This is a genomic window from Pseudomonas sp. HUK17, assembly GCF_001566765.1.
This window is the reverse complement of sequence record NZ_LSMW01000012.1, coordinates 169,288-395,916: the sequence shown is the minus strand read 5'-3', so window position 1 is coordinate 395,916 and position 226,629 is coordinate 169,288. Positions and strand designations below refer to the sequence as shown.

205 protein-coding genes and 2 pseudogenes (1 of these 207 only partly in view) are annotated in these 226,629 nt (G+C 65.8%); 103 read left to right on the top strand and 104 right to left on the bottom strand.

The genetic code is table 11. The features are described 5' to 3' along the window. Window positions 1–642: 642 nt before the first annotated feature. Together ppk1 and hemB are read right to left on the bottom strand one after the other, a co-directional pair. Window positions 643–2,862, bottom strand: a complete 2,220-nt coding sequence (gene ppk1, locus AX284_RS08740) for a polyphosphate kinase 1 (RefSeq protein WP_068384676.1) — start codon at window positions 2,860–2,862, stop codon at window positions 643–645. Between the two features lie 9 nt (window positions 2,863–2,871). Next, window positions 2,872–3,894, bottom strand: a complete 1,023-nt coding sequence (hemB, locus tag AX284_RS08735; protein WP_017639409.1) for a porphobilinogen synthase — start codon at window positions 3,892–3,894, stop codon at window positions 2,872–2,874. Window positions 3,895–4,157: 263 nt separating this feature from the next. On the opposite strand from hemB, the gene AX284_RS08730 reads away from it, so the two are divergent. Next, window positions 4,158–4,712, top strand: coding sequence for a DedA family protein (locus AX284_RS08730; protein ID WP_017639408.1), 555 nt, complete (start codon window positions 4,158–4,160; stop codon window positions 4,710–4,712). 121 nt (window positions 4,713–4,833) lie between these two features. Next, window positions 4,834–6,954: a putative bifunctional diguanylate cyclase/phosphodiesterase gene (locus AX284_RS08725; protein ID WP_068384672.1), complete on the top strand. Its 2,121-nt coding sequence runs from the start codon at window positions 4,834–4,836 to the stop codon at window positions 6,952–6,954. A gap of 17 nt (window positions 6,955–6,971) precedes the next feature. Here AX284_RS08725 and AX284_RS08720 read toward each other — a convergent pair whose 3' ends face one another. Continuing rightward, complete coding sequence (locus tag AX284_RS08720; RefSeq protein ID WP_064307793.1) at window positions 6,972–7,433, bottom strand: YaiI/YqxD family protein; 462 nt, start codon at window positions 7,431–7,433, stop codon at window positions 6,972–6,974. A gap of 101 nt (window positions 7,434–7,534) precedes the next feature. Here AX284_RS08720 and AX284_RS08715 point away from each other — a divergent pair, with 101 nt between their 5' ends. Beyond that, window positions 7,535–8,299 (top strand): SDR family NAD(P)-dependent oxidoreductase, encoded by a 765-nt coding sequence (locus AX284_RS08715; RefSeq protein WP_064307792.1) that lies wholly within the window; start codon window positions 7,535–7,537, stop codon window positions 8,297–8,299. 9 nt (window positions 8,300–8,308) lie between these two features. Here the strand turns inward: AX284_RS08715 and AX284_RS08710 are convergent, their stop codons facing one another. From AX284_RS08710 to AX284_RS08700, 3 genes are read right to left on the bottom strand one after another with little or no spacing between them, the layout of a single operon-like run. Beyond that, window positions 8,309–8,944: a LysE family transporter gene (locus AX284_RS08710; RefSeq protein ID WP_064307791.1), complete on the bottom strand. Its 636-nt coding sequence runs from the start codon at window positions 8,942–8,944 to the stop codon at window positions 8,309–8,311. A 4-nt stretch (window positions 8,945–8,948) separates the two neighbouring features. Next, window positions 8,949–9,527 (bottom strand): mechanosensitive ion channel family protein, encoded by a 579-nt coding sequence (locus tag AX284_RS08705; protein ID WP_064307790.1) that lies wholly within the window; start codon window positions 9,525–9,527, stop codon window positions 8,949–8,951. Next, the gene (locus AX284_RS08700) at window positions 9,527–11,440 is read right to left on the bottom strand and encodes an ATP-binding cassette domain-containing protein (RefSeq protein ID WP_017639402.1); all 1,914 of its coding nucleotides are present in this window, start codon (window positions 11,438–11,440) and stop codon (window positions 9,527–9,529) included. Before AX284_RS08700 ends, AX284_RS08705 begins: the two co-directional genes overlap by 1 nt. A gap of 47 nt (window positions 11,441–11,487) precedes the next feature. Here AX284_RS08700 and AX284_RS08695 point away from each other — a divergent pair, with 47 nt between their 5' ends. Further along, a complete protein-coding gene (locus AX284_RS08695) occupies window positions 11,488–11,952 on the top strand; it encodes a TIGR02444 family protein (protein WP_068384669.1) in 465 nt (154 codons plus the stop codon). Here the strand turns inward: AX284_RS08695 and AX284_RS08690 are convergent. The 8 genes from AX284_RS08690 to AX284_RS08655 all read right to left on the bottom strand — a co-directional run bounded on the left by AX284_RS08690 (window position 11,949) and on the right by AX284_RS08655 (window position 19,307). Beyond that, complete coding sequence (locus tag AX284_RS08690; RefSeq protein WP_017639400.1) at window positions 11,949–12,425, bottom strand: Rsd/AlgQ family anti-sigma factor; 477 nt, start codon at window positions 12,423–12,425, stop codon at window positions 11,949–11,951. The two genes, AX284_RS08695 and AX284_RS08690, sit on opposite strands and share 4 nt — an antisense overlap. A 304-nt stretch (window positions 12,426–12,729) precedes the next feature. Next, window positions 12,730–13,215, bottom strand: a complete 486-nt coding sequence (locus AX284_RS08685; protein WP_017639399.1) for a disulfide bond formation protein B — start codon at window positions 13,213–13,215, stop codon at window positions 12,730–12,732. An 88-nt stretch (window positions 13,216–13,303) separates the two neighbouring features. After that, window positions 13,304–14,512 carry a heme biosynthesis HemY N-terminal domain-containing protein gene (locus AX284_RS08680; RefSeq protein WP_064307788.1) on the bottom strand — a complete coding sequence of 403 codons (1,209 nt, stop codon included), beginning with the start codon at window positions 14,510–14,512 and terminating at the stop codon, window positions 13,304–13,306. Next, a complete protein-coding gene (locus AX284_RS08675) occupies window positions 14,509–15,675 on the bottom strand; it encodes a uroporphyrinogen-III C-methyltransferase (protein ID WP_064307787.1) in 1,167 nt (388 codons plus the stop codon). Before AX284_RS08675 ends, AX284_RS08680 begins: the two co-directional genes overlap by 4 nt. A gap of 17 nt (window positions 15,676–15,692) precedes the next feature. Further along, complete coding sequence (locus AX284_RS08670; RefSeq protein WP_064307786.1) at window positions 15,693–16,451, bottom strand: uroporphyrinogen-III synthase; 759 nt, start codon at window positions 16,449–16,451, stop codon at window positions 15,693–15,695. Then, the gene (gene hemC / locus AX284_RS08665; RefSeq protein ID WP_064307785.1) at window positions 16,448–17,386 is read right to left on the bottom strand and encodes a hydroxymethylbilane synthase; all 939 of its coding nucleotides are present in this window, start codon (window positions 17,384–17,386) and stop codon (window positions 16,448–16,450) included. The genes AX284_RS08670 and hemC overlap by 4 nt, the downstream gene beginning before the upstream one ends. A gap of 93 nt (window positions 17,387–17,479) precedes the next feature. After that, on the bottom strand, window positions 17,480–18,226 hold the full coding sequence (locus AX284_RS08660) for a LytR/AlgR family response regulator transcription factor (RefSeq protein ID WP_068384667.1): 747 nt from the start codon (window positions 18,224–18,226) through the stop codon (window positions 17,480–17,482). 4 nt (window positions 18,227–18,230) lie between these two features. Then, window positions 18,231–19,307 (bottom strand): sensor histidine kinase, encoded by a 1,077-nt coding sequence (locus AX284_RS08655; protein WP_017639393.1) that lies wholly within the window; start codon window positions 19,305–19,307, stop codon window positions 18,231–18,233. A 128-nt stretch (window positions 19,308–19,435) separates the two neighbouring features. Here AX284_RS08655 and argH point away from each other — a divergent pair, with 128 nt between their 5' ends. Together argH and AX284_RS08645 are read left to right on the top strand one after the other, a co-directional pair. Then, the gene (gene argH / locus AX284_RS08650; protein ID WP_017639392.1) at window positions 19,436–20,830 is read left to right on the top strand and encodes an argininosuccinate lyase; all 1,395 of its coding nucleotides are present in this window, start codon (window positions 19,436–19,438) and stop codon (window positions 20,828–20,830) included. 285 nt (window positions 20,831–21,115) lie between these two features. Continuing rightward, window positions 21,116–21,880 carry an endo alpha-1,4 polygalactosaminidase gene (locus AX284_RS08645; RefSeq protein ID WP_236712151.1) on the top strand — a complete coding sequence of 255 codons (765 nt, stop codon included), beginning with the start codon at window positions 21,116–21,118 and terminating at the stop codon, window positions 21,878–21,880. Window positions 21,881–22,105: 225 nt separating this feature from the next. Here AX284_RS08645 and AX284_RS08640 read toward each other — a convergent pair whose 3' ends face one another. Both AX284_RS08640 and AX284_RS08635 read right to left on the bottom strand, forming a co-directional pair. After that, window positions 22,106–22,981, bottom strand: a complete 876-nt coding sequence (locus AX284_RS08640) for an NAD(P)-dependent oxidoreductase (protein ID WP_068384664.1) — start codon at window positions 22,979–22,981, stop codon at window positions 22,106–22,108. A 36-nt stretch (window positions 22,982–23,017) separates the two neighbouring features. Then, window positions 23,018–24,004 (bottom strand): magnesium transporter CorA family protein, encoded by a 987-nt coding sequence (locus AX284_RS08635; RefSeq protein ID WP_017639389.1) that lies wholly within the window; start codon window positions 24,002–24,004, stop codon window positions 23,018–23,020. Between the two features lie 55 nt (window positions 24,005–24,059). Between AX284_RS08635 and AX284_RS08630 the strand changes: the two genes are divergently transcribed. After that, window positions 24,060–24,338: a hypothetical protein gene (locus AX284_RS08630; protein ID WP_064307781.1), complete on the top strand. Its 279-nt coding sequence runs from the start codon at window positions 24,060–24,062 to the stop codon at window positions 24,336–24,338. Here the strand turns inward: AX284_RS08630 and rnk are convergent. Beyond that, on the bottom strand, window positions 24,335–24,718 hold the full coding sequence (gene rnk / locus AX284_RS08625) for a nucleoside diphosphate kinase regulator (RefSeq protein ID WP_068384661.1): 384 nt from the start codon (window positions 24,716–24,718) through the stop codon (window positions 24,335–24,337). The two genes, AX284_RS08630 and rnk, sit on opposite strands and share 4 nt — an antisense overlap. A gap of 190 nt (window positions 24,719–24,908) precedes the next feature. Beyond that, a complete protein-coding gene (gene cyaY, locus AX284_RS08620) occupies window positions 24,909–25,238 on the bottom strand; it encodes an iron donor protein CyaY (RefSeq protein ID WP_017639386.1) in 330 nt (109 codons plus the stop codon). 169 nt (window positions 25,239–25,407) lie between these two features. Here cyaY and lptM point away from each other — a divergent pair, with 169 nt between their 5' ends. From lptM to AX284_RS08535, 17 genes are all read left to right on the top strand, one after another. Next, window positions 25,408–25,533 (top strand): LPS translocon maturation chaperone LptM, encoded by a 126-nt coding sequence (gene lptM, locus AX284_RS08615; RefSeq protein WP_007161378.1) that lies wholly within the window; start codon window positions 25,408–25,410, stop codon window positions 25,531–25,533. A 9-nt stretch (window positions 25,534–25,542) separates the two neighbouring features. Continuing rightward, the gene (gene lysA, locus AX284_RS08610) at window positions 25,543–26,790 is read left to right on the top strand and encodes a diaminopimelate decarboxylase (RefSeq protein WP_068384658.1); all 1,248 of its coding nucleotides are present in this window, start codon (window positions 25,543–25,545) and stop codon (window positions 26,788–26,790) included. Window positions 26,791–26,800: 10 nt separating this feature from the next. Continuing rightward, on the top strand, window positions 26,801–27,631 hold the full coding sequence (dapF, locus tag AX284_RS08605; protein WP_068384651.1) for a diaminopimelate epimerase: 831 nt from the start codon (window positions 26,801–26,803) through the stop codon (window positions 27,629–27,631). Further along, the gene (locus tag AX284_RS08600) at window positions 27,628–28,314 is read left to right on the top strand and encodes a DUF484 family protein (protein WP_017639383.1); all 687 of its coding nucleotides are present in this window, start codon (window positions 27,628–27,630) and stop codon (window positions 28,312–28,314) included. The genes dapF and AX284_RS08600 overlap by 4 nt, the downstream gene beginning before the upstream one ends. Before the next feature lie 15 nt (window positions 28,315–28,329). Further along, window positions 28,330–29,223 carry a tyrosine recombinase XerC gene (gene xerC, locus AX284_RS08595; RefSeq protein WP_064307778.1) on the top strand — a complete coding sequence of 298 codons (894 nt, stop codon included), beginning with the start codon at window positions 28,330–28,332 and terminating at the stop codon, window positions 29,221–29,223. Continuing rightward, a complete protein-coding gene (locus tag AX284_RS08590; RefSeq protein WP_068384648.1) occupies window positions 29,220–29,942 on the top strand; it encodes an HAD family hydrolase in 723 nt (240 codons plus the stop codon). The genes xerC and AX284_RS08590 overlap by 4 nt, the downstream gene beginning before the upstream one ends. Before the next feature lie 959 nt (window positions 29,943–30,901). Beyond that, a complete protein-coding gene (locus tag AX284_RS08585; protein WP_017639380.1) occupies window positions 30,902–32,281 on the top strand; it encodes a hypothetical protein in 1,380 nt (459 codons plus the stop codon). 44 nt (window positions 32,282–32,325) lie between these two features. Next, entirely contained in the window at window positions 32,326–33,498 is a 1,173-nt protein-coding gene (locus AX284_RS08580; protein WP_068384646.1) for a DegT/DnrJ/EryC1/StrS family aminotransferase, read from the top strand. Between the two features lie 19 nt (window positions 33,499–33,517). After that, window positions 33,518–35,053 (top strand): oligosaccharide flippase family protein, encoded by a 1,536-nt coding sequence (locus AX284_RS08575; RefSeq protein WP_026083658.1) that lies wholly within the window; start codon window positions 33,518–33,520, stop codon window positions 35,051–35,053. 1 nt (window position 35,054) lies between these two features. Next, complete coding sequence (locus tag AX284_RS08570) at window positions 35,055–35,990, top strand: glycosyltransferase family 2 protein (protein WP_017639377.1); 936 nt, start codon at window positions 35,055–35,057, stop codon at window positions 35,988–35,990. 57 nt (window positions 35,991–36,047) lie between these two features. Next, a complete protein-coding gene (locus AX284_RS08565) occupies window positions 36,048–38,261 on the top strand; it encodes a polysaccharide biosynthesis tyrosine autokinase (protein WP_017639376.1) in 2,214 nt (737 codons plus the stop codon). 39 nt (window positions 38,262–38,300) lie between these two features. Next, window positions 38,301–38,831: a transcription/translation regulatory transformer protein RfaH gene (gene rfaH, locus AX284_RS08560; RefSeq protein WP_068384644.1), complete on the top strand. Its 531-nt coding sequence runs from the start codon at window positions 38,301–38,303 to the stop codon at window positions 38,829–38,831. 35 nt (window positions 38,832–38,866) lie between these two features. Beyond that, the gene (locus AX284_RS08555; protein ID WP_017639374.1) at window positions 38,867–39,865 is read left to right on the top strand and encodes a glycosyltransferase; all 999 of its coding nucleotides are present in this window, start codon (window positions 38,867–38,869) and stop codon (window positions 39,863–39,865) included. Further along, window positions 39,862–41,109, top strand: coding sequence for a glycosyltransferase family 4 protein (locus tag AX284_RS08550; protein WP_017639373.1), 1,248 nt, complete (start codon window positions 39,862–39,864; stop codon window positions 41,107–41,109). The genes AX284_RS08555 and AX284_RS08550 overlap by 4 nt, the downstream gene beginning before the upstream one ends. Before the next feature lie 30 nt (window positions 41,110–41,139). Continuing rightward, complete coding sequence (locus tag AX284_RS08545) at window positions 41,140–42,228, top strand: glycosyltransferase family 4 protein (protein WP_064307772.1); 1,089 nt, start codon at window positions 41,140–41,142, stop codon at window positions 42,226–42,228. A 37-nt stretch (window positions 42,229–42,265) separates the two neighbouring features. Then, complete coding sequence (locus tag AX284_RS08540; RefSeq protein WP_068384643.1) at window positions 42,266–42,580, top strand: hypothetical protein; 315 nt, start codon at window positions 42,266–42,268, stop codon at window positions 42,578–42,580. Window positions 42,581–42,625: 45 nt separating this feature from the next. Then, on the top strand, window positions 42,626–43,825 hold the full coding sequence (locus AX284_RS08535) for a glycosyltransferase family 4 protein (protein WP_068384641.1): 1,200 nt from the start codon (window positions 42,626–42,628) through the stop codon (window positions 43,823–43,825). 3 nt (window positions 43,826–43,828) lie between these two features. On the opposite strand, the gene AX284_RS08530 is transcribed toward AX284_RS08535, so the two are convergent. Beyond that, the gene (locus tag AX284_RS08530) at window positions 43,829–44,692 is read right to left on the bottom strand and encodes an isocitrate lyase/PEP mutase family protein (protein WP_068384639.1); all 864 of its coding nucleotides are present in this window, start codon (window positions 44,690–44,692) and stop codon (window positions 43,829–43,831) included. Window positions 44,693–44,990: 298 nt separating this feature from the next. Here AX284_RS08530 and AX284_RS08525 point away from each other — a divergent pair, with 298 nt between their 5' ends. The 20 genes from AX284_RS08525 (at window position 44,991) to AX284_RS08430 (ending at window position 72,966) form a co-directional block, all read left to right on the top strand. Next, entirely contained in the window at window positions 44,991–46,199 is a 1,209-nt protein-coding gene (locus tag AX284_RS08525; RefSeq protein WP_068384758.1) for a methyltransferase, read from the top strand. A gap of 138 nt (window positions 46,200–46,337) precedes the next feature. Further along, window positions 46,338–46,550: a hypothetical protein gene (locus AX284_RS08520; protein WP_017639367.1), complete on the top strand. Its 213-nt coding sequence runs from the start codon at window positions 46,338–46,340 to the stop codon at window positions 46,548–46,550. A gap of 470 nt (window positions 46,551–47,020) precedes the next feature. Then, a complete protein-coding gene (locus AX284_RS08515) occupies window positions 47,021–48,430 on the top strand; it encodes an undecaprenyl-phosphate glucose phosphotransferase (RefSeq protein WP_017639366.1) in 1,410 nt (469 codons plus the stop codon). A 156-nt stretch (window positions 48,431–48,586) separates the two neighbouring features. After that, a complete protein-coding gene (locus AX284_RS08510; protein WP_017639365.1) occupies window positions 48,587–49,024 on the top strand; it encodes a low molecular weight protein-tyrosine-phosphatase in 438 nt (145 codons plus the stop codon). Window positions 49,025–49,039: 15 nt separating this feature from the next. Then, the gene (locus AX284_RS08505; RefSeq protein WP_017639364.1) at window positions 49,040–51,256 is read left to right on the top strand and encodes a polysaccharide biosynthesis tyrosine autokinase; all 2,217 of its coding nucleotides are present in this window, start codon (window positions 49,040–49,042) and stop codon (window positions 51,254–51,256) included. A gap of 201 nt (window positions 51,257–51,457) precedes the next feature. Next, a complete protein-coding gene (locus tag AX284_RS08500; RefSeq protein ID WP_017639363.1) occupies window positions 51,458–52,333 on the top strand; it encodes a glycosyltransferase family 2 protein in 876 nt (291 codons plus the stop codon). Further along, window positions 52,326–53,066: a WecB/TagA/CpsF family glycosyltransferase gene (locus AX284_RS08495; protein ID WP_017639362.1), complete on the top strand. Its 741-nt coding sequence runs from the start codon at window positions 52,326–52,328 to the stop codon at window positions 53,064–53,066. The genes AX284_RS08500 and AX284_RS08495 overlap by 8 nt, the downstream gene beginning before the upstream one ends. 85 nt (window positions 53,067–53,151) lie before the next feature. After that, the gene (locus AX284_RS08490; protein ID WP_064307771.1) at window positions 53,152–54,429 is read left to right on the top strand and encodes a hypothetical protein; all 1,278 of its coding nucleotides are present in this window, start codon (window positions 53,152–53,154) and stop codon (window positions 54,427–54,429) included. A 55-nt stretch (window positions 54,430–54,484) separates the two neighbouring features. After that, window positions 54,485–55,756 carry a flippase gene (locus AX284_RS08485; protein WP_068384637.1) on the top strand — a complete coding sequence of 424 codons (1,272 nt, stop codon included), beginning with the start codon at window positions 54,485–54,487 and terminating at the stop codon, window positions 55,754–55,756. A gap of 57 nt (window positions 55,757–55,813) precedes the next feature. Next, on the top strand, window positions 55,814–56,848 hold the full coding sequence (locus AX284_RS08480) for a glycoside hydrolase family 5 protein (RefSeq protein ID WP_068384635.1): 1,035 nt from the start codon (window positions 55,814–55,816) through the stop codon (window positions 56,846–56,848). Window positions 56,849–57,131: 283 nt separating this feature from the next. Beyond that, a complete protein-coding gene (locus AX284_RS08475) occupies window positions 57,132–58,244 on the top strand; it encodes a polysaccharide biosynthesis/export family protein (RefSeq protein ID WP_027598144.1) in 1,113 nt (370 codons plus the stop codon). 361 nt (window positions 58,245–58,605) lie between these two features. Beyond that, entirely contained in the window at window positions 58,606–61,329 is a 2,724-nt protein-coding gene (locus AX284_RS08470; protein WP_068384633.1) for a bifunctional glycoside hydrolase 114/ polysaccharide deacetylase family protein, read from the top strand. Then, a complete protein-coding gene (locus AX284_RS08465; RefSeq protein WP_068384631.1) occupies window positions 61,310–64,906 on the top strand; it encodes a tetratricopeptide repeat protein in 3,597 nt (1,198 codons plus the stop codon). The genes AX284_RS08470 and AX284_RS08465 overlap by 20 nt, the downstream gene beginning before the upstream one ends. A gap of 22 nt (window positions 64,907–64,928) precedes the next feature. Continuing rightward, window positions 64,929–65,444 (top strand): hypothetical protein, encoded by a 516-nt coding sequence (locus AX284_RS08460; protein WP_064307768.1) that lies wholly within the window; start codon window positions 64,929–64,931, stop codon window positions 65,442–65,444. Continuing rightward, the gene (locus tag AX284_RS08455) at window positions 65,444–66,817 is read left to right on the top strand and encodes a PelD GGDEF domain-containing protein (RefSeq protein WP_068384629.1); all 1,374 of its coding nucleotides are present in this window, start codon (window positions 65,444–65,446) and stop codon (window positions 66,815–66,817) included. The genes AX284_RS08460 and AX284_RS08455 overlap by 1 nt, the downstream gene beginning before the upstream one ends. Next, the gene (locus tag AX284_RS08450) at window positions 66,795–67,784 is read left to right on the top strand and encodes a transporter (protein WP_068384627.1); all 990 of its coding nucleotides are present in this window, start codon (window positions 66,795–66,797) and stop codon (window positions 67,782–67,784) included. Before AX284_RS08455 ends, AX284_RS08450 begins: the two co-directional genes overlap by 23 nt. Then, a complete protein-coding gene (pelF, locus tag AX284_RS08445) occupies window positions 67,781–69,304 on the top strand; it encodes a GT4 family glycosyltransferase PelF (protein ID WP_068384625.1) in 1,524 nt (507 codons plus the stop codon). Before AX284_RS08450 ends, pelF begins: the two co-directional genes overlap by 4 nt. Before the next feature lies 1 nt (window position 69,305). Then, window positions 69,306–70,676 carry an exopolysaccharide Pel transporter PelG gene (pelG, locus tag AX284_RS08440; RefSeq protein WP_027598138.1) on the top strand — a complete coding sequence of 457 codons (1,371 nt, stop codon included), beginning with the start codon at window positions 69,306–69,308 and terminating at the stop codon, window positions 70,674–70,676. Window positions 70,677–70,757: 81 nt separating this feature from the next. Continuing rightward, window positions 70,758–71,369 (top strand): hypothetical protein, encoded by a 612-nt coding sequence (locus AX284_RS08435; protein WP_017639350.1) that lies wholly within the window; start codon window positions 70,758–70,760, stop codon window positions 71,367–71,369. Between the two features lie 103 nt (window positions 71,370–71,472). Then, window positions 71,473–72,966, top strand: a complete 1,494-nt coding sequence (locus tag AX284_RS08430) for an aldehyde dehydrogenase (protein WP_017639349.1) — start codon at window positions 71,473–71,475, stop codon at window positions 72,964–72,966. A gap of 195 nt (window positions 72,967–73,161) precedes the next feature. Here AX284_RS08430 and AX284_RS11750 read toward each other — a convergent pair whose 3' ends face one another. From AX284_RS11750 to AX284_RS08410, 3 genes are all read right to left on the bottom strand, one after another. Then, entirely contained in the window at window positions 73,162–74,805 is a 1,644-nt protein-coding gene (locus tag AX284_RS11750) for an ATP-binding protein (RefSeq protein WP_082731535.1), read from the bottom strand. 61 nt (window positions 74,806–74,866) lie between these two features. After that, on the bottom strand, window positions 74,867–75,487 hold the full coding sequence (gene gmk / locus AX284_RS08415) for a guanylate kinase (RefSeq protein WP_068384621.1): 621 nt from the start codon (window positions 75,485–75,487) through the stop codon (window positions 74,867–74,869). Between the two features lie 10 nt (window positions 75,488–75,497). Further along, on the bottom strand, window positions 75,498–76,358 hold the full coding sequence (locus tag AX284_RS08410; protein ID WP_017639345.1) for a YicC/YloC family endoribonuclease: 861 nt from the start codon (window positions 76,356–76,358) through the stop codon (window positions 75,498–75,500). Between the two features lie 172 nt (window positions 76,359–76,530). Here AX284_RS08410 and rph point away from each other — a divergent pair, with 172 nt between their 5' ends. From rph to AX284_RS08390, 4 genes are all read left to right on the top strand, one after another. After that, on the top strand, window positions 76,531–77,253 hold the full coding sequence (rph, locus tag AX284_RS08405; protein ID WP_068384619.1) for a ribonuclease PH: 723 nt from the start codon (window positions 76,531–76,533) through the stop codon (window positions 77,251–77,253). Between the two features lie 16 nt (window positions 77,254–77,269). After that, window positions 77,270–77,632, top strand: a complete 363-nt coding sequence (locus tag AX284_RS08400; protein WP_017639343.1) for a DUF4870 domain-containing protein — start codon at window positions 77,270–77,272, stop codon at window positions 77,630–77,632. 306 nt (window positions 77,633–77,938) lie between these two features. Next, window positions 77,939–79,237 carry a membrane protein gene (locus AX284_RS08395; RefSeq protein WP_017639342.1) on the top strand — a complete coding sequence of 433 codons (1,299 nt, stop codon included), beginning with the start codon at window positions 77,939–77,941 and terminating at the stop codon, window positions 79,235–79,237. 46 nt (window positions 79,238–79,283) lie between these two features. Next, window positions 79,284–81,188 (top strand): acyltransferase family protein, encoded by a 1,905-nt coding sequence (locus AX284_RS08390; protein WP_068384617.1) that lies wholly within the window; start codon window positions 79,284–79,286, stop codon window positions 81,186–81,188. A gap of 64 nt (window positions 81,189–81,252) precedes the next feature. Here AX284_RS08390 and garD read toward each other — a convergent pair whose 3' ends face one another. The 10 genes from garD to AX284_RS08345 form a co-directional block, all read right to left on the bottom strand. Next, window positions 81,253–82,809 (bottom strand): galactarate dehydratase, encoded by a 1,557-nt coding sequence (gene garD / locus AX284_RS08385; RefSeq protein WP_068384615.1) that lies wholly within the window; start codon window positions 82,807–82,809, stop codon window positions 81,253–81,255. 21 nt (window positions 82,810–82,830) lie between these two features. After that, window positions 82,831–84,189 carry an MFS transporter gene (locus tag AX284_RS08380; protein ID WP_017639339.1) on the bottom strand — a complete coding sequence of 453 codons (1,359 nt, stop codon included), beginning with the start codon at window positions 84,187–84,189 and terminating at the stop codon, window positions 82,831–82,833. A gap of 166 nt (window positions 84,190–84,355) precedes the next feature. After that, window positions 84,356–85,393, bottom strand: coding sequence for a LacI family DNA-binding transcriptional regulator (locus tag AX284_RS08375; RefSeq protein WP_068384614.1), 1,038 nt, complete (start codon window positions 85,391–85,393; stop codon window positions 84,356–84,358). Between the two features lie 256 nt (window positions 85,394–85,649). Next, on the bottom strand, window positions 85,650–86,690 hold the full coding sequence (locus AX284_RS08370) for a threonine aldolase family protein (protein WP_068384612.1): 1,041 nt from the start codon (window positions 86,688–86,690) through the stop codon (window positions 85,650–85,652). Continuing rightward, window positions 86,687–88,498, bottom strand: a complete 1,812-nt coding sequence (locus AX284_RS08365) for an aminopeptidase P family protein (RefSeq protein ID WP_068384610.1) — start codon at window positions 88,496–88,498, stop codon at window positions 86,687–86,689. Before AX284_RS08365 ends, AX284_RS08370 begins: the two co-directional genes overlap by 4 nt. Window positions 88,499–88,618: 120 nt before the next feature. After that, on the bottom strand, window positions 88,619–88,789 hold the full coding sequence (locus AX284_RS11965; RefSeq protein ID WP_017639335.1) for a hypothetical protein: 171 nt from the start codon (window positions 88,787–88,789) through the stop codon (window positions 88,619–88,621). A 119-nt stretch (window positions 88,790–88,908) separates the two neighbouring features. Next, on the bottom strand, window positions 88,909–89,850 hold the full coding sequence (locus AX284_RS08360; RefSeq protein WP_068384608.1) for a LysR family transcriptional regulator: 942 nt from the start codon (window positions 89,848–89,850) through the stop codon (window positions 88,909–88,911). A 232-nt stretch (window positions 89,851–90,082) separates the two neighbouring features. After that, entirely contained in the window at window positions 90,083–93,133 is a 3,051-nt protein-coding gene (locus tag AX284_RS08355) for an efflux RND transporter permease subunit (RefSeq protein ID WP_068384606.1), read from the bottom strand. Further along, window positions 93,130–94,200: an efflux RND transporter periplasmic adaptor subunit gene (locus AX284_RS08350; RefSeq protein ID WP_068384604.1), complete on the bottom strand. Its 1,071-nt coding sequence runs from the start codon at window positions 94,198–94,200 to the stop codon at window positions 93,130–93,132. The genes AX284_RS08355 and AX284_RS08350 overlap by 4 nt, the downstream gene beginning before the upstream one ends. Further along, window positions 94,197–95,300, bottom strand: coding sequence for an efflux RND transporter periplasmic adaptor subunit (locus AX284_RS08345; RefSeq protein WP_153015332.1), 1,104 nt, complete (start codon window positions 95,298–95,300; stop codon window positions 94,197–94,199). The genes AX284_RS08350 and AX284_RS08345 overlap by 4 nt, the downstream gene beginning before the upstream one ends. A 308-nt stretch (window positions 95,301–95,608) precedes the next feature. Here AX284_RS08345 and AX284_RS08340 point away from each other — a divergent pair, with 308 nt between their 5' ends. After that, entirely contained in the window at window positions 95,609–95,836 is a 228-nt protein-coding gene (locus AX284_RS08340; protein WP_143075250.1) for a hypothetical protein, read from the top strand. Between the two features lie 125 nt (window positions 95,837–95,961). Here AX284_RS08340 and AX284_RS08335 read toward each other — a convergent pair whose 3' ends face one another. Next, entirely contained in the window at window positions 95,962–96,171 is a 210-nt protein-coding gene (locus tag AX284_RS08335) for a DUF1127 domain-containing protein (protein WP_017639329.1), read from the bottom strand. A gap of 355 nt (window positions 96,172–96,526) precedes the next feature. Then, the gene (gabP, locus tag AX284_RS08330; RefSeq protein ID WP_017639328.1) at window positions 96,527–97,915 is read right to left on the bottom strand and encodes a GABA permease; all 1,389 of its coding nucleotides are present in this window, start codon (window positions 97,913–97,915) and stop codon (window positions 96,527–96,529) included. Between the two features lie 574 nt (window positions 97,916–98,489). Here gabP and AX284_RS08325 point away from each other — a divergent pair. The 6 genes from AX284_RS08325 (at window position 98,490) to gpmA (ending at window position 104,651) form a co-directional block, all read left to right on the top strand. Then, window positions 98,490–99,221 carry a gluconate 2-dehydrogenase subunit 3 family protein gene (locus AX284_RS08325; protein ID WP_068384598.1) on the top strand — a complete coding sequence of 244 codons (732 nt, stop codon included), beginning with the start codon at window positions 98,490–98,492 and terminating at the stop codon, window positions 99,219–99,221. Then, a complete protein-coding gene (locus AX284_RS08320; RefSeq protein ID WP_068384595.1) occupies window positions 99,221–101,008 on the top strand; it encodes a GMC family oxidoreductase in 1,788 nt (595 codons plus the stop codon). The genes AX284_RS08325 and AX284_RS08320 overlap by 1 nt, the downstream gene beginning before the upstream one ends. A gap of 11 nt (window positions 101,009–101,019) precedes the next feature. Then, complete coding sequence (locus tag AX284_RS08315; RefSeq protein ID WP_068384756.1) at window positions 101,020–102,363, top strand: c-type cytochrome; 1,344 nt, start codon at window positions 101,020–101,022, stop codon at window positions 102,361–102,363. 57 nt (window positions 102,364–102,420) lie between these two features. Continuing rightward, on the top strand, window positions 102,421–103,041 hold the full coding sequence (locus AX284_RS08310; protein ID WP_068384593.1) for a DUF2268 domain-containing putative Zn-dependent protease: 621 nt from the start codon (window positions 102,421–102,423) through the stop codon (window positions 103,039–103,041). 507 nt (window positions 103,042–103,548) lie between these two features. Then, window positions 103,549–103,776, top strand: coding sequence for a hypothetical protein (locus tag AX284_RS08305; RefSeq protein ID WP_017639323.1), 228 nt, complete (start codon window positions 103,549–103,551; stop codon window positions 103,774–103,776). Window positions 103,777–103,904: 128 nt separating this feature from the next. Beyond that, window positions 103,905–104,651: a 2,3-diphosphoglycerate-dependent phosphoglycerate mutase gene (gene gpmA, locus AX284_RS08300; RefSeq protein WP_064307752.1), complete on the top strand. Its 747-nt coding sequence runs from the start codon at window positions 103,905–103,907 to the stop codon at window positions 104,649–104,651. Window positions 104,652–105,002: 351 nt separating this feature from the next. Here gpmA and AX284_RS08295 read toward each other — a convergent pair whose 3' ends face one another. The 4 genes from AX284_RS08295 to AX284_RS08280 all read right to left on the bottom strand — a co-directional run bounded on the left by AX284_RS08295 (window position 105,003) and on the right by AX284_RS08280 (window position 109,079). Beyond that, window positions 105,003–105,992 (bottom strand): YihY/virulence factor BrkB family protein, encoded by a 990-nt coding sequence (locus AX284_RS08295; RefSeq protein WP_068384591.1) that lies wholly within the window; start codon window positions 105,990–105,992, stop codon window positions 105,003–105,005. 126 nt (window positions 105,993–106,118) lie between these two features. Then, entirely contained in the window at window positions 106,119–106,961 is an 843-nt protein-coding gene (locus AX284_RS08290; RefSeq protein ID WP_068384589.1) for a glycosyltransferase family 2 protein, read from the bottom strand. Beyond that, entirely contained in the window at window positions 106,958–107,995 is a 1,038-nt protein-coding gene (locus AX284_RS08285) for a hypothetical protein (RefSeq protein ID WP_093253266.1), read from the bottom strand. The genes AX284_RS08290 and AX284_RS08285 overlap by 4 nt, the downstream gene beginning before the upstream one ends. A 7-nt stretch (window positions 107,996–108,002) precedes the next feature. Next, window positions 108,003–109,079 (bottom strand): glycosyltransferase, encoded by a 1,077-nt coding sequence (locus AX284_RS08280; protein ID WP_068384585.1) that lies wholly within the window; start codon window positions 109,077–109,079, stop codon window positions 108,003–108,005. 187 nt (window positions 109,080–109,266) lie between these two features. Between AX284_RS08280 and AX284_RS08275 the strand changes: the two genes are divergently transcribed. Next, the gene (locus AX284_RS08275) at window positions 109,267–109,998 is read left to right on the top strand and encodes a glutathione S-transferase (protein WP_068384583.1); all 732 of its coding nucleotides are present in this window, start codon (window positions 109,267–109,269) and stop codon (window positions 109,996–109,998) included. Window positions 109,999–110,049: 51 nt separating this feature from the next. On the opposite strand, the gene AX284_RS08270 is transcribed toward AX284_RS08275, so the two are convergent. After that, entirely contained in the window at window positions 110,050–110,241 is a 192-nt protein-coding gene (locus AX284_RS08270) for a CsbD family protein (RefSeq protein WP_026083651.1), read from the bottom strand. A 247-nt stretch (window positions 110,242–110,488) separates the two neighbouring features. On the opposite strand from AX284_RS08270, the gene gloA reads away from it, so the two are divergent. From gloA to AX284_RS12145, 3 genes are all read left to right on the top strand, one after another. After that, entirely contained in the window at window positions 110,489–111,013 is a 525-nt protein-coding gene (gene gloA, locus AX284_RS08265) for a lactoylglutathione lyase (RefSeq protein ID WP_017639315.1), read from the top strand. 195 nt (window positions 111,014–111,208) lie between these two features. Beyond that, the gene (locus tag AX284_RS08260; protein WP_082731533.1) at window positions 111,209–112,837 is read left to right on the top strand and encodes a methyl-accepting chemotaxis protein; all 1,629 of its coding nucleotides are present in this window, start codon (window positions 111,209–111,211) and stop codon (window positions 112,835–112,837) included. Between the two features lie 158 nt (window positions 112,838–112,995). Beyond that, entirely contained in the window at window positions 112,996–113,118 is a 123-nt protein-coding gene (locus tag AX284_RS12145; protein ID WP_256562921.1) for a hypothetical protein, read from the top strand. Between the two features lie 42 nt (window positions 113,119–113,160). Here the strand turns inward: AX284_RS12145 and AX284_RS12335 are convergent, their stop codons facing one another. Next, entirely contained in the window at window positions 113,161–114,024 is an 864-nt protein-coding gene (locus AX284_RS12335) for a methyl-accepting chemotaxis protein (protein WP_371099768.1), read from the bottom strand. After that, window positions 114,016–114,786 (bottom strand): annotated as a pseudogene (locus AX284_RS12330) (MCP four helix bundle domain-containing protein); the annotation flags it as partial. The pseudogene AX284_RS12330 and the gene AX284_RS12335, both read right to left, overlap by 9 nt. A 669-nt stretch (window positions 114,787–115,455) precedes the next feature. Here AX284_RS12330 and AX284_RS08250 point away from each other — a divergent pair. The 3 genes from AX284_RS08250 (at window position 115,456) to AX284_RS08240 (ending at window position 118,619) form a co-directional block, all read left to right on the top strand. Then, window positions 115,456–116,163 carry a carbonic anhydrase gene (locus AX284_RS08250; protein WP_017639311.1) on the top strand — a complete coding sequence of 236 codons (708 nt, stop codon included), beginning with the start codon at window positions 115,456–115,458 and terminating at the stop codon, window positions 116,161–116,163. A gap of 209 nt (window positions 116,164–116,372) precedes the next feature. Further along, window positions 116,373–117,920 carry a SulP family inorganic anion transporter gene (locus AX284_RS08245; RefSeq protein WP_068384581.1) on the top strand — a complete coding sequence of 516 codons (1,548 nt, stop codon included), beginning with the start codon at window positions 116,373–116,375 and terminating at the stop codon, window positions 117,918–117,920. A gap of 423 nt (window positions 117,921–118,343) precedes the next feature. Further along, window positions 118,344–118,619 carry an HU family DNA-binding protein gene (locus AX284_RS08240; protein ID WP_017639309.1) on the top strand — a complete coding sequence of 92 codons (276 nt, stop codon included), beginning with the start codon at window positions 118,344–118,346 and terminating at the stop codon, window positions 118,617–118,619. Between the two features lie 88 nt (window positions 118,620–118,707). Here AX284_RS08240 and AX284_RS08235 read toward each other — a convergent pair whose 3' ends face one another. Next, window positions 118,708–118,875: a rubredoxin gene (locus AX284_RS08235; RefSeq protein ID WP_007161456.1), complete on the bottom strand. Its 168-nt coding sequence runs from the start codon at window positions 118,873–118,875 to the stop codon at window positions 118,708–118,710. 174 nt (window positions 118,876–119,049) lie between these two features. On the opposite strand from AX284_RS08235, the gene AX284_RS08230 reads away from it, so the two are divergent. The 3 genes from AX284_RS08230 to AX284_RS08220 all read left to right on the top strand — a co-directional run bounded on the left by AX284_RS08230 (window position 119,050) and on the right by AX284_RS08220 (window position 121,894). Beyond that, window positions 119,050–120,198 (top strand): MFS transporter, encoded by a 1,149-nt coding sequence (locus AX284_RS08230; RefSeq protein ID WP_068384579.1) that lies wholly within the window; start codon window positions 119,050–119,052, stop codon window positions 120,196–120,198. Between the two features lie 503 nt (window positions 120,199–120,701). Then, a complete protein-coding gene (locus AX284_RS08225; protein ID WP_330219875.1) occupies window positions 120,702–121,622 on the top strand; it encodes a HipA domain-containing protein in 921 nt (306 codons plus the stop codon). Next, entirely contained in the window at window positions 121,619–121,894 is a 276-nt protein-coding gene (locus AX284_RS08220) for a helix-turn-helix domain-containing protein (protein ID WP_064307743.1), read from the top strand. The genes AX284_RS08225 and AX284_RS08220 overlap by 4 nt, the downstream gene beginning before the upstream one ends. Window positions 121,895–121,945: 51 nt before the next feature. On the opposite strand, the gene AX284_RS08215 is transcribed toward AX284_RS08220, so the two are convergent. The 4 genes from AX284_RS08215 to AX284_RS08200 all read right to left on the bottom strand — a co-directional run bounded on the left by AX284_RS08215 (window position 121,946) and on the right by AX284_RS08200 (window position 125,296). Then, window positions 121,946–122,722: a MetQ/NlpA family ABC transporter substrate-binding protein gene (locus tag AX284_RS08215; protein ID WP_068384577.1), complete on the bottom strand. Its 777-nt coding sequence runs from the start codon at window positions 122,720–122,722 to the stop codon at window positions 121,946–121,948. A 68-nt stretch (window positions 122,723–122,790) separates the two neighbouring features. Next, window positions 122,791–123,573, bottom strand: a complete 783-nt coding sequence (locus AX284_RS08210; protein ID WP_371913873.1) for a MetQ/NlpA family ABC transporter substrate-binding protein — start codon at window positions 123,571–123,573, stop codon at window positions 122,791–122,793. 50 nt (window positions 123,574–123,623) lie between these two features. Beyond that, complete coding sequence (locus AX284_RS08205) at window positions 123,624–124,289, bottom strand: methionine ABC transporter permease (protein ID WP_017639302.1); 666 nt, start codon at window positions 124,287–124,289, stop codon at window positions 123,624–123,626. Then, the gene (locus AX284_RS08200; RefSeq protein ID WP_068384573.1) at window positions 124,289–125,296 is read right to left on the bottom strand and encodes a methionine ABC transporter ATP-binding protein; all 1,008 of its coding nucleotides are present in this window, start codon (window positions 125,294–125,296) and stop codon (window positions 124,289–124,291) included. The genes AX284_RS08205 and AX284_RS08200 overlap by 1 nt, the downstream gene beginning before the upstream one ends. Before the next feature lie 285 nt (window positions 125,297–125,581). On the opposite strand from AX284_RS08200, the gene katE reads away from it, so the two are divergent. Next, a complete protein-coding gene (gene katE, locus AX284_RS08195; RefSeq protein ID WP_068384571.1) occupies window positions 125,582–127,711 on the top strand; it encodes a catalase HPII in 2,130 nt (709 codons plus the stop codon). 289 nt (window positions 127,712–128,000) lie between these two features. On the opposite strand, the gene AX284_RS08190 is transcribed toward katE, so the two are convergent. From AX284_RS08190 to glcD, 8 genes are all read right to left on the bottom strand, one after another. Then, window positions 128,001–128,381, bottom strand: a complete 381-nt coding sequence (locus tag AX284_RS08190; protein WP_064307739.1) for a RidA family protein — start codon at window positions 128,379–128,381, stop codon at window positions 128,001–128,003. 202 nt (window positions 128,382–128,583) lie between these two features. Continuing rightward, on the bottom strand, window positions 128,584–130,743 hold the full coding sequence (gene spoT, locus AX284_RS08185; protein ID WP_017639298.1) for a bifunctional GTP diphosphokinase/guanosine-3',5'-bis pyrophosphate 3'-pyrophosphohydrolase: 2,160 nt from the start codon (window positions 130,741–130,743) through the stop codon (window positions 128,584–128,586). A 3-nt stretch (window positions 130,744–130,746) separates the two neighbouring features. Further along, on the bottom strand, window positions 130,747–131,019 hold the full coding sequence (gene rpoZ, locus AX284_RS08180) for a DNA-directed RNA polymerase subunit omega (RefSeq protein WP_017639297.1): 273 nt from the start codon (window positions 131,017–131,019) through the stop codon (window positions 130,747–130,749). Between the two features lie 154 nt (window positions 131,020–131,173). Next, on the bottom strand, window positions 131,174–133,348 hold the full coding sequence (locus AX284_RS08175) for a malate synthase G (RefSeq protein ID WP_068384569.1): 2,175 nt from the start codon (window positions 133,346–133,348) through the stop codon (window positions 131,174–131,176). A gap of 173 nt (window positions 133,349–133,521) precedes the next feature. Then, window positions 133,522–133,926 carry a heme-binding protein gene (locus tag AX284_RS08170; RefSeq protein WP_017639294.1) on the bottom strand — a complete coding sequence of 135 codons (405 nt, stop codon included), beginning with the start codon at window positions 133,924–133,926 and terminating at the stop codon, window positions 133,522–133,524. A 14-nt stretch (window positions 133,927–133,940) separates the two neighbouring features. Continuing rightward, window positions 133,941–135,173 (bottom strand): glycolate oxidase subunit GlcF, encoded by a 1,233-nt coding sequence (gene glcF, locus AX284_RS08165; protein WP_068384567.1) that lies wholly within the window; start codon window positions 135,171–135,173, stop codon window positions 133,941–133,943. 11 nt (window positions 135,174–135,184) lie between these two features. Further along, the gene (glcE, locus tag AX284_RS08160; protein ID WP_068384565.1) at window positions 135,185–136,231 is read right to left on the bottom strand and encodes a glycolate oxidase subunit GlcE; all 1,047 of its coding nucleotides are present in this window, start codon (window positions 136,229–136,231) and stop codon (window positions 135,185–135,187) included. Then, the gene (glcD, locus tag AX284_RS08155; protein ID WP_068384564.1) at window positions 136,231–137,730 is read right to left on the bottom strand and encodes a glycolate oxidase subunit GlcD; all 1,500 of its coding nucleotides are present in this window, start codon (window positions 137,728–137,730) and stop codon (window positions 136,231–136,233) included. The genes glcE and glcD overlap by 1 nt, the downstream gene beginning before the upstream one ends. Window positions 137,731–137,937: 207 nt before the next feature. Here glcD and glcC point away from each other — a divergent pair, with 207 nt between their 5' ends. Then, window positions 137,938–138,705, top strand: coding sequence for a transcriptional regulator GlcC (glcC, locus tag AX284_RS08150; RefSeq protein ID WP_064307733.1), 768 nt, complete (start codon window positions 137,938–137,940; stop codon window positions 138,703–138,705). Window positions 138,706–138,852: 147 nt separating this feature from the next. Continuing rightward, entirely contained in the window at window positions 138,853–140,217 is a 1,365-nt protein-coding gene (locus AX284_RS08145; RefSeq protein WP_068384562.1) for a hemolysin family protein, read from the top strand. A 12-nt stretch (window positions 140,218–140,229) separates the two neighbouring features. Here AX284_RS08145 and AX284_RS08140 read toward each other — a convergent pair whose 3' ends face one another. Together AX284_RS08140 and AX284_RS08135 are read right to left on the bottom strand one after the other, a co-directional pair. Further along, the gene (locus tag AX284_RS08140) at window positions 140,230–142,131 is read right to left on the bottom strand and encodes a sensor domain-containing diguanylate cyclase (protein ID WP_068384560.1); all 1,902 of its coding nucleotides are present in this window, start codon (window positions 142,129–142,131) and stop codon (window positions 140,230–140,232) included. 188 nt (window positions 142,132–142,319) lie between these two features. Beyond that, on the bottom strand, window positions 142,320–143,207 hold the full coding sequence (locus tag AX284_RS08135) for a M23 family metallopeptidase (RefSeq protein ID WP_064307730.1): 888 nt from the start codon (window positions 143,205–143,207) through the stop codon (window positions 142,320–142,322). A 350-nt stretch (window positions 143,208–143,557) separates the two neighbouring features. Here AX284_RS08135 and AX284_RS08130 point away from each other — a divergent pair, with 350 nt between their 5' ends. After that, on the top strand, window positions 143,558–144,358 hold the full coding sequence (locus AX284_RS08130) for a helix-turn-helix transcriptional regulator (protein WP_026083646.1): 801 nt from the start codon (window positions 143,558–143,560) through the stop codon (window positions 144,356–144,358). A 216-nt stretch (window positions 144,359–144,574) separates the two neighbouring features. Here the strand turns inward: AX284_RS08130 and AX284_RS08125 are convergent, their stop codons facing one another. The 7 genes from AX284_RS08125 to AX284_RS08095 all read right to left on the bottom strand — a co-directional run bounded on the left by AX284_RS08125 (window position 144,575) and on the right by AX284_RS08095 (window position 153,228). Beyond that, on the bottom strand, window positions 144,575–145,474 hold the full coding sequence (locus tag AX284_RS08125; RefSeq protein ID WP_017639285.1) for a peptidoglycan DD-metalloendopeptidase family protein: 900 nt from the start codon (window positions 145,472–145,474) through the stop codon (window positions 144,575–144,577). A 76-nt stretch (window positions 145,475–145,550) separates the two neighbouring features. Continuing rightward, complete coding sequence (locus AX284_RS08120) at window positions 145,551–146,471, bottom strand: response regulator (protein ID WP_068384558.1); 921 nt, start codon at window positions 146,469–146,471, stop codon at window positions 145,551–145,553. A 72-nt stretch (window positions 146,472–146,543) separates the two neighbouring features. Further along, window positions 146,544–147,269, bottom strand: a complete 726-nt coding sequence (phoU, locus tag AX284_RS08115) for a phosphate signaling complex protein PhoU (protein WP_068384556.1) — start codon at window positions 147,267–147,269, stop codon at window positions 146,544–146,546. A gap of 58 nt (window positions 147,270–147,327) precedes the next feature. Then, entirely contained in the window at window positions 147,328–148,155 is an 828-nt protein-coding gene (gene pstB, locus AX284_RS08110) for a phosphate ABC transporter ATP-binding protein PstB (protein ID WP_153015331.1), read from the bottom strand. 22 nt (window positions 148,156–148,177) lie between these two features. Next, window positions 148,178–149,890 (bottom strand): phosphate ABC transporter permease PstA, encoded by a 1,713-nt coding sequence (pstA, locus tag AX284_RS08105; RefSeq protein ID WP_017639282.1) that lies wholly within the window; start codon window positions 149,888–149,890, stop codon window positions 148,178–148,180. Continuing rightward, complete coding sequence (locus AX284_RS08100) at window positions 149,877–152,162, bottom strand: ABC transporter permease subunit (protein WP_068384554.1); 2,286 nt, start codon at window positions 152,160–152,162, stop codon at window positions 149,877–149,879. Before AX284_RS08100 ends, pstA begins: the two co-directional genes overlap by 14 nt. Window positions 152,163–152,256: 94 nt before the next feature. After that, complete coding sequence (locus tag AX284_RS08095) at window positions 152,257–153,228, bottom strand: PstS family phosphate ABC transporter substrate-binding protein (protein WP_068384553.1); 972 nt, start codon at window positions 153,226–153,228, stop codon at window positions 152,257–152,259. Window positions 153,229–153,494: 266 nt separating this feature from the next. Between AX284_RS08095 and AX284_RS08090 the strand changes: the two genes are divergently transcribed. From AX284_RS08090 to AX284_RS08080, 3 genes are all read left to right on the top strand, one after another. After that, on the top strand, window positions 153,495–154,793 hold the full coding sequence (locus AX284_RS08090) for an MFS transporter (RefSeq protein WP_017639279.1): 1,299 nt from the start codon (window positions 153,495–153,497) through the stop codon (window positions 154,791–154,793). A gap of 11 nt (window positions 154,794–154,804) precedes the next feature. Further along, window positions 154,805–155,986 (top strand): M20 aminoacylase family protein, encoded by a 1,182-nt coding sequence (locus tag AX284_RS08085; protein WP_068384551.1) that lies wholly within the window; start codon window positions 154,805–154,807, stop codon window positions 155,984–155,986. 101 nt (window positions 155,987–156,087) lie between these two features. Continuing rightward, window positions 156,088–156,954: a hypothetical protein gene (locus tag AX284_RS08080; protein WP_068384549.1), complete on the top strand. Its 867-nt coding sequence runs from the start codon at window positions 156,088–156,090 to the stop codon at window positions 156,952–156,954. A 175-nt stretch (window positions 156,955–157,129) separates the two neighbouring features. Here AX284_RS08080 and AX284_RS08075 read toward each other — a convergent pair whose 3' ends face one another. From AX284_RS08075 to arnB, 9 genes are read right to left on the bottom strand one after another with little or no spacing between them, the layout of a single operon-like run. Beyond that, window positions 157,130–158,812 (bottom strand): glycosyltransferase family 39 protein, encoded by a 1,683-nt coding sequence (locus AX284_RS08075; protein ID WP_068384547.1) that lies wholly within the window; start codon window positions 158,810–158,812, stop codon window positions 157,130–157,132. Then, window positions 158,812–160,209: a UDP-glucose dehydrogenase family protein gene (locus AX284_RS08070; protein WP_068384545.1), complete on the bottom strand. Its 1,398-nt coding sequence runs from the start codon at window positions 160,207–160,209 to the stop codon at window positions 158,812–158,814. The genes AX284_RS08075 and AX284_RS08070 overlap by 1 nt, the downstream gene beginning before the upstream one ends. Next, a complete protein-coding gene (gene arnF, locus AX284_RS08065) occupies window positions 160,206–160,607 on the bottom strand; it encodes a 4-amino-4-deoxy-L-arabinose-phosphoundecaprenol flippase subunit ArnF (protein WP_064307723.1) in 402 nt (133 codons plus the stop codon). Before arnF ends, AX284_RS08070 begins: the two co-directional genes overlap by 4 nt. Further along, entirely contained in the window at window positions 160,604–160,945 is a 342-nt protein-coding gene (locus tag AX284_RS08060) for an EamA family transporter (protein ID WP_017639273.1), read from the bottom strand. Before AX284_RS08060 ends, arnF begins: the two co-directional genes overlap by 4 nt. Further along, complete coding sequence (arnT, locus tag AX284_RS08055) at window positions 160,942–162,585, bottom strand: lipid IV(A) 4-amino-4-deoxy-L-arabinosyltransferase (protein WP_026083642.1); 1,644 nt, start codon at window positions 162,583–162,585, stop codon at window positions 160,942–160,944. Before arnT ends, AX284_RS08060 begins: the two co-directional genes overlap by 4 nt. Next, window positions 162,582–163,463: a 4-deoxy-4-formamido-L-arabinose-phosphoundecaprenol deformylase gene (gene arnD, locus AX284_RS08050; protein WP_064307823.1), complete on the bottom strand. Its 882-nt coding sequence runs from the start codon at window positions 163,461–163,463 to the stop codon at window positions 162,582–162,584. The genes arnT and arnD overlap by 4 nt, the downstream gene beginning before the upstream one ends. Before the next feature lie 11 nt (window positions 163,464–163,474). Further along, window positions 163,475–165,454: a bifunctional UDP-4-amino-4-deoxy-L-arabinose formyltransferase/UDP-glucuronic acid oxidase ArnA gene (arnA, locus tag AX284_RS08045; RefSeq protein ID WP_068384542.1), complete on the bottom strand. Its 1,980-nt coding sequence runs from the start codon at window positions 165,452–165,454 to the stop codon at window positions 163,475–163,477. Between the two features lie 14 nt (window positions 165,455–165,468). Continuing rightward, complete coding sequence (gene arnC, locus AX284_RS08040; protein ID WP_068384540.1) at window positions 165,469–166,458, bottom strand: undecaprenyl-phosphate 4-deoxy-4-formamido-L-arabinose transferase; 990 nt, start codon at window positions 166,456–166,458, stop codon at window positions 165,469–165,471. Further along, window positions 166,455–167,603: a UDP-4-amino-4-deoxy-L-arabinose aminotransferase gene (gene arnB / locus AX284_RS08035; RefSeq protein WP_153015334.1), complete on the bottom strand. Its 1,149-nt coding sequence runs from the start codon at window positions 167,601–167,603 to the stop codon at window positions 166,455–166,457. The genes arnC and arnB overlap by 4 nt, the downstream gene beginning before the upstream one ends. A 300-nt stretch (window positions 167,604–167,903) precedes the next feature. Between arnB and AX284_RS08030 the strand changes: the two genes are divergently transcribed. The 5 genes from AX284_RS08030 (at window position 167,904) to AX284_RS08010 (ending at window position 171,555) form a co-directional block, all read left to right on the top strand. Beyond that, a complete protein-coding gene (locus AX284_RS08030; RefSeq protein ID WP_017639267.1) occupies window positions 167,904–168,179 on the top strand; it encodes a hypothetical protein in 276 nt (91 codons plus the stop codon). Next, window positions 168,176–168,466 carry a cell division protein ZapA gene (gene zapA, locus AX284_RS08025; protein WP_017639266.1) on the top strand — a complete coding sequence of 97 codons (291 nt, stop codon included), beginning with the start codon at window positions 168,176–168,178 and terminating at the stop codon, window positions 168,464–168,466. Before AX284_RS08030 ends, zapA begins: the two co-directional genes overlap by 4 nt. 410 nt (window positions 168,467–168,876) lie before the next feature. Then, a complete protein-coding gene (locus AX284_RS08020) occupies window positions 168,877–169,428 on the top strand; it encodes a chorismate mutase (protein WP_068384536.1) in 552 nt (183 codons plus the stop codon). A 58-nt stretch (window positions 169,429–169,486) separates the two neighbouring features. Next, window positions 169,487–170,164, top strand: a complete 678-nt coding sequence (locus AX284_RS08015; protein ID WP_068384534.1) for a response regulator transcription factor — start codon at window positions 169,487–169,489, stop codon at window positions 170,162–170,164. Beyond that, entirely contained in the window at window positions 170,161–171,555 is a 1,395-nt protein-coding gene (locus AX284_RS08010) for a sensor histidine kinase (RefSeq protein ID WP_017639263.1), read from the top strand. Before AX284_RS08015 ends, AX284_RS08010 begins: the two co-directional genes overlap by 4 nt. A 188-nt stretch (window positions 171,556–171,743) precedes the next feature. On the opposite strand, the gene AX284_RS08005 is transcribed toward AX284_RS08010, so the two are convergent. The 4 genes from AX284_RS08005 to AX284_RS07990 are packed head-to-tail and all read right to left on the bottom strand — an operon-like array spanning window position 171,744 to window position 176,250. After that, window positions 171,744–172,976 (bottom strand): thiolase family protein, encoded by a 1,233-nt coding sequence (locus AX284_RS08005; protein ID WP_017639262.1) that lies wholly within the window; start codon window positions 172,974–172,976, stop codon window positions 171,744–171,746. 23 nt (window positions 172,977–172,999) lie between these two features. Then, the gene (locus tag AX284_RS08000; RefSeq protein ID WP_017639261.1) at window positions 173,000–173,551 is read right to left on the bottom strand and encodes a DUF3237 domain-containing protein; all 552 of its coding nucleotides are present in this window, start codon (window positions 173,549–173,551) and stop codon (window positions 173,000–173,002) included. Then, entirely contained in the window at window positions 173,544–174,776 is a 1,233-nt protein-coding gene (gene mhpT / locus AX284_RS07995) for a 3-(3-hydroxy-phenyl)propionate transporter MhpT (RefSeq protein ID WP_017639260.1), read from the bottom strand. Before mhpT ends, AX284_RS08000 begins: the two co-directional genes overlap by 8 nt. A gap of 10 nt (window positions 174,777–174,786) precedes the next feature. Next, window positions 174,787–176,250, bottom strand: coding sequence for an alginate export family protein (locus tag AX284_RS07990; protein WP_017639259.1), 1,464 nt, complete (start codon window positions 176,248–176,250; stop codon window positions 174,787–174,789). 391 nt (window positions 176,251–176,641) lie between these two features. On the opposite strand from AX284_RS07990, the gene AX284_RS07985 reads away from it, so the two are divergent. Then, entirely contained in the window at window positions 176,642–176,974 is a 333-nt protein-coding gene (locus AX284_RS07985) for an I78 family peptidase inhibitor (RefSeq protein WP_017639258.1), read from the top strand. 52 nt (window positions 176,975–177,026) lie between these two features. Here the strand turns inward: AX284_RS07985 and AX284_RS07980 are convergent, their stop codons facing one another. Beyond that, window positions 177,027–177,674 carry an HAD hydrolase-like protein gene (locus tag AX284_RS07980; RefSeq protein WP_064307710.1) on the bottom strand — a complete coding sequence of 216 codons (648 nt, stop codon included), beginning with the start codon at window positions 177,672–177,674 and terminating at the stop codon, window positions 177,027–177,029. A gap of 97 nt (window positions 177,675–177,771) precedes the next feature. Between AX284_RS07980 and AX284_RS07975 the strand changes: the two genes are divergently transcribed. Next, entirely contained in the window at window positions 177,772–178,668 is an 897-nt protein-coding gene (locus AX284_RS07975; protein ID WP_068384532.1) for an alpha/beta hydrolase, read from the top strand. On the opposite strand, the gene AX284_RS07970 is transcribed toward AX284_RS07975, so the two are convergent. Together AX284_RS07970 and AX284_RS07965 are read right to left on the bottom strand one after the other, a co-directional pair. Next, a complete protein-coding gene (locus AX284_RS07970; protein ID WP_068384530.1) occupies window positions 178,665–179,153 on the bottom strand; it encodes a GNAT family N-acetyltransferase in 489 nt (162 codons plus the stop codon). The two genes, AX284_RS07975 and AX284_RS07970, sit on opposite strands and share 4 nt — an antisense overlap. A 37-nt stretch (window positions 179,154–179,190) precedes the next feature. Continuing rightward, window positions 179,191–179,781 carry a TetR/AcrR family transcriptional regulator gene (locus AX284_RS07965; RefSeq protein WP_068384528.1) on the bottom strand — a complete coding sequence of 197 codons (591 nt, stop codon included), beginning with the start codon at window positions 179,779–179,781 and terminating at the stop codon, window positions 179,191–179,193. A 76-nt stretch (window positions 179,782–179,857) separates the two neighbouring features. Here AX284_RS07965 and AX284_RS07960 point away from each other — a divergent pair, with 76 nt between their 5' ends. The 3 genes from AX284_RS07960 (at window position 179,858) to AX284_RS07950 (ending at window position 181,980) form a co-directional block, all read left to right on the top strand. Then, window positions 179,858–180,487, top strand: coding sequence for a glutathione S-transferase family protein (locus AX284_RS07960; protein WP_068384526.1), 630 nt, complete (start codon window positions 179,858–179,860; stop codon window positions 180,485–180,487). A 161-nt stretch (window positions 180,488–180,648) separates the two neighbouring features. Next, window positions 180,649–181,407 (top strand): SDR family oxidoreductase, encoded by a 759-nt coding sequence (locus tag AX284_RS07955; protein ID WP_068384524.1) that lies wholly within the window; start codon window positions 180,649–180,651, stop codon window positions 181,405–181,407. A gap of 39 nt (window positions 181,408–181,446) precedes the next feature. Further along, on the top strand, window positions 181,447–181,980 hold the full coding sequence (locus AX284_RS07950; protein ID WP_068384522.1) for a DUF924 family protein: 534 nt from the start codon (window positions 181,447–181,449) through the stop codon (window positions 181,978–181,980). Between the two features lie 31 nt (window positions 181,981–182,011). Here AX284_RS07950 and AX284_RS07945 read toward each other — a convergent pair whose 3' ends face one another. Beyond that, the gene (locus AX284_RS07945) at window positions 182,012–182,662 is read right to left on the bottom strand and encodes a nucleoside/nucleotide kinase family protein (RefSeq protein ID WP_064307703.1); all 651 of its coding nucleotides are present in this window, start codon (window positions 182,660–182,662) and stop codon (window positions 182,012–182,014) included. 273 nt (window positions 182,663–182,935) lie between these two features. On the opposite strand from AX284_RS07945, the gene AX284_RS07940 reads away from it, so the two are divergent. Beyond that, a complete protein-coding gene (locus AX284_RS07940; RefSeq protein ID WP_068384520.1) occupies window positions 182,936–184,396 on the top strand; it encodes a YdgA family protein in 1,461 nt (486 codons plus the stop codon). Window positions 184,397–184,603: 207 nt separating this feature from the next. On the opposite strand, the gene AX284_RS07935 is transcribed toward AX284_RS07940, so the two are convergent. The 5 genes from AX284_RS07935 to AX284_RS07915 all read right to left on the bottom strand — a co-directional run bounded on the left by AX284_RS07935 (window position 184,604) and on the right by AX284_RS07915 (window position 187,919). Continuing rightward, window positions 184,604–186,565 carry a DUF7844 domain-containing protein gene (locus AX284_RS07935; RefSeq protein WP_068384518.1) on the bottom strand — a complete coding sequence of 654 codons (1,962 nt, stop codon included), beginning with the start codon at window positions 186,563–186,565 and terminating at the stop codon, window positions 184,604–184,606. Then, window positions 186,562–186,882, bottom strand: a complete 321-nt coding sequence (locus AX284_RS07930; RefSeq protein ID WP_007160025.1) for a DUF2388 domain-containing protein — start codon at window positions 186,880–186,882, stop codon at window positions 186,562–186,564. The genes AX284_RS07935 and AX284_RS07930 overlap by 4 nt, the downstream gene beginning before the upstream one ends. Window positions 186,883–186,916: 34 nt before the next feature. Continuing rightward, window positions 186,917–187,216: a DUF2388 domain-containing protein gene (locus AX284_RS07925; RefSeq protein WP_037006567.1), complete on the bottom strand. Its 300-nt coding sequence runs from the start codon at window positions 187,214–187,216 to the stop codon at window positions 186,917–186,919. Between the two features lie 99 nt (window positions 187,217–187,315). Beyond that, window positions 187,316–187,636: a DUF2388 domain-containing protein gene (locus AX284_RS07920; protein WP_007160027.1), complete on the bottom strand. Its 321-nt coding sequence runs from the start codon at window positions 187,634–187,636 to the stop codon at window positions 187,316–187,318. A 73-nt stretch (window positions 187,637–187,709) separates the two neighbouring features. Beyond that, window positions 187,710–187,919 carry a DUF1127 domain-containing protein gene (locus AX284_RS07915; RefSeq protein ID WP_064307700.1) on the bottom strand — a complete coding sequence of 70 codons (210 nt, stop codon included), beginning with the start codon at window positions 187,917–187,919 and terminating at the stop codon, window positions 187,710–187,712. A 261-nt stretch (window positions 187,920–188,180) separates the two neighbouring features. Between AX284_RS07915 and argC the strand changes: the two genes are divergently transcribed. Beyond that, window positions 188,181–189,134 (top strand): N-acetyl-gamma-glutamyl-phosphate reductase, encoded by a 954-nt coding sequence (argC, locus tag AX284_RS07910; protein ID WP_017639245.1) that lies wholly within the window; start codon window positions 188,181–188,183, stop codon window positions 189,132–189,134. Window positions 189,135–189,323: 189 nt separating this feature from the next. Here the strand turns inward: argC and yihA are convergent, their stop codons facing one another. After that, a complete protein-coding gene (gene yihA, locus AX284_RS07905) occupies window positions 189,324–189,962 on the bottom strand; it encodes a ribosome biogenesis GTP-binding protein YihA/YsxC (protein WP_017639244.1) in 639 nt (212 codons plus the stop codon). Window positions 189,963–190,163: 201 nt separating this feature from the next. Between yihA and AX284_RS07900 the strand changes: the two genes are divergently transcribed. From AX284_RS07900 to AX284_RS07890, 3 genes are all read left to right on the top strand, one after another. After that, the gene (locus AX284_RS07900; RefSeq protein ID WP_017639243.1) at window positions 190,164–190,793 is read left to right on the top strand and encodes a thiol:disulfide interchange protein DsbA/DsbL; all 630 of its coding nucleotides are present in this window, start codon (window positions 190,164–190,166) and stop codon (window positions 190,791–190,793) included. Window positions 190,794–190,970: 177 nt separating this feature from the next. Then, window positions 190,971–192,740, top strand: coding sequence for a GGDEF domain-containing protein (locus AX284_RS07895; protein WP_068384516.1), 1,770 nt, complete (start codon window positions 190,971–190,973; stop codon window positions 192,738–192,740). A gap of 25 nt (window positions 192,741–192,765) precedes the next feature. After that, the gene (locus tag AX284_RS07890) at window positions 192,766–193,551 is read left to right on the top strand and encodes an N-acetylmuramoyl-L-alanine amidase (RefSeq protein ID WP_064307697.1); all 786 of its coding nucleotides are present in this window, start codon (window positions 192,766–192,768) and stop codon (window positions 193,549–193,551) included. A gap of 15 nt (window positions 193,552–193,566) precedes the next feature. Here the strand turns inward: AX284_RS07890 and AX284_RS07885 are convergent, their stop codons facing one another. After that, window positions 193,567–194,664: a GlxA family transcriptional regulator gene (locus AX284_RS07885; protein WP_017639240.1), complete on the bottom strand. Its 1,098-nt coding sequence runs from the start codon at window positions 194,662–194,664 to the stop codon at window positions 193,567–193,569. Window positions 194,665–195,129: 465 nt separating this feature from the next. Here AX284_RS07885 and choX point away from each other — a divergent pair, with 465 nt between their 5' ends. The 4 genes from choX (at window position 195,130) to choV (ending at window position 199,474) form a co-directional block, all read left to right on the top strand. Further along, a complete protein-coding gene (gene choX, locus AX284_RS07880; protein ID WP_017639239.1) occupies window positions 195,130–196,068 on the top strand; it encodes a choline ABC transporter substrate-binding protein in 939 nt (312 codons plus the stop codon). A 272-nt stretch (window positions 196,069–196,340) separates the two neighbouring features. Continuing rightward, a complete protein-coding gene (locus AX284_RS07875; protein WP_068384514.1) occupies window positions 196,341–197,279 on the top strand; it encodes a choline ABC transporter substrate-binding protein in 939 nt (312 codons plus the stop codon). A 116-nt stretch (window positions 197,280–197,395) separates the two neighbouring features. Continuing rightward, window positions 197,396–198,238, top strand: coding sequence for a choline ABC transporter permease subunit (gene choW, locus AX284_RS07870; protein WP_064307695.1), 843 nt, complete (start codon window positions 197,396–197,398; stop codon window positions 198,236–198,238). Between the two features lie 3 nt (window positions 198,239–198,241). Then, window positions 198,242–199,474, top strand: a complete 1,233-nt coding sequence (choV, locus tag AX284_RS07865) for a choline ABC transporter ATP-binding protein (RefSeq protein WP_017639236.1) — start codon at window positions 198,242–198,244, stop codon at window positions 199,472–199,474. A 310-nt stretch (window positions 199,475–199,784) separates the two neighbouring features. Here the strand turns inward: choV and purU are convergent, their stop codons facing one another. The 6 genes from purU to glyA form a co-directional block, all read right to left on the bottom strand. Continuing rightward, entirely contained in the window at window positions 199,785–200,642 is an 858-nt protein-coding gene (gene purU, locus AX284_RS07860; RefSeq protein ID WP_064307694.1) for a formyltetrahydrofolate deformylase, read from the bottom strand. A gap of 98 nt (window positions 200,643–200,740) precedes the next feature. Further along, the gene (locus AX284_RS07855; protein ID WP_007160039.1) at window positions 200,741–201,370 is read right to left on the bottom strand and encodes a sarcosine oxidase subunit gamma; all 630 of its coding nucleotides are present in this window, start codon (window positions 201,368–201,370) and stop codon (window positions 200,741–200,743) included. Between the two features lie 15 nt (window positions 201,371–201,385). Continuing rightward, on the bottom strand, window positions 201,386–204,406 hold the full coding sequence (locus tag AX284_RS07850) for a sarcosine oxidase subunit alpha (RefSeq protein ID WP_068384512.1): 3,021 nt from the start codon (window positions 204,404–204,406) through the stop codon (window positions 201,386–201,388). Continuing rightward, entirely contained in the window at window positions 204,403–204,702 is a 300-nt protein-coding gene (locus AX284_RS07845) for a sarcosine oxidase subunit delta (protein ID WP_017639232.1), read from the bottom strand. Before AX284_RS07845 ends, AX284_RS07850 begins: the two co-directional genes overlap by 4 nt. An 11-nt stretch (window positions 204,703–204,713) precedes the next feature. Further along, window positions 204,714–205,964 carry a sarcosine oxidase subunit beta gene (locus AX284_RS07840; protein WP_064307693.1) on the bottom strand — a complete coding sequence of 417 codons (1,251 nt, stop codon included), beginning with the start codon at window positions 205,962–205,964 and terminating at the stop codon, window positions 204,714–204,716. 78 nt (window positions 205,965–206,042) lie between these two features. Next, window positions 206,043–207,296, bottom strand: coding sequence for a serine hydroxymethyltransferase (gene glyA, locus AX284_RS07835; RefSeq protein WP_007160043.1), 1,254 nt, complete (start codon window positions 207,294–207,296; stop codon window positions 206,043–206,045). On the opposite strand from glyA, the pseudogene AX284_RS12325 reads away from it, so the two are divergent. From AX284_RS12325 to AX284_RS07825, 3 genes and pseudogenes are all read left to right on the top strand, one after another. Next, window positions 207,213–208,283: pseudogene (locus tag AX284_RS12325) on the top strand (PAS domain-containing protein); the annotation flags it as partial. The gene glyA and the pseudogene AX284_RS12325 overlap by 84 nt on opposite strands. Next, on the top strand, window positions 208,284–208,871 hold the full coding sequence (locus tag AX284_RS12320; protein ID WP_371099767.1) for a methyl-accepting chemotaxis protein: 588 nt from the start codon (window positions 208,284–208,286) through the stop codon (window positions 208,869–208,871). Between the two features lie 81 nt (window positions 208,872–208,952). Beyond that, window positions 208,953–209,381, top strand: coding sequence for a universal stress protein (locus AX284_RS07825; RefSeq protein ID WP_017639228.1), 429 nt, complete (start codon window positions 208,953–208,955; stop codon window positions 209,379–209,381). A gap of 58 nt (window positions 209,382–209,439) precedes the next feature. On the opposite strand, the gene AX284_RS07820 is transcribed toward AX284_RS07825, so the two are convergent. Beyond that, entirely contained in the window at window positions 209,440–210,219 is a 780-nt protein-coding gene (locus tag AX284_RS07820; protein WP_007160046.1) for an exodeoxyribonuclease III, read from the bottom strand. A gap of 80 nt (window positions 210,220–210,299) precedes the next feature. On the opposite strand from AX284_RS07820, the gene pyrE reads away from it, so the two are divergent. From pyrE to AX284_RS07800, 4 genes are all read left to right on the top strand, one after another. Then, entirely contained in the window at window positions 210,300–210,941 is a 642-nt protein-coding gene (gene pyrE / locus AX284_RS07815; RefSeq protein WP_017639227.1) for an orotate phosphoribosyltransferase, read from the top strand. Window positions 210,942–210,964: 23 nt separating this feature from the next. Then, a complete protein-coding gene (locus tag AX284_RS07810) occupies window positions 210,965–211,561 on the top strand; it encodes a DUF4124 domain-containing protein (RefSeq protein WP_068384510.1) in 597 nt (198 codons plus the stop codon). 143 nt (window positions 211,562–211,704) lie between these two features. Next, entirely contained in the window at window positions 211,705–212,370 is a 666-nt protein-coding gene (locus tag AX284_RS07805) for a GntR family transcriptional regulator (RefSeq protein ID WP_017639225.1), read from the top strand. Window positions 212,371–212,385: 15 nt separating this feature from the next. Beyond that, window positions 212,386–213,237 (top strand): urea carboxylase-associated family protein, encoded by an 852-nt coding sequence (locus AX284_RS07800; protein ID WP_017639224.1) that lies wholly within the window; start codon window positions 212,386–212,388, stop codon window positions 213,235–213,237. Between the two features lie 61 nt (window positions 213,238–213,298). Here the strand turns inward: AX284_RS07800 and argB are convergent, their stop codons facing one another. The 4 genes from argB to coaBC all read right to left on the bottom strand — a co-directional run bounded on the left by argB (window position 213,299) and on the right by coaBC (window position 218,554). After that, window positions 213,299–214,201, bottom strand: coding sequence for an acetylglutamate kinase (gene argB, locus AX284_RS07795; protein ID WP_017639223.1), 903 nt, complete (start codon window positions 214,199–214,201; stop codon window positions 213,299–213,301). A gap of 74 nt (window positions 214,202–214,275) precedes the next feature. Next, window positions 214,276–215,670, bottom strand: coding sequence for a phosphomannomutase/phosphoglucomutase (algC, locus tag AX284_RS12010; RefSeq protein WP_197480243.1), 1,395 nt, complete (start codon window positions 215,668–215,670; stop codon window positions 214,276–214,278). 1,212 nt (window positions 215,671–216,882) lie between these two features. Continuing rightward, on the bottom strand, window positions 216,883–217,338 hold the full coding sequence (dut, locus tag AX284_RS07785; protein WP_068384508.1) for a dUTP diphosphatase: 456 nt from the start codon (window positions 217,336–217,338) through the stop codon (window positions 216,883–216,885). Continuing rightward, entirely contained in the window at window positions 217,331–218,554 is a 1,224-nt protein-coding gene (gene coaBC / locus AX284_RS07780) for a bifunctional phosphopantothenoylcysteine decarboxylase/phosphopantothenate--cysteine ligase CoaBC (RefSeq protein WP_068384506.1), read from the bottom strand. Before coaBC ends, dut begins: the two co-directional genes overlap by 8 nt. Before the next feature lie 135 nt (window positions 218,555–218,689). Here coaBC and radC point away from each other — a divergent pair, with 135 nt between their 5' ends. The 4 genes from radC to AX284_RS11740 all read left to right on the top strand — a co-directional run bounded on the left by radC (window position 218,690) and on the right by AX284_RS11740 (window position 221,521). Beyond that, on the top strand, window positions 218,690–219,355 hold the full coding sequence (radC, locus tag AX284_RS07775; RefSeq protein ID WP_068384504.1) for a RadC family protein: 666 nt from the start codon (window positions 218,690–218,692) through the stop codon (window positions 219,353–219,355). 64 nt (window positions 219,356–219,419) lie between these two features. Continuing rightward, on the top strand, window positions 219,420–220,202 hold the full coding sequence (locus AX284_RS11745) for a dCTP deaminase (RefSeq protein ID WP_082731531.1): 783 nt from the start codon (window positions 219,420–219,422) through the stop codon (window positions 220,200–220,202). Continuing rightward, window positions 220,192–220,548: a MazG nucleotide pyrophosphohydrolase domain-containing protein gene (locus AX284_RS07770; protein ID WP_068384502.1), complete on the top strand. Its 357-nt coding sequence runs from the start codon at window positions 220,192–220,194 to the stop codon at window positions 220,546–220,548. The genes AX284_RS11745 and AX284_RS07770 overlap by 11 nt, the downstream gene beginning before the upstream one ends. Continuing rightward, window positions 220,526–221,521 (top strand): oxidoreductase, encoded by a 996-nt coding sequence (locus AX284_RS11740; protein WP_082731529.1) that lies wholly within the window; start codon window positions 220,526–220,528, stop codon window positions 221,519–221,521. The genes AX284_RS07770 and AX284_RS11740 overlap by 23 nt, the downstream gene beginning before the upstream one ends. Before the next feature lie 15 nt (window positions 221,522–221,536). On the opposite strand, the gene AX284_RS07765 is transcribed toward AX284_RS11740, so the two are convergent. Beyond that, window positions 221,537–222,208 (bottom strand): uracil-DNA glycosylase family protein, encoded by a 672-nt coding sequence (locus AX284_RS07765; protein WP_068384499.1) that lies wholly within the window; start codon window positions 222,206–222,208, stop codon window positions 221,537–221,539. 141 nt (window positions 222,209–222,349) lie between these two features. Between AX284_RS07765 and AX284_RS07760 the strand changes: the two genes are divergently transcribed. Then, the gene (locus tag AX284_RS07760) at window positions 222,350–222,727 is read left to right on the top strand and encodes a glutaredoxin family protein (protein ID WP_068384497.1); all 378 of its coding nucleotides are present in this window, start codon (window positions 222,350–222,352) and stop codon (window positions 222,725–222,727) included. A 96-nt stretch (window positions 222,728–222,823) separates the two neighbouring features. On the opposite strand, the gene AX284_RS07755 is transcribed toward AX284_RS07760, so the two are convergent. The 5 genes from AX284_RS07755 to AX284_RS07735 form a co-directional block, all read right to left on the bottom strand. Then, window positions 222,824–223,372 carry a DUF3299 domain-containing protein gene (locus tag AX284_RS07755; protein ID WP_068384495.1) on the bottom strand — a complete coding sequence of 183 codons (549 nt, stop codon included), beginning with the start codon at window positions 223,370–223,372 and terminating at the stop codon, window positions 222,824–222,826. A gap of 310 nt (window positions 223,373–223,682) precedes the next feature. Beyond that, window positions 223,683–223,931 (bottom strand): GlsB/YeaQ/YmgE family stress response membrane protein, encoded by a 249-nt coding sequence (locus tag AX284_RS07750; protein WP_007160058.1) that lies wholly within the window; start codon window positions 223,929–223,931, stop codon window positions 223,683–223,685. Window positions 223,932–224,059: 128 nt separating this feature from the next. Continuing rightward, window positions 224,060–225,142: a 5-(carboxyamino)imidazole ribonucleotide synthase gene (locus tag AX284_RS07745; protein ID WP_068384493.1), complete on the bottom strand. Its 1,083-nt coding sequence runs from the start codon at window positions 225,140–225,142 to the stop codon at window positions 224,060–224,062. Beyond that, complete coding sequence (purE, locus tag AX284_RS07740) at window positions 225,139–225,633, bottom strand: 5-(carboxyamino)imidazole ribonucleotide mutase (RefSeq protein WP_007160060.1); 495 nt, start codon at window positions 225,631–225,633, stop codon at window positions 225,139–225,141. Before purE ends, AX284_RS07745 begins: the two co-directional genes overlap by 4 nt. A gap of 361 nt (window positions 225,634–225,994) precedes the next feature. Then, window positions 225,995–226,629: the 3' portion of a dihydrodipicolinate synthase family protein gene (locus tag AX284_RS07735; protein WP_068384491.1), read on the bottom strand. Its footprint extends 286 nt past the window's final position; only the last 635 of its 921 coding nucleotides appear in the window; its start codon lies off the right edge, out of view; it ends in the stop codon at window positions 225,995–225,997.

Genomic DNA, 226,629 nt, shown 5'->3' with positions numbered 1-226,629 from the left:
GACACCGGAACTCGGCCTCACTGACGGGGACAGGGCGCCAGCCGGAGGCCACAGTGTTTACAGAGAGAACTAGAGCGGATTCGTAGCGTGGAAAACCGCGCAGCGTTTTCCACAGGTGAATACCGACGTCATCAGTGGACAAGACTTGGCTGTTGTCCACGCTACTAGTCGGCTCTGGTTTTTCAACCAAAACTTTCAGGCTGGCGAAATCGCCCCGTTCAGGAGGACGAACCCTAGCGTCGTGGAGTGGGTCGAGCCGCATGGATGCGGCGAGAGGCCTAACGGGCCATGGACGGCCCGTGCAGGCCGACCCCGGAACGGCGCTGGGGTGAGCGAAACGTAGCGTAGCGAAGTAACAGCCGCAGGCTGGCCCGAAGGGCGAGCAACGCGAGTCACCCGAGGCGCAGCGGAGGGCCGGATGTCCGGGGCAAGCGTTTTTGGTTACTTTTGTCCGGGGCGCGCAGCTGCGACTGGCAAAAGTGACTCGCCCGGGTGGGCGAAACAAGAGCAATCTGCAGAGTTCGATAAGCAGCTATGGCACCAATAAAGCCGAGCTGAAGTACCGCAACGTTGGGCTTCGCTGGCGCTCAGCCCAACCTACGGAACGGTCAGGGCCCATGGCGGCATGGGCCCGAAACTCCCTCAGCGGGTATTCACCACCGGACTGGCCAGCCGCTCCAGCAGCGTCGCCTGCACGCTACGGGCGTTCTGGTTGCCGGTCGGCGACTGCCGCACGTAGCTGCCGTCTTCCTGCAGCACCCAGGCCTGGGTGTTGTCGGTGAGGTAGCCTTCCAGCTCCTTTTTGACCCGGCTGATGAGTTTCTTGCCTTCCACCGGGAAACAGGTCTCGACGCGCATGTCGAGGTTGCGCTCCATCCAGTCGGCGCTGGAGAGATAGAGCTTCTCGTCGCCGCCGTTGAGGAAGTAGTAGATGCGGCTGTGCTCCAGGAAGCGCCCGATGATGGAGCGCACCTGGATGTTGTGGGACACGCCCGGTACGCCCGGACGCAGGCAGCACATGCCGCGCACCACCAGGTCGATCTTCACCCCGGCCTGGCTAGCCTTGTAGAGGGCGCGGATGACCTTGGGATCGGTGAGGCCGTTGACCTTGGCCATGATCTGCGCCGGGCGCCCCTCGCTGGCCGCCACGGCTTCGCGGTTGATCATCTCCAGCAGGTTCTTCTTCAGGGTGAAGGGCGCGTGCAGCAGCTTCTTCATGCGCAGGGTCTTGCCCATGCCGATCAGCTGGTTGAACAGCTTGTGCACGTCCTCGGTGAGGGCCACGTCGGCGGTCAGCAGGCTGTAGTCGGTGTACAGCTTGGCGTTACCGGCGTGGTAGTTGCCGGTGCCCAGGTGGGCATAGCGACGCAGCTCGCCGTTCTCGCGGCGCAGGATCAGCATCATCTTAGCGTGGGTCTTGAAGCCCACCACGCCATAGATGACCACGGCGCCGGCCTGCTGCAGGCGGCTGGCCAGCTGCAGGTTGGATTCCTCGTCGAAACGCGCGCGCAATTCGATGACCGCGGTCACCTCCTTGCCGCTACGCGCCGCGTCAACCAGGGCGTCGACGATCTCGGAGTTGGCGCCGCTGCGGTAGAGCGTCTGCTTGATCGCCAGGACGTTGGGGTCCTTGGCCGCCTGGCGCATCAGGTCGATCACCGGGGTAAAGGACTCGAAGGGGTGCAGCAGCAGCACATCGAGCTTGCCCAGCACGTTGAAGAGGTTGTCCTTCTTCTGCAGCAGCTTGGGAATGGTCGGGGTGAAGGGGGCGTTCTGCAGCTCCGGGTGGCTGTCCAGGCCGGTGATGGAAAACAGCCGGGTCAGGTTGACCGGGCCGTTGACCTTGTACAGCTCGTTTTCGCCCAGGCCGAACTGCTTGAGCAGGTAGTCGGTGAGGTGTTTCGGGCAGATGTCCACCACCTCGAGCCGTACCGCATCGCCATAGCGCCGAGAGAACAGCTCGCCGCGCAGGGCGCGGGCCAGGTCTTCGACATCCTCGGTGTCCACCGAGAGATCGGCGTTACGGGTCAGACGGAACTGGAAGCAGCCCTTGACCTTCATGCCGGGGAACAGATCGTCGGCATGGGCGTGGATCATCGAGGACAGGAAGACGTAGTTGTCCCCGGGACCGGCGACTTCCTCCGGCACCCGGATGATCCGCGGCAGCAGGCGCGGCGCCGGGATGATGGCCAGGCCCGAGTCGCGGCCGAAGGCGTCCATGCCCTCCAGCTCGACGATGAAGTTGAGGCTCTTGTTCACCAGCAGCGGGAAGGGGTGGGTCGGATCCAGGCCGATGGGGGTGATGATGGGCGCGATCTCGTCGCGGAAGAACTTGCGCACCCAGGCCTTGATCTTGACGTCCCAGTAACGCCGACGGATGAAGCGGATCTGCTGCTCGGCCAGGGCCGGCAGCAGCACGTCATTGAGGATGGCGTACTGCCGCTCCACCTGGCCGTGGACGATGTCGCTGATGCGCGCCAGCGCCTGGTGCGGCAGCAGGCCGTCGGCGCCGGCCTGCTCACGGGCGAAGGTGATCTGCTTCTTCAGGCCCGCCACGCGGATCTCGAAGAACTCGTCCAGGTTGCTGGAAAAGATCAGCAGGTACTTGAGCCGTTCGAGCAGCGGATAGGATTCGTCGAGGGCCTGCTCCAGCACCCGGATGTTGAACTGCAGCTGCGACAACTCGCGATGGATGTAGAGGCTGCTGTCATCCACATTGGCCGCCGGCACGCTAGGCACGGCCGGCAATTCGGCGGGGGCCGGCACCTCGGCGTCCAGCGCCAGCGTCTCTTCCGTGGATTCTGGAGACTCGGCGGCGACGGACTGTTGCAGATCGGTTTCGACGAAATCCTGGCTACTCATTGAAGCTCCTTAGGAACGCGAAGGCCCCTGGCAAAGTTGTTGGGCGGCGCGCTTGGCGAAATAGGTGAGGATGCCGTTGGCCCCGGCACGCTTGAAGGCCAAGAGCGACTCGAGGATGACGGCGTCGGACAGCCAGCCGTTCTGGATCGCGGCCATGTGCATGGCGTACTCGCCGCTCACCTGGTACACGAAGGTCGGCACGCGGAATTCCTCGCGGACCCGGCGGACGATGTCCAGATAGGGCATGCCCGGCTTGACCATCACCGAGTCGGCACCCTCGGCCAGATCGCCGGCGATCTCGTGCAGCGCCTCGTCACTGTTGCCCGGATCCATCTGGTAGGTGGCCTTGTTGCCCTTACCCAGATTGGCGGCCGAGCCAACGGCGTCGCGGAACGGCCCATAGTAGGCACTGGCGTACTTGGCCGAGTAGGCCATGATCTGCACGTTGTGATAACCGGCGTCTTCCAGGGCGGCACGGATGGCGCCGATGCGACCGTCCATCATGTCTGAGGGCGCGATCACCTGGGCCCCGGCAGCGGCATGGGACAGCGCCTGCTTGACCAGCACCTCGACCGAGATGTCGTTGAGCACGTAGCCGCGCTCGTCAAGGATGCCGTCCTGGCCGTGGGTGGTGAAGGGATCCAGGGCCACGTCGGTGATCACCCCCAGTTCCGGGAAATGCTCGCGCAGGGCACGGGTGGCGCGCTGGGCGATACCGTCGGGGTTGTAGGCCTCGGCGCCGTCCAGCGACTTGCGCTCGGTGGGCGTGACCGGGAACAGCGCGACCGCGGGAATCCCCAGCGCCACCAGCTCGGCGGCCTCTTCCAGCAGCAGGTCGATGGACAGCCGCTCGACGCCAGGCATCGAGGGGATCGCCTCGCGGCGGCCTTCACCGTCGAGCACGAAGACCGGCAGGATCAGGTCATCCACCGTCAGCACATGCTCGCGCATCAGGCGACGGGAAAACTCGTCACGGCGCTGACGACGCATGCGAGTGGCAGGATAGCTACGGTTGATGGGGGTAAAACTCACGATCGACTCCCGGACCCGGATCACGGGTCAGTGTGAGGGGTTATAGGCCACAATCATGACCGATTGGTAACAACGGATGACAATATGGTGTGCCTATAGGTGCTATCCAAGGCAGACGCCGGCTGGACCCGGCGTGACACAGAGTCGCATGGAAATCGCGGACTGACCGTCTGGCACCCGGCGGACGGAAGTTCGTCACACTTTCTTTCCAGACGCCAACCGGGGTAGGCTGCGCCATCCTTATCCACCTCGTGTAGCGCCGAATGCTCCAGCAATTCCTCCACGATTTCGGCTATTTCGCCCTTTTTCTCGGTACTTTTTTCGAGGGCGAAACCATTCTGGTGCTGGCCGGCTTTCTTGCCTTTCGCGACTACATGAACATCCAGACGGTCATCCTGGTCGCCTTCTGCGGCAGCTACGCCGGCGATCAGCTCTGGTATTTCCTCGGCCGACGCCACGGGCGCAAACTGCTGGCGCGCAAACCCAAATGGGAAGCCGCTGGCGAGAAGGCCCTGGCGCATATCCGGCGCCACCCGGATCTCTGGGTGCTCAGCTTTCGCTTCGTCTATGGCCTGCGCACGGTGATGCCGGTGGCGATCGGCCTGTCGGGTTATCCCCCGGCGCGCTACCTGATCCTCAATGGCATCGGCGCCATTGTCTGGGCCACGGTGCTAGGCTATGCCGCCTACCACTTCGGTGCCGTCCTCGAAGGCGTGCTGGGCAATCTCAAGCGCTATGAACTGATGGTGCTGGGCGGTCTGGTAGTCATCGGGCTGCTGCTCTGGCTGTGGCGACGCAGCCGTACGCCCAAGACCTGATTGCCAGCCAGCTCTTTACTCGGTACGTCTATCGAAACCGGATTAAAGGCTCGGTCAGCGCTGCCGATGCCCTGAGCATCAACCTCTTTCAACGCCCCGTGCGGCAAGCTGGCGATCGAGCATGCTGAACTTCTCCACCTTGCTTCCCCCCGGCCATCAGATCCTGGCTGCCAACGAGTACGAAAGCGTACTCGTGGTCCTGTCGTACCTGATCGCCAGCGCCGCTGGCTATACCGCCCTGGCCATGGCCGACTGGGTGACCAATAGCCGCTCCCGTCGCGGCAGCGAGCTGGCCAAGCTGATCGGCGCCATCGCCCTGGGCGGCGGCATCTGGTCGATGCACTTCCTCGCCATGCTGTCGTTCAAGATCGGCATCCATGTGCACTACGCGCCGTGGCAGACCCTGGCCTCGTTGCTGATCGCCATCGCCGTGTCCTACACGGTCATGCATCTGATCGGGCGTGAATCCCTCACCGCACCTCAATACCTGCTCGCCGCCCTGGCTGCCGGCCTGGGCATCGCGACCATGCACTACACCGGCATGCTGGCCATGCAATCGGTTGCCGTACAGCTCTATGATCCGCTGCTGGTGGTGGTCTCGGTGATGATCGCCAGCCTCGCCTCCCTGGGCGCCCTGCTGCTGGCCTTCCGCCTGCGTGGCAGGACCGGTATCAGGACCTTCTGGCTGCGCCTGCTGGGCAGCCTGGTCCTGGGCTTCGCCATCGTCTCCATGCACTTCACCGGCATGGCCGCCCTGACCCTGGCCGTACCCATCGGCTTCGAACCCGACGGCCTGGCGGAAGTGAATCAGCACCTGGAGCTGGGCATGGGCATCGCCCTCGGCACCCTGTTCATCATCATGGTCGGCCTGCTCGCGGCCTGGGCCGGCGAACGCTTCCATGCCCAGCGCCTGCGGCTGGAGCGGGTCTCGACCACCCTCGACCAGATCACCCTGCACGATCCCCTCACCCACCTGCTCAACGGCGGCAGCTTCATCCAGACCGTCGACCGGGCCATCGGCCAGGCCCGCACCGGTGAGCAGTTCGCCCTGCTGATGCTGGACATCGACCACTTCAAGCGTATCAACGACAGCCTCGGCCATGCCCTGGGCGATGAACTGCTGATCCAGATGGCGCAACGGATCCGCGCGGTCCTCGATAACGATCTGCCACTGGCCCGCTATGCCGGTGACGAATTCAGCCTGCTGCTGCCCCTCGGCCAGCGCGGCGATAGCCAGCCCTTGGCCATGCGCCTGCTGGAGCAGTTGCGACCGCCCTTCGAGCTGGCCGGACAGCGTATCGCCATGACCTTCAGCCTGGGTATCGCCCACTATCCCCAGGACGGTGCCAATGCCGGCCAGTTGCTGCGCAGTGCGGGCCTTGCGGTCGGCCATTGCAAGCGCAGCGGGCGCAATCGCAGCCAGAGATTCACCACCGAACTCCAGCGCGATGCCGACGACCTGCTCAGCCTGGAGATGGACCTGCGCCATGCCCTGAGCCAGGGCGGCCTGCATGTGGCCTATCAGCCCATCGTCGATCCCGCCGGTGCCCCAGTGGCCCTGGAGGCCCTGGTCCGCTGGCAGCATCCGGTGCTGGGTCCGCTGAGTCCCGAACGCTTCGTCCGCGTCGCCGAGGAGACCGGCTTGATCGCCGACCTGGATGGCTGGGTCATGCGCCAGGCTTGCGCCGATTTGGCCCAGCTGCATCGCGAAGGCCATGCGGCCCTACGGGTATCGGTAAATTGCTCGGCGCTGAATCTGAGCGATCGGCTGCTGCCTCAAGCCATTGCCCGGACGCTGCAGGCCGAGGATCTGCCGGCGTCGGCACTGATCCTCGAGGTGACCGAGAATGCGCTGATGCACAGCCTCAACGTCGCCGTTGAGGTACTCAACGAAATCCGTACCCTGGGCGTGCGGGTGTCCATCGACGATTTCGGCAGCGGCTATTCGTCCCTGGCCTACCTGAGCCGGCTGCCCGTGGACTCGCTCAAGGTGGATCGCGCCTTCGTCCGCACCATTCCCAAGCAGAGCAACGACATGGCCATCGCCGCGGCGATCATCGCCATGGCCCACAAGCTGGGCCTCAATGTCGTCGCCGAAGGGGTGGAAACCGCCGAGCAACGCCAGTTCCTGCAGGCCAATGACTGCAACTTCATGCAGGGCTACCTGTTCGGGCGACCCATGCCGTTGCTGCACTTGCGCACCTGGCTGCAGCAATCCGCCATCGCGTCCGTGCCGGCCTAGCCGGCTGCAGATCGCAGCTAGCCCGCGGCGCTGCGCTGGAGGCGGGTGATCAGCCGATCCAGGGCATTGGCGAAGGCCTGGCGATCACGCTCACCATAGCCGGCCTGGCCCCCACCCATCTGCCCTTGGTCGCGTAGATCGGTCATCAGGTTGCGCATGGCCAGGCGCTGGCCCATGTTGCGCTCATCGAATTCCTGGCCACGCGGATCAAGGGCGACCACGCCCTTCTTCACCAGCCGGTCGGCCAGGGGGATGTCGCTGCAGATCACCAGGTCACCCGGCTGCGCCTGCTCGACCAGGTGGTCGTCGGCGGCATCCGGTCCGCTGGGGACCACCACCAGGCGTACGCAGGCGAACGGCGGCTTGATCTGCGGCTGACCGGCCACCAGCACCACCTCCAGCTTGCGCTTGAGGGCGAATTTGCAGACCAGCTCCTTGGCGGCGCGTGGACAGGCATCGGCATCGATCCACAGGATCACGAGGGATTTCTCCGGCAAAAGCCCAGGATACCGCGCCGCGGCGACGCACCCCAGCGCAGCGGTGCGGTCGGACAGGGATAGCGATCGGATTGGAGCTCCCCATGACCTTCTGGCAACGCCTGGAGCGACCTGCCCAGGCGCTGGTGTATGGCGCCACCGGCGGCCTTGGCCTGGCCCTGTGCGAGCAGCTGCTGGCCCGCGACGACGTCGCGCGGGTCTGGGCCTGCGCGCGCCACGCCGAGACGCATGAAGCCCTGGCCGCACTGGCACGGCGACATGGCCCGCGGCTGCGGCGGCTCGACCTCGATCCGTTGGCCGCAACCGACGTGGCGGCCCGGCTGGCGGCCGAGACGCCACGCCTGGATCTGCTGCTGTGCGCCTCTGGGCTGCTGCAGGGCGAGCGGGCGCGCGCCGAGAAGAGCCTGGCGCAGGTAGACCAGGCCGGCCTGCTGGAAAGCTATCTGGCCAATGCCGTACTACCGCTGCTGCTGATCCGCCAGTTGACGCCGCTGCTCAAGGGTCAGCACCCCTGTCAGATCGCGGCGCTGTCGGCACGGGTCGGCTCCATCGGCGACAATCATCTGGGTGGCTGGTACGGCTATCGGATGGCCAAGGCCGCACTCAACCAGGGCCTGCGCTGCGCCAGCATCGAACTCGCCCGGCTCAACCCTCAGAGTTGCGTGCTGGCCCTGCACCCTGGCACCACCGACACGGCGCTGTCCCGCCCCTTCCAGGCCCGGGTACCGGCCGACAAGCTGTTCACCCCAGCCTATGCGGCAGCACGGCTGCTGGAGGTGCTGGCCGCACGAACGCCGGCCGAGACCGGCAGCTTCTGGGACTGGCAGGGCCAGTCGGTGGTCTGGTAGCGCCCGGCTTCAGACTGCGGCGCGGCGCACCGTGGACAGCAGCGCAGCCGCGGCGAGGAACAGGCTGGCGAATACCCGGTTGGTGATGCGCTGCTGTCTTGGCGTGCGCAGCAGGGTCAGCACCCGGGCGGCCAGACCGGTGTAGCCGGCCATGACGATCAGGTCGACGGTGACCATGGTCGCCCCGATGAGCAGATACTGCGCAGCCAGGGGCGCGTGGGGATCGACGAATTGCGGCAATACCGCGAGCAGGAAGATCAGCGCCTTGGGGTTGCTCACGTTGACCAGGAAGCCGCGCATGACCAGGGCGCCGATCCGCGGTGGCAGACGTTCGCCGACCACCTGCTCACCCAGGTCCAGCGGCGCGGCGCGCCATTGGCGGATGGCCAGGTAGGCGAGATAGGCCACGCCGAACCACTTGATCAGGGTAAAGGCCAGCTGCGAGGTCGCCAGCAAGGCGCCGACGCCCACGGCGACCACGGCGATCTGCAGGGCCAGCCCTAGCTGAAGGCCCAGCGCCGTCCAGTAGCCGCGCCGGAAACCGTGGTTGACGCCCGCGCTCATGGAGGCGACGGCGCCTGCACCTGGCGAGAGGCTGATCATCCAGCAGGCGATGAAGAAACCGGTCCAGACCTGCAGACTCATGGGTTCACCTGTCGAGATGGAAATCGAAGGAGCCATCGGCATCGCGCCAGCGGCGTACCGACTTCTGGAAGAACTGGGTGTTGGGAATCTGCACCAGGGCGCCCTCCTGGTTGTCGTCCAGTTCCTGCAAGGTCACGAAGAGCATGTTGATGGCCACCACCCGGCCCTTGATGCCGGGCTTGTCCGAGGAGTCCAGCACCTCGATGCGATCACCCAGGCGGAAGGGTCCGACGGTAAAGATCAGCACTGCGCAGAACAGGTTGGAGAGCACGCTCCAGATGGCGAAGAAGGCCACCGCGGCCACGGCGACGAAACCGGAGATGGCCGTCCAGAGCACCGCCGCGGACACCCCGAAGCGCTCCAGGGCCATAAGGATGGCGCTGCCCATGATCAACCAGCGCAGGGTCCCGCGCAGCCCCAGGACGATCTGCGGCGGCAGCGGATAGCGCTCGCCCAGGCCGGTGACCGTGCGGGCCACGATGCGCTGCAGCACGTAGCCGATCAGCAGCACCAGGGCGACCTGACCGGCCACCAGCAGGTAGTCGCCCCAACCCGGTAGCCAGGTGTGCAGCCACTCGATCATCAGGCCCCCTCGAGTTCGGCTTGCAGGCTTTCCAGCCGTTCCAGGGCCTCCAGCCACTGCTCTTCCAGTTCGGCCTCGCGGGTCTTGGCGGCGGCCTGATCGGCCAGCGCCTGGCGCAGCTCCTCCTTGCGGGCCGCGTCATAGAGGCCGCTGTCACCCAACCGAGCTTCCAGGGCGGCGAGTTTTTCCTGCAGCTTGCCGAGTTCGGCTTCCAGCTTGTCGGCGGTCTTCTTCAGCGGCGCCAGCTGCTGGCGCAGGGCGGCAGCGGCCTGGCGCTGGGCCTTGCGATCGGTCTTGTCGACCGCGGCGCCCTCGCCGGCGGCGAGGCCTGGCTCCTGACGGGCGCGGAAATCCACCAGCCAGCGGCTGTAGTCGTCCAGATCACCGTCGAAGGCCTGCACCTTGCCATCGGCCACCAGCAGGAATTCGTCGGTGGTGCTCTTGAGCAGGTGACGGTCGTGGGAGACCACCAGCACCGCCCCGGCGAATTCCTGCAGGGCCAGGGTCAGGGCCAGGCGCATGTCCAGGTCCAGGTGGTTGGTGGGTTCGTCCAGCAGCAGCAGGTTGGGCTTCTGCCAGGCGATCAGCGCCAGGGCCAGGCGCGCCTTCTCGCCACCGGAGAAATTCAGCACCGCTTCGTCGCAGCGCGGCCCGCGGAAATCGAAGCCGCCGAGAAAGTCGCGCAGGCTCTGCTCGCGCTCGCCGGGGGCGATGCGCTGCAGGTGCAGCAGCGGACTGGCCTTGGCGTCCAGCGAATCGAGCTGATGCTGGGCGAAATAGCCGATGGCCAGGTTCTCACCACGCTGCAGCCGGCCGCCGAGGGGCTCGAGTTCCGCGGCCAGGGTCTTGATCAGGGTCGACTTGCCGGCGCCATTGGGGCCGAGCAGACCGATCCGTGCGCCCGGCGTCAGTTGCAGCTTGACCGGATGCAGGATGGTGGTCTCGCCGTAGCCGAGCCGACCCTCGGCCAGATCGAGCAGCGGGCTGGACAGCTTGTCTGCCTCGCGGAAGACGAACTCGAAGGGCGAGTCGACATGGGCCGGCGCCAGCTCTTCCAGGCGCTCCAGGGCCTTGATCCGGCTCTGCGCCTGACGGGCCTTGGTGGCCTGGGCCTTGAAGCGGGCGATGTACTTCTCCATGTGGGCGCGCTGGGCCTGCTGCTTGTCGTAGGCCTGCTGCTGCTGCGCCAGGCGTTCGGCGCGGGTGCGCTCGAAGCTGGAATAGCCGCCGCGATAGAGCACCAGTTTCTGCTGGTCCAGGTGCACCACATGATCGACCACGGCATCGAGGAAGTCGCGGTCGTGGGAGATCAGGATCAGGGTGCCGGGATAGCCCTTGAGCCAGTCTTCCAACCAGAGGATGGCGTCCAGATCCAGGTGGTTGGTGGGTTCGTCCAGCAGCAGGAGGTCCGAGGGGCACATCAGCGCCTGGGCCAGGTTCAGGCGCATCCGCCAGCCCCCGGAGAAGTCGCCGACCTGGCGCTCCATCTGTGCGGCGGTGAAGCCCAGACCGGCCAGCAGCTTGCGCGCCCGGGCATCGGCGGTATAGCCGTCGGCGGCCTCGAAGTCGGCATGCAGCCGGCCGAGGGCGTTGCCGTCCTGGGCGGCTTCGGCCGCCGCCAGCTCGCGCTGAATGCGGCGCAGGTCGATGTCGCCGTCCAGCACATAGTCCACCGCCAGCCGCTCCAGGGTATCCACCTCCTGGCGCATGTGGGCGATGCGCCAGGCCGCCGGGATGTGGCAGTCACCGGCGTCGGCCCCGAGCTGCCCACGCAGGAGGGCGAACAGACTGGATTTGCCGGCGCCATTGGCACCGATCAGACCGGCTTTCTGGCCGGGATGCAGGGTCAGCTCAGCGCTTTCGAGCAGACGCTGGGGACCACGCTGTAGAGTAAGGTTCTGTAGTCGGATCATGGCGGCGGAGTGTAGCAGCTCCACCACCCACGAATGGGGAGGCGGACATGCAAGAGGACCTGTGGGAATTCGCGTTGGCAGTATACGCCCGGCCCGGCGTGGAAGGCGCCTGTTTGCGTCTGCAGGAGGCTGGCGCCGATGTCTGCCTGGTGCTGACGGCGCTCTGGCTGGATCGGCGCGCCTGCGCCCTGGATGCCGAGGGGCTGACCCGGCTGCAGCGCGCCTCGCAGCACTGGCAGGACGCGGTGGTGCGCCCCCTGCGCCAGTTGCGGCAGGCCTGGAAGGCGCCGTCCGGCGCCGACGAACGCCTGGCGGCGCTGCGCGAACAGCTCAAGGGATTGGAATTGGCCGCGGAGCGTGAACAGCTCGCCCGCCTGGCGCGACTGGCCGGACATTGGCCGTGCCGCGATGCGCAGGACTCAAGGGGCTGGCTGCATGCACTGGCACCGCGCGAGGCAGTGCCAGCGGACCTCAACCTGCTGGCCGAGGCGGCACGAGCGATCCGGGTCTAGACTGACGCCAGCCGCGGTTGCTGGTGCGAGGTGTGCAGCACCTCGATCAGGCAGTCTTCCAGCTCGAAGCGCTCGCGCAGGGTTTCACCCAACAGCTTGAGTTCGATGGTCAGCAGACCCGGGTCCCGATAGGCCCCGCGCTCGAATCTGTCGTTGAAGTTCAGCGCGGCGTCGGTCAGGGCCTGCAGGCGCGGATAGACGCTGTCGGCGAACTCGATGGCGCGCTCGTCCTGGAATTCCCGGGCTTCGGCCACCAGTTGCTCGTAGATCTCGAAATGCGCGGTGGACATGTAGTCGACCAGCATGTCGCAGAGTCGCTCCAGTTCGCTCACCTCGCGTACCGGTGCCAGCAGGGGCTCCATGTCCAGGGTTTCATAAGCGGTCACCAGCTCGCGGCGGGCAATCAGCCAGCGGTCGATCAGCTGGTGGACCCCACCCCAGCGTTCCTGGGCATTGCGGCAGGTTTCTAGCATGACGGCAGCTCTCTATGCGGGCGAAACGATCCGGGCGCAGGCACCCGGCTGTTATCAGGAACTATACCGACATCGTCCCGCCAGGCGAGTGCCGTTGCTCGGAGAAAGGCTTGGTGTGGTGTTTCAGAAGTTACCTCCACAATTTTGGCGGCGCTTTTTCTCCGCAGCGGCGGACCGCCTTGGACGTCTTTGCCACTCCTCGCCATAGCCCTGCTATGACTCGTCCCGGCGCCTAGTCCATTCGGGGCGCCGAACCGAACAAAAATCACTCGCCAACTCTTGCGCGAACTTCAGAAACACCACACTAGCGACGGCGGAAGATCTTGATCAGGCTCAAGGCCATGAGCACCACGAAGGCCAGCAGGCTCCATTCCGGGATGCTCAGGCCGAACAGCGTCCAGTTGACCTCGGCGCAGTCGGCGGTGCCGTGCAGCACCAGGCGGATGATCTCCTGGAAGGGCAGTGCCTGCATCATGTAGTCCAGGCTTGGCAGGCAAGCCGCCAGCTCTTCCGCCGGTACCGTCTGCAGATAGACCTGACGACCCGCGGTGGCGGCGCCGGCCGCGGCCAGCAGCAGCAGGACCACGCCATAGATGCGCCGCCCACGCTTGCCGGGCGCCTGGATGCCCGCGATCAGCGCCACCACCCCGACCAGGATGAAGAAAATCCGCTGCACGACGCATAGCGGGCAGGGCTCGAGGCCGACCACGTGTTCAAGATAGAGACCGACACCCATGAGCACCGCACAGGTGGCGGCCATGAACAGAAAGATGAAGCGGGGACTATTCACGGACGCGCCGTCTCCAGCAAGGAATTGGGACGTTACGGTAGTGAAAGCCCGGGCACCTTTCAAGGACCCGGGTAGACGAGACGCGCCGTCAGACCCTGGGGGTCGGCAGCGACGTGGCATCCGACTCGCGCCATTGACTCTGCAGGAGCTGCTGGCTGCGGTTCACATCGCCAAGCTGGATGGCCACCCGGGCCAGTTCGCCGGCGGTAACGGCGGACGGCCGCTGCGCCAGGCTGCGCTCCAGGTACTCCCGCGCCTTGCCCCACAGCTGGTTGTTCATGCACAGCCGCCCCAGGGCCAGCAGCAGCACCGGATCCTGGGGTCGATCCTTGAGCCAGACTTCGGCGTGGTGCAGCGGCCGGCTGGCGTCACGGGGACGCAATTGGCCATAGAGTTCGACCAGACGCTCGTCCCACTGGCGATTGAGGGTGATGTGCAAGACCTCTTCGGCCAGATCGTCGCGGCCGATGGCACGCAGCTGACGGGCATAGGCCAGCACCACCGAGGCATCACCCTTGAGCGCCGTCGGTACCTGCTGCCACTGGGCATCCAGCGCCGATTCCGCGCCCTGGGCGGGGACCTCGTCGAGGGTGGCGATCCAGACCTTGCGTTCCAGGTCGTCCTGCTCCTGGGGCCGCAAGACCTGCTGCTTGCGCAGCTGCGGCAACAGGGCGATCAACGCCGGCCAGTCGCGCAGGGTTACCTGCAGGCGCTGCAGTTGCAGCAGCACCTCGCCATTCTTCGGATACTTGGCCTGCAACGGCGCCAGGCTGTCGCGGGCTTCCAGGTACTGGCCACGATCGATTTGCAGCCGAGCCTGCTGCAGGCCGATGGCCAGGTCGGCCTGGGGCTCACGCTCACGGGCCTGGCGCAGCAGGCGATCGCGCTCTTCCAGGTCGCCGAGTTCATTAGCGGCGCGGGCCGCGCCCAGCAGCACGAACAGCGGCTGGTCGGCGTGCTCGGCAGCGCCCTTCAGGTGCTTGAGCGCACCGCTCCAGTTGCCTTCGGCCAGTTCCAGCTGGCCCTTGTGGCGCGCCTGCTCCAGACGGCGTTGGCGGTTGTGCCGCGACCAGGGGTTGAGCACCTTGCCGGTCAGGCCCAGGGCGCCCAGCACCAGCTTAAGGATGTAGAGCGCCAGCCAGACCGCCACCAGCAGGGCTAGAAAGGCCCAGAGACTCGATTCGTAGCGGAAGTTGCTGTAGGACAGCAGCACGTAGCCCGGCTCCTTGGCCAGCACCACGGCAACGCCCAGGCCGACGAGCAGGGCGAACAGGAACAGCAGGTACAGGCGCTTCATGGGCGATTCTCCTGAGCCGCGCCGGCGGCGGCATTGTTCGGCTGGATTTGCTGACGTTGCGCGATGTAAGCCTGCAGCGCGGTCAGGGCCGGCGTCAGGTCAGGCGCTTCGAAGGTGACCGGCCGCTCGGCCAGCTCCTGCAGGCGCAGCTTGACCGCACGGCTGTCGGGATTCTGATTGTTGAAGTGCGCGGCGAGGACATCTTCGGCCTGCTCGATGGCGAGTCGATAGACCTCCTGATTGCCGTTGAGCACGGCCCACTGCGCCTGCTCTAGTGCCAGGCTCATGGCCAGGCGCACCTGGGCCAGGGACTCCTCGGCCAGCAGCGGACGGATCGGCTGGTCGGCGGAAAAGTCGATGCGGAAATAGCTGGAGATGCGCTGGCGGAAATCCTGCCACCATTGCTGCAGGGCGTTGCTCGGCGGGACCGCGGCCTTTTCCACGCCGGGCTGGTCGGCCACCGTGGTGGAGAAGCGCGGCGGCAGGGGCTCCAGGCTCTGCACCTGGTTGCGCAGCGAGGCCAACTGGACGAACTGCCCGGTACGATCCAGATCAGGCAACTGACGCAGGGTCTGCTGGGCATTGGCCACCTGCTGGCGCGCGTTGAAGGCGGCCGGATCGTTTTGCGCCTTGAGGATGTCATCGACGCCCTGCAGCAGATTCTGGGCGCTGGGCACGTCCTGCAGTGCGGTCATGCGCAGGGTGGCCATGCGCAGCAGGTGCTCGGCTTCGGTCAGGCGCCAGGCCTGGCGACTCTGGCCGACCACCTCCTTGAACTGCTCGGCGAGGTGCTGCTGATCGCCCTGCAGCGCGCCCAACTGACGGCGACGCTCTTCCAGCTCGTTGGCCGAAGGCAGACGCCCCAGATCGGCACTCAAGGCCTGGTTGCGCATTTCCAGCTGGCGCAGCTGGCTGCGCAGATCTTCGGCCTGGGCGGCCTGGCCCTGCTCGGCCTGCCGCACCTGCTGCAGTTGCCAGACGCTCCAGCCACCGACACCCAGGCCACCGGCGGCTACCAGCAGGGCCAGCAGCGCCAGACCGGACGCCTTGCCCGACCCCTTGCGGCGCGCACCCGCCGGAGGGGGGGGCGGCGGCGGCGAGGCGGGAGTCACGACTGGATCGGGAGAGACGTCGTCGGCGCGGGGGGCTTGAGTTTCGCTCACGGGAATTCCTTGTAGGGTCAATCCGGATGGTGATGGGCAAGCGCGGTGATCAAGGCGCTGGCGCTGGCGCCCTGGCACTCGATGATGAGTTCGCAGCCGCTGGCGCGAGCCAGTTCGGCCACACGAGCGCTGGGTACCAGCAGGGGATAACGGCGCACCGCGGGCCAGTCCGCACCCGCACAGGCCTGCAGATGCGCGAAACCCTGCCCACTGCTGACCATGATGGCATTCAGGCGTTCCGCTGCCAGGGTCTCTAGGACCTGCCCTGCCGGGTACTCCGGGCATTGGCGGCGATAGAGTTCGAGTACCTCGACGCGCGCGCCGCGGGCGGTGAGGGTTTCGACCAGCAGATCACGGCCGCCCTCCCCGCGCAGGAGCAGCACCTCGGGTTCCGGGCGCTGCAGGGCTTCCTGCAAGGCCGGCAGCGCCAGCAGGCCTTCGCTGTCTTCGCGCTGGGGATGATGCACCTGCAGTCCATAGTCTTCGAGCACGGCGGCAGTGGCCGCGCCCACGGCGAACCAGGCCTGCAACGGGGGTTGCGGCCAGTAGCGGTCCAGGGCGGCGAGCCCCAGGCGAGCGGCCGGCTTGCTCACCACCAGCACGGCGGCATAGCGGTCCAGATCGAGCCAGAGGGTGCGCTGCTCGGGGGTTTCCGCCAGCGGCTGAAGTTCCAGCAGCGGTAGACTGGCACTGGCGATGTCCGCCGCGGCCAGGGCGGTGGCCAGGGGTGGATTCTCCTCCGCCGGCCGGGTCAGCAGCAGTCGCCAGGCGCTCATGATGCGCCGGAGGCCCCGTAAACGGCGTCGAGAATGCCCTGGGCGCCCTGGGCCAGCAGGTCTTCGGCCACGGCTACACCGAGACCAGCCGGATCGTTGACGGGACCACGGGCTTCGGCGCGCAGCAGCAGGCTGCCATCGGGCTGGCCGACCAGCCCACGCAACCAGAGCAGCTCGCCTTCCTGCACGGCATAGCAGGCGATGGGCACCTGGCAACCACCGTTGAGGCGACGATTCAGGGCGCGTTCCGCAGCGACTCGGCGCTCGGTGTCGAAATGGTGCAGGGGTTCGAGCAAGGCATGGACCTCGGCATCGTCGGTCCGGCATTCGATGCCCACGGCACCCTGGCCACCTGCGGGCAGGCTGTCTTCGACGGTCAGGGATTCACGGATGCGCTCGGCGAAGCCCAGGCGGATCAGGCCGGCGGCGGCCAGGATGATGGCGTCATAGTCGCCGGCGTCAAGCTTGGCCAGGCGGGTATTGACGTTACCGCGCAGGAAGCGGATCTCTAGGTCCGGCCGCAGGGCCAGCAACTGGGCCTGGCGTCTCAGGCTGGAGGTACCCACCACGCTGCCCTGGGGCAGATCGGCGAGTCGCGCATAGCGATTGGAGACGAAGGCGTCGCGCGGGTCTTCCCGCTCGCAGATGGCGTATAGCCCAAGGCCCGCGGGAAATTCCATGGGCACGTCCTTCATGGAGTGCACGGCGATGTCGGCGCTGCCGTCGAGCAGGGCGTTTTCCAGCTCCTTGACGAACAGACCCTTGCCGCCGATCTTGGCCAGCGGCGCGTCGAGCAGCTTGTCGCCGCGACTGGTCATGGGCAGCAGGCTCACCCGCAATCCCGGATGCGCCGCTTCGAGGCGGGCTTTCACATAGTCGGCTTGCCACAGTGCCAGGGCACTCTGGCGCGTGGCGATACGGATTTCGCGGAGCATGGGCATTACCGGCACGTCAGATTGCCGGCCATGATAGCAGGTCGACCGGCGCCCCTCCCCCGCTACGCGCCAGTCATCGACCCGGAAGCGACGTCAGATGCTGTGCATCAGGCGGCGCACACCGGCCACATGGCGGCGGCTGACGGTCAGGGCATCGCCGTTCATGCCCTTGAGGAACAGCTGGAAGTGGCCCAGAGGGGTGCGCTGCAGACGCTCGATGCGCTCGCGGGAGACCAGCGCATTGCGGTGGATACGTACGAAGCGCTCGCCGAATTCGTCTTCCAGAGCCTTGAGTGGTTCGTCCAGCAGGACCTCGCCACCCGAGTGTCTCAGGGTCACGTATTTGTGGTCGGCGATGAAGTAAACCACGTCGTCCAGCGGAATCAGCTCGATACCCTTGCGGGTCCGGGCGCTGATATGGCTGCGCGGCCCCGGACCACCGCTGGCCAGCGGCTTGGTCAGGGCGGCGAGCTGCATCCGGTTCGGACGCTGGGCCTTGCCCAAGGCGGCAGCCAGGTCTTCCTGGCGCACCGGCTTGACCAGATAGCCAACGGCACTCACCTGGAAGGCGTCGAGCGCGTATTCATCGTGAGCGGTCACAAAGATCACCGCGGGCGGCGATTCGCGCTCGCAGAGTCGCGCGGCCACCTGCAAACCGTCCAGACCCGGCATGCGGATGTCGAGCAGGACGATGTCAGGCTTGAGGTTTTCGACCAAAGCGAGGGCTTCCTCACCGTTGGTGGCTGTTGGCTCCAGGGCGGTGTAACCGTCCAGTTGCCCCACCAGACGGGCCAGACGCTCGCGCGCCAAGGGTTCGTCATCGACGATCAGGACATTCATAAGCTCAGGCTTCCCGCATGAGTCGCTCGCATGGATAGCGAAGAGACGTTGTATGCCGCTGGTCGCGGCGTTCGATTTTGAGACTCGCAGCTGGTCCGAAAAGTGCCGTTAATCGCGCCTCGATATTGCTCAAAGCTTGACGAGTACCCTTTGGCGGGCGGGGCTGCTGCTCCACCTCGGGATCGTAGGGGTTACTGATCACCAGTTCGAACACCCCTTCTCGGTAAGTGGCGAAGATGGTCACCAAACCGCCTTCGATACGCGGCGCGACGCCGTAGATCAGGGCGTTTTCCAGCAGCGGCTGCAGAGTCAATTGGGGAATCGGCAGATCCGCCGGCACTCCGTCCACGTCCCACTGCAGTTGCAGGCGATCACCCAGGCGCAGGCGTTCGATCTCCAGGTAGCGGCGCGAAAGCTCCAGCTCCTGGGACCAGCGCACCTTGGTGCCGGGCTGGGCCAGGCTGGCCCGGAACAGGGCCGAGAGGTCCAGCACCGCGCGCTCGGCCTTGTCCGCATCCAGGGCGATGAGACTGGCGATGCTGTTCAGACTGTTGAACAGGAAGTGCGGACGGATGCGCGCCTGCAGGGACTCGATACGCGCGTGCAGTTCGGCCTGCTGCTGGCGGCGCCACTGGCTCTGCAGCCAGAAGTAGCGCAGCAGCAGCATGGACATGATCAGGGCGATCAGTGCATGGCGCATGTACAGCCGCACCTCGCCGGTCCGCTGCAGCGGGCCGGCCAGTTGCAGCCAGTCGGCCACCAGGGTGCAGAGCAGGGTCAGGGCCACCACGATGGCGCAGCAGAAGCCGCCCGCCACCACCGGTCGATGGCGTGCCAGCCAGGGCCGCAGGCGACAGAGCAGCGCCGCCGACAGCAGCACGATCCACTGCACGAACAACGACACCAGCGCCAGGCGGATCCAGTTGAATTGCAGAGTGAAAGGCTCCGCCAGGACCAGGACCAGCACCAGCAGCTCGGCCAGCACCACCAGCACGAGCAGGGCTTCCGGTTCGCAGAGCGCCGGGACGAAGAAGTCGTCGACCTTGACCGGCCGAGGGGTTTTGCGGCGTTCGAGTATCATGGAGCCAGTGTGGGTCAGATACCACTCGTCGGCAAGTCGGCTCCGTTGAATCGGGCCGGAACCCGCTCAGGACTGCTATCATCGGCCCCCTCTCACTTCCACCGACAAGCCCAGCAGCAGGCCGATCCATGAGCAGCGAAAAAACCAACCAGTCCTGGGGCGGACGCTTCAGCGAACCCGTCGACGCCTTCGTCGCCCGCTTCACCGCTTCGGTGGACTTCGACAAGCGCCTCTACCGCCACGACATCCTCGGCAGCCAGGCCCATGCGCGCATGCTGACCCAGGCCGGCGTGCTCAGCGAAGCCGAGCGCGACGCCATCGTCGCGGGGCTGGACGAGATCCGCCGCGAGATCGAGGCCGGCACCTTCGAGTGGCGCGTCGATCTGGAAGACGTGCACATGAACATCGAGGCACGCCTGACCGAGCGCCTGGGCGTGGTCGGCAAGAAGCTGCACACCGGCCGCAGCCGTAATGACCAGGTGGCCACCGACATCCGCCTCTGGCTGCGCGACGAGATCGACGCCATCCTCGTCGAGCTGAATCGCCTGCAGGCCGGCCTGCTGCAACTGGCCGAGACCGAAGCCGACACCATCATGCCCGGTTTCACCCACCTGCAGACCGCCCAGCCGGTGACCTTCGGCCACCACCTGCTGGCCTGGTTCGAGATGCTTTCCCGCGACCACGAGCGCCTGGTCGACTGCCGCAAGCGCGTCAATCGCATGCCCCTGGGCAGCGCGGCCCTGGCCGGCACCACCTACCCCATCCAGCGCCAGGTCACCTGCGAGCTGCTGGGCTTCGAGGCCATCGGTGGCAACTCCCTGGATGGCGTCTCGGATCGCGACTTCGCCATCGAATTCTGCGCCGCCGCCTCCCTGGCGATGATGCACCTGTCGCGCTTTTCCGAGGAGCTGGTGCTCTGGACCAGCGCCCAGTTCCAGTTCATCGACCTGCCCGATCGCTTCTGCACCGGCTCCTCGATCATGCCGCAGAAGAAGAATCCCGACGTCCCCGAGCTGGTCCGCGGCAAGACTGGCCGGGTGTTTGGCGCCCTTACCGGCCTGCTGACCCTGATGAAGGGGCAGCCGCTGGCCTACAACAAGGACAACCAGGAAGACAAGGAGCCCCTGTTCGACGCCGCCGATACCCTACGTGACTCCCTGCGTGCCTTCGCCGACATGGTCCCGGCCATCAAGCCCAAGCGCGAGATCATGCGCGAGGCAGCGCGTCGCGGCTTCTCCACCGCCACCGACCTTGCCGACTATCTGGTGCGCAAGGGCCTGCCGTTCCGCGATTGCCACGAGATCGTCGGCCATGCGGTGAAGTACGGTGTGGATAGCGGCAAGGACCTGGCCGAGATGAGCCTGGACGAACTGCGTCGCTTCAGCGACCAGATCGAGCAGGACGTCTTCGCCGTCCTGACCCTGGAAGGCTCGGTCAATGCCCGCGACCACATCGGTGGCACCGCACCGGCCCAGGTCCGCGCCGCCGTGAAGCGCGGCCGCGAGCTGCTGGCCAAGCGCTGAAAGCTGTCTTGCGCTCCCCACCGCATCTCAGCGGTGGTTGCCCGGGAGCAGGCAAGCCGTCCAGCCGTCCATCGGACGGCTCTGCCTGCCGGAGAGCCAGGCCGTACGGCCCTGGCGGCACTATGCCCACCTGCAATCCGTCTACGACACGGCTCTCTGGCTGAAGGCCTTGGCAGGCCACTAAGCGGCCGCCGACCAGCCGTCGATAGGTACGACCACCGGCACTCAGGACAGTGACCAGGCGGCCGATACTGGAGACTTGACCAGCCGTTCGAGTCAAGTCTCATGCGCCTTTCAGCCTGCTCCATCCTGCTTTGCGGAATGTTCGCCGCGGCTTCCAGCCAGGCCGCCCTGCCGCCGCCGCTGCCACAGACGCTCACCTGGCATGTCCAGCTGAACGGCGTGCTGCAAAAGCCCAATCGCACCCTCTATGACATCGATCTCTATGACACCAGCAAGGCGGTGATCGCCAATCTGAAGGGCAATGGGAAGACGGTGATCTGCTATTTCAGCGCTGGCACCTGGGAAGACTGGCGGCCCGATGCCGCTCTCTATCCCAAGGCGGCCCTGGGCAAGGCGTTGGACGCCTGGCCGGGCGAGCGCTGGCTGGACATCCGTCGCGCCGACGTCCGCGTGCTGCTGGCCAAGCGCCTGGACCTGGCGGTACAGAAGGGCTGCCAAGGGGTGGACCCGGACAACGTCGACGGCTACTCCAACCCCAACGGCCTCAAGCTGACCAAAGCCCAGCAGCTGGACTTCCTCAACTGGCTGGCCGACGAGGCGCACAGGCGCAGTCTGCTGGTGGGTCTGAAGAATGCCGTGGACCTGGTGCCGAGCCTCTACACCAAGTTCGACTTCGCCCTCAACGAGAGCTGCTACGACTACGCCGAGTGCAACGCCTACAGCTACTTCCGCACCCAGAAGAAGCCGGTGATGATCATCGACTACGGTCTCTACAGCACCAAGCGCTGCAGCCAGGCCAAGACCTCGGGCTACAACCTGCAGTTCTGCCCGCTGTCGCTGGCGGCACTGGGCACCGCCTGCAAGTAGCCATGGCGCGGGATCTGGGTCAGGTCGCGCGAGCCACGCCCAACGCGGCTTGGCCGACGCGCAGCGGATTTTGAGCAGGCGCTCAGAACTTGTTTACGATCTTTTGGACTAGAGCCAGACAAGGCAAAAACAGCTGAGGAAGCGCAGTTTACAAGTTGTAAATGCGCATTCCGAAGCTGTTTTTAACGCCGTATGGCCGACGGCCAGGAGATCGTAAACAGGTTCTCAGTCGAGGCCGGCCTTCTTGTGCGATCTCTGCCCCAGCGCGATCCAGTCCAGATCGCCCTCGCCCTGGGCGACCGCTTCCAGCAGGTTGTCTCTCAGGACGCTGGCGAAGGGTAGCGGCACCGCCTTCTCCTGACCGGCCGCCAGGGCCAGACCGACGTCCTTGAGTCCCAGGCTGAGCTTGAAGGCCGCCGGCGAGAACTTTCGCTCGGTCAGCAGGCGTCCGTAGTTCTGGTACACCGGGGCGGCGAACAGGGTGCTGGTGAGGATTTCCAGCAGCGCTGCCGGCTCCACGCCATAGCTGCGGGCCAGGGCGGTGCTCTCGCCCATGGTCTCGATGGCGCTGGCGATCATGAAGTTGCCAGCGATCTTGACCACATTGGCCTGGCGCGGCTCCGCGCCCACCGGCCAGGTCTTGCGTCCCAGCACGTCGAGCAGCGGCTGGACGCGCTGGATCGCCTCGGGCTCGCCGGCCACCACGATGTTGAGCTGGCCACTGGCAGCTACGTCGGTGCGGCCGAAGACGGGTGCCGCCACATAGCCCAGGCCGGCCTCGGCATGGCGCGCGACCAGTTCGTCCACCAGGGCCACCGACAGGGTGGCCATGCTGACGTGGATCAGCCCGACCCGTGCCTGCTCAAGGGCGCCGCTGTCGAGGATCACCTCGCGGGTGGCGGCGTCATTGGCCAGGATGCTGAAGACCACCTCCACGTCGAAGGCCTCCGCCGGCGTCGCCGCCGCGCGGGCACCCTGCTCGACCAGCACCTGGACCGGCGCCTGGGAGCGATTCCAGACCACGACCTCATGACCGGCCTTGAGCAGATTGGCGGCCATGCCCTGGCCCATGCCACCCAGGCCAATGAATCCGATACGCATAGTGTTGCCTCCTTGAGGTGCGATGGATGCCGCCGGCTACAGCCAGCGGCGAAACTTGAACCAGGCATAGGGAATCAACGCCGAGACCACCATGGCGCCCAGCGCCAGCGGATAGCCAAAGTGCCAGTCCAGCTCCGGCATGACCTTGAAGTTCATGCCGTAGACGGTGCCCACCAGCGTCGGCGGCAGGAACAGCACCGAGGCGATGGTGAACACCTTGACGATGTTGTTCTGCTCCACGCTGATCAGCCCCAGGGTGGCGTCGAGCAGAAAGCCGATCTCGCCGTTCATCTTGGCCTGGTAGTCGCTCAGCGAGCGGACGTCGCGCTCCAAGGTCTTGAACCAGGTCTTGGCCGTGCCGGAGATCCAGGTGGCGCCCGCCCGGCGCAGGTAGGAGACGATGCGATTGATGCCCAGCAGACTCTCGCTGAGCTGGGCCAGCAGCTGATTGCTGCGCCCCAGCTGCTTGACGATGGATTGCAGGTCGGTCTTGGGCTGCTGCTTTTCCTGCGGTGAATCCAGGGGTTCGCGAAACACCGCCTTGGCCAGGCGATTGAGATGCGCCTGCACCGATTCGAGGATGTCGGCCACCCGGTCCACCAGGCTATCCAGCAGCGAGGCGAAGATGACATCGCTGCGACAGTGCTGGCTCGCCTGCTGCTGGGCCTTGCCGAGAAAGGTCTTGAAGGCCGCCAGTTCGGCGTAGCGCACCGTTACCAGCCACTCGGGCGTCAGCACGAAATTGACCACCGAGGCCTGCGGCTGATGCTCGCTGAAGCCACTGACGACAGTGGTGGTCAGGTGCAGAGCCTGGTCGGTCTGGTAGAGTCGCGAGGATTCCTCGATCTCGGCGATCTCTTCCCGGGTGGGGATGTCCATCGCCAGTGCCTGCTCCAGATAGCGCTCCTCCGCCTCGCTGGGGTCGAGCAGATCGACCCAGAGCAAATCGTCCGGCAGCGCGTCTCCCGGCGACAGCGGCTGGGCCACCAGCTCGTTGGCGGACAGGCGATAGCAGGTGATCATCGAGAAGACTCCAGGCCAGAATCAGGGGTCGCACTGTAACAAAAGGTATCCGAACATGATTGACCACGCCGATGACGAAGAATCCTTTGTCTCCTCCCATCTGATCGAAGCGGTGGAGAACCAGCTTGCCGCTGGCGAGCCGGCCTATGTCCAGGCCGTGCTCAACAAGCTGACCCTGGTCGGCTACGAACGCGAGGAAGCGGTGCTGCTGATGGCCCAGGCGCTGTCCTACGAGATCGCCGCCATGCTCGACGCCGATCGCCCCTTCGACGGCGCCCACTACGAGCGCCTGCTACGGGCCCTGCCGGAACTGCCCGAGGTCGCGGACGACTAGGCCTCGACCGGCTCCAGCGCCAGCAGCTCCACCTGCTGCTCCTTGCCGCCGGGCACCGGCCAGCTGAGGCGCTCGCCGGGGGTCGCGCCGAGCAGCGCGCTGCCGGCCGGCGCCAGCACCGAAACCCGGCCCTCCGCGCCGGCGTCCTCCGGATAGACCAGCACCACCTGGTACTCCTTGCCGGTGTCGGTCTCACGGCAGCGCACCCGCGAATTCATGGTGACCACCGCGCCGATCTCCTCGGGCGCCACCACTCGCGCCTGAGCCAGTTCCTCGTCCAGGGCCTCGGCCACGGGCCCGAACTCGGGCAGGGCGTCGAGCAGCCGTTCGAGACGGGGCAGATCGACGGCGGAAACGGTGATGGGCGATGCATGACGCATGGCGGACTCCTGGAAGACGAGACGATGCGGCCCAACCGCGCGGTGCGGCGGACCACCGGGATGACGGGCGACCGGCGCCCAGCGAGAAGCCGCACAAGGGCGGCAAAAGAAAACGGCGCTCGAAAGGCGCCGTCAGGTCACGCTAGCACAGGGCTCAAGGCTCGGGTCAAGCTGCACCGACCGCAGGTCATTACAGCCCAGGCAAGGCCACACTCTCGCCGGTCTGCTCCAGCGTCACCCGTACCAGCAGCGCGCCGAGGGTCTCGGACGAGCTGTCGCAGATCCAGTTCTGGCCGTCCCAGTCGAAGTGATAGCCACCCGAACGCGCGGCGACCCAGAGCTGCACCAGCGGGGGCTGGCGGCTGAGAATCACCTGGCTGCCGTTGTCGAACTTGATCGTCAGCACGCCGCCGGCATTTTCCAGATCGAGGTCCAGACCGCTGTCGTCATAGGCGTCTTCGACCTGACGCTGGGTCTGGTCGACGAGGTGATGGAATTGCGCTTCGCTGAGCCGGCTCATGACGATCCTCGAAAGAAGAGAAAGAATCGCCGCACGGTAGCGGGCTGCCCAGATGACGTCCAGTCGCGGCGGCTGTCGGCAGCTGCGCTTCAGCCATCCGGGCGTGTCAAAGAGTCGCTCAACCCCGTTATACTCCGGGCAATATTCGCCTGAATAAAGGTTTAGCGTCATGAAGCGCCTGTCTCTCCTCTTCATCGCCTGCGCCTGCCTGCTGGCCGGCTGCGGTCAGAAAGGCCCGCTGTACCTGCCCGACGACCAGAAAGCCGCCAAAGAACACCGCCACGACGTGTTCTAAGGAGCCACCATGGAAGTCTTTGCTGTCCGTGCAGGTGAACTGCATGCGGAAGGGGTAGCCCTGAGCGCCGTGGCGCAGGAATTCGGCACCCCAGCCTACGTCTACTCGCGAGCGCACATCGAGGGGCAGTACCGCGCCTATACCGATGCGCTGGCCGGTCTGCCGCACCTGGTCTGTTTCGCCGTCAAGGCCAACTCCAACCTCGGTGTGCTCAATGTCCTGGCCCGCCTCGGCGCCGGCTTCGACATCGTTTCCCGCGGCGAACTGGAGCGCGTCCTGGCCGCCGGTGGCGATCCGCACCGGGTGGTGTTCTCCGGGGTCGGCAAGACCCGTGACGACATGCGCCGCGCCCTGGAAGTGGGCGTGCACTGCTTCAACGTCGAATCCACCGACGAGCTGGAACGGCTGCAGCAGGTGGCCGCCGAACTGAACGTGGTCGCGCCGATCTCGTTGCGGGTCAATCCCGACGTCGACGCCGGCACCCATCCCTACATTTCCACCGGTCTCAAGGAAAACAAGTTCGGCATCGACATCGCCGACGCCGAGGCGGTCTACGCCCGCGCCGCCGCGTTGCCGAACCTGGAAATCCTCGGTGTGGACTGCCATATCGGCTCCCAGCTCACCACCCTGCCGCCCTTCCTCGACGCCCTCGACCGCCTCTTGGCGCTGATCGATCGCCTCGCCGAGCGCGGCATCGTCCTGCGCCACCTGGATCTCGGCGGCGGCCTGGGCGTGCGCTATCGCGACGAGCAACCGCCGCTGGCCGGCGACTACATCCAGGCCATCCGCGAGCGCATCGCCGGGCGCAGCCTGACCCTGGTGTTCGAGCCGGGCCGCTTCATCGTGGCCAACGCCGGCGTCCTGCTGACTCGCGTGGAATACCTCAAGCACACCACCCACAAGGATTTCGCCATCGTCGACGCGGCGATGAACGATCTCATCCGTCCGGCGCTGTACCAGGCCTGGATGGCGGTGGAGCCGGTGGTCGCGCGCCAGGGCGAAGCCCGCCGCTACGACCTGGTCGGTCCCATCTGCGAGACCGGCGACTTCCTCGCCAAGGACCGCGAGCTGGTGCTGGCCGAGGGCGATCTGCTGGCCATCCGCTCCGCCGGGGCCTATGGCTTCACCATGAGTTCCAACTACAACACCCGCGGCCGTGCGGCCGAGGTGATGGTGGATGGCGACCAGGCGCACCTGGTCCGTCGGCGCGAGACGCTGGAAGAACTCTTCGCAGGCGAGAGCCGGCTGCCAGCCTGAGGGGAGTTCCATGCAACTGCGCTTCACCAAGATGCACGGTCTGGGCAACGATTTCATGGTCCTCGACCTGATCAGCCAGCACGCCCACATCCAGCCCAAGCACGTCCGTCTGTGGGGAGATAGAAATACCGGGGTTGGCTTCGACCAGTTGCTGATCGTCGAGACCCCGACCACGCCTGACGTGGACTTTCGCTATCGCATCTTCAACGCCGATGGCTCCGAGGTCGAACAGTGCGGCAATGGCGCCCGCTGCTTCGCCCGCTTCGTCTTCGACAAGCGCCTCACGGTCAAGAAGCAGATCCGCGTCGAAACCAAGAGCGGCATCATCGAATTGCACCTCAAGGGTGATGGCCAGGTGCGCGTCGACATGGGCGCACCGCGTCTGCAGGCCGCCGAGATCCCCTTCATCGCCGAGGCGGAGACCCTGAGCCATGCCGTCCAGGTCGACGGCGAGTCGGTCGAGCTGGCGGTGGTCTCCATGGGCAACCCCCACGGCGTGCTGCGGGTCGCCGACGTCGACCAGGCGCCGGTGCTCACCCTCGGACCCAAGCTGGAGTGCCATCCGCGCTTTCCGCAAAAGGCCAACATCGGCTTCCTACAGATCATCGACGCCCAGCGCGCCCGCCTGCGGGTCTGGGAACGCGGTGTCGGCGAAACCCGCGCCTGCGGTACCGGCGCCTGCGCCGCCGCCGTGGCCGGGATTCGCCAAGGCTGGCTGAAATCGCCGGTCAGCATCGAGTTGCCGGGCGGTCTGCTCAACATCGAGTGGGACGGCGTCGGCCAACCGGTGCTCATGACCGGTCCGGCCACCCGTGTCTATGAAGGCCAGGTAAGAGTATGAGCGATACCCCCGAACTGACCGCGGACCAGGTCGCCGACTGGCTGCTGGACCACCCGCACTTCTTCGCCGATCGCGAAGAGCTGCTGGCGGAGATGCGTGTCCCCCACCAGCGGGGGACCGCCATCTCCCTGGTCGAGCGGCAACTCGGCCTGCTGCGCGATCGCAACGGCGAGATGCGCCATCGCCTGGCCCACCTGATGGACGTGGCCCGGGACAACGACCGGCTGTTCGACAAGACCCGCCGGCTGATCATCGGCCTGCTGGACGCCAACAGCCTCGAAGAGGTGATCGGCACCGTCGAGGACAGCCTGCGCCATGAGTTCAAGGTGCCCTACGTCGGCCTCATCCTGTTCCACGAGCACCCGCTGCCGGTCGGCCGCAGCGTCACCCCCGCCGAAGCGCAAAAGGTGATCGGCGGCCTGCTGGGTGGTGAGAAGACCACCAGTGGCGTCCTGCGCGCCCACGAACTGGCCTTCCTGTTCGGTGACTCGGCCAAGGAAGAAGTCGGCTCGGCTGCCGTCGCCGCCCTCTCCCACCAGGGCCTGCATGGGGTCCTGGCGATCGGCAGCCCCGACCCCCAGCACTATCGCAGCAGCCTGGGCACGCTGTTCCTAAGCCATGTGGCGGAAGTCCTGGCGCGGGTACTGCCCCGCTTCCCCGTCCCCTTGCGCACGGTGCGCTGAGCCCGGGAGCGGAGCATGCAGATCCAGCTCGATGCCTATCTCGACCATCTGCGCCTGGAACGCCAGGTTTCGCCCCACACCCTCGACGGCTACCGCCGCGATCTGCGCAAGCTGCTGACCTTCGTCGAAGCCGAGGGGCTGAGCGACTGGGGCGGCCTGGACAGTCGCCGCCTGCGCGCCCTGATCGCCCAGCTGCACCGGGCTGGCGCCTCCAGCCGCAGCCTGGCGCGATTGCTTTCAGCCTGTCGCGGCTTCTATCTCTACCTGATTCGCGAAGGTCACTGCAGCCAGGACCCGGCCCATGGGCTTTCGCCGCCCAAGGCCCAGAAGGCCCTGCCCAAGGTGCTCGACGTCGACCGCTCCATGCAGCTGCTCGACGGCGCCGTGGAAGACGACTTTCTCGCCCTGCGCGACCAGGCCCTGCTGGAACTCTTCTACAGCTCCGGGCTGCGGCTGTCCGAACTGGTGGGTCTGGACCTGGCGGATGTGGACCTGGCCCAGGGCCTGGTTCAGGTGCGCGGCAAGGGCAACAAGGAACGGGTGCTGCCCATCGGCAGCAAGGCTCGCGACGCCCTGGAGACCTGGCTCAAGGTCAGACCCCAGGCCGCCCCGCGTGACGATGCCCTGTTCATCGGCCAGCGCGGTCTGCGGCTGACGCCCCGCGCGGTGCAGCTGCGGGTGCGCGAGGCCGGCGTCCGCGAACTGGGCCAGCACCTGCATCCGCACATGCTCAGGCACAGCTTCGCCAGCCACATGCTCAGCGCCTCCGGCGATCTGCGCGCGGTGCAGGAGCTACTCGGCCACGCCGACATCGCCACCACCCAGATCTACACCCACCTGGACTTCGGCCAGCTCGCCGAGGTCTATGACAAGGCGCACCCCCGCGCCAAGCGCAAGGCCAGCCGATGACGATTCGCCTCGTGACCTTCGACCTCGACGACACCCTCTGGGAAATCGCTCCCGTCATTCATTCCGCGGAAGCCCTGCTGCGCGACTGGTTCGCCGATGCCGCTCCGCGGCTGGGCAGCGTTCCGGTGGAGCACCTCTGGGCGATCCGTGATCGCCTGCTGCAGCAGGACGCCGGGCTCAAGCACCGGGTCAGCGAGATGCGCCGCCGGGTCATCCACCAGGCACTGCTCGATGCCGGCTATGGCGAACCCGAGGCCGCCCAGCTGGCCGAAGCGGGCTTCGCGGTCTACCTGGCCGCCCGCCAGCAGGTCACCTTGTTCGACGACGTCCACCCCACCCTGGAGCAACTGGCCGATCGCTACACTCTGGGCGTGCTTACCAATGGCAATGCGGACGTCCAGACCATCGGCCTGGCCGACTACTTCCGCTTCGCCCTGAATGCCGAGCAACTGGGTGTCGGCAAGCCCGACCCCACGCCCTTTCTCGAAGCCCTGCGCCTCACCGGCATTCCCGCCGAGGCCACCGTGCACGTCGGGGACAACCCCGTGGATGATGTCGAGGGCGCCCAGCGCGCCGGTATCCGCGCGGTCTGGTTCAACCCCTTGCAGCATCCCTGGCAGGGCCCCGGCAAACCGGATGCGGAGGTCCGCAGCCTGAGCGAGCTTCCCGCCGTGCTGGAGGGATGGTCAGGCAGACCGAAAAATAGTAATACTAAATAATGAAAAGCTGAGTTTTTCGCGCTTGCCAGCCGTCTGCTTGCTCCTTCGATTCTGTTAACCAATCGTCAAAATATTCGTCACACTTGCAGCCCGCATTAGCAGGTGCTTTGCGACTCTCTTCACCAAAAACTTCGGGAGCTGACGGTTTTTTGCCAAGCACACCTCATTTGGCCGTCTATTCCCTAAGAACAACAGCAGTAATGGCCGTCTCGCTGACCAACTTCCCCTGCCGGACCTCGCGTTGACAGTCCAAACCCTTTTGACAATCATTGCCGCAGATTCGAAGTAGCGCTGGGATTGCGCGCTGAATCTGCTGCCGTACAGGTCAGGGAAGACAGCATTACCTCCCCCTCCTCTGCGTCTCGCCGATGGTTTCTCAAGTTTCTGGACGTTGCGTTGTCAGGCCTTGATATCGGTAACTAAACCCTCTGCTCATTCCGTCCAGGTGCAAACCCGTGCGGTAGCCATGTCCGAACAGGACCGGTTACCAGCCAAGACGCGGTAAACCTGTGCGGTAGCCATGCCCAGGCGCTGGACAGAGCGGGACGATCACCGTGCCAGCGAGCACCTGCAGGACTACATGGATGTCATCTGAACTGGACTTAATTCTCTTTGCTCACGCAACTTCGGTCTTGCCTGAAACGGGCAAGCGAATGGCGGTGCGGGCAAACAAGCTACCGCGGGCTTCAGCGCCCTGCGTGCTGGTTCGGATCAGTTCGAAAAGAGTGGAAAGCGCTCGCTAGACAGTCTCGAGCAAGTTGGCGAAGTCCTGGCACTGACAACCAAGCATTAGTTATCTGCACTGGCTGTCGCGGGTCCTGACCGACGTTCATCAGACGGTCATTTACTCAATAAAGATTAAAAAGCTCTGCTGCATTTTTTGCTGACTGCCGGGCACGGCGAAAGCCAGTTTCAACCACGTTAATTGCGCCCTGATGGCGCACGGAGAGGATGCCCCGATGGCAAGGAATGATCTATCGGAAGCGACATTAGGATGTCTAATTGGCGGCGCTGGTCCGGCGGGCCTGGGATTCCTGTTCAATGCCATCAAGCGTGGCGCCCTGGAGCAGCTGGCCCAGGCGGGCACCATCATCGTCGACGCCGGGACCGAACTCGGTGCCGGCAAGCTGGGTGACTATCAGATCATCGCCAACTCGGTGAGCGACGTCTTCCTTGACTGTCTGCGCGACCCCCTGTTGGCGCCCATCCTGGCGCCGCTGCAGGCCTCGCCGACCTTTCGCCACCTCAAGTTGAATGCCCAGGAAGCGCCGGCGCTGCCCATCGTCGGCCAGCTCTTCCAGCAGGCCGCCGGCCTGATCCTGCCCTGGCTGGAACGCCAGTACGGTATCCCCACCTGGCGCCAGACCCGTATCACCGAGGTCACCTGCGAAGGTTCGAGCTATGTCGTCTGGCTGGAACAGGCCGGCGCCATCCGCCGCGTGCGCACCTCCAGCCTGGTGCTGAACCTGGGCGGCAAGCAGACCCGCTCCAGCTTCGAGGAAAGCAGCCAGGCCATGGGTCTGCAGCTGCCCCAGAGCGCCTCGATCGACAGCTCCGACAGCCTGCTGCGCCTGCAACCCGAGGCCCTGCGCCAGCGCTATCGTGCCCGTCTTAAGGATGGCGGTCCGATCTGCGTGGTGGGCGGGTCCCACAGCGCCTTTTCCGCCCTGGACAACCTGGCCAGTGCCCTGCACCACGACGGCCTGCGCGAACTGACCCTGGTCCATCGCTCGCCGATCCGACTGTTCTACGAGACCGCTGCCGAAGCCCTGGCCGCCGGCTATGACTTCGACCCGCTGCAGGACATCTGCCCCATTTCCAAGCGGGTCAACCGCTCGGGCGGGTTGCGCTACCGAGCCCACGAGATCGGTCGCCAGGTCCTGGCCGGTCAGGCCATCGGCGGCACTCCGGTCAAGGTGAAGACGCTGCAACTGGATGGCAGCGCCGAGCGCCTCGCCAGCGCCCAGACGCTGTTCGACAGCGCCGCCCTGCTGGTTCAGGGCATGGGTTACCAACCCATAGTGCCCGAGCTGCGCTGCCAGGACGGTCGTCCGCTGACCCTGCGCACCCTGCGCGGCGGTCTGGATTCCGACGCGGCCGGCAGCCCGCTGGACCAGCACGGCCAGCGCCTCAAGGGCCTGCACCTGTTCGGCCTGGGTTCGGGGTTAGCGGTCGACCCCCGACTGGGCAGCGAAGCGTCCTTTTCCGGACGCATCTATGGGGTCTGGCAGTTCCACAACGATGCCAGTCGCGAGGCCCTCGAATCGGTTCTGGAGCGGCTGGACAAGCCCGGCGTCCCCTTCCGGCCGATGGCCAGCCCCGTCGCCGAACACGCTTGACCGAACCGACACGTATCAAGGACTCGATAAGCAGGTACCGGATCATGATCAATGTGACCAAGCCCTACCTGGGCGACAAGGAACGCTTCAAGGCGTATATCGACAAGATCTACGCCAACAACTGGATCACCAATCAAGGCCCTCTGCACGCTCAGCTCGAAGAGCGCCTGCGCGATTATCTGGGTGTCAGAAACATCATCCTGGTCAACAACGGTACCCTGGCCCTGCAGGTCGCCTATCGCGCCCTGGGCCTGTCCGGCAGCGCCATCACCACGCCGTTCAGCTTCGTCGCCACCACCAGCACCCTGCACTGGGAAGGGATCCGCCCGGTCTTCGCCGACATCCACCCGGAAACCTGGAACCTGGATCCGGCCAACGTCGAAGCCGCCATCGAGCCTGACACCTCGGCCATCGTCGCCACCCACGTGTTCGGCAATCCCTGCGATGTCCGTGGCCTGCAGCAGGTCGCCAACCGCCACGGCCTCAAGGTCGTCTACGACGGCGCCCATGCCTTCGGCACCCGCTTCGAAGGCCGCTCGGTGCTGCAGTGGGGCGACATCACCACCGTCAGTTTCCACGCCACCAAGCTGTTCCACACCATCGAAGGCGGCGCGATCATCACCGAAGACGACGAGCTCGCCGAGCGCGTCCGCCGCATGATCAATTTCGGCATCGTCGATGCCGAGCGCATCGAAGGCGTGGGCATCAACGCCAAGCTCAACGAGGTATCCGCGGCCATGGGGCTGTGCATCCTCGACGAGCTGGAAGACATCCTGGCCCGCCGCGCCGTCATCGGTCAGCACTATGAGCGACGCCTGCAGGGCGCCTTCGACCTGCAGCGCCCCACCTACGGCAGCCAGCTGAACTACAGCTACTTCCCGGTGGGCCTGCGCGACGAGCCGAGTCTGCTGGACACCAAGAGGGCCCTGAACGCCGTCGGCATCAATCCGCGCCGCTACTTCTATCCGTCGCTGGAAACCCTGGACTACCTGCAGCCCCAGGCGATCAAGCCGGTCTCGCGCAAGCTGAGTCACCGCATCCTCTGCGTGCCGCTCTATCCGGACCTGCCGCAGGCGACCCAGGACCTGCTGATCGACACCCTGCTGTTGGCACAACAGAAAAAGACCAGCATGGAATCCCTGCGGGCACTCATCACCCCGGCACAGCTGCTGCCGAGCTGGGATTTTCCCGGCGACTCCTCTCCTGTTCTAACTTGATCCTGGCCCGCTATCTCCCATGACCAGTCCCGCGAAAGTGTCGGTGTTGCGCAACACCCTGATCAATTATGCCGGCCAAGCCTATGCGCTGCTGATCGGCATCTTGATCCAGCCGATGTATCTCGGTCATCTGGGTGCCGAAACCTATGGTCTGATCGGCTTCTTCGCCGTGCTGCAGACCTGGCTGCAACTCCTCGACGTCGGCATTTCCGCCTCGCTGGTACGTGACGTCGCCCATGGCCGTGGCCAGACCGGCGCGGGGCGTACCCGTGGCCAGCTGCTGCGCTCGCTGGAATTCATCTTCATCCCCCTGGCGACCCTGGCCTTCGTCGCCATCGAGCTGAATTCGGAATGGATGGCGGGCCACTGGCTCAACGTCCAGGGCCTGCCCACGGAGACCGTGGCCCACTGCATCGGCCTGATGGGGCTGATGATCGCCTTCCGCCTGCTGTCGACGCTGTACAAGAGCGGCGTCCAGGGCGTCGAGCTGCACGGCTGGCTGAATCTGGTCAACGTACTGATCGCCACGGTGCGCTATTTCGGCGGCCTGATCCTGGTGATGTGGATTTCCCAGGAGCCGCTGGACTTCTTCGTGTTCCAGGCCTTCGTCGCCGTGTTCGAGATGCTGGTCTATGCGCTCAAGGCCTATCGCCTGCTGCCCAACCCCACCTGGTGGAGCGGCTTCGACTGGCAGCGGGTCAAGCCCATCGTGCCCTTCGCCCTGAGCATGTCCTTTACCTCGATCCTGTGGATCGCCCTGACCCAGCTCGACAAGCTGGTGCTGTCCAAGGCGCTGCCCCTGGCCGAGTACGGCTACTTCAGCCTGGTGGCGCTGATCTCCACCGGCATCGTGACCCTGACCAATCCATTGGTGCAGGCGCTGCTGCCGCGCATGACGGTGCTGGTGTCCCAGGACAAACCGCTCGAACTGGAACGCCTCTATCGCAACGCGGCGCGCTTCGCCTTCGCCATCCTGCTGCCGCTGGCGGCCATGGTGGCCTTCCATGGCGAGGCGCTGATCTTCGCCTGGACCGGCGACAAGGTCTCCGCCCACTGGAGCGAACCGATCCTATTCTGGTACGCCCTGGGCTCGGCGCTGCTGGCTCTCAGTCAGTTCCAGTTCTATCTGCAGTACGCCTACGGCAAGTTGCGCCTGCACGTCTGGTACAGCCTGGTGTCCGCGGCCATTTCGGTGCCCATCGTGATCCTGGTGGTCCTGCATTACGGCGCCTACGGCGCGGCGCTGGCCTGGTTCTTCATGCGCCTGATCCCCTTCGTGATCTGGCCGATGATCGTCCACGGCCGCTTCGCGCCGAATCTGCAGCGCTACTGGAACCAGGACCTGCTGGTAGCCGTGGTGGTGACCGCCATCGGCGTGGGCCTGAGCAAGTTGCTGTACCAAGAGATTCAACCGCAGGAGCGGTTTGCCATTCTCGCCACCCTCGCCCTGAGCGGTGGCCTGACCCTGGTGTTGATGGCGCTGAGCTATGTGCTCTGTTCTCCGAAACAGACCCGCTCGCGCCTGTTTTCCCAACTCTACAAAGCAGGTATCTGACATGGACGCTCGGACCGAAGCAGAGATAATGAAGAACTGGCCGACGGATTGCAGTCGGCCGGTCGCCAGCATCGTCTGCCTGACCTTCAACCATCGCGACTACATCGGCCAGGCCATCGATGGCTTTCTGCGCCAGCAGACCGATTTTCCCTTCGAAATCATCATCAACGATGACGCCTCGACCGATGGCACCCGGGAAATCCTCCAGGACTACGAGCGCCGCTATCCCCGGCTGATCCGTCTGATCCTGCAGAAGGAAAACCAGTACAGCCAGGGCAAGCCCTATGGCATGCCGGTGTTCCAGCACGCCCGCGGCGACTACATCGCCTATTGCGAAGGTGACGACTACTGGAACGACCCGCGCAAGTTGCAGCTGCAGGTGGATTTCCTGGAGCGCAATCGGGACTACGCCCTGACCTTCCACGCCTCCTATGCCTTCAACAGCAAGGGGATCGTCAATCCGCAGCGTTTCAGTGGCCAGGATCACTACGACCGCAGCGAAACCGAGCTGAAGAAGGCCCTGCCGCTGTCCACCCTGACCGCCTGCTTCCGCAATGTCCTACGGGAACTGCCGCCGGAGCTGGAAACCGCTGCGCTCATGGACATCGTCTGGTGGTCGCTGCTGGGTGCCCACGGCAAGGGCAAGTTCATGGACGAGATCCGCCCCGCCGCCTACCGCGTGCACGAGAACGGGATCTTTTCCATGCGCGCCAGCCAGAAGCGCCTGCAGATGGATCTTCACACCCAGTACTGCCTCGCCAACTACTACTACCGGCTGGGCGAGCGTGACCTGCATGTCTTCTTCTTGCGCCAGGTCCTGAGTCTTTCGCTGTCCTCGATTCCGCCGACCCAGAAGGTCAAGGCGCTCTTGCGGGCGGTAAGCAACATCACCCTCAACATCGGCCGACGCTTCGCCCCCAAACGCGTCACCTACTGAACGTACACAGAGCAGTTTTCCGGCTGCGCTGTATCCAGCTAAAAGGAAGGGACCCCAATGACCGTCATGCAGCGCTCTTCGTTCGAACAACACGAAGAACAACACCTGGACCTCAAGACGATGGCCCTCACGCTTCTTGATCACAAGAAGCTGATCGCGGGCATCACCGCGGGCTTTCTCGCCGTGGGCATCACCTATGCCGTGCTGTCCACCCCGCAGTACATCGCCGGGGCGATGATCCAGATCGAACCCAAGAAGAATGCGCTCACGGCGGTCGCCGAGACCGTGGTGCGCCCCAACTCGGCCTCGCCGGCCGTGGCCGAGATCGAGCTGCTGAAATCCCGCGCGGTGCTGGCCAAGACCGTGGAGAACCTGCGCCTGGACATCGAGGCCAAGCCACGCTTCTTCCCGCTGATCGGTCACTACCTGTGGCGCACCTACGAAGCCGACAAGCCGGGTCAGCTGGCGGACAGCTGGCCGCAACTGCGCGGCTTCGCCTGGGGCGGCGAAAAGATCGACGTCTTCCAGTTCGATGTCCCGGACGACATGTACGGCGAGACCCTGACGGTGGTCGCCGGTAGCAACGGTCGCTATCGCCTGCTGGACAAGGACAAGCAGCCGCTGCTGGATGGCCAAGTCGGCCAGATGGCCAGCGGTAACGGCTACCGCATGCAGATCAAGACCCTGACCGCGCGCCCCGGCACCGAATTCAAGGTGACCCGCAACCGCGTCATCACCACCGCACAGCTCTATCAGAACCGCATCAAGACCAGCGAAGCGGGCAAGGAGTCGGGCATCATCTATCTGTCCCTGGCGGACGAGAATCCCGACCTGGCCAAGAGCGTGCTGTCCGAGATCAGCCGCCTGTACGTGCTGCAGAACGTCGAGCGTAGCTCGGCCGAAGCGGCCCAGCGCCTGGACTTCCTGCGTGGTCAGCTGCCGGCGGTGCGCAAGGACCTGGAAAGCGCCGAAGCGGCCCTGAACAGCTATCAGACCAACAGCCGCTCCGTGGACATCAGCCTGGAAACCAAGGCGGTCCTGGACAAGATCGTCACCCTCGACACCAACATCTCCCAGCTCAAGCTCAAGCAGGCCGAATACGATCGCCTCTATACCCGCGATCACCCCAGCTACAAGACCCTGCTGAACCAGCTCGCCCAGCTGGAAGTGGAAAAGCGCAGCCTGCAGCGCAAAGTGGAAGCCCTGCCCAGCACCCAGCAGGAACTGCTGCGTCTGAATCGCGACATGAAGGTCACCAACCAGACCTATCAGCTGCTGCTCAACCAGGCCCAGGAACAGGACATCATCCGCGCCGGCACCATCGGCAACGTGCGCCTGGTCGACAACGCCGACGTCAACCTCGACGAGCCGGCCACCAACCGCAAGATCGCGCTGATCCTGTCGCTGCTGCTGGGTCTGGTGACCTCCGTGGTGGTGGTCTTTGTCCGCCAGGCCTTCCAGAAGGGCATCGAGAATCCCGACACCGTCGAGCAGATCGGCCTGCCGGTCTATTCCACCCTGCCCTTCACCAAGGACCAGGAGCGCCTGAACCGTCGCCTGAAGAAAAAGACCCGTACCGGCGAACCCAATCTGCTGAGCGTGGTGCAGCCGGCCAACCTGGCGGTGGAGTCCCTGCGCAGCCTGAGATCCAGCCTGCACTTCGCCATGCTGGAAGCCAAGAACCGGGTGATCATGATTTCCAGCCCGACCCCGGGCGTCGGCAAATCCTTCGTCTCCAGCAACCTCGCCGCGGTGGTCGCCCAGTCGGGTCAGCGCGTGCTGCTGATCGACGCCGACATGCGCAAGGGCTATCTGCACCGCGTGTTCGGCCTGCAGCCGCAAGCCGGCCTGTCCGAGCTGCTGACCGGTCGCAGCAAGCTGCGTGAAGCCATCGTCCCGAGCGGTATCGCCCAACTGGACATCATCAGCTGTGGTCAGTCCGCGCCGAATCCTTCGGAGCTGCTGATGCACGCCAACTTCTCCCGTCTGCTGGACGAAGTGGGCGGCCTCTATGACCTGGTGATCATCGATACCCCGCCGATCCTGGCGGTGACCGATGCCGCCCTGGTGGGTCGTCTCGCCGGCACCACGCTGCTGGTCACCCGTTTCGGCCAGAGCACCCTCAAGGCGGTGGAGAACTCCCGCCGGCGCTTCGCCCAGAACGGCATCACCATCAAGGGCGCCATCCTCAACGGCGTGCAGCGCAAGGCCTCGACGTCCATGGAAGACGATGGCGTCTACGGCTACTACGAATACGGCCCCCGTACCTGATACGCCGCAACCGATCGCCCCTAGAGAAGGAACTCGCCCATGACGCTCGCCCCTCCCACCGGTCACTGGTATCTGGTGCAGACCAAGCCCAATCAGGAAGCCAGGGCCGAAGAAAACCTGAGCAGACAGGGCTATGTCTGCTTCCGGCCCCAGCGCGAGCGCAAGGCGTCCGGCAGAAGTCGTGCGGTTGGCAGCGAGTCGCTGTTCCCGGGGTATCTGTTCATTCAGCTCAATGACGTGAACGACAACTGGTACCCCATCCGCTCGACGCGCGGCGTCAATCGGATCGTCAGCTTCGGCACCCAGCCGACGGCGGTGAGCGAAGGCATCATCGACGACATCCGCCAGCGACTCGCCGCCCTGGCGGAACCTGCGCCCGCCCACCAGCCCGGCGCGACCGTGCGGGTGCAGTACAGCCAGGAGCTGGAAATGGACGCCGTGTTCCTGAGTGCCGATGGCAACGAGCGGGCCATCATCCTGCTGCGCATCCTGCAACGCGAACAACGGGTCAGCGTCGCTCTTGATCAACTGTCGGCAGTCGCCACCGTCAACCAGCGGCTGCGCGCCTGACCAAGAACTGTAAGGCTCTTTGGAGGAATCTGTTCATGCAATGCAAGACCACGGTCGTTACCGTCACCTACGGCAATCGCCTCGGCTATCTGGAGCAGCTGGTCACCCGCGCCCTGGCCGAACGCACCATTCACCAGGTCGTCGTGGTGAGCAATGCGGCCACGGTGTCGCTGGATAGCCTCGAAACCCGCTGGCCCGGTCAGGTCAAGGTGATCGCCCTGAGCGAGAACACCGGCTCCGCCAACGGTTACGCCGTGGCCCTGGAAGCCGCTCTGGCCAGCGACACCACCCATATCTGGATGATGGACGACGACAACGCCCCCCTGGGCGATGCCCTCGACGTGCTGCACCGCCGCCTCGATGAACTCGGCGCCGTCCATGGCCGCGACAAGGTCGCCGTGCTCGGCTATCGGCCGACCCAGCAGGCCGACATCGCCCAGTGCATCCCGACCAAGATGATCACCCAGCCGCGTTCGAGCTACTTCGGCTTCCACGTGGCACGCATTCCCTACAAGATCTGGCGCCGCCTGCCCTGGGGCCGTCCGCGCGGTGGCCAGCCGGAAGCCCTGGTCGAGCTGCCCTTCGCCCCCTATGGCGGCATGCTCGCCCACCGCAGCCTCTATGAGCGCATCGGCCTGCCCCTGCGCGAGCTGGTGCTCTATTCCGACGACACCGAGTACACCTACCGCATCACCCAGGCCGGCGGAAAGCTGTTCATGGTCACCGAGGCGGAACTCGAAGAGCTGGAGCACTCCTGGAACATCAAGGAAGGCACCAGCAACGTCTACCAGAACTACCTGCAGGCCGGCTCGGACTTCCGCGCCTACTACGCCGCGCGCAACCAGGCCTGGTTCGACAAGAACGTCTGGGCCAGCTCGCGGCCGATGTACAACCTCAACCGCTACGTCTTCCACACCCTGCTCAAGTGGTTCGCCCGTGATGACAAGAGTCGCCAGCGCCTGGCGCTGATCCGGCAGGCGGTCCAGGACGGCGAAACCGGCGCGCTGGGGATAAACCGCAGCTATCCGCTATGAAACTGCTCTTTCTCAACAGCTTCTATCCGCCCCATGTGGGCGGTGGTGCAGAGCTCATCCTGCAACGCAGCGTGGAAGGCTTCCAGCAGCGTGGCCACGACGTCGCCGTGCTGGTGACCGGTCCCGAGCAGGGTGTGCATGAGGAGACGGTGAACGACGTCCGCGTCTATCGCGCCGGGCTGAAGAACTTCTACTGGCCCCTGACCCAGCAGCGCCCCGGTCCGCTGGCGCGCTTCGGCTGGCACTTTCGCGACCAGTACAACAGCGCGATGCGGACACCCCTGCGCCAGGTCCTGCAACGGGAAAAGCCGGACCTGGTGGTGTGCCACAACCTGTCCGGCTGGTCGGTAGCGGCCTGGGACGAGATCCGCGCCAGCGGCGTCCCCATCGTGCAGGTGCTGCACGATATGTATCTGCTGTGCCCGAAGAACACCCTGTTCAAGAAGGGCCAGAGCTGCCAGAAACTCTGTGGCAGCTGCGCCGCCCTGCGCCGGCCCCACGCCGAGCAGTCCGCCAAGGTGGATGCCGTCGTCGGCGTCAGCCGCTATCTGCTGGACACCATCGTCAACAAGGGCTACTTCGGCGGCGTTCCGCGCCAGGTGATCCACAACGCCAGCCTGATCGCCGGCAGCAATGGCGAAACCTCGACACCCAGTCCCGAGGGCGTCGTCCGCTTCGGCTACATGGGCACCCTGTCGGAAAACAAGGGGGTGGGCTGGCTGATCGAGCAGTTCCAGCGGCTGTCACTCAACGCGACCCTGACCATCGCCGGCAAGGGCCAGCTGGACTACGAAACCCAGCTCAAGGCCATGGCCGATCCGCACAAGGTCAGCTTCGTCGGCTATCAGAAGCCCGAGGACTTCTACCGGAACATCGACGTCTTCGTGGCGCCGTCGCTGTGGGCCGAGCCCTTCGGCATGGTCGCCGTCGAGGCCTGCGCCTTCCAGAAGCCGGTCATCGCCACCCGCATGGGCGGCCTGCCGGAGATCGTCCGGGATGGTGTCAACGGCCTGCTCTGCAACGCCGACGACCGCGACTCCCTGGGCCGCGCCCTGCAATGCCTGCATGACGATGCCGAGCTGCGCCAGCGGCTGAGTCTGCTGAGCCGCACCGCGGTGGCCGATCTGCTGAACATGGACACCATGCTCGACCAGTACCAGGCGCTCTTCGAGGACGTGCTGGGCAAGGCGCAGCACGGCGCCACCAAGCAGCTTCACGTCCCTCACACACAGCTTTCCAACTGATCCACCCAGGTCACGGCAACGGGCAGAATCATGATCATCGTCAATTCCCGCTTCATCACCCAGGATCTTCGCGGCGTCCAGCGCTTCGCGGAATGCATCTCGCTGGAGCTGGCGAAGCTGAGATCCGACCTGCGCTTCGTCGCGCCGCCCGGCGCCGTCAGGCCCGAGGTGGCCAAACGGCTGGGCATCGAAGTCATCGGCACCCGCCAGGGCCAGCGCTGGGAGCAATGGGACCTGCCGAACTGGCTGAAGAGCCAGGGCAGCCCGCTACTGCTGTCACTGTGCAGCACGGCGCCGCTGCTCTACAGCAACCAGATCGCCACCCACCACGACATCAACTACGTGCGCTTTCCCGAGAGTTACTCGTGGAAATTCCGCACCTCGTACCGCTGCCTGATTCCCATGCTGCTCAAGCGCTCGAACGCCCTGATCACCGTGAGTGAATTCTCCCGCGACGAGATCTCGCGCTTCTATCGCTACCCGAGCGACTCGATCACTGTCGTGCCCAACGCCGTGGCCGACGCCTTCACCCTGGCGCCGCGGATCGACAGCGTCGACACCCCCTATCTGCTGGCGGTGTCCTCGCCCAGCTACCACAAGAACTTCTCACGGATGCTGGAAGCCTTCGCCGCCCTGCCGCGGGACCTCAAGGTCGAATTGCGCATCGTCGGCGACAGCCACGCCGTGTTCGGCCAGAGCGATCTGGCGACCCTGGCGGCCAGGGATCCGCGGGTCAAGCTGCTCGGCCGCATCGACGATGGCGAACTGGCGCGCCAGTATCGCCAGGCCACCGCCTTCGTCTTTCCGTCGCTCTACGAGGGGTTCGGCATCCCGCCCCTGGAAGCCCAGGCCTGCGGCTGCCCGGTGATCTCGGCCAATACCGCCTCCATGCCGGAAGTGCTGCAGGACAGCGTCCTCTATTTCGACCCCTACGAGACGGCCAGCATCACCCAGGCGATGCGCACCATCCTGCAGGACGCACCGCTCAGGGAGGCGCTCCGCGCCAAGGGCCTGGCCAACATCCAGCGCTTCAACTGGCAGACCTCCGCGAGAAAGGTCTCCGACCTGCTGGACAGCGCCCTGGCGACCACCACGAAGTCCGCGGCCAGGGCCGCCTGAAACGACCCCACAACAACAATTCAGCGATCAAGAACTCATGGAAGAGACAAGCAAAGCCATGGCTGGCCAGCGCCGTTCCTCTGTACCCCTGACGCTCGACGAATCGAACGTGTCCGGACGCGTCCTTCAGGTCGCTGATTGCCACCTTCTGCGCAGCAACTCGGACGACACCGCGGCAGAGACCGCGGAGCGCCCGGAGAACGCTGAATGTTTCGAAACGCCTGCAACAGACGCCGTCTTTGCAAAAAGCCCAACCATCAAGTTGCACGAACTCGACAGCGCTTCGGACGACATCGAGATCACCCGGCTGCCCTGGGGATATGCAGTGACCAGAAAGACCCGCACTCCATGATTCAGCACCAGCACTTGATTTCATTTCACGCTTAAGGAAGACGACATGAAAATCGCCATCGTTCACGATTGGTTGGTAACCTTTGCTGGCGCCGAACGCGTGCTCGCCGAACTGCTCGACATCTGGCCGGAGGCGGACCTGTTCAGCGTGATCGACTTCCTTTCGGACGAAGATCGAGCGCAGCTGCAGGGCAAGCAGGCGACGACCACCTTCATCCAGCGCCTGCCGCAGGCCAAGAAGCGCTATCAGACCTACCTGCCGCTCATGCCGCACGCCATCGAGCAGCTGGATCTGTCCGGCTACGACCTGATCATCTCCAGCAGCCATGCGGTGGCCAAAGGCGTCCTGACCGGTCCGGACCAGCTGCACATCAGCTATGTCCACTCGCCCATCCGCTACGCCTGGGACCTGCAGCACCAGTACCTCAAGGAAGCCGGGCTCGATCGCGGCCTGAAGGGCAAGCTGGCACGCGTCATCCTGCACTATGTGCGCATCTGGGATCAGCGCACCGCCGCCGGCGTGGATGCCTTCGTCGCCAACTCCCACTTCATCGCCCGGCGCATCAGTAAGGCCTATCGCCGCGAAGCCAAGGTCATCTATCCGCCGGTCGACATCAGTCGCTTCACCCCCAGCGGCGGCAAGGAGGACTTCTATCTCACGGCCTCGCGCATGGTGCCCTACAAGCGCATGCCGATGATCGTCGAAGCCTTCAGCTCGATGCCCGACAAGAAGCTGGTGGTGATCGGCGCCGGCCCCGAATTCGAGAAGGCCAAGGAGGTCGCCGGTCCCAACGTCACCCTGCTGGGTTACCAGGACTTCGACTGCCTGCTCGACCACATGCGCCGAGCGCGGGCCTTCGTCTTCGCCGCCGAGGAAGACTTCGGCATCACCCCCATCGAAGCCCAGGCCTGCGGTACCCCCGTTATCGCCTATGGCCGGGGTGGCGTGCTGGAAACCGTACGCGGCCTGGATGCGCCCCATCCCACCGGCGTCTTCTATCCGGAGCAGAGCGTCGCCTCGCTGTGCGCCGCCGTGCGCCAGTTCGAAGCCCTGGAAACGCCGATCAGCCAACAGGCGTGCCGGCAGAATGCCGAGCGCTTCGCCACCAAGCGTTTCCGTCAGGAAATGCGTGCCTTCGTCGAAGCCCGGGTTGCCGCGCTGCATCTGCCCGCCGATCTGGATCTGGAGATCGTCACGCCCTTTCCCAGCAAGGGTCTGCAGCCGAGTTCGCTGAGCACCGCCTGATCGTTACTCCTTCACGTCCATGAATTCCCGCGCCCAGACTCGATACTCCTGCAGTGTCGAGTACTTGGTGGACAGTTCGGACGCGGACAGGTCGGACGCGGTGATGTCGCGCTGCTCTCTCAGGCAATCGTAGGTCGCCTTGATCGCCGCGAAGTAGGCGGCATGACCATTCACCACCACCCGCACCCCGGCCTTGGACAGGCGGGCGTTGTCGCGCAGCTGGGGATTGCCGTAGGTCACCAGCATCACCGGCACGCTCAGGTGCTGGGTGATCTCTTCCAGATGATCGAAGTCACGAATCCCGACCATGCAGATGCCGTCCGCGCCCGCCGCCTCATAGGCCTTGGTACGGGAGATGACCTCTGCGGTGCTCAGTTCGGTGGCGTTGGTGCGGGCAAAGATGCTCAGGGCTTCGTCGATACGGGCTTCCAGCGCACCCTTGATCTTGCCGATGCCCTCCTCGACGCTCACCAGGTCGGTGGACTTGCGGCCATAGCCGGCCGGTAGCACGGTGTCCTCGATGGTCAGGGCAGCCACCCCGGCGCGCTCGAGCTCGGTGATGGTACGCATGACGTTCAGGGCATTGCCGTAGCCGTGATCGGCGTCGGCGATGATGGGCAGCCGGGCGACCCGGCCGATGCGAGTGGCCTGTTCGACGAATTCGCTCAGGGTGATCAGGGCGAAGTCCGGAGCGGCGAGCACCTGCAGGGAAGCCACCGACCCGCCGAGGATGCCCATTTCGAAACCGAGGTCGTTGGCGATGCGCGCCGACATGGGATCGAAGACGGACGCCGTGTGGTAGCAGCTGTCCGATTTCAGCAGGGCTCTGAACGCTAAGCGCAGCTTGTGCGGGGAGGTTGGCTTCATAGAATTTTCCTTCTGGGATAAACCGAACAGACAATGTTAGCGCGACAAGTAGTGGTCACACGACCAGATGTCCGGCTTTGAGATAAATCGATTCATCCAACTGACCCACGGTCGCCGTTCGGCCTCGCCGCTCAGGCGCCGCAAGCCACAGGTCGAAACTCGCGGAGAACGGATCAGCCCGGGTAACCCGCCGCTTGGCCAGACGCTGGAGATTTCGATACCCAAGCATGCCCGGGCAAAGTGACAATAGTGGCCAGGCTCAGCCTTTCTGCCAATCCCGTCATTGCCCAATGCCATCATGCTTGCTGCCGACTTTCTAGACCGCTTCACCGCCCTGGATCTTTTCCTGACTCGGCATCAGCACCTGTGGCGGCCCAGACCCTTCGTCGAGCGTGAGCTGCCCTGGGAGTCGAGCTGCCCGGAACTGGCCGATTGTTTGCGCGCCCGCAGCCTGGAAGCGGCGGAGGCGGCCCATAATACCCCTCAGCTCCTGGCTGCACCTGAACCCTTCCACTCCCTGGCCAAGACCTCGCTGGCGCTCACTCAGGTCCCCGAATACCAAGACGCTCCTGGCCGCAATCTGTCCGGCAGGCAAGACGTCGACGTACCGGGGCGCAAGTGGCTGCAGATCGAGGCCTTCAGCCGCAAGCTGGACTTCCAGCGACCGGTGCGGCGCTGGGTCGATTGGTGCGCGGGCAAGGGCCATCTGGCCAGGCACCTGACCTATCAGGGTGCACCAGCGGTCTGCCTGGAGGTCGATGCGGCCCTCGTCGCGGAAGGCGCAAGGCTCAGCCACCGGGCCCGGGCCTCCGTGCACCATTATCAGGCCGATGTGCTCCAAAGGCTGGCAGGCGACCAGCTGGGCAGCCGCGACACACCCGTCGCCCTGCATGCCTGCGGCGACCTGCACACCCAGCTGCTCAGGGTGACGGCAGCGCGCGGCTGTCAGCAACTGGCCCTGGCGCCCTGTTGCTATGACCGCATCTCCGCCGAAGTGTATGGCCCCTTGTCCGCGCCGGCGAAGGCCTCGGCACTGCGGCTGGACCGGGAAGCCCTGCGTCTGGCCCTCTGTGAAACCATCACCGGCGGGCAACGGGTACGCCGGGATAGAGACCTGTCCATGGCGCGACGGCTGGGCTTCGATCTGCTGCAACGCGAAGTCACGGGGCGCGATGTCTATCTCAATACGCCGCCACTGCCCAGCCACTGGCTGCGCCAGCCCTTCGCCGCCTTCGGCGAAGAGCTGGCAAGACGCAAGGATCTGCTGCTGCCGAACGGAATCGACTGGCCGCTCTGGGAAAGGCGAGGCTTCCAGCGGCTGGCGGAAGTTCGTAATCTCGAGCTGTTGCGCGGCCTATTCCGCCGTCCCCTGGAGCTCTGGCTGGTATTGGATCAGGCGCTGTTCCTACAGGAGCAAGGTTACAGGGTGACGCTGGGGACCTTCTGTCCAGCCCACCTGACACCGCGCAACCTGCTGCTGACGGCAGAAAAACCCCATTCGGCCTAGGCTCACAGCCGCTCTATCCTGCACGTTTGTCGGAATCTGAGCGACGGAATGTAAAAAATACCTTTTGGTGATGGACTTCTCACAAAGTCTGCACAATAGTTAGGTTGCAATCTCGCAAAAAAAGCAGGAATAACAAAAATGCGCTACTACCTGCCCGTTTGGACCGGCGTCGCCGGTTGCCTCGTCTTCGCCCAAGCCCAGCTGCCCTGGCTTGCGGTGGCCTCCCTCCTCGTCAGCTGGTCCTTCTTGCTGTTCTCGCACGACAACGCAAGGAATTCAGCCTGGCATTCCAAGATCTCCACCCTCCCCGTCAATTCCCCCTTGAGCTTTCAGTCCCACCATCGCCATTGAGGCGTGCTCCAGGCCAGGGACTGGCCTACACCCGACCTGACAGGTCTGGCTGTCTCATTGTTTAGTGAAGCAGCGCACAAATCCTGTATCCCGCATTAAAGTCCGACGGAACGTTTTCCTCCCTTCTGCTGCCTGGACAAACCGCTCATCGCACCCTGCGACGAGAGAAGTGTGCCGGCCGTCCGCCCGCACTGTGACGCACTCCCTCCTTCTTTACATCCCCTCTCCTGCCGCACCTCGTCTGGCGTGCTATTTGCCCTGATTTGGGCTTGCTCGACAGCGCCTCCCCGCCTTTCTACCGTGTGAACCTCTTAATCAGTGCCGAGTCCTAACGTCGCTACAGCCATCATGGCATTTAGCGATCGGTGGCCAGTCATCGGTCCTAGAGCGCCATAGTGAACATTTCAGACGCTGGTAGCTGCCTCGCCCAGTTGAAAGTTCGTGCACGGTATACGCACAAGGATGGAACCATGAATTTGAAAGAACGCGGCATTTTGCATACGAATTCCTCGGCAATCTCGCTCGCACACCGCCTGCTCGACCTCGCCGTGATCACGCTGAGCGCCTACGTGGCAGGTACCTGGGCGTCGGAAACCGGCATGCGTCCCGAGCATTGGGTCGTCATCTTCCTGTCCTTGCTGATCTTCCATTTCCTCACCGAGCTGAACCACGTCTATGGTTCCTGGCGCGGTGAACGCATCACCGATGAACTGCTCAAGATCGCCACCTACTGGGTGCTGACCTTCGCGACCGTGTTCATGGTCGACTACTTCTTCTTCGACCAGTCCTACCTCTCGCCTGGCGTGATGCAGGGCTGGCTGGGCCTGACGCTGGGTACGCTGTGCGGCTATCGCGTGCTGCTGCGCTCGATCATGCACTCCCTGCGCAAGGCCGGCATCAACACCCGCAATGTCGCCATCGCCGGCAACGGCATGGTCGCCCAGCGCCTGGCGCACACCATCAGCACCGCGCCCTGGATGGGCCTGCGCATCGCCGGGTTCTACAGCGACAACCAGGACACCGGTGAAGAAGGCGTGCCCAGCCCAGTGCTGAATGGCGGTCTCGACCGGCTCATGCAGGACGTCCGCTCCGGCCAGGTCGACAAGGTCTACATCACGCTCGGCATGGCCGATCAGAGCAAGATCAATTGGCTGGTCCAGGAGCTGAGCGACACCACGGCGTCCGTCTACATCATCCCGGACATCTTCATGTTCCACCTGCTGCATGCCCGCAGCGAAAGCCTCGATGGCCTGCCCAGCATCAGCATCTTCGATACCCCGATGGATGGCGCCAGCCACATCGTCAAGCGGATCGAGGACATCGTGTTGTCTTCCATCATCCTGGCCATGATCTCCCTGCCAATGCTGGCCATCGCCATCGGCATCAAGATCACCTCGCCCGGTCCGATCTTCTTCAAGCAGAAGCGCTACGGCATGGATGGCAAGCCGATCGAAGTGTGGAAATTCCGCAGCATGAAGGTCATGGAAAATGGCGCCAAGGTCACCCAGGCGACCAAGAATGACACCCGCATCACCCCGTTTGGTGCATTTTTACGACGTACGTCTCTCGATGAATTGCCTCAATTCATTAATGTACTCCGCGGCGAAATGTCCATCGTCGGTCCCCGCCCCCATGCCGTCGCTCACAACGAGCAATACCGCAAGCTGGTGCAGGGCTACATGCTCCGCCACAAGATGAAGCCCGGCATTACCGGTTGGGCTCAGGTCAATGGCTGGCGCGGCGAGACCGATACCCTGGACAAGATGCAGAAGCGGGTCGAGTTCGATCTGGACTATATCCACCACTGGTCTTTCTGGTGGGACGTCAAGATCATCTTCCTCACGCTGTTCAAAGGCTTCATCAATAAGAACGCATACTGAGACCGGCCGGGGCCATTGGCCCGCCCCTCAGCACGACGATCTGGAGCCTGGACTCCCGACCCTAATTACATCGGCAGCAAGCGATCCCTGGAGACAGGCATCGCTGGCTATCTGCCGTCGATACCTGTTGTCCGGACAACAGGAAGGTTTTGAAGAATGATCAAGTCGATATTGGTTGTATGCGAAGGGAACATCTGCCGCAGCCCGGTCGCAGAAGCACTACTGGCCAAGGCGCTGGAAGGCCGTGACGTCCAGGTCGGTTCCGCTGGCATCAGGGCACTGGTTGGCCATGGCATCGAGAAGAACGCACAAGAGGTACTACGGCAAAACGGCATAGATTTCACCACCCACCAAGCTCGTCAAGCGGATGCAGAGATGCTGCGCAAGGCGGATTTGATTTTGACCATGGAAGAGTTTCACTCACGCTCCGTCGAAAGTATTGCTCCTGAAGTCAGGGGTAAGGTTTTTCTGATCGGGAAATGGTTGAGCAATCAAGAAGTACCAGACCCTTATCGCCTTTCTAAAGAGATGTTTCAAAATGTCCACATACTTTTGACGCGCTGTGTAAACAGTTGGCTTCCATACATCAAATAGGGAAGAAGGAATTTCATGACCACGATGCCTCGCTTTACTCCCGAAGTTAAGAATGAGTCGGATATCAACTTTTCCGCACTCTTCGGTATGTTGATCGATTACAAATGGCAACTCCTGTCGGTAATCGGTATTTTCGCCGCGCTCGGTATTGGCTACGCCATCCTGGCCACGCCCATGTATTCGTCCAACGCCATGATCCAGATCGAAATGGAGAAGAAGGGCGTTACCCGACTGACCGATCAGACCAGCGGCATGCCGCCGCCCATGCCCGAGGCGGTGACCGAGATCGAGCTGCTCAAGTCGCGCTCCGTGATCGGCAAGGCGATCGAGAACCTCAAGCTGGATATCGAGGTCAAGCCACGCTATTTCCCGCTGATTGGCAACTTCGTCGCGCGTCGTTTCGAGCCGCAGAATGAGACCGACGTGGCCTCGCCCCTGCTGGGTCTGAACAGCTTTGCCTGGGGCGGTGAGAAACTGGTCCTCGACCAGCTGGAAGTGCCTGACAGCAACCTCGACAAGCCGATGAAGCTGAAAGTCGAGGACAACCAGAATTTCACCGTCTTCAATGCCGATGACGAAGTGGTGCTGCACGGTGGCCTCGGCCAGCCGGTGAGCAATGCGGGCTACCAGATCAAGGTCGCCACGCTGCAGGCTCGCCCGGGCACCGAATTCACCATCATGAAGAAGCGTTTCTCCAAGACCATCCAGGAATACCAGGGTCGCATCGTCGCCGGTGAGCGCGGCAAGATGTCGGGCATCATCGGTGTCGGTCTGCAGGATGCGGATCCGCTGAAGGCCCAGGCCATCGTCCAGGAAGTCGCGGACATCTATGTTCAGCAGAACATCGATCGCAACGCCGCCGAGTCCACCCAGAGCCTGGAATTCCTGCGCGCCCAGATCCCGGTCGTGAAATCCGATCTGGAAAAGGCCCAGTCCGCGCTGAACTACTACCAGACCAACAAGAAATCGGTCGATATCGACAGCGAGACCAAGGGCGTCCTGGAGCAGACCGTTGCGCTGGACAACCAGATCTCCGAGCTGAACCTCAAGCGCACCGAGATGGATCGCAAGTTCACTCGTCAGCACCCGGCCTACCAGGCGCTGATGAGCCAACTGGGTCAGCTGCAAGCTGAGCGGGCCAAGCTGCAGAAGCGCGTCGAAGTACTGCCGGAAACCCAGCAGGAACTGCTGCGCCTGAACCGCGACATCGAAGTGACCGGCCAGACCTATGCGCTGATGCTGAACAAGGCTCAGGAGCTAGAAGTCATTCGCGCCGGTACCGTGGGTAGCGTGCGCATCATCGACAACGCCAACGCCAACGTCGATGACCCGTCCGCCCCCAACAAGCCGCTGATCATCGCCGTCGCCATCATCCTGGGCGGCATCGTCGGCCTGGCCATCGTCTACACCCGTCACACCCTGCGTCGCGGCGTCGAGACGCCGGAAGCCATCGAGCAGATCGGTCTGCCGGTCTACGCTTCGATCCCCTACAGCAAGAATCAGGCGGACACCACCAAGGTACTGGGCACCAAGCAGCCGGGCGAATCCTCGCTGACCGCTCTCACCCACCCGACCGATCTGAGCACCGAGGCGCTGCGCAGCCTGCGTACCAGCCTGCACTTCGCCATGATCGAGGCCAAGAACAACATCCTGATGATCTCCGGTCCCAGCCCGGGCGTCGGCAAGTCCTTCGTGTCCTCGAACCTGGCCGCGGTGATCGCCGAGTCCGGCCAACGCGTGCTGCTGATCGACGGCGACATGCGCAAGGGCTATCTGCACAAGCTGATGAACACCAAGCAGCAGGACGGTCTGTCCGATCTGCTCAGTGGTCGTATCGCCCTGAACGATGCCATCAAGAAGACCGAAGTCGGCAGCCTGGATTTCGTCTCCTGCGGCCAGTTCCCGCCGAATCCGTCGGAACTGCTGATGAGCCTCCGCTTCACCACCGTGCTGAAGAAATTCAGCGAGCTGTACGACATCGTGATCATCGACACCCCGCCGATCCTGGCGGTGACCGAGGCCGGCATCATCGGCAGTCACGCCGGTACCAGCCTGATCGTCGCACGTTTCGGCGTGAACAGTGTCAAGGAGCTTGAGGCGACCAAGCGCCGCTTCGACCTCAACGGCATTCCGCTCAAGGGCGTGATCTTCAACGCCGTGGAGCGCAAGGCCAGTAACTACGGCTCCTATGGCAATTACCACTACTCCTACGAGCAGAACGCCAAGAGCTGATGCACTACCCCGGCTGGACGGCCTGATCGCCGTCCAGCCGATCCCTTCAGGGATCGCGGCAGTATTCGTACAGGCGCATCGAACAAGAAACTACCTCACACAGCGATTTCGAAGGGTTTCCTCCTGAACCCGGCCACGCTTGGCAGCCTTGCATCTCGACGCTGTACCGGATTGATGATTCTGAAGAATAGGAACACGCCAATGAACGTAGTCATGGTGCTCAACTACAAGGCCCCCAACGAAACCATCAGTTGCGTGGAGAGCATCCTCAAGCACTGCCCGTCCATCGATCACGCGGTGGTGGTGGACAACGATTCCCAGGACGGCTCCATCGACGTCCTGCAACGCTGGCAGGCCGACAACGCCCTGAGCCAGGTCACCGTGCTCGCCAGCCCGCGCAACGACGGCTATGCCGGCGGCAACAACTACGGCATGCGTTGGGCGCTGGACAATCTGGCGGTCAAGCATTTCTGGGTCGTCAACAACGACGCCTACGTCAAGGACGATGCCTTCGCCCCGCTGCTGGCCGAGCTGCAGCGCGCGCCCAAGACCATCGTCGGCTCGGTGATCCTGAGCTCCCAGACCGGGCGCCTGGAATGCTATGGCGGCGGCATCCTCTATCCACTGCTGGGCAAGTCCAAGCTGCTGGGCAAGGACATCGACGTCAGCGAGATTTCCCAACTGGACCGTGAACCCGATTACATCATGGGTTGCAGCATGGCCTTCTGCGCCAGCCTGCTGACCGAGATCGGCTTCATGGACGAAGCCTACTTCATGTATTCCGAGGAAGTGGACTGGCAGCACCAGGCCAAACGCAAGGGCGTCGTGCTCAAGGTCTCACGCGAGAGCCAGCTCTATCACTACGGCTCCATGAGCTCGGGCGGTCGCAGCGCCTTCTATCACTACTTCCGTAATCGTGCGGCGACCCGCTTCAATCGTAAATTCCATGGCACTCCCTATGCACTGGTGTCCGCCGTGCTCCTGTCCGGCATCACCGTGCTCAAGGAATTCAAGAATCCGAAACTGGCCTGGTCCGGCGTCAAGGGTGCCTTCAAGGGAGCGACGATGCATGTCTAACCTAAGCAACCAAGCCTTCGGTATCGACTTCTTCACCGGTACCAAGGACGAGCTGATGAGCTCGATCAGCCAGGACATCCATCGTCCCTACAGCTACATCGTCACACCGAACATCGACCATGTCGTGCAGCTGCAGAGCAATCCGGACATGCGCGAGTCCTATCAGCGCGCCGGCAAACGCATCTGCGACAGCCGGATCCTGATGCCCATCCTCAAGTCGCTGGGCGTCGCCGTGCCCGAGGTCATCACCGGCAGCGATCTCACCCTGAGCATTCTGCGCAAGGCCAACGACGAGCGCCTGTCGGTGGTGCTGATCGGTTCGAGCGAGAATGACGTGGGCAAGCTGCGCCGGATGTATCCGCACATCCAGCTGGCGCACTACAACCCGCCGATGGGTTTCATCAACGATCCGCTGGAGACGCAGAAATGCGTCGACTTCGTGATGCAGAACCCTTCCGAGTTCATCCTCTATGCCGTCGGGGCGCCGCGCCAGGAAAAGCTCGCACGGCAGATCGACAGCAGCAAGCGTACCGGCGTCGGCCTGTGCATTGGCGCCTCCATCCTGTTCGCCGTCGGCACCGTCAAGCGTGCCCCGCGCTGGATGCAGAAGGCCAAGCTGGAATGGCTGCACCGGATGTGTTCGGAGCCCAAGCGGCTGGCCAAGCGTTACGTGCACGATGCCCTGAGCATCCTGCCCATCTATCTCAAGGAACGCAGCAGTCGCCGCACCTGAGGCGCTGCCCCCGCAGCATTCTCAGCCGCAAGGAAGATGACCATCGGACAAGCAGTCCGGTGGTCCCGTCTGGATGGGTAGGTCTATGAGCATTCTCCGTAAAAGTACCGTTTCCTTCGTTCTCCTGATCCCGTTGCTGATCCTGCACCTGGACGTGTTCGGCGAAAGCCCGCACAACCCGGTCGGCATCCTCTATCTAAACGAGTTGTATCTGGCCATCTGCATGGCCTTCACATTCTTCTACCTGCTGACCAGCATTGGCACCCAGCAGCGCGAATTCAAGATCCTGATGACCTACGCCGTCTATTCGTCGGCGGTGTTCATCGGGTTGCCGGCGATCTTTTCCTTTCTGTTCTACGGTCAGCCGATCTTCTACGGCCTGATCGAAGAGCGGCGGATCCTGTTCAGCTTCGGTTTCGCCACCCTGATGTTCCTCGGGCGCAACATGAGCGCCTCGCAATTCGAGAAAGCCCTGCTGATCACGGCGCTGCTGGCAGCGGCCATGGCCTGGATGTTCAAGTTCGGCGCGCTGCCGGATCTGCGTGACAAGCAGTCCTCCTTCGACCGCCCGGACCGTTCTTCCATCGGCGCGCCGGCCCTGTGCCTGGCCTACTTCTACTGCATCCAGACCTGGAACAAGGGCATCTCGCCGATCGACGGCTCGGCGCGCAGCAAGACCGTGCACATCGTGCTGGCCATGTTCTTCCTGCTGACCCTGGTGTTCGGCACCCAGACCCGGCAGCTCATCGTGCTGGCACTCTGCTTCACCGTGTTCTGCCTGAAGAGCAAGTCGATCGTCTGGATCTGCGTCTCCGCCCTGCTGCTGTCGCCCTTCTTCATCTTCCCGGACCTGATGAAGGTGCTGGGGCTGAATCTGGATTTCTACGCTCAGTCGGTGGAAGACGGCCCCACCGATGGCGTGCGCGAGCAGACCATCGGTTACATCTTCTCCCACCTCAGCCAGAACCACTGGCTGCCCAGCGGCTCGCTGTCGCTGATGTGGAACAACGGCTTCATTCCCTACTTCGGCGAGTATTTCTTCCTGTCCGACGTAGGCGTGTTCGGCACCGTGTTCCGCTTTGGCTTCCTGGCCTTCATCATCATCCCGGTGTCGCTGTTCCTCTACTATCGCTGGGCGAAGATGCTGCACCCCGATACCGGTTTCGTGGTGACCGCCACCCTGGCCCAGCTGGTGATCTGGCCGCTGGCCGGTTTCTTCGAGTATCTCCAGGCCACCATCTGCTACCTGATGGTGATCCAGGCGCTGCGCGCCCTGCATCACTACAGCTCCGCACCCGTCCAGGAGACCTACGTCAGCAGCCCCTACCCGCGTCCGAGCAGCCAGCTGGCTCGTTCGGTCTGATCCCTCGTGCCGCCCGGCGTCCGCCGGGCGGCCCCAAGGAGTTTTCACCCCCACGATGTCGATGATCAAAAACAGCACCTGGAACATCCTGGGTGTCGTCATTCCCAGTGCCATCGCGCTGCCCACCATGGGCGTGCTGTCGCGTCTGCTCGGTGTCGAGCAGTTCGGCCTGTTCACCCTGGCCTTCGCCATCGTCGGCTATGCCACCCTGTTCGATGCCGGCCTGTCGCGTGCGGTGATCCGCGCCGTCGCCATGCACCACGGCGACAAGGGGCTCAATCGACTGGTCATGGGCACGGCCACCGGCGCCGTCATCGGTCTGAGCCTGCTGGCGACGCTGCTGCTGTGGTTCGGTGCGGGCAAGGTGGTGAGTCTGCTGCACGTCTCGCCCGAGCATTTCGACAATGCCGTGGCCGGCTTTCGCTGGCTGAGCCTGTGCGTACCACCCTTCCTGCTGGCGACGGTCTGGTTCGCCTACCTGGAGGGCAACGAGCGCTTTGGGGAATTCAACATCCTGCGGACCTTCTCCAACAGTCTGCTGGCGATCGCGCCGCTGATCGCGGTGCTGATCGAACCGAGCTTTTCCGCCACCGTGATCGGCCTGGTGCTGGCCCGGGTGGTGTCCATGGCGCTGGCCTACTGGCCGCTGCACAAGGACTTCCCGGAAGGCATCCGCACCTTCAAGGTGGAGGTGTTCAAGGAACTGCTGAAATTCGGCAGCTGGATGACGGTGAGCAACATCATCAGTCCGCTGATGGTCTATTTCGACCGCTTCGTGCTGTCGCACATGGTCGGCGCCAGCCGGGTGTCCTTCTACACCGCTCCTGCCGAGGCCGTGTCGCGGATGCTGATCATCCCCAATGCCGTGGCCCGGGTGGTGTTCCCACTCCTGAGCAAGAGCGGCGAAGACGCCGCGCGCCAGGCCAACAAGGCGTTCTGGGGTCTGCTGCTGATCAGCCTGGCGATGGTGTTGCCGATCCTGGTGCTGGCGCCCTGGATCATGACGGTGTGGATGGGTCCGGAGTACGGCGGCGATGCCGCGCAGATCCTGCGTATTCTGGTGGTAGGCTTCATCTTCAACGCCCTGGCGCAGATTCCCTTCGCCAAGATTCAGGCCCGGGGCCATTCGCGGACCACCGCGATGATCCATCTCGCCGAGCTGTTGCCCTATCTGGGCCTGCTGGTGGTGTGCATCCAGCATTTTTCCATCATGGGCGCCGCCATTGCCTGGACCATCCGGGTAACCGTGGACTACCTGGCGCTGGAATACTTCGCTCGACGCACGCCGCCGCTGCAACCCACACCCGTCTATCAGCAGAGTCCCTGAGGGCGCTCTGCTTAGACGAACGTCCGCAATACACGAGAGGTGCTGTCCGTGTCACGAGTGAAACGTCGTATCGGTGGTGGCCTGCTGGCCACCGTATTACTGTCCGCGGCGCTTTATGGCCAGGCGCAGGCAGCGCCGGCGACAGCCAAGGTGGATCTGATCGGCATCAACATGTCGGCCGCCGGCTTCGCGGGTCAGGTCCTGCCGGGCGTGGAAGGCACCAACTACTTCTATCCCACCGAGGATTACTTCCGCCGCTACGCGGCCAAGGGCATCCGCTTCATCCGCTTCCCCTTCCTCTGGGAGCGGGTGCAGCCCCAGCTGGGCGGTGAACTGGACCAGGCCCAGGTCGCCCTGCTGCAGCGCACCCTGGACTTCGCCGACAAGTACGGCATCCGGGTGATCCTCGACCTGCACAACTACGCGCGCTATCGCGGCCAGCTGATCGGCTCGCCCCAGGTGTCCTACGCCAGCTACGCCGATGTCTGGAAGCGCCTGGCGCTGACCTTCCAGAAGCATCCGGCGCTGTACGGCTACGATGTCATGAACGAACCCCATGACACCCAGGGCCTCTGGCCGCGGGCGGCGCAGACGGCCGTGGACAGCATCCGCACGGTGGACATGAAGACGCCGATCTTCATCGCCGGCGACAGCTGGTCCAGTGCCCAGCGCTGGCCGCAGGTGAATGGCGATCTGCTGATCAAGGATCCGGCGGACAACCTGATCTACGAGGCGCACATCTACTTCGACGAAGACTCCAGTGGCAACTACGCCTCGGGCATGAAGGGCGTCCATCCCATGATCGGCGTGGAAAGAACCCGCCCCTTCATCGAGTGGCTGAAAAAGCACAATTTGCGCGGCTTCATTGGCGAATATGGGATACCTGCACACCCGCAATGGCTGGAAGCCATGGACAATCTGCTCAGCTATCTGGGCGAGCAGTGCGTACCCAGCGCCTATTGGGCGGCGGGTCCGGGCTGGGGCGACTATCCTCTGGCCATCGAACCGAAGAATGGCGCGGAGAAGCCGCAGACGGCCCTGCTGGAAAAACACCTGAACAAACATGACTGCGAAGTCATAGGGCCTCGTTAGCGGAGATATGACAGATTTCGAACGGCGTCACCTTTTTCTGCTCCGGTGGCGCTGAACTCGATGGCCAAGGGCCAGTCCTAGACCAGCAGACTCAGGTGCTCGTACAACTAAAAGCTGAGACCCGAGTTCTCTCGCCGCTGGATAGGCTGGCCGCATGGAATCCAGTCCCCTGTCGAGGACCGTTATGTCTCGCGAAGGAACACCATGAATAACCGGCTCGTTGCTTCTACCTTCCGATTTATTCCTCTTGCTCACACTCAATCAGCAATCAAGGACGAATGACATGAAAACCAAATTTACCGCTCTGGCCTTGCTGTCTGGCATCGTCCTGCAGGGTTGTGCCTACTCCCCGGGTCAGTACCTGGATCAGGACGACCTGAAAAGCGATCCGAGCATCCAGGGCACCAAGGTCCAGCTGATCCCGATCACCAGCTCGCTGCTGATGAGCCAGGATTCCGCGGCCCTGTCCAAGGCTCCCGACCTCAAGCCCCTGCTGGACTACAAGCCGCAGGCTTACCGCGTCGGTGCGAGCGACCTGCTCTACATCACCGTCTGGGATCACCCCGAACTGACCGCTCCGTCCGGCGCCCAGCAGCAGCTGGAAGCCAACGGTCGCCTGGTGCGTCCGGATGGCACTCTGTTCTACCCCTACGTCGGCACCGTGCGCGCCGCCGGCAAGACCCTGGAAGAGATCCGTACCGATATCTCCCGTCGTCTGGCCACCTTCATCGACAATCCCCAGGTCGACGTCAGCGTGCTGAAGTTCGGCAGCCAGAAGGTCACCATCTCCGGCGCCGTGAACAAGGGCGACGCCATTCCCCTGACCACCAAGCCCATCACCCTGGTGGAAGCCCTGGGCCAGGCCGGCGTGGCCAACAGCGGTGGCGCCGATCTGACCGGCGTGACTCTGGTGCGTGACGGCAAGGAATACCGCCTGGACACCGACAGCCTGAACCGCAAGGATTCCAAGCTGTACGGCATCTACCTGAAGGACGGCGACAGCCTGCACCTGCCCTACAACGATGCCCGCAAGGTCTATGTGGTGGGTGAAGTCCGCGCTCCGGCAGCGGTCAGCTACAAGATCACCAACCTGAACCTGATGGAAGCCCTGAGCCAAGCCGGTGGTATCCAGCAGGAAACCGCCAACGCCGATGCCGTCTACGTCATCCGTGGCCCGGAAGACCTGAAGGCCCCGGGTGCCACCGCCCAGGTCTTCCACCTGGCGGCCAAGAATCCCACCGCCTATGTGCTGGCGCAGAACTTCCATCTGCAGCCGCAGGACGTGGTCTTCGTCGGCCCGGCCGGTATCACCCGCTGGAACCGCTTCGTCAGCCAGCTGCTGGGCTCGACCAACATCCTCTCCACCAGCGCCAACCTGAACAGCAGCTTCAAGTAACAGCGCTCGCTTGCCGTCATGCCGGTTACCGCCGCGCATGACGGCAATTCCCCTGATGTTCCGCGACACCCCTCCTGCCTTCCCGCGCTACACCTCCTCGCCCACACGTCTGAAACCCGCTGCCTAGACAGGCTTTCCAGCAGACAATTAATTATTTCGATACCTATTAACCCGGTAATTGCTGCCGCTCGGCTTGGCGCAGGCAGTTTTTCGTCACGCTTTTGCGTAATGTAGCTAACCTGATACCGAAGTTGGGCACGTTTAAGGACTGGGTGTGGCGTCAGGCAAGGCAATTAGAGCAGGGTCCCGCTTCGGTTGGTGGCGCAAGCTGACGGTCTGGCTGCTAGGCTATCTGTCCTTCATGGGCACGGCCCTGGCCGCGCCCGCCAGCGTGGCCTTCTGGTACGCGGAAAAACCGCCAGTGGCCGAACTCGCCCAGTTCGACTGGGTGGTGCTCGAACCCGGCCATGCCAGTGCTGCCGATGTCCGCGCCCTGCGCGACGGCGGTGCCCAGCCCTTCGCCTATCTGTCCATCGGCGAATTCGCCGGCGACGCGGCGGCGCTGGAGAAGGCCGGCCTCAGCGCGGGGGCCAGCCCGGTGGCCAACAAGGCCTGGGGCAGCCAGGTGATGAATCTGGCCACGCCGGTCTGGCGGGCCCATCTGCTCGAACGCGCCGCCCAGCTGGCCAAGGCCGGTTACACCGGACTGTTCCTCGATACCCTCGACAGCTTCCAGCTGGTGGCCGAAGACCAGCGCGAAACCCAGCGCCTGGCGCTGAAGAGCCTGCTGGCCGAACTGCACCGTCGTCAGCCATCGCTCAAACTGTTTTTCAATCGCGGCTTCGAAGTGCAACCCGAGCTGCCCGGCGTGGCTGCCGCCATGGCGGTGGAGTCCATCTATGCGGGCTGGGATGCCGGCAAGAAAACCTATCGACCGGTCAGCGCCGGAGATCGCGAATGGCTGAAGCCGCGGATCGAGGCGGCGCGCAGTGCCGGCATCCCGGTCATCGCCATCGAATACCTGCCGCCGGAACAGCGTGACGAAGCCCGGCGCCTGGCCAAGCGGCTGCGCGACGAAGGCTATGTGCCCTATATCACCACCCCCGATCTCAATACCCTGGGCATCAGCTCGGTGGCCCTGCAGCCGCGGCGGTTGGCGCTGCTCTACGATGGCCGCGAAGGCGCCTTGCGCCAGTCGGCCGTGCACCGCTTCCTGGGCAGCGCCCTGGAGTACCAGGGCTATCGGCTGGACTATTTCGATGCCTCCAAGTCGCTGCCCACGGCCTGGCCTGGCGCGCTCTACGCCGGGGTGGTGGTGTGGATGACCAGCGGCCCGCCACCCAATTCGCGAGCCTTCAGCGACTGGATCGGCCAGCGCCTGGATGAAAAGACGCCCTTGCTGATCCTCGGTGGCCTGCCGCTGGACAACGAGGCCCTGCTCAAGCGACTGGGCCTTGGCGTCAGTCGCAAGCCACTACCCGACAACCTGACCCTCAAGGTGGCGGACCCCGCCCTCGCCGGCAACTTCGAGGCGCCGGTCAAGTTGCGCACCCGTGGCCTGCCGGCCGTGCAGACGTTGCCAGGCGGGCCGACGCCGGTGGTCAGCCTCACGGGCCAGGATGGCAGCTTCGTGCCCATGGGCGTGGCCCCCTGGGGCGGCTTCGTCTTCAGCCCCTACGTCATGGAGGACGGCCCCGAGGCCAGTCGCTGGATCATCGACCCCTTCGCCTTCACGGCGAAGGCCCTGCAGCTGCCGCCCCTGCCGGTACCCGACCCCACCACCGAAAACGGCCGCCGCATTGCCACCGTGCATATCGACGGCGACGCCTTCGTGTCCAAGGCCGAAGTACCCGGCGCACCCTATGCCGGCCAGGTGGTCCTGGAACAGTTCATCCAGCCACATCCCTTTCTGACCTCGGCGTCGATCATCGAAGGCGAGATCGGCCCCAAGGGCCGCTATCCGGAACTGACCGCGCAGCTGGAGCCCATCGCCCGCCGGCTGTTCGCCGATCCCAAGGTGGAGGTGGCCACCCATACCTTCAGCCATCCATTCTTCTGGCAACCGGCGGTGGCCGAGCAGAGCGAGAACTTCGAAGCCCAGTACGGCTACATGATGCAGATTCCCGGCTACGACAAGGTGGATTTCACCCGGGAGATCGTGGGTTCGACCCGCTATATCAATGAGCGCCTGACCACCCCGCAAAAGCCGGTGAAGATGGTGTTCTGGTCCGGTGACGCCCAGCCCGATGCGGCCACCCTCAAGCTCGCCTACGACAACGGCCTGCTCAACGTGAATGGCGGCAACTCCCATATCACCCGTTCACAACCCTCGGTGAGTGGCCTCTATCCCTTCATCCGCCCCACCCCCGGCGGCCTGCAGTTCTACGCGCCCATCATCAACGAGAACGTCTACACCAATCTCTGGCGCGGCCCTTACTACGGCTTTCGCGACCTGCTCTATACCTTCGAGCGAACCGAGCACCCCCGCCGTCTGCGTGGGCTGCATCTCTACTATCACTTCTACTCGGGCACCAAGCAGGCCTCGCTCAAGGTCATGGAGGAGATCTACCAGGGCATGGCCGCCGAGCGTCCCCTGTCGCTGTGGATGAGCGATTACCTGAGCCGACTGCACGGCTTCTATACCGCCAGTCTCGCCCGCGAAGACGACGGCAGCTGGTCGATCAAGGCCCTCGATGGCTTGCGCACCCTGCGCCTGGATCCGCGCCTGGGCTGGCCGGATCTGCAGCGCTCCAAGGGCATCGCCGGGGTGCGCGACCTGCCGCAGGGGCGTTATGTCCACCTGGCCGGCGAGAGTGCCCAGCTGGTGCTGCGCGACAGTCGCGATCCCACCCCCGCCCTCGAAGAGGCCAACATTCCGCTGCAGCAATGGGAGTACCTGTCGCCGACCCGTATCCGCTTCGCCTTCGCCGGGCAGTTTCCGCTGGAGCTGACCTTGAGAGCGGCTTCGGCCTGCGAGGTGCGGGTCGGGCGCGAGCGCTACAAGGGCCAGCCGGGACAGGCCGGACTCTGGACGTTCAAACTTCCGCTAACACGAGTGAGTGACGGTGAGATCGTCTGCGGCTAAGAAAACCCGGCTCCTGAGTGGTTGGACGCTGCTGGGGGTCGCGCTCCTCACCGCCCTGGTGCTGGTGCTGACCTTTCACGGCAAGCAGGTGTTCCTGCCGGGCGAAGAGCCGGCCGATCAGGTGTCCATCAGCTACGCCCAGGTGCTGCTCAAGGCGACCCCGGACGATACCGGGCTGCGCATGAAGCTGATCGACCAGTTGATCGCCCTGGGGCGCATCGACGAGGCGCGGCGTCAGCTGCAACTGCTGCCGGAGCCCTTGGCGTCGACGCCCTTCTATGCCGTGGAACTGGACATCCTGCAGGCGGAAGCCCAGCCGCAGGGCCTGGCCGATGCCGACCGCGAACGCCTGGCGCAACGGCTGAGCGCCCTCGACGTGGCGACCCTGAGCATGCCCCAGCTGCAACGGGTGGCCGAGCGCGCCCTGCAACTGGCCGATCCGGCCACCGCGGCAGAGCGTTTCGTCGAACTGGCGCGCCGCGATCCACCCCGACGCCAGCAATGGCTGGAACAGGCGGCGCGCTGGAGTCTGGCGAGCGGTCGTCAGCAGGAAGCCGCCCGCCTCTATCTGCGCCTGGCCGATCTCGCCGACTCGGCCGAGCAGCGCCAGGGCTACCGGCACCAGGCCTTCGATGCCTGGCTGGCCGCCGGCCAGGGCGCCGAAGCCGCCGCCCTGCTGGAACAGGAACTGCCCCGGCTGCAGCACGATGCCCGTGGCCTGGCCTGGCTGCAGGCCGGGGTTGCCGCGGCCCAGGGCAGCGGACGCCTGGATCTGGCCCAGCGCCTGATCGAGCGCTGGCGCGAGTGGCAACCGGACGATCCGGCCGTCCTGGAGGCCGCCTACCGGCTGGCCCTGGCGCGCGGTGACACCGAACGCGCCTGGGAGGAAGGTCATCAACTGCTGGCGCTGCGTCCTGACGATGAGCCACTGCTCGCGGAGCTCGCCCAGCTGGGTGAATGGACCGGACGGGTGGACGAGGCACTCGACCTCTGGCTGCGCCTGCTCGCCCGCCAGGATGACCCCGCCCGTCGCGATCATGCCTGGAAGCTGGCCGCCCGGGCCTTTCGCTTCGATGCCGTGGTCGAATTGCTCGGTCGGGTGTCCCACGAGCGCCAGCTGGACAAGACCGAACTGGATGCCTTGATCTTCGCCTACGAGTCCCTGGGTGATCCCGAGGCGGAAGAACGCTGGCTGCGCGGCTACATCAAGCGCCAACCGAAGCAGCGCCTGGTGTGGGAACGGTTGCAACAGTTGCTGGCCCGCACCGAACAGGGCGAGGCCGAAGCCGAAGGCTGGGCCGCCTTTGGCAAGCGCTTCCCGCTGACCACCGAGGAGTACCTGGCCTGGGCCGACACCCTGTGGACCCTGTTCAAGCCCGAAGAGGCCTGGGCGGTACTCGAACGGGTCCCGGCCAAGCAGCGCCAGCGCGACGACTACTGGCGGCAGCGCGCGGAACTGGCCTGGGAACTGGAGCGCGACGCGGACGCCCAGGTGGCCTTCGAACGCCTGGCCGCCAGCAGCAAGGGGCTGATGGCCAACGACGAGGATCGGCTGCTGGAGTTGTACCGGCGCACGGCGCCGCGCAAGGCGCTGGCGCTGCTGGAACAGAGCTGGGAGAAGCGCAAGGACCAGCGGCGCCTGACCGAAGCCCTGCAATGGGCCGAGCAACTCAAGGATGCCACCGCGCTGGAGCGGCTGCTGGCCAGCGCCGCCCGCGAACCGGCGTCGGCCGACAATCCCGCCGTCTGGCTGGCGCGGTCGGGTCTCGACTTCCAACGCGGGCGCATCGCCCAGGCCGAAGAAGGCTATCGCCGGGCCCTGCAGCGCTTCCCGGACGACGACCGCTTCCGCGAGCGCCTGCTGTGGCTGCTCATCGACCAGAATCGCCAGACCGAACTGGCCACCCTGTTGCGCGACTGGAAGGGCCGGGCCCGCGACAGCGACGTGCTCTGGCTGCCCTTCGGCAGTGGCCTGGTGCTGCTGGGCCAGGCGGAAGAGGCGCTGGGCTGGTATCGCCGCTATCTGGACGCCCATGCCCAGGACTGGCTGGTCCAGGCCGCCTATGCCGATGCCCTGGACGCCGCCGGCCACCAGGACGCGGCGTTGCGGCTACGCAAGGCGGTCACGCCGCACCTGGCCAACGACGAGGTGCCGGCCACCCCCGAGCGCTATGCCACCTATCTGCGGCTGCTCTCCAGCCTGCGCGGTCCCCAGGCAGCCCTGGCCCAGGCGCGCGCCTGGCAGGACGGCTCGCCGAGCATGCTGCAGCTCTGGTTCGACCAGTGGCTCGACGCCCTCAGTCAGAACAACGACGACGGCCTCAAGAGCGAATGGCTGGCCTGGGCCAAGAGCCGTGGCCTGAAGGTGCGCCAGTACGAGCAATTGCAGGAGGTCCTGCGCCGGCAGAATCGCGGCGAGCTGGAGAAGTTGCTGGCGGCCGGCGATCTGGATCCGGCCCAGCGCGTCGAGGTGCTGCAGCGCCTCGGCCATGCCGGCGACGCCCAGGCCGCGGCCCTGACGGCGGCCGGCGACGAGCCGCCGGAGGTCATCCAGCGACAGTTGCTGCGACAGGCCACCGAGCAGGCCGAACGCACCCCCAATGGGGTCCAGGCCGGCTGGGAACGCCGCGACTATGGCGGCCTGGTCGAGCAGGGCACCGAGGTGCGCGCCGCCCGGCGACTCAGTGATGACGTCTACGCCGATGTCCAGTTCAAGCAGAATCGCGTGGAAAGCGACGGCCTCAAGTCCGATGCCCTGGGCAACGAGCACCAGATGCTGCTCAAGGTGCTGAAGAATCTGGCCGACGGCGGCCTGGAAACCACCGTGGACGCCAGTCAGCGGTCGGACAGCAATCGCCTGGGCCTGGGCGTCGCCCGCACCTGGCGTATCGATGGCAACACCGAGATCGAAGCGGCCCTGGACTGGCACCGGCAACCCGACGAAAGCGGCTATCTGCGCGCCCTGGGCCGGCGCGACAGCGTCAGCCTGGCCGGTCGCCACAACCTCACGCCACGCGACCAGCTGAGCTGGCGGGCGGCGCACAATCGCTATTCCAGTCGCGACGGCGATGCCTTGGGCAGCGGCTTCGCCTTCAACCTGGAGCTGAGCCATATGATCTTCTTCGAAGGCCCTACCTGGCAGGTGCGCAGTGGCATCACCTACCAGCAGAACAAGGCGCGCAGCACCCTGCCCGCCAGCGTCACCCGTTATTTGCAGCCCCTGGCCGGCAGTGGCGAGAACGGCGAGGTCACCGTGGCCGACCTGGAGGCCCTGGGCGGTACCCAGCTCTTGCAGGATCGCTATGGCCAGCTCTATGTCGGCAGCAGCTGGCGGCGTGGCATTCCCGGTTCGCTCAACCGCACCCATCCCCAGTACAGCTGGTTGGTGGACACCCTGGTCGGCTGGCAGTGGACCGAGCGCGAATTCAACTACGGTTTGAATGTCGGCCTGGGCATGGCAGTGCTCGGCGACGACGAACTGGCGTTCACCGCCGGCTACCAGTCCGCGCCCCAGGGCAGCGGCGGTCAGGCCGGCAGCACCCTGGGCATTCAATACAGCAATCGAATCGGTCGCTAGGCCGTTTCAAGGGAGAGACCTCATGAACATCACGCGTCTGCTCGTCGCCAGTGTCGCCACCGTGCTGCTGGCCGGCTGCTCGAGCTTTACCCGACCCAGCGGCGAAGCCCTGCCCAAGGATGCCCGCTGGGGCCTGGTGCCCCTGGCCAACTATGCCCAGGCGCCCATGGCCGGCGACCGGGCGGCGCAGATCCTGGTCAGCGTGCTCGGCGAGCGCGACATCCGCCCACAGGTCTACGACGACAGCCAGGGCGGCAACCCCACCGACGACGAGAAAGCCCGCCAGCGCGCGGCCCTGGACTGGGCGCGGCAGCAGAATCTGCAATACGTGCTCACCGGCAGCGTGGACGAGTGGCAGTACAAGAACGGTCTGGACGGCGAGCCGGCGGTGGGCGTGACCCTGCAGGTGGTCGAGCCGGCCAGCGGCCGGGTGGTCTGGAGCAACAGCGGCGCCCGCTCCGGCTGGTCGCGCGAGAGCCTGGCGGCCACCGCACAAAAGGTCCTGCGCGGCACCGCGCAAGAGCTGCAGTTGCGCTGATGGCCCTGCAATCCGTCCACAAGGACTACACCCTGGCGCCGCGCGCCAGTGGCCGCCTGTCCTGGCTGGAGACCCTACTGGTCACGGCGGCCGCCCTGGGCCTGGGCTTCTGGCTGGTGCCGGAAGACCCCCTGATGGTCGGCCTGGCCTTTCCCTGGGTGGTGTTCGCGCCCATCCTCATGGGGGTGCGCTATGGCTTCATGCGTGGCCTGGTGAGTGCCAGCCTGCTGGTGGTGGCGCTGCTCTATCTGCATCGCCAGGGCTATCCAGCCTACGAAGAGATTCCGCCGTCCTTCATCGTCGGCGTGCTGCTCAGCGCCATGCTGGTGGGCGAATTCCGCGATCTCTGGGATCGCCGCCTGGAACGCCTGGACCTGGCCAACGACTATCGCCAGCTGCGTCTGGACGAATTCACCCGCGCCCACCATCTCCTGCGCATCTCCCACGATCGCCTGGAACAGCGCGTCGCCGGCAACGACCTAAGCCTGCGCAGCTCGCTGCTGGACCTGCGGCGCCAGCTGCGCGAGGTACCCCGCGAGCAGGATGCCCTGCAGGCCCTGGCCGAGCCCATCGTCGGCCTGTTGACCCAGTACGGTTCGCTGCGCGTGGCGGGCCTCTACCGGGTCGACGGCAATGGTCGGGTGGATCGTCGCGCCCTGGCCAGCCAGGGCGAGATGCCCGGCATCGATCCCGACGACCTGCTGGTGCGCCTGACCCTGGAGCGCGGCGAGACCCTGAGCATCCGCCAGGCGCTGCTGGAGCGCGGCGAGACCCAGCATTCGGCGCTGCAGGCCTGCGTGCCGCTGCTGGATACCGAGGAGCGCCTGCTGGCGGTGCTGGCCATCGAGCAGATGCCGTTCTTTTCCTTCAACGAGCGCACCCTCAATCTGCTGACCATCCTCGCCGGCCACATCGCCGACCTGCTGGGCAGCGATCCCCAGGCGCTGGCCCTGGCCGACGACGACGCCCAGCAATTCTCCCAGCACCTCAAGCGCTCGCTGCGCGATGCCCAGCAGCACGCCCTGCCCGCCTGCCTGTTCTGCTTCGAGATGACCGAGGCCGACGGTGGCGAGCGCGCCCTGGCGCTGCTGGAAGGCAGCCGCCGCGGTCTCGACCTGCAACTGCGCCTGACCAATCAGGCCGGGCACCCCTGCCTGCTGGTGCTCTTGCCGCTGACCTCCTCCGACGGCCTGGAAGGCTATCGCCGCCGGCTGCGTCAGCTGCTGGCCGAGCGCCATGGCCAGGACAGCACCCTGGAAAGCCTGGGCGTGCGCAGCCACGAGCACGAGCTGCTACCCAAGACCCGCGCCCAGGAGTTGCGCGTCTTCCTGTTCAACGAGTGTGGTCTGCATGAACAGCAAGTGGCTGTTTAGCGGCGCCTTCGCCTTCGAGGCCAGCAGCTGGGCGCTGCTGTTCGCCAACCTGCCGGTAGCGGCGGCGGCCCTGGCCTTCGCCACCGCCCATGCCGCCGGCAGCGCCCTGCTGGCGGGCGGTGCCTGGCTATTGCTGCCGCGACGCTACCAGCGGCCGCTGCCCTGGAGTCCGCTGTTTCTGTTTGCCCTGGCCTTCTTCATTCCGCTGCTGGGCGCAGTGGGGGTGATCGCCGCGGTGTTTCCGGCACTCTATCTACCGCGCAAGCACCGCGAGATCGCCTGGGAGGCGCGCAGCGTGCCCAACCTGCCGTTCCGCCCACTGGAGCGGCGCGAGGAGATGCTGTTCAGCGACGGCGGCCTGCAGGACGTGTTGCGCCATGCGCCCAGCACCGACAAGCGCCTGACCGCGCTCTTCGCCACCCGGCGCATGCCCGGACGCGACGCCATCCCCATCCTCAAGCTGGCCCTGCGCGATCCGGCCGACGACGTCCGGCTGCTCGCCTATTCGATGCTCGACCAGCAGGAAAGCCAGATCAACCAGCGCATCGAGACCCAGCTCGGCGAATTGGCCAGCACGCCTGCGGAGCGCCAGCCGGCGCTGCACGGCACCCTGGCCCGTGGCTACTGGGAGCTGGCCTACCTGGGCCTGGCCCAGGGCAGCGTCCTGCGCCACGTGCTGGGTCAGGCGCGGGAACACATCGAGCTGGCCCTGGCCGGTGAAGAAAACGAAGAACTGCGCATCCTCGCCGGCCGCATCGCCCTGGAACAGGGCGAGCCGGAACGGGCCCTGGAATTCTTCCAGGCCGCCGAAGCGGCGGGCGTACCCCTGGCCCAGCTGGCGCCCTTCCGCGCCGAAATCGCCTTTTTGCGCCGCAATTACGCGGTCATCCCGGCACTGCTCGACAGCCTGCCGGCGGATCTGAAGAAGCGGCCGCCGTTCGCCGCCCTGGTGAAGTACTGGTTATGAAAGACGCCCCTGCCGCGACCGTCACGCCTGATGTCTGCCTGCTCTTGGAGGGGACCTGGCCCTATGTCCGCGGCGGAGTGTCGAGCTGGGTCAACCAGCTGATCCTCGGCCTGCCGGAGCTGACCTTCTCGGTGTTCTTCATCGGTGGCCAGCGCGAGAACTACGAGAAGCGCCACTACGCCATCCCGCCCAACGTGGTGCACATCGAGGAGCACTTCCTGGCCGGCTCCTGGGTGCCCAAGGGCGCACCCATCAGCCCGCGGCGCCAGGCACCGGTGCAACTGCTGCGTGATCTGCACGCCTTCCTGCACCACCCCGACGAACCCAGCGCCGCCCAGGGCGATGCCCTGGTGGACGCCTTCGCCGAAGGCAAGGTGACCCTGGACGACTTCATGTACAGCCGCGCCAGCTGGGAGGCCATCACCGAGGGCTACGAGCGCTATTGCACCGATCCTTCCTTCGTCGACTACCTCTGGACCTTGCGCGCCATGCAGGCGCCGCTGCTGATGCTAGCGGAAGCCGCACGGCGTCTGCCGCGACCGCGGATGATCCACTCCATCTCCACCGGCTATGCCGGCATGCTCGGCGCCATCCTGCAGCGCCGTTGGGGCTGCAACTTCCTGCTCAGCGAGCACGGCATCTACACCAAGGAGCGCAAGATCGACCTGGCCCAGGCCAAGTGGATCGCCGAAGGCCCGGACGAGGCCCTGCGCACCGGGCTGGACGTGGACGTCAGCTACATCCGCCGGCTGTGGATCCGCTTCTTCGAACGCATCGGCCTGCTCACCTACAAGGCCGCCGATCCGATCATCTCGCTCTATGACGGCAACCGCCGTCGGCAGATCCAGGACGGCGCAGATCCCGCACGCTGCCGGGTGATTCCCAACGGCATCAGCCTCACCCAGTGGCAGGACGCCCTGGAGCGCCGCCCCGAGGGCGTGCCGCCGGTGGTCGGGCTGCTCGGCCGGGTGGTGCCGATCAAGGACGTCAAGACCTTCATCCGCGCCATGCGCGGGGTGATAAGCGCCATGCCCGAGGCCGAGGCCTGGGTGGTCGGTCCGGAAGACGAAGACGAGGAATACGCCGCCGAATGCCACAGCCTGGTCACCAGCCTGGGCCTGGAGGGCAAGGTGAAATTCCTCGGTTTCCAGAAGATCGGAGACATCCTGCCCAAGCTCGGTCTCATGGTGCTGACCTCCATCAGCGAGGCCCAGCCGCTGGTGATCCTCGAAGGCTGGGCCGCCGGCGTGCCGGTGGTGAGCAGCGACGTCGGCTCCTGCCGCGAGCTGATCGAGGGCTCCATCCCCGAGGACCGCGCCCTGGGTACCGGTGGCAGCGTGGTCGCCATCGCCGATCCCCAGGCCACCGCCCGCGCCATCCTCGCCCTGCTGCGCAATCCGGGGCGCTGGCAGGCCGCGCAGCGCACCGGGCTGGCCCGGGTCAATCGCTACTACACCGAGCCGCTGATGCTGGAACGCTATCGCGAGCTCTACCAGGACGCCATCGGGAGGGTCGTCTGACATGGCCGGCATCGGCTTCGAACTGCGCAAGATCCTCGCGCGCGACTCCTACACCGCCACCCTGCGCGCCTATGTCTATGCCGGCCTGATCAGCTCCGGCCCCTGGGTGCTATCGATCATCAGCGTCATGCTGATCGGCGTGCTGGCCACCGGCATCGTCACCCCCAGCGTGCTGATCCGCCAGTTCCTGGTCACGGTGACCTACCTCATGGCCAGTTCGCTGATCCTCACCGGCGGCCTGCAGCTGTATTTCACCCGCTTCGTCTCGGATCGGCTGTTCGAGGAAAAGCAGACCAGCATCCTGCCCAATCTGGTGGGCATCCTGCTGCTGGTGACCCTGGTCGCCGGCGGCCTGGGCTTCCTGCTGCTGGCCACCCTGTTCGACCAGCCCTTCGCCTACCGGCTGCTGGTGCTGGCCAACTTCGTCACCCTCTGCGATCTCTGGCTGGTGATCATCTTCCTGTCCGGGATGAAGGCCTACAACCGCATCCTGGTGGTGATGACCCTGGGCTACGCCATCATGATCGCCGCCGCCTTCGTGCTGCGCTTCCTGGGCATGGACGGCCTGCTGATGGCCCTGCTGCTGGGTCACGCCGCGCTGCTGTTCATGTTTCTCTACGACATCATCCGCGAGTACCCGGCTGATCGCCTGGTGGCCTTCGACTTCCTCGACCGCAAGCAGATCTTCATAAGCCTGCTGGTCACCGGGCTGTTCTACAACCTGGGCATCTGGGTCGACAAATTCGTCTTCTGGTTCAATCCGCTGACCTCCGATGCCGTCATCGGCCCGCTGCGCGCCTCCATCCTCTACGACCTGCCGATCTTTCTCGCCTACCTCGCCATCATCCCCGGCATGGCGGTGTTCCTGGTGCGCATCGAGACCGACTTCGCCGAGTGGTACGAGCGGGTGTTCAACGCCGTGCGCGGCGGCGAGACCCTGCAGCACATCAGCCAGCTCAAGGAACAGATGATCCTGGCCATCCGCCAGGGCCTGCTGGAGATCTGCAAGGTCCAGGGTCTGACCCTGGTGCTGGTGTTCCTGCTGGCGCCGCAGCTGCTGGCCTGGCTCGGCATGTCGCATTACTACCTGCCGCTGTTCTACATCGACGTGGTGGGGGTGAGCATCCAGGTGGTGTTCATGGCGCTGCTCAACGTCTTCTTCTACCTGGACCGGCGCGACACCGTGCTGATGCTCTGCACCCTGTTTCTCGGCCTCAACCTGGCACTGACCCTGCTCAGCATCGAGCTGGGCCCGAGCTTCTTCGGCTACGGCTTCACCGTCTCCCTGGCCTGCTGCGTGCTGCTCGGCCTGCACCGCCTGGACCGGGTGCTGGACGACCTGGAATACGACACCTTCATGCTCCGGCACTGAGGTGCCGCTGGCACCGGACGAACGGTGTGACCCGCTCCTGCTGCAGACGTCCAACACAGCTCACCCCTGCAGGACCCTGCCATGAATACCGCCGCCTTGCGCCTCGTGATCCAGACCACCCAGGTGCGCGCTCGGGACAGTGGCGAGGCCAGCCGTACCTTCGCCGACCAGGCGGCGCGCACTGCCAGCGCCGATGCCACTCGCGGTCCGGCCCTGGAGCGCTTCGCCAGCGCCTATGTCGACAAGGTGCCCGACGCCCTGGAAGCCCTGCTGCTGCAGGCGCGGGCGGTGGCCTTCGAGGCGCCCCTGGCCGGAGTGCTGGAACGCGCCCTGGCCGGTTTCGCCCCGGCGGCCCTGGCCCAGGCGCCGTCCGCCAGCCTGGCGCTGCTGGCCGCAGCCTATCGCCTCCATCGCCTGCTCGAAGGCCTCCAGGAGCGCCTCGCCGCCTGGTGGGGTGCCGCCCGCGAACCGGCCGCGCCCAGCCTGGGCAATCTCATCGCCCACCAAGTGCTGGGGCAGCTCACCGTAGCCGCCCTGGAAGACGCCGTGGACGGCTGGCTCGACGACCTGGACGCCAGTGTCGCGGCGCCGCTCACCCAGCAGTGCTTTCAGCCACGGCAACGGCGCGGCGCCCTGGCCACGGCGCGGCCGGCCCTGACCTTGAGTCGGCAACGCCAGCGTAGCGTTCGATAAAACGCACGTTTCGGCGCCTTTGGCGGCCGACTGTCAAATATATTGATAACCCTCCCGGGCCGGTTTAGGGTGGCTGCTCACCGCCAACCGCGAGGAGTCACCCATGAGCTTGCCCAGCCGCGCCGAGTGGGAGCAGCGCTTCCAAGGTCTCACCCTGGAAGGTCGCGCCTTCATCGACGGCGCCTATGTCGATGCCGCCGCCGGCGCCACCTTCGATTGCCTGAGTCCGGTGGACGGACGCTTCCTCGCCAAGGTCGCCCGCTGTGACGCCGCCGATGCCGACCTGGCCGTGGCCGCCGCCCGCGCCGCCTTCCAGAAAGGCACCTGGGCGCACCTGGCGCCCGCCCAGCGCAAGCGGGTGCTGATCCGCTTCGCCGACCTGCTGCTGGCCAATGCCGAAGAGCTGGCGCTGCTGGAAACCCTGGACATGGGCAAGCCCATCGCCGACGCCTTCACTATCGACGTGCCCGCCTCGGCCAATGCCATCCGCTGGAGCGCCGAGGCCATCGACAAGCTCTACGACGAGGTCGCCCCGACGCCCCATGACCAGCTCGGCCTGATCACCCGCGAGCCGGTCGGCGTGGTCGCCGCCGTGGTGCCCTGGAACTTCCCGCTGATGATGGCCTGCTGGAAACTCGGCCCGGCGCTGGCCACCGGTAACTCGGTGGTGCTCAAGCCCTCGGAGAAGTCGCCGCTGACCGCCATCCGCGTCGCCCAACTGGCCCAGCAGGCGGGCATCCCCGCCGGCGTGTTCAACGTGCTGCCGGGCTACGGCCATGAGGTCGGCAAGGCCCTGGGCCTGCACCCGGACGTCGACACCATCGTCTTCACCGGCTCCACCCGGGTCGCCAAGCAGCTGCTGGCCTACTCCGGCGAATCGAACATGAAGCGCGTCTGGCTGGAAGCCGGCGGCAAGAGCCCCAACATCGTCTTCGCCGATGCCCCCGACCTCAAGGACGCCGCCGCGGCCGCCGCCAGCGGCATCGCCTTCAACCAGGGCGAGGTCTGCACCGCCGGTTCGCGCCTGCTGGTGGAGCGTTCCATCAAGGAAGAATTCCTGCCGCTGGTGATCGAGGCCCTCAAGGGCTGGAAGCCCGGCCATGCGCTGGATCCGGAGACCAATGTCGGAGCCCTGGTGGACACCACCCAGCTGGAAACCGTGCTGCGCTACATCGAGGCCGGCCATGCCGAAGGCGCCACCCTGGTGGCCGGTGGCAAGCGCACCCTGGAAGAGACCGGCGGCGTCTATGTCGAGCCGACCATCTTCGACGGCGTGAGCAACGCCATGAAGATCGCCCGGGAAGAGATCTTCGGCCCGGTGCTCTCGGTGATCACCTTCGACACCGCCGAGGAAGCCGTACAGATCGCCAACGACACCCAATACGGCCTGGCCGCGGCGGTCTGGACCCGCGACATCTCCAAGGCCCACAAGACCGCCCGCGCCCTGCGCGCCGGCAGTGTCTGGGTCAACCAGTACGACGGCGGCGACATGACCGCCCCCTTCGGCGGCTTCAAGCAGTCCGGCAACGGTCGCGACAAGTCCCTGCACGCCTTCGACAAGTACACCGAGCTCAAGGCGACCTGGATCAAGCTGTAGGAACAGAGCACTGGGCAAACCAAGGCTCGTAGTCAGGCCCAGGTCTGGCTACGAGCAGGGCCTGGGCCGACTATCGGACAGGCCGCGATGCAAGTGACTTGCTGTCCTTTATCAAAACCAGGTAAATCGGGGTGTGGTGCAAGATCCTAAGAGACAGCTGCCAAATCCAACGCTCCATTCCCAGACATTTGTCCTTTAGGACGACTCATCTAGCCAGTATCGACGCCAGCGACGCTCGCCTTCGAAACGCACCTGTGACTGCTGGATAAGCTCATCAAGTGCTCGCTTGACTGTCCGATCAGAGATTTCAACGCCAATACGCTGATTGATTTCAGAGGACGAAGAGCCCGGATATCGTCCGAGATCCTCAATGATGAGCGCTCTCAATCGATGGGGTTCTATACGAGTCAGAGTAGTAACACCCTCTAGACCACTACCGCGCAGCCAGGTAGGCGACACATAATAGCGCTTCGCTTTTGTCCGCCCCGTCTCCTCAACAAGTCCCAAGTCTCGCAGACGGCCTATCCAAGGCTTTAGTTCATCTGTCGCTGACAATTCGAGAGAAGCCGCTAATTCGGTAGAGGTAAGCCCTTCGTGTTGCGCCAATAGTCCGAGAGTGATGCGCTCGCGTCTCGTCAGCATAAAGCGCTCGTCAAGCGTTTTTAGCAGACCTATCATTTCAGGACGAACAATACGGCGTCGTATGATTACACAAACAGCATCTACCCTTTCATACAGCTCAGGTGCTGGACGACCATTGGACAACTGCACATCGTAAATAAGATCAAACCCCGTACCCTCTTTTTCCATCAATTGCAAGTCATGGAAAAGCACTGCCATCCGATCATTACGACGCCTGCTGGCATGAAGGATGTTAGCAGGTGTAACACCTAGAGGTAGACGCCCTGGATTAACCACCTCCAGCCTGTCCGGATAGAGATTCAAATATAGATCGCCACGCTGTGTATAAGGCCTATGGACCAAGGCATTAACGAGCAGTTCGCGAACGACTCGCTCATCGAAGGCAGGCACATGCTGACGATAGAGACCATCGGGCAGCTCATAGCTCTCTCGGAAATCAGGCACTTCTCGCCAAATAGCTTCTACCAGCTCTATTGGATTAGAGTGATAATCGGACCAGTGCCATTTATTAATCTTATTTCCCAGCTCGTCGTACTTGAGCACTTGCACGAGAGGCGCGCTACCCAATTTTGCTCGATCTCGCGCATGCCCTAAAAACAACACGCCCAAGTTGGTCAGGTAGTCCCCATCGACCAGTCCGTAGTGTTCCAACAGTTCACTGTCGGATTTTTCCTTAAGCCCTGACTTCACTCGATCAGAACGGCGTAGACCACCGACTATGAAAGCGACCTGCAGTGGATCAATCTCTCTTCTAGAAACCCTCAAATGCGTCAGGGTTTCCCAAGGCAGCGTAGGCCTATCATTGAGCAGTTGCAGTACCTGGTCTCCCACAATGGGAACACAGGAATCACCCACCCGCATGAAATAGCGCCCATCGGTCGTCGACGCGATACCAAAGGATCTGGCGATATTGAGTTCGATGTACTCACCCTGGTTTTCTGCCACAACCAGCCGCGGAACCACAGCTACGTTCACCGTCAGCTCTTGGATGCGTTTTCGAATTTGATCGAGTAAGACCGGAGCTATGCGTTGCTCGGCTGGCGGCAGATCACAAGAGTCCTCTATCCCAATGAGGAGACGACCACCTGCGCTATTGGCAAAGGCAACGCAATCGACCGCGACTTCGGTCCAAGCAGCTTGCTTACCCTGAACCTTACGCAGGGACTTTCGATCAAACTCTTCATTCTCGACGACCATCTGATGAGTACTCGGTCAGGCGCCTGGTCGGGTTCGGTATCTCACAACTTCATCCTCGCACTCAGCCCAGCAGATCCACCAGCAGGTCGTCATGCCGACGCTGCTGGCGATCCAGGCGCAGCTGGCGGGTGCGGAAGATCGACTTGAGGTCTTCCAGGGCACTGGCGAAGTCATCGTTGATGATCAGGTAGTCGTACTCGACATAGTGGCTCATCTCGCTGACCGCCTCACGCATGCGCCGCTCGATGATCTCGGCGCTGTCCTGGCCGCGATTGTCCAGACGTTGGCGCAGCGCCGCCTGGCTGGGCGGCAGGATGAAGATCGACTGGGCGTGGGGCAGCTTGCGACGGACCTGCTGGGCGCCCTGCCAGTCGATCTCCAGGATCAGGTCGTGACCCTCGGCGAGGTCACGCTCCAGGGCGGCCTGGGAGGTGCCGTAATAGTTGCCGAACACCTCGGCGTGTTCGAGGAAATCGCCGTGCTCGAGCAGGTTGGTAAAGGTCGCGCAATCGACGAAGTGGTAGTTCACGCCGTCGGCTTCACCCGGGCGCATGGCACGGGTGGTATGGGAGACCGACACGCGGATGTCGGGCAGAGCGTCCAGCAGGGCCTTGACCAGGCTGGTCTTGCCGGCGCCGGAGGGCGCGGAAACGATATAGAGGGTGCCGGGAAGGGCTGTCATGGAGGTTCGCCTATTCGATGTTCTGCACTTGCTCACGCATCTGTTCGATGAGCACCTTGAGATTGATGGCCGCCTGGGAGGCGCGGGCGTCGATGGCCTTGGAGCCCAGGGTGTTGGCCTCGCGATTGAGTTCCTGCATGAGGAAATCCAGCCGCCGACCAGCCGCGCCACTGCCCGCCAGGACCCGCCGTACCTCGGCCACATGGGTCTCCAGGCGATCCAGCTCCTCGGCCACGTCGCTCTTTTGCGCCAGCAGCACCAGTTCCTGCTCCAGTCGCGCCGGTTCGAATTCGACGCCTGCCTCGGCGCAGCGCTCGAGGATACGCCGGCGCTGCAGGGCCAGCAGCTCGGGCAGCAGCGTCCTGAGCGTCGTCACCTCCGCCAGCACCTGGACCAGCCGCTCCTCGATCAGGCGCGCCAGTTCGCGTCCCTCGCGCTGCCGGCCTTCGAGCAATTCATCCAGGGCCGCCTCGAACAGCGCCAGGGTCTGGGCCCCGAGTTCGGCGTCATCCACCTCGGCGCCTGCCAGCACCCCCGGCCAGGCCAGCACGGCCAGGGGATCGAGCTTGGCCGGCCGGGCGATCAGCGCCGCGACATCTTCAGCGGCCGCCACCAGTTGCGCGGCCCGGCGGGCGTCTACGCGCAGGACCGCGTCTTCGTCGCGCGCCTCGCGCAAAACGCACTCCACCTTGCCCCGCGACAACCGTCGGCGCAGCGCCTCGCGCACACCGGATTCGAGCTCGCGAAAGGTCTCCGGCAGCCGCAGGTGCGGCTCCAGGTAGCGGTGATTGACCGAGCGCAGCTCCCAGCTCAGGGTGCCCTGGGGCCCCGGCCGCTCGACCCGGGCGAACGCCGTCATGCTGTGCACCATGGCAGGATCCTCGTCTGACGATGCGTGGATCTGGGGCGATCCAGAGCGCCCACGCATGTAAAACGCACGATTCTAGCGCACCTGATCGGAGCGACCCAATGCATCCGTGTCGCATGAGCCGGACGCTCTCTATACTATGGACCTGATACCCATGCCTTACAGGAAGCCCGCAATGAAGCGTCCCAGTGGCCGCGCCGCCGATCAGCTGCGCCCCATCCGCATCACCCGTCAGTACACCAAGCACGCCGAGGGTTCGGTTCTGGTGGAATTCGGCGATACCAAGGTGATCTGCACCGCCAGCGTCGAGGCCGGGGTGCCGCGCTTTCTCAAGGGCAAGGGCCAGGGCTGGCTCACCGCCGAATACGGCATGCTGCCCCGCGCTACCGGCGAGCGGAATCAGCGTGAAGCCGCCAAGGGCAAGCAGGGTGGTCGCACCCTGGAAATCCAGCGGCTGATCGGTCGTTCGCTGCGCGCCGCCGTCGACCTGTCCAAGCTGGGCGAGAACACCATCTACATCGACTGCGACGTGATCCAGGCCGATGGCGGCACCCGCACCGCCTCGGTGACCGGTGCCTGCGTGGCCCTGGTCGATGCCCTGGGCGCGCTCAAGCGCCGCGGCAACCTCAAGGGCAATCCGCTCAAGCATATGGTGGCCGCCATCTCCGTGGGCATCTACCAGGGCACCCCGGTGCTCGACCTGGACTACCTGGAAGACTCCGCCGCCGAGACCGATCTCAACGTGATCATGACCGATGCCGGCGGTTTCATCGAAGTCCAGGGCACCGCCGAGGGCGCGCCCTTCCAGCCGGCCGAACTCAACGCCATGCTCGAACTGGCCCAGGGTGGTCTGCGCGACCTGTTCGAGCTCCAGCAAGCCGCCCTGCGCGGCGAGTAACGAAAAGGGTCAAGCCATGCACGATCTCGTCCCCGCCCCCAGTGCCGAAGCCCGGCGCTGGGCCATGCTCTGCCACTACGCCGCCTTCCTGGGCTTCGTGGTGCCCTTCATCGGTAACGTCATAGGTCCGCTGGTGGTCTGGCAGTTCAAGCGCGAGGACGATCCCTTCATCGACCGCCAGGGCAAGGAGGCGCTGAACTTCCAGCTCACCGTCACCCTGCTGCACATGATCTGCTGGCTGCTGGTGTGGGTGCTGATCGGCTTTCCGCTGATGCTGCTGGTGGCCTGCGTGGCCTTCGTGCTGACGGTGATCGCTGGTATCAAGGCCAACCAGGGCCGCGACTACCGCTATCCCCTGACCTGGCGGATGGTTAATTAACGGGCTTTTTGTGGCCTGCTTCTGATATCCGCGTTGAGGATTTCCGGTCGGTCTGTCGTCGTTTGACAGGCGCCGGAAGCCCTCCGCTATCATCCCCCGCGTCTTGCTTTCTTTACCTGTCGTCCGTGGCCGTTTCTGACCGCCATGGGCGGTAGCGTGCCTGCCTTTCGCTGGCAGACCTCATCCAGCCCAGGGACCACGCCAAGGTGGCGAACCCTCTGCTGGTTACCCCTTTCGCGCTTTTCACGTCAGCGCAGCGGGCCACCCATGGCCGGCTGTTTCGGCATCAACACAGGGATGATGATCATGTCGGCCGTAGTCGCCCCCCCGCAATCGGCGTTCCAGCAGGCTTTGTCCTGGCGCTACTCGACCCTCGCGGTCTGGACCGCCATCTCGCTGCTGTTCGTCGAGACCTTTTCCGGCGCCCTGCGCTATTACCTCGACATGGCCGGCGCCTCGGCGCTGATCTACCTCCCCAAGATCGCCTGCCTGGCGCTCTTCGCCCTGCAACTGGCCACCGCCAAGCTGCCGCGCATCCTCTGGGTGGCCCTGCTCAGCATCCCGGCCTATGCGGCCCTGGCCCTGCTGCACGGCGCCAGTATCAACAACGTCTTCTTCTCGCTGTTCGTCTACAGCCCGCTGCTGTTCGGCCTGCTCTGCGGCCGTGAGTTGCTGGAACAGCGGCGCCTGCTCGGCCGGGTGGTCCTGGGCCTGCTGATCGCCTCGCTCATCGGCATCCTGCTGGACAAGTACACCTCGGTCCCCTGGAAGGGCTACAGCTACACCCTGGGTGGCAACGACATCGCCGGCAACACCAACTGGATGGCGGGCGAGGCCGACCGGATCGCCGGCTTCGCCCGCGTGTCCAACGTGCTGGCCGCCCTGATCGCCGTCTACTGCCTCTATCTCTCCTACTTCGCGCGCTCCTACACGCTCTGGCTGCTGATGGCCCTGACCGGTCTCTTCGGCATCCTGCTGACCACCAGCAAGGCCCCCGCCGCCGCCTTCGCCTTCACCCTGGTGCTGATGCTGGGCCGTCGCTTCCAGTGGTCCACCTACCTGCTGCTGCTGCTCGGCGTGGTCGGTGGCCTGCTGCTGCCGATCCTCAGCCTGATCCGCGACTTCGATCCCCACGTGGTCACCAGCGACAGCGGCCTGGCCTCCTTCTACGACCGTCTGGTCAACACCTGGCCCAACGTCGTGGAGGTCATGAGCGAGCCCGGCTGGACCCTGACCGGCGCCGGCTTCGGCATGTTCGGCAGCACCATGGCCGCCTTTCCCGTGCCGGGTATGGACCTGATGGTCAACTGCGACAGCAGCGTGGTCTATCTCTGGTGCGTGTTCGGCGTGGTCGGCATCGCCCTCTACTGCCTGCAACTGCCGCTGTTCATCCGCCTGCACCTGAGCCGCGATCGCGAAAGCCACACCCTACTGGCCATCGCCTTCTGCCTCTGCCTGATCGGCTGGACCACCGACCTCTTCGAAATCGGCGTGGCCAACCTCTTCATCGGTATCACCCTGGGCTATCTGCTGCTCAAGCCCAAGACCGATCCCGGCCTGCACCTGGTCCGCCCGGCACCGGAAACCCTGGCCCCCCACGCCTAGCCCGACGCCCCTCTCCCGCCTTCCCCTTGCCGCCCGGATGCCGCTCATGGACTTCAGGAAAGACATCAATGGGCTGCGCGCGATCGCCGTGATCGCCGTCGTCCTCTTCCACTTCAATGCCGACTGGCTACCGGGCGGTTTCGCCGGGGTCGACGTCTTCTTCGTCATCTCCGGCTTCCTGATCACCGGGATCATCTTTCGCGCCCTCGAACAGCAGCGCTTCCGCCTGTCCGCCTTCTATCTGTCCCGCGTCCGCCGCATCGTGCCGGCGCTGGCGGTGCTCTGCGCCGTACTGCTGATCGCCGGCTGGTTCTTCCTGCTGCCCAACGCCTATGGCGAACTGGGCAAGCACGTGGCGAGCAGCCTGGGCTTCGTCTCCAATCTGGTCTACTGGAAGGAAGCCGGCTACTTCACCGCGGCCGCCCATGAGAAGTGGCTGCTGCACACCTGGTCGCTGTCGGTGGAATGGCAGTTCTACCTGATCTATCCGCTGGTGCTGGTGCTGCTGTCCAAGCTGGTATCGCTCAAGACCCTGCGGGTGCTGATCCTGCTCGCCACCGCGGTCGGCTTCGCCTTCGCCGTCACCGCCTCGCTGCTCTGGCCGGAAGCGGCCTTCTATCTGCTGCCGACCCGCGCCTGGGAGCTGATGGTAGGTGGCGCCGCCTATCTCTTCCCGCTGCAGCTCGCCGCCCGCTCGCGCCGGCTGCTGGAAGGCGCCGGGCTGATCGCCTTGGCGGTGGGCTTCCTGACGCTCGCCGAAGGCGATGTCTGGCCAGGCTACTTGGCGCTGATCCCGGTGCTCGGCACCGCCGCCATCATCCTGGCCGCCCGCCAGGATTCGCTGGTCACCGGCAACGGCTTCTCTCAATGGACCGGCACCCTCTCCTATTCGCTCTACCTCTGGCACTGGCCGGTGGTGGTGTTCATGAGCTATGCCGGCCTGCTCGACCAGACGCCGCACCTGCTGCTGGGCATCGCCGCCTCCTTCGCGCTGGGCTGGGCCTCCTACACCCTGGTGGAGACCCGTGTGACCCGCCGCAAGCAACAGGGCGGTGCGGCCCTGGCCACCGGCACCGGACTGCTCGCCACCCTGTTCCTCAGTGCGGGCGCGGTGAATGCCACCGACGGTGCCATCACGCCGTTGCGCAGCATCAGCCAGTCGGATCGCGCGCAATTCGTCCAGGAGTACCTGGATCGCCAGAAGAATCTCCACGATCTCTACTGGCTCAAGTGCGACGCCTATTCGGCCTTTACCCAGCGTCATCAGGACGCCATCGATCCCAGCTGCACCCATGCCCAGGGCAAGGGCGGCCTCTTCGTCTGGGGTGACTCCCATGCCCAGGCACTGTCCTTTGGCTTGCGCAGCCTGCTGCCGGCCGGCCTGCCCTACTATCAGGTGGCCTCGGCGAGCTGCAAACCGCGCCTCACCGACGATCTGGGGCGGCAGACTGAGACACGGGTGACCTGCAACTACTCCAATCGCACCGCCCTGGAAGCCATCCAGCGCCTGCGCCCGGACGTGGTGGTCATGGCGCAGAAGGCCGATCATGAAAAGACCGACTGGAAGGCCATCACCGAGCGCCTGCACAGCTATGGCGTCAAGCGCATCGTGCTGCTCGGCCCCGTTCCCCAGTGGAGTCCATCACTGCCCAGCGTCATCGCCATCCGCCATTGGGGCTCCACCGATGACCACATCGCCGACTCCGCCCTGGATCGCCATGTCCTCGCCACCGACCAGGCCATGCGCCAGGCCAAGCTCCCGGCGGGGCTGGAGTACATCTCCCTGGTGCAACACCTCTGCGTCGAGGATGCCTGCCGGGTACGGGCCGCGGATGGCCGTACCCTGCTGCAGATCGACGATGGCCACCTGAGCGACAAGGGCTCACTGTTCATCGTCGGTCACTATCTGCTGCCGAGCCTGCAACTGACGCCGGCCACCGCCCAGCGCTAGTTTCCAGGCTCCACGAAAAAGGGCCGATCCCAGGGGGATCGGCCCTTTTTTATTGCCCTGTGGCTCAGGTCACCGGAGCGGGATTGAACAGCGCCAGGTCGTTGTGCAGGCGATGGCGCTCCGCCCAGGTCTGGCGGCGACCGCTGGCCACGTCCAGGTAGCACTGGAAGATCTCCCAGCCCATCTCCTCCAGCGACAACCGCCCACTCACCACGCGCCCGGCATCAATATCGATCAGATCCGGCCAGCGCTCGGCCAGCTGGGTGCGGGTCGAGACCTTGATCACCGGCACCATGGACAGGCCATAGGGGGTGCCGCGGCCGGTGGTGAAGATGTGCAGATTCATGCCGGCCGCCAACTGCAGGGTGCCGCAGATGAAGTCGCTGGCCGGGGTGGCGGCGAAATACAGGCCCTTGCCTCTGATCTTCTCGCCCGGAGCGATGACCCCGGCGATGGGGCTGGTACCCGACTTGGCGATCGACCCCATGGCCTTTTCGACGATGTTGTTCAGGCCGCCCTTCTTGTTGCCAGGGGTGGTATTGGCGCTGCGATCGGCCATGCCCCGCTCCAGGTAGCGGTCGTACCAGTCCATCTCGCGGATCAGCGCATCGGCCACCTCGGGGGTGGCGGCGCGCGGGGTCAGCAGGTGGATGCCGTCGCGCACCTCGGTGTTCTCGGAGAACATCACCGTGGCGCCGGCCCGCACCAGCAGATCGGCAGCCACGCCCAGGGCCGGATTGGCGGTGATGCCGGAGAAGGCATCGCTGCCGCCGCACTGCATGCCCACCACCAGTTCGGCGGCCGGCACCGTCTCGCGGCGGCGCTGATCGAGCACCTCCAGACGCGCCTCGATCAGGCCCATGATCTGCTCGACCATACCGGCGAAGCCGTTGGCCGAATCCTGCAGGCGAAACAACCAGTCCTCTTCGTTCTGCCCGGCGGTGAGGTCGTCGCCCGGCATCAGTTGGCTGGCCTGCAGCTTCTCGCAGCCCAGGCCGATGACCAGCGCCTGGCCGCCGAAGTTGGGATTGCGGCTGATGTTGTGCAGGGTGCGGATCGGGATCACCGCATCCGGGGCATTGATGGCCACGCCGCAGCCATAGCTGTGGGACAGCGGCACCACGTCGTCGACATGGGGATAGCGCGGCAGGATCTCTTTGCGTACTCGCTCCACGCAGTGATCCAGCACCCCCACCACGCACTGCACGGTGGTGGTCACCGCCAGGATGTTGCGGGTGCCGACGCTGCCGTCCGGATTGCGGAAACCCTCGAAGGTGTAGCCCTCCAGGGGTTCGCCGATCTGGCCGGGCGCCGTGGCCTTGGGCAGGTTGTCCAAGGCGGGCGGCTCCGGCATGCGCAGCAGGGCTTCGGTGATCCAGCTGCCGGCCGGGATGTCCTGCAGGGCGTAGCCGATGACCTCGCCATAGCGCACCACCTCGGCGCCTTGCCTGAGGTCCACCAGGGAGACCTTGTGGCTCTGGGGAATGGCCTCGACGGTGGTCAGGCCGTCGGCGAAGGCGGTGCCGGCGGCCACGCCGGGTTCGTTGACCACCACCCCGACGTTGTCCTGGGGGTGGAGCTTGATGTAGCGCGGCGAATCACGGTGATCGATCAGGTGCATTTTCTTATCCTCTGCCGGGGCTCAGGCCCGGACCGGGTCAGGCTGGGTCGCGCCCAGGATCTCGCCGTCGGCGGTACGCAGCTCGACGCGCTGGATGCGACCGACGATGAACAGGTAGCTGAACACCGCCACCAGGGCATTGGCGCCGACATAGACCAGCGCCCACTTGAAGGAACCGGTGGCGGCGATGATGTAGCCGATGACGATGGGGGTGGTGATGGAGGCCAGGTTGCCGAAGGTGTTGAACAGGCCGCCGGAAAGCCCGGCGATCTGCTTGGGCGAGGTGTCGGCCACCACCGCCCAACCCAGGGCACCGATGCCCTTGCCGAAGAAGGCCAGGGTCATGAAGCCCACCACCATCCAGTCGGCATCGACGTAGTTGCAGAAGATCATGCTGGTGGAGAGCAGCAGGCCACAGACGATGGGCAGCTTGCGGGCGAAGGTCAGGGAGTGACCGCGGCGCAGCAGGTAGTCGGAGATCACCCCGCCGAGCACCCCGCCGATGAAGCCGCAGATCGCCGGCAGCGAGGCGATGAAGCCGGCCTTGAGGATGGTCATGCCACGCTCCTGCACCAGGTACACCGGGAACCAGGTCAGGAAGAAATAGGTGATGGCATTGATGCAGTACTGGCCGAGGTAGACGCCCAGCATCATGCGGTTGGTCAGCAGCTGGGTGATGTAGTGCCACTTGGGACCGCCGCCCTGCTGGCGGGCGCCGTTGTCCATGTCCACCAGACCACCGTTGTCGCGGATGTGCGCCAGCTCCGCAGCATTGATGCGCGGATGCTCCTTGGGATTGTGGATGTACTTCAGCCAGACCCCGGAGAAGAGGATGCCCAGGGCGCCCATGATGACGAAGACGTGCTCCCAGCCGAAGTGGAAGACGATGCCGCCCATGATCGGCGCGAACAGCGCGGTGGCGAAATACTGCGCCGAGTTGAAGATCGCCGAGGCGGTGCCGCGTTCGGCGGTAGGGAACCAGGCGGCGACGATGCGTGCATTGCCCGGGAAGGACGGCGCCTCGGCCAAGCCGACCAGGAATCTCAGCATGAACAGGGTGGTCACCGCCCAGGCCACCGGCAGGCCGCCGACCAGGCCCTGCAGCAGGGTGAACAACGACCAGAAGAAGATGCTGCCGGCATAGACCTTCTTCGAACCGAAGCGATCCAGCAGCCAGCCGCCGGGAATCTGCCCGGCCACATAGGCCCAGCCGAAGGCGGAGAAGATATAGCCGAGGGTGACGGCGCTGATGCCGAGGTCTTTCTGCAGGCTGGAGCCGGCGATGGCGATGGTGGCGCGATCGGCATAGTTGATGGTGGTCACCACGAACAGCATCAACAGGATCAGGTAACGCACCCGGGTGGGTCTTGTGGCATCCATGGGGATCCCTCTTGCGTGATTGTTTTTATTGAAGGCGCGGAATGCTGGATGATTGCGCAATCATGCCTTGATGCGACAACCTGACTCAGCCCCGGCGTTTGTCCAAGACTAAGCCATGATTGCGCAACCATACAAGTATGACGTCTAACGACTTCGACGCCGGTGGTCAGGTCGTGGCGCGGTCGATGATGTGGAAGCCGGTGTCGATGCGCACCGCGTCCCGGGCCCGCTCGCCCTGGTTGAACCGTTGCAGCAGCGCCTCTGCTGCCAGGGTGCCCATGCGATCGCCTTCGACGCTCACCGACGACAGTGCCGGGTGCATCTGGGCAGCGCTCGAGAGATTGCCGAAGCCCAGCACCGCCAGATCCTCGGGCAGGCGCAGCCCGCGACTCGCGGCTTCCGCCATCACCCCCTGGGCGACGGTGTCGGAGCTGCAAACCACCACGTCGAAGCCCTCGTCGCGGGCCAGCAACTGGCGCAACCCCGCCCGCCCGGATTCCACCAGGGCTGGCGCCGGCAGGATTTCCAGCGGCGGTTCCGCCAAGCCCAACTCGGCCAGCCGGGCGACCAGACTGCGGCAGCGGCGCAAGGCGCGGGGGTCGTCCACCGAGACCACGGCGAAGCGCCGATAACCGCGGGCGTGCAGGTGCTCGGCCTGGGCCCGGCCCACCGCTTCGTGGGAGAAGCCCACCTGCATGTCCAGCGGGTCTTCGCCCAGGTCCCAGGACTCCACCACCGGGATGCCGGCCTGGGCCAGGCGCTGGCGACTGGCCGCGGTGTGCAGGGTACCGGTGAGCACGATGCCATCGGGTTTGCGCCCCAGCACCGCGGCCAAGAGTTGCTCTTCCTGTTCGGCGCTGTAGCCGGTTAGGCCCAGCAAGGTCTGGTAGCCCGCCTGGGACAACCGCGCCATCAACGCCTGAACGGTCTCGGCGAAGATGGAGTGGACGATGGTCGGCACGAACAGCGCCACCAGGCGACTGCGATTGGAGGCCAGGCCACCGGCCAGCAGATTGGGTACGTAGCCGGTAACCCGCACGGCTGCCAGCACCTTCTCCCGCGCCGCCTCGCTGACGATCTCCGGTCGATTCAGCGCCCGCGAGACGGTGATCGGCGACACCCCGGCGACCCGGGCCACGTCGATGAGCGTGGGGGCAGCGGGATTGACAGCGGCAGTGAGGACTTTGCTGGACTTCTTGGCCATGGATCGCCAGGGATGATGGAGAGGTTGGCCATGGTAACGGTTGGTGGGGGCGGCGTCCCCGGCGAACACCGTAGCGTGGAAAACCACGCAGCGTTTTCCGTATGGGAATGGGTACCGATGGATGAGAAAGCAGCGAATCCCGTAGGAGCGGCCCATGGCCGCGATACACCCTATGCCAGGTTTGATCGCGGCCATGGGCCGCTCCTACAGAATCGAGTACGCGTCAGCAGCGGCCGCCTCGCCATGGCGGTACAACCTAACCCCCCATCGCCGTACGAATATCCGCCGCCAGCTCCAGCACGCGAGCCTCTTCGGTGTCCCAGGAGCACATGAAACGCGCACCCCCGCTGCCGATGAAGGTGTAGAAGCGCCAGCCACGGCCGCGCAGGAATTCCAGCGCTGGCTCGGACAGCTGCAGGAACACCGAGTTGGCTTCCACCGGGAACATGAAGTCCACCCCGGGCACGTCGCGCACTCGCCCGGCCAGCAGCTGGGCCATGGCGTTGGCGTGGCGGGCGTGGCGCAGCCAGGTGTCGTTTTCCAGCACGCCCAGCCAGGGCGCGGAGAGGAATCTCATCTTCGAGGCCAGCTGGCCGGCCTGCTTGCAGCGGTACTCGAAGTCTTCGGCCAGCTCGCGGTTGAAGAAGAGGATGGCCTCCCCCACCGCCATGCCGCTCTTGGTGCCGCCAAAGCAGAGCACGTCGACGCCAGCCTTCCAGGTCACCTCGGCCGGGGTGCAGCCCAGGCCGGCCACGGCGTTGGAAAAGCGCGAGCCGTCCATGTGCAGGTGCAGGCCGAGGTCGCGGCAGGTGGCGCTGATGGCCTGCAGTTCGTTGAGGCCATAGAGGGTGCCCACCTCGGTGGCCTGGGTGACGGTCACCGCGCGCGGCTTGGGAAAGTGGATATCGGCGCGCTTGGTGGCGATCTGCTGAATGGCACCCGGGGTCAGCTTGCCCTGGTGGGCCGGTGCCAGCAGCAGCTTGGAGCCGTTGGAAAAGAATTCCGGCGCCCCGCATTCGTCGGTCTCGACGTGGGCGGTGTCGGAGCAGATCACGCTGTGGTAGCTCTGGCACAGCGCCGCCAGGGCCAGGGAGTTGGCCGCGGTGCCGTTGAAGGCGAAGAACACCTCGCAATCGGTCTCGAACAGCTGGCGGAAGCGATCGGCGGCGCGCGCCGTCCAGGTGTCGTTGCCATAGGCGGTCTCGTGACCGACGTTGGCCGCCGCCATGGCCGCCCAGGCCTCCGGGCAGATGCCGGAATAGTTGTCACTGGCGAATTGCTGGGCGTTGCTGCTCATGCGTCAGTCCTCGCGACGGGTTCGGTACGGGCCAGCAGCCAGTCACGGGCGGCGCCTTCCACTAGCGGCAGCACGCGGCGGCGGACCTCGGCGTGATAGCCATCCAGCCAGTCCAGCTCGTCGGCGCGCAACAAGGCAAGATCCAGGCAGCGGGTATCCAGCGGACAGAGGGTCAGGGTCTCGAAGGCCAGGAAGTCGCCGAATTCGGTGGTCTCGGCGCGGGTGCACAGGAGCAGGTTCTCCAGCCGCACGCCCCACTGGCCGGGACGATAGATGCCCGGTTCGTTGGAGGTGATCATGCCCTCGCGCAGGACATGGTGCGGGGTGACCGTGGCATAGAAGGAAATCGACTGCGGTCCCTCGTGCACATTGAGGAAGTAGCCCACGCCGTGGCCGGTGCCATGGCCGTAGTCGATGCCGGCGGCCCAGATCGGCTCGCGCGCCAGGGCGTCGAGCATGGGCGCGGCGACCCCGGCCGGAAAGCGCGCCCGCGACAGCGCCAGCATGCCCTTGAGCACCAGGGTGAAGTCGCGCTTCTGGGCGGCGCTGGGGGTGCCGATGGGCACCACCCGGGTGATATCGGTGGTGCCGCCCAGGTACTGGCCGCCGCTGTCGATCAGCAGCAGGCCGTCACCCTGGAGTTCGGCATGGGCTTCTTCGGTGGCCCGATAGTGCGGCAGGGCGCCACCAGCGTTGAAGCCGGCGATGGTGGCGAAGCTCAGGGAGACGAAGTGGGGCCGGGCAGCGCGGGCTTCGCTCAGCCAGTCGTCCACGGTCAGCTCGGTGAGGCGCTCGCCGCGGGCCAGGGCGGCCTCGAAACGGGCGAAGAAGACACACAGGGCCGCACCGTCCTCCTCCATGGCGGTGCGTACCTGGGCCACTTCCTCAGCGGTCTTGCAGGCCTTGAGCAGGGTCGAGGGATTGATCTGTTCCAGGCGCTTGACGCTCGTCGGTGCGGCCTCGGCGAGGCCCAGGGTGACCCGCGCCGGGTCCACCAGCAGGGTGCTGTCCGCTGGCAGCAGGCCCAGCTCGGTGGCGGCCTGGGCGTAGTCGGCCAGCGCCACGCCATCCGCTGCCAGGGCCGCGCGGATCTCCGCCGGCACCTTGGCCGGGTCGATGAACAGCTGGCAGCTGTCCCTACCCAGCAGCAGATGGGCGAGGAACACCGGGTTGTAGGGCACGTCGGCGCCACGCAGGTTGAGCAGCCAGGCGATGTCGTCCAGCGAAGAGATGAAATGCCAGTCGGCCTTTGCCTCCGCCAGCGCCTGGCGCACCTGGGCGAGCTTGGCGCTGCGCGGCTGGGGCGCATGGGGCGCGGCATGGGCATAGAGCGGCGCGGCCGGTAACGCGGGGCGATCGCTCCAGATCGCCGCCAGGGGATCGAGGTCGGTACGCAACTGGATGCCCTTGGGCTCCAGTGCCCGGCGAAGGGCGGCGGCGGAGCCCAGGGACAGCACCTGGCCGTCCACCAGCACCGTGCCACCTTCGGGCACCTGGTCGGCCAGCCACTGCAGGTGGGCCTGGGGCTGGCTGGCGACCTGCTTCATCAGGTCGATGCCGCTGCCCGCCAGCTCCTGGGTGGCCTGCTCCCAGTAGCGACTGTCGGTCCAGACGCCGGCGGCCTGGCGGGTCACCAGCAGCAGCCCGGCGGAGCCGGTGAAACCGGATAGCCAGGCCCGCCCCTGCCAGTGTTCGGGCAGGTACTCGGACAGGTGGGGATCGGCGCTGGGGATCAGGCAGGCATCGGCGCCCTGCTCGGCCAGGAAGGCGCGCAGGTGGGCGAGTCGTTGAGCGGGGGTGGCGGTCATGAGCACCTCGACAAGGTCAGAAGCTCAGTGTGCCGCAGATATAAAAAAGCCGCACCCAAAGGGTGCGGCGGAGAAAGACCAAAGGAGCAAAGAGGGGTGGTCTTTCGAAAACTGAGCGGCTCAGCGACGCAGGTTGGCGGCGGGAGCGGCCTGATCGCCGTAGTGCTGCATGGCGGCATGATTCTGATCGACCAGCTTGTATCTCAGGCTGGGATTGTCGTCGGCAGCAGCGAATTGGGCGGCGGTCAGGGTGGCAAGGGTCAGCAACAGGGCGGACAGAGAACGTTTCATGGCGAACTCCTAAAAAGGTCGTGTTCATCGGGGTACGGGACCATTCTAGGTAATGAATACAGCCTAATAAATAGCATGCTAACTAATTCACTATTACAAAACCTGCAACAAGCCATGGCTTAGTCCTTAGCCCAGTAGCGTTGGTCTTCCAGCACCAGATTTTCTACCTGCAGGCGCTCGGGAAGTTCTTCCTTGAGGAAGTCGATCCAGGTCTTGATCTTGGCGTCGAGAAAGCGCCGCGAGGGATAGAGCGCATGGATGGTGCGCTCGCGCAGGCGGAAGTTGGGCAGTAGCCGTACCAGACTGCCATCGCGCAGGTAGTTGACCGCGATGTAACTGGGTAGCAGACAGATGCCCATGCCCTGCCGCGCCACGCTGGCCAGGGCCTCGGCGACGTTGACCTGGAAGACGTAGCGCGGCGCTACCTGCAGCTCGCCTTCGGGGCCAGCGAAGACCCAACGCTCGGAGAAGTTGGGATCCAGCAGCCGCAGGCAGTCGTGCTCGGCGAGATCGGCCGGTACCTTGGGCGCCGGACGCAGCGCCAGGTAGCTGGGCGCCGCGCAGACCACGCTATAGACGCCACCGAGACGCTGGGCGACGAAATCCGAATCGGCCAGCTCGGTGTCCAGGGTGATGGCGATGTCATGCCCATCCTCCAGCAGCGCCGGGTGGTTCTGCGAGAGCGTCATGACGATCTCGACGTGGGGATAGCGGGCGCAGAAGCGCGACACCAGTGGTGCCAGCAGCTGGGTGCCCAGGCCGGTCATGGAATGCAGGCGCAGATGGCCATGGGGCTTGAGATGGGCACCGCTGGCTTCGGCTTCGGCCTCGCCGACATCCTGCAGGATGCGCCGGCAGCGTTCGAGATAGCGCTCGCCTGCCTCGGTCAGTGCGAGCCGCCGGGTAGTGCGGTGCAACAGACGGGTCTGCAGGTGGCTTTCCAGTTCCGCCAGCAGGCGCGACACCTGGGCGGTGGACAGGGCGAGGGTGTGGGCGGCAGCCGTGAGACTGCCCAGATCCACCACCCGGACGAAGATGCGCATGCCTTGGAAAATATCCATTATTGCCTTTTTCGCAATGGAGTTTCGTCAAGCTGTCACTTTATTGAAAAAGTCACACGCCCGATAGTGGTGCGGTGAGCTGCTGTGGATTCGACATTTTGACCGCGCGAATCCTTCCCTCCGGCAGTGGCTCCTTGGATAGCTCCTTGCGGCCTTCCGGCAGACGTCTCCTCTGGAGACCTCGGTCGGAAGGCCGTTTTTTTTGCCCGGCTTTTGAGCCAGGCCCGCTGCCTCAGCCCTTCCGCTCCGGCTCGCGAATGCGGTAGCTGGCGATATAGAGCGCCGGCAGGAACAGCAGGGTCAACAGCGTCGCCGCGACGATACCGCCGATCATGGCGTAGGCCATGGGCCCCCAGAACACCTCGCGGGCGATGGGAATCATGCCCAGGCTGGCCGCGGCGGCGGTCAGCAGGATCGGCCGGCGACGGTGGCGGGTGGCTTCCACTACGGCGTCCCAGGGCGAGCGACCGTCACGCTCGAAGGCGTCGATCTGGGTCACCAGGATCACCGAGTTGCGGATGATGATGCCGATCAGCGCCAGCACCCCGAGGATGGCGACGAAGCCCAGCGGCTGGCCAAAGGGGATCAGCCCCAGCACCACCCCGATCAAGCCCAGGGGCGCCACGCTCGCCACCAGGAACAGCTTGCGGATGCTGTGCAGCTGGATCATCAGGAAGGTAGCCATGAGAAACAGCATCAGCGGCACCACCTCGGCGATGGGGCCCTGGGCCTTGCTGCTCTCCTCCACCGTGCCGCCCACCGCCACCTGATAGCGCGGCGGCAGCTTGGCGATGAAGGCATCCACCTCCGGCTGCAGCTGCTTGACCAGGTCCGGTGCCTGGATCTCGCTGAGAATGGACGCCTTGAGGGTGATGGTGGGCAGGCGGTCGCGGCGCCACACCAGCGGCTGCTCCAGGGCGTAGTCGATGCGAGCGAAGGCCTTGAGCGGCACCGCGACGCCCTGGGGCGTCATGATCTGCAGATTCTCCAGGGTCTCCACCGAGCGCCGCTCGGCCTCGCTGGCGCGGGCCACCACGTTGACCAGGTAGATGTCGTCGCGCACCTGGGTCACCGGGGTGCCGGTCACCACGCCATTGAGGATCTGCGCCACGTCCTGGGAAGAGAAACCCAGCTGCCGCGCCTTGTCCTGGTTGACCTCGACCTTGAGCATCCGCGCCGGCTCGTTCCAGTCGTAGAGGAAGTCGCCCAGCTGCGGACTCTTGCCCAGCACGCTGGCCAGGGCCAGGGCCTGGCGGCGTACCTCGGCGATGTCCGGACCACTGATGCGGTACTGGATCGGCCGCCCCACCGGCGGGCCCATTTCCAGGGGCTGAACGTAGCCGGACAGGCCGACGAAGTCCTGGCGCAGGCGCTGTTTGAGCTTGGGCAGCAGCCGATTGCGGGCTTCCAGGTCCTTGGCCACCAGGATCACCTGGCCATAGAAGGGATTCTCCAGCTGCTGGTCCAGCGGCAGATAGAAGCGCACCGCGCCCTGGCCGACATAGGAACTCCAGTGGGCCACGTCCGGATCGTCGGCCAGGGTCTTTTCGAACCTGTCCATCTGCGCGCGGGTGGCGTCGAGGGAGGCGTTCTGCGGCAGGTTGAAGTCGATCAGCAGCTCGGGCCGATCCGAAGACGGGAAGAACTGGTTTTGCACGAACTTCATGGCGAACAGCGCCGCGGCGAACAGCAGCACCGTGAGGATGATGGTCAGCCAGCGATGGCGCATGGCGCCCAGCAGCAGGCCGTCGGACCAGCGCGCCAGGCGACCGGGCTGGTCATGATCCTTCTGCTTCACCTTCTTCGGCAGGATGTGCACGCCGATCACCGGCGAAAAGAACACCGCGACGATCCATGACAAGAGCAGCGCCACGGCGATCACCGCGAACAGGGTAAAGGTGTACTGGCCGGCGCTGCTGGAGTTGAGGCCGATGGGCACGAAACCGGCCACCGTCACCAGGGTGCCGGTGAGCATGGGAAAGGCGGTGGACTCGTAGGCGAAGGTCGCCGAGCGGTGCAGCGACTCGCCCTCCTCCCGCTTGGTCACCATCATCTCCACGGTGATCATGGCGTCGTCCACCAAGAGGCCCAGGGCGATGATCAAGGCGCCGAGGGAAATCCGCTGCATGGTGATGCCGCTGTATTCCATGAAGACGAACACCAGCGCCAGGGTCAGGGGGATCGACAGCGCCACCACCAGGCCGGCGCGCACGCCAAGGCTGATGAAGCTCACCACCAGCACGATGATGACCGCCTCGAACAGCGCCCGGGTAAAGCCGCCGACGGCCTTTTCCACCACCTGCGCCTGGTTGGAGACCACGTGCACGCCGATGCCCACCGGCAAGGCGCCGGTCAGCTCCTGCATCTTTTCGGTCAGGGCCGCGCCAAAGGTCTGGATGTTGCCACCGCTGCTCATGGCGATGGCCAGGCCAATGGCCGGCTGGCCCTTGTAGCGGAACAGCGAACTGGGCGGATCGGCATACCCGCTGCGGATGTCGGCCAGATCGGTGAGGCGATAGAAGCGATCGTCGATGCGCAGATTGACCGCGGCCAGATCGGCGGTGGAGCGGAATTCGCCACTGGTACGCACGCTGATGCGCTCGGCGCCGGATTCGATGGTCCCCGAAGGCGTCACCGCGTTCTGCTGCTGCAGACTCTGCATCACTTGGCGCTGATCCAGCCCCAGGGCGGCCAGCTTGCGGGTGGAGAAGTCCAGGTAGATGACCTCGTTCTCCGCACCGATCAGTTGCACCTTGCCGATGCCCGGCACGCTGCGGATCTCGCGGCGCACCTGCTCCACCTGGTCGCGCAGCTGGCGCATGCTGAAGCCATCGCCGGTGAAGGCATAGATGCTGCCGAAGACGTCACCGAACTCGTCGTTGAAGGCCGGTCCCTGGATGCCCTGGGGGAAGTCGCCCTGGATGTCGGAGACCTTCTTGCGCACCTGGTACCAGATGTCGGGAATCGCCTTGGCCGGCGTGGTGTCACGCAGATAGACGAATACCGTGGACTGGCCCGGCCGGGTAAAGCTCTTGGTGTAGTCCAGCGAATCCAGTTCTTCGAGCTTCTTTTCCACCCGCTCGGTAACCTGGCGCAGCGTCTCCTCGGTGGTCGCCCCCGGCCAGCGGGTCTGGATGACCATGGTCTTGATGGCGAAGGACGGGTCTTCCTCGCGGCCCAGCTTCATGTAGGAGAAGACGCCCATCAGCAGGGCGACGAACATCAGGTACCAGACGAAGGATTGGTGGCGCAGCGCCCAGTCCGACAGGTTGAAGCCTTTCATGGCCGAGCGCCCTCCTGATCCTTCACCCGCTGTCCCTCCTCGAGACTGTTGACCCCGGCTATCACCACCCGCTCACCGGCGCTCAGACCATTGCCGATCCATGCCAGGCCGTCCGCCTCGCGCAGCACCTCGACCGGCCGCTGGCGCACCTGCGCCTGCTCGCCTTGGCCCGCCACCACCCAGACCGAGGTCTGGCCATTCTGGCGCCGCAGCGCCTGGGCCGGCAGAGACAGGCCCGCGGCCGGTGGCGACGCCAGTTCGCCCTGTACCAGACTGCCGATGCGCAATGCGGCCGGTGGCTCGTCCAGGGTCAGGCGCACCCGCCGGGTACGGGTGGTGGCATCGGCCTGGGGCTCGATCTCGCGCACCTGGCCCTGCACCGCCACGGTCGGATCCAGCGCCATGCGCACGGTCAGGACACGACCTGGGGTCAACTGGCCGATGGCCTGGGCCGGCAGGTCCAGCACCGCCTCGCGGATGTCCGGGCGGGCGACCCGCACCACCGGCTGACCGGCGGACACCACCTGGCCGACCTCGGCCTGCCAGGCGGTGATCACGCCGTCGAAATCGCTGTAGAGCTCGGCATAGTTGCGCTGATCGCGGGCCTGCCGCTCGGCGCTCTGGGCCTGTTCGCGGGCGGCCTCCAGGGTATGCAGGCGGGTCAGCGCCTGGTCCAGCTGGGAGCGCGAGCCGACGCCCTGGTCGAACAGCTGCTGCTGACGCCGGGCATCGTTGCGGGCATCGCGCCACTGGGCGTCGGCATCGGCGCTCTGGCCCTGGCGACTGCGTAGGGCATTGTCCTGATCGGTGGGGTCCAGCGCGGCCAGCAACTGGCCGCGGCGGACCGGCTGACCCACGTCCAGCAGGCGGCGGGTCATGCGGCCACCGACGCGAAAGCCCAGCACGCTCTCGTAGCGCGCCTGGATGCTGCCGGCGAACACCTCACGCTGGGGCTGCGGCGCGCTGAGGGTCAGGGTCGCTACCGGCCGGATCGGCGGCGGTGGCGCCTCGTCGTCGGAACAGCCGGCGAGAACCAGCAGCAGGCAGAGCGGCAGGAGGGGCTTCATGGGCGCACCTCGTTGAAGGCGGAGCGCTCGGCGACCTCGACCTTCTGGCCGGGACTCAGGGCCTGGCCGCCGGCGACCACGATGCGGTCGCCGGCCTTGAGGCCGTCGCTGACGATGATGCTGTCGCGGGTGTAGCGCTCGATGCGCAGCGGCTGCAGGCTGACCCGGCCGTCTTCGTTCAGGCGCCAGGCGGCGGGCTGATCGGTGGTGCCGTTCAGCGCCGTCCAGGGCAGGGCGAAGCCCTGCTCGGCCACACCCTCCAGCTGCGCATTCACCACCGCGCCAAGGGTCATGGCGGCGGGTGGCCGGTCCAGCTGTACCTTGATGCGTACCGTGCCGCTGCTCGCCACCGTCGGGGCGATCTCGCGCAGGGTGCCCTGGGTCGCGATCGCCGGTTGCGCCTGCAGGGCGACGGGCAGCCGCTGGCCGACCTGGAGTTCGCGGGCCAGGGATTCGTAGAGATCGAAGACGGCATCGAGTTCGCCGCTCACCGCCAAGTCGAAGATCGCCGCGCCGGCCTGCACCACCTGACCGGCTTCGGCATGACGGGCGGTCAGCACCCCAGCGGCGCTGGCGCGCAATTCGGTATAGCCCAGCTGCTTGCGCGCATCGTCGCGCTGGGCTACGGCGGTTTGCAGCGCACTGCGGGCGCCATCGAGGGTGGCCTGGGCCTGGTCGTACTGGCTGCGACTGGTATAGCCCTTGGGCAAGAGCGCGGCCTGGCGCTCGAAATCGACCCGCGCCAGCCGGGCGCGGGCTTCCTGGGCCTCCACCTGGGCCTGGGCGGCGGCCAGGTTGTTGCGCAGATCCTGGGGATCCAGCCGCGCGAGGATCTGGCCCTCGCGTACCCGATCCCCGACGTCCGCCAGCCGCTCGCTGATCTTGCCGCTCACACGGAAGCCGAGCGGTGCCTGCACCCGCGCCTGGATATCACCGGTGAAGGGAATGCGCTGAGCATCCTTTATCGGGGTCAGCTGCGTCACCACCACCCGCGCCGGTTCCTCGGTGGGCGGTCGCTCCTGGGAACAGCCTGGCAACAGCGTTACCAGGGCCAGAGCGACCGTTACCTGGCAGAGGTGAGCAAGGCGGAGAGCCCTCATGATTATCCTTATCGGTGGAAGAGGCGCGATCTGCGAACTGACCACAGGCGGCGCGGGGGGTTCGTCCGACGAATTGTCCGGCGCTGGGCGCTGCTTGGGAAGCGCTACGGCGGGGCCACCTGCGCAAATGGTCGGTACCAGAGCGGCAACTTGCCCACAAATGTTCACAAATGCCCTGGAACCCGGCATTCCAGGGCGCAGTCAACTACAACGAGCGCTGTGGACCTGCCCGTTCGCAGCTGATGCCCGTCTCTCCACTGGAACGGGCCCAACCAGATTCCCAGGTTTACTTCGACGAGGCCGAACTCATGAAAAAGCTGCTGATCACCTCTACCGCTGCTGTGATGCTGTCGATGGCCACGGGTGTCTTCGCGGCCGAAACCTCCAAGAGCGCCACGGCCGTCAATGGTTCGGCTACCGAAGCCGTACCGGGCAAGACCACCGTCAAGGGCGGTGCTGATGGTGGTGCCGAAGTCCCCTTCAAGAGCGAGAAACCCAACAAGGTCGACGCGCGCAACCAGAACAACATGCAGTAAGCCAAGCTTTCTGGCGGTAACAAAAAGCCCCGGCATGCCGGGGCTTTTTGCTGCCTGGCGTTCGAGACGCAGACAAAACAAACCCCGCCGAAGCGGGGTCTGTGGAAACTGTGCAGCAGCCGGGCTCAGCGCCAGAACGGCTTGTGCATTTCCTGGTAGCGCTGGGCCTCGGTGATACCGGCGTCAGCCAGCATGCGGGTGTCCAGGCGAGCCAGTTCGTTACGGCTGGCGATGCGACGCTGCCAGGTGGACAGGGTGGAGATAACGCGCAGGGCAACGGGCACACGGTTGCTGGGCTTGGCGTTGTACAGCGAGGAACTGAAGGTGCGTTCCATGGTGGTTTTCCTTCCCGCTTGTGACGGGTACTGGTCATCGAATGGCGCCATTGTCTCGCCAGGCGAGTGCTACCACCAGTAACAGTACAAGGAAAGGTTCGCGGATCACTCAGCACACAATTGCAACTGTACTGCTGCAATTTGGGTCATTCTGTAACGCTTTGCACCATTGCAGTGCAAAAATTGGTTACCAGAAGGAACATCGCGGAAATTCGAGCTATACAGTTGGCCCAAGGCCAACGAAACAGGACTGCTGTTCTACCTGTTACCGCACCCACTGTCCAGCCTGGAAACGCCGTCATGCTCCAGAAAGGAGCGCTTCCGACGCCCGGTGGGCGCCGGAAGCCTCTCACCGTCAACGCGCGGCAGCGGCCAGGCTCGGGGCGGCAGGCTGACGCCGACCCACCCAGGTACCGATGGCCACGACCACCAGTGCCAGCAGACCGGTCGCCAGGATCTCGAAGCGGTGGGCGTCGCTGAACAGCATCACGGTCAGGGCGCCGACGATGAAGACGATCACCGCCCAGGTCAGCCAGGGGAACAGCCACATACGGAATTCCAGACGCTCGCCACGGGCCATCAGCTTGCGTCTCAGGCGCAGCTGGGTCACGGCGATCACCAGGTAGACCAGCAGGGCCACGGCACCGGAGGTGGACAGCAGGAAGCTGAACACCGCCTCGGGCATGGTGTAGTTGGCGATGGTGGTCAGGAAACCCACGGCGGTGCTGGCCAGCACCGCCGTACGGGGCACGCCAGCGCTGGAGGCACGCCCCATCTTGGCCGGGGCATCGCCACGGCGGGCCAGGGAGTAGAGCATGCGCGACGCGGTGTAGAGCGCCGAGTTCAGGCAGCTGGCCACGGCGACCAGGACCACACAGTCGACGATCAGCTTGGCATTGGGAATCGACAGCACTTCCAGGGCGCGCTGGTAGGACCCCACGATCGGCAGCTGGGCGTCGTTCCAGGGCACCATGGACACCACCAGGAAGATGGAGACCAGATAGAACAGCGCGATCCGCCAAATCACCGAGTTGGTGGCCTTGCTGATCTGCCGGGACGGATCCTTGGATTCAGCCGCGGCGATGGTGACGATCTCGGTGCCCATGAAACTGAACATGGTGGTCAGCAGGGCGCCCAGCACCGCGCCAAAGCCATTGGGCATGAAACCGCCGGTATGGGCCATCAGATTGCTCAGGCCACTGACCTCGCGACCGGGCAGAGCACCGACCAGCGCCGCCGCGCCCAGGGCGATGAAGGCGACGATGGCGATGACCTTGAGCAGGGCGAACCAGAATTCGAACTCGCCGTACTTGGCGACGCTGAACAGGTTGGTCACGGTCAGGATGCCGGTGATGATCAGCGCGAACTGCCAGGTGGCGATGGCCGGGAACCATGCATTGAGGATGGCGGCTGCAGCCACGGCTTCCAGTGGAATGACCAGCACCCAGAACCACCAGTACAGCCAGCCGATGGTGAAGCCGGCCCAGCGGCCGATGCCCTGTTGGGCATAGGACGAGAAGGAGCCGGTATCGGGTGAGGCGACCGCCATTTCACCCAGCATGCGCATGACCAGCACCACCAGGGTGCCGGCCAGGGCGTAGGCCAGCAGCACGGCCGGGCCGGCAGCGGCGATGGCATGACCGGAGCCGACGAACAGACCGGCACCGATCACTCCAGCGATGGACAACATGGTCACATGGCGCGGTTTGAGCGCCGGAGAGAGGTTGCATTCTACGTTGGACATAAGGTGTTACCTGACAACGGAAAGCCTCCCAAGTGCAACTTGCGCGCCACCCTCGCTGAAATCGGCACAAAATGAACTCAAAGGGTGCAACGCTTCGCGCAAAGTCGCGAAAAAGCGGCACTTTGCCTAGCTATTGCACTAACTATTTGATGTGCAAAACGATTTCTTTCGTGTGCCGCTGCGCTTCCATCTTGCTTCGTTAGGTATCACTTTGTGCAACTTGCACCATCATGGTGCCGACAAAGGTGGAACCTCAGGTAACCGCCTGTGACGAGGATGCTACTGCCTCCACCCGGCGAGGCAGCACGAAGGCCTCGATCTCCTCAAGAAATATCCTTTTCACGGTAAAGGTCCATCGCAGCTGCTCGGACTGACGAAATCAGGACTTCAAAGGCCAACAAAGAGGCTTTTGCGCATCGCCGTACGGGTGAAGGGAACTTGAATGGCTGCCAAGCCTCTGCACAGCTGCGACAAAATGTAACCGTGGCGGACAGATGTTGGTAATATTCCAACATATTAGCTAGCTAACCATAAGCCCTGCGGATCACGTCGGGCACCTGATGAGACCCTGATCATGTCCGCAGACGATTCCGTCCCGGCCCGTCGCGACTTCCTGCGCAAGTCCCTGAGCCTGATTCCCGTGGTCGCCCTGGCGGGCGGTGCAACCTCAGGTCTGGCACTCGCAGCGCCCACGCCGGAAAACAAGCCCGGCAGCAGTCCGCGCGCCGACCACTACCAGCCAGTGTTCTTCACCGCCGAGGAGTGGGCCTTCGTACAGGCTGCGGTGGCCCGGCTGATTCCGGCGGACGAACTCGGCCCGGGCGCGCTGGAAGCCGGGGCGCCGGAATTCATCGACCGGCAGATGCAGACCGCCTATGCCCGCGGCGGCCTCTGGTACATGCAGGGTCCCTTCGCCATCGATGCCGCACCGGAGATGGGCTACCAGAGTCGCCTGGTGCCCCAGGATCTCTATCGCCTGGGGATCGCTGCAGTGGACCGCTGGACCCGTCAGCAACACGGCAAGGTATTTGCCGAGCTTGCACCCGCCGAGCAGGACGCAACCTTCAAGGCCCTGGAAAGCGGTGACGCCGCCCTGGACGGCGTACCAGCCAAGCTGTTCTTCGCCCAGCTGCTGCAGAACACCAAGGAAGGCTTCTATTGCGATCCGCTGCACGGCGGCAACAAGGAACTGGTCGGCTGGAAACTGGTGAATTTCCCCGGCGCCCGCGCCGACTTCATGGACTGGGTGGAGCGTGACGAACGCTATCCGCTGCCCCCGGTCTCCATTCGCGGGGAGCGCGGTTGATGGCCAAGGTACTGCCCAGCAAGAACGTGGTGATCGTCGGCTTCGGCTGGACGGGGGCCATCATGGCCAAGGAACTGACCGAGGCCGGCCTGGACGTGGTGGCCCTGGAGCGCGGCAGCTACCGTGACACCTATCCCGACGGCTCCTATCCCCAGGTGATCGACGAACTCACCTACAGCATCCGCAAGAAGCTGTTCGTCGATGTGTCCAAGGAAACCGTCACCATCCGCCACAGCGTCAACGACGTCGCCCTGCCCAACCGCCAGCTGGGCGTCTTCCTGCCCGGCGATGGCGTGGGTGGCGCGGGCCTGCACTGGTCGGGCGTGCACTTCCGGGTCGATCCGGTGGAGCTGCGCCTGCGCAGCCACTATGAAGAACGCTACGGCAAGAAATTCATCCCCGACGGCATGACCATCCAGGACTTCGGCGTCAGCTACGGCGAGCTGGAGCCCTACTTCGACTTCGCCGAAAAGGTGTTCGGCACCTCGGGCACTGCCTGGAGCGTCAAGGGCCAGGTCGTAGGCGACGGCAAGGGCGGCAACCCCTATGCCGCGGATCGCTCCAGCGACTTCCCGCTGCCGGCGCAAAAGAACACCGTCTCGGCGCAACTGTTCGAGAAGGCCGCGCGGGACGTGGGTTATCACCCCTACAACCTGCCCTCGGCCAACACCTCGGGGCCCTACACCAACCCCTATGGGTGCCAGATGGGCCCCTGCAACTTCTGCGGCTACTGCAGCGGTTACGTCTGCTACATGTATTCCAAGGCCTCGCCGAATCTCAACATCCTGCCGGCGCTCAAGCAGGAGCCGCGCTTCGAGCTGCGCAGCCAGGCCCATGTGCTGCGGGTGAACCTGGACAGCACCGGCAAGAAGGCCACCGGGGTGACCTACCTGGACGCCCAAGGCCAGGAGCTGGAACAGCCGGCCGACATCGTCATCCTCGCCGCCTTCCAGTTCAACAACGTGCGCCTCATGCTGCTGTCGGGCATCGGCCAGCCCTATGATCCCAAGACCGGCGAGGGCGTGGTCGGGCGTAACTTCGCCTATCAGAACATGGCCACCATCAAGGCCTTCTTCCGCAAGGACCAGCACCACACCAATCCCTTCATCGGCGCCGGTGGCAATGGTGTGGCGGTGGACGACTTCAACGCCGACAACTTCGACCATGGCCCCCACGGCTTCGTCGGCGGCTCGCCCATGTGGGTCAACCAGGCCGGCACCCGGCCCATCGCCGGGGCAGCCAATCCACCCGGCACCCCGCAGTGGGGCAGTGCCTGGAAAAAGGCCCAGGCCGGCTACTACAACCACCAGCTGTCGATGGACGCCCATGGCGCGCACCAGTCCTATCGTGACAACTACCTGGATCTGGACCCCACCTACCGGGACGCCTATGGCCAGCCGCTGCTGCGCATGACCTTCGACTGGAAGGACAACGACATCCGCATGACCCGCTTCATGGCCGCCAAGATGAAGAAGATCGCCGAGGCCATGAATCCCGAGCACATCAGCGTCTCGGTCAAGGATTTCGGCGTGCACTTCAACACCGCCAGCTACCAGACCACCCACCTCAACGGTGGCGCCATCATGGGTACCGACCCCAAGACCAGCGCGGTCAATCGCTACCTGCAGAGCTGGGACGTGCATAACGTCTTCGTGCCGGGCGCCTCGGCCTTTCCCCAGGGCCTGGGCTACAACCCCACCGGCCTGGTGGCGGCCCTGACCTACTGGGCGGCGCGGGCCATCCGCGAGCAGTACCTGAAGAACCCCGGCCCCCTGGTGCAGGCATGAAAGGCGCGCCCATGATCTTCCGTACCCTCGCGACCCTGCTGCTGGGCGCCGGCCTGGCCATGACGGCCCAGGCCGCCGAAGACGCCGATCCGGCGCTGGTCAAGCAAGGCGAATACCTGGCCCGCGCTGGCGACTGCGTGGCCTGCCACACGGCGCCGGGCGGCCAGCCCTTCGCCGGCGGCCTGCCCATGCAAACGCCCATCGGCACCCTCTATTCCACCAACATCACCCCGGATCGGCAGACCGGCATCGGCGACTACCGCTTCGCCGACTTCGACGCCGCCATCCGCCAGGGCATCGCCAAGGAGGGCCATACCCTCTACCCAGCCATGCCCTACCCCTCCTATTCTCGGGTGACCGAGGCGGACATGCGCGCCCTCTATGCCTACTTCATGCACGGGGTCACCCCGGTCGCCCAGGCCAATCGCGACAGCGACATCCCCTGGCCGCTGTCGATGCGCTGGCCCCTGGCGATCTGGCGCCAGTTGTTCGCCCCCGAGGTGGTGCAATTCCAGCCGGCCCCGAGCCAGGACCCGGTGGTGGCGCGCGGCGCCTATCTGGTGGAAGGCCTCGGCCACTGTGGCGCATGCCACACGCCCCGGGCTTTCACCATGCAGGAAAAGGCCCTCTCGCCCGCCGACGGCAAGGACTTCCTGGCCGGCAGCGCACCCCTGGAAGGCTGGATCGCCAAGAATCTGCGTGGCGATCATCGCGATGGCCTGGGCAACTGGAGCGAAGACCAGCTGGTGCAGTTCCTCAAGACCGGTCGCTCCGCCGACAGCGCCGTGTTCGGTGGCATGACCGAGGTGGTGCAGCACAGTCTGCAATACCTGAGCGACGCCGACCTGCGTGCCATCGCCCGCTATCTCAAGGCCTTGCCGCCCAAGGATCCGCACGATGCGCCCTTCCAGCCCGATGGCCGTGCCGCCGCAGCGCTCTGGAAGGGTGACGACAGCGCCCGCGGCGCCCAGGTCTATGTGGACAACTGCGCCGCTTGCCACCGCACCGATGGCCAGGGCTACGACCGGGTCTTCCCTGCATTGGCCGGCAATCCGGTGCTGCGCATGGCCGACGCCAGCTCGCTGATCAACATCGTGCTCAAGGGCGGCACCCTGCCCGGCCTGCACAGCGCACCTTCGATGATCGTCATGCCGCCGTTCGGCTGGCGGCTGAACGATGCCCAGGTGGCCGACGTGGTCAGCTTCATCCGCGCCAGCTGGGGCAACGACGCTGCCCCGGTCAGCGCCGCCGATGTCGCCAAGTGGCGCACCGATGACACCCGCGCCACCTCGGGCGATGACCTGGGCCAGGCCTTTGGTCACGGTCAGCCAGAGCCGCGCGAAGCGGGCAAGTAGCGAACGAAGGGGCGCGACTTCGTCTATAAAGACAGGCCGCGCTCCGGAGATGCCTGGATGACCTGCGTACTACATCTGCTCAACGCCAGCGGTCGCCTGGACCCCTGGCGTGCCATCCTGGAAAAGACCTTCACCGATGCCCTGCCCCGTATCGCTGCGCACCTGCCCGAGCAACGGGTCGACGTGGTGGTGCAGGCGGGCGCCTGGGTGATCCCGGAGTTGGGTCTGAATGGCTACAGCCCGGACGCCGAGCGGGTCTTTCTGACCCTGGATCCCGACAGCCCGCGCCTGCAGCAAGCCTTCCCTGACAGCTTCACCGCCCTGCTTGGCCACGAATTGCACCACTGCCTGCGGCATGCCGGTCCGGGTTACGGGTCCACACTGGGCGAGGTCTTGGTCAGTGAAGGCCTCGCCTGCCAGTTCGAAGGTGAATTGACCGGCCAGCTGCCCTTCTATGCCCAGGCCGCCCCCCAGGAAATGGCCAGATACTGGGACGACCTGAGTGCCGAACTGCACCAACCATACGACCATGCCCGCTGGTTCTTCGGCAGTGGCGACCTGCCCCGCCATCTCGGCTATGCGCTGGGTCGCTGGCGAGTCGATCGTTATCTGCAACGTCATGGCCTGACGGCCACCGCCTGCGGACAGTACCCGGCTACAGCCTTTCTCGCGGAATGATCTCACCGCCTTAGCCAAGCCGGCGCGACGGCGGCGAACACCTCGTCCAGCCATTCGACCCAGGCGCGCACTTCTGCGAGGTCTCCACTCCTAGTGGTCGTTACACCACCTGATTTTCGCCCAGCGACCTTTCGTACAGACCTGAGGACCATCAAGCCCATCGCCGACCAGCGGGCTTGCGCGGCTGGCATCGATCCTGCTAGCTTGATCGGGTTAGTACCAAGCTGACCCCAATCGCTGGACGCCTTTCCGCTCGTTTGTAGCAGCGCGAAATAAGCGTCATCCGGATCGAATCGATCCCTCGATTGCTCAGGATCTGCCGCCCTGGCCTCTGAATCTCGTGCCCGGCCGGTTGCCTGCCTTCCCAAGTACTTACCTGCATGCCTGGGCGTCTCGCCCACACGCTGCCTTCCTCCAGCCAGAGATTCAGCCGTCGGCCGTTATGGGTACGAGGTTGCTGGAGTTATTTCACCGCGCCGACTGAGCGTGGATCCCAAGGATAGTTAGATGAACATTCAAAATCAGGCCATTGCGGCCATGCAACACCTCCAAGCGGCCTTCGCGCCGTTTCAATGCATCACCACCCCGGCTTCGCGCAAGGGCGGCTTCAGTTTCACCGTGATCGACGAGCGCGGTGTCGCCTGTCGCAGCGAGCGCCTCTACCCCGAGCAGTACAACGCTGCCGACGGCCTGGAGCGGGTCATCGCCCGTACCCGTCGCGCCCTGGTGGCCTAAGGCTCCCTGCGAGTGCCGGACGCATCACGGTTTCCGTGATGCCCATGCCGGCAGCCTCCATCTGCGGTATGTTTGGCACAGCTTCGCGTAGGCGTGAGCCAAACAATGAATCCCAAGATGGAGGTCGCATGTCGCAAGTCGTATTCATCCGCCATGGCCAGTCGGCGTGGAACCTGGAAAACCGCTTCAGTGGCTGGGCGGATGTGGATCTGACCGAACAGGGGATCCGCGAGGCCCACGAGGGCGGCAAGGCACTCAAGGACGCCGGCTTCCTTTTCGACGTGGCCCACGTCTCGGTGCTCAAGCGCGCCGTGCGCACCCTGTGGCACGTGCAGGAAGGCATGGACCAGATGTGGCTGCCAGTGGTGAGCGACTGGCGCCTCAACGAACGTCACTATGGTGGCCTGACCGGTCTGAACAAGTCCGAGACCGCTGCCAAGTTCGGTGAAGAGCAGGTCCTGGTCTGGCGCCGCAGCTACGACGTACCGCCGCCCGAGCAGAGCGTCGAGGAGCAGCAGGCCCTGGCCGCCGATCCGCGCTATGCCGGTCTGTCGCTGGATCAGGTGCCGCGCACCGAGTGCCTCAAGGATTGCGTCGAACGCGTCCTGCCCTACTGGAACGAAGTCCTGGCCCCGGCCATCCGCAGTGGCCAGCGCGTGCTGGTGGTCGCCCATGGCAACTCCATGCGTGCCTTGATCAAGTACCTGGACAACATCTCCGACAGCGACATCGTCAGCCTCAACATCCCCAACGGCGTGCCGCTGGTGTACGAGTTCGACGAAGACCTCAAGCCCACCAAGCACTACTACCTGGCCGACCCGGACGAGGTCGCCGCCAAGATGGCCGCGGTGGCCAATCAGGGCAAGGCGAAGTAAGGCCTCTTTCGTCCGTCCTCTGGTGGAGACCTTGCACGGTTTTCCACAGGGTCGACGAGGTGTGAGCGGTGGATAAGGCTGAAGCCATTATCCACCCTGCCGACGGCTGACCTATCGTGGTCACGGGTCGCCGTAGGTTGGGTTGAGCACAGCGAAGCCCGACAGGTCTCGCCTCAAGGTGCTGGCCATGTTGGGCTTCGACGGGGAAGCCGTCTCAGCCCAACCTACGATACTGGCGCGGCCCATGGCCACTACGCCAAGACCCGCGGAAGGGAAAACCGTCTGGCGTTTTCCACAATCAGGGCCGCAGGGGAACGGTGGATAAGGCGGCGCCGTCATCCACCCTACCACTCAGGTTCGGTCATTCGGGCGCTTCACCACCCGCGCCTCACCCAGGACGCCTTCTCGCTGGGCGCCCTCGTCCTGACCCGCCTGAATCTCTTCGTCGGCTTCTACCCCACCGTCGCCCGGGCTCTTCTCGCCCTTTTCCTTGCCTTCGTCGCTGTGGTGTTCGATCACCGCATTGATCTCCGCGCCGAACAGCAGCACCGCCGAAGACAGATAGAAGTACAGCAGCAAGACGATGATGGCGCCGATGCTGCCGTAGGTGGCGTTGTAGTTGGCGAAGTTCTGCACGTAGTAGCCAAAGCCCAGGGACGCCAGGATCCAGACCACCACTGCCAGCACCGAGCCCGGGGTGATGAAGCGAAAGCTCTGCTTCACGTCCGGGGTGACATAGTAGAGCGCCGCCACGGCGATCATCAGCAGGGCCACGGCCAGCGGCCAGCGAATCAGCGCCCAGAGGGTGACCATATAGTCTTCCAGCCCGACATAGGCGGCCAGCCAGTTCATCACCTGGGGGCCCAGCACCATGAGGGCGGCAGCGCTGAGCAGCAGCCCGGCAAGGCCGATGGTGTGCAGCACCGACAGGGGAATGCGCTTCCAGGCCGGGCGGCTTTCCACCACGTCGTAGGCGCTGTTCATGGCGGTCATCAGCGAGCGGAAGCCACCCGAGGCGGACCAGAGGGCAACGATGATACTGAAGGACAGCAGGCCGCCCTTCTGCGTCTGCAGCTGGTCGATGATGGGGTTGACCGTGTCCAGCGCGGTGACCGGCAGCAGGTAGGCGGCCTGTTCGCGCAGGAAGGTGAAGAAGTCCGGCAGGTGCAGGAAACCGATCAGGGCGATCAGGAACAGCAGGAAGGGAAACAGCGAGAACAGCATCTGGTAGGCCAGCGCCGCCGCATAGGTGGGCATGTCGTCGGCCACGAATTCCTGGACGGCACGCTTGACGAGGGTGAACGGCGAAATGCCGCGCAGGCTGAAGGCAAACAAGGACATAACGGCTCCTGACGAACATTCCTCACGAAGGATTCCTGGAGCGGGCCTGCACGGCCTGCGCCCGGCGGCTTTTGCAGACCGCCCTACCTTCAGAGTGGCGGCAGCCGGGTTGGTTGCGCGCCGTCGTCAGAAGCCGGAACCGGAGGCATCCCGGCAGGCGGCGATCTCGGCGGCCGTGGGCACCCGGAGCTCCTCTATCCCGCGACGTTCATCGAAATGGATGAAGCCGGCGGCGGCGAATTCGCGCAACCAGCCCTCCATGGGCCAGAGCCCCCAGCGCGCCTGAAAGCGCCGGGCATTCTCCAGGATACTGGCGAAGTGGTTGAGCGGCGGGTGATAGGTCGGGTGGTACTGGTGGAAGGCGCGCGCCTCGGCCTGATAGACGGGCACCCCCGCGTCACGTGCACGAAAGGCGAAATCGGTGTCCTCGCCGCCATAGCCACGATAGCCCTCGTCGAAACCGCCGATGCGGCTGAAGGTGGCGCGCGTGCAGGCGAAATTCAGCGACCAGAACAGCGGATGGGGAATCATCTCCCCGCTCGGTCGATCCCGGTGCAGGGGATGGACGACGCCCGAGGCGAGCAGCGCCTCCGGCGTCCAGTCACCTTCCGCGACGCCGGCCGGCAGGTAGTGGACGAAGCCCTGGTGCAGGGCGTCGGGGCGCGCGGCCAGCGCCCGGCGATAGGCATCGAGCAGGTCTGGTGCGGGGATGCAGTCCACGTCGAGAAACACCAGCGCCTCGCCGGGTGCAGCGGCTACGGCGGCATTGCGCGCGGCGGCCAGGGGCAGGATGCCGTCGCCTTCGACCGCCTGTACCTGGATCGGAAAGCGCGAGCTGTGCAGTGCGCTTGGTGCCTCGTTCATCTGCACCACCACCAGGGCGGCGGGCGGGGTCGGCGCCAGCTCCAGGCCGCGGATCAGGTTGGCCAGTTGCCGCTCGCGGCCATGGACCAGGGTCAGGACAATCATGTCAGCACCTCCTGGGCGACTTCTCGAATACAGGCTGCGGCGCGCCGGGCGCCCTCGCCATCGCCTACTGCCGCCCAGCGCTCGGGATCGAGCGCGCGTGCCCTGGCCAGCAGCTCCGGCCAGTCATCGTCAGCGGGCCAGGTTTCGCCGGTGAGCGCCAGGCCCTGCATGGCCAGCAGGCGCCCGGTGGACAGTTGCTCGTCGAAGGGCCGGGCATCCGGCAGGCAGATGAAGCGACAGCGCAAATCGGCCAGCTCCGCCACCAGGCTGTCACCCGCCGAGCCGACCACCAGCTCGGCGCGGGTCAGCCAGGGCGCGGGATCGGCGACGCTGCCCAGAAAGCTTAGATTGGCCGGTGCCACGGTGGCGTCCTCCGCCACCGGACCCAGCACCGTCCAGCGCCAGGCGGGACAGGCGCGCGCCGCGGCGACCAGTCGCGCGCGGCTGAAGGCGGTGCCGCCATGGCCGGCGATGACGGTGACCGTGCCGGGCTCGCGCAGGCTGTCGCGCCGTTGCCCGGCATAGCGCGACAGGCTGCCGGCATAGCAGGTCTTGGCTCGCCAGATGGCTGGAGTGGCGGGTTCTTCCAGATGTTCCGGATAGGGTGCCAACAACCGGCTGGCACTGGCATAGGCCAGTTCGTGGGCGGCATCGAAGCGGTTGCCGCGCTGGCGCAGATAGATCGTCGGTACACCACACAGCCTGGCCAGCAGTGCCACCTCCACCGAGACGTCGACCACCAGCAGACAGGGCCAGGCGCGGCGAAACCAGTCCACCAGCAGGCCCATGCGCTCGCGCAGCCCTGCCACCCCCAGCGGCGCATAGTGCAGGCAGGCGAAGGCTTCGCCCTCGACACCCGGGGCCACGTCGGGCGGCAGCGGGCAGAGCTGGACGTTGGGCAGCTCCACCTGTTCGGGCAGGCGACTGCCGAACAGGGTCAGGGGGCCATCGAAAGCGGCGGCGATGGCCAGGGCACGGGTCACATGGCCGGCGCCGTGATGGTGGGCGTAGTAGCCGATGTTCAGCTCAGCCACGGGCGGTCTAGCCACGGGCCACCCGACCGGCGGCGACATCGGCGAGCAGGCGCTCGTAGCGATCGATCATCTGGCGATGGCTCCACTGGGCCTCGGCCCGCGCTCGGCAAGCCTCGCGGGACAACGACAGGGCCTCGCGCAGGGCTGCGGCCAGTGCCGGGACATCACCCGGCGGGGCCAGGGCGCCGGTCTCGGCGGTGAGGAGTTCCGGCAGGGCACCGCGGGCGAAGGCCGCCACCGGCGTACCACAGGCCAGCGCCTCGGCGACGATCAGGCCGAAGGGTTCGTCCCAGCAAGGGGTCACCAGGCAAGCGCGGGCCTGGGCGACTTCGACGGCCAGGGCGGTGCGGTCCAGGTGACCGAGGTAAACGGCCTGGTCACCCAGACGCGGCGCGATCTCCTGGCGAAAGTAACGCTCGTCGGTGGCCTGGCCAGCCAGGCGCAGGGGCACACCGGCCGCCCGTGCGGCGTCCAGCGCCAGGTGCGGCCCCTTGTCGGGCACCAGGCGACCGAACCAGAGCGCATGGTCGCCGATTGGGGTACCGCGTGGCCGCCAGGCGTCGAGATCGATGCCGTTGGGAATCACGTGGCAGGCCGGCGCCAGGTGCGCCCAGTTGTCGGCATTGGCCTGGGACACGGTGCAGTAATGACCGCCACCGCGCTTGTGCAATTCGCCGATGGCGTTGATCAACTCGAAGAACGGCGGGGTATGCAGCACCGTGAGCATGGGCGTGCGGATCAGCCCGGACATGGTCACCGGCACATAGTGCAGGGCATTGTTGAAAATGACGTCGAAGCCATGGCTGTCGATGCGCTGCATGCAGTCGAGATAGCCGTGGTGCTCGTCGAGGTACTCGGAGCTGAGTACGTTGCGCTTGCGCCGGCAACCATCCGTCCCGTAGTTGCCGTCGTCGAGGATGGGTACCACCTCCAGCTCCGGCGCCGAAGCCGAACTGGCGAACAGAGTCACCCCATGGCCACGCTCGCGCAGTTGCAGGGTGATGTCGTAGGTGAAGGCCTCGAGACCACCGGCGAACGGCTGGCGTACCGGGTGTTTCACGTGGGTGAGAATGCCTATGCGCATGGAGCCGTCCGCTTGCTGTTGACCGTCATCCCACCGTCCTCATTGCTAGCCGCTGGTTGATAGGAGTCTCAGCGATGGGAATTGGTTGTGCGCTTCGTCGTGAAAGCCGCACGGCGGGAAAACCTCCGAACCCCGCAGGGAGTCAGCCTTCCTGGACCCGTATTCCCAGCAGACGACGGAGGTTTCCATGCGTTATGAACTGCACTACTGGCCCAGCATCCAGGGCCGCGGCGAATTCGTCCGCCTGGCGCTCGAAGAAGCCGGCGCGGACTACCTGGATGTGGGCAACGCCCCGGAGGACGAAGGCCTGGGCATACCCGCCATGGAGGACTACCTGCAAGGCAAGCAGACCCACCGCCCACCCTTCGCCCCGCCCTTTCTCAAGGCCGGCGACGAGGTCGTTTCCCATGTCGCCAACATCCTCCAGTACCTGGGGCCGCAGCTGGACCTGGTGCCGCCGGACGAGGAGTCACGCTTCTGGGTACATGGCCTGCAACTGACCATCACCGACCTCACCGCCGAGGCCCACGATGTCCACCATCCGGTGGCCATCTCCCTGACCTATGAAGAGCAGCAGGACGAAGCCCGGCGCCGGGCCAAGGCCTTTGCCGGCGAGCGAATCCGTACCTATCTGAGCTATTTCGAACGGGTGCTGGGTTACAACCCGGCGGGTGATACCTGGCTGGTGGGCGAGCAGCGCTCCTATGTCGACCTGTCGCTGTTCCAGGTGGTGGCCGGCCTGACCTATGCCTTCCCCAACGCCATGCATCGTCTCGCCCCGGAGATCCCGCGGGTCCTGGCCGTGGCCGAACGGGTGGCGGCCCTGCCCAACATCGCCGCCTACCTGGCCTCGTCGCGCCGCCTGCCGTTCAGCGAGAACGGCATCTTCCGTCACTATCCGGAGCTGGATCCGGCCTGACAGGCAAAAGAAAAGGCCGCCCGGGGGGCGGCCTTTTCATCACGACTGGACTCAGGCGCGGTCGATGGTGTTCTTGACCGCTTCCTTACCCTTGCCCACGTTCTTTTGCAGTTTGCCTTCGGCTTCCTGGGCACGACCCTCGCCTTTCATGCGCGAGTTGTCGGTGGCATCGCCGACGCCTTGCTTGACCTTGCCGGCCACTTCTTTGGCGGTACCCTTGATCTTGTCGCTGGTGCTGCTCATATCAGTCTCCTTGGGATCGCACAGGCAGTGCGCTTGTAAAATCCGACTACGGCTCTAACCGGGTGGTTTCGACCACTCGTCGCCCAGCGCAGCGGCCAGGAGCCTCAGGAAGCTTTGGGCAGCGGCCCTGGAAGCCTTTAGACTTCCCGCCCTTTTTCGTGAGCGATTGCCCAGGCGCCGCCCCTTGGCGGGAACGTTGCGCAGGGCCGCCTCTCCAAATTCCACACCCCTTCAATGGAGACTTCTGATGTCGCTGAGCCAATTCGACAACCTGCCGGGCGTGACCGCCCAGCCCGACGCCGCCACCCGCGAGTTCGTCTTCAACCACACCATGCTGCGGGTCAAGAACCTGGAGACCTCGCTGGACTTCTATACCCGCGTACTGGGTTTCACCGTGGTCGATCACAAGGACTTTCCGGACGCCAAATTCAGCCTGACCTTCCTCGCCCTGGTCGATCGCAACCAGGTGCCGACAGACCCGGAAGCCCGCCAGCGCTGGCGCAAATCCACGCCGGGCATTCTCGAGCTGACCCACAACCATGGCACCGAGAACGATGCCGCCTTCAGCTACCACAACGGCAACAGCGATCCGCGTGGCTTCGGCCATACCTGCGTGGCGGTCCCGGACATCCGCGCCGCCTGCGAACGTTTCGAGCAGTTGGGCGTGGCTTTCCAGAAGCGCCTGACCGACGGCAGCATGAAGGAAATCGCCTTCATCAAGGACCCCGACGGCTACTGGGTCGAAGTCATCCAGTTCACCCCGCTGTCCTGATCCCTCCGGGCCCGGCGTCCGTCGGGCCCACCCTGCCTGCCCTTCTGAAGACATCCGACGACTTTTCGGCGCTTAACTGATACCGACTGGCTCCAAGCCATCGACGCCTGCTCATGCCTTTGGCGTACTGCTGGCGAATAGCCTTACCAAAGTCGTATTGCGACCCCAGCCAGCGACGTCTTCAGAGAGCCCATCATGAAAAAAACAACAAGAATTCGAACGGGGATGTACAGCGTCCTCAGCCTGTTCGTCGCCTGCCTGCTGCTGGCTTGCCTGTATGGGTGGCTCAGCGCCCGGACCAGTGCCCAGCAGATCCGCGACCTGGATAGTCTGACCATGGAGCAGCTGGACAAGGTCAACAACGCCGCCACCTGGATCAGCCGCGCCAGTGCCAACTCCCATACCGCCATGCTCGATCGGGTCAATGGCGATGCGGCCAAGGCCGAAAAAGGCACGGTGCTGGCGCTGGAACGCCTGAACATCGCCCGCACGCTGATCACCGAGATGCTGGCCAGCACCACCGAGCCCAAGTTGCGCGGCCAGATCGACGCCATGCTCAAGGCCTTCGATGCCTACAAGGTCATCGTGGAAAATCAGATCAAGGCCTGCCGCGCCGGTGATCTGCCGGGCTACATCCGCATCAGCGATGGCGCCAAGGACGCCAGCACCGCCTTCGCCGACACCCGCAAGGTCTTTACCGACGAGATCACCGGGCGCATCGACGCCACCCTGGCCGCCTCCGACAGCCGCGTGCTGCAGGCCGAGATCGGCACCCTGGTACTGGTTGGTCTGACCCTGCTGCTGGCGGTGCTCTCCGGCTGGTTCATCGCCCGCCGGGTGCTGGCCCCGTTGAACGAAGCCGGCGAGCACTTCGCCGCCATGAGCGAAGGCGATCTGACCCGCCGCATCGAGGTGCGCAGCCATGACGAGATCGGCCAGCTGTTCGCCGGCCTCGCCACCCTGCAACGCCGCCAGCGCGACACCCTGGCCCAGCTCAATCGCACCGCCGAGCAACTCGACGGCGCCGCCCAGGAACTGGGCCAGGTCACCGCCCAGAGCAATCGCACCCTGAACCAGCAGCAACAGGAACTGGAACAGGCCGTGACCGCGGTGACCGAGATGACCACCGCCGTGGAAGAGGTGGCACGCAATGCCGCCTCCACCTCGGATACCGCCCGCGAATCCGATCGCCTGGCCACCGGCAGTCGTGGCCAGGTGGCCCAGGTCCTCAGCGAATTGCAGAGCATGCAGACCACGGTCAACGAAAGCGAAGCCGTGATCGCCAGTCTGGCGCAGCAGGCCAACCAGATCGGCAAGGTGCTGGACGTGATCCGCGCGGTCTCCGAGCAGACCAATCTGCTGGCGCTCAACGCCGCCATCGAAGCCGCCCGTGCCGGCGATGCCGGGCGTGGCTTCGCCGTGGTGGCCGACGAGGTGCGCAGCCTGGCCCAGCGCACCCGCCAGTCGACCCTGGAGATCGAGCAGATGATCGGCAACATCCAGGCCGGCACCGGCCAGGCGGTAACCGCCATCCAGCGTAGCAACACCCTGGCCGGTACCACCCTCGAGACCACCGAGCGCACTGGCCAGAGCCTGGAGCACATCTTTGTCGCCATCGGCGATATCAACGAGCGCAACCTGGTCATCGCCAGCGCCGCCGAGGAGCAGGCCCAGGTCGCCCGCGAGGTGGATCGCAACCTGATCAACATCCGCGAACTGGCAGGCGTGTCCAAGCGTGGCGCCGACCAGATCGAGACCTCCAGTCGCCAGCTCGCCGAGCTGACCCGCGAGATCCACAGCCTGGCCGCGCGCTTCCGCGTCTAGCCCGGCGCGCCGTCGCTCCCGGGAAGAGTCATCCCGGGGCAGCGGTGGCTTTACCCATCTTTACCTTTTCTTGGCATGACGTCGCTGCCGGTACAGGCGAAAATTGGCCCCGGGCGCCCAGCGTGGCGCCGGTTTTCGCTACGGAGCTGCCTGACGTCATGACGACCTGCCCTACCCCGCGCGGCCCTCGCCTGAGGTGCCTGCTGCTGTCCGTTCTCGCCTCGCCCCTGGGCCTGCTGGTGCTGCTGACCGGCGTGCTGCAGCTGCTCGGTCCCGGCTAGTGCCGCAGCGTACGGTCACCACAGCGACCGGACGCGCCAGGGTCACAGGCGGAAGCGCGTCACCAGCCCATTGAGGTCCACGGCCAGGCGCGACAGCTCGGCGCTGGCGGCGCTGGACTGCTCGGCACCCGCGGCGGTCTGGACCGACAACTCGCGAATGTTCACCAGGTTGCGATCCACTTCGCGAGCCACCTGGGCTTGCTCTTCCGCCGCACTGGCGATGACCAGGTTACGTTCGTTGATGCCGCCGATGGCGCCATGGATGCGCTCCAGGGCATGGCCGGCGCCGCGCGCCACTTCCAGGGTGGACTGGGCACGCTCGGTGCTGCTGCGCATGGCCGCCACCGCCTGATCGGTGCCCTGCTGGATGGTGCCGATGGAGGTCTCGATCTCGCGGGTCGACTCCTGGGTGCGATGGGCCAGCGCCCGCACCTCGTCGGCCACCACGGCGAAGCCACGACCGGCTTCCCCGGCGCGCGCGGCCTCGATGGCGGCATTGAGCGCCAACAGATTGGTCTGCTCGGCCACGCTGCGGATCACGTCGAGCACCTTGCCGATGTCGTTGACCTGTACCGCCAGATCGCCCACCAGGGTGGCGCCGTGCTGGACGTCTTCGCTCATGGTGGCGATGGCGCCCACGGTTTCCTGTACCAGGTCGCGACCGTCACGGGCCACGCCGGCCGACTCCTGGGAGGCCTGGGAGGTGTTGACGGCGTTGCGCGCCACCTCGTCCACCGCCGACGACATCTGGTTCACCGCGGTGGCGGCCTGTTCGATCTCGGCGTTCTGGCGCTGCAGGCCGCGACTGGATTCATCGGTCACGGCATTGAGTTCTTCCGCCGCCGAGGCGAGCTGGGTGGCCGAGCCAAGGATGCCCTGCAGGGTCTGGCGCAGCTGGCCCTGCATGGTTTTCATGGCCTGCAGCAGGCGCGCGGCCTCGTCGCGGCCTTCGCTGTGGATCTCTTCGCTGAGGTCGCCGGTGGCGATCACCTCGGCCGCCCGCACGGCCCGGGCGATGGGCTGGGTGATGCTGCGGATCAGCAGCCAGGCGAAGACCACGGTCAGCAGCGCAGTGGCCGCCAGCAGCAGCACCAGCCACTGGATGGCATGGCTATAGTCGGCAGCGGACTGGGCGTTGGCGGCGGCGGTCTGCTGATCCACCAGGTCGGTGAGTTGCTTGAGCACGCCATTGACCGCATCGGAGTTGGCCAGCAGGTCTTCGTTGAGCAGCCGGCGCAGGGGCTCCAGCTGATCGGCGGCGGAAAACGCCAGCATGCGCTGCTGCAGACCGTCGTACTGGGCGATCAACTGGCCGTAGCGACCGTAGGCGGTGCGTTCTTCGGCGGACTGGATCAAGGCCTCGTAGCGCTGCTGGGCGGCGCGCATCTGGCCGTTGCGCTGCTGGAACAAGGCCTGGGTCTTGGCGATGATCTCCGGCTCGCGATTGAGCAGCAGACGATAGGAGAGCACCCGCAGGCGCAGGGTCAGGGCGGTCAGCTCGTCGAGGGCGGCCACGCGCGGCATGGCGCGTTCTTCGATGGCCAGGCCCGAGGCGCGGATATCGTTCATCTTGACCAGGGCGGTGCCGCCGAGCAGCAGCAGGAGCAGACCGATAAAGGCGAAACCGAGCGTGGCGCGCCGCGCGATGGAGAGGTTGCGAAAGGACATGGAGAGTTTCCGTTGAGCCTGGAAAGTTCCCCTATCGACCGCTGGCGGCAGATCCTGAGGCCAATTATCGACCTGGATCCGGACGGCTTGCAGGAGCATGCGTCGAGCAAAGCCACCAAACCCTTGTCTCATAGGGCATTGGAGCTATTGAAAGGCTGGCGAAAGGTCTAGGCTGCGGCACTGTGCCGCAGATCACAGGCTGGATGCAAAGCGGGAGAAAGGCGAGCAATCTCCACCAGCGGCATTGTGTTCACATTTTTGCACATCTTTCGCAAGCCACTGATCATCAAGGAAATCTGTTCGGCTATCGCGATTTACATTTTCTTCACGGGGAAAAGCGTGATCCGGTGGCGAAATGCAGGGTTCGTGTCGATAAAAGGGCTAAATGCACTGATCATGTCGCGATAATGGCGGGATGATCTCAGTATTAGTTTGAAATATCTTCTGCGTTGTCGGTCACGAGCTATTGTTTCAGCGTGGATTAAGGTTGTGTTCACCAAGATGCGACACCGGGTGCCAGGACACCGCCCGACTACGCGATGGATTGCCGGAAAATGAAGCCACCAGAGCCCGAGATGGCCGGGGCGTATCGAAGCGATGCCAGGGGGCGTCTAGCCACTAACCAGCGCTTGCCGCTGCCATTGCGTACTTGAGAGAGGTCAGAAACAGATGAGCGACAACACGGATACCTTCGGCGCACCCGACGAGGCCCTCCTGCAGCTGGTCGATGGTTTCAAGCGTTTCCGCCAGGATGTCTTTCCCGAACAGGAAGCGCTGTTCAAGAAACTCGCCAGTGCACAGTCGCCCAAGGCCATGTTCATCACCTGCGCCGACTCGCGCATCGTCCCGGAACTGATCACCCAGAGTTCGCCAGGCGATCTGTTCGTGACCCGTAACGTCGGCAACGTGGTCCCCCCCTACGGCCAGATGAACGGCGGCGTCTCCACCGCCATCGAATACGCGGTCGTAGCCCTGGGCGTGAAGCACATCATCATCTGCGGCCACTCCGACTGCGGCGCCATGAAAGCCGTACTCAATCCCGATCCGCTGGAAAAGATGCCGACGGTAAAGGTCTGGCTGCGCCATGCCGAGGTCGCCCGTACCGTGGTCGAAGACCATAGCCATTGCGACTGCGGCCACGGCGGCACCTTGGGTTTCCTGACCGAGGAAAACGTAGTGGCCCAGCTGGTACACCTGCGCACCCACCCCTCGGTGGCTTCGCGTCTGGCCAGTGGTCAGCTGCAGATCCACGGCTGGGTCTATTCCATCGAGACCAGCGAGATCAAGGCCTACGACGCCCAGCAGGAACGCTTCCTGCCCCTGGATGGCGAAAACATGCCAGTCGCCACCCCGCGTCCGCGCCTGCAGCAGGCCTGATCCACCGCGGTCATCCGGTTCGCCGGCTGGCCGCCCGGAGACGGGTCCCTGGACCCGTCCCTATAACAGCGCACCGCGCCGGACGATCCCACCTGGGGCTCCATCGGGATCGCCCACCCTTTCCGCTAGCCGCCTAAATCCCGCACCGTGTCATATGACGTGATATGACGCGCGGGCACCTTTTTCCTAGTCGCTGGAGGACCAGGACCATGCTTGGCAATCAACAGACCCCGGGGCGCAACCTGTCGCGCGACGCCCTGGCCTCACTCGTAGTGTTTCTGGTCGCCCTGCCGCTGTGCATGGGGATCGCCATCGCCTCCGGCATGCCACCGGCCAAGGGCATCATCACCGGCATCATCGGTGGCCTGGTGGTCGGCTTTCTCGCCGGCTCGCCGCTGCAGGTCAGTGGTCCGGCCGCCGGCCTGGTGGTGCTGGTGTTCGACCTGATCAACCGGCACGGCCTCGAGGCCCTGGGCCCGGTACTGCTACTGGCCGGTCTCATGCAGCTCGTCGCCGGTCTCACCCGGCTGGGTGCCTGGTTCCGCGTCACCTCGCCAGCGGTGGTCTACGGCATGCTCGCGGGCATCGGCATCCTCATCGTGCTCTCGCAGCTGCACGTCATGCTGGACGCCAAACCAGCGGCGTCGGGCCTGTCCAATCTGCTGGCCTTCCCGGGCGCCGCCCTCACCGCGGCCGGCCAGTGGAACGGCAGTGGCAGCGGCGCCCAGGCGGCGCTGATCGGCCTGCTGACCATCGCCAGCATGTGGCTGTGGGAGAAATTCCGCCCACAGCCGCTGCGCTTCCTGCCCGGCGCCCTGATCGGCGTGACCCTGGCGACCCTGGCCAGTCTCTGGCTGGCGCTGGACATCCGCCGGGTCGAAGTGCCCAACAACCTGGCCGATGCCATCGACTGGGTGACCTTCGCCGATCTTGGCATGCTGGCCAACGCCGAGCTGGTGGTAGCCGCCCTCGCCCTGGCCTTCATCGCCAGTGCCGAGACCCTGCTCTCGGCCGCCGCGGTGGACCGCATGCACAACGGGCCGCGCTCGCACTTCGACCGCGAACTGGGTGCCCAGGGCATCGGTAACCTGCTCTGCGGCGCCGTCGGGGCGCTGCCCATGACCGGCGTCATCGTGCGCAGCTCGGCCAATGTTCAGGCCGGCGCCACCAGTCGCGCCTCCACCATCTTCCACGGCCTCTGGCTGCTGGCCTTCGTCGCCGCCCTGCCCTTCGTGCTCAAGCTGGTACCGGTGGCGAGCCTGGCCGGCGTACTGGTGTTCACCGGCGTCAAGCTGGCCGATCCCAAGTCGCTGACCGGACTCAAGCGCTATGGCCGCGCGCCCATGGCCATCTATGCCCTGACCGCGCTGATGATCGTCGCCACCGATCTGCTGACCGGGGTGCTGGTGGGCTTCGGTCTGTCGATCGCCTTCCTGGCGGTCAAGGCGGCACAGCTCAAGGTCAGCCTGACCTATCGCGAAGACCAGCCGGACCAGGCCGACCTGCGCCTGGTGGGCGCCGCGACCTTCCTGCGCGTGCCCCAGCTGACCAAGGTGCTGGAGCAGGTCAAGCCGGGCACCACCCTGCACGTGCCCCTGGAACGCGTCTCCTATATCGACCACGCCTGCATGGAGCTGCTGGAAGACTGGGGCCGCACTCAGGCCAGCAATGGCATGCGCCTGGTGATCGAGCCCAAGGCGCTGGAACGGCGCCTGGAAGGTCAGGCCTCCGCCGGGCAAACGGTGATGTCGACCTAGGCGCCGGTTTGCTAGCGATGGCGGAGCCTTCTGGCCGCTCCGCCATCCGGTCGTTTTGGTAACGAAATGATGCAAAGACGCCTTGACATCAAGACGCTCCATTCGACCCGACAGTGGCTTGCCAGAGCATCTCGCTAAAATCTGGACGGCCTCGCCATTGGTCATATTGTGGACAATCTGTCCACAAATAGTGCGCAAATCAGCGGATAAAGGCCGAAGCCGGGGTCAGTCATCCTACCAACGGCTAATAGTCTGCTAATTAACTTTCGCTCTTCTCGGCTTTGCCTTATAACGCTATCCGGTTCGACTTTTGTCGCACCAACGATCTTTGTGTCGGGCCACCCTCTATCCCGGGGGTAATCGCTTTGCCAGGAAAGCCATGCGACGCCCACACGGCTAAAAATGACTCCACGAGAGGTAGCTATGCGCAAGCCTGAATTGGCGACTGTGATTGCAGAAAAAGTCGGACTTCCTAAGGAACAAGCCAACGTCGTGCTCAACACGCTGCTGGACGAGATCGCGAATGCGCTGCACCGCAAGGACAGCGTGACGCTGGTCGGCTTCGGTACCTTCCTGCCGCGTCATCGCGGTGCTCGCATGGGGAAGAATCCCCAGACCGGCGAGCCGGTCAAGATTCGTGCGAGCAACACGGTGGCGTTCAAGCCGGGCAAGGCACTGAAGGACAGCATCGAAGGCTGAGGATGAGGCGGCAGGGATGGCCGCTGCAGCCACAAGGCATCGCTCGTGCGATGCCTTTTTTGTGTCCGCGTGGCGCACGCGGAGCCGATCAGCCGATGGCGATCATCTCGAAGTCACCCTTGCCCACGCCGCAATCCGGGCACAACCAATCCTCGGGCACATCTTCCCAGCGCGTTCCGGGAGCGATGCCGTCGTCCGGCCAGCCCAGGGCTTCGTCATAGATATAGCCGCACACGATGCACTGCCATTTCCGCATGTTCTGTTATCTCTCAACCGGCTTCAGGTAGCGCGCACGCTACGCGAAAGCCTGGCAAAGGCCAACCGTGCCAGAACCCAGGCCGCTGCCGGTGGCTCTATAGCGGCTCTTGGCGACTGTCCGTCGTCCGCGTTCATCAGCTAGGCTAAGCCCATGACTTCCTCACCCTCCCCCATGCCCTGGGCCATCTATTTCGCCGTACTGGGCAGTGTCATCAGCGTGGGCCTGGCCATCGGCCTGTCGATGCCGCTGGTCTCGCTGCGCCTGGAGGGCTGGGGCTATGGCAGCTTCGCCATCGGTGTCATGGCCGCCTCGCCGGCCATTGGCATCCTGACCGGCGCCAGCCTGGCCGGGCGCCTCGCTTCACGAGTCGGCACGCCACGACTGATGCAGCTATGCCTGGTGACGGGTGCCGCCTCGCTGATTCTGCTGTCGCTGCTGCCCAGCTACCCTCTGTGGCTGCTTCTTCGCCTGGCGCTCGGCGCCATCCTCACCCTGGTCTTCGTGCTGGGCGAAAGCTGGATGAACCAGGTCATCACCGATCGCTGGCGGGGTCGCCTGGTGGCCCTCTACGGCAGCAGCTACGCCCTGAGCCAACTGGCCGGTCCGCTGCTGCTGGGCGCGCTCGGTACCGAGGGTGACCAGGGCTTCTGGCTGGGCGCCCTGCTCATGCTCGGTGGCGCCACCCTGCTGCTCGGCCGCCAGGGCGCACCAGCCGCCGGCGGCCACACCGCCGCCTGGCAGGCGCTGCTGGACTTCTGCCGCGGCGCTCCGGCCATCGCCTGGGCGGTAGCGCTGTTCGCCTGCTTCGAGGCGATGATCCTTACCCTGCTGCCGGTCTATGCCCTCAACCAGGGCTTCGGCCAGCAACTGGCGCTGTACATGGTCAGCGCCGTGGTGGTGGGCGATGCTCTGCTGCAGCTGCCCCTGGGCCTGCTCGCCGACCGCCTCTCGCGCCAGGGCCTGTTCCTAGGCTGCACCCTGGGGCTGCTGGCGGTCAGCCTGGCCTTGCCACTGCTGCTGCACACCCCGGGCGTCTGGCCGCTGCTGGTGCTGTTCGGCGCCACCGCCGGCGGCCTCTTCACCCTGGCACTGATCCTGGTGGGCGAGCGCTACCGTGACGCCGAGCTGGTCAGCGCCAACGCCTGCATCGCCCAACTCTGGGGCCTCGGTTGCCTGGTCGGTCCGCTGGTCACCGGCGCTGCCAGCCAATGGCTCACCGGCCATGCCCTGCCGCTGCTGATGGCGGCCGGCGCCGCGGTACTGCTGGTGATCGTTGGGCGCCGAGGTAGCGCGCCGGTCACAGCAGAAACGGCAATTTAATGCCCAAACGCAGTTCTTAAAGTCGCGATTTTGGCATTATATTGCCGATAGTGCGCCAAGGACCCATACTACCGGCAGTATATTGCCGGAGGTCGTCCGTGAGTGCGCTGGTGGTTCAAACCTATCTGACCGGGCGTTGGCAGGATGCCTTACGCTTGGTTTTTGATGATCCGAGGCAAGGTCCCCAACAAGGCGCCTGCACCCTCAGCTATCTGGCTGCCTACCTGAGCGATCATCTCGACGATTTCGGCAAGCCCACAGCTGCCGCAGTGAGCGCTAATCTGCCTTTGAGCTGGGAAGTCGAGCGACTGTCCCATTGGCCGGCGTTTCTCCATGACATTCTCCCGGCCGGCGCCGCTCGCCGTTTTCTGCTACCTCGCCTTGGGCTGAGCGCAGCGGAAGCCACTCAGACCGACTTTCGGTTGTTATCACGCTGCACGCCAGCGCCCATCGGCCATTTGCGGATTCGTGAGTCGCTAGATGAGCGTGCGCAGACACCCTCCGTGGGCTTTACCCGTGAGCAGGTCGTCGCTCGCGATCAAGGCTTTCTGGAATATGCCTATGAGCAAGGTGCCGCCCTTGGCGGTGCAACCGGCGCGGGTGGTGACGCACCCAAGCTGCTGCTGACCGAAGATCCTCAGGGCCTGCTCCATCCAGATGCCACCCTGCCCGATGACCTGGTCTGCCGACATTGGCTGGTGAAGTTTCCACGCAACAAAGCCAGCGCCACGGACCAAGACATCCTGCGCAGCGAGCACTGCTACTATCAAGCCCTGAACGCCCTAGGACTGGAGACCGTTTCCGCAAACGGACTCGCCCTGGAAGAAGGCCGACGCCCCAGCCTCTGGATGCCACGCTTCGACCGCCGCACCAGCCCCCAAGGGGTGGAGCGTCTGGCCGTTGAATCTCTCTATTCGCTGACTCACACCCTGGTACCCGGTAGCTATCTGAATCATCTCGACGCCATCGGTGCCCTGACCAGGGTTTGGCGTGCAGCCGATCAGGACCAGGGGATACCGGCGCTGCTGGATGATTACCTGCGGCGTGACCTGCTCAATCAACTGCTGGGCAACAGTGACAACCACGGTCGCAATACCGCCATCCTGCGTGATGAGCGTGGTGTTCGTCTGGCCCCCCTGTACGACCTCGCACCCATGGTCATGGACGAACAGGGCATCACCCGAACCAGCAAATGGCCCCTGCCCGTCGAGCAGGCGGGCGTTGTCGATTGGCACGCCGCTTGTCGGCTACTGGCCGAGTGGGACGATCCGGAGCGGCTGTGGGATGCCCTCAAGAAGAGCGCCGAGGTGCTCCGTGCTCTGCCGGACCTGCTGCAGCCGGTGTTGCCGCAGGCCACCTGGGAGCATCCGCGAATTCCGCTGCGGCGCCTGGATAGCCATCTGCGCGAGGCAGGGCTGCTATGAGTCTTGATGATCAAGAACGGCGGCAACGTACGCTGGATGATATCCGTGAGGGATTACAGACTGGACGCCTGAGCCTGGGCACTGGCATCCGACGCCTGCGGCGCGAGATCACCGGCCTTACCCAGACCGACTTCGCGCGCATGGCCCGTATCTCGCTGCGCACCCTACGGCAACTGGAGCAGGACGAAGGCAATCCCACGCTGGCGACGCTACAGGCGGTTTTTCGGCCCTTTGGCCTGGGGATGGGTGTCGTACCCTTGAAACGCCATTGAGCCCATGAAAAACGCCGGCACTGGGCCGGCGTTTTTCATTTCTAACCACGATCAGAACGCGGGCACCACGGCACCCTTGTACTTCTCTTCGATGAACTGCTTCACCGCCGGGGTGTTCAACGCCTTGGCCAGCTTCTGCACGGCATCGCTGTCCTTGTTGTCCGGACGGGCGACCAGGATGTTGGCATAGGGCGATTCCTTGCCTTCCAGCAGCAGGGCGTCCTGGGTCGGGTTGAGCTTGGCTTCCAGGGCGTAGTTGGTGTTGATCAGCGCCAGGTCGACCTGATTCAGCACGCGCGGCAGGGTCGCGGCTTCCAGCTCCTTGAACTTGAGCTGCTTGGGATTCTCGGCGATGTCCTTGGGCGTGGCGAGGATGTTGGCGCTGTCCTTGAGCTTGATCAGGCCGGCCTTTTCCAGCAGCAGCAGGGCGCGGCCGCCATTGGTGGCATCGCTGGGGATGGCCACGACGGCGCCTTCGCGGACTTCGTCGAGCTTCTTGATCTTCTGCGAGTAGATGCCGAAGGGCTCGACGTGCACCTGGGCGACGGTCACCAGGTCGGTGCCACGGCTCTTGTTGAATTCATCCAGGTAGGGCTGGTGCTGGAAGAAATTGGCGTCCAGGCGCTTCTGGGCCACCTGCAGGTTGGGCTGCACGTAGTCGGTGAAGACCTTGATCTGCAGGTCCACCCCTTCCTTGGCCAGCTGAGGTTTGACGAATTCGAGAATCTCGGCGTGGGGCACCGGGGTGGCGGCGACGCTGAGGGTCTCGGCGGCGTGGGCGGTCAGACTGGCGGCCAGCAGGGCGGCGGTGGCGAGCAATTTCTTCATGGCAGTTTCCTAAAGCGGGGTGGAACCGTCGGCGCCTCTGCGGGCGTCGACGGCGGTGGAGCTGCGGCTCAGAACGCGGGAACGACGGCGCCCTGGTACTTCTTCTCGATGAATTGCTTCACCTCGGGGGTGGTCAGGGCCTTGGCCAGCTTCTGGATGGCCGGGTCGTTGGCCTTGTCGGCGCGGGTGTAGAGCAGGTTGGCGTAGGGCGACTCGCCGCTCTCGATGAAGAGGGCGTCCTTGGTCGGCACCAGCTTGGCTTCCAGGGCGTAGTTGGCGTTGATCAGCGCCAGGTCGACCTGGTTCAGCACGCGCGGCAGGGTCGCGGCTTCCAGCTCCTTGAACTTCAGGTGCTTGGGATTCTCGACGACGTCACGCGGGGTAGCGGTGACGTTGCTCGGATCCTTAAGAGTGATCAGGCCCTGCTTGGCGATCAGCAAGAGCGCACGACCGGAGTTGCTCGGATCGTTGGGGATGGCCACGGTGGCGCCGTCCTTGAGCTCCTTGATGTCCTTGATCTTCTGCGAGTAGGCACCGAAGGGCTCGACGTGCACCGCCACCACCGGCACCTGGTCGCTGCTCGGGTTGCTCTTCTGGTAGCTGGCGTAATAGGGCTTGGTCTGGAAGTAGTTGGCATCCACCTGCTTCTGATCGGTCTGGCGATCAGGCTGGATGTAGTCGGTGAAGACCTTGATCTTCAGGTCCACGCCTTCCTTGGCCAGTTGCGGCTTGATGAATTCCAGGATTTCCGCATGGGGAACCGGATTGACCGCGACGGTCAGGGTCTCGGCGGCCTGGGCGGCGGTGGCGACACCCAGGCCGAAGGCCAGGGACAGCAGGGTACGTTTCAGCGACATCTGGATTTTCCTTGTGCAAAACCTTCGAGTGGATGAAGCCTGAATCAACGACGACTGAAATGGGCGACGAGGCGATCGCCGACCATCTGCAGTACCTGGACCAGCACCAGCAGCAAGAGCACCGTGACCACCATGACGTCGGTCTGGAAGCGCTGGTAGCCGAAACGGATGGCCAGATCGCCGAGGCCGCCGCCGCCGATCACCCCGGCCATGGCGGTGTAGGACACCAGGGCGATGGCGGTAACGGTGGTGGCCGCGATCAGCCCGGGCAGGGCCTCGGGCAACAGGGTGCGGGTGACGATCTGCCAGAGACTGGCGCCCATGGCCTGGGTCGCCTCGATGATGCCGCGGTCGACCTCGCGCAGGGCGGTTTCCACCAGCCGGGCGAAGAAGGGCGCGGCGCCCACCACCAGCGGCGGGATGGCGCCCTCGACGCCCAGGGAGGTGCCGATCAGCCAGACCGTGATGGGGATCATCAGGATCAGCAGGATGATGAAGGGCACCGAGCGCAGCACATTGACCACGAAGGAGAGGATGCCGTAGACCAGCGGCTGCTCCAGCAACTGGCGGCGGCTGGTGAGAAACAGCAGCACGCCCAGCGGCAGCCCGAGGATCAGGGTGAAGAGCATGGACCAGCCGAGCATGGCCAGGGTGTCCTGGGTCGCCTGCCAGATCTCGGCCCAGTCGATGTTGCTGAATAGTTCGTCCATCAGCGCAGGACCTCCACGGTGACGTCGGCGGCCTGGAAGCGAGCCAGGGCGGCGTCCAGGTCACCGCCCACCAGGGCGATGGTGAGCTGGCCATAGGGCTCGTCCCGGATGCGGTCGATGCGACCGCCGAGAATGCTGTAGTCCACACCGGTCTCCCGGGCAACATGGCCCAGCAGCGGTGCATAGGTGGCTTCGCCGCGGAAGGTCAGGCGCAGGATGCGCCCTTCGACATGGGCATAGGCGTCGGCCAGTTCGGCCTCGTCCTGGTGCTCGGCTTCGAACACGAAGCGGCGGGTGGTGGGGTGCTGCGGATGCAGGAAGACATCGGCCACGGTGCCCTGCTCCACCACGGCGCCGCCGTCGAGCACGGCGACGCGGTCGCAGACGCGGCGGATCACGTCCATCTCGTGGGTGATCAACACGATGGTCAGGCCCAGTTCGCGATTGAGCTCGGCCAGCAGTTGCAGCACCTGGGCGGTGGTCTGGGGATCGAGGGCGCTGGTGGCCTCGTCGCAGAGCAGGATCTTCGGCTCGGTGGCCAGGGCGCGGGCGATGCCGACGCGCTGCTTCTGGCCGCCGGACAGTTGCGCCGGGTACTTGCGCGCCTGGTCGGACAGCCCGACCCGCGCCAGCAGCTCCTCGACCCGCTGGGCGATCTGCGCCCGCGAACGGCCGCCGGCCAGTTCCAGCGGCATGGCCACGTTGGCCGCCACGGTCTTGGACGAGAGCAGGTTGAAATGCTGGAAGATCATGCCGATGCGGCGGCGGAAATCGCGCAGCTCGCTCGCGCCAAGGGTGGTGACCTCGGCGCCATCGACCTGCAGGCGACCGCCACTGGGGGCTTCGAGGCGGTTGATCAGGCGCAGCAGGGTGCTCTTGCCGGCCCCCGAATGGCCGATCAGGCCGAAGATCTCGCCGGCTTCGATCCTCAGGTCGACCGGCTGGAGCGCCGCGACCTCGCGACCGCGCGTGCGGTACGTCTTGTGGACAGCGTGGAATTCGATCAATGGAAAAACCTTGTGGGTAACGTCAGACAACAGGATGGTGATCCAGCCGTGCAGTTTAACGTGCGCGCTTATATCTGCTTAGCACTTGTTGTCGGGTATTACGCCAATAAAGGCATATGGCCAGCCCAGACAATGACCAAGCGCCAGGCGCACAGCCCGTCGCTTCGCATCAGCCAAACGGAACACCGGCTCTGGACCGCGAGTCACTAGAGGACTGCCTGAATTCGCCCCACATTCCGTAGGGGACGCAAAGAGCGCCCTACAGGCGCCTGATGAGGACTTTCCATGGCTACGCCCCCCAAGAGTGAACTCGCCGGTACCGATACCCTGGATCGCCAGAACACCTCGAAGAAACTCGAGCAACTGGAGCAGTTCCGCTCCGATGCCACCGGCCAGGCACTGCGCACCAACCACGGCGTGAAGATCGCCGACAACCAGAATTCGCTGCGCGCCGGCACCCGCGGACCCTCCCTGCTCGAAGACTTCATCATGCGGGAGAAGATCACCCACTTCGACCACGAGCGCATCCCGGAGCGCATCGTCCATGCCCGCGGCACCGGCGCCTATGGCTATTTCCAGCCCTACCAGGACTGGTCCGACCTGACCAAGGCCGCCCTCTTCCGCGACCCCAACCACCAGACCCCGGTGTTCGTGCGCTTCTCCACCGTGCAGGGCCCGCGTGGCTCGGGCGATACCGTGCGTGACGTGCGCGGCTTCGCCATCAAGTTCTACACCGAGGAAGGCAACTGGGACATGGTCGGCAACAACATGCCGGTCTTCTTCATCCAGGACGCCATCAAGTTTCCCGACTTCGTCCATGCGGTGAAGCCCGAGCCGCATAACGAGATCCCCACCGGCGGCAGCGCCCACGACACCTTCTGGGACTTCGTCTCCCTGGTGCCCGAGTCGGCGCACATGGTGCTCTGGACCATGACCGACCGTGCCATCCCGGTGAACCTGCGCAGCATGCAGGGCTTCGGCATCCACACCTTCCGCATGATCAATACCGCCGGCAAGGGCGTCTTCGTCAAGATCCACCTGAAACCCGCCGGTGGCGTGCGTTCCCTGGTGTGGGACGAAGCCCAGAAGCTGGCGGGCAAGGACACCGATGCCCACCGCCGCGACCTCTGGGAAGCCATCGAATCCGGTGACTACCCCGAATGGGAATTCGGCGTGCAGATCATCCCCGAGGAAGACGAGCACAAGTTCGACTGGGACATCCTCGACGCCACCAAGATCATTCCCGAGGAGCTGGTACCCATTACGCCCCTGGGCAAGCTGGTGCTCAACCGCAACCCGGACAACTACTTCGCCGAAACTGAGCAGGTGGCCTTCTGCCCCGGTCATGTCGTGCCCGGCATCGACTTCAGCAACGACCCCCTGCTGCAGGGTCGGCTGTTCTCCTACACCGACACCCAGATCAGCCGCCTCGGTGGGCCGAACTTCCATGAACTGCCGGTCAACCGCCCGGTGGTGCCGAACCACAATGGCCAGCGCGACGCCAAGTACCGCATGACCATTGACAAGGGCCGTGCCTCCTACGAGCCCAACTCCATCGACGGTGGCTGGCCCAAGGAAACCCCGCCAGCACCCCAGGATGGCGGCTTCGAGAGCTATTACGAGCGCATCGACGGTTACAAGGTGCGCGAGCGCAGCGAGTCCTTCGGCGACCACTTCTCCCAGGCCACGCTGTTCTACAACAGCCTGTCCGAGGCGGAGCAGGCCCACGTCGCCGACGCTTACAGCTTCGAGCTGGGCAAGGTCGAGCGCATGTGGATCCGTGAGCGTCAGGTCAACGAGATCCTCGCCAACATCGATCTGGACTTGGCGCAGAAGGTCGCCAAGAAGATCGGCGTGACGCCGCCCACTGCACCCACCGTGCAACCGCGCCAGATCTCCATCGACAAGTCGCCGGCGCTGAGCCAGCTCAACCTGCTGTCCGGCAACATCAAGGGCTTCAAGGTGGCGGTACTGGTCGGTGACGGCGTCATCGCCAGCGAAGTGGACGCCATCAAGCAGGCGCTCAAGGCCGAAGGCGCCCATGTGAAGGTGCTCGGCCCCACCGCCGGCCCGGTCAAGGCCGCCGATGGCAGCGAAGTGGCCGTGGACGGCTCGGCCGAGGGCATGCCATCGGTAGCCCTGGACGCGGTCTATGTGCCGGGCGGCGCCGAGAGCGTCAAGGCCATGCTCGACGACGGCGTGATCAAGCACTACCTGCTGGAAGCCTATAAGCACCTCAAGGCCATCGCCCTCACCGGCGAAGCCGAGCAGCTGCTCAAGGCGGTCTACCTGAGCCCCGACGAGGCACTGCTCACCGGCGGTGACTTCAAGGCGGTGCAGCAGGACTTCTTCGCCGCCATCGCCAAGCACCGTTGCTGGGCGCGGATGCCGAAGATCAAGTCCATCCCGGCCTGATCCAGGTAGGCATGAAAAAGCCGACCGTCGCGAGACGGTCGGCTTTTTTCTTTTGGGGCTATCGCGATCGTTGCCCATTTAGGCCATCGCGGCCATGGGCCGCTCCTACAGAAGATTGATGCTGCTGTAGGAGCGGTCGTTACGGCGCACCGGCACGGCCGCAATGCGTCCCTACCTTCGTAGGTTGGGTTGAGACGGCTCCATCGTCGAAGCCCAACAAGGCGAGCCATCAGCGCGCTTATTGTTGGGCTTCGCTGCGCTCAGCCCAACCTACGGGTCCTGCGCGGGATCAACCCAGCACCAGCACCCCGTCCATTTCCACCTGGGAGCCCTTGGGCAGCGCGGCTACGCCGATGGCGGCGCGGGCGGGATACGGCTGCTGGAAGTAGCGACCCATGATCTCATTGACGGTGGCGAAGTGCGAAAGGTCGATCAGGAAGATGTTCAGCTTGACGATGTCGGCCAGGGAACCACCGGCGGCTTCGGCCACGGACTTGAGGTTCTCGAACACCTGGACCACCTGGGCCTCGAAGCCGTCTACCAGCTCCATACTGGTGGGATTGAGCGGGATCTGCCCGGAGAGATAGACGGTGTCACCGACCTTGATCGCCTGGGAATAGGTACCAATGGCGGCAGGCGCCTTGTCGGTGTGGATCACTTGCTTGCTCATGGGTCGCTCCTGTGCGGGAAAGGCTCGATTCTGCAAGCCCGTGGCGACCCACTGCAACCTCAGAACCTGTTCACGATTGCGCGAGCTAGAGACAAACAAGGCGAAAATGCCTGAGGAAGCGGAGTTTACGAGTGGTAAATGAGCATTCCGAAGGCATTTTCAACGCCGTTTGGCCGACGCGCAGCAGATCGTGAGCAGGTTCTCAGCTGCGAACCCGAGTAATACCGGCCACGCCCTTGAGCGTCCGCAGCTTCTTGATCACCCGCGCCAGGTGTACGCGATCGCGCACGCTGACCACCAGCTGAACCACGCTGACCCGGCCGTCGCGCTCGTTCATGCCGATCTTCTCGACGTTGGCATCCGCGGCGGTGACGTTGTTGGCCAACATGGCGATCAGGCCGCGCTGGTGCTCCAGCTGGACGCGCAACTCGACGCTGAATTCGCCGGTAACGTCCTTGGCCCAGTTGAGCACGATGCATTTTTCGCTGTTGTGGCGGAATTCGGCGATGTTCCGACAGTTTTCCAAGTGGATCACCATGCCCTTGCCCGCCGACAGGTGGCCGACGATGGGGTCGCCCGGAATCGGCGTGCAGCACTTGGCGTAACTGATCACCAGGCCTTCGGTGCCACGGATGGCCAGCGGCCCTTGGGGCGTGGTACTGGCCTGGGGTTCCAGCGGTTCTTCCTGCTCGCTGCCGGACACCAGGCGCCGCGCCACCACATAGGCCATGCGATTGCCCAGGCCGATCTCTTCGAGCAGGTCTTCCAGCACCACGCCCTTGTACTCGCCGAGTACCGAGAGGATGCGCATCGGCGAGATCTTCGACAGCTGGGTGCCAAAGCCGGACAGCGCCTTGTTCAGCAGCCGCTCGCCGAGGCTGATGGACTCGGAGCGACGCTGCTGCTTGAGCGCATGGCGGATATTGGTGCGCGCCTTGCCGGTGACCACGAAGTTGAGCCAGGCCGGATTGGGCCGGGCACCGGGCGCGGTAACGATCTCCACCGTTTCACCACTGCCCAGCGGCTGCGACAGCGGCGCCAGGCGACGATTGATGCGGCAGGCGATGCAGCTGTTGCCCACGTCGGTGTGCACCGCATAGGCGAAGTCCACGGCCGTGGAGCCCTTGGGCAGCTCCATGATGCGACCCTTGGGGGTGAAGACGTAGACCTCGTCGGGAAAGAGGTCGATCTTCACGTTCTCGATGAATTCCAGGGAGTTGCCCGCACGTTGCTGCAACTCGAGGATGCCCTTCACCCACTGGCGCGCGCGCAGGTGGCTGGCGCGCGGCTCGTCGCCCCCGGCCTTGTACAGGCCATGGGCGGCGATGCCGTTGTTGGCCATCTCTTCCATCTCGCGGGTGCGGATCTGGATCTCGATGGGCACACCGTGCATGCCGAACAGGGTGGTGTGCAGGGACTGGTAGCCGTTCGCCTTGGGGATGGCGATGTAGTCCTTGAAGCGCCCCGGGAACGGCTTGTAGAGATTGTGCACCGCGCCGAGCACCCGATAGCAGGTGTCGACCTTGTCGACGATGATGCGGAAGCCGTAGACGTCCATGATCTCGTTGAACGACTTCCGCTTGCCGCGCATCTTCTGGTAGATGCTGTGCAGGTGCTTTTCGCGCCCGACCACCTCGCCGTCCAGACCGTCGCGGGCCAGGCAGTTGGCCAGGGATTCCTGGATCTTGCCGAGGATCTCGCGGCGATTGCCGCGCGCGGTCTTGACCGCCCGCTGGATGCGTTCGGCACGCATCGGGTGCATGGCGCGAAAACCCAGGTCCTCGAATTCCACGTAGAAATCGTGCATGCCCAGCCGGTTGGCGATGGGCGCGTAGATTTCCAGGGTTTCCTTGGCGATGCGCCGGCTCTTGTCCGGCGGCATGGCGTCCAGGGTGCGCATGTTGTGCAGCCGGTCGGCCAGCTTGACCAGGATGACGCGGATGTCCTTGGACATCGCCATGGTCATCTTCTGGAAGTTCTCTGCCTGGGCCTCGGCCTTGGTCTCGAACTTCATCTGGGTCAGCTTGCTGACCCCGTCCACCAGCTCCGCCACCGTCTCGCCGAACTGGCCGGCGAGGGCTTCCTTAGCGATGCCGGTGTCCTCGATCACGTCGTGCAGCATGGCCGCCATCAGACTCTGATGGTCCATGTGCATGTCGGCGAGGATGTTGGCGACGGCCAGCGGATGGGTGACATAGGGCTCGCCGCTACGGCGGCGCTGCCCGTCGTGAGCCTGCTCGGCGTAGTAATAGGCCCGCCGGACCAGATTGACCTGGTCGGGGGTCAGGTAGTCCGCCAGTCGCTCGGCCAGCAGGTCGATGCCGGTCGGGCGGACGTCACCATAGGCAGGCTCGGCGGCCATGGCTTAGAGCGCCTCGCCGTCCGCTTCGTCGTTGACTTCGAAGGCGGCGAACAGCGGCTCTTCTTCAACGATGTCGTCCAGACGGATGACTTCCTCGTCGACCAGGCCTTCGGCGATCTCGCGCAGGGCGACGACGGTGGGCTTGTCGTTGTCCCACGGTACCTTGGGCTCCTTGCCGCCGGTGGCCAGCTGGCGCGAGCGCTTGGTGGCGAGCATGACCAGCTCGAATCGGTTGTCTACGTTGTCCAGGCAGTCTTCGACAGTAACGCGGGCCATGGTCTTCCTCGTGGCGATGATGATCCCGGGAACGGGGGACCCGATAGTATAAAAATTCGCCAGTGGCAAGGGAAGAGGCGGTGGTCGGAGGACCACCGGCAGCGCTCCCTGCAGAAGCGGCTCCCACCCGCGCCGGATGGGAGCCCTAGCCAGATCAGACCCCGGCTTTCTTCTTCAGCCGCCAGGCGTGCAGCAGCGGCTCGGTGTAGCCGCTGGGCTGTTCGCGGCCCTTGAAGATGAGGTCACGGGCGGCGCGATAGGCGTAGGAGCTGTCGAAGTGGCCGGCCATGGGTTCGTAGAGCGCATCGCCGGCGTTCTGGCCGTCCACCACCTTGGCCATGCGCTGCAGCGTCTCGTCCACCTGTTCGGCGCTGACCACGCCGTGGTGCAGCCAGTTGGCGATGTGCTGGCTGGAGATGCGCAGGGTGGCGCGGTCTTCCATCAGGCCGACATCATGGATGTCGGGCACCTTGGAGCAGCCCACGCCCTGGTCGACCCAGCGCACCACGTAGCCGAGGATGCCCTGGCAGTTGTTGTCCAGTTCCTGCTGGATGGCTTCGGCGGACCAGTCCGGCGACTCGGCCACCGGCACGCTGAGCAGCCCGGCGAGCAATTCGCCGCGGGCGGCGTCGACGTCGCTGCGTTCCAGCTCCTGCTGCACCTGCTGGACGTTGACCTGGTGGTAATGCAGGGCATGCAGCACGGCGGCGGTGGGCGACGGTACCCAGGCGGTGTTGGCGCCGGCCTTGGGATGACCGATCTTCTGTTCCAGCATGGCCGCCATCAGGTCGGGCATGGCCCACATGCCCTTGCCGATCTGCGCCTTGCCACGCAGGCCACAGGCCAGGCCGACCAGCACGTTGTTGCGCTCGTAAGCGGTGATCCACTTCGAGGTCTTCATGTCGCCCTTGCGCAGCATGGGCCCGGCCAGCATGGCGGTGTGCATCTCGTCACCGGTGCGGTCGAGGAAGCCGGTGTTGATGAAGGCCACCCGCGCCGCGGCGGCGGCGATGCAGGCCTTGAGGTTGACGCTGGTGCGGCGCTCCTCGTCCATGATGCCCAGCTTGACGGTGTTGGCCGGCAGCCCCAACAGGGCCTCGACGCGGTCGAACAGCTGCACGGCGAAGGCCACCTCGGCCGGGCCGTGCATCTTGGGTTTGACGATGTACACCGAGCCGCTGCGGGAATTGCCCTGGCGCTTGAGGTCGTGCATGGCGATGGTCACGGTGACCAGGGCGTCGAGGATGCCTTCGGGGATCTCGCGACCGTCCTCCAGCAGCACCGCCGGATTGGTCATCAGGTGGCCGACGTTGCGGATGAACAGCAGCGAGCGACCGTGCAGGGTCAGTGGCTGACCGTCGGCGCCCTGGTACTCGCGGTCGGGGTTGAGGCGGCGGGTAAAGGTCTCGCCAGCCTTGCTCACTTCTTCTGCCAGGTCGCCCTTCATCAGGCCCAGCCAGTTGCGATAGGCCAGCACCTTGTCGGCGGCGTCCACCGCGGCGATGGAGTCTTCCAGGTCCATGATGGTGCTGACCGCGGCTTCCATGAGCAGGTCCTTGACCCCGGCGGCGTCGGTCTTGCCGATGGTGCTGGCGCGGTCGATCTGGATCTCCAGGTGCAGGCCGTTGTGGCGCAAGAGCACCGCGGACGGCGCGGCGGCATCGCCCTGGTAGCCGACGAAAGCGGCCGGATCGGCCAGTTCGCTGGTGCCGCTCTTGAGGTCCACCACCAGGCGACCGTCCTGGATGCGGTAGGCGGTGGCGTCCCTGTGCGAGCCACTGGCCAGGGGCGCCACGCCATCCAGCACCTGACGGGCGAAGGCCACTACCTTGGCACCGCGGGTGGGGTTGTAGCCCTTGCCGCGCTCGGCGCCGTCGCTCTCGGGCAGGGCGTCGGTGCCATAGAGGGCGTCGTACAGCGAACCCCAGCGGGCATTGGCGGCGTTCAGGGCGTAGCGGGCGTTGAGCACCGGCACCACCAGCTGCGGACCGGCCTGCTCGGCGATTTCACGATCGACGCCGGAGGTTGAGGCCTGCACCTGACCGGGCACCGGCTGCAGATAGCCGATGCTTTCCAGAAAGCTCTGGTAGGCGGGCAGATCGGTGACCGGACCGGGATGGGCGCTGTGCCAGTTGTCCAGCTCCACCTGCAGGCGATCACGCTCGGCCAGCAGTTCCCGATTGCGCAGTGCCAGCTCGTGCACCAGCTTGTCCACGCCCGACCAGAAGGCGGCGGTGTCGAGGCCGGTGCCGGGCAGTACTTCCTCGTCGATGAAGCGCTGCAGCTCGGTGGCCACCTGCAGGCGGCCCAGGGTAGTGCGGTCGGTCATGATGGCTTTCCTTGAGACATGAAAATTAAATGGAAGCCTGTCCACGATCTCGCGAGCTAGAGCCAGGCAAGGCGAAAACAGCCGAGGAAGCGGAGTTTACGAAAGGTAAATGAGCATTCCGAGGCGGTTTTCAACACAGCCTGGCCGACGCGCAGCAGATCGTGGGCAGGCGATCAGCCGAGGGCGGCGATGGCGGCTTTGGCGACCTGCGCATCTTCCGGGGCCTTGACGCCGGAGACGCCGACCGCGCCCACCACCTGGCCGTCCACCAGGATGGGCACCCCGCCTTCGAGCATGCCCTGCATCAGCGGCGCGCTGAGAAAGGCGGTGCGGCCGTTGTTGATCATCTCTTCCAGCACCTTGGACTCCTTGCGCGCCAGGGCGGCGCTGCGGGCCTTTTCCGGGGCGATGTAGGCACTGTTGGGCGCGGCGCCGTCGAGACGCAGCAGGGCCAGCGGATGACCGCCGTCGTCGGCCACGGCGATGCACACGGCCCAGCCCTGGCGCTCGGCTTCGGCACGCCCGGCGGCCAGCAGGGTGTCGATCTCGGCAAGGGTGAGCACGGCTTTGGTCTTCATGGGGCCTCCAGGGTTCAGGGTTGAGTCGGAGCGGCCAGGGCCGCGTCGAGGATTTCGATCCAGTGGCGCACGGGAGTTCTCCCAGCGCCGTCGAGATGGCTCTGGCAACCGATGTTGGCGGTGGCGATCAGCTCGGGGTGACCACTTTCCAGGGCATCGAGCTTGGCGTCACGCAGCCGCCGCGACAAGTCCGGCTGGGTCAGCGAATAGGTGCCGGCCGAACCGCAGCAGAGGTGACCGTCCGGCACCGGCGCCAGCGGAAAGCCGAGGCGCTGCAGGACGCCTTCCACGGCGCCGCCGAGGCGCTGGGCGTGCTGCAGGGTGCAGGGGCAATGGAAGGCCAGCCGCGGGGTGTCCTTCAGCTGCAGCTCTTCCAGCGGGAGCTCGCGCAGCACCTCCACCAGGTCGCGGGTGCGCGCCGAGACCTCGCGGGCCTTGGCGGCATAGACCGGGTCGTCCTTGAGCAGGCTGGCGTACTCCTTGACGAAGGCGCCGCAGCCGCTGGCGGTCTGGATGATGGCCTCGGCGCCGCCCTGCAAGGCCGGCCACCAGGCGTCGATATTGCGCCGGGCACGATCAAGGCCAGCCTCCTGGGCATTGAGGTGATAGTCCACCGCGCCGCAGCACCCGGCGCGGGGCGCGGCGTCCAGGCTGATGCCGAGGCGATCCAGCACCCGCGCGGTGGCGGCATTGGTATTGGGCGACAGCCCTGGCTGCACGCAGCCTTCGAGGATCAGCATGCGCCGGGCATGGCGCGGTGCCGGGCGCACACCCGGGGCGGCGATGCGCGCTGGCAGCTTGGCCTGGACGCTGGCCGGCAACAGCGGCTTGAGGGTCTGGCCGCCCTTGAGCAGGGCGCCGAACAGCCGCGGCTGCGGCAATACCTGGCGCAAGCCGGCGCGCAACAGGCGCTGGCCTAGTGGCCGCGGCACCCGGCGCTCCACCTCGGCGCGGCCGATGTCGAGCAATTCGTGGTAGGAGACGCCCGAAGGGCAGGTGGTCTCGCAATTGCGGCAGGTCAGGCAGCGGTCGAGGTGCTCGCGGGTCTTCTCGCTGACCTCGCCGCCTTCGAGCATGCCCTTGATCAGGTAGATGCGCCCGCGGGGCCCGTCCAGCTCGTCGCCGAGCAGCTGGTAGGTCGGGCAGGTGGCGTTGCAGAAGCCGCAATGCACGCAGCTGCGCAGCACCCGCTCGGCATCGGTGGCGCGGGGCAATTTACGAGCAGCGGGACTCAGATTGGTTTGCATAGGTCGCTCCCTTAGAGCCCGGCGTACAGCCGACCCGGATTGAAGATCCCCTGGGGGTCCAGGCGGGCCTTGAGGCGGCGGTGGTAGTCCAGCAGCGCGGCCGGCAGCGGATGCTGGGCCTCGCGCTCGGCGTCCGGCGTGTAGCACAGCGCATGGCCACCGGCGCGCTCGGCGATCTCGCGCAGGACTGTGGCCGGGGCATCGCTCTTGAGCCAGTACTGGGCACCGCCCCAGTCCAGCAGCCGGGTGCCGGGCAGCTCCAGCAATGGCGTATTGACCGGTACCGACAGTCGCCACAGCGGCGCGGGACCGGCGAAGAAGGCCAGGCGCTGCTCGTTGAGCTCTTCCCAGAAAGCCTCGGCCAAGCTGTCACCGCCAAGGCGATCGACCGCCGAGCGTACCGAACCCTCGCCACCTTCCAGGCGCAGGTGCAGGTGCTGGCCGTCATAGCAGGCCGCCGAGATCGGCAGGGCTTCACGGCCCCAGACGGCGAGGCGCTGCAGGGCGCGTTCGGCGTCCAGTTCCAGACTCAGGCTCTGGGTGCAGCGCGGCCTGGGCAGGACCTTGAAGGACACCTCGGTGACCACCCCCAAACACCCCTGGCTGCCGGCCAGCAACCGGGAGACGTCGTAGCCGGCGACGTTCTTCATCACCTCGCCGCCGAATCTCAGGTGTTCGCCAGTGCCGGTGATCAACCGGGTGCCCAGGACGAAATCCCTCAGGCTGCCGGCCCAGGGCCGCCGCGGACCGGAAAGGCCGCAGGCCAGGGTGCCGCCGACCGTGGCGCCCTCCCCCAGCCGCGGCGGTTCGCAGGGCAGCATCTGCCCCTGCTCGGCCAGGGCGGCATTGAGTTCGGCCAGCGGCGTACCGGTGCGCACCGTGGCCACCAGCTCGGTGGGGTCGTAGTGCACCAGACCGCGATGGCCACTGACGTCCAGCGGCTCACCGTCCACCGGGCGGCCCAGGTGGGCCTTGGTGTCGCCGCCATGGATACGCAGCGGCTGGCGACGGACCAGGGCCTCGCGGACCTGATCGAGGAGCAGTTCCAGGCTGTCCATCAGAAGCGCTCCAGTTCGGGGTGGGGCAACTGGCCGTGATGCACGTGCAGGCCACCGAATTCGGCGCAGCGGTGCAGGGTCGGCACGTTCTTGCCGGGGTTGAGCAGCCCGGGGGCGTCGAAGGCCGCCTTCACCGCATGGAAGAAGGTCAGCTCGCCCGACTGGAACTGGGTGCACATGGCGTTGATCTTCTCGCGACCCACCCCGTGTTCGCCGGTGATGGTGCCCCCCACCGCCACGCAGAGGTCGAGGATGCGCCCGCCCAGGGCCTCGGCCTGCTCCAGTTCGCCGGGCCGGTTGGCATCGAAGAGGATCAGCGGATGCAGGTTGCCGTCGCCGGCGTGGAAGACGTTGCCCACCGCCAGGCCGTATTCCGCGGACAGCGCCTCGATGCCGCGCAGCACCTCGGGCAGGGCGCGGCGCGGGATGGTGCCGTCCATGCAGTAGTAGTCGGGCGACAGCCGCCCCACCGCGGGAAAGGCATTCTTGCGCCCGGCCCAGAATTTCTGCCGCTCGGCCTCGTCGCGGGCCAGGCGGATCTCGGTGGCACCGGCGGCCGCCAGCAGGCTGCTGACCCGTTCGATGTCGGCGGCCACGTCGGCTTCCACCCCGTCCAGCTCGCAGAGCAGGATGGCGGCGGCATCCACCGGGTAGCCGGCGTGGATGAAGTCCTCGGCGGCTCTCAGGGTCAGGTTGTCCATCATTTCCAGGCCACCGGGGATGATGCCGGCGGCGATGATGTCGGCCACCGCCGCCCCGGCGCGTTCGATGTCGGCGAAGCTGGCCATCACCACCCGGGCACAGGGCGGCTTGGGCAGCAGCTTGACGGTCACCTCCACCACGACGCCGAGCAGGCCCTCGGAGCCGGTGAACAGCGCCAGCAGGTCGAAGCCGGGGCTGTCCAGGGCGGCGCTGCCCAGGGTCAGGCGCTCGCCCTCCAGGGTAACGATCTCCACCGCCAGCACGTTGTGCACGGTCAGGCCGTATTTCAGGCAGTGCACGCCACCGGCGTTCTCGGCCACGTTGCCGCCGATGGAGCAGGCGATCTGCGACGAGGGATCGGGGGCGTAGTAAAGGTCGTAGGGCGCCGCGGCCTGGGAGATGGCCAGGTTGCGCACCCCGGGCTGGACCCGGGCACGGCGGCCATCGGGGTCCACGTCGAGGATGCGATTGAAGCGCGCCATCACCAGCAGCACGCCTTGCTCCAGTGGCAGGGCGCCGCCGGAGAGCCCGGTGCCGGCACCGCGCGCCACCAGGGGTACGTTCAGCTCATGGCAGAGGCGCAGGGTCGCCTGCACCTGCTCTACCGTTTCTGGCAGCACCACCAGCAGCGGCGTGGTGCGATAGGCCGCGAGGCCATCGCACTCATAGGGTTTGAGGTCTTCCCTGTCGTGCAGCAGGCAGTGCTCGGGCAGCGCAACGCGCAGCCGCTGCAGCAGTTGCGCCTTGTCCGGGCGGGGCAAGGCGCCGTCGAGACGTTCGTCGTAGACCAGGCTCATCGGGTAACCGCCGTTGTTGTTGTTCTGGCTGGAGAGGCTTCGTTGTACCCCGAGACTTGACGGCGAGTCCATCGCCCAAACCACTGGTCATACCAGTTTTTTCATACTCTTCGACCAAAGGATCACCAGCTTTCAGCCTGCTTGACGGCGAATCCGGCCGGTGGCTCACTAGGGCTGAATCTCGTGGTCATACCAGCAGGAACCCCCATGTCTGCACCCGCCCCCCGCCTTCCCGTCGCCGAGAACGTCAGTCAGCAGATCGAACGTCTGGTGGTGGACGGGGTGCTCAAGGTCGGCCAGCCGCTGCCGTCCGAGCGGCGCCTGTGCGACAAACTCGGCGTCTCCCGGACCGCCCTACGCGAGGGCCTGGGCCTGCTGCGCGCCCGCGGCATCATAGAAACGCGCCACGGCCAGGGCAGCTTCGTCGCCCGCCTGGCGGCGCCGGCGGCGGAGAATCCCCTGCTGCACCTGTTCAGCAGCCAGCCGCGTACCCTCTACGACCTGTTGGAGGTACGCGCCCTGTTGGAGGGCGAAGCCGCGCGCCTGGCCGCGCTGCGCGCCACCACCGCCGACCTGGTACTGATCGGGCGGCGCTACGAGGAGCTCTGCGCCGCCTGCCAGGATCCGGCCAGCCTGCCGGCGGAAACCCATGCCCGCCTCGACCACGCCTTCCATCTGGCGATCAGCGAGGCCTCGCACAATCCGGTGCTGGTGCACACCCTGCAGTCGCTCAACGAGTTGCTGCTGGGCTCGGTGTTCGCCTGCATCGCCAATCTCTACCATCGCCCGCCGCAACGCCGCGAGATCGATGCCCAGCACGCCCGCCTCTATGCCGCGGTGAGTGGACGCCTGCCCGACGAGGCCCACGCCGCCGCCCGCGAGCATATCCACAGCGTGAGGGACAGCCTGCGCGAGATCGAGCAGGAAGAGCAGCGGCTGGTGCGGGCGACCATGCGTCTGGAAGGCTGGACCTAGATAAAAGGTCCCGCCGGCAAAGGTCAGTGCCAGAGCCGCTGTCCGTCAGCCCGCAGCATGCCCCCGTCCCCTCGGCGGGCGTAACATCTTGCAACTGCCCTGCCCCGCCCCCATGCTTAGCCGACCTTTTTCCAGCTCCCGGCCCTAATGGACCCTTCCACCAGTCTCGCCTCGACGTTGTTCGCCGATCTCGGCCTCGTGTTCTTCGCCTTCTTCCTTGTGCTGCTCAACGGCTTCTTCGTCGCCGCCGAGTTCGCCATGGTCAAGCTGCGCGCCACCCGTGTGGAGGCCATCGCCAAGAAGCACGGCTGGCGCGGGCGCATCCTCAAGAAGGTGCATAACCAGCTCGACGCCTACCTTTCCGCCTGCCAGCTCGGCATCACCCTGGCCTCCCTGGGCCTGGGCTGGGTCGGCGAGCCGGCCTTCGCCGAATTGCTCGAACCCCTGCTCGGCGCCGCCGGCGTCCGCAGCCCCGAGGTGATCCACGGCGTCGCCTTCTTCTCGGCCTTCTTCATCATCTCCTACCTGCACATCGTGGTCGGCGAGTTGGCGCCCAAGTCCTGGGCGATCCGCAAGCCCGATCTGCTGTCGCTGTGGACGGCGGTGCCGCTGTACCTCTTCTACTGGCTGATGTACCCGGCCATCTGGCTGCTCAACGCTAGTGCCAACGGCATCCTGCGCATCGCCGGCCAGGGCGAGCCGGGCGCGCACCACGAACACCACTACAGCCGCGACGAACTCAAGCTGATCCTGCACTCCAACCGCGCCACCGACCCGGACAGCCGGGTGCTGGCCTCGGCCGTGGAGCTGGGCGAGCTGGAGGTGGTGGACTGGGCCAATTCCCGCGAAGACCTCATCTACCTGGACAGCAAGGCCAGCCTGGAGGAGATCCTCACCCAGATCCGCCGCTCCAAGTACAGTCGCTACCCGGTCTATGACGAAGACAGCCAGACCTTTACCGGGGTGCTGCACATCAAGGACCTGCTCCTGGCCATCGCCGGGCTGGACAGCGAAGCCGCCTCCTTCGACCTCGACGACCTGGTGCATCCGCTGGAGCGGGTGACCAAGCACATGCCGCTGTCCGACCTGCTGGAGCAGTTCCGTCGCGGCGGCGCGCACTTCGTGCTGGTGGAGGAAGCCGACCACAAGGTCATCGGCTTCCTGACCATGGAAGACGTGCTCGAGGTGCTGGTGGGCGACATCCAGGACGAACACCGCAAGACCGAACGCGGCGTGGTCGCCTATCAGCCGGGCAAGTTGCTGGTGCGTGGCGACACCCCGCTGTTCAAGGTCGAGCGCCTGCTGGGCATCGACCTGGACCACGTCGAGGCCGAGACCCTGGCCGGCCTGATCTACGACAGCCTCAAGCGCGTTCCCGAAGAGGAGACGGTGCTGGAGGCCGAAGGCCTGCGCATCATCGTCAAGAAGATGAAGGGTCCCAAGATCGTCCTGGCCAAGGTCATCAAGCTGGACCCCAAGGACGTCCGCCGGCGCCAGCCGGAGGAGCGCTGAGGCGACGCGGCCTCAGCCGCGTCCGCTGCCCAGTTCCGGCAGACCGTCGCTCAGGCAGACGCGATTGCGCCCACCGCGCTTGGCTGCATAGAGCGCCCGGTCGGCGTCTTCCAGCAGGCCCAGGCCGTGCTCGAGATTGCTCGGCACGCTCACCGCGACACCGATGCTGACCGACGGACGCAAGCGCCCCTGCTCGGTCTGCAACTCCAGCCCCGCCACCTCCTGGCGGATACGCTCGGCCAGGAGCTCGGCCGCCGCCCGGTCGCTGCCGGGCAAGGCGATGACGAATTCCTCGCCGCCATAGCGCGCCGCCACCTCCCCCGCGCGCTGGACGTGCTGGCGCAACACCTCGGCCACGCACCTCAGGCATTCGTCGCCCAGGGTGTGGCCATGGGTGTCGTTAACCGCCTTGAAGTGATCGAGGTCCACCAGCAGCACCGCCAGCGGCAGTTCGGCACGGATGGCGCGGCGGATCTCCTGTTGGAAGACCCGCTCGAAATGCCGGCGATTGCCGAGCCCGGTCAGGGAATCGGTCTGGCTCTGGTGCAAGAGTTCGCGATTCAGCCGCTCGAGGCTGGCCTTGGCCTGCTGCAACTCCACGGTGCGCAGCGCCACCCGCAATTCCAGCTCGACAAAGGAGGCTTCGCGCTCGCGAGCCAGAGCGTTGGAGGCTTCCAGGGCCTGCCGTTGGGCTTCGATTCGCGCCCGCCGCTGCAGACTCAGGCCCTCGGTGAGCCCCAGCGACAGCATCACGAAGCCTAGGGTGAAACCGGCTATCTGCCCATGGAAAGCCGGACTGTCGGCGGCCAGCCAGCCGGCCACAGCCAGCAGCTGGATCGCGCTGCCCAGCAACAGCAGGGCCCAGGCGGCGCTGAACCACAACGCCATGCGGCTGCCGCGCAGCGCCAGGTAGGTGGTGGTGCCCAGCAGGCCCAGGCAACTCAGCGCCATCATGCCGAGCATTTCCTGGAAGCTCAGCAGGTCCGGCCAGATCAGCGTGACGACCAGCGCCACATTCCAGTAGCCAATCAGCAGACGATTGCCAAAGTCGATCCACCGGCCGCCGTGATAGAGACTGAGCAGATAGCGCACGAACAACCCGCCACTCAGAAAGCACAGGGCGGCGAAGGCCAGGTGCGCACGCAGGGCGAAGGCCGGGCTCTCCGGCCAGAGTTGCCAGGCGCCATAGCCGCTGGTGACCGCCTGATAGCCGATGACGCTGAGCAGATAGAGGGCATACCAGCCAAAGCCCGAGCGGCGGCCGAACCCCCACAGCGTGAGGGTCAGCAGCAGGATGGTGATCAGGCAGCCAAAGAAGCTGCCGACCAGCCAGGCATCCTGCTGGGCCTCGCGCAGATAGGTGGCCGGGGTCACCAGGCGCAGCGGCAGGATGAAGGTCTCCCGCGAATCCAGCCGCAGGTAGACCTCCTCCACGGCGCCGGCGGTCGGCGCCAGGGCGAACATCAGCTGGCGCCCGGGCAGCGCCCGTTGCGTCGCCGGCAGCGCCAGGCCGCTGCGCTGCAGCGGGCTCCAGCGACCATCGGCTCCGCGGGTGCGCAGGTCCAGACGATCCAGCACCGGCCAGGTCGGAATCAGCCACCAGGCCTGGTCGTCGCGACTCTGGATGGCAAAGCGCAGCCAGAGGCCCTGGCGGCCGTCATGGAGCAGCATTTCCAGTTCATCGGGCGCATGCCAGCCGTTTTCGCCACCGCTTGGGCGCGCGGCGGCCTCGGCAAAGGTCAGACTGGCGGGCGCCTTGAGGATCTCCAGTGCCGGTCGGGGATCGTAACTGCGCGCCGGATCGTCGAGGCGCAGCACCTGCGCCTGGCCGTCGAGGGCGATCAGCAACAGGACCAGCAGATGCAAAGCCCGATTGCGCCCACCGGCGCACAGGACGGCCAGGAATCCTTTCATAGGGCGGCATCCAGAGCCTGAAGGAAGAAAAGGCCGCGGTAGAGCCCGCGGCCTGGAGGAAATAGCGCGGTGATAGCATAACGCCACCAAGCCTGGTCCTGCCAAGGGATTTCTACAGGCGACAGGGTGCCTGGGCCCTGGATGGGCCCGGTGGCGTCAGCCTGTCTGGAACGCCCTGAAGCGCGGACTCAGCGGTCGCCCAGCGCCATGTTGGGCAGGGCCGCCAGCGGCCGCACGAAACGGAAGGGAATGGAGACCATTTCACCGCCCGTATGGGCCTGGACGACGAAATGCAGATGGGGACCGGTGCTGCGACCGGTGTTGCCCGACTCCGCCAGGGGCGTGCCGATCTCCACCCGCTCCCCGGGTCGCACCTTGACCGAACCGCGGCGCAGGTGCAGGTAGGCGCTCTGGCTGCCGTCCTCGTGGGCGATGCGCACGAAGTTGCCGGAGGGGTTGGGACCATGGCCGAACTGGCCGTTTTCGACGTCGATCACCGTGCCGGCGCGAGCGGCGCTGATCGGCGTGCCCTCGGGCATGGCGATGTCCACCGCATAGCGCCCCTTGGGCGTGTTGTGGCTGAAATCGCCCCCGGCGCCCTGGGTCACGTAGTAGATCCCTTGCCGCCAGGGCCAGGCGTAACCATAGCCGATGCCGTTGTCGGCACCACTCGCGACATTCGTCGCCAGCGACGGCAGGGTGCCGACCGGCAGCTGCGGACTGTAGCTGAAGGCCTGGTCGAAGTGCATGGGAAAGCCCTGCTGGCGCTTGCGGATCACCGCTAGCTGCACCGTGGAGCGCGGCTCGATGACCTGGCGGATCGGGCGCTCGGCACCGGCCACGTTGACGGTGCGTTGCAGGCGCAGTTCGACGCGCACGGGCACGTCGAAATCGTTGCGGACTTCGAAGATGCGACCTTCGCTGCCGTTGCGGACCTTGAGCTTGACCTGCCCCTTGCGGGCCGGGCTCTTGGCGGAGGTCTTGGTCAGGGTCGCCTTTTCGGCAGCCGGCGCAACGGCAGGCACGGCCAGGGCGAGGGTCAGGCAGGTGATCAGGGCGGTCAGGCGTCGGTCCATGGCATAGGGCCACCATGATGGGCAAGGACAGAACCTAACAAAGCCGCGCGAGGCGGGCGATGGTCAAACCGCGGCTTTGTGAAGCCGCTGGCAAAGCATCGTCGCGAATAAAAAAGCGTGGCACTCAAATCCCTGTGCCACGCTGCCACCGATCGGACGGTAGTTCAAATACAGGCCTGATGGTTCAGGCAGGTCAGCCAAGCGGCGGGTGTTCTGTGCGACACTCCCGCAAGAGGCAGGTTTTCGGCGTGCAGAGGGATCACCTCTTGGGCGCGCCCAATGCTCCGGCCATAGTGCTGCAGGTTAGGTCCTGGCACCTTGACCCTGCCCAACCGAAACGGACAGCCGCTATGCAGGAACAGACAATCGACCCGACGCGAAGCGTGGCTGCGGATGCGCCTATCCCGCCCGCCGGGCCGCTGGTATCCCAGCTTGGCACCTTCGCCCACGGCCAGGCGTGGCCGCCGCATGTGCACGATCAGGCGCACCTGATGTACACGGTCAACGGCGTGCTGGAGGTCACCACCCACGAAGGGGTCTGGTACGTTCCGCCCAAGCAGGCGATCTGGATTCCGCCCCGCGTCGAGCACCAGGCGCGGGCCAACGGCGAGGCCACCCTGCAGGTGGTGATCATCGAATTGCCGAGCGGCCTGCCCTGCCCCGAGGCGGCCACCCGCATGGTGCTCATCTCGCCGCTGCTGCGCGAATTGCTGCGTTGCCTGCGGCGCGGCGGCACCTCCTATGGCGAGGCCGAGCTGGGCAGCCATGTGCGGGCGTTGATGCTGGCGGAACTGGTGTTTCTCGAAGAGACGGCCCTGCACCTGCCGGCACTGGCCGATCGCCGGCTGCAGACCATCCAGACCACCCTGCACGCCGATCCGGCCAACGATACGGCCCTGGCGACCTGGGCGCAGCAGTTGCACCTCTGCTCGCGCAGCCTGGCCCGACTGTTCCTCAAGGAAACCGGCACCAGCTTTTCCACCTGGCGCCAGCACACCCGGCTGATGCTGGCCCTACCGCGGCTGGCCGCCGGCGAGCCGGTCACCCGGGTGGCCCTGGATCTCGGCTACGCCTCGCCCTCGGCCTTTACCCGGATGTTTCGCCGGGTGCTGGGAGTGTCGCCGAGCGAGTACCTCGACGCCCAGGGCTGAAACTGGACGAGGGTAAGAGCCTGCTCAAAGGCTGGCGAGCCAGAGCCAAACAAGGCCTAGGCGGCCCCACGAAAAGCCCTGAGGAAGCGGATCGGACCCGCGCTCGGGTTTACCGATGGTAAATGAGCATGGCGACGGGGCCGCCCAGGCGGGGCTGGCCTTCCAGGGGCTTTTCAACGCCGTTTGACCGACGCGCAGCAGCCTTTGAACAGGCTCTCAAGGTCCGCCGACGGCGAAATTCGGCAAGCTGTCCACTGCCTGGGCGAAGCGGAAGGGAATGGATTCGACCGCCTCGCCGGTGTTGCGCTGGACCACGAAGTGCAGGTGCGGCCCGGTGCTGCGCCCGGTGTTGCCTGAAGCGGCCAGGGCCTGGCCGGTGCGTACCCACTGACCCTCGGTGACCTTGATCGAACCGCGCTGCAAGTGCAGGTAGACGCTCATGGTGCCGTCGTCGTGGAGGATGCGCACGAAGTTGCCGGAGGGGTGGTTGCCGCGACCGTCCTGGGCGTTCTCCACCTCCACCACCTGGCCGGCGCGGGAGACCACGATGGGCGTTCCCTCGGGCATGGCGATGTCCACCGCATAGCGACTCTTGGGCGTGTTGTGGCTGAAACCACCGCCGGCGCCCTGGCTGACGTTGAAGGGCCCGCCCAGCCAGGGCAGCGGATAGGCGAAACCGGAGGCGAAGACTGGGGTGACACTGCCCATCAGGGTGGTGAGCTGGGGGGTGTAGCGCTGCGGACGACTGGGATCCGGCGCGATCAGGGTCGCCAGGCGGGTCAGGCTGCGCGCCGGCAGGACCTTGCGGATCGGCGCCTCGCCCACCCCGCTGACATTCTGCAGCGCCGACAGGCGCAGGGTGACGGTCACCGGCAGAAAGCTGTCGTTGCGCACCTCCAGCACCGTACCGCCGGCATAGTGCCGCGGCTGCAACTTGACCCGCTGGTCCAGCCGCTCGATGGGGTCGTCGCTGAAGGTCATCACCTTGGCGCCCTTCTGCGCCTTGTCGGTGTAGGTGACCACGCCATTGGCATCGACGTACTTGTAGATGGGCGCCGCCAGGGCGGGACCCGCAAGGGTCAACGACAGCAGCAGCAGGTGACGGGCAAGGGGCATGGGCAGGGCGTCAGAAATCCGCGATACCTGAGCGCGAAGCAGTCTCCGTGCCAGCCCCCTCATGGCATCGCCCTCTTCAGGCGCCCGGCACGTAGTGCCGCTGGGCGGTGCCCTTGGCGATCAGCCGCGACAGGTAGTCGAGCTTGGCCGGGTCCCGGTCGATGAAGCGGAAGTTGACCTGCACCCACTCGCTGGCCGGCGTCGCTTCCAGCGCGGCGAGGGAATGCAGATAGCCGTTGAGGCGCGCCACGTCGTTGCCGTCTTCGCCCTGCTCCAGGTCGAGCACGGCGGTTTCCAGGATCTGCGGCAGCGGATCGCCGCGGCGGACCACCAGCAGGGCTTCCTTGAGGCTGATGGCCTTGATCAGGCAGGCCATGCTGGCGTTGGGCAGGCGCAGCTGACCCTGGCCGAAATTGGCGGCCGCCTTGCCGCGGGCAGGTGCCGGCGGCGCGGCGCCGGTGAGCAGAGCGGCACTGGAGGAAGCGGCTGGCGCCGCGACCGGTGCGGCGGCGGGCTGGACCACGTCGCTGCGACCGGCGGTCAGGGCGCCGAGGGAGTCATTGGCGAAGCCGGTGGCCGGACGCGGCTGGGCGCCGGCCTGCAACTCGGCGAGCTTGCCGGTGCGCTGCAGGGCCTTCTTGACCTTGGCCGCCAGTTGCTCGTTGGAGAAGGGCTTGCCCATGTAGTCGGACACGCCGGCCTGGATGGCCTGGACGACGTTTTCCTTGTCGCCGCGGCTGGTGACCATGATGAAGGGCACGCCCTGGTGGTCCGGCTGGGCACGAAACCAGGACAGCAACTCCAGACCGGTCATGCCGGGCATTTCCCAGTCGCAGAGGATGAGGTCGAAACGCTGCTTGCCGAGCATCGTCTGGGCGCGGCGACCATCGGCCGCCTCGTCCACCACGAGCCCGGGAAACAGATTGCGCAGACCCTTCTTGATCAGATCGCGAATGAAGGGCGCATCATCCACCACCAGTACGTTCAACTTGCTCATCGGTCACTCCATGCCAAGTCTTCCAGCATAGCAGGCGGCTCCGCAGCGCCACCCGGGGAGTGACCGGGCGGATCATTCGCGCGACCGATTGACCTCTTCGGCCATGCGCTTGACGCCCATGTGCCGTACGTCGGTGCCCTGGACCAGGTAGATCACCAGCTCGGCGATGTTGCGCGCGTGGTCGCCGACCCGCTCCAGGGAACGCAATACCCAGATGATGCTCAGCACCCGCGAGATGGAGCGCGGATCTTCCATCATGTAGGTAGCCAGTTCGCGCAGCGCGGACTTGTATTCACGGTCGATCAGCTTGTCGTACTGGGCCACCGAGAGGGCCAGCTCGGCGTCGAAGCGGGCGAAGGCGTCCAGCGCCTGATGGACCATCTTGCGCACCTGCTCGCCGATGTGGCGAACCTCGACGTAGCCGCGCGGGGCCTCGCCGTCCTCGGTCAGCTCGATGGCGCGGCGGGCGATCTTGGAGGCTTCGTCGCCGATGCGCTCCAGGTCGATCACCGACTTGGAGATGCTGATGATCAGGCGCAGGTCGGAGGCCGCCGGCTGACGACGGGCGAGGATGCGCAGGCATTCCTCGTCGATGCCACGTTCCATGATGTCGATCTGGTCATCGATGGTGCGTACCTGGCGCGCCAGGCCGGCATCGGCGTCGATCACCGCGCGCACGGCGTCGCTGACCTGCTTTTCCACCAGACCGCCCATGGCCAGCAGGTGACTGCGGACCTCTTCCAGTTCGACGTTGTATTGCTGGGAGATGTGCTGCGTGTGGCCTTCTTTGTTGATCATGCTGTCAGTCCTGCCTGAGAGGATCGAGTCGCCGGGTGGGGCACCGGCCTGCCTGGAACTAGCCGTAGCGGCCGGTGATGTAGTCTTCGGTCTGCCGCTTCGCGGGATTGGTGAAGAGGGTGTCGGTGTCGCCGTGCTCGACCAACTGGCCCAAGTACATGAAGGCGGTGTAGTCGGACACCCGCGCCGCCTGCTGCATGTTGTGGGTGACGATGACGATGGTGTAGCGCTGTTTCAGTTCGTGGATCAGCTCTTCCACCTTGAGGGTGGAGATGGGATCCAGCGCCGAGCAGGGTTCGTCGAGCAGGAGCACATCGGGTTGCACGGCGATGGTGCGGGCGATCACCAGGCGCTGCTGCTGGCCACCCGAGAGGCCCAGGGCCGACTCGTGCAGGCGATCCTTGACCTCGTCCCACAGCGCCGCGCCGTGCAGCGCCCACTCCACCGCTTCGTCGAGCACCCGCTTCTGCTTGATGCCCTGGATGCGCAGGCCGTAGACCACGTTCTCGTAGATGCTCTTGGGAAAGGGATTGGGCTTCTGGAACACCATGCCCACCCGCCGCCGCAGCTCGGCGATCTCGGTGCCGCGGGCATAGATGTTCTGGCCGTCGAGCAGGATCTCGCCGTCAATGCGGCAGTCTTCCACCAGGTCGTTCAGGCGATTGAAGCAGCGCAGCAGGGTCGACTTGCCGCAGCCGCTGGGACCGATGAAGGCGGTGACGCACTGGCGCGGGATCTCCAGGGCGATGTCCTGCAAGACCTGCTTCTTGCCGTAGAACAGATTGAGCCGCGGCACCGACAGGGCCACGCCACCTTCGCTCGCCGCAGGCTGGGCGCTGGCCGCGTAGGCGGCGGCGGTTCTGAAGATGGAGGAATCGGAAGGCATGGGGTCTCCTCGGCCGCGGGCGCTAGTCTTCCAGCAGCCGGTACTTTTCGCGCAGCCGGTTGCGCAGGAACACGGCGGACAGGTTCAGCCCGGCGATCACCAGCACCAGCAGCAGGGCGGTGGCGTAGACCAGCGGGCGGGCGGCTTCCACGTTGGGGCTCTGGAAGCCGACGTCATAGATGTGGAAGCCCAGGTGCATGATCTTCTGATCCAGGTGCAGATAGGGATAGTTGCCGTCCAGCGGCAGCGAAGGCGCCAGCTTGACCACCCCCACCAGCATCAGTGGCGCCACCTCGCCGGCGGCGCGGGCCACGGCCAGGATCAGCCCGGTCATCAGCGCCGGGCTGGCCAGCGGCAGCACCACCTTCCACAGGGTCTCGGCCTGGGTCGCGCCCAGCGCCAGGGAGCCCTCGCGGATGCTGCGGGGAATGCGCGCCAGGCCCTCTTCGGTGGCGACGATCACCACCGGCACGGCGAGGATCGCCAGGGTCAGCGAGGCCCACAGCAGCCCCGGGGTGCCAAAGGTCGGCGTGGGCAGACTGGCCTGGAAGAACAGCTGGTCCAGGGAGCCACCCAGCACATAGACGAAGAAGCCCAGGCCAAAGACGCCATAGACGATGGCCGGCACCCCGGCGAGGTTGTTGACCGCGATGCGGATGGTACGGGTCAGCGGGCCCTGGCGGGCGTATTCGCGCAGGTAGATGGCGGCGATGACGCCAAAGGGGGTGACGATCACCGCCATCAGCAGGGTCATCATCACGGTGCCGAAGATGGCCGGGAAGACCCCGCCCTCGGTATTGGCCTCGCGCGGATCAGCGCTGAGGAATTCCCACAGCTTGCTGCCATAGAAGCCGAGCTTGGCGCCCAGGCCCATGGCGTTGGGCTGATAGGCGCGCACGATGCGGGCGAGATTGAGTTCCAGGGTGCGGCCCTCGACGTCGCGCAGCACCACGCTGTCGCGGCGGCGCTCCTGGCGCAGGCTGGCCAATTGGTCTTCCAGCTCGCCGTAACGGGCTTCGAGCTCGGCGCGGCGGGCGGCGAGGTCGGCCTGGGCGGCGGCGTCGAGACGCCCGTCCAGCTCCAGGCCGCGGCCCTCCAGGCGCAGCCGCTCCAGGGCATGATTGACGCCGCCGATGTCCTGCTTTTCCAGGCGTTCCAGGCGCTCGCTCAGGTCGCGGGTGCGCAGCAGGCGGCGCTGCAGTTCGGGCACCGCCGCGGCGCCCTTGGCCACCTGGCGTCCCGCTTCGCGCACTTCCAGCGCATAGCCGTAGAAGTTGCCCCATTCGCGGCGCTCCAGCACCAGGGCGTCGGCCGGGGTCTGGCGATCCTGCAACCAGTCGCCGACCAGCCAGACGAAGTCGCTGCCATAGAGATCGCGATTGCCCAGCTTGAAGAGTTCGCGGGTCAGGGTTTCGCCACTGTCCGCCGGCAGGGCTACCCCGGCGCTACGCAGCCGCTCGGCCGGGATCGTCTCCTGTTCCACCACCTGGCCCAGCACCAGGCGCGCTTCCAGGCCCGGCGGCGTGTAGCGCGCCTGCACCACCTCGGCCGGCCAGAAATGCGCCAGGCCGCGCACGGCGAGGATGCCGATCAGCCCCAGGGTCATGAGCACGGCGATGGCCACGGCGCCGGCGCTGAGCCAGACCCCAGGCGCACCGCCACGCAGCCAGACGCCCAGGGAGCGCCGCCGTCCAACGCCCTGCCCCTGCGGCGCGCCTGTGCTAGAGGGCCGCATAGTTTTTCCTCAGCCGCTGGCGGATCAGTTCGGCCAGGGTGTTCATCAGGAAGGTGAAGCTGAGCAGCACCAGTGCCGCCAGGAACAGCAGCCGGTAATGGGTGCCGCCCACCTCGGATTCGGGCATCTCCACGGCGATGTTGGCCGCCAGGGTGCGCATGCCCTCGAACAGGTTGGCATCCATGATCGGGGTGTTGCCGGTGGCCATGAGCACGATCATGGTCTCGCCGACGGCGCGGCCCAGGCCGATCATCAGCGCCGAGAAGATGCCCGGGCTGGCGGTGAGCAGCACCACCCGCGTCAGGGTCTGCCAGGGGGTGGCGCCCAGCGCCAGGGAGCCCAGGGTCAGGCTACGTGGCACGCTGTAGATGGCATCCTCGGCGATGGAGAAGATGTTGGGGATGACGGCGAAGCCCATGGCCAGCCCGATGATCAGGGCGTTGCGCTGGTCATAGGCGATGCCCAGCTCCTGGCTCAGCCAGAGGCGCAGGTCGCCGGCGAACAGCAGCCCTTCCAGCGAGGGGCTGAGCCATAGCGCCAGGGCGGTGGTCAGCAGCACCACCGGCAACAGCAGCAGGCTTTCCCAGCCTTCCGGGATCCGCTCGCGCAGCGTGAGCGGCAGGCGCGACCAGCCAAAGCCCGCGGCGAGGATGGCCAGCGGCAGGAGCAACAGCAGGCTGAACAGCCCGGGCAGGTGGTTTTCCACGAAGGGCGCCAGGAACAACCCGGCGAAGAAGCCGAGGATCACCGTGGGCAGGGCCTCCATCAGCTCGATGACCGGCTTGACCGTGCGCCTCATGCGCGGCGCCATGAAGTAGGCGGTGTAGATCGCCGCGGCGATGGCCAGGGGCGCGGCGAACAGCATGGCGTAGAAGGCCGCCTTGAGGGTGCCGAAGGTCAGCGGCGCCAGGCTCAGCTTGGGTTCGAAGTCCGCGGTGGCGGCGCTGGACTGCCAGACCCGCGCCGGTGCTTCGTAATTCTCGTACCAGACCTTGCCCCAGAGCGCCGACCAGGAGACTTCCGGGTGCGGATTGTCCAGGCGGAAGCCGAGCAGCCGACCGTTCTCTTCCAGCAGCAGCCGGTCGGCGCGCGGCGACAGCGCCAGCACCCCGGCGGCGGGGGCGAGCTGCTCACGCAGCAGGGTGCGCCCGGCGGTGCTGTGGAAGACCCCGAGTTCACCGGCGGCATCCAGCGCGACGAAGCCCTTGCGCCGCTGCTCGGGCACCAGCTGGACGATGGGCGCCGTGCCTAGTTGGAAATCGCGGATATGCCTCAGCACCGGTTCGCCATCCTGTCCGCGGACCATGAACCACTGACTGACGCCACCCTTGGCGGTACCCACCAGCAGCGATACGCCGCCCAGCAGCTGGGCGCTGGCGGTGACCTCGTTGTCGGCGGCATCGAGCAGCTTGTAGTGGCCGTTGAGACTGCCGTCATGCAGGTCGAAGACATCCGCCTGGGCGCGGCCATTGAGGGCATAGAGCCAGCGGCCGCGAGGATCGAGGTGAATGGCCTTGACCGCGGCATTGAGCGGCCCGAGGGTGATCGAGGTGCGGACCGGCGTGGCCTGGTCGCCGGTCACCGGAGTCGCCAACCCGCCGAGACGCAGGGCCGTCACCCGGTTGCCCTGGGCCCCGGCCAGCACCAGCAGGTCCTCGTCGCCAGCGATGGCGACCCGCTCCAGGGCCGCGCGCGGCGCGCCCAGGTCCAGGGGCTCGCGCCCGTAGGGGAAGTCCAGTTCAGGGGTGATGACCCGCTCGCCCTGGGGATAGCGGGAAACATAGCGCTTGTGCGCCACCAGCACGCGACCATCGGACAGACCCAGGGCGATCAGCCCACGGGGGGCATCCTGGGCCTGGCTGCTGATGGTGACGCCAGGCGGCAACGGCAGGCGCTCGCGGATGACCGGCTGGCCGTCGGCCAGGGTAAAGAACGTCGCTTCGCCACCCTGGGAGAGGTGCAGGCCGAGGCGATTCTGTTCGTCGACACCCAACAGCAGCGGCGCCCCGGCCGTTGCCAGCCAAGCGGGTTGCGGCAGCGGCTCGGCTTCGAGACTGGCACCGCGCAGCAACGGCAGCACCACATAGGCCAGATAGAAGAAGATCAGGGTGATGGTGGCCAGCACGGCCAGGCCGCCGGCCAGCACCGAGCCCCGTACCAGTCGATCCTGCAGCGCCCGCCAACGTCGCCGCCGGCGCAGTGCAGGCGTGTTGAAGTCCAGCCGAGCGGGGCCGCGAGGATCGGGCGGGGACGGGGGTACCGGGGATATCATGGCGCAGAGCCTAATCACGTCGTGTGACAGAAAGGTTACAGCGAATGGGCGGCCAGGGGCGCCCCGCCCAGTGCGGGCGTTGAGCGCCGGCCGCTCAGTAACCCAGCGTCTTCAGCGCCTGCTGCACCACGGGGGCCGGTAGGGGAATATAGCCGTCCTTGAGCACGGCCTCCTGACCGTTGCGCGAGAGGATCAGGCGCAGGAATTCCCCTTCCAGGGGATTGAGCGGGCGGTTCGGCGCCTTGTTGACATAGACGTAGAGATAACGCGCCAGCGGATAGCGTCCGGACAGGGTGTTTTCCTGGTTGTCCTCGACGTAGTCGGTGGTGCCTTGCCGGGCCAGCGCCAGGGTGTGGACACTGGCAGTCTGGTAGCCGATACCGGAGTAGCCGATGCCACCCAGCGACTGGCTGATGGCCTGGACCACCGAGGCCGAGCCGGGCTGCTCGTTGACGTTGGCACGGAAGTCGCCACGGCACAGCGCCGCTTCCTTGAAGTAGCCGTAGGTGCCCGATACCGCATTGCGGCCGAATCTCTGGATCGGGCGCTTGGCCCAGTCACCGGTCAGGCCCAGGTCGCCCCAGGTCTTGATCTCGTGCGGACCGCCGCACAGCCGGGTGCTGGAAAAGATCGCATCGACCTGCTCCAGGGTCAGCTGCCGCAGGGGATTGTCCTTGTTGACGAAGATCGCCAGGGCATCGATGGCCACCGGCACCGCGGTGGGCTGGTAGCCGAAGCGCTGCTCGAAGGCCTGGAGTTCGGCGTCCTTCATCTTGCGACTCATGGGGCCGATGCTGGCGGTGCCTTCGGTGAGCGCTGGCGGCGCGGTGGACGAGCCGGCCGCCTGGATCTGGATATTGAGATTGGGATACTGGCGCTTGTAGCTCTCGGCCCAGAGCGTCACCAGGTTGGCCAGGGTGTCGGAGCCCACGCTCGACAGATTGCCGGAGATTCCGCTCACCTTCTGGTAGTCGGGGATGGCCGGGTCGACGCCCTCGGCCCGAGCGGTCGTGCCACCTAGCGCCAGGGCGAGCGCCACAGCGGTCAGCGGACCTTTGATGTCCATACCGGATTCCTCGCGGGGATGGGAGACGGGCCTGGGCCGGCGACGCTCAGACGCGACCTGGCACTTTAGCGGGGCATTGTGACGGATTTATGAGAGACCGCCAGCCGTGGTGGCGGGTTCGACTAGGCTGCAAGAGGACCTGCGCTGCACCACCCTGGCGCAGGCCTGGTCTTCGGACCTGCCCTGATCGCTCTCGCTGGCGGCCTTGATGGACCGGACCAACATTTGCACAGCTAAGCATTCATCTCAGTGCAGAGGAACGCACCATGGCCCAGGCTCTTCCGACGTCCTCCACCCCGGCCGCTCAGGCAACCACCGCCCCGCCCTCGCGCGCCAAGCTGATCGCCGCGGCCAGTCTCGGCAACGGCCTGGAGATGTTCGACTTCACGGTGTTCAGCTTTTTCGCCGCCATCATCGGCCAGCTCTATTTCCCCTCGGATACCCCCTACGGCTCCTTGCTGATGGCGGTCGGGGTCTTTGGCGTCGGCTTCGTCATGCGGCCGCTGGGCAGCATGGTGCTGGGCGCCTATGCCGATCGCCACGGGCGCAAGCAGGCCATGCTGCTGACCATTTCGCTGATGGGCCTGGGCAGCGCCCTGATCGCCTTTACCCCGACCCATGCCCAGATCGGCCTCGCCGCGCCGCTGATCCTGCTGTTGGGACGGCTGTTGCAGGGCTTTTCCGCGGGCGGCGAGATCGGCGCCGCCACCACCCTGCTGCTGGAGTCGGCCAGCCCCGGCCGGCGCGGCTTCCATGTCAGCTGGCAGGTGATCAGCCAGGGCGGCAGTGCCCTGCTCGGCGCCGGTCTGGGCGCCCTGCTCACCCGCAGCCTGTCCGAGGCCGAGCTGCATGCCTGGGGCTGGCGCATCCCCTTCCTGGTCGGCCTGCTGATCATTCCGGTCGGCCTCTATATCCGCCGCCAGGTGGACGAGACCTGGAGCGGCGCCGGCACGGTCGAGGGCGGCCCGGTGCGCGCCTTCCTGCGCGAGCATCCGCGGCGCTTCGGCCTGGGCCTGTTGATCGTGATGTCGGCGACCCTGCTGACCTACCTGATGCAGTTCTACATGCCCACCTACATGACCCGCATCGTCGGCCTGCCGGCCACCAGCGCCTACCTGGCCGGGGTAGCGTCCAGCGCCGTGCAGATGGCCGCCGCCCTGGCCGCCGGGCTGCTGCTGGATCGCTTCGGGCGCTACAAGCCGGTGGCCCTGGTCAGCCTGGCGGTGGCCCTGCTGGGCATCTACCCGGCCTTCGTCTGGCTGAACGACCCCACCACCCAGGGCCTGGCCTTCGCCGCCCGCTTCGTGGTGATCACCGCCATGAGCGTCAACATGACCGCCGGGCTGCTGCTGATCCTCGCCGGCCTGCCGCGGCCGGTGCGCGCCACGGGACTGGCCATGACCTACGCCCTGGCGGTGACCCTGTTCGGCGGCACCGCCCAGTTCATCGCCACCTGGCTGATCGAGGCCACCGGCAGCCCGCTCGCCCCGGCTTGGTACCTGATCGTCATGCTGCTGATAGGATGGCTGGCACTGCTGAGCTATCCCGAACGCCACCTGGATTGAGAGAGATCGCCATGAGCCTTGCCACTGCTGCGGATCAAGACGCCACCGCCCGTCATATCGCCGGCTACCTGCCGGACATGGTCGCCCTGCGCCGCGACATCCACCGCCATCCCGAACTGGGTTACCAGGAACAGCGCACCAGCGACCTGGTGGCCGCCGCCCTCTCGGGCTGGGGCTACGAGGTCCATCGCGGCCTGGGCGGCACCGGGGTGGTCGGCACCCTGCGCGCCGGCAGCGGCAGCAAGGTGCTGGGCATCCGCGCCGACATGGACGCCCTGCCGATCCTGGAGACCACCGGCCTCGACTACGCCAGCCAGCACCCGGGGCGCATGCACGCCTGCGGTCACGACGGCCACACCACCACCCTGCTCACCGCCGCCCGCTGCCTGGCCGAGACCCGCGCCTTCGACGGCACCCTGCACCTGATCTTCCAGCCGGCCGAGGAAGGCCTGGGCGGCGCCCTGAAGATGATGCAGGACGGCCTCTTCGAGCTGTTTCCCTGCGACCAGGTGTTCGGCCTGCACAACATGCCCGGCGTGCCCACCGGCAAGTTCTGCTTCGTCGACGGCGCCGCCATGGCCTCCTCCGACACCGCCCTCCTGCGCATCCGCGGCCAGGGCGGCCACGGCGCGGTGCCGGACAAGGCCGTCGACCCCATCGTCGCCAGCGCGGCCACGGTGATGGCGCTGCAGACGGTGGTCTCGCGCAACGTGGCGCCGCTGGATACGGCGGTGGTCACCGTGGGCAGCATCCACGGCGGCGAGGCGTCCAACGTCATCCCCGACGCCGTGGAGATGAAGCTGACCATTCGCGCCTTCCAGGACAGCACCCGCGACCTGCTGGAGCAGCGCATCGGCGCCCTGGTGCGCGCCCAGGCGGAAAGCTTTGGCGCCACCGCCGAACTGGACTACCAGCGCGGCTATCCGGTGCTGGTCAACCACGACGGTCCCACCGCCTTCGCCCGCCAGGTGGCGGTCGAGCACTTCGGCGCCGACGCCCTGCATCCCTTCGCGCCCATCCCGGCCAGCGAGGACTTCGCCTACATGCTGCAGCAGGTACCCGGTTGCTACCTGTTCGTCGGCAACGGCCCCAGTGCCAACCTGCACAACGCGGCCTACGACTTCAACGACGCCCTGCTGCCGGTCGGCGCGCGCTACTGGGTCAAGCTGACCGAGGCCTTCCTCACCGCCTGAGGCGCCGCCCCGCCGGCACCCTCACCCGGGGCGCCGGCGACGGAATCTTCACGCACGGGCCGCTAGACTGCAGGGTCATTTCCCAACCTCGAGAGGTCGCCATGCGACGTGTTCCGCGCCTGGGCTGGCGCCAGGGTCTGGCGCTGGGCGTTGCCGTGCTGGCCGCAGGCTTCGCCTATCCGGCCTGGCGGCATTTCCATCCGGTCAGTGCGGCCGAGGGCTGGCGCTATCGGGAATTCGCCGTCGACATCCCCATGGTCAGCGCCCTGGCCCTGGATGCCGATGGCAGCCTGTTCGTGACCCAGGAATTTTCCAGTCGCCGCGGCAGTCTGCTGCGGCTGCTGCCCACGGGCGAGCGCCAGCCGGTGCTGGGCGAGCTGTCCAAGCCCGATGGTCTGGTCATGTTCCAGGGCGGTCTGGTGGTCAGCCAGGAAGGCGGGCCGCTGCCGGTGTTTCTCCTGCGCGACGGGCACCGCGACGCCCTGTTCGACGGTAACGATGTCGAGGGCATCGCCACCGATGGCCGGACCCTCTATGCCATCGAGGACCTGCCGCGCGGTCGCCTGCTCAGCTACGACCCGCTGCAACGCCGCCTGGCGGTGCTGCGCGAGGGCCTGGAAGAAGGCGAAGGGGTGGCGCGCTGCCCGGATGGCCGGCTGTTCTATACCGAAAAGGCCAAGGGGTGGGTCAAGCAGTGGCAACCCGGGGGTGCAGACACCCTGGTCGCCACGGGCCTCGACGCCCCCGGTTTCGTGCAGTGCTCGGCCGACGGCCTGTGGATCACCGAAGACGCCACCCACGGCGCCCGGGTGCTGCTGGTGCAGCCCGACGGCCGACTGGTCACGGTGCTCTCGCACCTACGCTCGGCGCAGACCCTGATCCCTCGCGGCGACGGCCATTATCTGGTCGCCGAGCAGGGGCGCAACCGCATCCTGGAATTGTCGCGAGAAGCCGGAGCCGCTCGCTAAGAGTCTGCTCATAATCTGCTGCGCGTCGGCCAAACTACGTTGAAAAGGCTCTGGGTCGCCAGCCCGGTCGGAATGCTCATTTACGATCTGTAAACTCCGCTTCCTCAAGCCTTTTCGCCTTGTTTGGCTCTAGCTCGCGAGATTATGAACAGGCTCTAAGTCGGCTCCGGGGGCCTCAGGGCAGGCGATACACCAGGCAGGGATTGCCGTTGAGCCGGCGCCCCAGCACCGGGGTCAGGTCGGCAAGCGGGGTACCCGCCAGCAGTTCACGGTCGTCGCGGGCGAGGATGATCCAGGCACCGGACGGCAGGTGCGCCAGGTCCGCGACCTGGGGTCGGGCGATGAAGATCGGCTGCTCGTCGTGGTCCAGGTTCATCATGTAGCGGATCGCCCAACTGTCCTGGCCGAGACCAAAGAACACCAGCGGACCCGGCTGCTGCTGACGCAGACCCTCCACCTGCTGGACGAAACCGCGGGTGTCGTACTGCAGGTCCTGGGCTGGCTCCACCACCGTGACCAGCATCAGCCACTGGGCGGCCAGCGCCAGGGCGCTCAGGGCAAGCAGCCGGCGACTGCCGGTCAGGCGCCGCCAGCCGACCAGGGCGGCGATCTGCAGCAGGACGAAGGCCGGCACCAGCAGCGCCAGGGAGACGTCCGGCCAGTAGCCGTGGCGCTGCCAGAGGTGACGGCAGACCAGCATGGCGATCAGGGCGAGCCCCGGCAGGGCTAGTACCAGCGCCGTGTAGAGCAGCGCGACCCGGCGGAACCAGCTCTCCGCACGCAGCAGGCCATGGGCGGCGATGGCGGCCAGGAAAGGCACCATGGGCACCACATAGTAGGCGCGCTTGAAGTGCGGGATGGACAGTCCGACCAGGATCAGCAGACCGCTCCCGGCGAGGCCCAGCAGCAGGCGGCGCTGGGCGGTGTGCGGCCAGGTCAGCAGACGACGGCGCTCGGCCAGCAGCACCAGCAGCGCCAGGGGCAGCACCGGCAGATAGCGATACAGCCCCAGCTGCAGATAGAACCAGAACGGCTTGCCGCTCTCGTCCAGCCGGCCGGTGACCTGCATGTGCCAGACCTCGGCGGCGAAAGCCGCCCCGCCCTCGTGATGGGCCAGCTGGATCAGCGTCCACCAGCCCAGGGCGAGCAAGGCGAGACCGGCCAGGCCATAGCCAAAGAGGCGCTGCAGGGCGAAGGTGCGGCGCGCCGGCTCGCCCCAGGCGACCACCAGCCAGTAGAGGCAGACCACGCCACAGGGCTCGATCAGCCCCAACGGGCCGCGGATGGCGAAGCCCAGGGCGAACAGCGGCAACACCAGCAGGCGGCGCAGCGGGCGGCCGTCGCGGTCGGCGCTATGGAGCAGGTAGAAGCAGAGCAGCACCACCAGGGCGACCAGCTGGTCCAGGCAGACCGCGCGGGCCTTTTCCAGCCATTGCGGGGTCAGGGCCACCAGCAGCACCGTGAGCAGTGCCCAGGCACGGCGGGTGTCGGCCAGCAGGCGATAGGTCAGCGCCAGCACCGCGGCCGAGGCCAGGGCGGTGGGCAGCACGTTGGCCAGGTGATTGGGCGCGCCGATCACCCGCGCGGCCAGCCAGCTCAGCCAGGTGGCGGTGCCGGGATAGTCCGGATAGGGCTGGCCGTAGGTGGTGGCGAAAAAGGATGGGCCATGGCGAAACATCTCGCCGAGGAAGACCGCCCAGCGACCGTCGAAGCCCTGGGGCGCCTGGTTCCAGATGCCGAGGGTGAACATCAGGGTGGCGACCACCCCGAGCAGCAGGCTTTCACGGCGCAGGCGACTGGCCGCCGGCAGCGCGTAGAGGGGCGCGCTGCGTGGGGTCAGGGGCATGGGCGAGACCATCAGGCGGCATCCACGCGGCGGGTGACCTGAGGACCGCCCAGGGCGGCGCCACGCCCGATGGCGAAGTATTCGATGCCGCGGCGCTCCATGCGCTCGGGATCGAACAGGTTGCGCCCGTCGAAGATCAGCGGCTGGTTGAGCTGGCGGGCGATGAGGTCGAAGTCCGGCGCCTTGAACTGTTGCCACTCGGTGCAGATGACCAGGGCATCGGCCCCGGCCAGGGCCGCCTCGGGGGTACCCATCAGCGCCAGGCGTTCGTCATGGCCATAGAGGCGCTGGGCCTCGGCCATGGCCACCGGATCGAAGGCGCGCACCTTGGCGCCGGCCGCCCAGAGGGCTTCCATCAGTACCCGGCTGGGCGCATCGCGCATGTCGTCGGTGTTGGGCTTGAAGGCCAGCCCCCAGAGGGCGAAGGTACGGCCGCGCAGGTCACCGTCGAAGTAGGTATTGATGCGCTCGAACAGCTTGGTCTTCTGGCGCACGTTGATGGCTTCCACGGCGCGCAGCAGATCCAGCTCCACGGCGTTTTCCTCGCCGGTGCGGATCAGCGCCTGCAGGTCCTTGGGGAAGCAGGAGCCGCCGTAGCCGCAGCCCGGGTAGATGAAGTGGTGGCCGATGCGCGGATCGGCGCCGATGGCCTGGCGTACCGCCTCGATGTCGGCGCCGACGTGCTCGGCGAGTTCGGCGATCTGGTTGATGAAGCTGATCTTGACCGCCAGCAGGCTGTTGGCGGCGTACTTGGCCAGCTCGGCGCTGCGCAGGTCCATGCACTGGATGCGGTCATGGTTGCGGTTGAAGGGCGCATAGAGTTCGCGCATCAGGTCGCGGGCCACCGGCGAATCGGTGCCCACCACGATGCGATCGGGCTTCTTGCAGTCGGCGATGGCGGCGCCTTCCTTGAGGAATTCCGGGTTGGAGACCACCTCCACGTGCAGGGTGCGGCCCTCTTCGGCGAGCACCTCGTGGATCAGCGCGCGGACGCGGTCGCCGGTGCCCACCGGCACGGTGGACTTGTTCACCACCAAGAGCGGATCGCGGGAGACCGGCTGGCCGATCAGCGGCTCGCGGCGCAGGCGGGCGATGGTCTCGGCCACGGCGAAGACGGCGGACAGATCGGCCGAGCCATCGGCGGCCGGCGGGGTGCCCACGGCGATGAACTGCACGGCGCCATGGGCCACGGCCTCGGCGGCCTCGTGGGTGAACACCAGGCGACCGGCGGCCAGGTTGCTGCGCACCAGCTCTTCCAGCCCCGGTTCATAGAGGGTCACCTCGCCACGCTTGAGCTTGTCGATCTTGGCGCGGTCGATGTCCATGCACACCACCTGGTGGCCGACTTCCGCCAGCACGGCGGCCTGCACCAGACCCACGTAGCCGATGCCGAAAACGCTGATGTTCATAGGGTATTCCTCAAGGTGGGAGTGGCGCTGGCGCGGGGCCCGCCGACAAGGGCGACGCCGGCCACGACCAGCGCGACGCCCAGGGTTTTCCAGGGGGTGAAGGATTCGGCGGCGCCTGGCAGCCAGGCCGCGCCGAGGTGGACGAACACATAGGAGAGGCCGAGCGCCGCATAGGCGCGACCCAGCGGCAGGCGCGCCAGGGCGGCCAGCCAGGCCAGCAGCGACAGGCCATAGCAGAGGATGCCCAGGGCCAGCAGCAGACCGGCCGCGCCGAACAGCGCCGACGGCGTGCTCAGCCACGTGGCCATCGCCGGCAGCCGCACCAGGGCGGCGCGCAGCGAGAGTTGCGCGAGGGTGGTGAGCAGGATGCTCAGGCCGAGCGGCAACAGGCCGTTCATAGCTGGCCCCCCAGCAGGGCGGCACCGGCGACGATGCACAGGCAGCCGCACCAGGCGCGGGCGTCCACCCGCTCGCCGAACACCAGCCGGGCCAGCAGGGTCACCGCCAGGGTGTTGAGCGAGAGCAAGGGATAGGCGACGCCCACCGGCACCCGCTGCAGCACCGCGCACCAGACCAGCAGGGCCAGGCCCAGGCAGACCAGGGCGCCCCACAGCCAGGGCGAGCGCAGTCGTGCGGCCAGGGCATTGCCGGCAGTCACCGCGCGCTTCTGGCCCAGTTGGCCGGCGCAGGTGAGGCCGATCACCACGGCGATCAGCAGGCCGTCGAGGGCGGTCACGGTGTCGGCCTCGGATAGACCAGCAGCACCAGGCGCTCGCTGGCGATGCTCTCGCCGGGCTCGGGCAGGCTGTCGAGCAGCTGGCGGTCACTGGGGCCGTCGACCCGCAGCAGGATGGCCACCGGACTCTGGTCGCGATGGGCGGCGAGCCAGGCGGCCAGGTCGCGCTCTTCGATCAGGCGGCCGCTGGCCGGTTCGCGGGCGAAGCCGTACTTGAGCTCGCCCGGACCGCCCACCAGCACCACGTCGTCGCGGTGGCTGGCCCAGGCCAGGCTGGCGGCCACGCCGAGGTCGTTGCTGACCAGCAGGCCGGCATTCTTGAAGTGGCCGAGCTGGGCCTGGATGAAGCTGCTCGGCAGCTTGTTGTCGACCAGGCTGTTGGGCAGGGCGATGGACAGCAGCGGCAGCAGCACCCAGAGCGCCAGGGCCGGCGCCAGCAGGGTGCGCCGCGGCCAGACCAGGGCGGCCAGACCGGCCAGCAGTAGCGCCAGGGGCGCCAGCAGGGCCAGGGCACGGGTCAGGCCTTCGCCGCTTTCATAGAGGCGACCGCCATAGATCAGCAGGGCGGCAACGCCGGCCAGGCCCAGCAACAGATTGCACAGGCCGTTCAGGCGCAGGGCGCCGGTGGCGCCGCGGCGGCCCGCCTCCAGCAGGGTGCGCGCCAGCAGCGGCACCAAGGCGGCCAGGGTCGGCAGCAGGTAGGTGGGCAGCTTGCCGCGGCTGAAGCTGAAGAACAGCAGCTGGCCGACCACGGCAATGCCGAGGAAGGCGGTACCGGCATGGCGGCGCTCCTGCCAGGTCCGGCCCAGGGTACGCGGTAGCAGGCCGGCCCAGGGCAGGATGGCCAGTAGCAGCACCGGGCCATAGAACCAGAACGGGCGCTCGTGCTGGGCATCCTGGCCGGCGAAACGCTGGATGTGCTCGTGCCAGAAGAAGAAATTCCAGAAATCCGCATCGCGCTGGGCCACCAGCAGCGCCCAGGGGGCGACCACCAGGATCGCCACCAGCACCGCCAGCGGACCGCGGCAGAGCAACTCGCCCAGGCGCCGCTGCAGGAGGAAGAAGGGCACGGCCACCAGCACCGGCAGCACCAGGGCGAGAAAGCCCTTGGTCAGCAGGCCGCAGCCACAGGCCAGGCCCAGCAGCGCCCACTGGGCCAGGGCCGCGCCGCGGGTCGCGGCGGCCTGGGCCTGCCAGAGGGCGAGCAGCGCCAGCGCCATCCAGAAGGCGAACTGGGCGTCGAGGGTGACGTAGGTGGCCAGACCCGCCACGGCCACGCAGGAGAGATAGACCACCCCGGCAAGCAGCGCCAGCGGGCGGTCCTGCCAGATCAGCCGGGTCAGGCGCGCCACCAGGGCGGCGGTGGCGAGACTGGCCAGCAGCGGCACCAGGCGTACGCTGAACAGCGAATCACCGAGCCAGGCCTGGGCGATGGCCTGGGTCCAGTAGCCGCCGATGGGTTTCTCGAAATAGGGCAAGCCGAGGAAGTGCGGCACCACCCAGTCGCCACGCCGCCAGAGTTCCTGGGCGATCTGCGCATAGCGCGACTCGTCCGGGATCCACAGGCCACGCCAGGCCAGCGGCAAGGCATAGGCCAGCAGTGCCAGCGGCAGCAGCATCCACAGGCGTCGCCGACTCATGCCTGCACGCCCAGCCAGCCCTGGCGTCCGGCCAGGCTGCCCCGCACCAGATTGCCCGCGGGCAACTGGCGCGGATCGGCTGGCAGACGGTCGCCCAGGGTCAGGAACAGGACACCCTCTTCCCGCGCCGCCTTGAGCAGGGCGCGAAAGTCCTCGGCGAAGGCGATGCCTTCCACCTCGGCGTGCAGGGTGTAGACGTTGAGCGCACCCGGACGGAAGCGCTTGAGCAGATAGTCGTTCCAGTCACCGGCGGCCAGCTCCGGGCCAACCACCTCGTCGAAGGTCGGCATGTCCACCGGCACCTGAGGGGTGCCGTGGCTGCCGTTGCCCAGCCGCGGGCGGAACAGCGCACTGCCGCGGCAATCGCTGTTGTACCTGAGGCCGAAGGCTTCCTTGGCCAGCACCACCCGCGGATCGGCGCGCCAGCCGGCGGCGGCGGAGCAGTCGACCCGGGCGCCGAGGATGTCTTCCAGGGCCTGCAGGCCACGGCCGAATTCCGCGCCCAGGCGCTCCAGGCTCCAGCTGCCGGTGTGGGCCTGCCAGGCATGGTGATCCCAGGCGTGCAGCCCGACCTCGTGGCCACGGGCGCGGGTCTCGCGCATCAGGTGACCGAGGTCGCGGCCGATGGGCCGGCCCGGCCAGGCGGTGCCGGCCAAGAGGATGTCCCAGCCATAGAGGCTGGCGGCCTTGGATCTGAGCATCTTCCACAGGAAGGTGGGCTTCACCAGGCGCCAGAGGTGGCGCCCCATGTTGTCCGGACCGACGCTGAAGAAGAAGCTGGCCTTGACCCCGGCCTCGTCCAGCAGGTCGAGCAGCCGCGGTACCCCTTCGCGGGTGCCGCGATAGGTGTCCACGTCGATGCGCAGGCTGGCCGGGATCAGGGCTTTCATCAGGCCTCCCGCTGCGCCATGGCTTCGCGCAGGAAGAAGTCCAGCGTCTTGCCGACGGTGGCGGCCATGGCGGTGCTCGGCTGCCAGTCGATCAGGCGGCGGGCGTTCTCCACGCTGGGCTTGCGGTGGGCCACGTCCTGGTAACCGTCGCCGTAGAAGCTCTTGCTCTCCACCTCGCGGAAGCCGGCGAAGGGCGGGAATTCGTGGCGCAGCGGATGGGCCTCGAACTGGGCCAGCAGCTCTTCGGCCAGCTCGCGAATGCTCGCTTCGTTGTCCGGATTGCCGATGTTGATGATCTGGCCGTCGCAGCGACCGCCCTGGTTCTCGATGATACGGAACAGCGCCTCGATGCCATCGTCGACGTCGGTGAAGCAGCGCTTCTGGGCGCCGCCGTCGACCAGCTTGATCGGAGTGCCTTCCACCAGGTTGAGGATCAGCTGGGTGATGGCGCGGGAGCTGCCGATGCGCGCCGAGTCCAGGCGATCCAGGCGCGGGCCCATCCAGTTGAACGGACGGAACAGGGTGAATTTCAGGCCCTTGGCGCCATAGGCCCAGATGACCCGGTCGAGCAGCTGCTTGGAGACCGAGTAGATCCAGCGCTGCTTTTTGATCGGGCCGACCACCAGGTTGGAACGGTCTTCGTCGAAACGCTCGTCCTGGCACATGCCGTACACCTCGGAGGTGGACGGGAAGATCACGCGCTTTCCGTACTTCACGCAGTGGCGAACGATCTTGAGGTTTTCCTCGAAGTCCAGTTCGAACACGCGCAGCGGATTGCGGGTGTATTCGATGGGGGTGGCGATGGCCACCAGCGGCAGGACCACGTCGCACTTCTTGATGTGGTATTCCAGCCACTCGGTGTGGATGGAGATATCGCCTTCCACATAGTGGAAATTCGGATCGGCCTTGAGCCGCTCGATGGCATCGGAGCCGATGTCCAGGCCATAGACCTCGTACTCGCCGTCTGCCAGCAGGCGCTCGGAGAGGTGGTTGCCGATGAAACCGTTGACGCCGAGGATCAGCACCCGGGTACGGCGCTTGGCGCGGCGATCCTGGCGGTGCAGGCGGGCACCGGCCACCAGGCCGGCTTCGCGGGCCAGTTGCGGACCGGACAGATAGAGGCCGTTGTCGCCCAGCTGGCCGGCCTGGATTTCCAGGACGCCCTCGCCACAGGCGATGCGCAGGGGTTCCAGGCTCAGCACGCTGCCGGGGGCCTGGCCATGGCTTTCCTGACGCGCCTGAGCGCTCCAAACGATCAGCTTGCGATCACCGATCCAGCCAAAGGCGCCCGGATAGGGTTGGGTCACGGCGCGCACCAGGTTGTTCAGCTCCACGGCCGGACGACTCCACTCCAGCTCGCCATCGGCGGCGCTGCGGCGGCCAAAGGTGGTGGCCTGGCTCTCGTCCTGCTCGCGCTCGGTCAGGCGGCCTTCGGCCAAGGCCGGCAGGCTGTCGCGCAGGAGCGTCTGGCTGGCTTCGCGCAGCTTGGCGTGCAGGGTCAGAGCGGTGTCGTCGGCGGCGATGGCGACGCGTTGCTGGGCGACGATGGCGCCGGCGTCGGCGCGCTGAACCATGCGGTGCAGGGTCACGCCGGTCTCGGTCTCGCCGTTGACCAGCACCCAGTTAGCCGGGGCGCGACCGCGATAGCGCGGCAGCAGCGACCCGTGCAGGTTGTAGGCGCCGCGCTTGGCGCAGGCCAGGACGTCGTTGGACAGCAGGTTGCGGTAATAGAAGGAGAAGATGAAATCCGGCTCCAGGGCGCGGATGCGCTCGACCCAGATCGGGTGGTTGACGTCTTCCGGGGCGTGCACCGGGATGCCGTGGCGGGCGCAGAGCTGGGCCACCGAACCGAAGAAGCGGTTCTCGCTCGGGTCATCCGGGTGGGTGAAGACGGCGGCGATGGGATAGCCGGCCTGGATCAGCGCGGCGAGGCCGGCGCAGCCGATGTCGTGGTAGGCGAAGACGATGGCGGTTTTCATCAGGGGCTTTCCTGTTACTGGACCTGGCGCAGCGGCGCCGGCGAAGGAGAAAGGGTGGCGGCGCGGATCACTTGTTCCACGTGGAACCGGGGCCGGGCACGGACGTCGTGGTACACCCGGCCGAGGTACTCGCCGAGCAGACCGAGGCCGACGAACTGGGCGCCGGTAAAGATGAACAGCACGGCGAACAGCGAGAACACGCCATCGGCCGCCCACTCGGCGCCGTGGGTGACGCGCAGCACCAGCAGCAGTGCGGCGAAGAGGAAACCGAAGATGGCCAGGCCACCGCCGAACAGGCTGAGCATGCGCAGCGGGGTGGTGGTCATGCAGGTCAGCAGGTCGAACATCAGGTTGATCAGCTTGAGGAAGCCGTACTTGGAATCCCCGTGTTCGCGCTCGGCGTGGGCCACCTCGATCTCGGTGGTGTGGCGGGCGAAGCTGTTGGCCAGGATCGGGATGAAGGTGCTGCGCTCGTGGCAGGCCAGCATCGACTGCACCACCTGGCGGCGATAGGCGCGCAGCATGCAGCCGTAGTCGCGCATGGCGACGCCGGTGGAACGCTGCACGGCGCGATTGATCAGCCGCGACGGCAGGGTGCGCAGGTAGGAATCCTGGCGCTGCTGGCGCACGGTGCCGACCACGTCGTAGCCCTGGGCGGCGGTGTGCACCAGGCGCGGGATCTCTTCCGGCGGATTCTGCAGATCGGCGTCCAGGGTGATGATCAGATCGCCCCGGGCCTGCTCGAAGCCGGCGAGGATCGCCGAGTGCTGGCCGTAGTTGCGATTGAGCAGCACCGCCACGACGGGACTGTCCGGCTCGCTGGCGGCCTGCTGCAGCAGTTCGGCGCTGCGGTCGCGGCTGCCGTCGTCGACCAGGATGATCTCCACCTGGCAATCCAGCAGGCGGCAGGCGGCGCGGGTGCGGCGCAAGAGTTCCGGCAGGCTGGCTTCTTCGTTGTAGACGGGGATCACCACGGATACCCGGTCGATGGCATAGGGCTTCATGCGCCTTTCTCCAGCAGGTCTTCGATGGCGCCGACCACGCGGTCGACGTCGGCGAGGGTCATGTCGGGAAACAGCGGGATGGAGCACAGCCGGGCCGAATTCCATTCGCTGTTGGGCAGCGCCAGCTCCGGCCGGCGCTCGCGGTACCAGGGGTGCAGGTGGGTGGCGGTGAAATGGATGCCGGTGCCGATGCCGCGCGCCTTGAGGCCGGCCATGAAGGCTTCGCGCTCCATCCCGCAACGCTCGGGGCAGATGCGCAGGATGTAGAGGTGCCAGGCGTGGGTCTGGGCGTAGTCGGGCAGCGCCAGGGGCGCGACCGGCAGCTGGGCCAGGCGCTGGGTGTAGGCCTGGGCCAGCAGCCGGCGGCGGCTGTTGATGTCGCCCAGGCGATCCAGCTGCACCAGGGCCAGGGCGGCGTGGATGTCCGAGAGGTTGTACTTGAAGCCGGGTTCCTGCACCTGGGCCTGGGGCTTGCGGCCCAGGGTCTGGCGGTCGAAGGCATCCACCGCCAGGCCGTGGAATTTCAGCCGGCGCACCCGTTCGGCCAGGGTGGCGTCGTCGGTCACCAGCATGCCGCCTTCGGCGCAGGTCAGATTCTTGATGGCGTGAAAGCTGAAGATGGCGGTGCCGCGCTGGCCGATGGGCTCGCCTTGGTAGCGAGTGCCGGCGGCGTGGGCGGCGTCTTCGATCAGCGCCACGCCATGCTCGCGAGCCAGGGCGCGCAGCGGGGTCAGGTCGCAGCTGGCACCGGCGTAGTGCACCGGCACGATGGCCTTGGTGCGCGGGGTGATGGCGGCGGCCACCTGCTCGGCGGAGACCATCAGGGTGTCGCGGTCGACGTCGACGAACACCGGGGTGGCGCCGATCAGGGTGATCATGTTGGCGGATGAGACCCAGGTCAGCGAGGGGGTGATCACCTCGTCACCGGGACCGATGTCCAGCGCCAGCAGGGTCACGTGCATGGCGGCGGTGGCCGAGCACAGGGCCACGGCGTGGGCGGCGCCCACCGAATCGGCGAAGCGCTCTTCCAGCAGGTTGGCCTGGGGCCCGGTGGTGATCCAGCCCGAGGTCAGCACCTGGCTCACCGCGGCCACTTCCTCGGCGCCGATGCTGGGCCGGGAGAACGGCAGGAAAGGCTCGTCCAGCTGACGCGGGGCGGTGCTCTGGGACAGATCGGTCATGGCGGCTCATCCGAAGCGAGGGGCGCCGGGACAGGACAGCCGACGCGATGAGCCCAGGCTAAGGCGTCTTGCCTTACGGCCCCCTTAGCGCAACCTGACAACTGCCTGACAGCCGGTCAGCTCACTGACCGCCCCCGTGAACCTCTTGGCAAAACAAGGGCTTAGCCCACGACGAATGGGGTGCCGGTGGTCGGTGAGAGGCCTAGAATGCTGACCCCTGCCTCCCTGGCAGTCCCGAACCTGACACGAGAGACGACCGCGCCCATGCTGGACAACACCCTGAGCGAACTGGAAACCGCCATCCGCGACCTGCTGCAGCGCAACCAGCGCCTGACCGCCCGCACCCAGGAACTGGAGCAGGCCCTGCTGGCCGCGCGCGAGGAAAACGACACCCTGCAACTGAGTCTGCTGGAGCAGGAAGAACACGGCGCCAGCACCCGCCAGCGCGTGGAAGGCCTGCTGGCCCTGCTCTCCGCGCAGTCGGTGGAGCAGACCGTAGCCGCCGACGCCGAGCAGCGCCACGCGGCCAGCGTCGAGTGAAGACCGCTAACGCGGGCGCCGACGACGAGGTGGAGGTGCTCGGTCGCCGCTACCGCTTCAAGGTGGCCGAAGGCGACCGCGCCGCCCTGCAACAGGCCGCCGCCCGCCTGCGCGACGAACTGGTCGCCATCCAGGGCGATCGCCGCCGCGGTGATGCCATCGAGCTGCTGGTGCTGGCCGCCCTGCGCCTGAGCCTGGACACCGCCGCCGACGCCGGCGCCCTGAGCGCCCTCGACGCCCGCCTCCAGGCCCTGACCGCCGAGGTACGGGCGACGCAGGAGGCCTAGCCTCATCCACAGAGGCACGGCACCCGCGCCGCTCTACCCCCTCTCCCCCTGGGAGAGGGTTGGGGTGAGGGCGCCGCTCCGGCATACGCTCGACGCCGCCGTGTTGGGCTTCGACGATGGAGCCGTCGCAACCCAACCTACCAAAGCCACAGGCTCCGCCTGCGGTCGATCCCGTAGCGTGGATGACGGCGCAGCCTCATCCACGGAGACACGGCACCCGCGTGGAAAACGCTCCGCGGTCTTCCATCCTACGCCAGACGCCCGCTTCGCCCCCTCTCCCCCTGGGAGAGGGCTGGGGTGAGGGCCGCCCCACTCCCTCATTCCCTTGCAACCGCCCTGCCCCGGCCAGCTTGACCACTCCGCGACCCCGTGCGAGCTTCGGTGCCCTTCCCCTGCCCTGGAGGTCCGTCATGTCGGGTATTCGCTGGCTCGCCTTGCCGTTGTTGAGTCTCGCCCTCGGCGCCCAGGCCGCGCCGGCACCGCTGCCGGCCCTGCTGGACGCCATGGCCCAGCGCCTGACGCTGGCCGATCAGGTGGCCCGCAGCAAGCACGACAGCGGCAAGCCGGTGCTGGACGAAGTCCGCGAACGCCAGGTGCTGCAGGACGTCGCCCAGGCCGCGCCCGCCGCCAGCGTCTCCCCGGCCACCGCCCAGACCTTTTTCGCCGCCCAGATGGAAGCCAACAAGCTGGTGCAATACGGCCTGCTGCAGGCATGGCGGCGCAACGAACAGCCGCTGCCCGCCAGCACGACGGACCTCACGGCACTCAGGACCCAGCTGAACGAGCTCCAGGCCAGGCTGCTCGGCGGTCTCGCCGCCACCGGCGAATTGCGCGCCGCCGCGGACTGCCCGGCGCAGCTGGATCGCGCCCTCGCCGCCCATCTCGCCGCCGCGCGCCCCGATGATCTCCACCGCCTGGCCCTGGTGCGAGCGCTAGGCGATTTCTGCACCCTGCCGCGCTGAGAGCCTGTGCATAATCGGCGGCACGGCGACCGAACCGCGTTGAATCCAAGGACCCTACATGCACATCCTGCTCGTCGAAGATGACGCCACCCTGGCCGACGGTATCCGCCGCGTCCTGGAAGGCCATGGCATGCAGGTCGACCTCCTGCGCACCGGCGCCGAGGCCGACGCCTGGCTGCGCACCACCCGCTTCGCCGTGGTGGTGCTGGACATCGGCCTGCCCGGTGGCCTGGACGGCTTCGAGGTGGTCCGCCGTCTGCGCCAGCGTGGCAGCGATCAGCCGGTGCTGCTGCTCACCGCCCGCGACGCCATCGACGACCGGGTACATGGCTTCGAGGTGGGCGCCGACGACTACCTGGTCAAGCCCTTCGCCGTGCCCGAGCTGGTGGCGCGGATCAAGGCGCTGGTCCGTCGCGCCGGTGGCCAGAACAGCGCCGACCTCACCCTTGGCGTCTTGCGCCTGGACACCGCCGCCCACCAGGCGCGCCTTGGCGACACCTCACTGGATCTCTCGGCCCGCGAGTGGGCGGTGCTCGAACACCTGCTGCGCCAGGCCGGCAAGGTGGTCTCCAAGCAGCAGATCATCGACGCCCTGGCCCCCTGGGGCAGCGAGGACCTGACCCACAACGCCGTGGAGGTCTATGTCTCGCGGCTACGGCTGAAACTGGCCGACTCCGGGGTCGGCATCCGTACCGTGCGCGGCTTCGGCTATCGCCTGGAAGAAGCCGCGCCATGACCGCCACCGCGCCCAGCCTGCGCCGGCGGCTGCTCAAGTGGCTGGTGCTGCCGGTGCTCCTGGTAAACCTCGCCGGCGCGGTGGTCAGCTATCAGTTCGCCCGCAAACCGGCGTTCAGCGCCCTGGACGGCGATCTCACCGATGCGGTGATCCTGCTGCTCGAACAACTGGAGGTGGATGGCAACGGCCGCCTGTGGCTACCGACGGAAGCCGACTACCTGCTGCGCCATAACAGTCATGACCACGTCTGGCTGGCGGTCCGCACCCTCGATGGCCAGCTGCTGTTCGGCGATGAGGCCATGCCCGTCCAGGAGATCACCGACGAGATGCGCGACGGCCATACCACCGCCCTGCGCACCCGCATCAACGACCGCTCGGTGTTCATGGTCGGCCGCCTCGGCGCGGTAGCCGGGCAACCGGTGGTGGCCAGCGTGGCCCAGACCCTGAGTCGCCACACCGCCGCCCTGCAGCGCATGGTGCTGACCCTGGTGGCGGTGCAGATCCTGGTCGCCCTGCTGATCGCCGCCCAGTTGCTCTGGGCGGTGCGCCGGGGCCTCAAGCCCCTGGAACGGCTGGAGCGCCAGCTCGACAGCCGCCACTACGATGACCTGGCGCCACTGCGCGAAGAGGGTGCGCCTCGCGAACTGGGCACCTTCGTCACCGCGCTCAACGGCCTGCTGCTGCGCATCCGCGAGGGCGCACGCAACCAGCGCGCCTTTCTCGATGACATGGCGCACCAGTTGCGCACCCCGCTGGCCGGCATCAGCACCCTGACCCAGTGGCTGCGCCAGCGCCATGCCGGGGATGCTGAAAGCGCCGCGGCCCTGGCGCAACTCCAGGCCGCCACCGAGCGCATGACCCGCCAGACCAACCAGTTGCTGACCCTGGCCCGCGCCGCCACCGCACGCCTGGAAAGTCCGCCACGCGAACCCCTGCGGCTGGACGAGCTGATCGGCGCAGCCATGCCCAGCCAGCTGTCCCAGGCCGATGGCCACGGCATCGACCTGGGCTACGAACTGGAGCCGCAGACCGTGCAGGGCAACGCCTTTCAGCTGCGCGACCTGCTCGACAACCTGGTCGACAACGCCCTCAGATACACCCCGCGCGGCGGCCAGGTCACGGTGCGGCTGCGTGGCCAGGCCGGAGCGACGGTACTGGAGGTGGAAGACGACGGCCCGGGCATTCCCGAGGCGGAGCGCGAACGCATCTTCGAGCGCTTCTATCGCCTCGACAGCGGCATCCACGGCACCGGTCTGGGGCTGGCCATCGTCCGCGACATCGCCACCGCCCACGACGCCGGCATCGAACTGGCCACCGCAGCAGGCGGCCAGGGCCTGCGGGTGGCCATCCATTTCCCGCCGCTCGTCGTGCCGCAGGCGGAGGCCTCGTAGGTCGGAGCAGGGGCTGCCCTCACCCCAACCCTCTCCCCAGGGAGAGGGGGCGATCCGGCGTGCCCCACACCCTCGTAGGTTGGGCTGAGCACAGCGAAGCCCAACACACCAGAGCCGATCCCCTCACCCCAACCCTCTCCCCCAGAGAGCGGGGGTGATCCGGCGCGCCCTGGCCAACCCCCTACGCCTTAGCACCCTCGCCACCCCGGATTCTCCAGCAACACCGCCATCCCCTGCCCGCCACCAATGCACACCGCCGCCACGCCATACCTGAGCCCCTCGGCGCGCAACTGACGCGCCAGGGTGATGGCCAGGCGCAGCCCGGTGGCGGCCAGCGGATGACCCAGGGCGATGGCGCCGCCGTGCACATTGAGGCGCGCCGGATCCAGCTCCAGGGCCTGCTGCACCGCCAGCAGCTGGGCGCCCTGGGCTTCGTTGATCTCCAGGCGGTCGATGGCGTCCAGGGTCAGGCCGGCGCGGTCGAGCAGGCCCTGGATGGCCGGCACCGGCCCGCTACCCATGAGGTCCGGCGGCACGCCTACCACGCAACTGCCGCGCACCCAGGCCAGTGCCCGTGCCGACGCGGCGGTCGCGCCCCGCGCCAGCAGCACGGCGGCGGCGCCATCGGCCACCGCGCAGCTGTTGCCGGCGGTCTGGACGCCGCCCGGATGTACCGGCGTCAGCCGCGCCAGGGCCTCCGGCGACGTCTCGCGCGGATGGCTGTCATGCTCGACCACCGCGCAGCCCCGCGACAGGCGCAACTCCCGCGGCGCCAGGCCTTCGGCCTCGAAATGGGCCGCCGCCACCGGCACGATCTCTTCCGTGAACCAGCCCTGGCGCTGGGCCGCCAGGGCGCGCTCGAAACTGCGCAGCGCCCAGGCATCCACAGCCTCGCGGGCGATGCCGTGGCGCTGCGCCAGGCGCTCGGCGGTGGCGATCATGTCCAGCCCGGCCGCCGGGTCCTTGAGCGCCTCCCAGAGAAAGTCGTGGAATTCCACCGGCGCGCCGAGGCGAAAGCCGCTGCGGTGGGTGTAGGCGGCGATGGGATTGCGGGTCATGGACTCGGCCGCCACGCACAGCACCCGGCTGGCCTGGCCGCTCTGCAACTGATCGCCTGCCTGGCGCAGCAGCTCCAGGCCGGTGCCGCAGACCCGTTGCACCTGCAGCGCCGGCACCGCCTCGGACACCCCGGCATAGAGGCCGATATGGCGTGGCAGCAGATAGGCATCGAAGCTGGCCTGGGCCACCGAGCCGGCCAGCACGGAATCCACCGCCCCGGCGGCGTGGCCGCGCGCCAGCAGCCCCCGGGCCACGGCGATACCCAGGTCGGTGGGTGATACCTGCCCCAGAGCGCCATTCAGATCGGTCCAGGGCGTGCGCACGCCATCCAGCAGCAGGACATCGTCGTAGAGCGCACTCATTCCGCTAGCCATCGGGTACTCCTCTATTGCAGCAGATAGGCGTCGTAGACCACCGCCTTGCCCAGGCGCATGGCACTGCCCACGCCAATGGCGCGGTTGAGCCAGGCATAGGCCGGGGCGGCGGTCTCGAAGGTCAGGGTGACGCGAAAGAAATAGCGCCGTGGGTCCACCGGCTTGCCGGCGGCCAGCTCGCGCATCACCTCCGGCGGGCCGTAGCGATAGCCCTTGGTCTGCAGATAGATCAGGGCGCCATCGTCGGTCTGCAGCAGATAGCGGGTGTCGATGATGGCCAGGCCATCGGCGGTCACCACCTGCCAGTCGGCGCCGTTGTCGAGGATCCGTCCGTGCAGGCGTTGGCCATCGAAGCGACCGCCGGTGATGGGGATGATGCGCCGCTTGCCCAGGTCGCTGGTCTGGCCCAGCTCCCACACCGGGGCGTCGAGGGCTACCTCGAAACGCGCCAGGGGTTCGAGCTGCAATGGTGGTGGCGTGGCGGTGGCCGGATCGCCGTCCGCCGTGGCCGCGCGGGCCAGGCCGGTCAGCATCAGCAACGTGACCAGCAGCAGGCTACGCATGACGGGGAGCCTCCACGCGGGCGGTGGCCGCGGGTGCCGCCGTCCGCCGTTGCAGCAGGGCCAGCACCGCGCCCGCCGCCACCACTACCGCCGGGGTGGTGGCCACCACCAGGGTCGCCGCACCCCCGCCCACGGCCAGCACCTGGCCGGCCAGCAAGGGGCCGGCCATGGCGCCCAGGCGCCCCACCGCCACCGCCGCACCGGTCCCGGTGGCCCGTACCGCCGCCGGATAGAGCTGCGGCGCCAGGGCATAGAGCACCAGCTGGCCGCCGACCACGAACAGCCCGGCGGCGAAACCGGCCAGGGCCACCAGCGGATAGGCCTTGGCCAGACCCAGCCCGGCCAGACCCAGCAGGATGCCCAGGTAGATGGCCAGCACCGTCAGCCGTGGCCGCCAGCGATCCATGAGCAGGCCGAACAGCACCGAGCCGATGCCGCCGCCCAGGTTGAAGAGGATCTGCACCCCCACCGCCTGGCCGCGGCTGAAGCCCTGGCCCACCAGCAGCGAGGGCAGCCAGTTGAGCAGCATGTACATCACCGTGAGGGTGAAGAAGTAGCCCAGCCACAGCAGCAGGGTGGTCGACAGCGGGATGGCGCCCAGCCAGGCCCCGCGCGGCCCGCTTGCCTGAGGCCCACCGCGCGTGCGCAGAAAGCCGGCAGTCTCCGCCAGGTAGCGTCCGAGCAGCGGCGCCACCAGCAGCGGCGCCAGGCCGCCGACATAGAACACCGTCTGCCAGCGGCCGACGTCCAGCAACCCCACCACCGCCGCCAGGGCGCCACCCAGGGGTACGCCGCAGTACATCAGGCTGACCGCCGTGGCGCGGGCGCGCTCGTCCACCGACTCGGCGGACAAGGCGATCAGATTGGGCAGGGCGCCGCCCAGGCCGATGCCGGTGAGCAGCCGCGCCAGCAGCAGGCTCTCCAGACTCCAGACATGGGCGGTGGCCACCGAGAAGACCCCGAAGATCAGCACGCAGGCGATCAGCACCTTCTTGCGGCCGATGCGATCGGCGCACCAGCCGCCGATGAAGGCGCCGGGCAGCAGGCCGAGGATGCTGGCGCTGAACACCAGGCCCATCTGCCCCGGCTGGAAGCCGAAGGCCTTGGCCATGGCCGGGGCGGCGATGCCCATGGCCTGGAGGTCCATGCCCTCCAGCAGGGCGACGATGAAGCACAGCAGCAGGGTCAGGCGGGCCCCGGGCGGAACGGTCGAGAGCAGGCGCATGGTGGACTCCTCAGAAGCGGAAGGTGGTGGCGGCCATCAGGAAGCTGGTGTCGTCGCCATCGGCCTGGCGCACGGCGGCGCCGGCCTGGAAGTAGCTGTACTCCAGGTCCAGGGTCAGGTTGGCGGTGGGCATCCAGCGCAGGTTGTTGCGCCAGAGGGTGCCGGCCTTGCGCGCCGAGCTGGCCGCGGTGCCCGGCACCGTGGTCATGCCCGGCAGGTAGACGCCGTCTTCGGTGCTCTGCCGCCAGACGCCGAACAGCCCGCTTTCCAGCTGCAGGGTCGGTCGCGGCGCCAGGGTCAGCAGCGGGCCGACCAGATAGAGGTTGGCCAGGGTGGTGAGACCGGAGTCGCCATAGAAGCCATTCTTCGGATAGAGCGGATCGAAGGTGCCGACGCGGTCGTCGCCCAGCGCGTGATCGCCGCTGGCGGCGTCCACCCGCAGGGCCAGCCGCGGCTTCCAGGCGCCGCCCAGGCGATAGCCGGTTTCGCTGCTCAGGCCCCAGGCGCGGATCTGGGCGCCGGCCAGATGCCCGCCCTGCCCGGCCAGGTCCCAGCTCCAGTCCCAGGGACCGGCGTTGCCGAACAGGCGGATGCCGGCGGTGTAGCGCTTTTCCGCACCGGTCAGACCGTCCAGGGTGCGCTGATCGGTCTCCAGACCGAAGCCGTAGACATCCAGCCTGAGCGGTCCGGCCAGCGGCAGGGTGCCGTAGAGGCCATAGAACTTGACCGCGTTGTTGGAGCCGTCGTCGAAGCTGTCCTCGCCGGTCACCACGGGCCTCAGGCCGAAGGCGTCCAGCCGGTAGCCGTCCGGGCGACTCCAGGCCAGGCGCAGACCGTCGAAGTTGAGGCGGATGTTGCGGGCGTCGCGGTAGGTGACGAAGGCCTGGTTGCCGTAGCCCAGCTCCTGGCGGCCGATGCGGGTCATCAGCTTGCCGCCGGCCAGCGGCGTGTTGAGGTCGATGAACGCCTGGTGCAGTTCGGTGCGGCTCTGGTCGTAGGGACCGTAGAGCGCCTTGTTCCAGGCGCGGGTGTTTTCCAGCTGGACGAAGCCGCGCACGGCGTCGTCGAACAGGTGCAGGTCGGCGTGCAGCTGCAGGCGCTGCTGAATGTAGTGATCGGTATCCACCCCACGCCGGCCAAAGACCGGATTGCGGATGCTGTCGAAGCGATAGCGCGCCTCGCCGCCGGTCTGCAGCCAGGCCGAATCGCCGAGGCGCTGGTAACGCAGACCGTCGAAGGGATCGGTGCGCTTGGCCGGATCGTCGAGGAAGCGATAGTCCTCGGCCCAGCGCGGCGGCCCGGGCGGCAGGGGACGCGCCGTCTCCAGGCTGTTGAGGGGCTTGGGGCGGGCACTTTCCAGGGTGGTGGAAGGCGCGGCGAAGGCGCCCTGGCTGGCCAGCAGGGAGGCGAGAGAGGCAAAGGCGAGGCACGAGCGGGCCCGTGCGCAGGCCTGGGGCGAGCGCGATGTCGACATGGTGTGAGTCCTGACGAAGGAAGCGGAAGCGCCTTGGGGCGCGAGGATCAGGGCCTAGCGGGCGCGGATCGGCTGATCGTCAGGAGGGAAAGCGGCGGGATAGCGAGCTGACATGGCGGGTGTTCCTTTCTTGTTGTTGTCATCACCGTAAGAGGCCGTATGGCCCTGGTTCGATGATGGTCGATGCCAAAAATGGATCAAGCCGTGCCACCCGAATTTGGCCGATTACCGAACGTTATATTTGTTAACTTTATCCCTGGGAGATGACTGGTCACCTGTGGCTATCAACGTCGCCTGACTCGCGATTTGTAACAATGCCCACTCCAGAGGGGTCCATGCAGAGGCCCGTACGGGTTAAGGTTCCTTCCCCCACGATCGAAAAGGCGAACTCATGAGCTCCAAGTCCCCTCTCCTGCTGGCCAGTGCCGCCCTCTTCACCCTGCTGGCCGGTTGCAGCTCGCATGAAACCCAGGACAGCCCGGCGGCCTCCTCGACCACGAGCGGCGCCGTCAGCAGCAGTGGCCGGTGCAACTCTGATGCGGTCCAGGATCTGGTTGGCAAGGCCCTCTCCCCGGCCCTGGCCGAGGAAGGCCGTCAGCGCGCCGGTGCCCAGGTCGTCCGCGTGGTCCGTCCGCAGGACCCCATGACCATGGACTTCAATTCCCAGCGCCTGACCATCACCACCAGCGCCAGTCTGGTAGTGCAAACCGCCACCTGCGGCTGATCCGCGCGCCCCTCGACCTGCCGGCCCAGGCCGCGCAGGTCGGTACGCTCCACTAGAGGCCGAAGCCCTGGCGCAGGGCCGCCACGCTGTGGAAGTGGAAGGCCGGGCGGTGGCGCTCCAGCTCTTCCCGACTGCCGAAGCCATAGCCCAGGGCCACCGCCGCCACACCGTTGGCCTGGGCGGCGATCAGGTCGTGCTCGCGGTCACCCAGCATCAGGCAGGTCTCCGGCGCCAGGCCTTCGGTTTCCAGCACGAAACGCAGCAGCTCGGCCTTGTCGGTGCGGGTGCCATCCAGCTCGCTGCCATGCAGGGCGGTGAAGAACTCCGTCAGGGCGAAATGTCTGAGGATCTCCACGGCGAACACCCGCGGCTTGGCCGTCACCAGATAGAGCCGCCGCCCGGCCGCCTGCAGCTCGGCCAGCAACTCGCGGATGCCCGCATAGACCTCGTTCTCATAGAGACCGGTGGCGCGGAAATACCCCCGATAGGCCTCCACCGCGCGCCAGGCCCGCGCCTCGTCGAAGCCGTAGTGGGTCATGAAACTCTGCAGCAGCGGCGGGCCGATGAAGACCTCCAGCTTGTGCAGATCGGGCTCCTCGATGCCCTCGGCGCGCAGCGCCACCTGGATCGCCCGGGTGATGCCCAGGCGCGAATCGGTGAGGGTGCCATCGAGATCGAACAGCAGATGGGGGTGATGCATGGGGTGTCCTGGGCGGCGGGGATACTGGCCAGTATGGCGACCGGGGGCAGAGATCGGTAGGCTCGACTGCTCCACTGGAAATGAGTCTTGTTCGCTGATGCCGCTTTCGTCCCGTTTCGCCCGTCAGAGCGCCTGGCTGGCCCTGCCGCTGCTGCTCGCCCTCGCCGCTCCCGGCCAGGCCCGTCCCATCGATCAGCCCATGGATGCCCAGGTGCTCCAGCAGCCAGGCCACGGCTATGCCTTCAGCGAACTCCAGCTGGATTCCGTCGACGGCGCCCGCCACTACCAGGTATGGATCGCCCGACCCGCCACCCCGGCACCAGCCGCTGGCTATCCGGTGCTCTATCTGCTCGACGGCAACGCCGCCCTGGGCGGGCTGAACGCCGAGTTGCTCGACACCCTGGTCAAACGGCCCCATCCGCCCGTGCTGGTCGCGGTGGGCTATGTGGGCGGCAAGCGCATCGACGGCCCCGGACGGGCCTACGATTACACGCCGTCGGCGCCTACCAGCGAACGTTTTCGCGAGATGGCCACCGGTGGCGCCGACGTCTTTCTCGCCTGGCTGCTGGACCGCCTGGAACCGGCAGTTGGCCGTCAGGTGCCGCTGGATCATGGCCAGCGCGCGCTCTGGGGTCACTCCCTGGGCGGGCTGTTCGTCCTCCACGCCCTGCTCACCCGCCCCGACGCCTTCGCCCAGGGCTACGCCGTGAGCCCCTCGCTGTGGTGGAGCCCTACCGTGCTGCCGCAAGACGACGAGCAATTGAAGGAGCGTTTCAAGGCGCACCCGGCCCGCCTGGTGCTGCTGCAGGGCGGCGCCGAACGCGAGCTGCCCGCGCACTTCCAGAGCGAGGTCCCTGCCGATGCCACCCGGCGCCTGGCCGACCGCCTCAGGCAGATACCCGGCATCCAGGTGCGCTACGAGGTGCTCGCAGGCCTGGGCCACGGCCCCATGCTGCCGGCCTCGCTGAAAGCCGTGTTGAGCGAGTGGCGCTAGTCCGCTAGCCAGCGATACATCACATAGCAATCCACCAGCCCCAGGCTGGCATGGCGATAGGCCCTGGGTAGGGTACCGACGATCTCGAAGCCGTGTTTCTGCCAGAGCCGCACCGCCACCTGGTTACTGGCCACCACCGAGTTGAATTGCATGGCCTGGAAGCCCAGTTCGCGAGCCACCTGCACGGAGTGCTCGCAGAGAGCACCGGCCACGCCCTGGCCACGGGCGGCGGGAGCGACCATGTAGCCGCAATTGCAGACGTGATCGCCCGGGCCCATGGCATTGGCCTTGAGGTAGTAGCTGCCGAGAATCTGGCCATCGCGTTCAACGACGAAGGTTGTCCTGGGCAATTCCACCCATAGTCGCCAGGCGTCGTCGCGGCTCATGTCCGGGTCGTAGGCGTAGGTCTCCCGGGCCTGGGCGACCTGCTGGATCAGCGGCCAGACCTGATCGAAATCGGCGGCTACGAAGGGGCGAATCTGCATGGGTGACTCCGGTGGACGAAAGAGTCGCCAGTGTCGCCTAGCCGGCTGCCGCTGCCAAATCATCGCCCTCTTCCAGCAGTCCCTGACCGCCCTGGCGACAGGCCGCCAGCAACTCCTCGGCCAGGCCCTCGTCGTCCAGCGCCCGCGCCAGCGCCACGCCACCGATCAGGGTGGTGGCCAGCTGCAGCGCCCGGGCGCGCCGCTGCGCCGGCGGCCCCGACAGATCCCGTTCCAGCCGGCTGACGAAGCGCGCGAAGAAGCGCGTATAGCTGCCACGGATGGCGGCCTCCCGATGGGTGACATCGGCCGCCAGAAAGGCCAGCGGACAGCGCAGCGAATCGCCCTCGGCATGCTCGCGACTCAGGTAATGGTGGACCAGCTGGCCGAGGCCTGAGCCGCCGAGACTGTCGAGCCGGGCGCTGCCGACCTGGGCGGCATGGGCGATGGCCTGGTCATAGACCTCGGTCTTGGTGCGGAAGTGGTGATAGAAAGCGCCGCGGGTGAGACCGGCATCGGCCATCAGGTCATCGAGTCCGACCGCATCGAAGCCCCGGAGGGCGAACAGGCGGGCGGCGCTGTCGAGGATGCGCTGGCGGGTCTGCGCGCGCTGATCAAGGGGCCAAGCCATGGTTGCTCCAGATTATGTTCTTGAACATAAGGTCTCCTTTGCCAGCATGCAGCCTTCTTTGCAAGGAGCCTGCAGCATGACGCCCTATCTCTTCGGCCCCGCCTTCAGCACCCTGGTGCGCAGCGTGCGCCTCCATGCTCTGGAGCGCGGCCTGGACTTGCCCTGTGGCCTCGCCCCGGGTGGCCAGGCCATCGCCTGGCGCAGCGAGGCCCACCTGGCGCTACATCCCTTCGGCCAAGTGCCGGTGCTGCTCGATGGCGAGCAACGGATCTTCGAGACCCTCGCCATCTGCCGCCATCTTGATCGTCAACTCGCGCCGGAGCGCGGCGGCAATCCGGAGCAGGACGCCTGGAGCAGTGCCCTGCTGACCACAGTGGATACCCATCTGGTCCGCCGCTATCTGCTGCGGATCGCCGGGCCACGACCCGAGCCCTTCCGCACGCCGGAAGAGCAGCAGCGCGCCCTGGCCGCCGTCGACGCGACCCTGGGCGTGCTCGATCGCCAGTTGGGCGACCAGCGCTTTCTCTGCGGCGCCGAGTTCAGCCTGCCCGACGCCCTGCTGGCGCCCATGCTGGACTACCTGGAGCCCCTGCCGGAACTCCGCTGGCAGGCGAGCTGGCCTCGCCTCGCCGCCTATCTCGACCGCCTGCGCGCGCGACCCTCCGGCCAGGCGATCCTGGTGGCGACCGACTTCAAGCTGCGGTGAGCCCATAGGAGCCACTGGAGCTACCGGTGACCTCTTACCCCCCAACACACCGCAACGATCCCCTCTCCCCCGGGAGAGGGCTAGGGTGAGGGCGAGGTTCACCCACCCTCCCTCCTCACCTGCTAGCCTTGGCAGCTCCCCTCGCCGCCAAGGACCGCCCCATGACCACCGCTCGTCCCATCGCCCTCGTCACCGGTGCCTCCCAGGGCATCGGCCGCGCCGTCGCCCTCGGCCTGCTCGCGGACGGCTTCCGCGTGGTCCTGGCAGCCCGTCGCGCCGAACCCCTGGAGGCCCTCGCCGAAGAGGCCCGGCAACAGGGCGGCGAAGCCCTGGCGGTACCCTGCGATGTCACCGATGCCGCCAGCGTCGAGGCCCTGTTCGCCCGCATCCGCGACACCTATGGCCGTCTCGACCTGCTGTTCAACAATGCCGGCGTCGGCGCCCCGGCGGTGCCCATCGACGAGTTGGAGCTGGACGCCTGGCACCGGGCGGTCAACACCAACCTCACCGGCGTCTTCCTCTGCAGCCGCGCCGCCTTCGCCCTGATGCGCGCGCAGTCGCCCCGTGGCGGGCGCATCATCAATAACGGCTCCATCTCGGCGCACACGCCCAGGCCCTTCAGCGCGCCCTACACCGCCACCAAGCACGCCGTGGCCGGTCTGACCAAGGCCCTGGCTCTGGACGGTCGCGCCTTCGATATCGCCTGCGGCCAGATCGACATCGGCAACGCCGCCACCGAGATGACCGAGCGCATGGCGAGTGGCGTGCTTCAGGCCGACGGCAGCACCGCGGTGGAGCCACGCATGGACGTCAAACACGTCGCCGACGCCGTCCGCTACATGGCCAGCTTGCCACTGGACGCCAACGTTCAGACGCTGACGGTGATGGCGACCAAGATGCCCTATGTGGGCCGGGGCTGAGGGGTTCCACGTGGAACCCGATCAGACAGGGAGCAGGAAATGAATCCAGCCGAGATCGTCTCCTTCTGGCGCACCGCCGGCCGGCGCCAGTGGTTCAATGGCGGCCCTGCCTTTGACGCCGAATGCCGCACTCGCTTCGAGGCCGCGCATCTGGCCGCCAGCCGCGGGGAACTGGACGGCTGGGCCACCGGCGCCGAAGGCGCCCTGGCCCTGTGCCTGCTGCTCGATCAGATCCCGCGCAATATCTATCGTCATAACGGCCACGCCTTCGCCACCGACGGCCTGGCCTTGAGGCACGCGCGCCAGGCGATCGACGCCGGCCTGGATCAGCAGGTCGAAGCCGAGTTGCGCGCCTTTTTCTATCTGCCGTTCGAACACTCCGAAGCCCTGGCCGATCAGCAGCGCTCGCTCGCCTTGTTCGAGGATCTGGGCATCGAGCACTACCGGCGCTATGCCAAGGCCCACTTGGAGGTGATCGCTCGCTTCGGTCGCTTCCCGCACCGCAACCGGGCGCTGGGGCGGCTCAATACGCCGGAGGAACAGGCCTGGCTGGATGCTGGCGGCGGTTTCTAGCCGTTTCTTCTGGCCGCCGAGACAGGCTGCCTCAGCCCCGCCACTCCACTACCAGATCCGCCCGGGCTCTATCGCCGTCGATCAGTCGCGCATTGGGCTCGTCGGTGCTTTCCACCCAGGCCTCAGCGTCCGCGCGGCTGCGGCCGAAATGCATGTGGCGGGCGACCAGCCGCTCGCGACGCTCCGCGGGATCGACGCGCACGTACCAGCACTCGTCGAACACCTCGGCGACATCGCTCCAGGGCGCCTGGGTCAGCAGCAAGTAGTTGCCCTCGCTGATCACCAGCTGGGTCTCGGCGGGGACCGGGATGGCATTGGCGATGGGCTCTTCGATCTCGCGATTGAACAGCGGCGCATAGACGGTCTCCCCGGCCACCGGCGTCTTCAGCCGCTGCAGCAGGGCGCGATAGCCGCGTGCATCGAAGGTGTCCGGCGCGCCCTTGCGTTGCGCGCGATCCAGACGCGCCAGCTCGCGATTGGCCAGGTGATAGCCGTCCATGGGCACCACCACGGCGCGCGCGCCGAGCGCCGCCGCCAGCAACTCGGCCACGGTCGACTTGCCCGCGCCCGGAGTGCCCGCGATGCCCAGCAGGCGACGTCCACCCTGGGCCAGTAGCGCCTCGGCGCGAGCCAGGAGTTCGGCGGGAAGTTGCAGGCCATCGACCGGACGCTGACTGCTCATGCCGGCACCTCCGGCAGTGAACGGATGGAAACGGCAGGCAGGCACGGGAAAACGGTCATGGCGGAGGTTCCGGCAGTGGGGATCGCGGCACGCTAGCACCCAGCAGAGCTGGTCGTCGACTTGGAGGCTGTGCCGGCGGAAAGCGATCACAGTCTGCAGCCATACGAGCGGATCACCGCTGCGCCCCCTCGGCATCCACCCGGCGCTCTCGTACACTCCGCTTCCAATCGGCCGCAGGCCGCCGTGTGCCTTATACAAAGGGATTTGGTCGCCATGAAGAAACCATTACTCACCACCCTCGCCGGTGTGGCCCTGGTCGCCGTCGGCACTGCCGTAGGGGGCGCCTGGTACACCGGCACCCGGCTGGAGGGCGAATTGCGCCAGGCCGCGCGCCAGGCCCAGGTAGCCTTGCAGGCGCAACTGCCCGAGTACCCCTTGCAGCTGCAGCTGGTCGAGCTGCAACGCGGTGTCTTCAGCAGCACCGCCACCTTCAGCCTGACCGTACAGGCCGAGGATCGGCCGCCCGTGGAGGTACTGCGGGTGCTCGACGACATCCAGCACGGTCCCTTCCCCCTGACCCGCCTCAAGTCCCTGCAGCTGGCGCCGGTCATGGCGGTCAACCGCTTTACCCTGGCGCGTACGCCGCTCACGGCCGATCTCTTCACCCTGGCCAAGGGCGCCGAACCCGTGCAGCTCGACGCCACCCTGGGCTACGACCGTGCGGTGGACGGCGGCCTGACCCTGGCCGCCCTGCACCTGGACCAGCCCCAGGGCGCGGTGGCCTTCTCCGGTCTGAACGCCACCTTCCACACTGACATGGAGGCCAGCCGACTGCGTCTGGACAGCACGGTCGGCCAATTCAGCCTCAATGTGCGCACGCCGGATGGCTGGGCCAAGCTGGAGACCGAAGGTTTCGGGCTGACCGGCGACAACCGCCGCAATGCCGATGGCTTCTGGCTGGGCCCGGGTCAGCTGCGCCTGGGGCGCCTGCTGCTGGCCATGCCCGGCAAGCCCGCGGTGGAGCTGCGGGACCTGCAGCTCCAGGGCGACACCCAACAACAGGGCCAGCAGCTGGCGGGGACGCTTAATGCCAGCCTCGGTCGACTCGACATCGCCGGCCAGACCCTGGGCAAGGCGAGTCTGAGCAGTCACTACAGCAATCTCGACAGCCCGGCCCTGGCTCAGCTCAATGCGCTGCTGCAGCACCTGCAGCTGGATACCGAGCAGGGTCTCGATCCCACCACCCAGGCGACCCTGCAGCAGCACCTCGGCGATGTGCTCGCCGCGCGCCCCCAACTGGTGGTGGATGACCTGCGCTTCGATACCCCCGGCGGCAGCAACCACCTGCGCCTGGACCTGACCCTGGCCAAGCCGGCGACCTACGATCTGCCACCGGAGCAACTCGCGGCCCAACTGCTGGCCGGTCTCGAGGCGCGCCTGTCGGTGGCGCGGGGCAGCCTGGTGGATGGCGTCCTGTTCCAGACGGGCGCCCAGCGCACCCAGCCGGCCATGCAGCAGCAAGCCCAGGCCACCGCCGAAGCCCTGGCCGGCATCGGCCTGAACAGCGGCCTGCTCAAGGCCGAAGGCGAGGATCTGGTGGCCACCCTGAGTTATAGCGCCGGGCGGCTGATGCTCAACGGCCAGGAGGTACCGCCGGAACAGCTGCTGGCCCTGCTGGAACGCCCGCAACCCCCGGCACCCGCCAAACCCCAGGGCAAGGCGCCGCAGCGCTAGCGGATGTTTGGGCTGTTGGGCTTCGACGATAGAGCTGCCTCAACCCAACCTACGTAAGGTCTCGTAGGTTGGGTTGAGCAAGGCGAAGCCCAACGATGCTCGTCACCGCTGGCCGTTGGGCTTCGACGATAAAGCCGTCTCAACCCAACCTACGCAGGCTCCGTAGGTTGGGTTGAGCTACGCGAAGCCCAACAGTCCCCAACCGCCCTACTTCAGCTCCAGCCCACCGCTGGCCTTGTTCAGCTCGCGCAAGTGCTTGCCGAGCAGGTCCAGGTTGGCTTCGGTCAGGTCCAGGCCGTCGCGGGCTTCCGGCGAGAGCAGCTGGCGGACCTCGTTGTTGAGAGTGTCCCTGAGGCTGCGCAGGTGCGCCTGGCGCTTCTGGCTCTCGGCGGTCAGCTGTTCCCACTCGCCTGGTTGCGGCAGGCCGTAGCCGTCGGTGCCCAGCAGCTCGGCGGGGCGGCTCAGGTAGCCGCTGTCCTTGAGGATCTGCTCCAGGGCGCCACCGGCCTTGCCGAAGCGCGCCTTGTCCACGGCATCCTGACCCAGGTAGCGATCCTTGAGCTCGGTTTGCGCCTGCAGCAGCGCCCGGCGATAGGCCGCCTGCTCCAGCAGCAGCAAGGCGGCGCTGGCGCGCAGATCAGCGCGCTGGAATTGCTCGCGACGCTGCTGCGGGGTCAGCGCCAGCCAGGCCTCGACGTCCGCCTGGGGCAGGTTCAGGCGCTCCCTGGCCACCTTGAACATCGCCTGGAAGCGTTCGCGGAAGCTGTCGAAGCGATAGCCCAGCCGCAGCGCCTCGCGCGGATCGTCCAGCACCGAGGTGTCCACCAGATCCTTGAACCTGAGCGCGTCCATCAGCCCGGTGGGGGTGATGACATCGAGCTGGGCAGCGGCCAGGCGCGGCACCCCGTCGTGCAGGAGCTTGAAGGTCTCCACCGCGCAGTTGTTGGTCACGAAGTAGTACTGGCCGTCATAGCTCCAGTGCACTTGAGCGGTACGTTCGAGGAAGTCGGCGATCTCCGGGCGGGTCAGCTTGAGCGGGACCGATTGCAGGCCGCGCAACTCCACCTTGGTGTACTCGTCCACCACCTGGGCCAGCGGCAGCACGAACAGCCGCGAGGGATAGGAGCCGGTCAGGCCACGCCAGCTGGAGAGCTGGACGTCGTTGACGAAGGCGCGGAACGACAGCACCAGGTGGTATTGCAGGTCCAGCCGGCAATCCGGGCCGCGTGGCCGACCGGGGGCGCAGACCACCAGGCGCAGCATGCTGTGGCCCCAGCGGCTCATGACCTTCTCGTTGCCCTCGGCCAGCAGGTAGTCGACCGCATAGACCCGCTCCGGATCGAGCCAACCCAGGGGCGCCTCGCCGAAGTCGTTGCCGGCGTTGAGATAGGGATAGCGCCCCGGACAGGCATCGTGCGCCGGCGACCAGCCGAAGTGCTCGGCGAAGTAGCGCTGCAGTGCCGGCCGCCGGCAGGCGTAGCTCGGGTCGAGCAGGAAGTACTCCATGTTCACCGCCACGAATTCCTTCGGGTTGGTGACTTCATAGAGATCGGGACTGCGGGCGATGAAGAGGTTCTTGGACTCGCGATTGCCATGCTTGCGCGTCTTCACCTGCCAACCGGCCAGGTCCAGCAGCCGCGGATCGTCGGACAGGGTGTAGCTGCGCCCGGCCTGGCCCTGGCATTTCACCGGCAGCTGGTCGGAGGTCAGCCCCAGGCCGCCGCAGGAGAGGATCAGCTGGCGCTGCTCGGGCGTCCAGACGCGCTCGCGGTCATAGAAGTGGGTCAGCTCGTGCAGCACCGTGGCCAGCAGTTCGCGGTGCTGGGTGCCGTGGGGGCGGCCGGTCTGGATGCGGGTGTCGCTGCCGTCCACCAGACTGGGCAGCAGGCGGCGATTGAGCAGCAGGTTGCGCCGATCCGCCTCACCATAGGCTTCTTCCAGCAGCTCGCTGCTCCAGCGTACCGGGATGCGCTCATCCAGCGCCGCCTTGAATTTGGGTGGCAGCAGGGCCTGGGCTTCAGCCAGCAGTTGCTGGGTCGCTTGGATCTGCGCGGGCGTCAGGCCCTGGGTGTCGAGTTCGAGGTGCAGGGCGGCCTGGGCCCCGCCAAGGGCCAGGCCGGCCGCAAGGCCAGCCAGCCACTGCCGCAGCCGGCCGGCGCGGTTCTTCACAGCGCCAGGATGGCCTGGGCCAGCTGCAGGTCGTTGGCCTGGCGCGCAGCCGGGAACTGGTCGCGCAGGCTGCGGAAGGCTTCTTCCAGCTGCACGCCACGGATGTCGCCGTCGGTGGCGACGAAGCTGGCGGCATCGCCACGCGCGGCCTGGATCATCTTGGCGTCGCGGATGGAGGTGGTGGTGTCGGAGGTGAAGTCGATGCTGCGCTGCAGCGCCCGCACCACGATGTTACTGGTGGCCACCAGGGTCTGGGCCTGAGCCAGGCTCGAAACGCCCAGGGTCAGGGCAGCGGCGATAAGCAGGGAACGGCGCATGGATACTCCAGGGATGTCACGGAATTGAAACGGACTACTGACTCAGAATCGCCTGGGCGAGTTCCCGGTCGGAGGCGTGCAGCGCCGGATCGGCCGCGCGCAGGGCTCTCAAGGTTTCTTCCAGCTGGGCACCGCGCAGGGCACCGTCGGTGGCGACGAAAGCCGCGGCATCGTCACGGGCCGCCAGGACCAACTTGTTCTGGAAGGGGCCGGTGGTGAGCTGGCTGGTGCCGTAGATGGTCTTGACCAGACCCTCGGTGGTGGAGTCGAACGCCAGGACCGGCGTGGCGAGACAGAGGCCGAGCAACAGCGCGGCAGAACGACGGATATGCATGGATGACGACCCTCCGGTGGCAGATGGTCGCCAAGGCTAACGCAGCCCCCCGTTCCGGGCTAGCAGCCACGGGGTACGGGGGTATCGCGGTGTTGCGCGTCAGATGGCGAGAATCGCCTGGGCCAGCTGGTCATCACTGGCCTGACGCAGTTCGGGCGCCTGGCTGCGCAGGTGGTCCAGCGCCGCTTCCAGGCGTACGCCGCGGATGTCGCCGGCGCTGCCAACGTAGGTGGCCGCATCGTCACGGGCTTCCTGGACCAGCTTGTCGTTCTTGAAGGAGCCGGTGATGGACGAGGTGGTGTCGGACGTCGCGTCGATGGCGTTGACGATGATGTCGGTGGTGACATAGAAACTCGACGCCGAGGCGGCGGTGGACAGGCAGAACAGCGCCGCGGCGGCGCCCAGGTGCAGGGTTTTCATGGGGGACTCCCGTCTGGATAGGCTTGACTGAGACTACCGCCAGCCCGAGGAAGTCGCACTTCGGCGCAGATTTTCACTCCCGCCAGAAGGGCTTGCCGCCTTCGCGGTACTGATCCGCGAGATTCAGTCCCAGATCGGCCAGGGCGCGGCTGTCTAGTTGCTGCAGTTGCCGTCGGCTCTGGACCCGCGATCGCCAGCGGACGAGCAGCTCGCACAGGTGGCGTAATCCACGCCGGTGAATGACGAAACGGGCAAGGGCGATACCGGGCGATAAGCGATCCATGGCGAGATCCAGCGAGGTGGCAGAGGAGTCTCAGCTTCGCCGCTGGCACCGGAGCGAACCACTTACAGCTACGCGACACTGTATCCGTACAAAATTAAAAATTTTTAATCTGTACCTGTCGCTCCTGTCCGGACCGCTCTAGCACGGCGGACTGCGCTGGTTGGAAGGCACACGGCTGTATCCCCGCCCTGCGGCGTATGCCTGATCTGCCCGAGTCGCTACAATCGACCCTTTCAGCGCCCATTCGCGAGAGGCACCGCCATGAGCTTCAAAGTTTTCGTCGACGGCCAGGAAGGCACCACCGGCCTGCGTCTGCTGGACTACCTGACCGGCCGTTCGGACATCGAACTGCTGCGCATCGACGAGAGCAAGCGCAAGGACCCGGCCGAGCGCGCGCGCTTCCTCAATGCCGCCGATGTGGCCTTTCTCTGCCTGCCCGATGCCGCCTCCCGCGAAGCGGTGAGCCTGGTGACCAATCCCAACACCTGCATCATCGACGCCAGCACCGCCTTCCGTACCGACAGCGGCTGGACCTACGGCCTGCCCGAGCTGGCCCCCGGTCAGCGCGAGGCGCTACGCGCCAGCAAGCGCATCGCCAACCCCGGCTGCCACGCCACTGCCTTCATCCTGCTGGCCCGGCCGCTGGTAGATGCCGGTCTGCTGGCCCCGGACACCCCACTGTCGGCCTTTTCCCTGACCGGTTACAGCGGTGGCGGCAAGCAGATGATCGCCGCCTACGAAGCCGGCGGCGAGGCGCGCCTGCTGAGTCCGCGTCCCTATGCCATGGGCCAGGGCCACAAGCACCTGCCGGAAATGCGCGTGCAGAGCGGTCTGGCCGCCGCGCCGGTGTTCAGCCCCATCGTCGGCCCCTTCCTCAAGGGCCTGGCGGTGACCATCCCGCTGCACGCCAGCCAGCTGCGCCCGGGCACCAGCGCGGCCGACCTGCAGGCGGCGCTGGCCCGTCACTATGACGGCGAAGCCTTCATTCGGGTGGCGCCGGTAGCTGCCGAGGAGGAGTTGGACAATGGCTTCTTCGACGTCCAGGCCAGCAACGACACCAACCGCGCCGACCTCTTCGTCTATGGCAATGCCGAGCGGATGACGCTGGTAGCGCGCCTGGACAATCTGGGCAAGGGCGCCGCGGGCGCTGCGGTTCAGTGCATGAACGTGCACCTGGGCGCCGACGAGGGTCTGGGGCTCGCCAGCGGCCGCTAGTCAGGGCGCTGGCTTTCTGCACGGGCGGGGCGAACCTTTCTCGAGGCGCCCCGTCTGAATTGCTGAACGGTTCGGATAACCGTTCTGCTCCTTTGCTGTTTAGTGTTGGCAGATGCTGGACCCCTGCTGTGGCGGTCCAGTCTTGAACTCCGGACTTCTCCCCTCCCCCGATGGAAGTCCGGAGTTTTTTTATGCCTCGGCGGCGGGCTCGTCGAGACCCAGCCAACTGGCCAGCACGCGCTGGGCATCCTCTATCCCCTGGCGCTTGGGCGCCGAGAACAGCTGGATGCTGGCGGTATCGCCCCAGCCCTGGCGCACCTCGCGCTGCACCTTGAGCAGGGCGTTCTTCTGCGCGCCGAAGGCCAGCTTGTCGGCCTTGGTCAACAGGATGTGCAGCGGCATGGAACTGGCCTGGGCCCAGTCCAGCATCAGGCGGTCGAATTCGGTCAGCGGATGGCGGATATCCATCATCAGCACCACGCCGCTGAGCGAATTGCGGCTGCTCAGATAGGCCTCTAGATGCTCCTGCCAGTGCTGCTTGAGCGGGATCGGCACCTTGGCGTAGCCATAGCCGGGCAGGTCCACCAGGCGCCGCTCCTCGTCGAGGGTGAAGAAGTTGAGCAGCTGGGTGCGTCCCGGCGTCTTCGAGGTGCGCGCCAGGTTGGCGTGGGTCAGGGTGTTGAGCGCACTGGACTTGCCGGCGTTGGAGCGGCCAGCGAAGGCCACTTCCAGACCGCTGTCGAGCGGGCACTGATCGACCTTGGCGGCGCTGATGAGAAAGGACGCCTGCTGGCACAGACCGACGATGGGATTCTTGAAGCTGGACATGGGGGTACTCGCGAGCGCGCGGCAAAGCCAGCAGTATATCGGATGCGCTGGGCGAGGACCGCGCTCCTGGCAACCTGAACGAAGCCTGAACATGGCCGGCCTCGACCGCGTCAGCGACTAGGCGCGGCGATGCACCCGGCTACAATGCCCGCAATCCGTCATGCCCGGTTGGTGGGCGTGCTTTCTTCCAGGAGTAGTCCCATGCGCAACCTGCTTTTCTCCGCCGTGTTCGCCGCCGCCAGTCTGTTCGGCGCGGCCGCCCATGCCGACGACATCCAGGCCGGCAAGCAGTACACCGAACTGAGCAGTCCGGTTCCGGTGTCCGAACCCGGCAAGATCGAAGTGGTTGAGCTGTTCTGGTACGGCTGCCCGCACTGCTATGCCTTCGAGCCCACCCTCAACGCCTGGTCCAAGAAGCTGCCCGACGACGTCACCTTCAAGCGCGTGCCGGCCATGTTCGGTGGCGTCTGGAACGTCCACGGTCAGCTGTTCGTGACCCTGGAAGCCATGGGCGTGGAAGCCAAGGTGCACGACGCCGTCTTCGCCGCCATCCACAAGGAGCACAAGAAGCTCGCCACCCCCGAAGAGATGGCCGACTTCCTCGCCACCCAAGGCGTGGATCGCGACAAGTTCCTCAGCACCTACAACTCCTTCGCCGTGAAGGGTCAGGTGGAAAAGGACAAGAAACTGGCCATGGCCTATCAGATCACCGGCGTACCGACCATGGTGGTCAACGGCAAGTATCGCTTCGACCTGGGCTCCTCGGGTGGTCCGGACGAAACCCTGAAGGTCGCCGACTTCCTGATCCAGAAAGAACGCGCCGCTAAGTAAGCTTCATCCGCCGCCGCGTCCTGCGGCGGCGGCTCCTCAGTTCGTCCCGCCCAAGCGGCCTCTGGTCGTCCTGCTCAAACTTTCCCCGAAACCGCCGATACCCTAGCCACTATCAAGTTGGTTGGGCGCCCCGTCGTGCCTGCCTGCTGGCCACCCTCAAGCCTTTGGAGCGGGCGGATGGAGCGCGCGGACGTCGAACGCTGGAAAAACAAATACCTGGAGAGCCTCGAGAATCTCGAACGCCTGGAAAGCCGGTGGGAAAACCGCCTGGACCTGGTGCGTCGTGGCCTCGTGCGCAGCAGTCTGGCCGCCGAAGGCAACGACGCGGCGGTGGACGCCTGCCTGGTCGAATTGCGCGACATTCTCCGCCGGGACGACAGCGACGCCGATCTCGCCAAGCTGATTCCGCGCCTGGAACGCACCGTGCTCGATTCCGAGCAGCGCCGGGAATTGCGTGCGCGCCAGGTAACCGAGGCCTTTGCCGAACTCTGCCGGCTGCTGCAGACCCTGGAGTTGCCGCGTGACCAGCGCAAGGCGCTCAAGGGTTTTGCCAAGCGCGCCCAGGCCGCCGCCGGCCAGCCAAGCGAGCTGCCCGCGCTGCTCGGCGAGTTCAGCCGCCTGCAGCAACAGGCCCTGAGCCAGCTGCACCCCGAGCAGCCCGCCCGTCCCGGCTTCCTGCAGCGCCTGCTGGGAGGACGAGGCGAGCATGCGGAAGAGGCGCCAGCGGCGCTACCGGCGCACATGCCCGACACCGCTGCGCCTCTCGCCCAGGCCGAGCCGGCGGAAACGTCCGAATGGCCAGCGCTGGCCATTCCGCCAGCCGCTGCCATCGAAATCAGCGGCGATGCTGAGCCTGCGCCGGCCGATCCGGCCTATGCCCTGCCACCGGTGCCCGAGCCCGGCTACAGCGCCATCGCCCCGCATCTGGAAGCCACCCTGCTGCGCCTGCTCGACGACCTGGCGCTGCCCGACAGCCACAAGCCCCAGGCCGAGCACCTGCGCCAGCGCATCCAGGGCAGCCTGAACTGGTACGAACTGGTACCGGTGCTCGACGACCTGTCGGTACTGGTGCTGGCCCTCAACCATTCCGGGCAGAGCGAATTCCAGCTCTATCTGCGCCGCCTCAACGAGCGCCTCGCCGCCTTCCAGACCGGTCTGCAACACGTCCACGACCAGCGTCAGGACGGCCAGACCCAGGAGCGGGCCTTTGGCGAGGCCCTGCGCGGTCAGGTCAACGAACTGCAGAACGAGGTCCAGGAGGCCACCGACCTGGACAGTCTCAAACTGTCCCTCGACAGCCGACTGGAAGGCCTGCTGACCAGCCTGGCCGAGCAGCAGAGCCAGCGCGAGACCCGCGAGCAGGAAGCCAGCGAACGATTCAACGCCCTCACCGAGCGCGTCGCCGGCATGGAGCGCGAGGCCCAGCAGTATCGCGGCCATCTCGAAGAACAGCGACAGAAGGCCCTTTGCGACCCCCTCACCGGGCTGCCCAATCGTGCCGCCTGGAGCGAACGCCTGGAACTGGAGGTGGCCCGCTGGCAACGCCATGGCGGCGACCTGCTGCTGGCGGTGCTCGATGTCGATCTGTTCAAGCGCATCAACGATGGCTACGGTCACCTGGCCGGCGACAAGGTGCTCAAGATCATCGCCAGCGAATTGCAGCGCCGCCTGCGCAAGACCGACTTCATCGCCCGCTTCGGCGGCGAGGAGTTCGTCGTGCTGTTGAGCGCCACGCCGGTCGCCGGCGGGGTGACCTTGATCGAGCAGCTACGCGCCGCCGTCGCCGCCTGCCCCTTCCATTTCAAGGGCGAGCGGGTGGTGATCACCCTGTCCGCTGGTCTTGCCGCCTTTGCGCCGGGCGAGGATGCCGATACCGTATTCGAACGTGCCGACCAGGCGCTCTACCGCGCCAAGCGCGCCGGACGCGATCGCCTGGACGTGGCCTGACCCTTCCGCCGTTCGCGAGGTAATCGTGCGAAATCCCTTCAAGTTCCTCCCCTGGCTGCTCTGCGGCCTGCTCCTGGCCGGCTGCTCCAGCGGTCCGCGCATCAATGACGACTACACCGCCCGCGATCAGGACAGCCGGGTGCAGTACATCGTCCTGCACTACACCGCGGCCGATTCCAAGCAGTCGCTCAAGCTGCTGACCCAGGCCGGCGTCAGCGCCCACTACCTGATCGACACTGACGGCACCATCTACCGCCTGGTGGATGAGAATCGTCGCGCCTGGCATGCCGGCGTCAGCGAATGGGAAGGCCGTACCTGGCTCAATTCCACCTCCATCGGCATCGAGATGGTCAACCTGGGCTTTCGCGACACCCCGGCCGGACGCCAGTGGTATCCCTTCAGCGAAGCCCAGATCCAGGCGCTGATTCCGCTGCTCAAGGACATCGAACAACGCCACGGCCTGGATCGCCGCGCCATCGTCGGACACAGCGACATCGCCCCGGGACGCAAGCAGGATCCGGGTCCGCTGTTTCCCTGGGCGCGCCTGGCCGCGGCGGGGCTGATCAACTGGCCGAATCAGAACGTGGTCGCCCAGCGCCAGGCCAGCCTGGGCGGCGTGCTGCCGCCGCCGGCCTGGTTCCAGGATCAGCTGGCACGAATCGGTTACGCGGTACCCCGCACCGGCGTGCTCGACCAGGGTACCCGCGATGTCATCGGTGCCTTCCAGATGAAGTACCGGCCCGGCCGTTTCGACGGCCAGCCGGATCTGCAGACGGCGGCATTGCTGCTCAGCCTGCCCAGCGGTCGCTAGGCCGGCCGAGGCGACCTACAGCCGCACGCTGGCGAAGGTGGATTCGCCCTGGGCCTGACTCAGGGCCGCCAGCGCGGACGAGGCCGGCATCAGCGACAGCTCCTGGGACAGCGGCATCAGGGCGATGGGCTGCTGGATGGTCGGACCCTGGCGCTCGTCGCGCGGCGGGATGCCGAAGTATTCGCGGTAGCACTTGGAGAAGTGCGGGGTGGAGACGAAGCCGCACACCGAGGCCACCTCGATGATCGACAGGGTGGTCTGCTTGAGCAGCTGCCGGGCGCGGATCAACCGCAGCTTGAGGTAGTAGCGCGACGGCGAGCAGTGCAGGTACTTCTGGAACAGGCGCTCCAGCTGGCGACGGGACACATCCACATAGACCGCCAGCTCGTCGAGGTCGATGGGCTCTTCGAGATTGGCCTCCATCAGCGCCACGATCTCCTGCAGCTTGGGCTGGTTGGTACCCAGCATGTGCTTGAGAGGCACGCGCTGGTGATCCTGCTCGTTGCGGATGCGCTCGTAGATGAACATCTCCGAGATCGCCGCCGACAGCTCGCGACCATGCTCGCGACCGATCAGGTGCAGCATCATATCCATCGGCGCGGTACCGCCCGAGGCGGTGCAGCGGTTGCGGTCGATGGTGAACAGACGGGTGCTGAGCACCACGCGCGGATAGGCTTCCTGCAATGCCGCTAGAGTTTCCCAGTGCACGCTGCAGTCGTAGCCGTCGAGCAGACCGGCACGGGCCAGGGCCCAGCTGCCAGTACAGACCGCGCCCAGCTTGCGGCCCTGGCGCGCCTGGCTCTGCAGCCAGGTGCAATGCTCGCGCGACACGCTGCGCTGGATGCCCACGCCGCCGCAGACGATCACCATGTCCATTGCCGGGGCGGCGCTGACGGCACTGTCCGGAGTGATCTGCAAGCCGTCGCTCGCCCGCACCGGACGGCCGTCCAGACTCAGGGTGCACCAGCGATAGAGTTCGCGTCCCGACAGCTGGTTGGCCATGCGCAGCGGCTCCACCACCGACGCCAGGGAGATAAGTGTGAAGTTGTCCAGCAGCAGAAAGCCGATGGACTGGATCGCACGGGCCTGTGACGAGGTGGGAATGGGCGACATGGTTTGAATCTCCTTCACGCAGGCTGGGGCCCTTTGCTGGGCTCTAATGAGATGCGGCGGACAACGTTGGGCGAAAGATGTGTCGCGGACGCATAAGTCATGTCGCAATTCCCATGCCGAAAATGGGTGAACCCCGCTGCAGGCAGGCTGTCTGGGGCGAATAATCCATTAAGCAGCGGTCAATGGCGTTGATTAGATAGGGTTTTTAATTGCGACCTTTCGGGTCTGAGACCGACCTCTGGGAGATAGCACTTCGCCAGAGGTATCCCATCGGTAACACCAGGACGTAACCGATGCGCGCCAAAATGTGGCATGGCGACTCAGTTGGCACGGTTGTAGTTCAGGCCAACGACCGTTGGTCGCCCTTCTGGCCACTCGTGGCGAAAAGCCACCAATACCAGGGCCAGACGGACCGGTACGTGCAGTGGCCAGGGTCCTTCCCTTCGCGATTCCCTGGAGTTCAGGATGAAAATCTCCCAAGCGCTGTGGTTGTCCGGTCTGTTGCTGAGCTCGACCGTGCAGGCGGGCGAGGCCGAAAGTTGCCAGCAGGTGCGCCTGGCCGATGTCGGCTGGTCGGATCTCAATATCACCAACGCCATGACCCGCTATCTGCTCAGCGCCCTCGGTTACGAGACCGAGGTGCTGCGCCTGTCCCTGCCGCAGACCTACGACGCCCTAGCCGCAGGCGAGGCCGATGTCTTCCTCGGCAACTGGATGCCGGCGCAGGCCAAGCTCAGCCAGCCCATGGTCGACGCAGGAGCGGTCGAACGCCTGCACGCCAATCTGGAGGGCGCTCGCTACACCCTGGCGGTGCCCCAGTATGTCTACGAGGCTGGGGTCAAGAACTTCGCCGACATCGCCCGCTTCGCCGAGCGTTTCGACCGCACTATCTACGGCATCGAGCCCGGCAACGACGGCAATGCCCTGGTCAAGAAGATGATCGCCAGCAACGCCTTCGGCCTGGGCGACTTCAGGCTCGACGAATCCAGCGAGCAGGGCATGCTGACCCAGGTGCGGATGAAGGAGCTGCTGGACCGCCAGTGGATCGTCTTTCTCGGCTGGGAACCGCATCCGATGAACGTCCGGCACAAGCTGGCCTACCTGGACGGCGGCGACGACTACTTCGGACCCAATCAGGGTGGGGCGACGGTCTACACGGTGGTGCGCAAGGGCTATGCCCAGCAGTGCCCCAACGTGGCCCGGCTGCTGGGCAACCTGGAGTTTTCCCTGGACATGGAGAACCAGCTGATGGATCGGGTGCTCAACGAAAAGGACAATCCGCGCCGCGCCGTGCGCAACTGGCTCAAGCGCAATCCCGAACGCCTCGACGCCTGGCTCAAGGGCGTCGCCACCCGCGGCGGTGCGCCGGGCAACGTCGCGGTGAAGGCCAGCCTGGCCAACTGAATCACGGGCCTGTGCGATGGCTATCAACCCCTCTGGGCAGCGGCTCGCCGCAAGGGGCATGTGCGCTCGCGCCGCCGCCTCGCGCGGCCACGCCGCCCTGGGCGCGGACCTGTCCCGGGGCTCGTGCTGGATACGACATTTCCGCTTCTGGTTGCGACGCCGCGTACACTGGTAGCGACGCAGGCGGTAGGCGAGCCTGGGGGGATGGGTTACAGATAAATACACGTGGGGCGCACCGAAAGGTACCCCGCCAAACGCAAGGAGATGTGTCCATGAAAGGTTGTTCCCGTTGGCTCTTGAGTGCCGCTCTGCTGGCGCCACTCGCTGTTCAGGCAGCCGAACCGGCTTCCTGTGCCAAGGTGCGCTTTGCTGACGTCGGCTGGACCGACATCACCGTGACCACGGCCGTGACCAGCGAGGTGCTGCACGCCCTCGGCTACCAGACCACGACCAACATGATCTCCGTACCGGTCACCTACAAATCCTTGCAGAACAAGGACATCGACGTCTTCCTCGGCAACTGGATGCCGAGCATGGCGGCTGACATCAAGCCCTATGCCGACAACGGCAGCGTCGAGACCGTGCGCGCCAACCTGGAAGGTGCCAAGTACACCCTGGCGGTCCCCCAGTATGTCTATGACGCCGGGATCAAGAGCTTCGCCGACATCGCCAAGAACGCCGACAAGTTCGACGGCAAGATCTACGGCATCGAGCCGGGCAACGACGGCAATCGCCTGATCCAGGGCATGATCGACAAGAACACCTTCGACCTGGGTAAGTTCAAGCTGGTGGAATCCAGCGAGGCCGGGATGCTGTCGCAGATCCAGCGCGCCGAGCGGCGCCAGCAGTGGGTGGTCTTCCTCGGCTGGGAACCCCACCCGATGAACACCCGCTTCAAGATGGCCTATCTCCAGGGCGGCGACGACGTCTTCGGCCCCAACTACGGCGGCGCCACCATCTACACCAACGTGCGCAAGGGCTACGTCCAGGAATGCCCCAACGTGGGCAAGCTGCTGACCAACCTGTCCTTTACCCTGGACATGGAAAACCAGCTGATGGACAAGGTGCTCAACGAAAAACAAGCCGCGAGCGCCGCCGCCAAGGCCTGGCTCAAGGCGCATCCGCAGGTGCTCGACCAGTGGCTGGCCGGCGTGACCACCCGCGATGGCAAGCCTGCGCTGGAGGCGGCGAAGACCGCCCTGGCCCCCTGATCGAACACTAACATTCGACTGTCCCGCGCCAGTTCGGGCGGGTACTGCCACAGCCGAAGCACGAATCAGCGGTTCTCGTGCTTCGACCTGTCCACTCCTACCTGACGGGCACCGTTATGTTAATCACCGACCACAAGCTCCCTCTCGGCCAGCAGATCGCCGATTTCATCGACTGGCTGACGCTGCATGGCGCCAGCGTCTTCGACAAGATCTCCGATGTGCTGTCCGGCCTCATCCACGGCCTCACCGCCGGACTGATGTGGTTCCACCCGCTGGCCTTCATTGCCCTGGTCGCGGTAGGGATCTATCTGCTGCAACGCAGCATCGGCCTGGTGATCTTCGCCCTCATCTCCCTGCTGCTGATCCTCAACCTGGGGTACTGGCAGGAAACCATGGAAACCCTGGCCCAGGTGGTCTTCGCCACCCTGGTGTGCATCGCCATCGGCGTGCCGCTGGGTATCATCGCCGCGCACAAACCCTGGTTCTACACCGGCCTGCGCCCGGTCCTGGACCTGATGCAGACGGTCCCCACCTTCGTCTATCTGATTCCGACCCTGACCCTGTTCGGCCTGGGCGTGGTGCCCGGGCTGATCTCCACGGTGGTCTTCGCCGTGGCCGCGCCGATCCGCCTGACCTGCCTGGGCATCCAGGACGTTCCCGCCGAGCTGATGGACGCCGGCAAGGCCTTCGGCTGCTCGCGCTGGCAGCTGCTGACCCGCATCGAGCTGCCCCACGCCATGCCCAGCATCGGCGCCGGCATCACCCAGTGCATCATGCTGTCGCTGTCCATGGTGGTGATCGCCGCCCTGGTGGGCGCCGATGGCCTCGGCAAGCCGGTGGTGAACGCCCTCAACACCGCGGACATCGCCCTGGGCTTCGAAGCCGGCCTGTCCATCGTCCTGATCGCCATCCTGCTCGACCGGGTGTGCAAGCAACCCGCCCCACGCGAGGTTAAATAAGTCATGACCGCCATACGTTTCGAACACGTCGACGTCATCTTCGGCAAGCAGAACAAGCGCGCCCTGGAGCTGCTCGACCAGGGCAAGGGTCGCAGCGAGATCCTCCAGGAGACTGGCCAGGTACTGGGCGTCGAGGACGCCTGCCTGGAGGTCCAGAAAGGCGAGATCTGCGTGCTGATGGGCCTGTCCGGCTCGGGCAAGTCCAGCCTGCTGCGCTGCATCAATGGCCTCAACACCGTAAGTCGCGGCAAGCTGCTGATCGAGCATCAGGGCGCCGAGGTGGACATCGCCAACTGCTCGCCCGCCGTGCTCAAGGACATGCGCACCACCCGCATCGCCATGGTGTTCCAGAAGTTCGCCCTGATGCCCTGGCTGACCGTGGCCGAGAACGTCGGCTTCGGCCTGGAGATGCAGGGCCGCTCGGCCGCCGAGCGCAAGAAGCTGGTCGACGAGAAGCTGGAGCTGGTGGGCCTGACCCAGTGGCGCAACAAGAAGCCCGACTCCCTCTCTGGCGGCATGCAGCAGCGCGTCGGCCTGGCTCGGGCCCTGGCCATGGACGCCGACATCCTGCTGATGGACGAGCCCTTCTCCGCCCTCGACCCGCTGATCCGCCAGCAACTGCAGGACGAATTGCTGCAGCTCCAGGCCAAGGTCAACAAGACCATCGTCTTCGTCAGCCATGACCTCGACGAAGCCCTCAAGATCGGCACCAACATCGCCATCATGAAGGACGGCCGCATCATCCAGCACGGCCGCCCCGAAGACATAGTGCTCAATCCGGCGGACGAATACGTGCGCACCTTCGTCGCCCACACCAATCCGCTCAACGTGCTCAGCGGCTATAGCCTGATGCGTGGCCTGGACAAGTGCGGTCGTGAAGGCAACGAGATCTGCCTGGAGCGCAGCCACGACATCTGGCTGGCCCTGGAAAACCAGACGGTCAAGGCCCTGCGCCGTGGCGGCGAAAGCCTGGCCCTGCAACGCTGGACCCCGGGTATGCCGGTCACCAGCCTGCAGCGCCAACCGACCCTGGCACCGGCCGACATCCGTATGCGCGATGCCCTGGAGATCCGCTACCACACCGGGCACAAGCTGGTGCTGGAGACCGAAGGCCGCGCCGTGGGCATCCTCGGTGACAAGGAGCTCTACCACGCCCTGCTGGGCAAGAATCTGGAAAAGGCCGGCGAAGACGTCGCCCCGCCTGCGGTCCGCTCGACCCTGTCCCAGGCCGGCTGACCGCCTGCCCCGCCACCCGCCTCTCCCCTACGGAGGCGGGTGCGCACCGCCCTCCTGCTCCACCGCCGGCAGCACCATCCACGGCGCGCTTACCCGACACCTCTGCTCATCCCGAGCTACACCTCTATCCCTGGCCGTCGCCCAGCCTGACCCTCTTCGCCTAGCACGGCCAAAGGACGCGCGCACGTCTCCGGGCAGCGCCTGATGGGTACCGCCGTACCGATAGAAAAATGATCGAGGTGGCGCAGGACAGGCGGGCTGCGAACGCCTTGGCGATCTCGCAGCCCGCCGGGATGGGTAGCGAGAAGGGTTAGAGCACCACCGTCCGCCCGGCGTTGAGGAAGACGCGGCGTTCCAGGTGATAACCCACCGCCCGGGCCAGGGTCAGGCACTCGATGTCGCGGCCCTTGGCGACCAGGTCCTCGGCGTAGTGGGCATGGTCCACCGGCTCGACGCCCTGAGCGATGATGGGGCCTTCGTCCAGGTCGTTGTTGATGTAGTGCGCGGTGGCGCCCACCAGTTTGACGCCCTTGGCATAGGCCTGGTGATAGGGTCGCGCGCCCTTGAAGCCGGGCAGCAGGGAGTGGTGGATGTTGATCGCCCAGCCGTCGAGGCGGCGGCAGAGTTCCGGCGACAGCACCTGCATGTAGCGGGCGAGGATCACCAACTCGGCGCCAGTCTCCTGCAGCACCTGCCAAACCTTGGCCTCCTGGGCCGGCTTGTCCTGAGGATCCAGGGGGAAATGGTGATAGGGAATGCCGTGCCAGGCCGCCAGGGGCTCCAGGTCCGGGTGGTTGGAGATCACCGCCACCACGTCCATGGGCAATTGGCCGATGCGCTGGCGATAGAGCAGGTCGTTGAGGCAGTGGTCGGCCTTGGAGACCATGATGGCGACCTTGGCTCTATAGCCTGGCGGGGTCAGCTCGAAGGTCATGTCGAAGGGGGTGAAGCGCAGGTCGAGGCCGACGCGGAACAGGCCTTCGTTGAAATCGCCGGGCACCTGGAATTCCACCCGGATGAAGAAGCGCTGGGCCTCGCGATCATCGAAGCTGTGGTGCTGGGTGACATAGCAGCCCTGCTCGAACAGGTAGCGCGTGACCACGTCCACGGTGCCGAGGCGACTCGGGCTCTGGGCGGTGAGGATCCAGGTATCGGGCGTGCGGCTCATGATGAATTCCTTTGCATGGAGATGAAGCCAGAATCACAAAACCCGACCTGCGCACAACACAGGTCGGGTTCGATAGAGCGACTGAACGCAGCGATCGGTCAGGCCTCGATGCGCAGTCCGTACTCGGCGCTCGCGTCCTGCAGCCACAGCCAGACGTAGTCGGCGAAGCTGCGGCGCACCACCAGCTCCCAGGTGTCTTCCGCCGTGTGGCGGATCATCAGCTGGGACTTGGCGAACACCGTCCCCACCGCCTTGCCCACCGGGAAGTTGCTCGGATGGACGTCGTAGGAGGTGGACTTCATCAGCACTTCGCGCACCTTGGGGCCCTTGAGCTCGACCAGGGTCTGGCCACCGCCGACGTTGACGATGGCGACATGGCGCTCGCCCAGCGCCTGGCGCAGGGCCTGCTCGGTGGCGAACTCGCTGCCACCGGGCACTACCAGCAGCCACTCGTCCGGGCCGAGCCACTGCAGCGAGCTCTCGCCCTTCTGGGTGATCGCCAGGGGACCGGGCACTTCCAGGCCGACCACGCTCTGCACGGCTCCGGTGAAGCCTTCGTCATGGGCGTCGCCACGGATGACCAGGTGCCCCAGCAGGGCCCGCTCGCGCAGGGTCACCCCGGCGGTGGCCGGGCCGCGGCCGGCGAGCTTGTTCAGCTCGGCGTGGAACAGCGGGGATTCGGCGCGCGCCGTGGCGGAGTATTGGTCGTAGACATTGATGTTGTTCATGGGGCGCTATCCTCGTTAGGCGACGTTCTGCCGCTCACCCTTGGGGTCGTAGAACACCGGCGAGACGATCTCGGCAGCGATGTAGCGGCCATCGGCCAGCGGGGCGTAGACGGTCTGGCCCATGCGGCCCAGCCCACCCTTGACCATCGCCATGGCGAAGCCGTAGCCCAGGGTCGCGCTGTGGTAGCTGGAGGTCACGTGACCGACCATGTCCATGGGGATCGGCTGGTTGCGCTCGAACACCAGTTGCGCGCCTTCCGGCAGGACGTCGCGGGCATCCAGAGGCTTGAGGCCGACCAGTTGCTTGCGATTCTCGCGGACGCAGTCCACGCGATGCATGCCGCGCTTGCCGATGAAGGAGAAGCTCTTGTTCAGGCTCACCGCCCAGCCCATGCCTAGGTCCTGGGGCGTGACCGAACCATCGGTATCCTGACCGATGATGATGAAGCCCTTCTCCGCCCGCAGCACGTGCATGGTCTCGGTGCCATAGGGGGTCAGGTCGAACTCCTTGCCCGCGGCGACCACCTGCTCCAACACGCCCATGGCGTAGTTGGCCGGCACGTTGATCTCGTAGGAGAGCTCGCCGGTAAAGGAGATGCGGAACACCCGCGCCGGCACCCCGCCCACCTGGCCTTCCTTCCAGGCCATGAAGGGGAAGGCGGCGTTGTCCAGATCGATGTCGGTCAGCTTGGCCAGCAGCTTGCGGCTGTTGGGACCGGACAGGGTCAGGGTCGCCCAATGGTCGGTGACCGAGGTGAAGTACACCTCCAGCTCCGGCCATTCGGTCTGGTGGTAGAGCTCCAGCCATTCGAAGACGCGCGCCGCGCCGCCGGTGGTGGTGGTCATCAGGAAGTGGTTGTCGGCGAGACAGGCGGTGACGCCGTCGTCGAAGACCATGCCGTCTTCCTTGCACATCAGGCCGTAACGGGCCTTGCCGATGTCCAGTTTGGTCCAGGCGTTGGTGTAGACGCGATTGAGGAACTCGCGCGCATCCTTGCCCTGGATGTCGATCTTGCCCAGGGTGGAGGCGTCGAGCAGGCCGACGCTACGGCGCACGGCCAGGCACTCGCGGTTGACCGCGGCATGCAGGTCCTCGCCCGCCTTGGGGAAGTACCAGGGGCGCTTCCACTGGCCGACGTCCTCGAACAGGGCGCCCTGCTTGAGGTGCCAGGCGTGCAGTGCGGTGTAGCGCTTGGGCTCGAACAGGTGGCCGCAATGCCGTCCGGCGATGGCGCCGAAGGTGATGGGCGTATAGTTCGGACGGAACATGGTGGTGCCGACTTCAGGGATGGCCTTGCTCTGCACGCGGGCAGCGATGGCCAGGCCGTTGATGTTGCCCAGCTTGCCCTGGTCGGTGCCGAAGCCCATGGCGGTGTAGCGCTTGACGTGCTCGATGGACTCGAAGCCCTCGCGGCAGGCCAGCTCGATGCCGGCGGCGGTCACGTCGTTCTGCAGGTCGACGAATTGCTTGGGCGCCCGCGACGACGGCTTGTCGTGGGGCACCTGGAACAGCGCCAGACTCGGCTCTTCCTGGCGGAATTCGGCCTGGGGCAGTTCACCGCTGACCACCTTGGCACCGGCTTCGGCCGCCGCGGTGGCGCCAGCCTCGAAACCATCGGCGAGGACGTCGCCCAGGGCGAATACGCCGTTCACGCCGCCGGCGCAGACCCGCTTCTGCGGCGCCGGACCGGGCACGAAGGCCTGGATGTCTTCACGCCACTGCGGACGACCGCCCAGGTGCGAGGCCAGGTGGACCACCGGGCTGTAGCCGCCGGAGGTGGCGATGAGGTCGCAATCGAGCCACTCGCCGCCACCCAGGGTGCGGAAGGCGGTCAGGTCGATGGTGGCGATCTTGGCGCCGGTCACCCGGGTGTTGCCACGGGCTTCGCTCACGGCGGTCCCGCCCATGACCCGCACGCCACGCTTGCGCACTTCCTCGACCCAGGCACCGCGCGGATTGGGCCGCGCATCGGCCACGGCCACCACCTGGCGACCGGCTTCGAGCCAGTCCAGCGCCACGCGGTAGGCGTAATCGTTGTTGGTGGACAGCACCAGCCGCTGGCCCGGGGCCACGGCATAGCGACGGATGTAGGTGGAGACGGCGCCGGCCACCATGTTGCCCGGCAGGTCGTTGTTGCCGTACACCAGCGGCCGCTCGTGGGCGCCGGTGGCCAGTACCACGCGGGTGGCGCGGACACGGTGCAGGCGCTGACGCACCTGGCCATGGGGCGCGCGATCACCCAGGTGATCGGTCAGCCGCTCGTGAATGGTGAGGAAGTTGTGGTCGTGGTAGCCGTTGACCGTGGCGCGCGGCAGCAGCACCACGTTGTCCAGGCCCTGCAGCTCGGCCACCGCCTTGGCCGCCCAGTCGGCGGCCGGGGCGCCGTCGAGACGCTCGCGGCTGTCCAGCAGGCTGCCACCGAATTCTTCCTGCTCGTCGGCCAGGATCACCCGGGCACCGCTGCGACCGGCGGCCAGGGCCGCCGCCAGACCGGCAGCGCCACCGCCCACCACCAGCACGTCGCAGTGCTGGTTGAAGTTGTCATAGGTGTCGGGATCGACCTGGGTCGGCGCCCGGCCGAGGCCAGCGGCCTTGCGGATGTACTTCTCGTAGGTCATCCACAGATTCTGCGGATACATGAAGGTCTTGTAGTAGAACCCGGGCGGCATCATCTTGCCGCCGACCTTGCCGAGGATGCCCATGAGGTCGTTGTTGACGCTCGGCCAGCCATTGGTGCTGGCGGCGACCAGACCCTGGTACAGCGCCTGCTGGGTGGCCCGCACGTTGGGCACCTGGGTGGCCTCGGTGGCGCCGATCTGCATGATGGCGTTGGGCTCTTCGGCACCGGCGGCGACGATGCCGCGGGGGCGGGAGTACTTGAAGCTGCGCCCGATCACGTCCACGCCGTTGGCCAGCAGCGCCGAGGCCAGGGTGTCACCCTTGAAGCCCTGGTAGGTCTGACCGTTGAAGGTGAAGGTGATGGCCTGGCTGCGGTCCAGGCGACCGCCCTGGGTGAGTCGATGGACCTGGCTCATGTGCGCTCTCCTCGCTCGGCGGTGAAGCGGGGCTGCTCGCCGATCGGATAGGTTTCGAGAATTTCGTAGGTCTCGGTGTTACGGGTCGCGTTGAAGTACTGGCGGCAACCCGACGCGTGGACCCACAGCTCGTGACGCAGACCGCGTGGATTGTCGCGGAAGAACATGTAATCGCCCCACTCCGCGTCGCTGCAGGCCTCGGGATCCAGCGGACGCGGGATGTGCGCCTCGCCAGCGGCGTGGAATTCTTCTTCGGAGCGCAATTCCCCACAGTGGGGGCAGTGGATGTACAACATGCTCGGGCTCCTTAGTGGGCGACGGCCGCTGCGCCGTGTTCGTCGATCAGCGCGCCGGTGTGGAAACGGTCGATGGAGAAGGGCTTGGCCAGCGGATGCATCTCGCCGGAGGCCAGGGACGCCGCGAAGACGTTGCCCGAGCCGGGAGTGGCCTTGAAGCCGCCGGTACCCCAACCGCAGTTGAAGAACAGGTTTTCCACCGGGGTCTTGGAAATGATCGGGCAGGCGTCGGGCGAGGTGTCGACGATGCCGCCCCACTGGCGGTTCATGCGTACCCGCGAGAGGATCGGGAACATCTCGACGATGGCCTGCAGGGTGTGCTCGATCACCGGGTAGGAGCCGCGCTGGCCGTAGCCGACCCAGCTGTCGATACCGGCGCCGATCACCAGGTCGCCCTTGTCGGACTGGCTGATGTAGCCGTGCACCGCGTTGGACATGATGACGCTGTCGATGATGGGCTTGATCGGTTCGGAGACCAGCGCCTGCAGCGGGTGGGATTCCAGCGGCAGGCGGAAGCCCGCGAGCTTGGCCATGTGCCCGGAGTTGCCCGCGGTGACCACGCCGACGCGCCGGGCGCCGATGAAGCCGCGATTGGTTTCCACGCCGATCACCTTGCCGTCCTGCTTGCGGAAGCCGGTGACTTCGGTCTGCTGGATCAGGTCCACGCCCAGGGCGTCGGCGGCGCGGGCGAAGCCCCAGGCCACGGCGTCGTGACGGGCCACACCACCGCGGCGCTGCACGGTGGCGCCGAAGATCGGATAGCGGGTGTTCTTGCTGCAATCCAGGTAGGGAATCTCCTCGGCCACCTGGCGGGTGTCGAGCAGCTCGCCGTCCACACCGTTGAGGCGGTTGGCGCTGACCCGGCGCTCGGAATCGCGCATGTCCTGCAGGGTGTGGCAGAGGTTGTAGACGCCGCGCTGGGAGAACATGACGTTGTAGTTGAGGTCCTGGGACAGGCCTTCCCACAGCTTCATGGCGTGCTCATAGAGGTGCGCCGACTCGTCCCACAGGTAGTTGGAGCGGACGATGGTGGTGTTGCGTGCGGTGTTGCCGCCGCCCAGCCAGCCTTTCTCGATCACCGCGACGTTCTTCACGCCGAATTGCTTGGCGAGGTAGTAGGCAGTGGCCAGACCGTGACCGCCACCGCCGACGATGATCACGTCGTAGACCGGCTTGGGCGTCGGGGTACGCCACATCCGCTGCCAGTTCTCGTGATGGCTCAGGGAGTGCTTGAAGAGGCCGAAGCCGGAATAGCGTTGCATCTGGAGACTCCTGCAGACGACGCCCCTTTCCGCGAGGGGAAAAGGGGTTGGATAGGGGTTGCGTCAGGCGCGCGGCGACTATCGGTAAACCGGGTAGTCGCGGCACAGCGCGGCCACCTGGCGCGCCACCTGGGCTTCCACATCGGCATCGCCGAGGTGGTCGAGGATGTCGCAGATCCAGCCGGCGACGCGTTCGCTTTCGCTGACGCCCAGGCCACGGGTGGTCAGGGCCGGGGTACCGATGCGCAGACCCGAGGTCACGAAGGGCGACTGGGGATCGTTGGGTACGGCGTTCTTGTTCACGGTGATGCAGGCGCGACCCAGGGCGGCGTCCGCGTCCTTGCCGGTGATGCCCTGCTTGATCAGGCTGACCAGGAACAGGTGGTTGTCGGTGCCACCGGAGACCACGTCGAAGCCGCGGGCCTTGAACACGCCAGCCATGGCCTGGGCGTTCCTGATCACCTGCTGCTGGTAGGTCTTGAAGCCGGGCTCCAGGGCTTCCTTAAAGCACACGGCCTTGCCGGCGATGACGTGCATCAGCGGACCGCCCTGGGCGCCCGGGAACACCGCGGCGTTGAGTTTCTTCTCGATGTCGGCGTTGGCCTTGCACAGGATCAGGCCGCCACGGGGGCCGCGCAGGGTCTTGTGGGTGGTGGTGGTCACCACGTCGGCGAAGGGCACCGGGTTCGGATAGACACCGGCAGCGACCAGACCGGCCACGTGGGCCATGTCGACAAACAGCAGGGCACCCACGCTGTCGGCGATGTCGCGGAAGCGCTGGAAGTCCAGGGTCTTGGAATAGGCGGAGAAGCCCGCCACGATCATCTTGGGCTTGTGCTCTTCGGCCAGACGCTGGATCTCGTCATAGTCGATCAGCCCGGTGTCGGTGTTGATGCCGTACTGCACCGCGTTGTAGAGCTTGCCGGAGGAGCTGACCTTGGCGCCGTGGGTCAGGTGACCGCCATGGGCCAGGCTCATGCCGAGGATGGTGTCGCCGGGTTGCAGCAGCGCCAGGTAGACGGCCGAGTTGGCCTGGGAGCCGGAGTGCGGCTGGACGTTGGCGTAGTCGGCGCCGAACAGCTGCTTGGCGCGCTCGATGGCCAGCTGCTCGACCTTGTCGACGTGCTCGCAGCCACCGTAGTAGCGCTTGCCCGGATAGCCTTCGGCGTACTTGTTGGTCAGCACGCTGCCCTGGGCTTCCATGACGCGCTGGCTGGTGTAGTTTTCGGACGCGATCAGTTCCAGGTGATGCTCCTGGCGCCGCGCTTCCTCGCCCATGGCGGCGAACAACGCATCATCGTAGCCCTGGATTTGGTCCTGCTTGCTGAACATCGCGGCGCTCCTAAAGTCTGTGGCGGTGAAAACCACCCCCTTGGCCGCGATGGTAGGCCCGGCCCCAGACCCCAAGATGCCTGTTTACGCCCCGGGCCGGCGCGTTTGCGACAGCCGTCCAGACGCCGTGTTCCACCGCTCGCCGGGTCCTTTCAAGTCGGCTCGCTTGGAGCCGATAGGCTGGCTACGTCTTTATCCCAGCCAGCGAGTTCTGCCATGTTCAATGCGCATCTAAAGAAGACCATCGCTCGGCTGGAAGCCGAGGCGAACGCCAACCAGGGCCTGACCCAGGCACTGGAGCGTTCCATGGCGGTGATCGAGTTCGATCTCGACGGCACCATCCTGCGCGCCAACGATAACTTTCTCCGGCTGACCGGCTATCGCGCCGACGCCCTGGTCGGCCAGCAGCACCGCCGACTCTGCCCGGCCGCCGTAGTCCAGGGTCGCGACTATGGCGATTTCTGGGCGCGCCTGAAACGCGGTGACTTCGTCTCCGGCACCTTCCAGCGCCTGGACGCCCAGGGCCGTACCCTCTGGCTGGAAGCCAGCTACAACCCGGTACCCGACAGCAGCGGCAAGATCGCCAAGGTGGTGAAGTACGCCCTCGACGTCACCGCCCAGGTCGAGCGCGACAGCGAAGCCCAGAGCAACCTCAAGGCCTTGGACCGCGCCCTGGCGCGCATCGAATTCGACCTGGACGGGCGCATCCTCACGGCCAACGACAATTTCCTGGCCACCCTGGGCTACAGCCTCAAGGAGATCCAGGGCCAGCAGCATCGCCTGTTCTGCGAGCCGGCCCTGGTCAATAGCAGTGAATACGCCGACTTCTGGCGCCGCCTCAATGCCGGCGAGTTCTTTCGCGGCCAGTTCAAGCGGCTGGGCAAGCACGGCCGGGTGGTCTGGCTGGAGGCGAGCTACAACCCGGTGTACGACGCCACCGGTCGGCTATACAAGGTGGTCAAGTACGCCAGCGACATCAGCGAGCGGGTGGAGAAGCACGAAAGCGACGGCCGCAGCGCCTCGCGGGCCTATCACATCTCCGCCGAGACCGAGAAGGTCGCCGAGCACGGCACCCAGATCATCCAGGCGGCGGCCGGCGAGATGCGTGAGATCGCACAGAACGTCAGTCAATCCGCCGAGGTGATCGGCCAGCTGGGCCAGCGCTCGGAGCAGATCACCGCCATCGTCAACACCATCCGCGGCATCGCCGACCAGACCAACCTGCTGGCGCTCAACGCCGCCATCGAGGCCGCCCGCGCCGGTGACCAGGGTCGTGGCTTCGCCGTGGTCGCCGACGAGGTTCGCCAGCTGGCGGGGCGCACCAGCAGCGCCACGGCGGAAATCGCCGAGATGATCGGCCGAATCCTCAGCGAAACCCAGCAGGCGGTCGCCAGCATGGAAAGCACCCAGGGTCGGGCGGCCAAGGGTGTCGAGCTGGCGGACCAGGCCGGCGCGGTGATCGTGCAGATCCGCGATGGTGCCAGCGACGCCGTGGAGGCCGTGAGCATGTTCGCCAGCAAGCTGGACGAATCCGAGGTGATTCCCAAGGGCGCGCGTAACTGGGTGGGGCATTGAGGGCGCTGGCTTGATCGGGATCAAGCGTCCCTGACGACCAGGGTCTAGCATGAAGGCATACCCCTCTCGTGGAGATGCCCCATGCACAATGTCCTGGTCGCCTACGACGGTTCCCCCAGCGCCGACAACGCCCTGCGCTACATCCTCGACCTGGTGAAGGCTGGGCTGTCGCTGGAGCTGCACCTGCTCAATGTCCAGAACGAGCCGGAGATCTACGGCGCGCCCTTCGACGACCGCATCCTGCGCGAATGGCGCGGCAGCCTGCAGGACAAGGCCGAAGACATTCTGGTGCGGGCGCGCCCGGCCCTGCTCGAAGCCGGTATCGAGGCTCAGACCCATGTCGGTTTCGGCAGCATCGCCGAGACCATCGGCGAGACGGCCCGGCGCCTGGAGGTGGACACCGTGGTCATGGGCACCCGCGGGCTGGGGTCGCTCAGCGGCCTGCTGCTCGGCTCGGTGGCCCATCGCGTGGTGCACCAGGTGCCCTTGCCGGTGATCCTGGTGAAATAGCCGCCCAACAAAAAACCAGCCACTGGGCTGGTTTTTTCGTTTCCGGGCACCGCGTGGATCAGATGCTCAGGGTCCAGTCGTAGTCGACGATCAGCGGCGCGTGCTCGGAAAAGCGCGGTTGCCGCGGCAGGCGCGCCGACCGCACGAAGCGGCGCAGACCCGGGGTAAGGATGTTGTAGTCGAAGCGCCAGCCCAGGTTCAGGTGCTCGGCCTGGTCGCTGTCCGGCCACCAGCTGAACTGGTCGCCTTCGCGACTCACTTCGCGCAGGGCATCCACATAGCCCATGTTGCCGATCACCTCGTCCATCCAGGCCCGCTCAGGGGCCAGGAAGCCCGGGATCTGCTGGCAGTCACGCCAGTTCTTCACGTCCTGCTTCTGGTGCGCCACATACAGCGAGCCACAATAGATGTACTCGCGACGCTTACGGCGCTGCTTGTTCAGGTAATGGGTAAAGTCGTCCATGAACTTGAATTTCATGTTCAGGTCTTCGTCACCGCGCTTGCCCGAGGGCAGCAGCAGGCTGGCGATGCTGACCTTGTCGAAGTCCGCCTGCAGGTAGCGACCGAAGCGATCGCAGGACTCGAAGCCCAGGCCGCTGATCACCGCCTTCGGCTGGACCCGGGTATAGAGTGCAACCCCGCCCTGGGACGGCACTTCGGCGTCGCAGGCATAGAGGATGTAACCTTCCAGCGCATAGGCCGGATCGTCCATGTCGTAAGAAGAGGCGCGCGTATCCTGCAAGCAGATCACGTCGGCATTCTGCGCCTTAAGCCAGGGCAACAGGCCCCGCTCCACAGCGTCCTGAATACCATTGACGTTCAAGCTGATGATCCGCATAAATGGCCCCCAAAAAATCGTGGATGTATGATACCCGAGCTAAACCGGTTTAGCTAAATACAAGCCGCGCAAGGACTTATATGCAGGCGTATCAGCGTAATTTCATTCGTTTCGCCATCGAGCGCGGAGTTCTGCGCTTTGGTGAATTCACCCTGAAATCGGGACGCATCAGCCCCTATTTCTTCAACGCCGGCCTGTTCCACAGCGGCGCGGCGCTGGCCCAGCTCGGCCGTTGCTACGCCGATGCGCTGGTGCAGGCCAACCTGCCCTTCGATGTCCTCTTCGGCCCGGCCTACAAGGGCATCCCCCTGGCCGCGGCCACGGCGGTGGCCCTGGTCGAGCACCACGGCCGCGATGTGCCCTGGTGCTTCAACCGCAAGGAAGCCAAGGACCACGGCGAGGGCGGCCTGCTGGTGGGCGCGCCCCTGACCGGTCGGGCGCTGATCATCGATGACGTCATCACCGCCGGCACCGCCATCCGCGAGGTCATGCAGATCATCGACGGCCAGGGCGCCAGCGCGGCCGGGGTGCTCATCGCCCTGAATCGCCAGGAGCGCGGCCGCGGCGAGTTGTCGGCCATCCAGGAAGTCGAGCGTGACTATGGCATCCCGGTGCTCAGCATCGTCGCCCTGGACCAGGTGCTCGAATACCTGGCCGAGGACGCCGAGCTCAAGCGTCACCTGCCCGCCGTCCAGGACTATCGCGCTCAATACGGTATCTAGTCGTCAGCCCAGGAGAGACGGTCATGGTCGTACGTCGCGCCGCTGCCAGTCTGTTGCTCATCGCCCTGCCGCTGGCCGGCCAGGCGGCCGAGCTGTATCGCTATCTGGACCGCAACGGCACCCTGGTCATCGACCGCCAAGGCGTGCCGCCGGAATACGCCGGCAAGGGCTACGACGTGCTCAACGAGCAGGGCCGGGTGATCCGCAAGGTCGCCCCGGCACTGCCCGCCGCCGAACTCGACCGCCGTGAACGCGAGCGCCAGCAGGCCCTGGTCGATGGCCAGCTGCGCAGGCTCTACAGCAATGTCGAGGACGTCGACCGCGCCAAGGCGCGCAAGCTGGCCGAGCTGGACGGCCTGCTGCAGATCAAGAAGGCCAACCTGGAGGCCACGCGCCAGTTGCAGAGCCAACTCATGGAGCAGGCCGCGGTACAGCAACGCAACGGCCAGGCGCTCCCGGCCGATCTGCAGGCCCGCCTCGACGCCGCGGCGGCCGATCAGGTGCGTCTGCAGGCCGATCTGCAGCGCTTCGACGAGCTGCGCAGCAGCACCAGCGCTGCCTTCGACGCCGACCGTGCGCGCATGCAGCGACTAGAAGCGGCTCAGGGCGCGAATCGCTAGTCCTGCAGAATCCGCTACCTGGTCGTATCTAGCCATCGCCACCTGGGTAGCGACGAACTTCTTGATTCTTTCACGCTAGATTCTGGCACGCACCGTGCTAAACGGTTTTCAACACATTGTTGAACAATCGGGCGTGAAGATTCATGAGTGGTAAAGACGCCGGCGAGTTGCCCCTGGGGGCTCAGCTGCTGCTGGAAATGCGTGAAGACATCATCGGCGGTCGCCTGCTGCCCGGCACGGCGCTGGTCGAGAGTGAACTGGTCAAGGCTTACAACGCCTCGCGCAACACCATCCGCGAAGCCCTGCACCAGCTGGATCGCGAGGGCCTGGCCACCTATGTGCGCCACAAGGGGGTGATGGTGCGGCGCCTGGGCCTGGCCGAGGTGCGTGACCTCTTCACCGTGCGCCGCACCCTGGAACTGCAGGCCATCCTCACCAGCCGCCCGCTGCGCGAATACCAGTCCGATCGGATGCTGGATGCCCTGGAGGCCGCCGAGCTGGCGCAGTCGCGGGAAGACTGGCGCGCCCTCGGTACCCACGGCCTGCATTTCCATCAGCACATCGTCGGCCTGCTGCGCAGCCCGCTGTTCGATGAATTCTTCGCCACCGTCGCCGCCCAGATGCGCCTGCTGTTTTCCCTCGCGCCCGACGAGGAACACTTCCAGCGGCCCTGGACAGCCCGTGACCGCCAGATCCACGACCTGCTCGGCGCCGGACAGCGCCAGGCGGCCGGCGAGGCCATGGCCAGCTATCTCGACGATTCCGAAAACCGGTTGCTGGATCTGCTCAGCGCAGCCAGGCCGCTCTGACCGAGGAGACCTCCCATGTACAAGGACTACCCCGCTGCCTACCAGTCCACCCAGGGCTCCGCCCTGCAGGTCGATCAGGCCTTCTATGATCGGCTGCGTGAACGCAAGGACGGGCGCACCCTGATCGAGCAATTCGAGATCCCGATCCGTACCGGTCGCGCCTGGAAGGTCCCCGCCGGCCATCTGTTCCGCGTCACCACCCCACACGGCCCCCAGGTCGGCGACTTCAACGTCTGGAACGCCGAGGATCCACGCGAACGGATGTGGGCCGCGCGCACCCGGCAACTGCAGGGTGCCCATGTCAGCACCTACGATCGGCTCTGGTCCAACCTGCCCTTCCTGCGGCCGCTGCTGACCATCACCGACGACAGCCTGGCCAGCTATGGCATCGACGAACACGGCGGCCGCCTGCATGACCTGCTCGGCACCCGCTGCGACCCCTACGTCAACAAGATGCTCACCGGCGAGGACTTCCACCACCACTGCCATTCGAATCTGACTCGCGCGGTGCTGCCCCACGGCCTCACCGAATTCGACGTCCACGATGTGCTGAACATCTTCCAGTGCACCGGCCTCAACCACGACGACCTGTACTTCATGAAGGCCTGCCCGGCCAAGCCCGGCGACTACCTGGAATTCTTCGCCGAGATCGACGTGCTCTGCGCCCTGTCCACCTGCCCGGGCGGCGATCTGTCCCTGGCGATGTGGGGGCCCGATGCCGAGGACCCGCTCAAGGTCTGCCGTCCACTGGGGGTGGAGATCTATCGGGTCGAGGAAGAGCTGCTGCAGGGCTGGGAATCGCCCAAGCGAGCAGCCTACAACGGCCAGCACGGCTTGACCCTGCCCAAGGCCAGTTGGGAACAGTAGGTTCCGGCAGCAATGAAAAACGGCGCCCTGGGGCGCCGTTTCTGGGTCCGACCGAAAGCACTCAGCGCTTGCGGTTGGAAATCAGCGTACCGACGCCGACGTCGGTGAAGATTTCCAGCAGCACCGCGTTGGGCACCCGGCCATCGATGATGTGGGCGCTCTGCACCCCGCCCTGCACCGCTTCCAGCGCGCAGCGGATCTTCGGCAGCATGCCGCCGTAGATGGTGCCGTCGGCGATCAGCGAATTGACCTGCTCGGTGGACAGCCCGGTGAGCACCTGGCCCTGCTTGTCCATCAGGCCGGCGATGTTGGTCAGCAGCATCAGCTTCTCGGCCTTGAGCGCCTCGGCCACCTTGCCTGCCACCAGGTCGGCGTTGATGTTGTAGGACTCACCGTCCGGACCCACGCCGATGGGCGCGATGACCGGAATGAAGTCACCGCGCACCAGCATGTTGATCAGGTCGATGTTGACCCCGGTGACCTCGCCCACGTGGCCGATGTCGATGATCTCCGGCTTGGTCATCTCCGGCGTCTGCCGGCTGACCTTGAGCTTGGTGGCGCGGATCAGGCCCGCATCCTTGCCGGTCAGGCCGATGGCCTTGCCGCCATGGCGATTGATCAGGTTGACGATGTCCTTGTTGACCTGGCCGCCCAGGACCATCTCCACCACATCCATGGTCTGGGCGTCGGTGACGCGCATGCCGTCGATGAAGTGGCTCTCGATGGACAGGCGCTTGAGCAGGTCGCCGATCTGCGGACCGCCGCCATGCACCACCACCGGGTTGATGCCCACCGCCTTCATCAGCACGATGTCACGGGCGAAGCCGGCCTTGAGCTCGTCGCTCTCCATGGCGTTGCCGCCGTACTTGATCACCAGCGTCTTGCCGACGAACCGGCGGATATAGGGCAGCGCCTCGGACAGCACCTCGGCGACGTGCGAGGCATCCTCGCGGCTCAGGGTCATGGCTCACCTCTCAAGGTCGACTAAGAAAAGACAAAGGGCGCCTAGGCGCCCTCTGTGCTACCGCTGACCCGAGGTCAGAACGGCAGATTCAGATCCGGCTCCACCGCCAGCAGCTGCTTGCGGAACACCGTCTTGATGCGCTCCAGCTCCTCGAGGGTTTCCGCCTCGAAGCGCAGCACCAGCACCGGCGTGGTGTTGGACGCACGCACCAGACCCCAACCGTTCTGGTAATCGACGCGAACGCCGTCCAGGGTGGTGATCTGGGCATCGCCCCACTGGGCGTCGCGCTGCAGGGTCTCGATGATGCCGAACTTGCTCTCTTCGGTCACCTGGATATTGATCTCCGGGGTGGAGATGTCTACCGGGAAGGTATCGAACACCTGTTGGGCGCTGTGCTTCTCCTGACTGAGGATCTCCAGCAGGCGCACGGCGCTGTAGATGCCGTCGTCGAAACCGAACCAGCGTTCCTTGAAGAACACGTGGCCGCTCATCTCGCCGGCCAGCAGGGCACCGGTTTCCTTCATCTTCTTCTTGATCAGCGAGTGACCGGTCTTCCACATGATGGGACGACCGCCGTAGCCGGCGATGAGGTTGTTCAGGCGGCGGGTGCATTTGACGTCGAAGATGATGTCGGCGCCCGGATTGCGGGAGACCACGTCCTTGGCGAACAGCATCAGCAGCTGGTCGGGATAGATGATCTTGCCTTCGTTGGTCACCACGCCGACGCGGTCGCCGTCACCGTCAAAGGCCAGGCCCAGGTCGGCGCCGGTTTCCTTGACCTTGGCGATCAGGTCTTCCAGGTTTTCGGGCTTGCCCGGATCCGGATGGTGATTGGGGAAGTTGCCGTCCACCTCGCAGAACAGCGGGATGACCTCGCAGCCCAGGGACTCGATCAGCTGGGGGGCATTGACCGCGGCGACACCGTTGCCGGCGTCCACCACCACCTTGAGCTTCTTGGCCAGCACCACGTCGTTGCGGATGTAGTCGGCATAGCTCTTGAGCACGTCGACCTGCTTGATCTGGCCCTGGCCGCTGGCCACGTCGCCGGTCTCGATGCGCTCGCGCAGACGCTGGATGGATTCGTTGGCCAGGGTCTCGCCGGCGATGACGATCTTGAAGCCGTTGTAGTCCGGCGGGTTGTGGCTGCCGGTCAGCATGACGCCGGACTTGCCTTCGAGCACGTTGGCTGCGTAGTAGAGCACCGGGGTCGGCACCATGCCGACATCGCTGACATTGGCGCCGCTGTCGGCCACGCCCTTGATCAGTTGGGCGACCAGCTCGGGGCCGGACAGGCGGCCGTCACGGCCGACGGCCACGTTGGGCTCGCCACGCGCCAGGCTCTCCGAGCCGATGGCGCGCCCGATCCAGTAGGCGGCTTCGGCGGTCAGGGAGTCACCCACCACGCCACGGATGTCGTAGGCGCGGAAGATGCTGGCGTTGAGTTGGGGGGCTTGCGGGGTAGTGCTCATCGGGGGTTTCTCCAATCCCAGGAGATCCTGGTCTTCGTCGAGGATACTGATATCGAGGATGTCGGTGGTCTGGAACAGCGGCTCGCTCTGTTGAACGCGGCCTCTGTCGGCAAACTCCGCCAGGGTCTTGGCCACGGCATCGCTAGGTGCCGCAGCATATAGGTCCGGCGACGACCCGGCCGATCGGCTGGCCAATCGGGCCGTCGACTTGGCCACGGGTTCCATTACCGCCAGGCGCAAAGTCGGGCTTTTGGCTATCTGATTGGATTCAAGTTCCTCGGCATAGGCCGTCAGACTGCGGACGTCGTCACGGAGCCGGCGTGACAGCTCCCGGGAAAACAGCCAAAAGCCCGCCAGCACGCCGAACAGCGCCAGTAGCAGCGCTACCAGGGGAAGGCCCACCGGGGTATCGGCGCCGGCCTCGGCGGCCGGTGCCAGTTCCAGCGTCCAGAGCGGGCTGCCGGTGGCGAGCCGGCGCATCAGCGCCGGATCACCGGGGCTGCCGCCGCTGGCCAGTACCTGCACACCGCCACCGGGAAATTGCTGCAGCAGGCGCCACTGGCCGACATTCGCCGGCGGCGTGGCCCAGCCCTGCAGCACCGCCGGCAGCGCTTCCACCAGTACGGCGCTGCCGAGCAACTGATCGCCGCGGCGGATGGGCTGGGCACTGTAGACCAGCCAGCGATCCCCCAGGCGATAGGCTTCCGGTGGGGTCCGCTGGCCGCTTTCCAGGCGCTTGAGCAGATCGAGGGCGGCATAGTTGAGGGGACCGGGACGGTCGTCTTCGATCTGGCGCATGCCGGCCGGCACCACCAGGACATCGACCACTCCCAGTCGCTCGCGCAGCTGGCTTTCCGCCGCCGCACGCGCCGCGGGGTCATCGCCCTGCAAGGCCTGCAGCACCAGGGCATCCCCGGCGACGCCCTGCAGCCGGCGGGTCAAGCCGACCAGCAATTGATTGAGGGAGGCCGCCTGGGCCTGCAGCGCCTGGTCCGCCTGCTGCTCCTGATTGCGCGCGCCCTGCGGCTGCAACACCAGGAACCACAGCAGCAGCGCGGCCAGCAGCAGACCGGCGAGCGCCAGCAGCAGCCCCGCGCCCATGCCGGGCAAGCCCGCGACCCGAGGGGCCGTCTTGCGCACATCCTTGCCGTTCTTGCCCCTTGCCATGCCGTTCTTCTCCTTTATGTCACGGCGCGCCTTGCATGTCTGGCGTCAGCGGGTACCGGAGTGCCCGAAGCCGCCAGTACCCCGTTCGGTTTCGGTAAAGTTCTCGACGATGTCGAAGTGCGCCTGGACCACAGGTACGAGCATCAGCTGGGCGATACGTTCGCCGATGCTCACGGTGAAGGTGGTCTGGCCGCGATTCCAGCAGGAGACCATGAGTTCGCCCTGGTAGTCCGAGTCGATCAGACCGACCAGATTGCCCAGCACGATACCGTGCTTATGGCCCAGTCCCGAGCGCGGCAGGATCAGCGCCGCCAGCGACGGATCGGCCACATGGATGGCAAGCCCGGTGGGGATCAGCGCGGTCTGGCCCGGCTCCAGCACCAGTTCCTCCTGCAGCATGGCGCGCAGGTCGAGGCCGGCCGAGCCGGGGGTGGCGTAGGACGGCAGCGGGAAATCGCGCCCCAGGCGCGGGTCGAGGATCTTGGCTTGAAGGCTATGCATGGTTCTGGGCGGTATCTTTGAGATGGGTGGAAATCAGGGCGATGAGCTGGCGGGCGATCTTGCTCTTGCTGGTCTGCTCGAAGCGGATCTCGTGCAGGCCACGGTCGATCACGGTGACCGCATTGTCTTGGCTGTTGAAGCCGATGGCCGGATTGGCCACATCGTTGGCGACGATGAGGTCGAGATTCTTGTCGCGCAGCTTGCGCTGGGCGTACTCCAGCAGATTCTGGGTTTCCGCGGCGAAGCCGACGCTGAAGGGCCGATCCGGGCGCCCCGCCAGGGTGGCGAGGATGTCCGGGTTGCGCACCAGCTCCAGCAGCAGGCCGTCACCGCGGGTGGGGTCCTTCTTCAGCTTGTGCGGCGCGATCACCTCGGGGCGATAGTCCGCCACCGCCGCCGAGGCGATGAGCACGTCGCAGGGCATCAACGCCTCGCAGGCGGCCAGCATGTCGCGGGCGCTGATCACGTCGATGCGCTCGACGCGGTCGGGGGTCGGCAGGTGCACCGGGCCGCTCACCAGGCTGACGCGAGCGCCCGCCTCCGCCGCCGCTTCCGCCAGGGCGAAGCCCATGCGACCGGAGCTGTGGTTGGTGATGTAGCGCACCGGGTCGATGTTTTCCTGGGTCGGGCCGGCAGTGATGACTACGTGGCGACCGGTCAGGTCGAGGCGCTGGAAGCAGTCGGCAGCGAGCTGGGCGAGGTCGGTGGCTTCCAGCATCCGGCCGGGGCCGACGTCGCCACAGGCCTGGCTACCGCTGGCCGGGCCGAACAGCTTGATGCCACGGCTGCGCAGGAGCTCGGCATTGGCCTGGGTGGCCGGATCGCGCCACATGGCCTGGTTCATGGCCGGTGCCAGGGCGACCCGGGCATCAGTGGCCAGCACTATCGTCGTGAGCAGATCGTCCGCCACGCCCTGGGCCAGGCGCGCCATCACATCGGCGGTGGCCGGCGCGACCAGCACCAGATCGGCCCAGCGGGCCAGCTCGATATGCCCCATGGCCGCTTCGGCGGCCGGATCCAGCAGATCCAGGTGCACCGGCAGCCCGGACAGCGCCTGCAGGGTCAGCGGCGTGATGAATTCGCGCCCGCCGCGGGTCAGTACCACCCGCACCTCGGCGCCCTGATCTTTGAGGCGGCGCACCAACTCAGCGCTCTTGTAAGCGGCGATGCCACCTCCGACGCCCAGCACGATGCGTTTACGATGGAGCCGCTGCATATAGCCTTTCCGTTCTCGAACCGTCTAGAACGGGCATCGCACGGCCAATCGAGGCCTGCGCGCACCCGCGAATGATCCGGTTAAGATAGCACAGCGCCTGCAGGACGCAGGCGCCCCGCCAGACAAGGAGCGCCCATGAGCATCAAGGATTGGCCGGCCCAGGAACGGCCGCGGGAGAAACTGCTGGAACAAGGCGCCCAGGCCCTCACCGACGCCGAGTTGCTGGCGATCTTTTTACGCACCGGCGTAGCCGGCAAAAGCGCGGTGGATCTCGCCCGCCAGTTGCTTGGGGAATTTGGCAGCCTGAGGGCCCTGCTGGAGGCCGACCTCACCGCCTTCAGCACCCACCTCGGCCTCGGCCCGGCCAAGTACAGCCAGCTGCAGGCGGTGCTGGAAATGGGCCGTCGCCACCTGGCCGAAGGCCTCAAGCGCGACTCGGCGCTGGAAAGCCCCCAGCAGGTCCGCGACTATCTAAAGGCGCGCCTGCGCCACGAACCCCACGAAATCTTCGGCTGCCTGTTCCTCGACACCCGCCACCGGGTGCTGGCCTTCGAAGCCCTGTTCCACGGCACCATCGACGGCGCCAGCGTCTACCCCCGCCAGGTGGTCAAGCGCGCCCTCGCCCACAACGCCGCCGCCGTCATCCTCACCCACAACCACCCCTCCGGCATCGCCGAACCCAGTCAGGCCGACCGCCTGCTCACTACACGCCTGAAGGATGCGCTGACGCTGGTCGATGTGCGGGTGCTGGATCATTTCATCGTGGGGGATGGGGAACCTCTATCGATGGCGGACTGGTAGGGTTAATGTATGTATGTATCGAATTTTTTGATATCAGTTGAGCAAGGAAAAGCTTGGAGCAAGTATGACAACACTTTCTGACAGAGACATACTCTCGCACATAAACAATGGAAGATTGATCCAAAACGCTGATATTAAGCGCATTGGACCAGCATCCTATGAACTACGAATGGGAAGCACATACTATGATTTAACCGAAAGTGATAACCCAATTAATATAAAACGGAATGAGTTTATATTAATAAAGCCAGGACACAGGGTGGTTCTGATATCTCATGAAAGCATAGCAGTTCCAGATACAATGATAGCTAGGATAACTAGTAAGGGCTCGTTGTTTAGCATTGGACTGAGCGCGGTTAGTACTTATGCAGATCCTGGTTTTTCCGGGCAAATCGGAATTGTTACTCAAAACGTAAGCGACAAGTACATAAGGTTGCCTATTGGGGAACCTATAGCAAAAATTGACTTTTCACATCTTTCGCAGTCTGCTAATAGCCCCTACTCTGGCCAGCATGGATATCAAACTAAAATTTGGCCCATTCGGCACGACCTTCAAAAGAACTACGATGAAATAAAAGATGATTTAAGAGTAAAATCTGAGGAGCTAGAAGCATATGCGATACTCCCGAACTCAGTTGGCGTAGCTTTAAGAGATATTCAAAAAAAGCAAAGCGTAATCAACAACGCACTAATATTAACTTTAGCTTTAAACTGCTTACTATTTGGCGCAGTCTACAACAACCTTATTGAGGTAGCCACATCGATCATAACAAACCTCGCATCATCGGCGGTAGTTGGCATTATAGTTTGGAAATCCAACCGAAAGGGAACAGATCGTGGAAATTAAAGACCTAATTGAGCTTCAAGCAAAGCTAGATGATAGACATGGGTTTCCCTCAAAATTTGAAAGCCAGAAAGAGAAATATGACCAGCTATCCAAAGATTTAGTTGGGCTGTTTGGTGAAATCGGCGAATTTTCAAACGTTGTGAAAAAAATAAACTTGAAAATCAGCTATGACGACAAGTATGACCTCGACTTGAGCACAGCGAAAGAGCACCTCTCTGAAGAGCTAGTAGACAGTCTTATCTACATCCTTAGAATTGCTAGGATACTAGGGATAGATATACAAGAAGAAACTCTTAAAAAGATGAGAGCAAACGAGAAAAGATATGCAAAACTCAGAAGATACTAGAAAAATATTTTTCTTAGCTATCAATTCTGGCTACGCATATGAAGAGAACCCAACCGACGAATGCATAGACTTTTACCGTGAAAGAAGTGGCAATGGACTTTATTGCACGATAGTGGGCAATGTGGTCATTCCGTCTGGAACAGGCACCAATGCTGTGAGCATGCGCATAGGTAGCAGTAAGCAATGGCAGAGGCTTGCTGAGTCAATTCGAGCAGAAGGAGCCAAGCCCGGCATCCAACTAGCCACTACTTGGCCAGACTATAAAGGAACTACGAATTTCCTAGGAAACAAAGAAGAAAGCGCGATATTAAACTATGTAAAAACGGGTGGCGCGATAGAGAGAGATACAATACAAACAACATTCGAGAGACTTTTTATAGGCACTGAGATATCAATAGATGCCGGATTCTCACATATACAACTACATGCAGCTCATGGCTATCTTTTCAATTTAATGCTGGACTCTAGATTTTGCAAGCATCACGAAATCGCACATGAATTACTAAACAAATGGATAGCTAGATTTCGCACGAAAGAAATTGAAATATCTTTAAGAACTTCGTTATTTATAGGAAATGAACGCTACGATCGCACATCTGAAATAGAGCTGACCCTAGCACAAAAGCTATCTAAAACAGACGCAGACTACCTAGATATCTCAAGCGGATTCTACAATCTTAGTAAGCGAATGATCTATCCTTCTACTAAGGTTGAGCTTGAAAAAAGATTATCTTCTTCACTTGCAATTTCAAATCTCAATCCTGAAAGAAAATTCATAATATCAGGAAAGATATCTCCACAAAGCCATACCACCCTCCCAAAAAATATAAGCATTGGGATTTGTCGCGACCTTATAGCGAATCCAAAATTCCTGGATAACTTTTCTGAAGGCTGCAGCAACTGCATGAAGTGCCACTATTACTCTCGAAGAAAAGAAAAGCTAACTTGCGGAATGTGGCAATACCAAAGCTAACCGTCCCATTTTATTTTAATTTATAATTCTCTTTATTCTTTTCTCCAACAATCCAGGAAACCTCGTATACCACGTCTGATTCAACGGCGACGGATGCGGCAGTGGATAGAGCGTCAGTGTCTTGCGCGTGCCCTCCTCCGTTTCCAGGGTGACCTCGATGCTGCTGTCGAAGCGGTCTTTACTCTTCCAGAAGGCTTCCAGGCGAGCGCGTTCTTCCCTGGATTGGCCGATGCCGAACCAGAGGAAGGCCTCGCGACCGAAGGTGATGAGCTGGGTGCCGTGCCAGTGTTCCACCAGGAGGCGGCGCATCAGGGGGTGGAAGGTCTTTTTCACCCGTTCCGACCAGGCTTTGTTACCGAGTGGTTTGTAGGGCACGGTGTTGGCCCAGAAAAATTGCTGGCTCAGGCTGCGACTGGCTTCGAAGTCGGCCGGGGGCTGGCCGTGCAGGTGGGTATAGAGGACCTTGCGGGCGATCTGGCCGCCGCTGCCGATGAAGGGCTCGCCGTACTTCACTTCCTCCCGCCCCGGATCGCGACCGAAGAAGCCCAGGGGCGCATCGGGATCGCCCAGACCGATGATGGGGTCCAGCGAGTCCTTGGCGAATTGTTGATAGACCGAAAGATCGACACCTGGAAGATCGGCAGCGAGCTGGCGAAAGGCTTCGCGCTCTGCGGAAGACAGCGGCATGCAACAGCTCTCCATCGAGGAATTAATCCCTCTAGTAGAGCGCTGCCTGGCGGTTGACGTTCCGTAACGACTGGCGGAGCGGCAGCCCTGGGACGATAGGGTAAACTGCCCGGCTCGAACGACCCCTCAAGGTGAATCCCGTTGATCAATCTGCTACGCAACGGCCTCGGCCAGGTGATCGTCGGCCTGGATCTGGTGACCCGGCCGCGCAAGCTCCAGCGCCCTGAGCAGGCTCAGGCTGCCATCGAGGCGGAGCTGGCGAATCTGTCGCTCTATCAGTTCCAGGCCTGCCCTTTTTGCGTGAAGACGCGGCGGGCGCTGCATCGGCTGAACCTGCCGATCCGCCTCAAGGACATCAAGAAGGATCCACAGCTGCGCGCCGAGCTGGAGCAGGGCGGTGGCCGGGTGAAGGTGCCTTGCCTGCGGATCGACGAAGGCAGCCAGAGCGTATGGATGTACGAGTCGGACGACATCATCGCCTATCTGGAGCAGCGCTACGGCGAGCGGCAGCCGGGGTAACGTTCAGGTAGCGACTAGGATGGACAAGGCGGCGGCGTTGCTCAGGCTGACGCCTTGGCGTGTTGGGCTTCGCTGCGCTCAACCCAACCTACGGGGCTAGAGGTCGCTTTCTTCGACCTTGCGGACCTTGCTGGCGTCCAGGGTGTAGGAGGCTTCGGCGAGATCGTTGTCGACCGCCTCGGTGTGCAGGGTGCCGATGACCCAGTAGGGCTCGTAGATATCGGGTAGCGGCACGCCTTTGGGGTAGCGCACCAGCACGATCTGGTTCGGCGGCGGTGGCGGGACGTGGATGCAGGCACCCGGATAGGGCACCAGGAAGAATTCGCGGAAATTGCCCTTGGCGTCGGTCTCAAGTGGCACCGGAAAACCACCCAGACGCACGTTCTTGCCATTCAGGGCGGCCACGGTGCGGGTGGAGTGCATCACCTCGGGCAGGCCATTGTCTTTTTGCTTGAGCCCGCCCGGCGAGCCGAAACCGCCCGGCGCTTCGGGGCTGTTGTGGCTGATCTCGGGCATGGTCTCCAGGGCCCGGCGATCTTCGGCGGTGAGCAGATCGAGCCAGTTGGTTTCCGGCGGTTCGCCCTTGGCGGCGTGGGTCAGCAGCGGCAGGCTGGCGAGCAGCAGGGTAATGAGCAGTCTGGGCATGGTCGGCAGGTCGGACGCAAAAGTCCGAGTGTGCGGCGCGCCAGGTTAGGGGTCCAGCCCCAAGGCCGCAAAGCAGAGCCTCGCCCATTAAAAAGCCCCTGGATCGACGGGCGACACCAGGGGCGGAAACGCTGTGCTGCTTGGCTTCGCCAAGGCGAAGCGACGTCTTAGAACCTATTCACGATCTGCTGCGCGTCGGCCAAACGGCGTTGAAAATGACTTCGGAATGCTCATTTACCCTTTGTAAACTCCGCTTCCTCAGCCATTTTCGCCTTGTTTGTCTCTAGCTCGCGAGATCGTGAACACGTTCTTAGCGACGCTTGGTCACCATGCCGTAGATGAACAGCACGATGATGGCGCCGACCACGGCACCAATGAAACCTGCGCCTTCACCGGCACGGTAGATGCCCAGTGCCTGGCCCAGGTAGGTGGCGACCACGGAGCCGACGATGCCCAGAATGATGGTCATGATCCAGCCCATGCTGTCGTCGCCCGGCTTCAGAAAGCGGGCAACCAGGCCGACGATGAGACCGATGATGATGGTTGCGATGATGCCCATGTGAAGAATCCCCTGTTTGAGTGCTGGTAAGACAACGCCGGTCAGCAGGCGTCGTTGTACTCTCCGACCACCGGTGATCCTTCGAGGTTCAGGGGAAAACGGCTTCCGTGTGCGGAAGCCGTCTGGCATCAGTCCTGGATCAGGGCTTCCAGGGCGGCGATGCGGGTCTGCAGGGTCGCGGCATCGGCGCTGCGCAGGGTGGCGTGACCGACCTTGCGCCCGGCCTTGAAGGCCTTGCCGTAGTGGTGCAGGTGGCAGTCTTCCAGGGCGGTGACGGCCGCTACCGGCGGCACCGAGCCAATGAAGTTGACCATGGCGCTCTCGCCCACCTTGGCGGTGGAGCCCAGCGGCAGGCCGGCCACGGCGCGCAGGTGGTTCTCGAACTGGCTGCACTCGGCGCCTTCGATGGTCCAGTGCCCGGAATTGTGCACGCGCGGGGCGATCTCGTTGGCTTTCAAGCCACCCTCGACCTCGAAGAATTCGAAGGCCAGCACGCCAACGTAGTCGAGCTGCTCCAGCACGCGGCGGGCATAGTCTTCGGCCAGGGCCTGCAGCGGATGGTCGGAACTGGCCACCGACAGGCGCAGGATGCCGCTTTCATGGGTGTTGTGTACCAGCGGATAGCAGGCCACCTCGCCGTCACGACCGCGCACGGTCACCAGGGACACCTCGCCGGTGAAGGGCACGAAGCCTTCCAGCAGCAGGGGCACGCTGCCCAGTTCGGCGAAGGCGCCGGTGACGTCTTCCGGCTGACGCAGGACCTTCTGGCCCTTGCCGTCGTAGCCCAGGGTACGGGTCTTGAGCACCGCCGGCAGGCCGATACGAGCCACGGCGGCGTCCAGGTCGGCCTGACAGAGCACGTCGGCGAACGCGGGCGTAGGAATGCCCAGGTCGCGGAACATGGACTTTTCGAACAGGCGGTCGCGGGCAATACGCAAGGCTTCGGCCGACGGATAGACCGGTACGAATTGCGAGAGGAAGGCCACGGTTTCAGCCGGGACGCTCTCGAATTCGAAGGTCACCAGATCGACTTCATCGGCCAGCTGGCGCAGGTGATCCTGGTCGCCGTAGTCGGCGCGCAGGTGTTCGCCCAGGGCAGCGGCGCAGGCATCCGGCGCCGGGTCGAGAAACGCGAAGTTCATGCCCAGCGGCGTGCCGGCCAGGGCGAGCATGCGGCCCAGCTGGCCGCCACCGATGACACCGATCTTCATGCCTGCTCCCTCGGATCGGGATTGTCCAGCACGGTGCGGGTCTGCTCGTCACGGAAGGCGTTCAGCCGCTCGTGGTACTCGGGATACTTGCCACCAAGGATGCTGGCGGACAGCAGCGCGGCGTTGATGGCGCCGGCCTTGCCGATGGCCAGGGTGGCGACCGGTACACCGGCGGGCATCTGCACGATGGACAGCAGGGAGTCGACGCCCGAGAGCATGGACGACTGCACCGGCACGCCGAGCACCGGCAGGTGGGTCTTGGCAGCGCACATGCCTGGCAGGTGGGCAGCGCCACCGGCGCCGGCGATGATCACCTCGATACCGCGGCCGGCAGCCTCTTCGGCGTACTGGAACAGCAGGTCGGGGGTGCGGTGGGCGGAGACCACCTTCACTTCGTGGGGAATGCCCAGCTTGTCCAGCATGTCGGCGGTGTGGCTCAGGGTGGACCAGTCGGACTTGGAGCCCATGATCACGCCTACGAGTGCGCTCATCGTCGTGCCTCTGAAATGAAGAAGCCACGCGGCGGACGTGGCTTGGGAAATGAGCGGGACAGTATAGACGAAAGCGGGGCGGAGCGTGCTCCTGCGCCGGGTATCGCCTGTCGGTTGCAGGACAGGCTGTGGCGCCCATGGGATGGGTGGTGGTGTGGGGTGAAAGGTACGGGCCAGAGGGCCGGGTGATTCGGGTGGGACCGCCCTGAAGAGCGCCCTCACCCCAGCCCTCTCCCGCAGGCGGGAGAGGGGGTGGATTGGCGTGTGTGGAGGCATATCGGTTTATCGCGGCCATGGGCCGCTCCTACGGTAGCGTTCGCCCCTGTAGGACCGAGCCGCTATGGCCGCGGTTGACCCTGCCTCAGATCCCTACATTCGGCAATTGCGGACGGGTTTCCAGGGCCTTGGCCATCAGGCGTTCGACGAAGGCGCGATCCGCGTCGGGCAGGGCCAGGCGGGGTGGGCGGGTCAGGGCGCGGCCGCGGCCGGCGAGTTCTTCGCAGAGCTTGATGCACTGCACCAGGTCCGGACGGGCGTCCAGGTGCAGCAGCGGCATGAACCACTCGTAGAGCGGCATGGCGTCGGCGAAGCGGCCGGCCTTGGCCAGGCGGAAGATGGTTTCGCCTTCGGTGGGGAAGATGTTGGACATGCCCGAGACCCAGCCCTCGGCGCCCACGGCAATGCTTTCCAGCACCACGTCGTCGAGACCGGCGAAGAGCACGAAGCGGTCGCCCACCTCGTTGCGCACGTCGATGAAGCGACGGGTGTCACCGGAGGAATCCTTGAAGCAGACGATGTTGTCGACGTCGGCCAGGGAGATGAGGATGTCCGGGGTGACGTCGTTCTTATAGATCGGCGGGTTGTTGTAGACCATCAGTGGCAGATCGAGGGCGCTGGCCACGCTGCGGAAGTGGGCGGCGGTCTCGTGGGGCTTGGCCGAGTAGACCAGGGCTGGCATGAGCATGATGCCATCGGCCCCGGCGCGACCCACCGCCT

Bases quoted from the DNA above. Each gene is read 5' to 3' on its own strand.
- AX284_RS08550 (WP_017639373.1), top strand. From the start codon at position 39,862: ATGAAACTGCTCTTTCTCAACAGCTTCTATCCGCCCCATGTGGGCGGT.
- AX284_RS07900 (WP_017639243.1), top strand. From the start codon at position 190,164: ATGCGCAACCTGCTTTTCTCCGCCGTGTTCGCCGCCGCCAGTCTGTTC.
- AX284_RS07965 (WP_068384528.1), bottom strand. From the start codon at position 179,781: ATGGCTTGGCCCCTTGATCAGCGCGCGCAGACCCGCCAGCGCATCCTC.
- AX284_RS07940 (WP_068384520.1), top strand. From the start codon at position 182,936: ATGAAGAAACCATTACTCACCACCCTCGCCGGTGTGGCCCTGGTCGCC.
- AX284_RS08535 (WP_068384641.1), top strand. From the start codon at position 42,626: ATGAAAATCGCCATCGTTCACGATTGGTTGGTAACCTTTGCTGGCGCC.
- AX284_RS08070 (WP_068384545.1), bottom strand. From the start codon at position 160,209: ATGAACATCAGCGTTTTCGGCATCGGCTACGTGGGTCTGGTGCAGGCC.
- AX284_RS08515 (WP_017639366.1), top strand. From the start codon at position 47,021: ATGAATTTGAAAGAACGCGGCATTTTGCATACGAATTCCTCGGCAATC.
- rpoZ (WP_017639297.1), bottom strand. From the start codon at position 131,019: ATGGCCCGCGTTACTGTCGAAGACTGCCTGGACAACGTAGACAACCGA.
- AX284_RS08700 (WP_017639402.1), bottom strand. From the start codon at position 11,440: ATGATCCGACTACAGAACCTTACTCTACAGCGTGGTCCCCAGCGTCTG.
- AX284_RS07985 (WP_017639258.1), top strand. From the start codon at position 176,642: ATGAGCTCCAAGTCCCCTCTCCTGCTGGCCAGTGCCGCCCTCTTCACC.
- purU (WP_064307694.1), bottom strand. From the start codon at position 200,642: ATGAGCCGCACGCCCGATACCTGGATCCTCACCGCCCAGAGCCCGAGT.
- AX284_RS08695 (WP_068384669.1), top strand. From the start codon at position 11,488: ATGCAAGAGGACCTGTGGGAATTCGCGTTGGCAGTATACGCCCGGCCC.
- arnT (WP_026083642.1), bottom strand. From the start codon at position 162,585: ATGAGTCGGCGACGCCTGTGGATGCTGCTGCCGCTGGCACTGCTGGCC.
- AX284_RS08230 (WP_068384579.1), top strand. From the start codon at position 119,050: ATGCCCTGGGCCATCTATTTCGCCGTACTGGGCAGTGTCATCAGCGTG.
- AX284_RS07960 (WP_068384526.1), top strand. From the start codon at position 179,858: ATGACGCCCTATCTCTTCGGCCCCGCCTTCAGCACCCTGGTGCGCAGC.
- AX284_RS07930 (WP_007160025.1), bottom strand. From the start codon at position 186,882: ATGCGCCGTTCCCTGCTTATCGCCGCTGCCCTGACCCTGGGCGTTTCG.
- glcC (WP_064307733.1), top strand. From the start codon at position 137,938: ATGTCTGCACCCGCCCCCCGCCTTCCCGTCGCCGAGAACGTCAGTCAG.
- AX284_RS08590 (WP_068384648.1), top strand. From the start codon at position 29,220: ATGACGATTCGCCTCGTGACCTTCGACCTCGACGACACCCTCTGGGAA.
- AX284_RS08680 (WP_064307788.1), bottom strand. From the start codon at position 14,512: ATGAAGCGCCTGTACCTGCTGTTCCTGTTCGCCCTGCTCGTCGGCCTG.
- AX284_RS08135 (WP_064307730.1), bottom strand. From the start codon at position 143,207: ATGGACCGACGCCTGACCGCCCTGATCACCTGCCTGACCCTCGCCCTG.
- argH (WP_017639392.1), top strand. From the start codon at position 19,436: ATGAGCAGCGAAAAAACCAACCAGTCCTGGGGCGGACGCTTCAGCGAA.
- lptM (WP_007161378.1), top strand. From the start codon at position 25,408: ATGAAGCGCCTGTCTCTCCTCTTCATCGCCTGCGCCTGCCTGCTGGCC.
- AX284_RS08635 (WP_017639389.1), bottom strand. From the start codon at position 24,004: ATGATCACCTGCTATCGCCTGTCCGCCAACGAGCTGGTGGCCCAGCCG.
- AX284_RS08335 (WP_017639329.1), bottom strand. From the start codon at position 96,171: ATGGAACGCACCTTCAGTTCCTCGCTGTACAACGCCAAGCCCAGCAAC.
- AX284_RS08455 (WP_068384629.1), top strand. From the start codon at position 65,444: ATGGCCCTGCAATCCGTCCACAAGGACTACACCCTGGCGCCGCGCGCC.
- AX284_RS07810 (WP_068384510.1), top strand. From the start codon at position 210,965: ATGGTCGTACGTCGCGCCGCTGCCAGTCTGTTGCTCATCGCCCTGCCG.
- AX284_RS08410 (WP_017639345.1), bottom strand. From the start codon at position 76,358: ATGGTGCACAGCATGACGGCGTTCGCCCGGGTCGAGCGGCCGGGGCCC.
- AX284_RS08020 (WP_068384536.1), top strand. From the start codon at position 168,877: ATGTCGGGTATTCGCTGGCTCGCCTTGCCGTTGTTGAGTCTCGCCCTC.
- AX284_RS08350 (WP_068384604.1), bottom strand. From the start codon at position 94,200: ATGAAGCCCCTCCTGCCGCTCTGCCTGCTGCTGGTTCTCGCCGGCTGT.
- AX284_RS08510 (WP_017639365.1), top strand. From the start codon at position 48,587: ATGATCAAGTCGATATTGGTTGTATGCGAAGGGAACATCTGCCGCAGC.
- AX284_RS08715 (WP_064307792.1), top strand. From the start codon at position 7,535: ATGACCTTCTGGCAACGCCTGGAGCGACCTGCCCAGGCGCTGGTGTAT.
- arnC (WP_068384540.1), bottom strand. From the start codon at position 166,458: ATGAAGCCCTATGCCATCGACCGGGTATCCGTGGTGATCCCCGTCTAC.
- AX284_RS08485 (WP_068384637.1), top strand. From the start codon at position 54,485: ATGTCGATGATCAAAAACAGCACCTGGAACATCCTGGGTGTCGTCATT.
- AX284_RS08085 (WP_068384551.1), top strand. From the start codon at position 154,805: ATGAGCCTTGCCACTGCTGCGGATCAAGACGCCACCGCCCGTCATATC.
- AX284_RS07845 (WP_017639232.1), bottom strand. From the start codon at position 204,702: ATGTTGTACATCCACTGCCCCCACTGTGGGGAATTGCGCTCCGAAGAA.
- AX284_RS07820 (WP_007160046.1), bottom strand. From the start codon at position 210,219: ATGCGGATCATCAGCTTGAACGTCAATGGTATTCAGGACGCTGTGGAG.
- AX284_RS08460 (WP_064307768.1), top strand. From the start codon at position 64,929: ATGAACATCACGCGTCTGCTCGTCGCCAGTGTCGCCACCGTGCTGCTG.
- rph (WP_068384619.1), top strand. From the start codon at position 76,531: ATGAAGCGTCCCAGTGGCCGCGCCGCCGATCAGCTGCGCCCCATCCGC.
- AX284_RS08235 (WP_007161456.1), bottom strand. From the start codon at position 118,875: ATGCGGAAATGGCAGTGCATCGTGTGCGGCTATATCTATGACGAAGCC.
- AX284_RS08140 (WP_068384560.1), bottom strand. From the start codon at position 142,131: ATGAAAGGATTCCTGGCCGTCCTGTGCGCCGGTGGGCGCAATCGGGCT.
- AX284_RS08400 (WP_017639343.1), top strand. From the start codon at position 77,270: ATGCACGATCTCGTCCCCGCCCCCAGTGCCGAAGCCCGGCGCTGGGCC.
- AX284_RS08375 (WP_068384614.1), bottom strand. From the start codon at position 85,393: ATGGCCAAGAAGTCCAGCAAAGTCCTCACTGCCGCTGTCAATCCCGCT.
- AX284_RS07800 (WP_017639224.1), top strand. From the start codon at position 212,386: ATGTACAAGGACTACCCCGCTGCCTACCAGTCCACCCAGGGCTCCGCC.
- AX284_RS07805 (WP_017639225.1), top strand. From the start codon at position 211,705: ATGAGTGGTAAAGACGCCGGCGAGTTGCCCCTGGGGGCTCAGCTGCTG.
- AX284_RS08000 (WP_017639261.1), bottom strand. From the start codon at position 173,551: ATGCGTAGCCTGCTGCTGGTCACGTTGCTGATGCTGACCGGCCTGGCC.
- AX284_RS08175 (WP_068384569.1), bottom strand. From the start codon at position 133,348: ATGACCGACCGCACTACCCTGGGCCGCCTGCAGGTGGCCACCGAGCTG.
- AX284_RS07970 (WP_068384530.1), bottom strand. From the start codon at position 179,153: ATGCAGATTCGCCCCTTCGTAGCCGCCGATTTCGATCAGGTCTGGCCG.
- AX284_RS08640 (WP_068384664.1), bottom strand. From the start codon at position 22,981: ATGCGTATCGGATTCATTGGCCTGGGTGGCATGGGCCAGGGCATGGCC.
- AX284_RS08010 (WP_017639263.1), top strand. From the start codon at position 170,161: ATGACCGCCACCGCGCCCAGCCTGCGCCGGCGGCTGCTCAAGTGGCTG.
- AX284_RS08120 (WP_068384558.1), bottom strand. From the start codon at position 146,471: ATGAGCAAGTTGAACGTACTGGTGGTGGATGATGCGCCCTTCATTCGC.
- dapF (WP_068384651.1), top strand. From the start codon at position 26,801: ATGCAACTGCGCTTCACCAAGATGCACGGTCTGGGCAACGATTTCATG.
- AX284_RS08090 (WP_017639279.1), top strand. From the start codon at position 153,495: ATGGCCCAGGCTCTTCCGACGTCCTCCACCCCGGCCGCTCAGGCAACC.
- AX284_RS07975 (WP_068384532.1), top strand. From the start codon at position 177,772: ATGCCGCTTTCGTCCCGTTTCGCCCGTCAGAGCGCCTGGCTGGCCCTG.
- purE (WP_007160060.1), bottom strand. From the start codon at position 225,633: ATGAGCGCACTCGTAGGCGTGATCATGGGCTCCAAGTCCGACTGGTCC.
- katE (WP_068384571.1), top strand. From the start codon at position 125,582: ATGGCTACGCCCCCCAAGAGTGAACTCGCCGGTACCGATACCCTGGAT.
- AX284_RS08525 (WP_068384758.1), top strand. From the start codon at position 44,991: ATGCTTGCTGCCGACTTTCTAGACCGCTTCACCGCCCTGGATCTTTTC.
- AX284_RS08705 (WP_064307790.1), bottom strand. From the start codon at position 9,527: ATGATCGAGTGGCTGCACACCTGGCTACCGGGTTGGGGCGACTACCTG.
- AX284_RS08370 (WP_068384612.1), bottom strand. From the start codon at position 86,690: ATGAGCAGCAACGCCCAGCAATTCGCCAGTGACAACTATTCCGGCATC.
- AX284_RS08600 (WP_017639383.1), top strand. From the start codon at position 27,628: ATGAGCGATACCCCCGAACTGACCGCGGACCAGGTCGCCGACTGGCTG.
- lysA (WP_068384658.1), top strand. From the start codon at position 25,543: ATGGAAGTCTTTGCTGTCCGTGCAGGTGAACTGCATGCGGAAGGGGTA.
- glyA (WP_007160043.1), bottom strand. From the start codon at position 207,296: ATGTTCAGCAAGCAGGACCAAATCCAGGGCTACGATGATGCGTTGTTC.
- ppk1 (WP_068384676.1), bottom strand. From the start codon at position 2,862: ATGAGTAGCCAGGATTTCGTCGAAACCGATCTGCAACAGTCCGTCGCC.
- pyrE (WP_017639227.1), top strand. From the start codon at position 210,300: ATGCAGGCGTATCAGCGTAATTTCATTCGTTTCGCCATCGAGCGCGGA.
- AX284_RS08530 (WP_068384639.1), bottom strand. From the start codon at position 44,692: ATGAAGCCAACCTCCCCGCACAAGCTGCGCTTAGCGTTCAGAGCCCTG.
- arnF (WP_064307723.1), bottom strand. From the start codon at position 160,607: ATGAACGGCCTGTTGCCGCTCGGCCTGAGCATCCTGCTCACCACCCTC.
- AX284_RS08355 (WP_068384606.1), bottom strand. From the start codon at position 93,133: ATGAAAGGCTTCAACCTGTCGGACTGGGCGCTGCGCCACCAATCCTTC.
- AX284_RS08245 (WP_068384581.1), top strand. From the start codon at position 116,373: ATGCTTGGCAATCAACAGACCCCGGGGCGCAACCTGTCGCGCGACGCC.
- AX284_RS08095 (WP_068384553.1), bottom strand. From the start codon at position 153,228: ATGGACATCAAAGGTCCGCTGACCGCTGTGGCGCTCGCCCTGGCGCTA.
- choV (WP_017639236.1), top strand. From the start codon at position 198,242: ATGACCGCCATACGTTTCGAACACGTCGACGTCATCTTCGGCAAGCAG.
- AX284_RS08190 (WP_064307739.1), bottom strand. From the start codon at position 128,381: ATGAGCAAGCAAGTGATCCACACCGACAAGGCGCCTGCCGCCATTGGT.
- AX284_RS12335 (WP_371099768.1), bottom strand. From the start codon at position 114,024: ATGCAGGGCCAGCTGCGCCAGACCCTGCAGGGCATCCTTGGCTCGGCC.
- AX284_RS12145 (WP_256562921.1), top strand. From the start codon at position 112,996: ATGACGACCTGCCCTACCCCGCGCGGCCCTCGCCTGAGGTGCCTGCTG.
- AX284_RS07950 (WP_068384522.1), top strand. From the start codon at position 181,447: ATGAATCCAGCCGAGATCGTCTCCTTCTGGCGCACCGCCGGCCGGCGC.
- AX284_RS08340 (WP_143075250.1), top strand. From the start codon at position 95,609: ATGAAAAAGCTGCTGATCACCTCTACCGCTGCTGTGATGCTGTCGATG.
- AX284_RS08125 (WP_017639285.1), bottom strand. From the start codon at position 145,474: ATGCCCCTTGCCCGTCACCTGCTGCTGCTGTCGTTGACCCTTGCGGGT.
- argC (WP_017639245.1), top strand. From the start codon at position 188,181: ATGAGCTTCAAAGTTTTCGTCGACGGCCAGGAAGGCACCACCGGCCTG.
- AX284_RS08710 (WP_064307791.1), bottom strand. From the start codon at position 8,944: ATGAGTCTGCAGGTCTGGACCGGTTTCTTCATCGCCTGCTGGATGATC.
- coaBC (WP_068384506.1), bottom strand. From the start codon at position 218,554: ATGCAGCGGCTCCATCGTAAACGCATCGTGCTGGGCGTCGGAGGTGGC.
- AX284_RS08670 (WP_064307786.1), bottom strand. From the start codon at position 16,451: ATGAGCGCCTGGCGACTGCTGCTGACCCGGCCGGCGGAGGAGAATCCA.
- AX284_RS08220 (WP_064307743.1), top strand. From the start codon at position 121,619: ATGAGTCTTGATGATCAAGAACGGCGGCAACGTACGCTGGATGATATC.
- AX284_RS08240 (WP_017639309.1), top strand. From the start codon at position 118,344: ATGCGCAAGCCTGAATTGGCGACTGTGATTGCAGAAAAAGTCGGACTT.
- algC (WP_197480243.1), bottom strand. From the start codon at position 215,670: ATGAGCACTACCCCGCAAGCCCCCCAACTCAACGCCAGCATCTTCCGC.
- AX284_RS08475 (WP_027598144.1), top strand. From the start codon at position 57,132: ATGAAAACCAAATTTACCGCTCTGGCCTTGCTGTCTGGCATCGTCCTG.
- pelF (WP_068384625.1), top strand. From the start codon at position 67,781: ATGAAAGACGCCCCTGCCGCGACCGTCACGCCTGATGTCTGCCTGCTC.
- choW (WP_064307695.1), top strand. From the start codon at position 197,396: ATGTTAATCACCGACCACAAGCTCCCTCTCGGCCAGCAGATCGCCGAT.
- AX284_RS08655 (WP_017639393.1), bottom strand. From the start codon at position 19,307: ATGATACTCGAACGCCGCAAAACCCCTCGGCCGGTCAAGGTCGACGAC.
- AX284_RS08295 (WP_068384591.1), bottom strand. From the start codon at position 105,992: ATGTCCTTGTTTGCCTTCAGCCTGCGCGGCATTTCGCCGTTCACCCTC.
- AX284_RS08395 (WP_017639342.1), top strand. From the start codon at position 77,939: ATGTCGGCCGTAGTCGCCCCCCCGCAATCGGCGTTCCAGCAGGCTTTG.
- AX284_RS08495 (WP_017639362.1), top strand. From the start codon at position 52,326: ATGTCTAACCTAAGCAACCAAGCCTTCGGTATCGACTTCTTCACCGGT.
- rfaH (WP_068384644.1), top strand. From the start codon at position 38,301: ATGACGCTCGCCCCTCCCACCGGTCACTGGTATCTGGTGCAGACCAAG.
- AX284_RS08310 (WP_068384593.1), top strand. From the start codon at position 102,421: ATGACCTGCGTACTACATCTGCTCAACGCCAGCGGTCGCCTGGACCCC.
- AX284_RS11745 (WP_082731531.1), top strand. From the start codon at position 219,420: ATGACAACACTTTCTGACAGAGACATACTCTCGCACATAAACAATGGA.
- cyaY (WP_017639386.1), bottom strand. From the start codon at position 25,238: ATGAGCCGGCTCAGCGAAGCGCAATTCCATCACCTCGTCGACCAGACC.
- argB (WP_017639223.1), bottom strand. From the start codon at position 214,201: ATGACCCTGAGCCGCGAGGATGCCTCGCACGTCGCCGAGGTGCTGTCC.
- AX284_RS08570 (WP_017639377.1), top strand. From the start codon at position 35,055: ATGGACGCTCGGACCGAAGCAGAGATAATGAAGAACTGGCCGACGGAT.
- spoT (WP_017639298.1), bottom strand. From the start codon at position 130,743: ATGGCCGCCGAGCCTGCCTATGGTGACGTCCGCCCGACCGGCATCGAC.
- AX284_RS08145 (WP_068384562.1), top strand. From the start codon at position 138,853: ATGGACCCTTCCACCAGTCTCGCCTCGACGTTGTTCGCCGATCTCGGC.
- AX284_RS07915 (WP_064307700.1), bottom strand. From the start codon at position 187,919: ATGGATCGCTTATCGCCCGGTATCGCCCTTGCCCGTTTCGTCATTCAC.
- AX284_RS07955 (WP_068384524.1), top strand. From the start codon at position 180,649: ATGACCACCGCTCGTCCCATCGCCCTCGTCACCGGTGCCTCCCAGGGC.
- garD (WP_068384615.1), bottom strand. From the start codon at position 82,809: ATGCACCTGATCGATCACCGTGATTCGCCGCGCTACATCAAGCTCCAC.
- AX284_RS08645 (WP_236712151.1), top strand. From the start codon at position 21,116: ATGCGCCTTTCAGCCTGCTCCATCCTGCTTTGCGGAATGTTCGCCGCG.
- AX284_RS08130 (WP_026083646.1), top strand. From the start codon at position 143,558: ATGCAGGAACAGACAATCGACCCGACGCGAAGCGTGGCTGCGGATGCG.
- phoU (WP_068384556.1), bottom strand. From the start codon at position 147,269: ATGATCAACAAAGAAGGCCACACGCAGCACATCTCCCAGCAATACAAC.
- arnA (WP_068384542.1), bottom strand. From the start codon at position 165,454: ATGAAAACCGCCATCGTCTTCGCCTACCACGACATCGGCTGCGCCGGC.
- AX284_RS08630 (WP_064307781.1), top strand. From the start codon at position 24,060: ATGATTGACCACGCCGATGACGAAGAATCCTTTGTCTCCTCCCATCTG.
- AX284_RS08380 (WP_017639339.1), bottom strand. From the start codon at position 84,189: ATGGATGCCACAAGACCCACCCGGGTGCGTTACCTGATCCTGTTGATG.
- AX284_RS08690 (WP_017639400.1), bottom strand. From the start codon at position 12,425: ATGCTAGAAACCTGCCGCAATGCCCAGGAACGCTGGGGTGGGGTCCAC.
- AX284_RS08430 (WP_017639349.1), top strand. From the start codon at position 71,473: ATGAGCTTGCCCAGCCGCGCCGAGTGGGAGCAGCGCTTCCAAGGTCTC.
- AX284_RS07745 (WP_068384493.1), bottom strand. From the start codon at position 225,142: ATGAAGATCGGTGTCATCGGTGGCGGCCAGCTGGGCCGCATGCTCGCC.
- AX284_RS08365 (WP_068384610.1), bottom strand. From the start codon at position 88,498: ATGACCGCCACCCCCGCTCAACGACTCGCCCACCTGCGCGCCTTCCTG.
- AX284_RS11750 (WP_082731535.1), bottom strand. From the start codon at position 74,805: ATGGTCGTCGAGAATGAAGAGTTTGATCGAAAGTCCCTGCGTAAGGTT.
- AX284_RS08345 (WP_153015332.1), bottom strand. From the start codon at position 95,300: ATGAGGGCTCTCCGCCTTGCTCACCTCTGCCAGGTAACGGTCGCTCTG.
- yihA (WP_017639244.1), bottom strand. From the start codon at position 189,962: ATGTCCAGCTTCAAGAATCCCATCGTCGGTCTGTGCCAGCAGGCGTCC.
- AX284_RS08280 (WP_068384585.1), bottom strand. From the start codon at position 109,079: ATGCGCATAGGCATTCTCACCCACGTGAAACACCCGGTACGCCAGCCG.
- AX284_RS08170 (WP_017639294.1), bottom strand. From the start codon at position 133,926: ATGAAGACCAAAGCCGTGCTCACCCTTGCCGAGATCGACACCCTGCTG.
- AX284_RS08305 (WP_017639323.1), top strand. From the start codon at position 103,549: ATGAACATTCAAAATCAGGCCATTGCGGCCATGCAACACCTCCAAGCG.
- AX284_RS08250 (WP_017639311.1), top strand. From the start codon at position 115,456: ATGAGCGACAACACGGATACCTTCGGCGCACCCGACGAGGCCCTCCTG.
- choX (WP_017639239.1), top strand. From the start codon at position 195,130: ATGAAAATCTCCCAAGCGCTGTGGTTGTCCGGTCTGTTGCTGAGCTCG.
- AX284_RS08205 (WP_017639302.1), bottom strand. From the start codon at position 124,289: ATGGACGAACTATTCAGCAACATCGACTGGGCCGAGATCTGGCAGGCG.
- AX284_RS08725 (WP_068384672.1), top strand. From the start codon at position 4,834: ATGCTGAACTTCTCCACCTTGCTTCCCCCCGGCCATCAGATCCTGGCT.
- hemC (WP_064307785.1), bottom strand. From the start codon at position 17,386: ATGCTCCGCGAAATCCGTATCGCCACGCGCCAGAGTGCCCTGGCACTG.
- pelG (WP_027598138.1), top strand. From the start codon at position 69,306: ATGGCCGGCATCGGCTTCGAACTGCGCAAGATCCTCGCGCGCGACTCC.
- AX284_RS07840 (WP_064307693.1), bottom strand. From the start codon at position 205,964: ATGCAACGCTATTCCGGCTTCGGCCTCTTCAAGCACTCCCTGAGCCAT.
- AX284_RS07980 (WP_064307710.1), bottom strand. From the start codon at position 177,674: ATGCATCACCCCCATCTGCTGTTCGATCTCGATGGCACCCTCACCGAT.
- xerC (WP_064307778.1), top strand. From the start codon at position 28,330: ATGCAGATCCAGCTCGATGCCTATCTCGACCATCTGCGCCTGGAACGC.
- glcD (WP_068384564.1), bottom strand. From the start codon at position 137,730: ATGAGCCTGGTCTACGACGAACGTCTCGACGGCGCCTTGCCCCGCCCG.
- AX284_RS07945 (WP_064307703.1), bottom strand. From the start codon at position 182,662: ATGAGCAGTCAGCGTCCGGTCGATGGCCTGCAACTTCCCGCCGAACTC.
- AX284_RS08520 (WP_017639367.1), top strand. From the start codon at position 46,338: ATGCGCTACTACCTGCCCGTTTGGACCGGCGTCGCCGGTTGCCTCGTC.
- AX284_RS08390 (WP_068384617.1), top strand. From the start codon at position 79,284: ATGGACTTCAGGAAAGACATCAATGGGCTGCGCGCGATCGCCGTGATC.
- glcE (WP_068384565.1), bottom strand. From the start codon at position 136,231: ATGGACAGCCTGGAACTGCTCCTCGATCAGGTCCGCGAGGCCCTGGTC.
- AX284_RS08555 (WP_017639374.1), top strand. From the start codon at position 38,867: ATGCAATGCAAGACCACGGTCGTTACCGTCACCTACGGCAATCGCCTC.
- gmk (WP_068384621.1), bottom strand. From the start codon at position 75,487: ATGACAGCCCTTCCCGGCACCCTCTATATCGTTTCCGCGCCCTCCGGC.
- radC (WP_068384504.1), top strand. From the start codon at position 218,690: ATGAGCATCAAGGATTGGCCGGCCCAGGAACGGCCGCGGGAGAAACTG.
- AX284_RS08215 (WP_068384577.1), bottom strand. From the start codon at position 122,722: ATGAAGAAATTGCTCGCCACCGCCGCCCTGCTGGCCGCCAGTCTGACC.
- AX284_RS08585 (WP_017639380.1), top strand. From the start codon at position 30,902: ATGGCAAGGAATGATCTATCGGAAGCGACATTAGGATGTCTAATTGGC.
- AX284_RS08470 (WP_068384633.1), top strand. From the start codon at position 58,606: ATGGGCACGGCCCTGGCCGCGCCCGCCAGCGTGGCCTTCTGGTACGCG.
- dut (WP_068384508.1), bottom strand. From the start codon at position 217,338: ATGCATAGCCTTCAAGCCAAGATCCTCGACCCGCGCCTGGGGCGCGAT.
- AX284_RS08490 (WP_064307771.1), top strand. From the start codon at position 53,152: ATGAGCATTCTCCGTAAAAGTACCGTTTCCTTCGTTCTCCTGATCCCG.
- AX284_RS08730 (WP_017639408.1), top strand. From the start codon at position 4,158: ATGCTCCAGCAATTCCTCCACGATTTCGGCTATTTCGCCCTTTTTCTC.
- AX284_RS08435 (WP_017639350.1), top strand. From the start codon at position 70,758: ATGAATACCGCCGCCTTGCGCCTCGTGATCCAGACCACCCAGGTGCGC.
- AX284_RS08315 (WP_068384756.1), top strand. From the start codon at position 101,020: ATGATCTTCCGTACCCTCGCGACCCTGCTGCTGGGCGCCGGCCTGGCC.
- AX284_RS07885 (WP_017639240.1), bottom strand. From the start codon at position 194,664: ATGTCGCCCATTCCCACCTCGTCACAGGCCCGTGCGATCCAGTCCATC.
- mhpT (WP_017639260.1), bottom strand. From the start codon at position 174,776: ATGCGCCTGCTCTCGACCGTTCCGCCCGGGGCCCGCCTGACCCTGCTG.
- AX284_RS08580 (WP_068384646.1), top strand. From the start codon at position 32,326: ATGATCAATGTGACCAAGCCCTACCTGGGCGACAAGGAACGCTTCAAG.
- AX284_RS08450 (WP_068384627.1), top strand. From the start codon at position 66,795: ATGAACAGCAAGTGGCTGTTTAGCGGCGCCTTCGCCTTCGAGGCCAGC.
- glcF (WP_068384567.1), bottom strand. From the start codon at position 135,173: ATGCAAACCAATCTGAGTCCCGCTGCTCGTAAATTGCCCCGCGCCACC.
- AX284_RS08270 (WP_026083651.1), bottom strand. From the start codon at position 110,241: ATGAGCAGCACCAGCGACAAGATCAAGGGTACCGCCAAAGAAGTGGCC.
- AX284_RS11965 (WP_017639335.1), bottom strand. From the start codon at position 88,789: ATGAAACGTTCTCTGTCCGCCCTGTTGCTGACCCTTGCCACCCTGACC.
- AX284_RS07765 (WP_068384499.1), bottom strand. From the start codon at position 222,208: ATGCCGCTGTCTTCCGCAGAGCGCGAAGCCTTTCGCCAGCTCGCTGCC.
- AX284_RS08015 (WP_068384534.1), top strand. From the start codon at position 169,487: ATGCACATCCTGCTCGTCGAAGATGACGCCACCCTGGCCGACGGTATC.
- AX284_RS08100 (WP_068384554.1), bottom strand. From the start codon at position 152,162: ATGATATCCCCGGTACCCCCGTCCCCGCCCGATCCTCGCGGCCCCGCT.
- AX284_RS07755 (WP_068384495.1), bottom strand. From the start codon at position 223,372: ATGCCCAGACTGCTCATTACCCTGCTGCTCGCCAGCCTGCCGCTGCTG.
- AX284_RS08660 (WP_068384667.1), bottom strand. From the start codon at position 18,226: ATGAATGTCCTGATCGTCGATGACGAACCCTTGGCGCGCGAGCGTCTG.
- AX284_RS07925 (WP_037006567.1), bottom strand. From the start codon at position 187,216: ATGCATATCCGTCGTTCTGCCGCGCTGTTGCTCGGCCTCTGTCTCGCC.
- AX284_RS08360 (WP_068384608.1), bottom strand. From the start codon at position 89,850: ATGGATATTTTCCAAGGCATGCGCATCTTCGTCCGGGTGGTGGATCTG.
- AX284_RS07750 (WP_007160058.1), bottom strand. From the start codon at position 223,931: ATGGGCATCATCGCAACCATCATCATCGGTCTCATCGTCGGCCTGGTT.
- AX284_RS07875 (WP_068384514.1), top strand. From the start codon at position 196,341: ATGAAAGGTTGTTCCCGTTGGCTCTTGAGTGCCGCTCTGCTGGCGCCA.
- AX284_RS07990 (WP_017639259.1), bottom strand. From the start codon at position 176,250: ATGTCGACATCGCGCTCGCCCCAGGCCTGCGCACGGGCCCGCTCGTGC.
- pstB (WP_153015331.1), bottom strand. From the start codon at position 148,155: ATGCCTTCCGATTCCTCCATCTTCAGAACCGCCGCCGCCTACGCGGCC.
- AX284_RS08275 (WP_068384583.1), top strand. From the start codon at position 109,267: ATGCGTTATGAACTGCACTACTGGCCCAGCATCCAGGGCCGCGGCGAA.
- AX284_RS08575 (WP_026083658.1), top strand. From the start codon at position 33,518: ATGACCAGTCCCGCGAAAGTGTCGGTGTTGCGCAACACCCTGATCAAT.
- AX284_RS08540 (WP_068384643.1), top strand. From the start codon at position 42,266: ATGGAAGAGACAAGCAAAGCCATGGCTGGCCAGCGCCGTTCCTCTGTA.
- AX284_RS07825 (WP_017639228.1), top strand. From the start codon at position 208,953: ATGCACAATGTCCTGGTCGCCTACGACGGTTCCCCCAGCGCCGACAAC.
- AX284_RS08500 (WP_017639363.1), top strand. From the start codon at position 51,458: ATGAACGTAGTCATGGTGCTCAACTACAAGGCCCCCAACGAAACCATC.
- AX284_RS07855 (WP_007160039.1), bottom strand. From the start codon at position 201,370: ATGAACAACATCAATGTCTACGACCAATACTCCGCCACGGCGCGCGCC.
- gpmA (WP_064307752.1), top strand. From the start codon at position 103,905: ATGTCGCAAGTCGTATTCATCCGCCATGGCCAGTCGGCGTGGAACCTG.
- gloA (WP_017639315.1), top strand. From the start codon at position 110,489: ATGTCGCTGAGCCAATTCGACAACCTGCCGGGCGTGACCGCCCAGCCC.
- AX284_RS07850 (WP_068384512.1), bottom strand. From the start codon at position 204,406: ATGAGCCAGGTCCATCGACTCACCCAGGGCGGTCGCCTGGACCGCAGC.
- AX284_RS08080 (WP_068384549.1), top strand. From the start codon at position 156,088: ATGCGACGTGTTCCGCGCCTGGGCTGGCGCCAGGGTCTGGCGCTGGGC.
- rnk (WP_068384661.1), bottom strand. From the start codon at position 24,718: ATGCGTCATGCATCGCCCATCACCGTTTCCGCCGTCGATCTGCCCCGT.
- AX284_RS08565 (WP_017639376.1), top strand. From the start codon at position 36,048: ATGACCGTCATGCAGCGCTCTTCGTTCGAACAACACGAAGAACAACAC.
- AX284_RS08325 (WP_068384598.1), top strand. From the start codon at position 98,490: ATGTCCGCAGACGATTCCGTCCCGGCCCGTCGCGACTTCCTGCGCAAG.
- AX284_RS08505 (WP_017639364.1), top strand. From the start codon at position 49,040: ATGACCACGATGCCTCGCTTTACTCCCGAAGTTAAGAATGAGTCGGAT.
- AX284_RS08005 (WP_017639262.1), bottom strand. From the start codon at position 172,976: ATGAGTGCGCTCTACGACGATGTCCTGCTGCTGGATGGCGTGCGCACG.
- AX284_RS08320 (WP_068384595.1), top strand. From the start codon at position 99,221: ATGGCCAAGGTACTGCCCAGCAAGAACGTGGTGATCGTCGGCTTCGGC.
- AX284_RS08260 (WP_082731533.1), top strand. From the start codon at position 111,209: ATGAAAAAAACAACAAGAATTCGAACGGGGATGTACAGCGTCCTCAGC.
- AX284_RS11740 (WP_082731529.1), top strand. From the start codon at position 220,526: ATGCAAAACTCAGAAGATACTAGAAAAATATTTTTCTTAGCTATCAAT.
- AX284_RS08545 (WP_064307772.1), top strand. From the start codon at position 41,140: ATGATCATCGTCAATTCCCGCTTCATCACCCAGGATCTTCGCGGCGTC.
- AX284_RS07920 (WP_007160027.1), bottom strand. From the start codon at position 187,636: ATGAAAACCCTGCACCTGGGCGCCGCCGCGGCGCTGTTCTGCCTGTCC.
- AX284_RS08075 (WP_068384547.1), bottom strand. From the start codon at position 158,812: ATGGTCTCGCCCATGCCCCTGACCCCACGCAGCGCGCCCCTCTACGCG.
- AX284_RS08030 (WP_017639267.1), top strand. From the start codon at position 167,904: ATGCTGGACAACACCCTGAGCGAACTGGAAACCGCCATCCGCGACCTG.
- gabP (WP_017639328.1), bottom strand. From the start codon at position 97,915: ATGTCCAACGTAGAATGCAACCTCTCTCCGGCGCTCAAACCGCGCCAT.
- AX284_RS07895 (WP_068384516.1), top strand. From the start codon at position 190,971: ATGGAGCGCGCGGACGTCGAACGCTGGAAAAACAAATACCTGGAGAGC.
- AX284_RS08290 (WP_068384589.1), bottom strand. From the start codon at position 106,961: ATGATTGTCCTGACCCTGGTCCATGGCCGCGAGCGGCAACTGGCCAAC.
- pstA (WP_017639282.1), bottom strand. From the start codon at position 149,890: ATGCGGCCCTCTAGCACAGGCGCGCCGCAGGGGCAGGGCGTTGGACGG.